The organism is Blastococcus sp. SYSU DS0510 (assembly GCF_054050835.1).
The window spans coordinates 1-191,732 of the sequence record NZ_JBJHAC010000006.1 but is presented as its reverse complement, the minus strand read 5'-3'; the positions used below and the strand labels follow the sequence as shown (position 1 = coordinate 191,732).

The 191,732-nt window shown below is 74.8% G+C and carries 183 protein-coding genes and 1 riboswitch; of the genes, 78 read left to right on the top strand and 105 right to left on the bottom strand.

What is annotated here, in order from left to right:
* Positions 1-68: 68 nt before the first annotated feature.
* The 6 genes from ACI79P_RS07480 to pdhA all read right to left on the bottom strand — a co-directional run bounded on the left by ACI79P_RS07480 (position 69) and on the right by pdhA (position 5,797).
* Positions 69-536 carry an SRPBCC family protein gene (locus ACI79P_RS07480; RefSeq protein WP_456580405.1) on the bottom strand — a complete coding sequence of 156 codons (468 nt, stop codon included), beginning with the start codon at positions 534-536 and terminating at the stop codon, positions 69-71.
* Between the two features lie 81 nt (positions 537-617).
* Positions 618-1,778 (bottom strand): AGE family epimerase/isomerase, encoded by a 1,161-nt coding sequence (locus ACI79P_RS07475; RefSeq protein WP_456580404.1) that lies wholly within the window; start codon positions 1,776-1,778, stop codon positions 618-620.
* Positions 1,775-2,149: a hypothetical protein gene (locus ACI79P_RS07470; protein ID WP_456580403.1), complete on the bottom strand. Its 375-nt coding sequence runs from the start codon at positions 2,147-2,149 to the stop codon at positions 1,775-1,777. The genes ACI79P_RS07475 and ACI79P_RS07470 overlap by 4 nt, the downstream gene beginning before the upstream one ends.
* 25 nt (positions 2,150-2,174) lie before the next feature.
* On the bottom strand, positions 2,175-3,677 hold the full coding sequence (locus tag ACI79P_RS07465) for a dihydrolipoamide acetyltransferase family protein (RefSeq protein ID WP_456580402.1): 1,503 nt from the start codon (positions 3,675-3,677) through the stop codon (positions 2,175-2,177).
* 3 nt (positions 3,678-3,680) lie between these two features.
* Entirely contained in the window at positions 3,681-4,661 is a 981-nt protein-coding gene (locus ACI79P_RS07460; RefSeq protein WP_456580401.1) for an alpha-ketoacid dehydrogenase subunit beta, read from the bottom strand.
* A complete protein-coding gene (pdhA, locus tag ACI79P_RS07455) occupies positions 4,658-5,797 on the bottom strand; it encodes a pyruvate dehydrogenase (acetyl-transferring) E1 component subunit alpha (RefSeq protein WP_456580400.1) in 1,140 nt (379 codons plus the stop codon). Before pdhA ends, ACI79P_RS07460 begins: the two co-directional genes overlap by 4 nt.
* Before the next feature lie 217 nt (positions 5,798-6,014).
* Here pdhA and ACI79P_RS07450 point away from each other — a divergent pair, with 217 nt between their 5' ends.
* Complete coding sequence (locus tag ACI79P_RS07450; RefSeq protein WP_456580399.1) at positions 6,015-6,488, top strand: Lrp/AsnC family transcriptional regulator; 474 nt, start codon at positions 6,015-6,017, stop codon at positions 6,486-6,488.
* Positions 6,489-6,503: 15 nt separating this feature from the next.
* Here ACI79P_RS07450 and ACI79P_RS07445 read toward each other — a convergent pair whose 3' ends face one another.
* Positions 6,504-6,755 carry a DUF3253 domain-containing protein gene (locus tag ACI79P_RS07445; RefSeq protein ID WP_456580398.1) on the bottom strand — a complete coding sequence of 84 codons (252 nt, stop codon included), beginning with the start codon at positions 6,753-6,755 and terminating at the stop codon, positions 6,504-6,506.
* Positions 6,756-6,867: 112 nt separating this feature from the next.
* Here ACI79P_RS07445 and ACI79P_RS07440 point away from each other — a divergent pair, with 112 nt between their 5' ends.
* Positions 6,868-7,386, top strand: a complete 519-nt coding sequence (locus ACI79P_RS07440) for a hypothetical protein (RefSeq protein ID WP_456580397.1) — start codon at positions 6,868-6,870, stop codon at positions 7,384-7,386.
* Between the two features lie 131 nt (positions 7,387-7,517).
* Here the strand turns inward: ACI79P_RS07440 and ACI79P_RS07435 are convergent, their stop codons facing one another.
* Together ACI79P_RS07435 and ACI79P_RS07430 are read right to left on the bottom strand one after the other, a co-directional pair.
* On the bottom strand, positions 7,518-8,840 hold the full coding sequence (locus tag ACI79P_RS07435; protein WP_456580396.1) for a serine hydrolase domain-containing protein: 1,323 nt from the start codon (positions 8,838-8,840) through the stop codon (positions 7,518-7,520).
* Positions 8,841-8,875: 35 nt separating this feature from the next.
* Complete coding sequence (locus ACI79P_RS07430) at positions 8,876-9,199, bottom strand: DUF3817 domain-containing protein (protein ID WP_456580395.1); 324 nt, start codon at positions 9,197-9,199, stop codon at positions 8,876-8,878.
* A 116-nt stretch (positions 9,200-9,315) separates the two neighbouring features.
* Here ACI79P_RS07430 and ACI79P_RS07425 point away from each other — a divergent pair, with 116 nt between their 5' ends.
* The gene (locus ACI79P_RS07425; protein WP_456580394.1) at positions 9,316-9,888 is read left to right on the top strand and encodes a hypothetical protein; all 573 of its coding nucleotides are present in this window, start codon (positions 9,316-9,318) and stop codon (positions 9,886-9,888) included.
* On the opposite strand, the gene ACI79P_RS07420 is transcribed toward ACI79P_RS07425, so the two are convergent.
* Positions 9,869-10,948, bottom strand: a complete 1,080-nt coding sequence (locus tag ACI79P_RS07420) for a C40 family peptidase (RefSeq protein WP_456580393.1) — start codon at positions 10,946-10,948, stop codon at positions 9,869-9,871. The genes ACI79P_RS07425 and ACI79P_RS07420 overlap by 20 nt on opposite strands.
* Positions 10,949-11,303: 355 nt before the next feature.
* Here ACI79P_RS07420 and ACI79P_RS07415 point away from each other — a divergent pair, with 355 nt between their 5' ends.
* Positions 11,304-12,224, top strand: a complete 921-nt coding sequence (locus ACI79P_RS07415; protein WP_456580392.1) for a YhjD/YihY/BrkB family envelope integrity protein — start codon at positions 11,304-11,306, stop codon at positions 12,222-12,224.
* Here ACI79P_RS07415 and ACI79P_RS07410 read toward each other — a convergent pair.
* Positions 12,168-14,588: a penicillin-binding protein gene (locus ACI79P_RS07410; RefSeq protein WP_456580391.1), complete on the bottom strand. Its 2,421-nt coding sequence runs from the start codon at positions 14,586-14,588 to the stop codon at positions 12,168-12,170. The genes ACI79P_RS07415 and ACI79P_RS07410 overlap by 57 nt on opposite strands.
* Before the next feature lie 141 nt (positions 14,589-14,729).
* Between ACI79P_RS07410 and ACI79P_RS07405 the strand changes: the two genes are divergently transcribed.
* Entirely contained in the window at positions 14,730-15,740 is a 1,011-nt protein-coding gene (locus ACI79P_RS07405) for a zinc-binding dehydrogenase (protein WP_456580390.1), read from the top strand.
* Between the two features lie 112 nt (positions 15,741-15,852).
* On the opposite strand, the gene ACI79P_RS07400 is transcribed toward ACI79P_RS07405, so the two are convergent.
* The 4 genes from ACI79P_RS07400 to ACI79P_RS07385 all read right to left on the bottom strand — a co-directional run bounded on the left by ACI79P_RS07400 (position 15,853) and on the right by ACI79P_RS07385 (position 21,128).
* Positions 15,853-16,521, bottom strand: a complete 669-nt coding sequence (locus ACI79P_RS07400; RefSeq protein WP_456580389.1) for an acVLRF1 family peptidyl-tRNA hydrolase — start codon at positions 16,519-16,521, stop codon at positions 15,853-15,855.
* Positions 16,518-17,774 carry an alpha/beta fold hydrolase gene (locus ACI79P_RS07395; protein ID WP_456580388.1) on the bottom strand — a complete coding sequence of 419 codons (1,257 nt, stop codon included), beginning with the start codon at positions 17,772-17,774 and terminating at the stop codon, positions 16,518-16,520. The genes ACI79P_RS07400 and ACI79P_RS07395 overlap by 4 nt, the downstream gene beginning before the upstream one ends.
* An 11-nt stretch (positions 17,775-17,785) precedes the next feature.
* On the bottom strand, positions 17,786-19,000 hold the full coding sequence (locus ACI79P_RS07390; protein WP_456580387.1) for an MFS transporter: 1,215 nt from the start codon (positions 18,998-19,000) through the stop codon (positions 17,786-17,788).
* A 313-nt stretch (positions 19,001-19,313) separates the two neighbouring features.
* Positions 19,314-21,128 (bottom strand): phosphoenolpyruvate carboxykinase (GTP), encoded by a 1,815-nt coding sequence (locus ACI79P_RS07385; RefSeq protein ID WP_456580386.1) that lies wholly within the window; start codon positions 21,126-21,128, stop codon positions 19,314-19,316.
* 201 nt (positions 21,129-21,329) lie between these two features.
* On the opposite strand from ACI79P_RS07385, the gene ACI79P_RS07380 reads away from it, so the two are divergent.
* Entirely contained in the window at positions 21,330-22,544 is a 1,215-nt protein-coding gene (locus ACI79P_RS07380; protein ID WP_456580385.1) for an NADH:flavin oxidoreductase/NADH oxidase, read from the top strand.
* Here ACI79P_RS07380 and ACI79P_RS07375 read toward each other — a convergent pair.
* On the bottom strand, positions 22,541-23,056 hold the full coding sequence (locus ACI79P_RS07375) for an SRPBCC family protein (RefSeq protein WP_456580384.1): 516 nt from the start codon (positions 23,054-23,056) through the stop codon (positions 22,541-22,543). The genes ACI79P_RS07380 and ACI79P_RS07375 overlap by 4 nt on opposite strands.
* Positions 23,053-23,400 carry an ArsR/SmtB family transcription factor gene (locus tag ACI79P_RS07370; RefSeq protein WP_456580383.1) on the bottom strand — a complete coding sequence of 116 codons (348 nt, stop codon included), beginning with the start codon at positions 23,398-23,400 and terminating at the stop codon, positions 23,053-23,055. The genes ACI79P_RS07375 and ACI79P_RS07370 overlap by 4 nt, the downstream gene beginning before the upstream one ends.
* A gap of 55 nt (positions 23,401-23,455) precedes the next feature.
* On the opposite strand from ACI79P_RS07370, the gene ACI79P_RS07365 reads away from it, so the two are divergent.
* From ACI79P_RS07365 to ACI79P_RS07355, 3 genes are all read left to right on the top strand, one after another.
* A complete protein-coding gene (locus ACI79P_RS07365) occupies positions 23,456-23,674 on the top strand; it encodes a hypothetical protein (protein ID WP_456580382.1) in 219 nt (72 codons plus the stop codon).
* 68 nt (positions 23,675-23,742) lie between these two features.
* Entirely contained in the window at positions 23,743-23,985 is a 243-nt protein-coding gene (locus ACI79P_RS07360) for an acyl carrier protein (protein ID WP_456580381.1), read from the top strand.
* Positions 23,986-24,003: 18 nt separating this feature from the next.
* Positions 24,004-24,966: an NAD(P)H-dependent flavin oxidoreductase gene (locus ACI79P_RS07355; RefSeq protein ID WP_456580380.1), complete on the top strand. Its 963-nt coding sequence runs from the start codon at positions 24,004-24,006 to the stop codon at positions 24,964-24,966.
* On the opposite strand, the gene ACI79P_RS07350 is transcribed toward ACI79P_RS07355, so the two are convergent.
* From ACI79P_RS07350 to ACI79P_RS07340, 3 genes are read right to left on the bottom strand one after another with little or no spacing between them, the layout of a single operon-like run.
* Complete coding sequence (locus ACI79P_RS07350; RefSeq protein ID WP_456580379.1) at positions 24,963-25,655, bottom strand: DsbA family oxidoreductase; 693 nt, start codon at positions 25,653-25,655, stop codon at positions 24,963-24,965. The genes ACI79P_RS07355 and ACI79P_RS07350 overlap by 4 nt on opposite strands.
* A 42-nt stretch (positions 25,656-25,697) precedes the next feature.
* Positions 25,698-26,090 (bottom strand): FKBP-type peptidyl-prolyl cis-trans isomerase, encoded by a 393-nt coding sequence (locus tag ACI79P_RS07345; RefSeq protein ID WP_456580378.1) that lies wholly within the window; start codon positions 26,088-26,090, stop codon positions 25,698-25,700.
* Entirely contained in the window at positions 26,078-27,418 is a 1,341-nt protein-coding gene (locus ACI79P_RS07340; protein WP_456580377.1) for an MFS transporter, read from the bottom strand. Before ACI79P_RS07340 ends, ACI79P_RS07345 begins: the two co-directional genes overlap by 13 nt.
* Before the next feature lie 126 nt (positions 27,419-27,544).
* Between ACI79P_RS07340 and ACI79P_RS07335 the strand changes: the two genes are divergently transcribed.
* The 6 genes from ACI79P_RS07335 to ACI79P_RS07310 all read left to right on the top strand — a co-directional run bounded on the left by ACI79P_RS07335 (position 27,545) and on the right by ACI79P_RS07310 (position 33,311).
* Positions 27,545-27,928, top strand: coding sequence for a VOC family protein (locus ACI79P_RS07335; RefSeq protein WP_456580376.1), 384 nt, complete (start codon positions 27,545-27,547; stop codon positions 27,926-27,928).
* A 37-nt stretch (positions 27,929-27,965) separates the two neighbouring features.
* Complete coding sequence (locus ACI79P_RS07330; RefSeq protein ID WP_456580375.1) at positions 27,966-29,675, top strand: alpha-glucosidase; 1,710 nt, start codon at positions 27,966-27,968, stop codon at positions 29,673-29,675.
* Positions 29,676-29,771: 96 nt separating this feature from the next.
* Positions 29,772-30,452, top strand: coding sequence for a maleylpyruvate isomerase family mycothiol-dependent enzyme (locus tag ACI79P_RS07325; protein ID WP_456580374.1), 681 nt, complete (start codon positions 29,772-29,774; stop codon positions 30,450-30,452).
* A 44-nt stretch (positions 30,453-30,496) separates the two neighbouring features.
* A complete protein-coding gene (locus ACI79P_RS07320) occupies positions 30,497-30,841 on the top strand; it encodes a TfoX/Sxy family protein (protein ID WP_456580373.1) in 345 nt (114 codons plus the stop codon).
* Between the two features lie 53 nt (positions 30,842-30,894).
* Positions 30,895-32,136, top strand: a complete 1,242-nt coding sequence (locus tag ACI79P_RS07315; RefSeq protein ID WP_456580372.1) for an MFS transporter — start codon at positions 30,895-30,897, stop codon at positions 32,134-32,136.
* A 50-nt stretch (positions 32,137-32,186) separates the two neighbouring features.
* Complete coding sequence (locus ACI79P_RS07310) at positions 32,187-33,311, top strand: FUSC family protein (RefSeq protein WP_456580371.1); 1,125 nt, start codon at positions 32,187-32,189, stop codon at positions 33,309-33,311.
* Between the two features lie 87 nt (positions 33,312-33,398).
* On the opposite strand, the gene ACI79P_RS07305 is transcribed toward ACI79P_RS07310, so the two are convergent.
* A complete protein-coding gene (locus ACI79P_RS07305; RefSeq protein ID WP_456580370.1) occupies positions 33,399-34,667 on the bottom strand; it encodes an acyl-CoA dehydrogenase family protein in 1,269 nt (422 codons plus the stop codon).
* A 160-nt stretch (positions 34,668-34,827) separates the two neighbouring features.
* On the opposite strand from ACI79P_RS07305, the gene ACI79P_RS07300 reads away from it, so the two are divergent.
* From ACI79P_RS07300 to ACI79P_RS07290, 3 genes are read left to right on the top strand one after another with little or no spacing between them, the layout of a single operon-like run.
* Positions 34,828-35,604 (top strand): DeoR/GlpR family DNA-binding transcription regulator, encoded by a 777-nt coding sequence (locus ACI79P_RS07300; RefSeq protein ID WP_456580369.1) that lies wholly within the window; start codon positions 34,828-34,830, stop codon positions 35,602-35,604.
* Positions 35,601-35,963 carry a DUF4406 domain-containing protein gene (locus ACI79P_RS07295; RefSeq protein ID WP_456580368.1) on the top strand — a complete coding sequence of 121 codons (363 nt, stop codon included), beginning with the start codon at positions 35,601-35,603 and terminating at the stop codon, positions 35,961-35,963. Before ACI79P_RS07300 ends, ACI79P_RS07295 begins: the two co-directional genes overlap by 4 nt.
* Positions 35,960-36,622, top strand: coding sequence for an NUDIX domain-containing protein (locus ACI79P_RS07290; protein WP_456580367.1), 663 nt, complete (start codon positions 35,960-35,962; stop codon positions 36,620-36,622). Before ACI79P_RS07295 ends, ACI79P_RS07290 begins: the two co-directional genes overlap by 4 nt.
* On the opposite strand, the gene ACI79P_RS07285 is transcribed toward ACI79P_RS07290, so the two are convergent.
* The gene (locus tag ACI79P_RS07285; RefSeq protein WP_456580366.1) at positions 36,612-38,582 is read right to left on the bottom strand and encodes an acetoacetate--CoA ligase; all 1,971 of its coding nucleotides are present in this window, start codon (positions 38,580-38,582) and stop codon (positions 36,612-36,614) included. The two genes, ACI79P_RS07290 and ACI79P_RS07285, sit on opposite strands and share 11 nt — an antisense overlap.
* Positions 38,583-38,637: 55 nt before the next feature.
* Between ACI79P_RS07285 and ACI79P_RS07280 the strand changes: the two genes are divergently transcribed.
* The 7 genes from ACI79P_RS07280 to ACI79P_RS07250 all read left to right on the top strand — a co-directional run bounded on the left by ACI79P_RS07280 (position 38,638) and on the right by ACI79P_RS07250 (position 44,591).
* Positions 38,638-39,042: a DUF2237 family protein gene (locus tag ACI79P_RS07280; RefSeq protein ID WP_456580365.1), complete on the top strand. Its 405-nt coding sequence runs from the start codon at positions 38,638-38,640 to the stop codon at positions 39,040-39,042.
* A 28-nt stretch (positions 39,043-39,070) separates the two neighbouring features.
* Complete coding sequence (locus ACI79P_RS07275; protein WP_456580364.1) at positions 39,071-39,565, top strand: glutathione peroxidase; 495 nt, start codon at positions 39,071-39,073, stop codon at positions 39,563-39,565.
* Positions 39,566-39,672: 107 nt separating this feature from the next.
* On the top strand, positions 39,673-40,383 hold the full coding sequence (locus ACI79P_RS07270) for a mycothiol-dependent nitroreductase Rv2466c family protein (RefSeq protein ID WP_456580363.1): 711 nt from the start codon (positions 39,673-39,675) through the stop codon (positions 40,381-40,383).
* A gap of 100 nt (positions 40,384-40,483) precedes the next feature.
* Positions 40,484-41,539, top strand: a complete 1,056-nt coding sequence (locus tag ACI79P_RS07265; protein ID WP_456580362.1) for a FecCD family ABC transporter permease — start codon at positions 40,484-40,486, stop codon at positions 41,537-41,539.
* Positions 41,536-42,636: a FecCD family ABC transporter permease gene (locus ACI79P_RS07260; protein WP_456580361.1), complete on the top strand. Its 1,101-nt coding sequence runs from the start codon at positions 41,536-41,538 to the stop codon at positions 42,634-42,636. The genes ACI79P_RS07265 and ACI79P_RS07260 overlap by 4 nt, the downstream gene beginning before the upstream one ends.
* On the top strand, positions 42,633-43,478 hold the full coding sequence (locus tag ACI79P_RS07255) for an ABC transporter ATP-binding protein (RefSeq protein ID WP_456580360.1): 846 nt from the start codon (positions 42,633-42,635) through the stop codon (positions 43,476-43,478). Before ACI79P_RS07260 ends, ACI79P_RS07255 begins: the two co-directional genes overlap by 4 nt.
* A 90-nt stretch (positions 43,479-43,568) precedes the next feature.
* A complete protein-coding gene (locus ACI79P_RS07250) occupies positions 43,569-44,591 on the top strand; it encodes an ABC transporter substrate-binding protein (protein WP_456580359.1) in 1,023 nt (340 codons plus the stop codon).
* Positions 44,592-44,624: 33 nt separating this feature from the next.
* On the opposite strand, the gene ACI79P_RS07245 is transcribed toward ACI79P_RS07250, so the two are convergent.
* Positions 44,625-45,596, bottom strand: a complete 972-nt coding sequence (locus ACI79P_RS07245) for an EamA family transporter (protein ID WP_456580358.1) — start codon at positions 45,594-45,596, stop codon at positions 44,625-44,627.
* A gap of 43 nt (positions 45,597-45,639) precedes the next feature.
* Entirely contained in the window at positions 45,640-46,086 is a 447-nt protein-coding gene (locus ACI79P_RS07240; protein ID WP_456580357.1) for an STAS domain-containing protein, read from the bottom strand.
* A gap of 200 nt (positions 46,087-46,286) precedes the next feature.
* On the opposite strand from ACI79P_RS07240, the gene ACI79P_RS07235 reads away from it, so the two are divergent.
* The 8 genes from ACI79P_RS07235 to ACI79P_RS07200 all read left to right on the top strand — a co-directional run bounded on the left by ACI79P_RS07235 (position 46,287) and on the right by ACI79P_RS07200 (position 54,167).
* Positions 46,287-47,072 carry a thioesterase family protein gene (locus ACI79P_RS07235; protein ID WP_456580356.1) on the top strand — a complete coding sequence of 262 codons (786 nt, stop codon included), beginning with the start codon at positions 46,287-46,289 and terminating at the stop codon, positions 47,070-47,072.
* Between the two features lie 156 nt (positions 47,073-47,228).
* Positions 47,229-48,125: a mechanosensitive ion channel family protein gene (locus ACI79P_RS07230; protein ID WP_456580355.1), complete on the top strand. Its 897-nt coding sequence runs from the start codon at positions 47,229-47,231 to the stop codon at positions 48,123-48,125.
* Positions 48,122-48,607, top strand: coding sequence for a hypothetical protein (locus ACI79P_RS07225; protein WP_456580354.1), 486 nt, complete (start codon positions 48,122-48,124; stop codon positions 48,605-48,607). The genes ACI79P_RS07230 and ACI79P_RS07225 overlap by 4 nt, the downstream gene beginning before the upstream one ends.
* An 88-nt stretch (positions 48,608-48,695) precedes the next feature.
* Positions 48,696-48,811, top strand: a riboswitch (SAM riboswitch).
* A gap of 43 nt (positions 48,812-48,854) precedes the next feature.
* Positions 48,855-50,147, top strand: a complete 1,293-nt coding sequence (locus tag ACI79P_RS07220; protein WP_456580353.1) for a bifunctional o-acetylhomoserine/o-acetylserine sulfhydrylase — start codon at positions 48,855-48,857, stop codon at positions 50,145-50,147.
* Position 50,148: 1 nt separating this feature from the next.
* Positions 50,149-51,225, top strand: a complete 1,077-nt coding sequence (gene metX, locus ACI79P_RS07215; protein WP_456580352.1) for a homoserine O-acetyltransferase MetX — start codon at positions 50,149-50,151, stop codon at positions 51,223-51,225.
* Positions 51,226-51,264: 39 nt separating this feature from the next.
* Positions 51,265-51,864, top strand: a complete 600-nt coding sequence (locus ACI79P_RS07210; RefSeq protein WP_456580351.1) for a YdeI/OmpD-associated family protein — start codon at positions 51,265-51,267, stop codon at positions 51,862-51,864.
* Positions 51,865-51,868: 4 nt separating this feature from the next.
* Complete coding sequence (locus ACI79P_RS07205) at positions 51,869-52,939, top strand: threonine aldolase family protein (RefSeq protein WP_456580350.1); 1,071 nt, start codon at positions 51,869-51,871, stop codon at positions 52,937-52,939.
* Positions 52,940-52,964: 25 nt separating this feature from the next.
* A complete protein-coding gene (locus ACI79P_RS07200) occupies positions 52,965-54,167 on the top strand; it encodes a cysteine desulfurase-like protein (protein WP_456580349.1) in 1,203 nt (400 codons plus the stop codon).
* On the opposite strand, the gene ACI79P_RS07195 is transcribed toward ACI79P_RS07200, so the two are convergent.
* Positions 54,164-54,742 (bottom strand): gamma carbonic anhydrase family protein, encoded by a 579-nt coding sequence (locus ACI79P_RS07195; RefSeq protein WP_456580348.1) that lies wholly within the window; start codon positions 54,740-54,742, stop codon positions 54,164-54,166. The two genes, ACI79P_RS07200 and ACI79P_RS07195, sit on opposite strands and share 4 nt — an antisense overlap.
* A gap of 63 nt (positions 54,743-54,805) precedes the next feature.
* On the opposite strand from ACI79P_RS07195, the gene ACI79P_RS07190 reads away from it, so the two are divergent.
* Positions 54,806-55,843, top strand: coding sequence for a 5-methyltetrahydropteroyltriglutamate--homocysteine methyltransferase (locus ACI79P_RS07190; RefSeq protein WP_456580347.1), 1,038 nt, complete (start codon positions 54,806-54,808; stop codon positions 55,841-55,843).
* Between the two features lie 68 nt (positions 55,844-55,911).
* Here the strand turns inward: ACI79P_RS07190 and gdhA are convergent, their stop codons facing one another.
* The 6 genes from gdhA to ACI79P_RS07160 form a co-directional block, all read right to left on the bottom strand.
* Positions 55,912-57,261: an NADP-specific glutamate dehydrogenase gene (gene gdhA, locus ACI79P_RS07185; protein WP_456580346.1), complete on the bottom strand. Its 1,350-nt coding sequence runs from the start codon at positions 57,259-57,261 to the stop codon at positions 55,912-55,914.
* A 108-nt stretch (positions 57,262-57,369) separates the two neighbouring features.
* On the bottom strand, positions 57,370-58,398 hold the full coding sequence (locus ACI79P_RS07180) for a C40 family peptidase (protein ID WP_456580345.1): 1,029 nt from the start codon (positions 58,396-58,398) through the stop codon (positions 57,370-57,372).
* 173 nt (positions 58,399-58,571) lie between these two features.
* Positions 58,572-59,063, bottom strand: coding sequence for a hypothetical protein (locus ACI79P_RS07175; RefSeq protein ID WP_456580344.1), 492 nt, complete (start codon positions 59,061-59,063; stop codon positions 58,572-58,574).
* A gap of 97 nt (positions 59,064-59,160) precedes the next feature.
* Positions 59,161-59,463, bottom strand: coding sequence for a hypothetical protein (locus tag ACI79P_RS07170; RefSeq protein WP_456580343.1), 303 nt, complete (start codon positions 59,461-59,463; stop codon positions 59,161-59,163).
* A 232-nt stretch (positions 59,464-59,695) separates the two neighbouring features.
* Positions 59,696-61,081 (bottom strand): metallopeptidase TldD-related protein, encoded by a 1,386-nt coding sequence (locus ACI79P_RS07165; RefSeq protein ID WP_456580342.1) that lies wholly within the window; start codon positions 61,079-61,081, stop codon positions 59,696-59,698.
* Positions 61,078-62,592, bottom strand: coding sequence for a TldD/PmbA family protein (locus ACI79P_RS07160; RefSeq protein WP_456580341.1), 1,515 nt, complete (start codon positions 62,590-62,592; stop codon positions 61,078-61,080). Before ACI79P_RS07160 ends, ACI79P_RS07165 begins: the two co-directional genes overlap by 4 nt.
* Positions 62,593-62,653: 61 nt before the next feature.
* On the opposite strand from ACI79P_RS07160, the gene ACI79P_RS07155 reads away from it, so the two are divergent.
* Entirely contained in the window at positions 62,654-63,457 is an 804-nt protein-coding gene (locus ACI79P_RS07155) for an MBL fold metallo-hydrolase (RefSeq protein WP_456580340.1), read from the top strand.
* Between the two features lie 227 nt (positions 63,458-63,684).
* Here ACI79P_RS07155 and ACI79P_RS07150 read toward each other — a convergent pair whose 3' ends face one another.
* From ACI79P_RS07150 to ACI79P_RS07140, 3 genes are all read right to left on the bottom strand, one after another.
* Complete coding sequence (locus tag ACI79P_RS07150; protein ID WP_456580339.1) at positions 63,685-64,167, bottom strand: SRPBCC family protein; 483 nt, start codon at positions 64,165-64,167, stop codon at positions 63,685-63,687.
* On the bottom strand, positions 64,164-64,520 hold the full coding sequence (locus ACI79P_RS07145) for an ArsR/SmtB family transcription factor (RefSeq protein ID WP_456580338.1): 357 nt from the start codon (positions 64,518-64,520) through the stop codon (positions 64,164-64,166). Before ACI79P_RS07145 ends, ACI79P_RS07150 begins: the two co-directional genes overlap by 4 nt.
* A gap of 131 nt (positions 64,521-64,651) precedes the next feature.
* Positions 64,652-65,950, bottom strand: a complete 1,299-nt coding sequence (locus ACI79P_RS07140) for an amidohydrolase family protein (RefSeq protein ID WP_456580337.1) — start codon at positions 65,948-65,950, stop codon at positions 64,652-64,654.
* 71 nt (positions 65,951-66,021) lie between these two features.
* Here ACI79P_RS07140 and ACI79P_RS07135 point away from each other — a divergent pair, with 71 nt between their 5' ends.
* Genes ACI79P_RS07135 through ACI79P_RS07125 form a run of 3 tightly spaced genes read left to right on the top strand, consistent with a single transcriptional unit; the run spans position 66,022 to position 68,017 of the window.
* Entirely contained in the window at positions 66,022-66,717 is a 696-nt protein-coding gene (locus ACI79P_RS07135) for a DedA family protein (protein ID WP_456580336.1), read from the top strand.
* An 8-nt stretch (positions 66,718-66,725) separates the two neighbouring features.
* On the top strand, positions 66,726-67,397 hold the full coding sequence (locus ACI79P_RS07130; RefSeq protein WP_456580335.1) for an HAD-IA family hydrolase: 672 nt from the start codon (positions 66,726-66,728) through the stop codon (positions 67,395-67,397).
* Complete coding sequence (locus tag ACI79P_RS07125) at positions 67,394-68,017, top strand: alpha/beta hydrolase family protein (protein WP_456580334.1); 624 nt, start codon at positions 67,394-67,396, stop codon at positions 68,015-68,017. Before ACI79P_RS07130 ends, ACI79P_RS07125 begins: the two co-directional genes overlap by 4 nt.
* A 9-nt stretch (positions 68,018-68,026) precedes the next feature.
* On the opposite strand, the gene ACI79P_RS07120 is transcribed toward ACI79P_RS07125, so the two are convergent.
* The 5 genes from ACI79P_RS07120 to ACI79P_RS07100 all read right to left on the bottom strand — a co-directional run bounded on the left by ACI79P_RS07120 (position 68,027) and on the right by ACI79P_RS07100 (position 74,796).
* Positions 68,027-69,637: a DUF222 domain-containing protein gene (locus tag ACI79P_RS07120; RefSeq protein WP_456580333.1), complete on the bottom strand. Its 1,611-nt coding sequence runs from the start codon at positions 69,635-69,637 to the stop codon at positions 68,027-68,029.
* A 124-nt stretch (positions 69,638-69,761) separates the two neighbouring features.
* A complete protein-coding gene (locus ACI79P_RS07115) occupies positions 69,762-70,829 on the bottom strand; it encodes an SRPBCC domain-containing protein (protein ID WP_456580332.1) in 1,068 nt (355 codons plus the stop codon).
* Between the two features lie 84 nt (positions 70,830-70,913).
* Entirely contained in the window at positions 70,914-71,771 is an 858-nt protein-coding gene (locus ACI79P_RS07110) for an FAD binding domain-containing protein (protein ID WP_456580331.1), read from the bottom strand.
* Positions 71,768-74,263 carry a xanthine dehydrogenase family protein molybdopterin-binding subunit gene (locus tag ACI79P_RS07105; protein ID WP_456580330.1) on the bottom strand — a complete coding sequence of 832 codons (2,496 nt, stop codon included), beginning with the start codon at positions 74,261-74,263 and terminating at the stop codon, positions 71,768-71,770. The genes ACI79P_RS07110 and ACI79P_RS07105 overlap by 4 nt, the downstream gene beginning before the upstream one ends.
* Complete coding sequence (locus tag ACI79P_RS07100) at positions 74,260-74,796, bottom strand: (2Fe-2S)-binding protein (RefSeq protein ID WP_456580329.1); 537 nt, start codon at positions 74,794-74,796, stop codon at positions 74,260-74,262. Before ACI79P_RS07100 ends, ACI79P_RS07105 begins: the two co-directional genes overlap by 4 nt.
* Positions 74,797-74,977: 181 nt before the next feature.
* Between ACI79P_RS07100 and ACI79P_RS07095 the strand changes: the two genes are divergently transcribed.
* Positions 74,978-75,562, top strand: a complete 585-nt coding sequence (locus ACI79P_RS07095; RefSeq protein ID WP_456580328.1) for a DinB family protein — start codon at positions 74,978-74,980, stop codon at positions 75,560-75,562.
* Between the two features lie 6 nt (positions 75,563-75,568).
* On the opposite strand, the gene ACI79P_RS07090 is transcribed toward ACI79P_RS07095, so the two are convergent.
* The 5 genes from ACI79P_RS07090 to ACI79P_RS07070 form a co-directional block, all read right to left on the bottom strand.
* Positions 75,569-76,825: an MFS transporter gene (locus ACI79P_RS07090; protein WP_456580327.1), complete on the bottom strand. Its 1,257-nt coding sequence runs from the start codon at positions 76,823-76,825 to the stop codon at positions 75,569-75,571.
* A 51-nt stretch (positions 76,826-76,876) separates the two neighbouring features.
* Positions 76,877-78,193 (bottom strand): GAF domain-containing protein, encoded by a 1,317-nt coding sequence (locus ACI79P_RS07085; protein ID WP_456580326.1) that lies wholly within the window; start codon positions 78,191-78,193, stop codon positions 76,877-76,879.
* An 80-nt stretch (positions 78,194-78,273) separates the two neighbouring features.
* A complete protein-coding gene (locus ACI79P_RS07080) occupies positions 78,274-79,536 on the bottom strand; it encodes a multidrug effflux MFS transporter (protein ID WP_456580325.1) in 1,263 nt (420 codons plus the stop codon).
* Between the two features lie 104 nt (positions 79,537-79,640).
* Positions 79,641-81,062, bottom strand: coding sequence for a mycofactocin biosynthesis glycosyltransferase MftF (mftF, locus tag ACI79P_RS07075; protein ID WP_456580324.1), 1,422 nt, complete (start codon positions 81,060-81,062; stop codon positions 79,641-79,643).
* Complete coding sequence (locus ACI79P_RS07070; protein ID WP_456580323.1) at positions 81,059-81,613, bottom strand: cysteine hydrolase family protein; 555 nt, start codon at positions 81,611-81,613, stop codon at positions 81,059-81,061. The genes mftF and ACI79P_RS07070 overlap by 4 nt, the downstream gene beginning before the upstream one ends.
* A gap of 132 nt (positions 81,614-81,745) precedes the next feature.
* On the opposite strand from ACI79P_RS07070, the gene ACI79P_RS07065 reads away from it, so the two are divergent.
* Positions 81,746-82,750 carry an iron-siderophore ABC transporter substrate-binding protein gene (locus ACI79P_RS07065; protein ID WP_456580322.1) on the top strand — a complete coding sequence of 335 codons (1,005 nt, stop codon included), beginning with the start codon at positions 81,746-81,748 and terminating at the stop codon, positions 82,748-82,750.
* Positions 82,751-82,786: 36 nt separating this feature from the next.
* Here ACI79P_RS07065 and mftE read toward each other — a convergent pair whose 3' ends face one another.
* Both mftE and ACI79P_RS07055 read right to left on the bottom strand, forming a co-directional pair.
* Positions 82,787-83,482, bottom strand: a complete 696-nt coding sequence (mftE, locus tag ACI79P_RS07060; protein WP_456580321.1) for a mycofactocin biosynthesis peptidyl-dipeptidase MftE — start codon at positions 83,480-83,482, stop codon at positions 82,787-82,789.
* 20 nt (positions 83,483-83,502) lie between these two features.
* The gene (locus tag ACI79P_RS07055; RefSeq protein ID WP_456580320.1) at positions 83,503-84,267 is read right to left on the bottom strand and encodes a response regulator; all 765 of its coding nucleotides are present in this window, start codon (positions 84,265-84,267) and stop codon (positions 83,503-83,505) included.
* Between the two features lie 122 nt (positions 84,268-84,389).
* Between ACI79P_RS07055 and ACI79P_RS07050 the strand changes: the two genes are divergently transcribed.
* Complete coding sequence (locus ACI79P_RS07050; RefSeq protein ID WP_456580319.1) at positions 84,390-84,767, top strand: YchJ family protein; 378 nt, start codon at positions 84,390-84,392, stop codon at positions 84,765-84,767.
* Between the two features lie 53 nt (positions 84,768-84,820).
* Positions 84,821-85,300, top strand: coding sequence for a pyridoxamine 5'-phosphate oxidase family protein (locus ACI79P_RS07045; RefSeq protein WP_456580318.1), 480 nt, complete (start codon positions 84,821-84,823; stop codon positions 85,298-85,300).
* Positions 85,301-85,340: 40 nt separating this feature from the next.
* Here ACI79P_RS07045 and ACI79P_RS07040 read toward each other — a convergent pair whose 3' ends face one another.
* The 7 genes from ACI79P_RS07040 to mftA form a co-directional block, all read right to left on the bottom strand.
* On the bottom strand, positions 85,341-86,309 hold the full coding sequence (locus tag ACI79P_RS07040; RefSeq protein ID WP_456580317.1) for a vWA domain-containing protein: 969 nt from the start codon (positions 86,307-86,309) through the stop codon (positions 85,341-85,343).
* A gap of 24 nt (positions 86,310-86,333) precedes the next feature.
* A complete protein-coding gene (locus ACI79P_RS07035) occupies positions 86,334-87,290 on the bottom strand; it encodes an AAA family ATPase (protein WP_456580316.1) in 957 nt (318 codons plus the stop codon).
* A 109-nt stretch (positions 87,291-87,399) separates the two neighbouring features.
* The gene (locus ACI79P_RS07030) at positions 87,400-88,236 is read right to left on the bottom strand and encodes a mycofactocin-coupled SDR family oxidoreductase (RefSeq protein WP_456580315.1); all 837 of its coding nucleotides are present in this window, start codon (positions 88,234-88,236) and stop codon (positions 87,400-87,402) included.
* Positions 88,233-89,048 (bottom strand): mycofactocin-coupled SDR family oxidoreductase, encoded by an 816-nt coding sequence (locus ACI79P_RS07025; protein WP_456580314.1) that lies wholly within the window; start codon positions 89,046-89,048, stop codon positions 88,233-88,235. The genes ACI79P_RS07030 and ACI79P_RS07025 overlap by 4 nt, the downstream gene beginning before the upstream one ends.
* A gap of 177 nt (positions 89,049-89,225) precedes the next feature.
* A complete protein-coding gene (gene mftC / locus ACI79P_RS07020; protein WP_456580313.1) occupies positions 89,226-90,449 on the bottom strand; it encodes a mycofactocin radical SAM maturase in 1,224 nt (407 codons plus the stop codon).
* Positions 90,446-90,751, bottom strand: coding sequence for a mycofactocin biosynthesis chaperone MftB (mftB, locus tag ACI79P_RS07015; RefSeq protein ID WP_456580312.1), 306 nt, complete (start codon positions 90,749-90,751; stop codon positions 90,446-90,448). Before mftB ends, mftC begins: the two co-directional genes overlap by 4 nt.
* Positions 90,752-90,764: 13 nt before the next feature.
* A complete protein-coding gene (gene mftA, locus ACI79P_RS07010) occupies positions 90,765-90,899 on the bottom strand; it encodes a mycofactocin precursor MftA (protein WP_456580311.1) in 135 nt (44 codons plus the stop codon).
* A 107-nt stretch (positions 90,900-91,006) separates the two neighbouring features.
* Between mftA and ACI79P_RS07005 the strand changes: the two genes are divergently transcribed.
* Both ACI79P_RS07005 and mftD read left to right on the top strand, forming a co-directional pair.
* A complete protein-coding gene (locus ACI79P_RS07005) occupies positions 91,007-91,603 on the top strand; it encodes an acyl-CoA-like ligand-binding transcription factor (protein WP_456580310.1) in 597 nt (198 codons plus the stop codon).
* 118 nt (positions 91,604-91,721) lie between these two features.
* The gene (mftD, locus tag ACI79P_RS07000) at positions 91,722-92,954 is read left to right on the top strand and encodes a pre-mycofactocin synthase MftD (protein ID WP_456580309.1); all 1,233 of its coding nucleotides are present in this window, start codon (positions 91,722-91,724) and stop codon (positions 92,952-92,954) included.
* A 25-nt stretch (positions 92,955-92,979) separates the two neighbouring features.
* Here the strand turns inward: mftD and ACI79P_RS06995 are convergent, their stop codons facing one another.
* On the bottom strand, positions 92,980-94,419 hold the full coding sequence (locus ACI79P_RS06995) for a bifunctional 3-(3-hydroxy-phenyl)propionate/3-hydroxycinnamic acid hydroxylase (RefSeq protein WP_456580308.1): 1,440 nt from the start codon (positions 94,417-94,419) through the stop codon (positions 92,980-92,982).
* A gap of 116 nt (positions 94,420-94,535) precedes the next feature.
* On the opposite strand from ACI79P_RS06995, the gene ACI79P_RS06990 reads away from it, so the two are divergent.
* From ACI79P_RS06990 to ACI79P_RS06980, 3 genes are all read left to right on the top strand, one after another.
* Entirely contained in the window at positions 94,536-95,735 is a 1,200-nt protein-coding gene (locus ACI79P_RS06990) for an NDMA-dependent alcohol dehydrogenase (protein WP_456580307.1), read from the top strand.
* 122 nt (positions 95,736-95,857) lie between these two features.
* Positions 95,858-96,751: an AAA family ATPase gene (locus ACI79P_RS06985; protein ID WP_456580306.1), complete on the top strand. Its 894-nt coding sequence runs from the start codon at positions 95,858-95,860 to the stop codon at positions 96,749-96,751.
* A 215-nt stretch (positions 96,752-96,966) separates the two neighbouring features.
* The gene (locus tag ACI79P_RS06980) at positions 96,967-97,767 is read left to right on the top strand and encodes a vWA domain-containing protein (protein WP_456580305.1); all 801 of its coding nucleotides are present in this window, start codon (positions 96,967-96,969) and stop codon (positions 97,765-97,767) included.
* A 12-nt stretch (positions 97,768-97,779) separates the two neighbouring features.
* Here ACI79P_RS06980 and ACI79P_RS06975 read toward each other — a convergent pair whose 3' ends face one another.
* The 4 genes from ACI79P_RS06975 to ACI79P_RS06960 form a co-directional block, all read right to left on the bottom strand.
* The gene (locus tag ACI79P_RS06975) at positions 97,780-98,496 is read right to left on the bottom strand and encodes a hypothetical protein (RefSeq protein WP_456580304.1); all 717 of its coding nucleotides are present in this window, start codon (positions 98,494-98,496) and stop codon (positions 97,780-97,782) included.
* 8 nt (positions 98,497-98,504) lie between these two features.
* On the bottom strand, positions 98,505-99,680 hold the full coding sequence (locus tag ACI79P_RS06970) for an XdhC family protein (protein ID WP_456580303.1): 1,176 nt from the start codon (positions 99,678-99,680) through the stop codon (positions 98,505-98,507).
* 74 nt (positions 99,681-99,754) lie between these two features.
* A complete protein-coding gene (locus ACI79P_RS06965) occupies positions 99,755-100,867 on the bottom strand; it encodes a vWA domain-containing protein (RefSeq protein WP_456580302.1) in 1,113 nt (370 codons plus the stop codon).
* Complete coding sequence (locus ACI79P_RS06960; protein WP_456580301.1) at positions 100,860-101,747, bottom strand: AAA family ATPase; 888 nt, start codon at positions 101,745-101,747, stop codon at positions 100,860-100,862. The genes ACI79P_RS06965 and ACI79P_RS06960 overlap by 8 nt, the downstream gene beginning before the upstream one ends.
* A 72-nt stretch (positions 101,748-101,819) precedes the next feature.
* Here ACI79P_RS06960 and ACI79P_RS06955 point away from each other — a divergent pair, with 72 nt between their 5' ends.
* Complete coding sequence (locus ACI79P_RS06955) at positions 101,820-103,121, top strand: M18 family aminopeptidase (RefSeq protein WP_456580300.1); 1,302 nt, start codon at positions 101,820-101,822, stop codon at positions 103,119-103,121.
* 125 nt (positions 103,122-103,246) lie between these two features.
* On the opposite strand, the gene ACI79P_RS06950 is transcribed toward ACI79P_RS06955, so the two are convergent.
* On the bottom strand, positions 103,247-104,071 hold the full coding sequence (locus tag ACI79P_RS06950) for a DUF2382 domain-containing protein (protein WP_456580299.1): 825 nt from the start codon (positions 104,069-104,071) through the stop codon (positions 103,247-103,249).
* A 347-nt stretch (positions 104,072-104,418) separates the two neighbouring features.
* Here ACI79P_RS06950 and ACI79P_RS06945 point away from each other — a divergent pair, with 347 nt between their 5' ends.
* Complete coding sequence (locus ACI79P_RS06945) at positions 104,419-105,228, top strand: DUF3097 domain-containing protein (RefSeq protein WP_456580298.1); 810 nt, start codon at positions 104,419-104,421, stop codon at positions 105,226-105,228.
* 115 nt (positions 105,229-105,343) lie between these two features.
* Positions 105,344-105,529: a hypothetical protein gene (locus ACI79P_RS06940; RefSeq protein WP_456580297.1), complete on the top strand. Its 186-nt coding sequence runs from the start codon at positions 105,344-105,346 to the stop codon at positions 105,527-105,529.
* A 71-nt stretch (positions 105,530-105,600) separates the two neighbouring features.
* Here the strand turns inward: ACI79P_RS06940 and ACI79P_RS06935 are convergent, their stop codons facing one another.
* Positions 105,601-106,446 carry an aldo/keto reductase gene (locus tag ACI79P_RS06935; protein WP_456580296.1) on the bottom strand — a complete coding sequence of 282 codons (846 nt, stop codon included), beginning with the start codon at positions 106,444-106,446 and terminating at the stop codon, positions 105,601-105,603.
* Positions 106,447-106,518: 72 nt separating this feature from the next.
* Positions 106,519-107,757, bottom strand: a complete 1,239-nt coding sequence (locus ACI79P_RS06930; RefSeq protein WP_456580295.1) for an MFS transporter — start codon at positions 107,755-107,757, stop codon at positions 106,519-106,521.
* Positions 107,758-107,906: 149 nt separating this feature from the next.
* Here ACI79P_RS06930 and moaA point away from each other — a divergent pair, with 149 nt between their 5' ends.
* The 5 genes from moaA to ACI79P_RS06905 all read left to right on the top strand — a co-directional run bounded on the left by moaA (position 107,907) and on the right by ACI79P_RS06905 (position 110,903).
* Positions 107,907-108,962, top strand: coding sequence for a GTP 3',8-cyclase MoaA (moaA, locus tag ACI79P_RS06925; RefSeq protein WP_456580294.1), 1,056 nt, complete (start codon positions 107,907-107,909; stop codon positions 108,960-108,962).
* Position 108,963: 1 nt separating this feature from the next.
* Positions 108,964-109,236, top strand: a complete 273-nt coding sequence (locus ACI79P_RS06920) for a MoaD/ThiS family protein (RefSeq protein ID WP_456580293.1) — start codon at positions 108,964-108,966, stop codon at positions 109,234-109,236.
* 95 nt (positions 109,237-109,331) lie between these two features.
* Positions 109,332-109,526 carry a hypothetical protein gene (locus tag ACI79P_RS06915; RefSeq protein WP_456580292.1) on the top strand — a complete coding sequence of 65 codons (195 nt, stop codon included), beginning with the start codon at positions 109,332-109,334 and terminating at the stop codon, positions 109,524-109,526.
* Between the two features lie 64 nt (positions 109,527-109,590).
* On the top strand, positions 109,591-110,067 hold the full coding sequence (locus ACI79P_RS06910) for a GAF domain-containing protein (RefSeq protein ID WP_456580291.1): 477 nt from the start codon (positions 109,591-109,593) through the stop codon (positions 110,065-110,067).
* A complete protein-coding gene (locus ACI79P_RS06905) occupies positions 110,064-110,903 on the top strand; it encodes an SMP-30/gluconolactonase/LRE family protein (RefSeq protein ID WP_456580290.1) in 840 nt (279 codons plus the stop codon). Before ACI79P_RS06910 ends, ACI79P_RS06905 begins: the two co-directional genes overlap by 4 nt.
* A 9-nt stretch (positions 110,904-110,912) precedes the next feature.
* Here ACI79P_RS06905 and ACI79P_RS06900 read toward each other — a convergent pair whose 3' ends face one another.
* The 6 genes from ACI79P_RS06900 to ACI79P_RS06875 all read right to left on the bottom strand — a co-directional run bounded on the left by ACI79P_RS06900 (position 110,913) and on the right by ACI79P_RS06875 (position 115,025).
* Positions 110,913-111,323, bottom strand: a complete 411-nt coding sequence (locus ACI79P_RS06900) for a molybdenum cofactor biosynthesis protein MoaE (RefSeq protein WP_456580289.1) — start codon at positions 111,321-111,323, stop codon at positions 110,913-110,915.
* Complete coding sequence (locus ACI79P_RS06895) at positions 111,320-111,898, bottom strand: nucleotidyltransferase family protein (protein ID WP_456580288.1); 579 nt, start codon at positions 111,896-111,898, stop codon at positions 111,320-111,322. Before ACI79P_RS06895 ends, ACI79P_RS06900 begins: the two co-directional genes overlap by 4 nt.
* A 12-nt stretch (positions 111,899-111,910) precedes the next feature.
* A complete protein-coding gene (locus ACI79P_RS06890) occupies positions 111,911-112,957 on the bottom strand; it encodes an ABC transporter ATP-binding protein (RefSeq protein ID WP_456580287.1) in 1,047 nt (348 codons plus the stop codon).
* Positions 112,954-113,757 (bottom strand): ABC transporter permease, encoded by an 804-nt coding sequence (locus ACI79P_RS06885; RefSeq protein ID WP_456580286.1) that lies wholly within the window; start codon positions 113,755-113,757, stop codon positions 112,954-112,956. Before ACI79P_RS06885 ends, ACI79P_RS06890 begins: the two co-directional genes overlap by 4 nt.
* Positions 113,754-114,539 (bottom strand): molybdate ABC transporter substrate-binding protein, encoded by a 786-nt coding sequence (modA, locus tag ACI79P_RS06880; RefSeq protein ID WP_456580285.1) that lies wholly within the window; start codon positions 114,537-114,539, stop codon positions 113,754-113,756. The genes ACI79P_RS06885 and modA overlap by 4 nt, the downstream gene beginning before the upstream one ends.
* Before the next feature lie 93 nt (positions 114,540-114,632).
* Complete coding sequence (locus ACI79P_RS06875; protein ID WP_456580284.1) at positions 114,633-115,025, bottom strand: TOBE domain-containing protein; 393 nt, start codon at positions 115,023-115,025, stop codon at positions 114,633-114,635.
* 89 nt (positions 115,026-115,114) lie between these two features.
* On the opposite strand from ACI79P_RS06875, the gene ACI79P_RS06870 reads away from it, so the two are divergent.
* The 6 genes from ACI79P_RS06870 to ACI79P_RS06845 all read left to right on the top strand — a co-directional run bounded on the left by ACI79P_RS06870 (position 115,115) and on the right by ACI79P_RS06845 (position 123,902).
* Positions 115,115-116,371, top strand: coding sequence for a DUF2786 domain-containing protein (locus ACI79P_RS06870; RefSeq protein WP_456580283.1), 1,257 nt, complete (start codon positions 115,115-115,117; stop codon positions 116,369-116,371).
* A 239-nt stretch (positions 116,372-116,610) separates the two neighbouring features.
* Positions 116,611-118,368, top strand: coding sequence for a DUF222 domain-containing protein (locus ACI79P_RS06865; protein ID WP_456580282.1), 1,758 nt, complete (start codon positions 116,611-116,613; stop codon positions 118,366-118,368).
* Between the two features lie 127 nt (positions 118,369-118,495).
* On the top strand, positions 118,496-120,208 hold the full coding sequence (locus tag ACI79P_RS06860) for a RecQ family ATP-dependent DNA helicase (protein ID WP_456580281.1): 1,713 nt from the start codon (positions 118,496-118,498) through the stop codon (positions 120,206-120,208).
* A 116-nt stretch (positions 120,209-120,324) separates the two neighbouring features.
* The gene (locus tag ACI79P_RS06855; RefSeq protein WP_456580280.1) at positions 120,325-121,980 is read left to right on the top strand and encodes a carbamoyltransferase family protein; all 1,656 of its coding nucleotides are present in this window, start codon (positions 120,325-120,327) and stop codon (positions 121,978-121,980) included.
* A gap of 143 nt (positions 121,981-122,123) precedes the next feature.
* On the top strand, positions 122,124-122,573 hold the full coding sequence (locus tag ACI79P_RS06850) for a DUF4383 domain-containing protein (protein ID WP_456580279.1): 450 nt from the start codon (positions 122,124-122,126) through the stop codon (positions 122,571-122,573).
* Positions 122,574-122,690: 117 nt separating this feature from the next.
* The gene (locus tag ACI79P_RS06845; protein WP_456580278.1) at positions 122,691-123,902 is read left to right on the top strand and encodes an acyl-CoA dehydrogenase family protein; all 1,212 of its coding nucleotides are present in this window, start codon (positions 122,691-122,693) and stop codon (positions 123,900-123,902) included.
* Positions 123,903-123,981: 79 nt separating this feature from the next.
* Here ACI79P_RS06845 and ACI79P_RS06840 read toward each other — a convergent pair whose 3' ends face one another.
* Both ACI79P_RS06840 and ACI79P_RS06835 read right to left on the bottom strand, forming a co-directional pair.
* Complete coding sequence (locus tag ACI79P_RS06840; protein ID WP_456580277.1) at positions 123,982-124,182, bottom strand: hypothetical protein; 201 nt, start codon at positions 124,180-124,182, stop codon at positions 123,982-123,984.
* A 73-nt stretch (positions 124,183-124,255) separates the two neighbouring features.
* Positions 124,256-124,474, bottom strand: coding sequence for a hypothetical protein (locus ACI79P_RS06835; protein ID WP_456580276.1), 219 nt, complete (start codon positions 124,472-124,474; stop codon positions 124,256-124,258).
* A gap of 118 nt (positions 124,475-124,592) precedes the next feature.
* Here ACI79P_RS06835 and ACI79P_RS06830 point away from each other — a divergent pair, with 118 nt between their 5' ends.
* The gene (locus ACI79P_RS06830; protein ID WP_456580275.1) at positions 124,593-125,543 is read left to right on the top strand and encodes an acyl-ACP desaturase; all 951 of its coding nucleotides are present in this window, start codon (positions 124,593-124,595) and stop codon (positions 125,541-125,543) included.
* A 19-nt stretch (positions 125,544-125,562) separates the two neighbouring features.
* Here the strand turns inward: ACI79P_RS06830 and ACI79P_RS06825 are convergent, their stop codons facing one another.
* Both ACI79P_RS06825 and ACI79P_RS06820 read right to left on the bottom strand, forming a co-directional pair.
* On the bottom strand, positions 125,563-126,081 hold the full coding sequence (locus ACI79P_RS06825) for an N-acetyltransferase family protein (protein WP_456580274.1): 519 nt from the start codon (positions 126,079-126,081) through the stop codon (positions 125,563-125,565).
* 44 nt (positions 126,082-126,125) lie between these two features.
* Complete coding sequence (locus tag ACI79P_RS06820) at positions 126,126-127,658, bottom strand: LCP family protein (RefSeq protein ID WP_456580273.1); 1,533 nt, start codon at positions 127,656-127,658, stop codon at positions 126,126-126,128.
* A gap of 162 nt (positions 127,659-127,820) precedes the next feature.
* Between ACI79P_RS06820 and ACI79P_RS06815 the strand changes: the two genes are divergently transcribed.
* The 3 genes from ACI79P_RS06815 (at position 127,821) to ACI79P_RS06805 (ending at position 132,154) form a co-directional block, all read left to right on the top strand.
* On the top strand, positions 127,821-128,609 hold the full coding sequence (locus ACI79P_RS06815; protein WP_456580272.1) for an exodeoxyribonuclease III: 789 nt from the start codon (positions 127,821-127,823) through the stop codon (positions 128,607-128,609).
* A gap of 58 nt (positions 128,610-128,667) precedes the next feature.
* On the top strand, positions 128,668-129,414 hold the full coding sequence (gene yaaA / locus ACI79P_RS06810) for a peroxide stress protein YaaA (RefSeq protein ID WP_456580271.1): 747 nt from the start codon (positions 128,668-128,670) through the stop codon (positions 129,412-129,414).
* Between the two features lie 139 nt (positions 129,415-129,553).
* Complete coding sequence (locus tag ACI79P_RS06805; protein WP_456580270.1) at positions 129,554-132,154, top strand: SpoIIE family protein phosphatase; 2,601 nt, start codon at positions 129,554-129,556, stop codon at positions 132,152-132,154.
* Positions 132,155-132,162: 8 nt separating this feature from the next.
* On the opposite strand, the gene ACI79P_RS06800 is transcribed toward ACI79P_RS06805, so the two are convergent.
* The gene (locus ACI79P_RS06800) at positions 132,163-133,881 is read right to left on the bottom strand and encodes a DEAD/DEAH box helicase (RefSeq protein ID WP_456580269.1); all 1,719 of its coding nucleotides are present in this window, start codon (positions 133,879-133,881) and stop codon (positions 132,163-132,165) included.
* Positions 133,882-133,943: 62 nt separating this feature from the next.
* Between ACI79P_RS06800 and ACI79P_RS06795 the strand changes: the two genes are divergently transcribed.
* Entirely contained in the window at positions 133,944-135,362 is a 1,419-nt protein-coding gene (locus ACI79P_RS06795) for an amidase (protein WP_456580268.1), read from the top strand.
* A 6-nt stretch (positions 135,363-135,368) separates the two neighbouring features.
* On the opposite strand, the gene ACI79P_RS06790 is transcribed toward ACI79P_RS06795, so the two are convergent.
* From ACI79P_RS06790 to ACI79P_RS06775, 4 genes are all read right to left on the bottom strand, one after another.
* Complete coding sequence (locus ACI79P_RS06790; RefSeq protein WP_456580267.1) at positions 135,369-136,763, bottom strand: glucose-6-phosphate dehydrogenase; 1,395 nt, start codon at positions 136,761-136,763, stop codon at positions 135,369-135,371.
* Positions 136,760-138,604: a glycoside hydrolase family 15 protein gene (locus ACI79P_RS06785; protein ID WP_456580266.1), complete on the bottom strand. Its 1,845-nt coding sequence runs from the start codon at positions 138,602-138,604 to the stop codon at positions 136,760-136,762. Before ACI79P_RS06785 ends, ACI79P_RS06790 begins: the two co-directional genes overlap by 4 nt.
* A 124-nt stretch (positions 138,605-138,728) precedes the next feature.
* Complete coding sequence (locus ACI79P_RS06780) at positions 138,729-143,741, bottom strand: NAD-glutamate dehydrogenase (protein ID WP_456580265.1); 5,013 nt, start codon at positions 143,739-143,741, stop codon at positions 138,729-138,731.
* 47 nt (positions 143,742-143,788) lie between these two features.
* Positions 143,789-144,160, bottom strand: coding sequence for a phage holin family protein (locus ACI79P_RS06775; protein ID WP_456580264.1), 372 nt, complete (start codon positions 144,158-144,160; stop codon positions 143,789-143,791).
* Positions 144,161-144,441: 281 nt separating this feature from the next.
* Here ACI79P_RS06775 and ACI79P_RS06770 point away from each other — a divergent pair, with 281 nt between their 5' ends.
* Positions 144,442-145,635 carry an AAA family ATPase gene (locus ACI79P_RS06770; protein ID WP_456580263.1) on the top strand — a complete coding sequence of 398 codons (1,194 nt, stop codon included), beginning with the start codon at positions 144,442-144,444 and terminating at the stop codon, positions 145,633-145,635.
* Between the two features lie 12 nt (positions 145,636-145,647).
* Here the strand turns inward: ACI79P_RS06770 and ACI79P_RS06765 are convergent, their stop codons facing one another.
* Positions 145,648-147,420: a SpoIIE family protein phosphatase gene (locus ACI79P_RS06765; RefSeq protein ID WP_456580262.1), complete on the bottom strand. Its 1,773-nt coding sequence runs from the start codon at positions 147,418-147,420 to the stop codon at positions 145,648-145,650.
* A gap of 215 nt (positions 147,421-147,635) precedes the next feature.
* Here ACI79P_RS06765 and ACI79P_RS06760 point away from each other — a divergent pair, with 215 nt between their 5' ends.
* Positions 147,636-148,091: an ATP-binding protein gene (locus ACI79P_RS06760; RefSeq protein WP_456580261.1), complete on the top strand. Its 456-nt coding sequence runs from the start codon at positions 147,636-147,638 to the stop codon at positions 148,089-148,091.
* A 183-nt stretch (positions 148,092-148,274) separates the two neighbouring features.
* Here the strand turns inward: ACI79P_RS06760 and ACI79P_RS06755 are convergent, their stop codons facing one another.
* From ACI79P_RS06755 to crcB, 17 genes are all read right to left on the bottom strand, one after another.
* A complete protein-coding gene (locus ACI79P_RS06755; RefSeq protein ID WP_456580260.1) occupies positions 148,275-148,769 on the bottom strand; it encodes a hypothetical protein in 495 nt (164 codons plus the stop codon).
* Entirely contained in the window at positions 148,766-149,128 is a 363-nt protein-coding gene (locus tag ACI79P_RS06750) for a response regulator (RefSeq protein ID WP_456580259.1), read from the bottom strand. The genes ACI79P_RS06755 and ACI79P_RS06750 overlap by 4 nt, the downstream gene beginning before the upstream one ends.
* Entirely contained in the window at positions 149,125-149,667 is a 543-nt protein-coding gene (locus ACI79P_RS06745; protein ID WP_456580258.1) for a chemotaxis protein CheX, read from the bottom strand. Before ACI79P_RS06745 ends, ACI79P_RS06750 begins: the two co-directional genes overlap by 4 nt.
* Entirely contained in the window at positions 149,664-150,047 is a 384-nt protein-coding gene (locus ACI79P_RS06740; protein ID WP_456580257.1) for a response regulator, read from the bottom strand. Before ACI79P_RS06740 ends, ACI79P_RS06745 begins: the two co-directional genes overlap by 4 nt.
* Position 150,048: 1 nt before the next feature.
* A complete protein-coding gene (locus tag ACI79P_RS06735; RefSeq protein ID WP_456580256.1) occupies positions 150,049-150,873 on the bottom strand; it encodes a CheR family methyltransferase in 825 nt (274 codons plus the stop codon).
* Complete coding sequence (locus ACI79P_RS06730; protein WP_456580255.1) at positions 150,870-151,997, bottom strand: protein-glutamate methylesterase/protein-glutamine glutaminase; 1,128 nt, start codon at positions 151,995-151,997, stop codon at positions 150,870-150,872. Before ACI79P_RS06730 ends, ACI79P_RS06735 begins: the two co-directional genes overlap by 4 nt.
* 483 nt (positions 151,998-152,480) lie before the next feature.
* Entirely contained in the window at positions 152,481-153,383 is a 903-nt protein-coding gene (locus ACI79P_RS06725; protein WP_456580254.1) for a hypothetical protein, read from the bottom strand.
* 366 nt (positions 153,384-153,749) lie between these two features.
* Positions 153,750-154,202: a chemotaxis protein CheW gene (locus ACI79P_RS06720; protein ID WP_456580253.1), complete on the bottom strand. Its 453-nt coding sequence runs from the start codon at positions 154,200-154,202 to the stop codon at positions 153,750-153,752.
* Between the two features lies 1 nt (position 154,203).
* A complete protein-coding gene (locus ACI79P_RS06715; protein ID WP_456580252.1) occupies positions 154,204-156,615 on the bottom strand; it encodes a chemotaxis protein CheW in 2,412 nt (803 codons plus the stop codon).
* Between the two features lie 159 nt (positions 156,616-156,774).
* Positions 156,775-158,412, bottom strand: coding sequence for a methyl-accepting chemotaxis protein (locus tag ACI79P_RS06710; protein ID WP_456580251.1), 1,638 nt, complete (start codon positions 158,410-158,412; stop codon positions 156,775-156,777).
* Positions 158,413-158,522: 110 nt separating this feature from the next.
* Positions 158,523-160,145, bottom strand: coding sequence for a methyl-accepting chemotaxis protein (locus tag ACI79P_RS06705; protein WP_456580250.1), 1,623 nt, complete (start codon positions 160,143-160,145; stop codon positions 158,523-158,525).
* A gap of 83 nt (positions 160,146-160,228) precedes the next feature.
* Entirely contained in the window at positions 160,229-161,890 is a 1,662-nt protein-coding gene (locus tag ACI79P_RS06700) for a methyl-accepting chemotaxis protein (protein ID WP_456580249.1), read from the bottom strand.
* 426 nt (positions 161,891-162,316) lie between these two features.
* Entirely contained in the window at positions 162,317-163,924 is a 1,608-nt protein-coding gene (locus ACI79P_RS06695) for a methyl-accepting chemotaxis protein (protein ID WP_456580248.1), read from the bottom strand.
* Between the two features lie 296 nt (positions 163,925-164,220).
* On the bottom strand, positions 164,221-164,958 hold the full coding sequence (otsB, locus tag ACI79P_RS06690) for a trehalose-phosphatase (RefSeq protein WP_456580247.1): 738 nt from the start codon (positions 164,956-164,958) through the stop codon (positions 164,221-164,223).
* Positions 164,955-166,370, bottom strand: a complete 1,416-nt coding sequence (locus tag ACI79P_RS06685; protein ID WP_456580246.1) for an alpha,alpha-trehalose-phosphate synthase (UDP-forming) — start codon at positions 166,368-166,370, stop codon at positions 164,955-164,957. The genes otsB and ACI79P_RS06685 overlap by 4 nt, the downstream gene beginning before the upstream one ends.
* Positions 166,371-166,402: 32 nt before the next feature.
* Positions 166,403-166,762, bottom strand: a complete 360-nt coding sequence (locus ACI79P_RS06680; protein ID WP_456580245.1) for a fluoride efflux transporter FluC — start codon at positions 166,760-166,762, stop codon at positions 166,403-166,405.
* On the bottom strand, positions 166,759-167,142 hold the full coding sequence (crcB, locus tag ACI79P_RS06675; protein WP_456580244.1) for a fluoride efflux transporter CrcB: 384 nt from the start codon (positions 167,140-167,142) through the stop codon (positions 166,759-166,761). Before crcB ends, ACI79P_RS06680 begins: the two co-directional genes overlap by 4 nt.
* 88 nt (positions 167,143-167,230) lie before the next feature.
* Here crcB and ACI79P_RS06670 point away from each other — a divergent pair, with 88 nt between their 5' ends.
* The 3 genes from ACI79P_RS06670 to ACI79P_RS06660 all read left to right on the top strand — a co-directional run bounded on the left by ACI79P_RS06670 (position 167,231) and on the right by ACI79P_RS06660 (position 171,340).
* Entirely contained in the window at positions 167,231-168,328 is a 1,098-nt protein-coding gene (locus ACI79P_RS06670; RefSeq protein ID WP_456580243.1) for a CaiB/BaiF CoA transferase family protein, read from the top strand.
* Positions 168,329-168,529: 201 nt separating this feature from the next.
* Positions 168,530-170,122, top strand: coding sequence for a murein biosynthesis integral membrane protein MurJ (murJ, locus tag ACI79P_RS06665; RefSeq protein WP_456580242.1), 1,593 nt, complete (start codon positions 168,530-168,532; stop codon positions 170,120-170,122).
* 81 nt (positions 170,123-170,203) lie between these two features.
* Positions 170,204-171,340, top strand: coding sequence for a carboxylate--amine ligase (locus ACI79P_RS06660; RefSeq protein ID WP_456580241.1), 1,137 nt, complete (start codon positions 170,204-170,206; stop codon positions 171,338-171,340).
* 6 nt (positions 171,341-171,346) lie between these two features.
* On the opposite strand, the gene ngg is transcribed toward ACI79P_RS06660, so the two are convergent.
* The 7 genes from ngg to ACI79P_RS06625 form a co-directional block, all read right to left on the bottom strand.
* A complete protein-coding gene (gene ngg / locus ACI79P_RS06655; protein ID WP_456580240.1) occupies positions 171,347-173,107 on the bottom strand; it encodes an N-acetylglutaminylglutamine synthetase in 1,761 nt (586 codons plus the stop codon).
* A gap of 10 nt (positions 173,108-173,117) precedes the next feature.
* On the bottom strand, positions 173,118-174,902 hold the full coding sequence (locus ACI79P_RS06650) for an N-acetylglutaminylglutamine amidotransferase (protein WP_456580239.1): 1,785 nt from the start codon (positions 174,900-174,902) through the stop codon (positions 173,118-173,120).
* A 251-nt stretch (positions 174,903-175,153) separates the two neighbouring features.
* Positions 175,154-176,629: a S8 family serine peptidase gene (locus ACI79P_RS06645; RefSeq protein WP_456580238.1), complete on the bottom strand. Its 1,476-nt coding sequence runs from the start codon at positions 176,627-176,629 to the stop codon at positions 175,154-175,156.
* A gap of 196 nt (positions 176,630-176,825) precedes the next feature.
* A complete protein-coding gene (locus tag ACI79P_RS06640) occupies positions 176,826-177,584 on the bottom strand; it encodes an iron ABC transporter ATP-binding protein (protein ID WP_456580237.1) in 759 nt (252 codons plus the stop codon).
* A complete protein-coding gene (locus ACI79P_RS06635) occupies positions 177,581-178,657 on the bottom strand; it encodes an iron chelate uptake ABC transporter family permease subunit (protein WP_456580236.1) in 1,077 nt (358 codons plus the stop codon). Before ACI79P_RS06635 ends, ACI79P_RS06640 begins: the two co-directional genes overlap by 4 nt.
* On the bottom strand, positions 178,647-179,669 hold the full coding sequence (locus tag ACI79P_RS06630) for an ABC transporter permease (protein ID WP_456580235.1): 1,023 nt from the start codon (positions 179,667-179,669) through the stop codon (positions 178,647-178,649). The genes ACI79P_RS06635 and ACI79P_RS06630 overlap by 11 nt, the downstream gene beginning before the upstream one ends.
* A gap of 37 nt (positions 179,670-179,706) precedes the next feature.
* Positions 179,707-180,714, bottom strand: a complete 1,008-nt coding sequence (locus tag ACI79P_RS06625; protein WP_456580234.1) for a siderophore ABC transporter substrate-binding protein — start codon at positions 180,712-180,714, stop codon at positions 179,707-179,709.
* A gap of 184 nt (positions 180,715-180,898) precedes the next feature.
* Here ACI79P_RS06625 and ACI79P_RS06620 point away from each other — a divergent pair, with 184 nt between their 5' ends.
* Both ACI79P_RS06620 and ACI79P_RS06615 read left to right on the top strand, forming a co-directional pair.
* A complete protein-coding gene (locus ACI79P_RS06620; protein ID WP_456580233.1) occupies positions 180,899-181,261 on the top strand; it encodes a hypothetical protein in 363 nt (120 codons plus the stop codon).
* Positions 181,254-181,679: a hypothetical protein gene (locus ACI79P_RS06615; RefSeq protein WP_456580232.1), complete on the top strand. Its 426-nt coding sequence runs from the start codon at positions 181,254-181,256 to the stop codon at positions 181,677-181,679. Before ACI79P_RS06620 ends, ACI79P_RS06615 begins: the two co-directional genes overlap by 8 nt.
* Here ACI79P_RS06615 and ACI79P_RS06610 read toward each other — a convergent pair.
* From ACI79P_RS06610 to ACI79P_RS06600, 3 genes are all read right to left on the bottom strand, one after another.
* The gene (locus ACI79P_RS06610) at positions 181,676-182,371 is read right to left on the bottom strand and encodes a hypothetical protein (RefSeq protein ID WP_456580231.1); all 696 of its coding nucleotides are present in this window, start codon (positions 182,369-182,371) and stop codon (positions 181,676-181,678) included. The two genes, ACI79P_RS06615 and ACI79P_RS06610, sit on opposite strands and share 4 nt — an antisense overlap.
* Before the next feature lie 62 nt (positions 182,372-182,433).
* Positions 182,434-182,949, bottom strand: coding sequence for a flavin reductase family protein (locus ACI79P_RS06605; protein ID WP_456580230.1), 516 nt, complete (start codon positions 182,947-182,949; stop codon positions 182,434-182,436).
* On the bottom strand, positions 182,949-183,884 hold the full coding sequence (locus tag ACI79P_RS06600; protein WP_456580229.1) for a hydroxymethylglutaryl-CoA lyase: 936 nt from the start codon (positions 183,882-183,884) through the stop codon (positions 182,949-182,951). The genes ACI79P_RS06605 and ACI79P_RS06600 overlap by 1 nt, the downstream gene beginning before the upstream one ends.
* A 156-nt stretch (positions 183,885-184,040) precedes the next feature.
* Between ACI79P_RS06600 and ACI79P_RS06595 the strand changes: the two genes are divergently transcribed.
* Positions 184,041-184,943, top strand: a complete 903-nt coding sequence (locus ACI79P_RS06595; protein ID WP_456580228.1) for a GGDEF domain-containing protein — start codon at positions 184,041-184,043, stop codon at positions 184,941-184,943.
* Positions 184,944-184,985: 42 nt separating this feature from the next.
* Here ACI79P_RS06595 and ACI79P_RS06590 read toward each other — a convergent pair whose 3' ends face one another.
* The gene (locus ACI79P_RS06590) at positions 184,986-186,716 is read right to left on the bottom strand and encodes a glycerol-3-phosphate dehydrogenase/oxidase (RefSeq protein ID WP_456580227.1); all 1,731 of its coding nucleotides are present in this window, start codon (positions 186,714-186,716) and stop codon (positions 184,986-184,988) included.
* A 229-nt stretch (positions 186,717-186,945) separates the two neighbouring features.
* Here ACI79P_RS06590 and ACI79P_RS06585 point away from each other — a divergent pair, with 229 nt between their 5' ends.
* The 4 genes from ACI79P_RS06585 to glpK (ACI79P_RS06570) all read left to right on the top strand — a co-directional run bounded on the left by ACI79P_RS06585 (position 186,946) and on the right by glpK (ACI79P_RS06570) (position 191,600).
* Positions 186,946-187,674 carry an IclR family transcriptional regulator gene (locus ACI79P_RS06585; RefSeq protein WP_456580226.1) on the top strand — a complete coding sequence of 243 codons (729 nt, stop codon included), beginning with the start codon at positions 186,946-186,948 and terminating at the stop codon, positions 187,672-187,674.
* Positions 187,667-189,169, top strand: a complete 1,503-nt coding sequence (gene glpK, locus ACI79P_RS06580; RefSeq protein ID WP_456580225.1) for a glycerol kinase GlpK — start codon at positions 187,667-187,669, stop codon at positions 189,167-189,169. The genes ACI79P_RS06585 and glpK (ACI79P_RS06580) overlap by 8 nt, the downstream gene beginning before the upstream one ends.
* A gap of 155 nt (positions 189,170-189,324) precedes the next feature.
* Positions 189,325-190,059, top strand: a complete 735-nt coding sequence (locus ACI79P_RS06575; protein WP_456580224.1) for an MIP/aquaporin family protein — start codon at positions 189,325-189,327, stop codon at positions 190,057-190,059.
* Between the two features lie 23 nt (positions 190,060-190,082).
* The gene (gene glpK, locus ACI79P_RS06570; RefSeq protein ID WP_456580223.1) at positions 190,083-191,600 is read left to right on the top strand and encodes a glycerol kinase GlpK; all 1,518 of its coding nucleotides are present in this window, start codon (positions 190,083-190,085) and stop codon (positions 191,598-191,600) included.
* The last annotated feature ends 132 nt before the right edge of the window (positions 191,601-191,732 follow it).

The window sequence follows — 191,732 nt, the reverse complement described above, 5'->3', positions numbered from 1 at the left end:
GTGTCCTCCCTCAGCGCGTGCGGTGAGGGAGGACACCGGGGGATCAGGTCACCTGATCATCGCCGGGGTCAGGACTGGTCGGGGCGCGGCACGTCACCGCGCCAGGCACCGGTCTCGGTGCCGCGGCTCTCGATGAACTCCTTGAACTTCTTCGCGTCGGCCTTGACCTGCCGGTCGTCGAAGCCGAGCGCGGCGCCGGCCTTCTCGACCAGCCCGGTGGGCTCCCAGTCGATCTGGATCATGACGCGGGTCTTGGCGTCGTCCAGCCGGTGGAACGTCACCACGCCCGCGTGCTTGGCATCGCCGCTGGTGCTGGTCCAGGCCACCCGCTCCTCGGGGTGCTGCTCGGTGATCTCGGCGTCGAACTCGCGCTTCACGCCGTCGATGTTGGTGACCCAGTGGGTGTGGGTCTCGTCGATCTGCGTGATCCTCTCGACACCGCCCATGAACTTCGGGAAGGTCTCGAACTGCGTCCACTGGTCGTAGGCGACGCGGATCGGGACGTCGACGTCGACGGACTCCTGCACGCTGGCCACGTTCTCAGCTCCTCGTGTCGCTTGTTCGGTCGGGCCGCCACCTACCCCGCGCCGACGGGGCCGACACGTGGTCCGCGCTGCTCAGCGCAGCGCGGCCGCGATGCTCCCGCGCACCGGCCGGTCCGCCACCAGCAGCATCTGGGCCAGGTGGTAGGCGTCCGGCTGCCCGGCCCAGGTGCCCTCGGCGACCTCTCCGGTGGGGGTCAGCTCGTGGTGCCAGCTCCCCGTGGCGGGGTCGGCGAACCGCTCCTCCCCGTGCGCCCGCCAGCGCTCGGCCAGCCCCCGGTAGCGCTGCTCACCGGTGACCCGGGCCAGGACGGCGGCGGCCGCGACCGCCTCGCAGAGCACCCAGTGCATGCGCGCGCCGACGACCGGCCGGTCGTCCCAGTCCAGCGTGTACGGGAAGCCCTCGCGCCCGTCGGCGGCCCACCCACGCGTCGCCGCCGCGTCGAAGAGCGCGACGGCGTCCTCGAGCAGCCAGGACGGCGGCTCGGGCAGGGCGGCCCGCAGGTGCAGTGCGAGGCGGGCCCACTCGAACTGGTGCCCGACCGTGACGCCGTAGGGCTGGAACGGGTCGGCCGGGCGGTCGCGGTTGTGGTCGGGCAGCGGCTCCCACGCGGCGGTGAAGTGCTCGGGCAGCCGCCAGGCCCGCTCGCGGGCGAAGCCGTGCACGATCCGCTCGGTGCTGCGCAGCGCCTGCCCGCGCAGCCGGTCGGCGAGGGCGGCGTCGTCGACCGCGTCGGCGGCGGCGAGCACCGCCTCGACGCCGTGCATGTTCGCGTTGGCGCCCCGGTAACCGGACAGCCGCGTCCAGCCGGCGTCCCACTCGTCGACCGCCAGCCCGGCGTCGGCGTCCCAGAAGCGGTCCTGCCAGACGGCGACGGCCTCGTCGAGCAGGCCGCGGCCGCCGTCGGCCCCCGCGGTGGTCGCCGTCGCGCCGGCGAGGACGACGAACGCGTGCACGTAGGCGGCCTTGGCGTCGTCGCCCCCCGTCGCGCGCCATCCGCCGTGCACGGCGTCGTGGAGCGGGCCGGAGCGCAGCGCGGCGACGCCGTGCCGGACCAGTTCGTCCGCCCCGGGCCGGCCGAGGAGCGCGGCCAGCCCGAAGACGTGGGTCATCCGGGCGACGATCCACGTCTCCTGCGGCCGCGGCAGCACCGCCCCGTCCGAGCCCAGGTAGCCGAACCCGTCGGGCAGCCGCGACCGCGCCGCGAAGTCCAGCAGCCGGTCGAGGTCGGTCACGAGGCGCGCTCGCCGGCGACGCCCAGCGCCAGTCGGACGGTGGCCACCATGATCACCACGAGCCCGAGCAGGTGCACCGCCCCGGCCCCGATGTTCGGCCCGTCCGCCGACACCAGGTCCAGCACCACGAGGACCAGGAGGGCGACGAGGACGACTCCTCCCACCCGCCGGGGACCGCCGACCGCGCTCTCTCCCGGCGAGGCCAGGAGGAGCACGGCGGCGGCGAGGGCCAGCGCATAGCCGGTGAACTGGGCCAGCGACGGCGCGAGGCCCTGCTCGGGCCCCGGCCGGCTCCCGCTGACGACGATGGCCACGCCGCTGCAGAGCGCGAAGAGCAGCAGCAGGACGAGAGCCGTCCGACGTCGGTCCACGGAGCCACCCTCCCGCGCGCGCCGGTCAGAAGGCCAGCGCCGCGCCCGGATCGTGCAGCAGCGCCCCCACGTCGGCCAGGAACCTCGACCCCAGCTCGCCGTCGACGATGCGATGGTCGAAGCTCAGCGCCAGCTGCGTCACCTGCCGGGGGCGGACCTTGCCCTTGTGCACCCACGGCATCTCCCGCACGGCGCCGAAGGCGAGGATCACCGACTCCCCTGGGTTGAGGATCGGCGTCCCGGTGTCGACCCCGAAGACGCCCACGTTGGTGATGGTGAGCGTGCCGCCGGTCATGTCGCCCGGGGCGGTGCGCCCGGCCCGCGCCGTCTCGGTCAGCTCGGCCAGCGCGCCGGCGAGCTCGGCCAGGGAGAGCCGGCCGGCGTCCTTGATGTTGGGGACGACCAGCCCGCGGGGCGTGGCCGCGGCGATGCCGAGGTTGACCTGGCCGTGGACGACGATCTCCTGCGCCGCCTCGTCCCAGGAGCTGTTCACCATCGGGTGCCGCTGGGCCGCCAGGAGCACCGCCTTGGCCACGAACAGCAGCGGGCTGACCTTCACCCCGGCGAGCTCGGGCCGGGCGGCCAGCCGGCTGCGCAGCTTCATCATCCGGGTGACGTCGACGGTCAGGAACTCCGTGACGTGCGGGGCGGTGAAGGCGCTGGCCACCATCGCGGCCGCGGTGGCCTTGCGGACCCCCTTGACCGGGATCCGCTGCTCCCCGGCGGTGCCCGCGACGGGGGCCCGGGTGCCGGCGCCGTCGGCCCGCGCGGCGACGGCGGCGTCGACGTCGGCCCGGGTGATGCAGCCGTCGGTGCCCGTCCCCGAGACCGTGGTCAGGTCCACGCCGAGATCCTTGGCGTACTTGCGCACCGGCGGCTTGGCCAGCGGGCGGGGTCCGCGCCGGCCGGGGGCGGACCCGCGCGACGGCGCGGCCTCCTCACGGCGGGCGGCGGCCTCGGCCTGGCGGCCGACCTCCAGCCCGCCGTGGCGCACCGGCTTGCTGCGCATGTCGGGAGCCGTGGCCAGCAGCGGCGGGCCGTCGTCGGAGGGCAGGGGCGGCCGGTCGGTGCCGCCGGAGCCGTAGTCGGCGCCGGGCAGCGCGGTGGCGCGGGCGGCGGCCGCGGCGCCCGAGCGGCGCGGCCGGCGGCGGGCCTCGGTCGTCCGCGGGCCGTAGCCGACCAGCACCGCGGTGCGCCCACCCGGGGCGGCCCCGCCGATCAGCCCCGCTGCCGGCTCCTCGCCGGTCTCGGCCCCCTCGCCGGCCGGCTCCGCCGCCGGGGCATCGCCGCCCACGTCGACGGTGATGATCGGCTCCCCGACGTCGACCGTCGTGCCGGCCTCGTGCAGCAGCTCGACGACGGTGCCGGCCCACGGTGAGGGCAGCTCGACGGCGGCCTTCGCCGTCTCCACCTCGCACAGCGGCTGGTTGACGGTGACGGTGTCGCCGACGGCCACGAGCCACTGGAGGATCTCGCCCTCGGTGAGCCCCTCACCGACGTCGGGCAGCTTGAACTGTCGCTGGGCCACGGCTCAGAACTCCATCGCGCGGTCGACGGCGTCCAGCACCCGGTCGAGGTCGGGGAGGTACTCCTCCTCCAGCTTCGACGGCGGGTAGGGGGTGTCGAAACCCCCGACCCGCAGCACCGGCGCCTCCAGGGAGTGGAAGCAGGTCTCGGTCACCCGGGCGGCGATCTCCGCGCCGAGCCCGAGGGTGACGGGTGCCTCGTGGACGACGACGCAGCGGCCGGTGCGGCGCACCGACTCGAAGACCGGCTGGAGGTCCAGCGGGGAGACGGTGCGCAGGTCGACCACTTCCAGCGAGCGCCCCTCGCCGGCGACCGCCTCGGCGGCCTGCAGCGCCGTCTTCACCATGGGGCCGTAGGCGAGCACCGTGACGTCGTCGCCGCCGCGGACCACGCGGGAGGCGAACAGCGGGTCGGGGGTGGCGTCGGTGTCGACCTCGGCCTTCTCCCAGTACCGCCGCTTGGGCTCCAGGAAGACGATCGGGTCGGGGTGGGCGATCGCCTGCTGGATGCCCCAGTAGGCGTCGACCGGGTTGCTGACCGCGACCACCTTGAGCCCGGCAGTGTGCGCGAAGTACGCCTCGGGGCTCTCGCTGTGGTGCTCGACGGCCCCGATGCCGCCGCCGAAGGGGATGCGGATGACGATCGGCATCGGCAGCCGGCCCTTCGACCGGGCGTGCATCTTGGCCACCTGGGTGACGATCTGGTTGTAGGCGGGGAAGACGAACCCGTCGAACTGGATCTCGCAGACCGGCCGGTAGCCGCGCATCGCCAGCCCGACAGCGGTGCCCAGGATCCCGGCCTCGGCCAGGGGCGTGTCGACGACGCGGGCCTCGCCGAAGTCCTTCTGCAGGCCGTCGGTGATGCGGAAGACACCGCCCAGCTTGCCGATGTCCTCCCCCATGAGCACGACCTTGGCGTCGTCCTCCATGGCCTTGCGCAGGCCGAGGTTCAGGGCCTTGCCGATGGTCAGGGTCTCGGTGCTCATTCGCCGGCCTCCTCGAAGCTCGCGCGGTAGGCGACGAAGTCGTCGCGCTGGGCGGCCAGCCACGGGGTCTGCTCCGCGTAGACGGAGTCGAACATCGCCGTCGGTTCGGGGTCGGGCATGTCGACGGTGCCGCTGCGGATCCGCACGGCGAGCTCGTCGGCCTCGCGCTCCACGCCGTCGAAGAACGCCGCATCGGCCTTGTCGTGGCGGGAGAGGTGGGCCTTCAGCCGGGCGATCGGGTCGCGCAGCTTCCACTCCTCCAGCTCGCTGGCCAGCCGGTACCGGGTGGGGTCGTCGGAGGTGGTGTGCGCGCCCATCCGGTAGGTGAACGCCTCGATGAAGGTCGGCCCCTGGCCCTCGCGCGCGGCCTGGAGCGCCTGCCGCGTCACGGCCAGGACGGCGAGGACGTCGTTGCCGTCGACCCGGACGCCGGGGAAGCCGAAGCCGGCCGCGCGCCGGTACAGCGGGACGCGCGACTGCCGCTCGAGCGGGACGCTGATCGCGTACTGGTTGTTCTGGCAGAAGAAGACGACGGGGGCCGAGAAGCTCGCCGCCCAGATCATCGCCTCGTTGACCTCGCCCTGGCTGGTGGCGCCGTCGCCGAGGAAGGCCAGCGCCGCGCTCTCGGCGCCGTCGCGCTGCAGCCCCATGGCGTAGCCGGTGGCGTGCAGGGTCTGCGCGCCGATGACCACGGTGTAGAGGTTGAAGCCGGTGGCCACCGGGTCCCAGCCGCCGTTGTCCACGCCGCGGAACAGGCTGATGACGTGCAGCGGGTCGACGCCGCGGGTCCAGGCGACGCCGTGCTCGCGGTAGGTCGGGAAGGCCATGTCGGAGGCGGCCATCGCGCGGCCGGCGCCGATCTGCGCGGCCTCCTGGCCCAGCAGCGAGGCCCAGATGCCGAGCTCGCCCTGGCGCTGCAGCGCGGTCGCCTCGACGTCCCACCGGCGGACCAGCACCAGGTCGCGGTAGAGGTCGCGCAGCTCCTCGTCGGAGATCTCCAGCGAGTAGTCGGGGTGCTCGACCCGCTCGCCCTCGGGCGTGAGCAGCTGGACCAGCTGCGTCCGCTGCGGCAGGTGGGGGGCGTCGGCCCCCGGGACGGGGTCGACCATCTCGGTGGTCTCTGGCAACGCTGTCACCGGTCGCGCTCCTCGCCGTCGGCCACCGCCACCGGGGTCACCGGCGGCGCGGTGGTGCTGGACGTTGCGGCCCGCCGGGTGTGGCGGCCCTCACACATCCTGGCACGGCCTCCCCGCCGCTGACCAGCCCGGGCGGGGGGCGATCTGCGCAGGGGTGGTCGAGGGAGTTGCGCAGAAAGCTGCCCGCGCACGGCCGGGAGCTGACAGACTGCCCAGCGTGCCGGAGATCGACGCCACCGACGCGCGGCTGCTGCTGGCCCTCACCGAGGACCCGCGGGCCAGCGTCATGGCGCTGTCGCAGCGGCTCGGCCTCGCCCGGAACACCGTGCAGAGCCGGCTCGCCCGGCTGGAGGGCAACGGCGTGCTCGGCCCGCTGGACCAGCGGGTCCGCCCGGAGGCCCTCGGGTACCGGCTGACCGCCTACATGTCGGTGCAGGTGGCGCAGCGCGGGCTGGCCGAGGTCAGCGGCGCGCTCGCCGGGCTCCCCGAGGTGCTCGAGGTGACCGGCCTCTCGGGCGCCACCGACCTGCTGGTGCACGTCGCGGCCACCGACGCCGACCACCTGTGGCGGATCACCGAGGCGGTGCTGGCCATCCCCGGCGTCCAGCGGGTGGACACCGCCCTGGCGATGCGCCGGTTCGTCGAGCGGCGCGTGGGGCCGCTGCTGCACCGCGCCGCCGGCACCGGCTAGCGGGGCCGGCACTGGCTAGCGGGGCCGGCGGATCCGCACGGGTCCTCGGGCGGTCCGGACGTCGACCACCTCGCCGCCCTGGGTCACCTCGACGGTCCCCGCGTCCGCGAGGCGGCCGGCCGCGCGGCGCGCTTCGGGCATCAGGTCGCGCCAGCCCTCGGGATCGAGCGCCCGAGCAGCCTCGGAAGGGCAGAGGGAGGCCTCCGCGCGACGCTGCCCGAGCAGCTCGCCGATGGTGCGCTCCAGCTCGGCGCCGACGTCGTCCACCTGCCCAGCGTGGCCGTGCCCGAGCGGCTCCGCCAGGGGTGCCGGTCGCCGCGGCCCGGGCGAGGACGCGGTCGGTGGGTGGGGCCGCTTCCGGGCGGGTACCGGGCCGCACATGGCGAAGCGGACCCCGGTAGGGCGCACCGGCAAGGGCAGGCGCGGCATCAGCACGCTGGGCTGGGCGCTGAGGGGGGCGGCCGCCGGCGCGGCCGGCACGACGGCGCTCAACGCCGTCACCTACCTGGACATGGTGGTGCGCGGCCGGGGCAGCAGCTCGACGCCCGAGCGGACCGTCGAGAAGCTCGCGGAGGCGGCGCACGTGCCCATCCCGGGCGACGAGCAGACCCGGCGGAACCGCGTCCAGGGGCTCGGGCCCATGACGGGGCTGGTGGCCGGCGTCGGGGTCGGCGTGGTCGGCGGGCTGGCGCGAGCGGCGGGTCTCCTGTCGGCCAAGCCCGTCGGTGTCGCCCTCACCGCGCTGGGCGCCATGGTGGCGGCCAACGGCCCGATGACCGTGCTCGGCGTGACCGACCCGCGCACCTGGTCGACGACCGACTGGCTCAGCGACCTGGTGCCGCACCTGGCCTACGGCCTCGTCGTCAAGACCACGATCGACGCGTTCGACCGCCCGTGACGGCGCCCGGCGATGACGGCGCCCGGCGATGACCAGGTGCCCTGATCGTGGAGCGTCCTCCCTCAGCGCCCACGGTGAGGGAGGACACCGCATGATCAGGTTCCCTGATCGTGGCGCGGGGGGAGAGCGGGTCAGCGCCAGCCGCGGTCGTCCACACCGCCGGGCACCGGCGCGGCGGGGTCGTACGGGGTGCGGGTGAAGACGAAGGTGTCGAGCTCCAGGTGGTCGTCGGCGATGCGCAGCGCCTCCCCCGCGAAGTAGCCGTCCAGCCCCCGCCAGGTGCCGCCCTCGTCCGGCGCGAACCGGCTGGCCCGGCCCGGCCGCCCGGGCAGCGGGCCCAGGTGCAGCAGCCCGCCGCTGACCGAGCGCAGGAGGTAGGGCGCGGGCCCCCAGAACCAGACACCGAGGGTCTCCAGGGGCACCGGCGCGGGGGCGGGCACCCACGGCTCGACGACCCGCGGCTCGGCGGCGCGCAGGTCGGCCAGCAGGCCGAACACCAGCGGGTCCAGGCCGCTGGTCGTGTTGGCCAGCGAGACCGCGCCAGTCTGCTCCTCGCGGTCGACGAAGACGCCGGCCAGGAAGCCGGGCATCGAGCCGCCGTGGCCCACCAGCGTCCGCCCGTCGACCCGCACCACCTGCACGCCCAGCCCGTAGGAGGACCAGCCGGGCGCGGAGGAGTCCACCCCGGCGGGCACGGTCATCTCCTCCAGCGTCGCCGGGTCGAGCACGTCCGCGGTGTCACCGAGGAGGAACGCGGCGAACCGGCCGAGGTCGGCCAGCGTCGCCCACAGCTGCCCGGCGGCCGCCATCACGCCGGCGTGGTGCTCGGGTTCGGGCAGCACGACGTCGGCCCAGGGGTGCACCGCCCGTCCCTCGGCGGCCGGGGCCACCGGGCGGGGGGTCGTGCGCGCCATGCCCAGCGGCGCCAGCACCTCGGCGGTGACGACGTCGTCCCAGGACGAGCCGCGCAGCCTCGCGACGAGCTCGCCGAGCAGGCCGAAGCCGAGGTTGGAGTAGTGGAACCGGCGCGCGGCGCCGAGGACGACGTCGGTCTCCGCCAGCCCCAGCTCCTCCAGCGACCCGCCCGGTGTCCGCTCCCACCAGCCGCCGGGGCTCTCCGCCGAGGCGCCGGCGAGGTGGGAGAGCAGCTGCCCGACCGTGCGGTCGCCGAACGGCGTGCCGGGCAGGTGGCGCTCCAGCGGGTCGTCCAGCCCCAGCCGGCCCTCGTCGCGCAGCCGCATGACGACGACGGCCGTCACGGTCTTGCTGATCGACCCCAGCCGGTACTGGACGTCGGTGTGCGGCCCGGGCACCTCCCCGCGGCCGGCCGACCACGCCAGCCCGCCGTCGCGGACCACGCCGGCGACCAGGCCGGGAGACCGGCCGTCGCGCTGGACCCGGGCCGTGCGGGCGAGCAGGAGGCGGGCGGTCGAGGGGAGCACGGGCTCGGGCATGACGGCGACCGTAGCGACCGGCCGGGCCCGGTGGCTCAGGCGGTCAGCGCCTCGCGCGCGGGGAGCGCGCCGGTGCGGGTGGCCCACCGCTCGAACCAGACGGTGGCCAGCGGCGGCACCGAGGCGGCCAGCGCGAGCAGCGTCGTGGGCAGCGACCAGCGCAGCACCCGGGCGGCGACCAGGGCGACGAGGACGTAGACGACGAAGACGCCGCCGTGGATGGGCCCGAACACCTGGACGCCCACCTCGGAGGTCTGCAGCACCCACTTCACGAACATCCCGGCCAGCAGGCCGACCCAGGTGATCGCCTCGGCGACGGCGACGATGCGGAAGGCGGTGGTGACGGTGCGCGGGTTCAACGGGGCGTCCTCGGGTCGGGGGCGGGATCCGGCAGGTGAACGAGCGGGCCGCCGGCGACGTCCCCGCGCGGGGGTGTGACGTACGCGGCAGCCGGCCCGGTGGCAGGGTCGGCAGCGTGCGCGGACTGGCCCGGCGGGAGTTCTGCCTGGTGCTGCTGCGCCGGATGGCCGACGTCCGGCCCGACCTCACCGCCGCCGCCCTGCCCCGGCTCGGGGCGACCCGGGCGGAGGCCCACGCCGCGCACACCCGCTGGCAGGCGCTGCAGCACTCCCGGCGGGCCCCGCGCGGGCTGGCCCTGCGCACGGCGGTCCTCGGCCCCCCGGAGGAGCTGGAGGACCGGCGCGTCGGCGACCTGGACATCCAGGTTCGGCGCTGGCCGCTGCCGCTGTGGCCGCACCAGTGGTGGGAGGTCGTCAGCGGCCCTGGGGGTGCCGTGCTGCACGAGCACCTCGCCCGGGCGCCGGGGTCACCGGTACCCCGGGCCCGCCCGCGTCGCCTGCTGGTGTGGGAGCACGTGCTCGACGACGTCGTCGGGTTGCCGGGCGCCCGCGGGGTCGAAACCGGCGTGCCCACCCGCTCCGAGGTGCGGCTGCCCGGCGGGGAGCGGGCGGTCTTCGTCTGGGGGTTGCTGCAGCAGGTGACCCCACGCCCCGGAGGGGGTCCCCCCGCTACCCCGCGATGCGGTTGAACTTCGGCGTCGCGCCCATGTCGTCGATGCTGGCAACCTTCACGACGTCGCCCGAGGTCGGGGCGTGCACCATCTGGCCGTTCCCGAGGTAGATCCCGATGTGGCTGACCGGGCTGTAGAAGGCGACCAGGTCGCCGGGGCGAGCTTCGGCGCGGGACACCGGGGTGCCGATCGAGGCCTGGTTGCGGCTGGCGCGCGGCAGCGCGATCCCGGCCGCCCGGAAGGCGTAGGAGGTCAGGCCCGAGCAGTCGAACGCGCCGGGGCCCGTCGCCGCCCACACGTAGGGCTTGCCGCGCTGCGCCATGGCGGTGTCGACGGCGATCTGCGCGGCGCGGCTGTCCGCCGCCACGGGAGCGGACGGCGCGGCTGCCACCGCCTCCCGCTCCCCGCGGCTGGCGCGCTGGGGCTCCCCGTCGCGCTCCTCGGCGTGGTGCGCCTCGGCCACGGCCTGGCGCTCGGCGGCGCTGAGCCGGTCGAACTGGGCACGGAACTCGTCGACCTGCTCCTGCAGCTCGGCCTGCTGGCCGGCGATGGAGTCGTAGGTGGCCCGCGCCTGGGCGGCGGCCTGCTGCGCGGTGGCCTGGGCCTGCGCGGCGGCCACGTTCGCCTCGGCGGCCCGGGTCAGCACCACGCCCTGGTGCCCGGAGATCGTCTCGAGCGTGCTCACGCGGCTGACGAACTCGTCGGCCGAGTCGCTGGTGAGCAGGGCCTGGAAGGAGCTCAGACCTTCGCCGGTCCAGGCGCTGCGGGCGATGCCGCGCACCTGCTCCTGGGCGCGGGCCAGGTCGGCGGTGGCCTGCTGGAGCTGGGCGGCGGCCGCCTCGGCGGTGGCCTGCTGGGTCGCCAGTGCATCCCGTGCCGCGTTGAACTCCTCGGTGACGACCTCGAGCTGGTGGCCGCGCTCGGCGACGAGCCGGGCCGCCTCACCGGACGTGGCGGGAGAGCCGGGAGCCGCGGAGGCGGGCACCGTGGCGAGCAGGATGCCGACCGTGCCGGCCAGGGCCAGCCCCACCCGCCCGGCGGTGCGGCGGCGGGCGGTTGTGCGCAGGGGGGTCGCCATGGTGCGGCGGCTCTCCGATCTCGTCCACGGCCGCCTGCCGGGACCGGCCGGGCGCCCCCGTGCGGCGGAACGGACGGGTCCGTCCCGCCACGACGCTGCGACGGTCCCGGTCCGGCAGCCCGCGGGTACGCGGGTCCGGCTCGACGGCGCCCGGCGGGGGTCACTCGGCAGTGACGGAAAGCCCCGACGGACCTACTCACCGTAGGCGGCGTGACCCGGTCGTGACAATGCCGTGAACCACATTCGTGTAGTTCTTCCCGGGTCACGTCACAGCAGCCCCACCCGACGCCGCGCGGACGCGGCCGGGGCAGTTTCGGCACGGCCCCGCGGGACCACTACCGGAGGATGGATCGCCGTGAGCCCCTCGAGTGATCCGCAGCGCGGGAGCCGGTCGTCCCGGGCGGTCGCCGCGCTCCGCGACCTCGTCCGGGGCGTGCGCGCCCGGCTGCGGGGACGCGACCTCATGCTCATCGCCGCCGGGCTCACCTTCTACGCCGGCATCGCCGTCGTCCCCCTGGTGGTACTCGCCTTCGGGCTGACCGCCTGGCTCACCTCCCCGGATCGGGTGCGGGAGCTCGGCGACCGGCTCGGTGACCTGCTGCCCGGCGCGCTCGGCGCCCCGGACGCCGTCGAGCGGCTGGTCCAGGCCGGCGCGGGGCTGGACCCGCTCGGCGCCCTGCTGGCCCTGCTGCCCATGTCCTTCTACGGCGAGGGGCTCCGGCGCGCCCTCCTGCGTTTCTCCGCACGGCATGCCCGGCACGAGGGGCACACCGCCTGGCGCGGCCGGCTCGCCGCCCTGCCGCTGCTGCTGCTCGCCCCGGTGCTGCTCTACCCGCTGCTGCTCGCCGCGGCGCGGATGGCCGACCTGGCCGAGCGCGGGGGCGTGGCGGCCACGGTCGGGCAGGTGGCGCTCGGCTACTACGCGGTGCTGGCCGCGCTCACCCTGCCGCTGGCCTGGGGGTTCCGGGTCGTCGGCGGCGGCCGCGTGCGGTGGCGGTCGCTGCTGGTCGGCGCGCTGTTCACCGCCGCCTGCCTGTCCGGCTTCCTGCAGGGGTTCGTGCTGTTCCTGGCGCTGCCGCTGGACCTCGGCGCGCCGTTCGGCGACCTGGACGTCGTCGGCGGCGTGGTCGCGCTCGCGCTCTGGCTGTTCCTCCTCCACCTGGTCGTCCTGCTGGGCTGGCTGACCACCCAGACGCTGGACGAGCTGGTGGACCGCCGCTCAGCGTCGCGGCGGCGGATAGGGGAACCGGTCGAGCCAGGTCTCGACCGGGCCTAGCTCCGGGTCGTCGGGCACCGCAGGGTCACCGGTCCCGCGATCCGGCTCGGGCACGACCGGCGGGGCCGGTGGCGGCGGCACCGGCTCGGGCGCCGGCTCGGGAGCCGGCGGGGGCAGCGGGGGCGGCGGGGGCGGCGGCGGAGGCGGCAGGTAGCGGGAGCCGTTGCTGACGAGGACGGCGACGACCTGTCCCGGCACCGCCCGCCCACCCGCCGGCGGGCTGGTCCCCACGAGCTGCCCCTGGGCCAGCTCGCTGTCCACCCGCACCACGCGGGGGAGGAGACCGGCGGCCTCGAGCACGTCCTGGCACCGGAACGGCTCCCCGCAGGAGGGCACGCGGATCGTGTTGCCGCGCACGACCGCGGGGTCCGCGGGCGGGAAGTCGCTGCTGCCCCGCGTGGTGAGGACGGGCGCCATCGCGTCGTGCCAGATGGTGGCGCCCTTGTCGCCGCCGAAGCCGCCGACGTCCTGGCTCTCCTTGGGGTTGAACACCATGACGCTGGCCGCGATCTCCGGCGTGTAGCCCACGAACGCCACCGAGACGTTGTCCTGCGTGGTGCCGGTCTTGCCCGCGATCTGGTGGCCCGGCACGTACGCGCGCCGGCCGGTCTGCCCGCCGAAACCGGGCTCGACGTCCTTGCGCAGCATCTGGTTGAGGGTGTTCGCGACCCCGGCCGGGATGGACTCGGGCGTGCAGCGGTCGCCGTCGACCAGCGGCTCGCCGTCGTCGCCGAGGACGGGCTCCCCCTCGCGGTCGAGGATCCCGGTCACCGGGACGACGTCGCACCGGGTGCCCGAGGCCGCCAGCGTGGAGTAGGCGCTGGCCAGCCCCAGCGGGCTGGTCGCCTCCGGGCCGAAGGCGAAGGAGCCGTTGTTCTCGTCGACGGTGCGCTGCGCCAGGCCCTGCGGGCCGTACTCGTAGAGCCCCATGCGCTCGGCCATGCGCACCGGTTCCTCGACGCTGCCGAGCGCGTCCTCGAGGGCGAGGAAGTAGGTGTTGGAGGACTGGTAGAGGGCGGTGGTCAGGTCCAGGCTCGCCCGGTAGCTGCCGGAGTTGCGGACGTCGTAGAACCCGTCGCCCTCCCGGTACACGCGCGAGACGTAGGGGCTCGGCGCGGTGAGCGTGTACTCCGTGGAGTAACCGCGGGCCAGCGCCGCGGCGGCCACGAACACCTTGTAGGTGGAGCCCGCGCCACGGCTCGGGAGGGCGTTGAGGTTCACCGACTCCTGCCGCCGGTCCGCCTCGTCGTGGCCGTAGATCCGGTTGACGCTCATCGCCAGCAGGTGCCCGGTGCCCGGCTCGACCGCGGTGAAGGTGGCGGCCAGCGGGCTCTCCAGCGGCTGGTTGGCGAGCACTGCGGCGTCACCGGCGCGCTGCAGGTCGGCGTCCAGCGTGGTCTGGATGACGTAGCCGTTGCGCTCGAGGTCGTCCTGGGTCAGCCCCAGCTCGTCGATCAGGTACTGCTGGACGAAGTCGCAGACGTAGGCACCCACGGTCGCCTCGACGCAGCCGCGGGGCGGCGCCGGGGCCGGGGCCAGGCCGAGGGGGGCGGCCGAGGCCTCCGCCTGCTGCTCGGGGCTGATGTACCCCTGCTCGGCCATCCGGGCGAGCACCTGGTTGCGCCGGACGGTCGCGCCCTCGGGGTCGGTGAAGGGGTCGTGGTCCGTGGGGCTCTGCACCAGGCCGGCCAGCAGCGCCGCCTGGGGCAGGGTCAGCCGCGCGGCGTCGACGCCGAAGAACGCCCGGGCCGCGGGCTGCACCCCGTAGGCGTTCTGCCCGAAGTAGACGATGTTGAGGTACCGCGTGAGCAGCTCGTCCTTGGTGTAGGCCGACTCCATCGCCAGGGCCAGCCGGGCCTCGCGCAGCTTGCGGCCGAAGGTCTTCTCGGTGGCGGCGTTCCGCTCGTCCTGGGTGCGCGCCGACTGCAGCAGGGTCTGCTTGACCAGCTGCTGGGTGAGGGTGGACCCACCCTCCTCGACCTCGCCGGCGGCGATGTTCGTGACCAGGGCGCGCGTCGTCCCCTGCACGTCGAGGCCGCCGTGGTCGTAGAAGCGCGCGTCCTCGACGGCGACCAGCGCCTGCCGCATGACCTCGGCGATCTGGTCGAAGGCGACCGGCTCGCGGTTCTCCCGGTAGAAGGAGGTGATCAGCTCACCGTTGGCCGCGAGCACCACGGTGTTGCGCGCCGGCACCTCGACCGAGAACTCCTCCGGCGGGTCGCCGAGCAGGGCCGAGGAGCTGCGCGCGGCCAGGGCGGGTCCGCCGATCCAGGGGAGGAGCAGCCCGGCCAGCAGGACGCCGGCGAGCAGCACGGCGCCCGCGAGCGTGAGCAGGGTGCGACCCGGCCTCGTGCGCGACTCCATGACCCTCCTCCGGCTGTTCGTGCAGCTCAGCAGGGCCGATGGCGATCCACAACCACCCGCGCGGTGGCGCGTCAACCGGAACTCTCCCGTCCGCCTCCCGGTTCCCGCGCGTCACACGGGCTCGCGGCGTTGGATGGGGGCATGCCTGACTCGATGCTGGCCGGCCGGCTGGACGTGCGCACCCGTGAGTTCGTGGTCAAGGAGGTGCCCAGGCCGGCGCCCGGCCCCGGGGAGGTGTTGGTCCGGGTCGCCGCGGCCGGCATCTGCCTCTCCGACGTCCACCTGATCGAGGGGCAGCTCTCCCCGCTGTTCCTGGCCGGTGACGAGGTGACGCTCGGGCACGAGGTGGCCGGCACCGTCGCGGAGCTCGGCGACGGCGTGGGCGGCCTGACCGAGGGGCAGCGGGTGCTCCTGCAGGCCGGGGAGGAGAAGGACGGCTGGATCCACACCCGTGGCGTCGACTACGACGGCGGCTGGGCGCAGTACGCCCTGGCGACGGCGGGCACGGTCGTGCCCATCCCCGACACGCTGCCCTTCGAGCAGGCCTGCATCGTGCCCGATGCGGTCTCGACGCCGTGGGCCTCGATCGTGCGGACGGCCCAGGTGCGCGCCGCCCAGCCGGTCGGCGTCTGGGGCATCGGCGGGCTCGGCGCGCACGCGGTGCAGCTGCTGCGGCTGGCCGGGGCCGCCCCGATCGTCGCCGTCGACCCGGCGCCCGCGGCCCGGCAGCGGGCGCTGGACTTCGGCGCGGACCTCGCGCTGGACCCGTCCGAGGACATCGCCACCCGCGTGCGGGAGCTCACCGGTGGCGCCGGGCTGGCCTTCGCCTTCGACTTCGCCGGCGTCGCGCCGGTGCGCGAGCAGGCGGTGCGCTGCCTGGAGCGGGACGGGGCCCTCGTGCTGGTCGGCCTGACCGACCAGCCGCTGGAGATCCGCAACGGGACCCAGTTCAGCTACTTCGGGCAGCGGATCCTCGGCCACTACGGCTCCGAACCGGGCCACGTCGAGGAGTTGGTCGACCTGGTCCGGCACCACCGGCTCGATCTCTCCCGCTCCATCTCCGGCACGCTCCCGCTCGCCGACGCCGCCGAGGGCGTGCAGCGGCTGGCGAACAAGGAGGGCGACCCCATCCGCCTGGTCCTCACGCCCTGACTCTGTCGTCCTCCGGACGACACGGCGGCCAGGTGCCGTGCCCACCGCCGTCGAGCCGCCCCACGCGACGTCGAGCCGCGCTCGCACGCGGCTCGACGTCTCCTGGGCCGGCTCAACCCGCGGACGGGGACGGCTCCTTGATGAGCACCTGGACGGCGCGGAACTGCTTCGGCGCCCCCAGCAGGACCGCCTTGGTCGGCTCCCCGACGTCCAGGGCGGGATCGCGGCGCAGGGCGGCCAGCGGGCGCAGCCGGGGGGCGGCCAGCACCTCGTCGGCCAGCCCCCGGTCCCCGCCGGTGAACAGCGCCGCCAGCCCGTCGGTGTGCGGGAGCAGCACCCGGACGGCGGTCTCCACGGCGTGGTCGACGACGGCGTCGGTCTGGTGGCCGCGCCGGCGGGCGAAGCGCTGCTGCGACCAGCCACCGGCCGCCGTCCGGCCCTGCACCTGGCGGGCGTCGACCTTGGAGACCACCAGCTGGTCGCCGTCGAAGACGCCGACCGCCCACCGGCCCCGGCGGACGAGGAGCACGGCCGCGCGCCGCGGCCGGCCCGCGGCAGCCGTGAAGGCGGCGAGCAGGGGCGGCTGGGGCGTCCAGCCGAACGGGGCGCGCAGGACGACGGTGGTCGTGTCCGCGCAGGCGATCCGCAGCCCGTCGTCGGCCGGCTCCACCGTGGTGAAGGCGCCGTGCCGGGTGGCGACGCCGTCCAGCCAGCGGCCCAGCCGCTCGGGGGCCACCCCGAGCTGCCGCCCACCGCCGGCGGCCGGCCGGGGACGGGTCACCGGGACCGCAGGGTGAGCAGCCGGTCGAGCACGTCGCCCACGCGCAGGCCGTCGTGCTCGTGCTCGTTGGTCACCCAGGTGCGCACGTTGCCGACCTCCCCGGCCGTCTGCAGCGACAGCCCGGCGTCGACGTACATGTCGTCGAAGTAGACCGCGGCGTCGACCGGCACCTCGTTGGCCGCCAACCGCGCGGGGTCGTACAGGGCCGGGAACTCCTCGAGCTCGGCGAGCGCGTGCGCGGCCGGGCCGAACGGCCGCAGCGAGGCGATCTCGTCGAACATCCAGGGGTAGACCATCTCGCCGGTGAAGGGCAGCGGGCGGCGGTCCCCGTCGAACTCCGGGCCCCGCTCGTCCTCCGCCGCCCAGCCGACCGGGCCCGCCCCCTGCGCGTAGATGCTCTCGTGCAGGGCCGCGTAGAGGGGATCGTCCCAGGAGGAGGTCCGCCGGGAGACCTGGTCGAGGAAGGTGTCGGTGAGCTCGCCGTCGGCGCCCAGGGCCTCCTCGAACAGCCAGTGCAGCTCGGTGGCGCCGTCCCGCATGCCGAGCACGTGGCCGGTCGTCTGCAGACGGCGCAGGGTGAGCCGGTCGCCGTCCGGCAGGGTCGCGGGCCCGGCCGCCAGGCGGTCGGCGACGGCGGCCACCCGGGCGACGTCGCCCGGGAACCGCTCGTAGAACTGCCGGGTGCGGGCCGCGACGCGGGGATAGGTGCGCCGGTACACGTCGCGTGCGTCGGCGTGCAGGCCCGGCAGCCCGCCGGTGACCAGGCAGCGGGTCAGGCCCTCCGGCGCCCGGGACAGGTAGGTGAGGGTGAGGAAACCGCCGTAGCTCTGGCCCAGCGTCGTCCACGGCCGGCCGTCGTAGAGGGTGGCCCGCACGTGCTCGGCGTCGGCGACGATGGAGTCCGCGCGGTGGGCCAGCAGGTGGCGGGCGGCCGAGGCGGCGTCGGGGAAGCGGCTGAGGGCGGCGCCGGTCACCCGGGAGCTGCGCCCGGTGCCGCGCTGGTCGAGGAGGACGACGCGGAAGTCGCGCAGCGCCCGCTCGATCCAGCCGCCCCGGGTCGGCCGCGGCGACTTGCCGCCCGGGCCGCCCTGCAGGAAGAGCAGCAGCGGGAGGTCGTCACCGCGCCGGTCGGGGTGCACCAGCTCCCGCACGAACACGTCCAGGGTGCCGCCGGCGTCGGGGTCGCCCCAGTGCAGCGGCACGCTCACCGACCGGTCGCGGACGAGCGCTCCGGGGAGCGCGTACTCCTCCACGGCGTCGCCGGTCAGCGGGCCAGCGCCGGCTCGGCGGCGTGCTCGGCCGGCACGTGCAGCAGCCGCTGGTACGAGGCGACGACCACCGCGGCGATCCCCGCGGCGACGATCGCGACGACGAAGGCCCGGTTGGCGCCGGCGACGTCGACGATCTTGCCCGCGGCCGAGGCGCCGACGGCGACCCCCAGGCCCAGCGCGGTCCCGATCCAGGTGAACGCCTCCGTCACCGCCGACCGGGGCACCAGCAGCTCGGCCAGGGTGAAGGAGCTGATCAGCGAGGGCGACACCGCGATGCCCGCGACGATCACGAACGGCACCATCACCCAGATGTCGTCGATGAACAGCAGCGGGACGACCAGCAGGGTGAGCAGGGCCAGGGCCCCGACCAGCCGGAGCCGGAGCGGGAGCTGCCAGTGGATGGCGCCCCAGCCGATGCCGCTGGCCATCGACCCGACCGCCAGGCTGGCGATGAGCACGCCGGAGAGCGCCATGGCGTCCCGCTCGTCGGCGAAGGCGACCAGGGCGATCTCCAGGGTGCCGAGGATCGCGCCGACCGCGGCCCCGACGACGAAGAGCACGCGCAGCCCCGTGGTGCGGATCGCGGAGGGACCCTGCCGGCTGGCGTGCCCGTGCGGCTCCGGCTCGGTGCGGCGCTGGGCGGCGAACAGCAGGCTGCCCACGGTCGCCAGGGTGAACGCGGTGACGACGCCGGAGGTCGCGTGCCCCGTCGTCGACAGGAACGTGACGAGGACCGGGCCCACGATGAAGACGAACTCGTCGACGACGGACTCCATCGACAGCGCCGTGTGCAGCCGGTGGCTGCCGCGGAGCAGGTGGGTCCAGCGGACGCGGATCATCGAGGAGACCGGCGGGATGCAGGCCCCGGCCAGCCCGGCGGAGAGGAAGACGACCAGGAGCGGCCAGTCCTCGCGCACGGAGAACAGGAAGACCAGGCCGGAGAGGACGAAGACGACCAGCACCGGCAGCAGCACCCGGCGCTGGCCGTGCGTGTCGGCCCACCGGCCCAGCAGCGGCCCGGCGATCGCCGTCGTCACCGCCCCCACCGCCGCCACGGCGCCGCCGAGGCCGTAGGAGCCGGTCTCGGAGGCGACCAGGAGGACCGAGCCCAGCCCGACCATCGAGAGGGGCAGCCGGCCGATGAAGGCGGCGAGCACCATCGGCAGGGCGTGCGGCGTCCGCAGGACCTGCAGGTAGGGATTGGGCACGAGTGGGCTTGCCTCCGAGAACGGGCAGGGGGGGCTCAGCCACGCTAACCGACCGTGGGCGGGCGTGCCGCGACGGCGACCCGTGACGCTCCACCCGCCCCGGCGATGATCAGGGTCCCTGATCGTGGAGCGTCCTCCCTCACCGCCCACCGTGAGGGAGGACACCCGGTGATCAGCTCACCTGATCGTGGCCGACCGGGCGCGGACGGCGGAGGGCCCGGACCGCAACCGCGGTCCGGGCCCTGGCGACGTGCTGGAACGGCCACCCTTGAGGAGCCCGCGCCGAGCGTGCGAGGCGTGGGTGGCCCTCTCTCTACGCGAGGCGGCTCTTGAGGATCTCGAGCTCGTCCCACATGGTGCTGGGCAGCTTCTCGCCGAACTTCTCGAACCACTCGGTGATCTGCGGGATCTCCTCGCGCCACTCCTCCGGCTTGACCGCGAGGGCCTGCTCGACCTGCTCCGGTGTCATGTCCAGCCCCGAGACGTCGAGCGCCTCGGGCGTGGGCACGTGGCCGACGGGGGTCTCGACGGCGGCCGCGGTGCCCTCGATGCGCTCGACGATCCACTTGAGCACGCGGCTGTTCTCACCGAAGCCCGGCCACAGGAAGCCGCCGTCCTCGTCGCGCCGGAACCAGTTCACGTAGAAGATCTTCGGCAGCTTGGTGGCGTCGGCCTGCTTGCCGGTGTTCACCCAGTGGCCGAAGTAGTCAGCGGCGTTGTAACCGATGAACGGAAGCATGGCGAACGGGTCGCGGCGGACGACGCCGACGGCGCCGGTGGCGGCGGCGGTGGTCTCCGAGGAGAGCGTCGCGCCCATGAAGACGCCGTGGTTCCAGTCCCGGGCCTCGCTGACGAGGGGAACCGTGGTCTTGCGGCGGCCACCGAAGAGGATCGCCGAGATCGGCACACCGCGGGGGTCGTCGTACTCCGGCGCCAGGATCGGGCACTGGGTGATGGGGGTGCAGAACCGGCTGTTCGGGTGGCTGGAGAGCTCCTCGCTCTCCGGCGTCCAGTCCCGGCCCTTCCAGTCGGTGAGGTGCGCCGGGGGCTCCTCGGTCATGCCTTCCCACCAGATGTCGCCGTCGTCGGTGAGCGCGACGTTGGTGAAGACCGAGTTGCCCTTCTCGATCGTGCGCATGGCGTTGGGGTTGGTGTCCCAGCCGGTTCCCGGGGCCACGCCGAAGAGCCCGTACTCGGGGTTGATGGCGTAGAGCCGGCCGTCCTCCCCGAACCGCATCCAGGCGATGTCGTCGCCGATGGTCTCGACCTTCCAGCCGGGGATGGTCGGCTCGAGCATGGCCAGGTTCGTCTTGCCGCACGCCGAGGGGAAGGCGCCGGCGACGTAGTAGGTCTTCTGCTGCGGGTTGGTGAGCTTGAGGATGAGCATGTGCTCGGCGAGCCAGCCCTCGTCGCGCGCCATGACCGAGGCGATGCGCAGCGCGTAGGCCTTCTTGCCCAGCAGGGCGTTGCCGCCGTAGCCGGAGCCGTAGGACCAGATCATGCGCTCCTCGGGGAACTGCACGATGTACTTGGTGGTGCTGCACGGCCACGGGACGTCGGCCTGTCCCGGCTCCAGCGGAGCGCCGAGGGAGTGCATCGCGGGCACGAAGGGCCGGTCGGTCCCCAGCGCCTCGAGGATGCGGCTGCCGATGCGGGCCATGACCCGCATCGAGACGACCACGTACTCGGAGTCGGTGAGCTCCACGCCGAACATCGGGCTCTCGGCCTCGACCGGGCCCATGCAGAACGGGATGACGTACATCGTCCGGCCGCGCATGCACCCCCGGTACAGCTCGGTCATGACCGACTTCATCTCGTTCGGGTCCATCCAGTTGTTGGTGGGACCCGCGTCGGCCTCGTCGACCGAGCAGATGAAGGTGCGGTCCTCGACGCGCGCGACGTCACTGGGGTCGGAGGCGCACCAGAACGAGTTGGGCTTCTTCTCCAGCGGCGTGAAGGTGCCCGCGTCGACGAGCTTCCGGGTGAGCCGCTCCCACTCCTCGTCGGTGCCGTCGACCCAGACCACCTGGTCCGGCGTCGTCAGCTCGGCCATCTCCCGCACCCAGGCCAGCAGCCGGGCGTGTGTCGTCGGGGCGTTCTCCAGACCTGGGGTGGCCACGGTGGTCACGGCGTCTCCATCCTCTGCGTCGCCGGAGCGGACTCCCGTTCCGACGGTGGTGCCCTGCGAGCCGCGGCCGCTGGACGGCCGTTCGGATCGGGTCAGGCTACAAGCGTCGACATGCGCTTGTAACCGAGACAAATGTTACGTATAGGACGTCTTGTGCTCACCTCGGAACAGCCTGCCGGAAGGCGGCGTTCGCCACACCTCGTGAGCACCCCCCACCTCTTCTCGCCTTTTCGCCTCCGCGACGTCACGCTGCGCAACCGCCTCGCCGTGGCCCCCATGTGCCAGTACTCGGTCACCGACGGGCTGGTCGGGGACTACCACCTCGTGCACCTCGGGCGGTTCGCGCTGGGCGGCTTCGGCCTGGTGGTCGTCGAGGCGACCGCCGTCACCCCGGAGGGGCGGATCAGCCACGGCGACGTCGGCCTGTGGTCCGACGACCACGTCCCGGGGCTGGCCCGGGTGGTCGACTTCCTGCACGCCGAGGGCGCCGCGGCCGGCATCCAGCTGGCACACGCCGGGGCGAAGGCCAGCAGCCGCCGCCCGTGGGAGGGCTCGGGTCCGGTGACCGACGACGACGCCCACCCGGGTGAGGCGCCGTGGCCGACGGTCTCGGCGTCCCCCGTCCCCGCCGGGCCGGGGTGGCCGGTGCCGCATGCGCTGACGGCCGAGGAGTTGGCCGAGGTGCGCGACGCCTTCGTCGCCGCCGCCCGCCGGGCCGACGCCGCCGGGTTCGACGTCGTCGAGGTGCACGCCGCGCACGGCTACCTGCTGCACCAGTTCCTCTCCCCGCTCACCAACTGGCGCGAGGACGCGTACGGCGGTTCGCGGGAGGGCCGGATGCGCTTCCCGCTCGAGGTGGTGGACGCCGTGCGCGCCGCCTGGCCGGCGGGCAAGCCGGTGCTGGTCCGCGTCTCCGCCGTCGACGGTTCGGGGGACGGGCTGACCATGGAGGACACCGTCGCCCTCGCCCGCGAGCTGCGCGCCCGCGGGGTGGACGCGGTCGACGTCTCCGGCGGCGGCATCGGCGGCGGCTGGGAGCACCCGATCGGCTACGGCTACCAGGTGCCCTACGCCCGCGACATCCGCGAGGGGGCGGACCTGCCGACCATGGCCGTCGGCCTGGTCGTCGACGCCCGCCAGGCCGAGGCGATCGTCGCTGGCGGCTCGGCGGACCTGGTCGCGGTCGCCCGGGAGGCCCAGGACGACCCGAACTTCGCCGCTCACGCGGCCCGCCAGCTCACCGAGACCTACGACGCCTACCCGGTGCAGGCCGGGCCGCGGCTGGCCTCCCGCGACCGGCTCCTCGGCCGGCTGGGCCCGTGGACCGGCCCCGACCCGGTCCAGACGGAGGACCCCCGTTCCCCCCACCCGTCGCAAGCTCAGGGCGGGCCCCTGAACGGGGGCCGACAGAACTAGCCTGCGCGGCCGTAGGCGGGGCCGACCTCCGCGGCGAACACGTCCCAGTGGCCGGGCGCGGGCCGTCCGCTCACCTCGGCGTCGAACTTGTCCAGGTACCAGTGCCAGCCCATGGCGTAGTCGGTGACGTCGACGCCGGCGGCGAAGACCTGGACGAAGCGGAGGACGGTCCGGTCGCCCTCGGTGGAGAGGTCGAGGTCGATCCGCCACACCCCGGAGCCCTCCTGCTCCTGGACCCACTGCACGACGAGCCGCCGCGGCGGGTCGCACTCGACGACGGTCATCGGCTCGCCGACCGCCTCGTCCTCGTGGGTCATCGTGAAGGTGCCGGTGCCGCCGGGCCGCCGCTCGCCCTCGTAGGTGCCGATCCAGCGGGCCATGCGGTCGGGCTCGGTGAGGGCGGACCAGACGTCCTCGATCGGGTCAGGCCAGCTGCGGCGGAACTCCAGCCGGCGGCGGCCGTCGTCCTCGGTGGTGACGGTGCCGCGCCGGGTGTCCAGGTGTTCGGTCATGCCGGGTCTCCCATGCTCCGCGCCCGCCTGCCACGGGCGATCTCGGTGTCGAGCGCGTCGAGCCGCTGCGCCCACAGGTCGCGGTAGGGCTCCAGCCAGTCGTCGATCTCCCGCAGCGGCCGTGGGTCCAGCGAGTACCGGCGCTCGCGCCCGTCGGCGCGCACGCTCACCAGCCCGGCCTCGCGCAGCACCCGCAGGTGCCGGCTGATCGCCGGACGGCTCACCCGGAACGGCGCAGCGAGCTGCCCCGCGGTCCGTTCTCCCCCGGCCAGGAGCGCCACGAGTTCACGCCGGGTCCCGTCAGCCAGCGCCTGCATCGCCTCCACCGGCCATGCGTAACACATGTGTTACGCATCGGTCGAGGGGTTGGCGCGCGCCACCCCGGGAAAGGAGGCGGCCATGACCGTCACCGCTCCGGACACCCCCGACCCGCTCAACGACCCCCGCACCCTGCAGGCCGACCCGGGGGCCTACGGGGAAGGTGCCGACCTCGCCTCCGCGGAGGACGACGCGGCAGCGACCGGCGAGGACGAGCTGGCCGCCGGCGAGAACCTCGAGGACGAGGCGGGCGGCGGCGACGTCACCGGTGGCGCATTCGGCGACACCCCGCCGGCCTGATCGTGTGACGGATCGGTTCTCCCCGGGTAAGGCGGGCCCGTCCCACCCACCTGAACCGAGGAGGACCGATGGCCACCGGTGAAACCGGCTTCGAGGACGTCTTCTACGACCTCGTCTCCGTCCAGTACCACTCGCTCAAGGCCGGGCACGACTACGGCCAGTACGTCCGGGACGCCGAGAACGCGGGCCTGGACGACATCGCGGCGTTCTTCCGCGAGGTCATGGAGCAGGACTCCGAGCGCGCCAGGCGGTGCCACGAGTTCCTGGGCCGGCTCCAGGGCACGGAGCAGGGCGGCCCGGCCACGCAGTAGAGCGGGCAGGATGCGGTCGTGATCCGGACCGCGCTGACCCGCCGCTTCGACCTCGCCACGCCGGTCATCGGGGCACCCATGGCCGGTGTGGCCGGGGGCGCGCTCGCACGGGCGGTCTCGCTCGGCGGCGGGCTGGGCATGATCGGCGTCGGCAGCGCGACGCCGGCGTCCTTCGTCGCCGAGCAGTGCGCGATCCCGCGGGGCGACGGGCTGCCGTTCGGCGTCGGGCTGATGGCCTGGGCGCTCCCCGACCGGCCCGACCTGCTCGAGGCCACGCTGGGCGCGACACCCGACCTCGTCTCCGTCTCGTTCGGCGACCCGGCGCCCTGGGTCCCGCGCCTGCACGACGCCGGGATCGCCGTCGCGGCGCAGGTGAACACCGTGGCCGACCTGCACCGGGCGCTGGCCGCCGGGGTCGACGTCGTGGTGGCGCAGGGCAGCGAGGCCGGTGGGCACACCGGGCACCGCGCCACGCTCCCCCTCCTGCAGGAGGTGCTCGCGCTGACCGACCGCCCCGTCCTCGCCGCGGGCGGGATCGCCACCGGACGCGGGGTGGCCGCCGCGCTGGCCGCGGGCGCGGCCGGCGTCTGGATCGGCACACCGCTGCTGTCGTGCACGGAGGGGCTGAACTCCCCCGCCGCCCGAAAGCGGGTGCGGGCGGCGACGGGCGACGAGACCGTGCTGACCCGCGCCTTCGACGTCGCGGAGGGCGTCGCGTGGCCGGAGCGGTGGCCCGGCCGGGCGCTGGTCAACGACTTCTCCCGCGCCTGGCACGGGCGGGAGGACGAGCTCGTGCACGACGCCGCGGCCCGGCAGCTCGTGGTGGACGGCCGCCGGACCGGGGACCCGGCGACCGCCCCCGTCTACGCGGGCGAGGCGGTCGGCCTGGTGACGACGGAGCGCTCGGCCACCGAGGTGGTGCGAGAGCTGGACGCCGGCGCCGAGCAGGCCCTGCGCGCGGTGGCGGACCTGGTGGGCTAGGGGGCGCAGCTGTCGTCGGTGCAGCCCTCGGCGGGCGGCACGGTGACCAGCGGGTGCGCGTCCGCCCAGGCGCGCTCGAGCACCTGCAGCAGCAGCTCGGCGGGCTGGGCGCCCGCGGCGCCGTACTTCCGGTCGACGACGAAGAACGGGACGCCCGTCGCACCCAGCGACTGCGCGGTGGCGCTGTCCTGGCGCACCGCGGCCAGGTACCGGCGATCGGTCAGCGCGGCGCGCACCTCCGCCTCGTCCAGCCCCACCTGGACGCCGAGGGGCACGAGCGACTCGACGTCGAAGACGGAGCGACCCTCCTCGAAGTAGGCGTGCAGCAGCAGCTCCTTGAGCTCGTTGCGCGTGCCGTGCTCGGCGGCGAGGTGCAGCAGCTCGTGCGCGAGGAGCGTGTTCCCGCTGACGGCGTCGGCGAGGTGGTACTCCAGCCCCTCACCGGCGGCGACCTGCTCGACCTGCGCCATGTTCTGCCGCATCTGCTCGACGCTGGTGCCGTACTTGCGCGCCAGCGCCGGCAGCGTCGGGTGCGTCTCGCCCTCGGGGGCGGTCGGGTCGAGCTGGAAGGAGCGCCACACGACCTCGACCTGGTCGCGGTGCGGGAACTGCTCGAGCGCAGCCTCCAGCCGGCGCTTGCCGATGTAGCACCACGGACAGACGACGTCGGACCAGACCTCTACCTGCATGCCCGGCCCAACGCCGTCGCCCTCCCGACTTCTTCCGCCGGGTCAGCCGCCGGTGAAGGAGCGGACCCCGACGAGGTCGACGACGAAGACCAGCGTCGCGCCCGGCTTGATGACGCCCCCGGCGCCGCGCTCGCCGTAGGCCTTGTGCGCCGGGATGGTCAGCCGGCGGCGACCGCCGACCTTCATGCCGACGATGCCCTCGTCCCAGCCCTGGATGACCATGCCCACGCCGACCCGGAACTCGAGCGGGTCGCCGCGGTCCCACGACGCGTCGAACTGCTCGCCGCCCTCGTGGGTGACGCCCACGTAGTGGGTGCTCACCAGGTCGCCGGCCTCGGCCTCCGGGCCGTCGCCGACGACGAGGTCCTCGATCACCAGGTCGTCGGGGGCCGGTCCGGTCGGCGGCTCGACCTCGGGTCGGCTCAGCTGGGCCACGGTTCTCCCTCCCGCACCGGGGCTCTCCCGGCGCCGTCGTCCCCCATCCAAGCAGCGGGCGGCAGCTCCGGCTCGGGCCGGCCGACGTCGAGCGGGTGGGCCAGTTCGTCGGCGGGAAGCCGCCCCGCCCAGATGGCGACGACGGCGAACACCGGCGGGGCGAGCCCGGCCACCAGGAAGGCCCCGGTGAGCCCGGCCAGCTCGCTGAGCGGCCCGGCGAGCGCCATCGACAGCGGCATGAGGCTCAGCGAGACGAAGAAGTCGAGGCTGGACACGCGGCCGAGCAGGGCGGGCGGCACCCGGCGCTGCAACAGCGTCCCCCAGATCACCATGCCCGCCTGGAACGTCGCCCCCACGGCCGCCGCGGCGAGGAGCATGACCCCGAGGTCGGTGCTGAACCCGAAGACGACCATCGGCAGGCAGCCGGCGCCCCACAGCAGGTTCATCACCGTGAGGTAGCGGCGCGGCAGCCGCCACGACGCCACCAGCAGCGAGCCCAGCGCGCCGCCCACCCCGAAGGCGGCCAGCACCCACGCGTGCTGGCTCGCCCCGCCGCCGGCGTCCTCGATCGCGAAGGGGACGAGCACCTCGAACGGCCCCATGAAGGCGAGCAGCATGAAGGCGGCGAACAGCAGCGTGGCCAGCAGCCAAGGGGTCGCGACGACGTAGCGGACGCCCTCCCGGACGTCGGCGACCAGACCGGGCGGCGCCGCGCCCTCGGCCCGCTCCCGGCGCACCGGCGTGAGCGGCAGCGCGAGCAGGAAGCCCGCGGCGAGGAACGCCGTGGCGGCGGTGCCGGCCATCGCCGCGCCCGGGGACCACGCGGCGACGAGGAACCCGGCGACCGCGGGCCCCGCCGCCTGGCCGAGCACCGGGCGCACCGCCCCCTCCAGCCCGTTCACCGCGAGCAGGTCGCCCTCGGGGACGAGCGCGGGCACCAGCGCGGAGTACGCCGGGTAGAACAGCCCGAGGGCCGCACCGTCCACCAGGGCGACCACGGCCAGGTGCCACAGCTCCAGGACGCCGGCGAGCGAGAGCGCGGCCGCGACGGAGGTCGCGCCGCCCTGCAGCAGCGCCACGAGCAGCAGCAGGTGCCGCTGGGGCACCCGGTCGGCCAGCGCCCCGCCGAGCAGCGTCATGACGAGCATGCCGCCGGAGCCGATGGCGGCGACGAGCGAGAGCGACCCGGGGCCGCCGCCGAGCGCCACGACCTGCCAGACCATCGCGATCGCCCACAGCCCCTGGGTGAGCAACGAGAGCGCCATCGCCGCCGCGAGCAGGCGGTAGGAGCGGTGCCGCAACGGCGCCAGGGCGCGTGGCAGCGTCATCGCTCTCCTCCGTGGGTCGTGGGCGCGCCCATCCTGGGCGACGGGTACGACAGGACGCACGCGGTTTCCCCGAAGGCGGAACCGGGGTGCGCCGCTCTGTCGGTCCCCGCCGCTACGTTCCGCGCCATGATCGACCACCTGGGTCTGCAGTGCGCCGACGCCGAGGCGGCGGCCGCCTTCTACCAGCGCGTCTTCGCGGCCTGCGGCGTCCGCGAGGCGATGCGCATCGACACCCCGCACGGGCCCGTGATCGGGCTCTGCGGCCCCGACGGGCAGCCGCAGCTGTGGACCAGCCCCGCCGAGGACACCGGCCACCGCCCGGTGCACCTGGCGCTGGCCGCGCCGTCCCGCGAGGCCGTCGACGCGGTCTTCGCCGCCGCGCGCGAGGCCGGCGCCGAGGTCCTGCACGAGCCGCGCGTGTGGCCCGAGTACCACCCGGGCTACTACGGCGTCTTCGTGCGCGACCCCGACGGCAACAACGTGGAGGCCGTGCACCACGGAGGGCCCTGACCCTGCGGGCGGCGGCCCGGCGTGCTGGGCTGGGCACATGGCCAGTGAGCAGCCGCCGTGGTGGACCCGTGCCGTCGTCTACCAGGTCTACCCGCGCTCGTTCATGGACAGCGACGGCGACGGCATCGGGGACCTCGGCGGCGTGCTGCTGCACCTGGACCACCTGGCCGACCTCGGCGTCGACGTCCTCTGGCTCTCGCCGGTCTACCCCTCGCCGCAGGCCGACAACGGCTACGACATCAGCGACTACCAGGACATCGACCCGCTGTTCGGCTCGCTCGAGCAGCTCGACGAGCTGATCGCCGCGCTGCACGCCCGCGGGATGAAGCTGGTCATGGACCTGGTGGTCAACCACACCAGCGACCAGCACCCGTGGTTCCTGGAGTCGCGCTCGTCGACGGAGAACCCGAAGCGTGACTGGTACTGGTGGCGCCCGCCGCGCGCGGGCATGGCGCCCGGCGCCCCGGGGGCGGAGCCGACCAACTGGCAGTCGTTCTTCTCCGGCTCGACCTGGGAGCTCGACGAGGCCTCCGGCGAGTACTACCTCCACCTCTTCGACCGCCGGCAGCCCGACCTCAACTGGGAGAACCCGGAGGTCCGGCAGGCCGTGTACGAGATGATGCGGTGGTGGCTCGACCGCGGGGTCGACGGCTTCCGCATGGACGTCATCAACATGATCAGCAAGGACGTCGCCCCGGACGGGCACCTGCACGACGGTCCGCCGCTGGCCGGCTCCGCGCTGGGTGACGGCTCGGCGTCCTACCTGTGCGGGCCGCGGATCCACGAGTTCCTGCAGGAGATGCACCGCGAGGTCGTCGCCGGCCGCTCCGGCGCGCTGCTGACGGTCGGCGAGATGCCCGGTGTGACCGTCGAGCAGGCCCGGCTGTTCACCGACCCGGCGCGCGGCGAGGTGGACATGGTGTTCCAGTTCGAGCACGTGGGGCTGGACCACGGCACCTCGAAGTGGGACATCCACCCGCTGCGGATGCACGACCTCAAGGCCTCGTTCGGCCGCTGGCAGGCCGGCCTGGCCGACGTCGGCTGGAACTCCCTCTACTGGGACAACCACGACCAGCCGCGCGCCGTCTCCCGCTTCGGCGACGACTCCCCCGAGTTCCGCCGCGACTCCGCGACCTGCCTGGCCACGCTCCTGCACCTGCACCGGGGGACGCCGTACGTCTACCAGGGGGAGGAGCTCGGGATGGCGAACTACCCGTTCACCGCGCTCGAGGAGTTCGCCGACGTCGAGTCGCTCAACCACCACGTGCACGCCGTCTCGGCCGGCCACGACCCGGCCGAGGTGCTCGCCGCCCTCCGGTACATGAGCCGCGACAACGCCCGCACGCCGGTGCAGTGGGACGACTCCCCGCACGCGGGGTTCACGACCGGGACGCCGTGGCTGGCGGTCAACCCCGACCACGTGCAGTGGAACGCGGCCGCGCAGCGGGACGACGAGACCTCCGTGCTCGCCCACTACCGGCGGCTGATCGCGCTCCGGCACACCGACGACGTCGTCGCGCTGGGCGACTTCACCATGCTGCTGCCCGACCACGGCGACGTGTACGCGTTCACCCGCTCGCTCGGCGGGGTGGAGCTGCTCGTCGTCTGCAACCTGTCGCGGACCCCCTACCGGCTGGCCGAGCTGCTGCCGGAGGCGCCGGCCGCCGAGCTGGTGCTGGGCAACCTGCCCGACGACGACCCCGCCGAGCTGCGCCCCTGGGAGGCCCGCGTCCTGCGCCTGCCGTGACCCGGCCGGCGTCGACCCTCCCCACGACATCCGGGCCGGGCGGATGCCCTCCTGGGGGACACCGCCTCGATCCGGCGTCCCTGCCACGATGGCCACGTGCAGGACACGTTCGCGGAGATCGGCGAGGAGCGCCGCGGCCTGGCGGCGATGCTGTCGGGGCTGACGGCTGAGCAGCAGGCGGCCCCGAGCCTGTGCGGCGGGTGGACCGTGCACGACGTCGCCGCCCACCTGGTCGTGCCCCTCGAGGTGAGCACCCGGAGGTTCCTCCTCGCGATGCTGGTCTGCCGCGGCAGCTTCGACCGGGCGAACGTCCGGGTGACCCGCGAGCAGGCCCGCCGGCCCTTCGCCGAGCTCGTCGAGGTGCTGCACCGGAAGGCCGACTCGCGGTTCACCCCACCCGGCGCAGGCCCCGAGGCGCCCCTCACCGACCTCCTGGTCCACGGCCTGGACATCCGCCGGCCGCTGGGCATCCCGCGCGACATCCCCGAGCCGCGCCTGCGCACGTCGCTGACCTACCTGGCCGCCGGCGGCTTCGTCCCCAAGGGCGCGCTGGACGGGCTCCGGTTCGAGGCGGCCGACCTCGACTGGGCGCACGGCAGCGGTCGGTCCGTGCGCGGGGACGCCGACGCCCTCCTGCTGGCGATGTCCGGCCGCACCACCGCCCTCGACGACCTCGACGGTGGCGGCGTCCCGGTCCTGCGCGCCCGACTGGCGCCACCGGCCCGGCGCGAGGACCGGGACCGGGACCGGGAGGAGCGGAGCCCGTCCGAGGGGTGACCGCAGGCCCTACGCTGCCGACGCTCCCGACGAGAGGACCGCGCATGGCCTACGACGTCGCACTGGCAGGCCGCGTCCGCGAGGCGCTCCCCGAGGGGAGGGCCGTCCGCGAGATCACGATGTTCGGCGGCCTCGCCTTCATGGTCGACGGGAAGATGGCCGCCTGCGTCTCGGCCGGCGGAGGCGCCCTGCTCGTACGCGTCTCCGCCGCTCGCGACGCCGGGTACCTCGAGGTGACCGGCGCCCGCCGGGCGGAGATGGGCGCCGGCCGGTCCATGGGCGAGGGGTGGATCGCCGTCGACCGGGACGCGCTCGTCGCGGACGAGGACCTGCGCTTCTGGCTCGACGCCGTCCTCGAGTTCAACGCCGAGCAGACGGCACCGCGCTGACCCGACCGGCGGCACCGGCCGCCCACCCGCGGGAGGCCTAAGCTCCTCTCCTCGTGGGCCGGGTCGTCGAAGCAGTGCTCCCGGCCCGCATGGGGACGCCGTTCCGCTGGCTGGTCGGCTCCTCGTGGGTGACCAACCTCGGCGACGGCATCGCGCTGGCCGCCGGGCCGCTGCTCGTGGCGTCGCAGACGAGCGATCCGTTCGTCGTCGCGCTCGCCGCCCTGCTGCAGCGTCTCCCCTGGCTGCTGTTCGGCCTCTACGCCGGGGTGCTCGCCGACCGCGTCGACCGCCGCCTGCTGGTCGTCGCCGTGGACGTCGCTCGCGCCGTCGTCCTCGCCGTCCTGACCGTCGCCCTCGTCACGGGCTCGACCGGCGTCGGGCCGGTGCTCGCCGCCATGTTCCTGCTGGGCACCGCCGAGGTCTTCGCCGACACCACCTCGGGGACGCTGCTGCCGATGGTGGTCGACCGCGCCGATCTCGGCGTCGGCAACGCCCGGATGATGGCCGGCGCGCTCACGATGAACCAGATGGCCGGACCGGCGCTGGGCGCGGTGCTCTTCGCGGCGGGCTCGGCCTGGCCGTTCCTCGTCCAGGGGCTGTGCGTCGCGCTCGGCGCGCTGCTGCTGGTGCGCATGGCGCTGCCCCCGCTCCCCCGCGCGCAGGGCGAGCGGCACGTCGGCCGCGAGATCGTCGAGGGCCTGCGCTGGACGTGGGGGAACGGTCCGGTCCGGACCCTGACGATCACGATCGTCACCTTCAACGTCACCTACGGCGCCGCGTGGTCGGTGCTGGTGCTCTACGCGACCGACCGGCTCGCGCTCGGGCCGATCGGCTTCGGCCTGCTCAGCACGGTGACGGCGGTGGGCGGCCTCCTGGGCACGGTCTCCTACGACTGGCTGGCCCGGCGCGCGAGCCTGGCCCTGCTCATGCGCGTCGGCCTGGTCATCGAGACCCTCACCCACCTCGGGCTCGCGCTGACCACCGCCCCCTGGGTCGCGGCAGCGGTCCTCTTCGTCTTCGGCGCCCACGCGTTCGTCTGGGGGACGACGTCGCGCACCGTCCGCATGCGCGCCGTCCCGGCCCACCTGCAGGGGCGGGTCGGCAGCCTCTACTACGTCGGGGTGTTCGGCGGGATCGTCGTCGGCCAGGCGCTGGGCGGGCTGATCGCGCGCGTCTGGGGCATCACCGGGCCCTTCTGGTTCGCCTTCGCCGGGTCGGCGGTCATCCTCGTGCTGATCTGGAGCCAGCTCGCGCAGATCGCCCACGCCGACGAGGAGGTGCCGGTCGCGGGCTGACCGTGGTGCAATGCCAGGTCGGGCGACCACGGGGAACGGGACGGACGACGATGCGGCAGGGCACGACGAGCACCGCTCCCCGGCGGTGGCGGCGGCGCCCCGGAGCGGTCCGGCGCACCTGGGCGCGCCACCCCCGGATCGGGCTCGCCGTCCGCGCGGCCGTGGCGGCGGCGGTGGCGTGGGCCCTCGCCCAGCTCGCCCCCGGGCCGTTCGCGGACTACCCGTACTACGCACCGCTGGGGGCGGTGGTCGCGACGACGGCGTCCACGCTGGCCAGCTCGGTCCGCGGGTCCCTGCAGACCGTGGCCTCGATCGCTCTCGGCGCTGGGGTGGCGCTCGCCGGGGAGGCCCTCGTCGACCCGCAGCTCCTGGCCCTGGCGCTCGTGGTCGCCATCGGCGTCCTGCTGGCCGGGTGGGGGCGGCTGGGCAGCAGCAGCAGCTGGCTGCCCACCTCGGCGCTGTTCGTGCTGGTCCTGGGGCAGGACAACCCCACCGGGTACGTGCTCGCGTTCGCCGGCCTGACGTTCGCCGGCGCGCTGGTCGGCATCCTGGTGGCCGCGGCCTTCCCGCCGCTGCCGCTCGCCCCAGCCGACGACGCCCTGGGGAGGCTGCGCGAGACCCTCGTCGACCAGCTGGACGACCTCGCCGACGGGCTGCGCCAGGAGCACCCGCCGACGCAGGACGAGTGGCGCGGGCGGATGCGCACCATCGACCCGCTGCTGGCCCAGATGCGCGCGGCGGTCCAGGAGACCGACGAGGCCCGGCGCGGCAACCGCCGGGCCGCCCGGTACCAGGACAGCGCCGAGCGGCTGTACCAGCAGGCCCGGGCCCTGGAGCGGCTCACCCTCCTCGTCGAGGACCTCACCCTGGTCATCGCCGAGACCGAGATCGCGGAGAACGAACGCGTGGCGCTGGGGCCGGCGCTGCGGCCGACCGCCTCCGGGGCCCTCGCCGCGCTCGCCGACGTCCTCCGGTCGGTGGAGAGCGCCGCCGCCGACCCCGACGCCGTCCGCGAGGCCGACGAGGCGGTCGGCGCCTTCGCCGCCGCGCTGCGCCGGGCCAGGGCGACCGCCGACGATGACCTGTTCGAGGCCGGGAACATCATCGACAACGTCCGCCGCTCGCTGGACGCGGTGCGCCCGCCGGAGCCGGCGGATCACCCGGCGCAGCAGTGACGCGCGATCCTCGACCGGGCCACCCCGACCAGGAGGGGGACGCCGGCCTGCTCGTGCCGTTCGCGCGCCGGACCGAGCCGCCGCGGCTCAGCCGAGCGGCGAGCGGGGGAGCAGGCGGTCGCTGACGATCCGCTTCTGGATCTCGCTGGTCCCCTCGAAGATCGTGGTCAGCCGGGCGTCGCGCCAGTGCCGCTCGACCTGCCGCTCGGTGGTGTAGCCGTTGCCGCCGTGGAGCTGCATGGCCTGGTTGGTCACCCGCACCGACATCTCGGTGGCCTCGAGCTTCACCATCGACGCCTCCTTGGCGACCGGCATCCCGAGGTCGAGCAGGTGGGCGACCTGGCGGTAAAAGGCGCGGGACTGCTCGATCTGCGACGCCATCTCGGCGACGGCGAACCGGAGGGCCTGGAAGTCGCCGATCGGGTGGCCGAACTGCTCGCGCTCCTGCAGGTAGCGGATCGAGTCCTCCAGCGCGGCGCGGGCCAGGCCGACCGCCCGCGCCGCCGTGTGCACCCGGGCGGTGTTGAGGAACTTCTGCGCCTCGGCGAACCCGGCCTGCTTCGCCTCCTCGCCCTCGGCGTCGCTGTCCTCCCGCGCGGCCTTGGCCTGGTCGATGACGTTGTCCTTCGGGATGCGGACGCCGTCGAACGTCAGGTCCCAGGTGAGGAAGCCGTGGTAGCCGATCTTGTCGATCGGGTGCCCGGACAGGCCCTCCGGGAACTCGCCACGCTTCTTCTCCAGCAGCAGGTTGAGCAGCCCGGCCGAGCGCGACTCCCCCTCCTGGGGCTCGCGCTCGCGCACCAGCACCTGGATGAAGTCGGCGGCCTCGGCATTGCCGCACCAGCGCTTGCGCCCGGTGACCACCCACTCGTCGCCGTCCAGCACCGCCCGGGTGGAGACCCCGGCGAGGTCGGAGCCTGCGTCGGGCTCGGAGAGCGCGATCGCGCCGATCCACTCGCCTCGGGCGCTGCGGGCCATCAGCTCGTGCCGGCGGTCGGCGTCGGGCACCGCGGTGCCGAGCCCCTGGGAGCGGGCCAGGATGCTCGCCGTCGACATCCAGGCGCGGGCGAGCTCCTCGCTGACCATGCAGTACTCGAAGACGCCGAGACCCAGCCCGCCCTGCTCGGCGGGCACGGTGATGCCGAAGTACCCCAGCTCGGCCAGCCGCTGCAGCAGGGACGCCGGGATGAGGCCCTTCTGCGGGTCGAGCTCGTTCGCGACCGGCAGCACCTCCTCCATCGCGAACCGGCGCGCCTGCTCCTGCAGCGCCTCCCGCTCCGGGGTGTGCCACGGGGGCAGCAGCACGGGCGGCTGCGGCTCGAGGATCTCGCTGGCGGGGTTGGCGCTCGACGTCATCGTCGGTCGGCCTCCTCGGTCGGGCGGGCGGTGGCGTCCACTGTCGCGGCTCGTCGTTCCCCCGCGCACCGCGTCCACCCGCGGAGGTGACCAGCGTCACCGGCGATGCGGCTCTGACAATGACTTCACAGATCTCACAGAAGTCTGTCACAATGGCGGCGTGGCCGTGCCCGAGCGACTGGACGTGACGCTGCGGCTGGTCCGCAACGCCGGGACGGCGACGCTGGCCGACCTGGCCGCGCGCCTCGGCGTGAGCGAGATGACCGTGCGCCGCGATCTCGACGAGCTGCAGCGCCGCGGCCTGGTCCGCCGCATCCGCGGCGGCGCCACCGCGGTCGATGCCCCGGAGAACGACTTCGCCGCCCGCGCCGGCTGGCAGGCGGGCCTCAAGGAGCGCATCGGCCGGGCGGCGGCCGAGCACGTCCCGCCGGGGTCGACGGTGCTCCTCGACGCCGGGACGACGACGGTCCACGTGGCGCGGGCGCTGCTGGGCCGGGCCCCGCTCACCGTGGCCGCGCTGAGCCTGCCGGTCGCCGCGGTGCTGGCCGACCAGCCCGGGATCCGGCTGCTCGTGGTCGGCGGCGAGGTGCGCGCCGGCGAGGGGAGCCTGGCGGGGCCGGTCACCGCCGCGGTCCTCGCCGCCCTCTCCTTCGACGTGTTCGTCATGTCGATCGGCGGCATTACCCCCGCCGGGTGGTCGGAGTTCACGCTGGAGGACGCCGCGGTGAAGCAGGTGGGGCTGCGCCAGGCCGACCGCACGCTCGTGGTGGCGGACGGCAGCAAGCTCGGCGTCCGGGCGTTCGCCCGTGTCGCGGACCTCCCGGCGGCCGGCCGGCTGGTGACCGACGCCGGCGCCCGCGACCCGAGGCTGACCCCGGCGGCGCAGGACACCCTCGCCGCCCTCGACGACGCGAAGGTGGAGGTCACCACCGCATGAGCCTGATGATCCTGGTCGCCGGCCCCTACCGGAGCGGCACCGGTGACGACCCCGACGCGATCGCGGCCAACCACCGCCGCATCCGGCAGGCCACCCTGGACCTGTTCCGGGCCGGCCACCTGGCGGTCAACGGCGAGGACCTCGCGCTGCCCCTGGCCGCGCTGGCCGGCTCGACGCGGCTCGGCGACGCCGCCTTCGACGAGGTGTTCCACCCGGTCGGCCGCCGGCTGGTCACCCGCGCCGACGCCGTGCTCCGGCTGCCCGGGGCGTCGGCCGGCTCCGACGAGATGGTCGCGCTCGCCCGGGCCCGGGGCATCCCGGTCTACACCGACGTCGCCGACGTCCCGGCGTCAGCATGACCGGCGTCCCGGGGATCGACGTCCCCGACCTCCGCGGCCGGACCGGGCTGGACCGGGCCGGGCAGGACCTGACCGGCAACCCCGACGTCGTCGTCCGGGACGTGGAGCTGCTCGCCGCCGGCTGGCACGTGCTGCGGCGGACGACCCTGGACCGACGGCGCAGCGACGGCCGGTGGGTGACCGAGCAGCGCGAGACCTACGACCGGGGCAACGGCGCGACGCTGCTCCCCTACGACCCCGACCGGCGCACCGTGCTGCTCACCCGGCAGTTCCGCTACCCGGTGTACGTCAACGGGCACCCCGACGGGCTCCTGCTGGAGGCCGCCGCGGGGCTGCTCGACGACGACGCCCCGGAGGTGGCGATCCGGCGGGAGGCCGAGGAGGAGCTCGGCGTGACCCTCGGGGAGGTGCAGCACGTGTACGACGTCTTCATGAGCCCCGGCTCGGTGACCGAGCGGCTGCACTTCTTCGCCGCCCCCTACCGCCCGGCCGATCGCACGTCGGCCGGCGGCGGGCTCGCGGAGGAGGGCGAGGACATCGAGGTCGTCGAGCTCCCGTTCGACGAGGCCCTCGACATGATCGAGGACGGCCGCATCGCCGACGCGAAGACGGTGATGCTGCTGCACTGGGCCGCGCTCCGGGGACCGTTCAGGAGCTGAGCCGCTCCTTCGCCAGCCGGATGTAGTGCTCGACCAGCGAGGCGTCGTCCACGGTGCCGGTGTTGACCGCCTTCGCCGGGTCGACCCCCTGGAAGAGCCGCTTGAGCGGAACCTCCAGCCGCTTGCCGGTGCGGGTGTGCGGCACCCCCGGGACGGCGATCACCTCGTCGGGCACGTGCCGCGGGCTGGCCTGCTCCCGGATGGCCGACCGCAGCCGGTCGACCAGGTCGTCGGTCAGCTCCTCCCCCGGCGCGAGCTGCACGAACAGGGGCATCCAGTAGCCGCCCTCGGGCAGCTCCACCCCGAGCACGACGCAGTCGAGCACCTCGGGGAACGCCTCGACGGCGGCGTAGATGTCGGCGGTGCCCATGCGCACGCCACCGCGGTTGAGCGTGGAGTCCGACCGGCCGGTGATGACGCAGGTGCCGCGGTCGGTGATCTCGAGCCAGTCGCCGTGCCGCCAGACGCCCGGCCACGGCTCGAAGTAGGCGGCGCGGTAGCGGGCGCCGTCCGGGTCGTTCCAGAAGTACAACGGCATGGAGGGCATCGGCTCGGTGACCACCAGCTCCCCGAGCTCGCCCACCACCGGCTCGCCCTGCTCGTTCCACGACTGCACGGCCACACCCAGCATGGGCCGCTGCAGCTCGCCCACCGTGACCGGGAGCAGCGGCGAGCCCCCGATGAAGCCGGTCGCGACGTCGGTGCCGCCCGACGCGGAGACCAGCTGCAGGTCCCTGCCGACGGCGTCGTAGACCCAGCGGTAGGAGGCGTCCGGGAGGGGGGAGCCGGTGCAGCCGATCACGCGCAGCGCGGAGAGGTCGTGGTCCTCTCCGGGGCGGACGCCTGCCTTCTGGCAGGCGCCCAGGTACCCGGGGCTCGTGCCCAGCAGGGTGATCCCGACCTTGGCGGCGAGGGCGAACTGCGCATCCGGGGTGGGGTAGGTGGGCGCCCCGTCGTGGAGCACCGCCGTCGCGCCCGAGAGCAGCGAGGAGGCGACGACGTTCCACATCATCCAGGCGGTCGAGGTGTACCAGTAGAAGCGCGCGCCCGGCCCCAGGTCCTGGTGCAGCAGCCCCCACTTGAGGTGCTCCAGCACCACCCCGCCGTGCCCGTGCACGATCCCCTTCGGCAGCCCGGTCGTGCCCGAGGAGTAGACGATCCACAGCGGGGCGTCGAACGGCGTCGGCTCGAACACCGGGTCCTGGCGGTCGGCGACGGCGTCGGTCCACGCCAGGGCGCCGTCGGGCACCTCGTCGGGGAAGAGCCGGGGGACGGCGATCGTCGTCCGCACGGTGGGCAGCGCCTCGCGCAGCTGGGCGACGACGTCCCGGCGGTCGTGCGGGCGGCCGTTGAAGCGGTACCCGTCGACGGCGACCAGCACGGTCGGCTCGATCTGCGCGAACCGGTCGAGGACGGCGCGGGTGCCGAAGTCGGGGGCGCACGTCGACCACACGGCCCCGACCGAGGCGGCGCCGAGGAAGGCGACGACGGTCTCGGGGACGTTGGGCAGGTAGCCCGCCACCCGGTCGCCCGGGCGCACGCCGAGCCGGCGCAGGGTCGCGGCGAACGCGCCCACCTGGCCGCGGAGCTCCGCCCACGGGATCTCGACGGGCTCGGCGTCCTCGGCGACGGCGATGAGCGCGGGCCGGTCGTCGGCGGCCTGCCGGAAGACCTGCTCGGCGTAGTTGACCGTCGTCCCCGGGAACCAGACGGCGCCGGGCATCTCGCGGGAGGTGAGCACCCGGTCGTCGGGCACGTCGAGCACCCCGGTCCAGCGCGCGACGTCGCCCCAGAACTGGTCGAGGTGCTCGACCGACCACCGCCACAGGGCGTCGTAGTCCACCGGGTCGCCGAAGGAGAGGCCGCGGCGCTGCGCCACCCAGCCGGCGAAGGCGGCCACGCGGGTGCCGGCGATCGACGCGGCGGTGGGCCGCCAGAGGATCTCGGTGCTCTCGGTCACGCTGGCACCATGCCATCCTGAGCGCGCGCCGACCACGCCCACTCGAGGAGCGCCCGTGCTGCCCGACCCCGCCGACGAGCGGAACGTGCTCGGTGGACCGCTGCAATCCTGCTCCACCGAGCCGCTGACCGGGTTCTACCGCGACGGGCACTGCAGCTCCGGCCCCGACGACCTGGGCCGGCACACCGTCTGCGCCGTCGTCTCCACCGAGTTCCTGGCGCTGCAGCGGGAGCTGGGCAACGACCTCTCCACCCCGCGCCCCGAGTACGGCTTCCCGGGGCTGCGGCCGGGGGACCGCTGGTGCGTCGTCGCCACCCGCTGGCTGCAGGCCTACCAGGCCGGGGCCGCCGCGGGGGTGGTGCTGGCCGCCACCAACGCCCGCGCGCTGGAGATCGTCCCGCTGGAGGCGCTGCGGCAGTACGCCGTCGACGTGCCGGACGACGCCAGCGGCCTGGAATGAACACCCCGCCCGGCGTGCTGCGGGCGGCATGGGCGACCTCCTCGACACCCCCGTCACCACCCTCCGCGGCACCGCCACGACGCTGCGGGAGCTGACCGGCGGCGGGCCCGCGCTCGTCGTCAACGTGGCCAGCCGCTGCGGCCTGACCCCGCAGTACACGGCGCTGGAGGCGCTGCACGAGGAGTACCGCGCCCGCGGGTTCACCGTCGTCGGCGTGCCGTGCAACCAGTTCATGGGCCAGGAGCCGGGCACCGCGGAGGAGATCGAGCAGTTCTGCTCGGCCACCTACGGCGTCACGTTCCCGTTGACGGAGAAGGCGGAGGTGAACGGCACCGGCGCGCACCCGCTGTTCCAGCGGCTGACGGCCGCACCGGACGTCGACGGCGAGGCCGGTCCGGTGGCGTGGAACTTCGAGAAGTGGGTGCTGTCGGGCCACGGCGAGGTGGTCGCCCGCTTCCGGCCGCGGACACCGCCGGACGACCCCGCCGTCCGCGCCGCGATCGAGTCGGTCCTCCCCGCCTGATGCCGGCCCGCCCCAGGCGCGTGGTCGCGACCCCGGCCGCACGGGCCTGGGGCGGCGGCACCGGGGCTGGAGCGGCGGGGGCGGGCGCCAACACCTAGGTTCGGCGCATGGCCGATCTGCGCTTCTGGTTCGACCCGGTCTGCCCCTTCGCCTGGATGACCAGCAAGTGGGTGCGCCAGGTGAGCGCCCAGCGCGAGTACGCCGTCGAGTGGCGGTTCATCTCCCTGCGGCTGCTCAACGCCCACGTCGACTACGCCTCGCACTTCCCGCCCGAGTACGAGGCCGGGCACACCGCCGGGCTGCGGCTGCTCCGCGTGGCCGCCCACGTGCGTGACCGCACCGGGAACGAGGGCGTCGCCCGGTTCTACGAGGCGTGCGGGCAGCACGTCTTCGAGCACGGCCCCGAGGGCGACCGGGCGGCGCGGGGGACGGCGGAGTTCGTGGCACCCGTGCTCGCCGACGCGGGCCTGCCCGCCGACCTCGCCGACGCGCTGGAGGACGGCGCGCGCGACGCCCAGATCCAGGCCGAGACCGACGAGGCGCTGGGCCTGGCCGGCAAGGACGTCGGGACGCCGATCCTGCACTTCCAGCCGCCCGAGGGCGTCGCCTTCTTCGGGCCGGTGATCAGCCGGCTGCCGGCCGAGGACGAGGCCGTCGCGCTGTGGGACCACGTGGTGGGGCTGGCGTCGTTCCCCGGGTTCGCCGAGCTCAAGCGCAGCCTGCGCGAGCGCCCGCAGCTCCCCGCCTTCGGGGTGCAGCCCGGCGAGATCGGGCAGCAGGAGGACTGGCACGGCGGGAGCCGGCGGCAGAAGCGCTGACCCCGGCGAGGGCCCTCACGAGGTGGACGCACCTGGCGAGAACGGCGGACCGGGCTAAGGTAAGCCTTATCTGATCTGCCGTCCGTCCCGGGAGCTGCTCGTGGCCACCACGGTCGACGTCCCGCCCCGGGGCGCGGCACGACCTCCGACGGCGCCGCTGCGCGCGCGCCGGCTGGGCACGCTCGCCCTCCTGCTGGCGCTCGTCGTCGCCGCCGCGCTGGCCAGCATCGCGGTCGGCACGCGGTCCATCGGCCTCGGCGAGGTGTGGCGCTCGCTGCTCGACCCCTCGCTGACCGGCGAGGAGGCGGTGATCGTCCGGCAGCTCCGGGTGCCCCGCACGGTGCTCGGCCTGATGGTCGGCGCCGCGCTGGGGCTGGCCGGGGCGCTGATGCAGGGCCACACCCGCAACCCGCTGGGCGATCCCGGGCTCCTCGGCGTCACCGCGGGCGCCAGCCTCGCCGTCGTCCTCGCGATCACGCTGCTGGGCGTCACCACGCCCGCCGGCTACGTCTGGTTCGCCTTCGTCGGCGCGCTGGTGGGCACCGTGCTGGTGTACGCGATCGGTTCCGCCGGGCGGGGCGGGGCCACCCCGGTCACCCTGGCGCTCGCCGGGGCGGCGCTGTCGGCCCTCATGTACGCCCTGGTCCGCGCGATCCTGGTCAGCGACCAGCAGACGCTGGACAGCTTCCGGTTCTGGGTGGTCGGCTCGCTCGCCGGGCGGGACGCCGCCGTCGCCGGCCAGGTCGCCCCCTTCCTCGCCGTGGGCCTCGTGCTGGCCCTGGTCAACGCGCCGGCGCTGAACCTGCTCGGCCTGGGCGAGGACGTCGCCCGCGGGCTGGGCCAGCGCATCTGGCTGGCCCGCGCCGTCGGCCTGGCCGCGATCACGCTGCTCTGCGGAGCCGCCACCGCGGCCTGCGGGCCCATCGCGTTCCTCGGGCTCGTCGTGCCGCACGCCGTGCGCGCCCTCACCGGCCCCGACCACCGGTGGCTGCTGCCCTGCTCCGCGCTCGCCGGCGCCGCGCTGCTGCTGGTCGCCGACGTGCTCGGCCGCGTCCTGGCCCGCCCCGGCGAGCTCCAGGTCGGCATCGTGCTCGCCCTGGTCGGGGCGCCGTTCTTCATCGCCCTCGTGCGCCGGAGCCGGACGGTGCGGCTGTGAGCGTCAGCGCCCCGGTGCGCCCGCCGGCGGCGCAGCACCCCCGCCCGCGCACCGGCCGGGTGCTGCGCGCGGGGCCCGCGTCGGGGCTGCTGCACTGGCGGCAGGTCGTCGTGCCGGTGGCCGGGTTCGTCGCCCTGGTGCTGGCCGCCGCGCTGAGCATGGGCCGCGGCGACTTCCCGATCGGCGTCGGCGACGTGCTGCGCACCCTCGTCGGCCTCGGCGAGGGCCCACAGGTCTTCATCGTCCAGGAGCTGCGGGCCCCGCGGGTGGTCGTGGGCGCGCTGGTCGGGCTCGCCCTCGGCGTCGCCGGCGCGCTCTTCCAGACCTTCGCCCGCAACCCGCTGGCCTCCCCCGACACGCTGGGCATCACCATGGGCGCCTCGGTGGGGGCGGTGTCCGCCATCGTGCTCAGCGGCGGCACGTCGACCGGCGCCGTCCTGGGCGGGCTCGGTGTCCCGCTGGCCGCCCTGCTGGGCGCGCTGCTCACCGGCGCCCTGCTGTTCGCGCTCACCTGGCGGGCCGGCGTCGACGGGTACCGGCTGGTGCTCATCGGGATCGCGCTGTGGTCGGCCGGCACCGCGATCACCGACTGGCTGCTCACCCACGCCGAGATCTACGACGCCGCGTCGGCCTACGTGTGGATCACCGGCTCGCTCAACGCCCGCACGTGGGACGACGCACTGCCGCTGGCCCTCGCCGTCGCGGTGCTCCTGCCGCTGGCGCTGGCGGCCGGGCGGGTGCTCGGCGTCCTCCAGTTCGGCGACGACACCGCCCGGGGGCTGGGGGTGCGGGTCGCCGGGGCACAGGCCGCGGTCGTCCTGCTCGCCGTGTTCCTCGTGGCCTTCGCCGTGTCGGCCGCCGGGCCGGTCACCTTCGTCGCCCTCGTGGTCCCGCAGATCGCCGTCCGGCTCACCGGCGGCTCCCGGCCACCGCTGCTGGCCTCCGGCATCCTCGGCGCCCTGCTCGTCGTCGCGGCCGACCTGGTCACCCGCACCGCCCTGCCCCAGGCGCTGCCGGTGGGCATCCTGACCGCCGTCATCGGCGCCCCCTACCTGCTCTGGCTCCTGGTCCGTGGAAGGCGGCGAGCGACGCTGTGACACTCGACATCGGCACCGAACTGCTGCGCCAGGACGTACACCCGGCCGAGCCCCGGCGGGTCCGGCTGGCCGCCGAGCACGTCCGGCTGGCCTACGACGACCAGGTGGTGGTCGACGACCTCGACCTGCAGCTCACCGAGGGCTCGTTCACCGCGATCGTCGGCCCCAACGGGTGCGGCAAGTCCACCCTGCTGCGCGCGCTCGGCCGGTTGCTGCGGCCGGTGAGCGGCCAGGTGCTGCTGGACGGCCGGGCCATCGCGCGCACGCCCACCCGCGAGGTCGCCAAGGTGCTGGGGCTGCTCCCGCAGACGCCGGTCGCGCCGGAGGGGCTCACCGTCGGCGACCTCGTCGCCCGGGGCCGCCACCCGCACCAGAGCTGGCTGCGGCAGTGGTCCCGCGACGACGAGGCGGTGGTGGCCGAGGCGCTGTCGTGGACCGACATGGCCGAGCTCGCCGACCGCCCCGTGGACGCCCTCTCGGGCGGTCAGCGGCAGCGGGCCTGGATCTCGATGGCGCTGGCCCAGGGCACCGACCTGCTGCTGCTGGACGAGCCGACGACCTACCTCGACCTCTCCCACCAGATCGACGTGCTCGACCTGGTGGCCCGCCTGCACGCCGAGCGCGGCCGCACCGTCGTGGTCGTGCTGCACGACCTCAACCTGGCGGCCCGGTACGCCCAGCGGCTGGTGGCGATGAAGGACGGCGCGCTGGTGGCCTCCGGCACCCCCGCCGAGGTGCTCACCGAGGAGCTGCTGGCCGGCGTCTTCGACCTCGAGGCCCGGGTGCTGGCCGACCCGGTCACGGGGACGCCGATGGTCGTCCCCGTCCGCCGGCTGCGCTGAGCCCGCCCCCTCTCGAAGGTCTGAGTTAGGGCAGGCTAACCTTCCTCGCGTCCGGGATGATCACGCATCGCCTCACCCGAGGGAGTTCCGTTGCACCGCACCTCTCGCCGCCTGATGGGCGGCCTCCTGGCCCTGGGCGTCACCGTCGGCGTCAGCGCCTGCGGGGACGACGCCGCCACCGACGGCGCCACCGATGGCGCGACGCCGGCCGCCGAGGGCGGCTGGGAGTTCACCGACGACCGGGGCACCACCGTCGAGCTCGACGCCGCCCCCGAGCGCGTGGCGGGCCTCAACGACGTCGTCTCCTCGCTGTGGAACTACGGCGTGGAGCCGGTGGCCACCTTCGGCCAGACCTCCACCGCCGACGACGTCGCCTTCGAGGGCAAGGACCTCTCCGACGTCGAGATCGTCGGCGAGAGCTACGGCCAGATCGACCTCGAGCAGCTGGCCGCGGCGGAGCCGGACGTCATCGTCACCAGCGTCTACCCGACCGACTCCGAGGGCACGATCGACGAGACCCAGCCGCTCTACGGCTTCGAGAGCCTGGAGCAGCAGGAGCAGGTCGCCCGGATCGCGCCGATCATCGCGATCGCCTGGACGGGCTCGGCCGCCGACGTCATCGACCGCACCGCCGAGCTCGCCGAGGCGCTCGGCGCGGACATGGAGGGCGCGGAGGTCACGCAGGCCCGCGAGGAGTTCGAGGCGGCCTCCGACGCGCTCACCGAGGCCGCGGCCGGCGGCGTCACCGTGCTGCCCGTCGCCGCCTATGCCGCCGAGGGCTTCTACATGGCCAAGGCCCCCGACGACCCGTCGCTGCACATGTACGCCGACCTCGGCGTCCAGTTCGTCGACCCGGGCGGCGAGGGCTACTTCTGGGAGACCGCCGGCTGGGAGGACGTGGGTCGGTACCCGAGCGACGTCCTGCTGTACTCGCTGCGCGGCGCCATGACGCCGGAGGAGATGGCCACGCAGCCGACCTACACGCTGCTGCCCGCCGCGCAGGCCGGCCAGGTGCACCCGTGGAAGTACATCGGCATGGACCACGCCGCGCAGGCGGAGTACATGGCGGAGCTCGCCGGCTGGCTCGCCGAGGCGGAGGACGTCACCCCCTGAGCGGCGCCACCCCTCCGAGGCCCCGGTCCCGCGTCACGTCGACAGCGGGGCCGGGGTCTCCGGCACCGGGGGCGCGGACGGCGTCCGCCCGGTGCGCGCGGTCTGGGCCAGCGCGATGCCGGTGAGCACGACGATGCCGCCGGCGACCTGCCAGCCGGTGAGCAGCTGCTCGACCCACAGCCAGGCGACGACGGAGGCGAAGACCGGCTCCACCGTCGCGACCAGCCCGGCGGTGGTGGGCGCCAGGTGCGGAAGCGCCGCGATCGACAGCCAGAACGGCACCGCCGCGCCCAGCACGACGATCCACCCGACGAGCAGCCAGAGCGGCAGCTGCAGGCCGCCCAGCGAGACCGGCACCGGCTCGGCGAGCACCCCGGCGTCGAACTGCCACCACGGGGCGGCGACGGCCCAGAACACCGCGGCCGCCACGAAGCTCCAGCAGGTGAGGGTGACCGGATCGCGGCTCACCGTGCCGCGCTCGCCGACCAGGTAGTAGGTGGCCAGGCAGAGCGCCGCACCGAACGCCGCCGCCACGCCGAGCGCGTCCAGCGAACCGCCGCCCTGCCAGACCTGCGCCACGAGCACCAGGCCGGACAGCGACAGCAGCAGCGCCGCCCACAGCCGGCTGCGCACCCGTTCGCGGCGCACCAGCCAGACGTAGAGCGCGATGAACACCGGCGCGGTCATCTCGAAGACGAGCGCGATGCCGACCGGCAGCCGCCCGATGGCCACGTAGTAGAGGAACTGGGTCAGCGCCACGCCGACGACCCCGAAGACGGCGAGCAGCGGCAGCTCGCGCGGCCGCACCCGCAGCCGGCCCGGAGCGATGAGCGCGAGCACCACGAGCAGCACGATCGCGGCGCCCGTGCAGCGCAGCGCCGTCAGCCGGGTCGGCGGGACGCCGGCCTGGAGCGCGAGCGTCGAGACGGTGCCGTTGACGGAGAAGAGGGCGGCCGCACCGAGGGTGAAGGCGTACCCGAGGCCGGGCCGGACTCTGCGGTGCACGCGCGCACGGTAGCGGGCATGGCCGACGGAGACACCTACCGGATCAGAACAGCGCGAGGTCCTGAGCGGGCGGGCAGGTCGCCGGGCCGGCCGCGACGAATACGGCGTCCAGGCCGGTCACCTCGAACACCCGCCACACCGAGGGCTGCACGTCGCGCAGCAGCAGGTCGATACCGCGCTGCTGGCACCAGCGGCGGACGCCGGTGAGCACCGAGAGGCCGGCCGAGCCGATCGAGGGCACCCCGCCGAGGTCGAGCTCGAGGACGGTGCAGCCCACCAGCGGGTGCCCGGCCACGAACGCCTCCAGGTGCGGAGCGGTGACCAGGTCGACGTCACCGTCGACCACCACCCGGGCGCGCCCACCCGCGCTCTCCCACGCAAGGCGCAGCGCGGCCGGCTCCGGGGCCGGGTGCGAGACCCACCAGGGCCGCCGCCCACCGGGCGGGCGCGCAAGACGCCGGCTGCCGTCCCACTCGTGCGCTCGCACCATGCTGCCCCCTCGCGCCGACGGTCACCCCGTCGCCACGGAACGTACGGACGCCGATCCGGCGGGACAACGGTTTCCGATACCGGATCGGCCGGGTGGCCACGCCCGGCGGGCGCGCTGTGACGCTGCGGCGCCGTGGCAGCACACACCGATGCGGGAACCCGGCGGCGGCGGGCGGGACCGGCGGCGGAAGACTCGACCCCGTGGACGTTCCGGAGGCCCTCTACCTGCCCGACGGCGACGGCTTCGCCGCCACCGCCCTCACGATCGGCCCCTGGGACACGGGGTTCCAGCACGCCGGGCCGCCGGCCGCGCTGCTCCTGCGCGCCGCCGAGGAGGTCAGCGCGATCGAGGGCGGGCAGACCGTCCGCCTGGCCTACGACATCCTGGCGCCCGTGCCGGTCGGCCCGGTGCGGGTGCGCACGTCGGTCGTCCGCCCCGGCCGGCGGATCGAGCTGGTGGAGGCGGTCCTCGACGCCGGGGGCGCGGCGCTCATGCGGCTGTCGGCCTGGCGGATGCGCTGCCGGGACGACGCCGCGGCGGAGACCGAGCAGCCGCACCCGGCACCGGCCGGGCCGGAGGGGAGCCGCGCCGAGCGTGCGGCGTTCTTCAGCAGCGAGGTGGCCTACCACCGGGCGCTCGACTGGCGGTTCGCCGCCGGCACCTTCAACGGGCCGGGGCCGGCGACGGCGTGGACCCGGCCGGAGTGCGCCCTCGTGGCCGGGGAGCCGATGACGCCGCTGCAGCACCTGCTCGTGATGACCGACGCCGCGAGCGGCATCTCGGCGACGCTCGACTGGACCCGGGCGACGTTCGCCAACGTCGACCTCACCGTGGCCCTGCACCGGCCGCCGCGCGGTGAGTGGCTGGGGATGGACGCCACGACCGTGCACGGCGGCGCCGGGGCGGCGCAGTGCTTCGCCGTCCTGTTCGACGCCGACGGCGCGATCGGCCGGTCCAGCCAGTCGCTGTTCGTCGAGCCGCGGTGAGCCCGGCGTGAGTCATCTCTCCGCAGCCACTCCGCCGCAGGTCAGCGGCCTGCCCGGCCGTTCCGGACGCGCGACCCGGCGGGTCGGGCTGGCATCGTCGTCCGGCGGTGAGCATGGTGGGAGGGTCGCTTCCCCCGACGAACGGAGTGCCGCCACGTGGACGCGTTGAGAGACGTGCTGGACTGGCTGGCCGGGCGCGGTCTCGAGGTCGTGCTCATCGGGCTCGGGTCGGTGCTGCTCGCCCGCTTCGTCGGCTGGGTCGGCGACAAGATCACCGACCGGATCGACCGGAACTCCACCGGCGGCGACGCGCTCGTCCGGTCGGAGGCCGCCAAGCACCGCCACTCGCTGACCCAGGTGCTCACCTGGGCCCTGGTCGTGCTCATCTACTCGATCTCGGTCTTCTTCATCCTCGACCGCCTCGGCATCCCGGTGACCGGCCTCGTCGCGCCGGCGACCGTGCTCGGCGTCGGCCTGGGCTTCGGCGCGCAGCGCATCGTCGGTGACGTGCTGGCCGGGTTCTTCATCATCACCGAGCGCCAGTACGGGTTCGGGGACGTCGTCTCGATCCAGGTGGTCGGCGGGGGCGACCCCGCGAACGGCACGGTCGAGGACGTCACGCTGCGGGTCACCCGCATGCGCTCGCCCGACGGCGAGGTCGTGACCATCCCCAACGGCCAGATCGTCAAGGTCATCAACCTGTCCCGCGACTGGGCACGCGCCGTCGTCGACGTCCCCCTGCCGACCACCGTCGACGTGAACCGGGCCAACGAGGTCCTGCGCGGGGTGGGCCGGGAGGCGTTCCGCGACCCGGCCATGCGGCCGCTGCTGCTCGACCCGCCCACCGTGATGGGCGTGGAGACCCTCGGGTTGGACGAGGTGAACGTCCGGGTGGTCGCCCGCACGCTGCCCGGCAAGCAGTTCGAGGTGGGCCGGGACCTGCGCGCCCGCATCGTGCAGGCGTTCCGCAGCCAGGGCATGCAGGTACCGCCGCCCACGGCGGCGCCCCTGGCGCAGGACGGCGCGACGGCCGTCCAGGAGGGGGTCCGGTGAAGACACCCGACGAGCGCCGCGACCCGGCCGCCCGCGCCTCCGAGGAGCCCACCGTGAGCACCGCCCCCGCCGCCGCGCCGGGCTCGCCCACCGACTCGCCGTCGCCGGCGCCGCGGCACGGCTGGTGGGCGGCGATCCCCCGGCACCTGGGCCGCGCCCGCACCTCCACCGTCGTGCTCGCCATCCTCTTCGTGGCGGTCTTCGCCCTCTGGCTGAACGTCAAGCCCCCGGCCCAGGGCGCGCCCGCGACCGGGGAGACGGCGGTCACCGAGCCGACCCAGCCGACGGGCACGACCGAGCCGGCGCAGACCGAGCAGACGGAGCCCACCGAGGAGCCGGAGACGACGACGCAGCAGCCCGAGCCGACCACCTCGCCCTCCGCGCCCACCACCACCGCGCCGGGCACGACCACCACGGCGCCGGAGACGACCGCTCCCGCGCCGACCGGCGGCACGGGCGAGGAGACCGCGCCCGGTTCCTAGGACCGTGGGCCGCTGTTTCACGTGGGACATCGCTGCCCGCGTCCGGGCGGGTGTGCGTCGCCCGGCGGGGCGTCCTAGGATCACGTCGGCTCCTGAGAGGCAGCGCGAAGCACCTGGCTGGCTGCCCGGCAACCTCAACTCCGTCTGAGGTGCTCCAGGGGAAGAGCCGGCCGGTCGGCGCCCCGCCCCCGGCAAGGACGGAGCTCCCGTGCGCCGCGGGATCTCCCGCGAGCGAAGGAGACGGCGCATGACCGACCCGCAGAGCTGGAGCTTCGAGACCCGGCAGATCCACGCCGGCACGAGCCCCGACCCCACGACCGGCGCCCGCGCGCTGCCGATCTACGCGACCACCGCCTACCAGTTCCGCGACACCCAGCACGCGGCGGACCTCTTCGCGCTGGCCGAGATGGGCAACATCTACACGCGGATCATGAACCCGACGCAGGATGCGCTGGAGCAGCGCGTCGCGTCGCTGGAGGGCGGCGTCGCCGCGCTCGCCGTCGCCTCCGGCCAGGCCGCGGAGACCCTAGCCATCCTCAACCTCGCCGAGGCCGGCGACCACCTCGTCGCGTCGGCGTCCCTGTACGGCGGCACCTACAACCTGCTGCACCACTCGCTGCCGAAGATGGGCATCACCGTCTCCTTCGTCGAGAACCCCGACGACCCGGAGAACTGGCAGTCCCTCGTGCAGGAGAACACCCGGGCGTTCTTCGCCGAGTCGATCGGCAACCCGAAGGGCGACATCCTCGACATCGAGACCGTCGCCGGCGTCGCCCACCGCAACGGGGTCCCGCTCATCGTCGACAACACCATCGCGACGCCCTACCTGGTCCGGCCGCTGGAGTTCGGCGCCGACATCGTCGTCCACTCGGCCACCAAGTACCTCGGCGGCCACGGCACCGTCATCGCCGGGCTCATCGTCGACGGCGGGTCGTTCGACTGGACCGGCGGCCGGCACCCGATGTTCACCACCGCCGACCCGACGTACCACGGCGTCGTCTACGCCGACCTCGGTGCACCGGCGTTCGCGCTGAAGGCGCGGGTGCAGCTGCTGCGCGACCTGGGGCCCGCGGTCTCCCCCTTCAACGCCTTCCTGGTGGTGCAGGGCATCGAGACGCTCTCCCTGCGCATGGAGCGGCACGTGCAGAACGCGCAGCGGGTGGCCGAGTTCCTCGAGGCCCACGACGCCGTCGAGCGGGTGAACTACCCGGGGCTGCCGTCCTCGCCGTGGCACGCCGCGCAGCAGAAGTACGCGCCGAAGGGTGCCGGCGCCGTCCTGACCTTCGAGCTGCACGGCGGCGTGGAGGCCGGCAAGCGGTTCGTCGAGGCCCTGGAGCTGCACAGCCACGTCGCCAACATCGGCGACGTGCGCAGCCTGGTGATCCACCCGGCCTCGACGACGCACTCCCAGCTCACCCCCGAGGAGCAGCTGACCACCGGCGTCACGCCGGGCCTGGTGCGCCTCGCCGTGGGCCTGGAGGGCATCGAGGACATCCTCGCCGATCTCGAGGCCGGCTTCCGCGCCGCCAAGTCCGCCTGACGTGGGCGGGTGGGCCGAGGGGGATCCGGCGGGCGGCCGGCGCTTCCTCGACCTGCCCGCCCCGTTCGAGCTGGAGCGCGGCGGCAGCCTGCCCGGCGTGCGGATCGCCTACGAGACCTGGGGGACCCTCGCCCCGGACGGCGGCAACGCCGTGCTGGTCGAGCACGCGCTCACCGGCGACAGCCACGTCGTCGGCGACCGCGGGCCGGGGCACCCGACGCCCGGCTGGTGGGGCGGCGTCGTGGGCCCGGGCGCCGCGCTGGACACCGACCGGTTCTTCGTCGTCTGCGCGAACGTCCTGGGCGGCTGCCAGGGGACGACCGGGCCGTCGTCACCCGCGCCCGACGGGCGAGCGTGGGGCTCGCGCTTCCCGGAGATCACCGTCGGCGACCAGGTCCGGGCCGAGGCGGCGCTCGCCGACGCGCTGGGCGTCCGGCGCTTCGCCGCCGTCGCCGGCGGCTCGATGGGCGGCATGCGGGCGCTGGAGTGGGCGGTCCGGTTCCCCGGGCGGGTGGCGGGGCTGTTCTTCCTCGCCTCCACCGCCGTCGCCTCGGCCGACCAGATCGGCACGCAGACCACCCAGCAGGCGGCCGTGCGCGCCGACCCCCGCTGGCGCGGCGGGGACTACCCGCTGGACGACCCGCCGGTGGACGGCCTCGACGTCGCCCGCCGGATCGCCCACCTCACCTACCGCAGCGCCGCGGAGCTCGAGGCGCGTTTCGGCGCGCGCCTGCAGGAGGACGGCCGCTTCGCCGTCACCTCCTACCTGCAGCACCACGGGGCCAAGCTGACCCGCCGGTTCGACGCCGGGAGCTACGTGGTGCTCACCGAGGCCATGAACAGCTGGGACGTCGGCCGGGGCCGCGGCGGTGTGGAGGCGGCGCTGGCCGGCGTGACCGCCCGCGCCCTGGTCGCCGGCGTGGACAGCGACCGGCTGTACCCACCGGAGCAGCAGCAGCGGGTGGCCGACGCGCTGGGCGTGCCGCTGCGGCTCATCGGCTCGCCCTACGGGCACGACGGCTTCCTGGTCGAGACGGCGGCGGTCGACGCGCTGCTGCGCGAGCTGCTCGCGGGCTGACGGCGCCCGGCTGTCACACCCGGGGGCCAGGATGGCGGCGTGCCGACGCCGACGGACCTGCCGATGCTGCCGTTCCCCGACCAGCCCGCCTTCGAGGCCTGGCTGGAGGCCGAGCACGCCACCGCCCCGGGGCTGTACGTGCAGATCGCGCGCAAGGGCTCGGGCATCGCCTCCCTCACCTCCGCCGAGGTCGTCGAGTCGGCGCTCTGCTTCGGCTGGATCGACGGGCGCGGGCTCCGGCTGGACGACTCCTACCACCTGCTGCGCCTCACCCCGCGCCGCCCGCGGAGCGTCTGGTCGCAGAAGAACGTCGCCACCGTGGAGCGGCTGATCGCCGAGGGGCGGATGCGCCCGGCCGGGCTGGCGGCGGTGGAGGCGGCGCGGGCCGACGGCCGGTGGGAGCGCGCCTACCCGGGCGCGGCCACCATCACGGTGCCCGACGACCTCGCCGCGGTCCTGGACGCCGAGCCCGGGGCGCGGGCCGCCTTCGACGCCCTCGACGGGCAGAACCGCTACGCCGTCCTGTGGCGGGTGCACACCGCCGTGACCCCCGCCGGCCGGGCGAAGCGGATCGCGGCCTGCGTGGAGCGGCTGGCCGCGGGCCGCCCCTTCCACCCCTCGCCCGGCGGGCGAGACTGACCAGGTGGACGACGACCTCCTCGCCCTGCGCGATCCCTGCACCCGCGCGCTGACGGGGCACGGCGACTGGCGCCCGGCCGACCTGCTGGCCACGGTCCCGCCCGGCACCGCACCCGACCGGTACGGCGACGGCGGCGTCGTGGCGGAGCTGGAAGCGGAGGTCGCCGGGCTGCTCCGCCTCCCGGCGTCGGTGTACCTGCCCAGCGGCGTCATGGCCCAGCAGGCGGCGCTGCGGGTGCACGCCGAGCGGCGCAGCCGGCGCACCGTCGTCTGCCACCCCGAGAGCCACCTGATCCGGCACGAGGAGCAGGCGTTCGAGCGGCTGCACGGCATGGTCCTGCGCCCGGCGGGCAACCGGTACAGGCTGCTCTTGCGGGCTGACCTCGACGCCGTCGCGGAGCAGCCTGCCGCGCTGCTGGTGGAGCTGCCGCAGCGCGACCTCGGCGGCCCGCTGCCCGCGTGGGACGACCTGGTCGCGCAGGTGGCCTGGGCCCGGGAGCGCGGCGCCGCCGCCCACCTCGACGGCGCCCGGCTGTGGGAGGCCTCGGCCGGGTACGACCGCACGCCGGCCGAGATCGCCGGGCTGTTCGACACCGTCTACGTCAGCTTCTACAAGGGCATCGGCGCGCTGGCCGGCTGCTGCCTGGCCGGCCCGGCCGACGTGGTGGCCGAGGTCCGCGAGTGGCGGCGCCGGCTCGGCGGCACGCTCTTCGGTCTCTGGCCGGGCGCGGCGTCGGCGCTGGCCTGCCTGCGCCGGCGGCTGCCGCTGATGCCCGCCTACCTGGCGCGCGCCCGCGAGGTGGCCGACGCCGTGCGCGACCTCCCCGGGATCACCGTCGTCCCCGACCGGCCGCAGACGCCGATGCTGCACCTGCTGCTGCGCACCACCCCGGAGGCGTTCACGGCGGCCGCCCGCCGGCTCGCCGCCGAGCAGGCCCTGTGGACCTGGCCGCAGGCCGCGGTCACCGGCGACCCCGGCGTCGTGCGGGTCGAGCTCGCGGTCGGCGACGCGACGCTGGCGCTCCCCGTCGAGGAGGCGCGGACCGCCGTCGCCGCCCTGGCGGGGGACGCCTGACGGGCGGCGGCTAGCGTCGGTGACCATGGGCTTCGACGTCGCCGCGCTCCGCGCCTGCTTCCCGTCGCTGGCGAGCGGCACCGCGCACTTCGACGGCCCCGGCGGCACCCAGGTGCCCGAGGCGGTGGGCCGTGCGGTGGCCGCGACGTTGACCGCGCCGATCAGCAACCGCGGCTCGGTGACCGCCGCCGAGCGGCTCGCCGACGAGACGGTGCTCGGCGCGCGCTCGGCGATGGCCGACCTGCTCGGGGTCGACCCCGGCGGCGTCGTCTTCGGCCGCAGCGCCACCGCGCTCACGTTCGACCTGGCCCGCACGCTCGCCGCCGGCTGGGGCCCCGGCGACGAGGTGGTGGTCACCCGGCTCGACCACGACGCCAACATCCGGCCGTGGGTGGTGGCGGCCGAGGCGGTGGGCGCGACGGTGCGGTGGGCGGCGTTCGACCCGGCCACCGGCGAGCTGACCGCCGACGACGTCGCCGCCGTGCTCGGCGACCGCACGCGGCTGGTCGCGGTGACCGGTGCCTCCAACCTGATCGGCACCCGGCCGCCGATCGAGGAGATCGCCGCGCGGGTGCACGCGGCGGGCGCCCTGCTCGTCGTCGACGGCGTGCACCTCACCGCCCACGCGCCGGTCGACGTCCCCGCGCTCGGCGCCGACGTCTTCCTCTGCTCGCCGTACAAGTTCCTCGGCCCGCACTGCGGCGTGCTCGCCGCGGACCCGGCGCTGCTGACGACGCTGCGCCCGGCCAAGCTGCTGCCGAGCTCGGACGCCGTCCCCGAGCGCTACGAGCTCGGCACCCTGCCCTACGAGCTGCTGGCCGGCACCACCGCGGCGGTGGAGTTCCTCGCCGCCCTCGGGGACGGCGGGACCCGCCGGGAGCGGCTCGTCGCGGCGATGACCGCCGTCGAGGAGCACGAGGACCGGCTGCGCGAGCGGCTGGAGGCCGGCGTGGCGGAGCTGCCCGGGGTGCGGGTGTGGTCCCGGGCTGCGCACCGCACGCCGACGCTGCTGCTGACCTTCGAGGGGCGGGACGCAGCCGAGGCCTACCGCTTCCTCGCCGCGCGGGGCGTGAACGCCCCGGCGGGCTCCTTCTACGCGATCGAGGCCAGCCGGTGGCTCGGGCTCGGCGACACCGGTGGCCTGCGGGTGGGCCTGGCCCCCTACAGCGACACCGACGACGTCGACCGCCTGCTGGCCGGCCTGCGGGAGTGGCTGGCCGCCCGCTAGGAGAGCGCGTCCCCGGGCACCATGCCGGCCGGCGGCAGGGGCCGGCGCACGACGGGCCGCACCTTGCGCGCCTCCGGCAGCCGCTCGGAGTAGGCGGCCGCGTTGCCGCGGATGTGCAGCAGGTCGTCGTCGGTGGCCTCGCGCACCACCTTCGCCGGGACGCCGGCGATCACCGAGCGCGGGGGGAACTGCTTGCCCTGCGTGACCACGGCCCCGGCGGCGACGATCGAGCCGGTGCCGATGTGCGCCCCGTTCATCACGACGCTGCCCATGCCGACCAGGACTTCGTCGTCGATCCGCGCGCCGTGCAGCACGACACGGTGCCCGACCGTCACGTCGCGGCCCACCACCAGCGGGAAGCCGGGGTCGGAGTGCAGCGTGCACCCGTCCTGGACGTTGGAGCCGGCCCCGATGTCGATGGTCTCCTGGTCGGCCCGGGCCACGGCGCCGTACCAGATGCTCGCGCGTGGGCCCATGGTGACCGCCCCCACCACCACGGCGGTCGGGGCCACGAATGCCTCGTCGTCGATCCTCGGGGCCCCGAAGGGCAGTTCCGCGATGTAGTTGTCCGCCACGCCCCCAGCACAGCACACGTGCGCACCACGCGCACCGACCTCGGCCCCGGCAGACTCAGCGGCATGTCCGCCGCACCCCTGCCCCCGCTGCCCACCTCGATCGTCGGCAGCCTCCCCCAGCCGCACTGGCTCATCGACCGCGACCGCCTCGCCCACCAGTTCCCGCCCCGGGTGCGGGCCGCGGAGCTGTGGCGCATCCCGGCGGAGTTGCTCCCCGGGGCGCAGGACGACGCGACCCTCCTCGCGATCCGCTCGCAGGAGGAGGCGGGGCTGGACATCCTCACCGACGGCGAGATCCGGCGGGAGTCCTACTCCAACCACTTCGCGACGGCGCTCAACGGCGTCGACGTCGACCACCCGGGCAGCATCCTCAACCGCTCGGGCAAGCCGATCCCGGTGCCGCGCGTGGTCGGCGACATCGGCCGCCCGGGCCCGATCCAGGCCGACGACGTCCGGTTCCTGCGGGCGCACACCGACCGGACCGTCAAGATCACGGTCCCCGGCCCGTTCACCATGGCGCAGCAGGCGCAGGACGAGCACTACGGCGACGGCCGCGCGCTGGCGCTGGCGTACGCCGACGTCGTCCGGGCGGAGATCGCCGACCTGTTCGCCGCCGGCGCCGACATCGTGCAGATCGACGAACCGTGGCTGCAGGCCCGGCCCGAGGTGGCCCGCCAGTACGGCGCGGAGGCGGTCAGCCGCGCGGTGGAGGGCGCCCCGGGGCCGGTCCACCTGCACCTGTGCTTCGGCTACGCGGCGATGGTGTCCGAGCGGCCCGAGGGCTACTCGTTCCTGCCGGAGCTGGCCGACACCCCGGTGGACACGGTGGCGGTGGAGACCGCGCAGTCCCACCTCGACCCGGCCACGCTGCGCCCGCTCCGGGGCAAGGGCATCGCGCTCGGCGTCCTCGACCTCTCCACCGAGGAGGTGGAGACGCCGGAGACGGTGGCCGGCCGGGTGCGGCGCGCGCTGGACGACGTCGACATCGACCGGCTCGTGCTCACCAGCGACTGCGGGCTGAAGTACCTGTCCCGCGAGTCCGCGGCGGGCAAGATGCGCTCCCTCGCGCTCGCCGCCGAGATCGTCCGCGCAGAACTGTAGGGGCTGGAACGGCCCCCTCGCAGGGGCCCGCCGCGAGCCTGCGAGCGGCGGGGGGCGAGGGGGTCCTTCTAGATGAGGCCGTGCGCGTGCACCGCCTCGGCCACCTGCAGGAAGCCCGCGACGTTCGCCCCGAGCACCAGGTCGCCCGGTGAGCCGTACTCCTCGGCGGTCTCGTGGCAGCGGGTGTGGATGTCGCGCATGATCTCGGCCAGCCGGGACTCGCTGTGCTCGAAGGTCCAGCGGTCGCGCGAGGCGTTCTGCTGCATCTCGAGCGCGGAGGTGGCCACGCCGCCGGCGTTGGCGGCCTTGCCGGGTGCGAAGGCGATCCCCGCCTCACGGAGGACCTTCACCGCCGACGGGGTGGCGGGCATGTTCGCCCCCTCCACCACGTAGCGGCAGCCGTTGCGGGCGAGCACCTCGGCGGCGTCGCCGTCGAGCTCGTTCTGCGTGGCGCTGGGGATCGCCACCTCGCAGGGGACGTCCCAGATGCTGCCGTCGGGCACGAAGCTCGCCGAGTCGCGGCGCTCGGCGTAGTCGGAGATCCGGCCCCGCTCGACCTCCTTGACCTGCTTGAGCAGGTCGAGGTCGATGCCCTTCTCGTCGACGACGTAGCCGCTGGAGTCCGAGCAGGCGACGACGGTGCCGCCGAGCTGGTGCACCTTCTCGATGCCGTAGACGGCGACGTTGCCCGAGCCGCTGACCACGACCCGCGCGCCGTCGAAGGTCTGGCCGCGCGCCGCCATCATCGCCTCGGCGAAGAAGGCCGCGCCGTAGCCGGTGGCCTCCGTGCGGACCAGCGCGCCGCCCCAGCCCAGGCCCTTGCCGGTGAGGACGCCGGACTCGTACCGGTTGGTGATCCGCTTGTACTGGCCGAACAGGTAGCCGATCTCGCGGGCGCCGACGCCGATGTCGCCGGCGGGCACGTCGGTGTACTCGCCCAGGTGCCGGTAGAGCTCGGTCATGAACGACTGGCAGAACCGCATGATCTCGGCGTCCGAGCGACCCTTCGGATCGAAGTCGGAGCCGCCCTTGCCGCCGCCGATGGGCATGCCGGTGAGCGCGTTCTTGAAGATCTGCTCGAACCCGAGGAACTTGACGATGCCCAGGTTCACCGACGGGTGGAAGCGCAGCCCGCCCTTGTAGGGGCCCAGCGCGGAGTTGAACTCCACCCGGAAGCCACGGTTGATCCACACCTCGCCGCGGTCGTCCTGCCACGGCACCCGGAAGATGATCTGCCGCTCCGGCTCGCAGATCCGCTCGACTGTCTTCATCTCGGTGTACTCGCCGTGCCGGTCGAGGACGACGGCGAGGGACTCCAGGACCTCGCGGACGGCCTGGTGGAACTCCGTCTCACCGGGATTGCGCCGCAGCACCTCGTCGTAGATGCCGCGGACCCGCTCCGGAACCTCGCCGCTCACCTGGTGCCCCTCTCCCGCCGGTCACTGCTGCCCCGCAACGTACGTCGGGCGGGGACGGACCGCGGAACGGGGTCGTGCGGACCGGGCTCCGGGTGGCCGGCGGGCGGGTCAGCCGGTGGGGCGGACGCCGAACCGGAAGCCGCCCTGGTCGACCGAGGTGACCGACAGCGGGGTGCCGTAGGTGCGGGCGTGCACGATCATCCCGTTGCCGATGTAGAGGGCGACGTGGCTGATCGGCGAGTAGTAGAAGACCAGGTCGCCGGGCTGGAGCTCGCCGCGCGAGAGCTGCGGACCGATCGTGGACTGGCCGCTGCTGGTGCGCGGGAGCGCGATGCCGGCGGCGGCGTAGGCGTAGGAGGTGAGGCCGGAGCAGTCGAAGGCGCTGGGGCCGGTGGCGCCGGAGCGGTAGGGGGAGCCGACCTTCGACAGCGCCACCTGGATCGCGGTCGCGGCCGCACTGCCCGCCGCGACCGGCAGCTCCGCGACCGTCGGCGTCGACAGCCTCGGGCCGGCCACGATGGTGGAGACGCGCTCCTGCTCGGCGGCCGAGAGCCGGTCGTAGTCCGACTGGTACTCGGCGGCCCGCCGCTCGACCTCGGCCTGCTGGGCCTGCAGCTCGGCCAGCCCCGCCTGCGCGGTCGCGGTGGCGGCATCGGCGGCGGCCTGCGCCTGTTCCGCGGCGGCGCGGGCCGCGGCGACCTGCGCGATGACCTCGTTGGTGTGCGTGGCGATCATGTCCAGCGTCGTCATCTGCTGGACGAGCTCGTCGGCCGAGGCGCTGGTGAGGAAGGCGGCGACGCGCGACTGGGTCGTGCTGGTGAAGCTGCTCTGCACGATGGCGCGGATCTGCGGCTCGTGGACGATGAGCGCCTCGCGGGCGGCCTGCGCCTGGTCGGCGGCCGCGGCGGCTGCCTGCTGCTGGCCGGCGACGATCTCCTCCGCCTCGTGCACCTGGGCCTCGATCACGGTGAGCTGCTGGGCGGCCTCCGCCATCAGCGACGCCGCCTCGGCCACCGAGCCGGGCTCGGCGTGGGCCGTCGTCGCGGGGAGGACCGCCGTCGCCGCCGCCAGCACCGCGGCGCCGACCGCCAGGACGGCACGCGAGCGGCGTCGGGTGGTCGTGCGCTGCGCGTGCACCCTGGCCTCCGATCAGCTGCGCCGGGCCCGGGGAAGGGGCCGCAACCATGCGCGTCAGCACGGACCGTAGGGAGGTCGTCTCGAGAAGTAGTCGGGGGCGCGCGGGCGGACGACCGCGGGTTCGCCCCAGGCGTCACACCGGTCACGGGAGGCGCCCACCGCCACGGGGTCGGTCAGCGGCGGCGGGGACCGGCCGCGGTGCCGTCGGGGAGGCGGTCGGGCGCAAGGGGGATCAGTCGGTCGGCGACGGCCCCGGTGACGAGGGAGTACACGGTCTTGTGGGCGACGTCGACGACCTGGTCGCGGCGGGACCAGGTCCAGGGCGGGGCGCCGACGCCGGTGGCGTTCTCCAGCGTCTGGTCGGTGGCCAGCCGGATGGAGGCGTGCCAGACCGATGCGCGGACGCCGCGCAGACCGCTGGCGGCCCAGATGCCGCGGAGCGCGCCGACGGCGGCCCCGGTCCCCCAGTGCATGAGGTGGTTGCGGACCGGCGGGCGGGCCGAGCCCGGCAGCCGCCGTCCGGTCGCGAGCGCCGTCATCGTGCGGGCCGGCACGTAGCTGTCCGGCCGGTGCGTCACCGCCTGCTCGGCCTTCTCGCCGAGCGTCATCACGGCGACACCGGCCAGGCCGGCGAGAGCGCCCCGAAGGGCAGCGCGTCCCAACATGGGCCGGCACTACCCCGCAGGTGACGCTGTGGAACGGCCGCCGTGCAGGGTCCCGCCACGAGCGTGCGAGTGGCGGGGGGCACGGGGGGTCCTTCGATCAGCCGGCGAGGGGCTCCTGCACCTCGAGGACGTCGAGGGCCCGGAAGTCGCGCAGGATGCCCGAGAGCTCCTCGGAGGTCCACGGCTCGCAGCAGTCGCAGCCGCCGTCGCGGAAGCTGACCAGGCCGATGGAGCCACCGGCCTGGTCCTCGGCGATCGCGAGGTGGCCGGCCGACGGGTGGCGGTGGCAGGTGCAGGCGGCGGCGCAGAGGCCCAGGCCCCAGCCGGAGATGACGACGGTGTGCCCGTCGTCGCGGACCTTGCCCACCTGGAAGACGGACGGCTTGCGACTCCTGGTCACGGAGTCCTCCCCTCGACAGCCCCGTGGGAGCGGGGCTCGCGTGCGGTACCCGGTGTTCGAGCTACGAGAGGTTTCGGCAGGACCCGCTCCGGGGTAAAGCCTTCCGCTCGCTCATGTACCGCAACCGAGAGTAGTTCGACGCACACGAATCGTCGCCGTCAGTTTCCGCCAGGCTGCGCGAGATCGACTTGGCGGAACTGTGACGGAACGGCCCCGACCCGCCCGGGCGCCCTCAGCTGGCGGGGCTGACGCTGCTCATGTTGAAGTCCGGCACCCGCAGCGCCGGCATCGCGGTGCGGGTGAACCAGTCGTTCCACTCCCGCGGCAGCGTGCGCTCGGTGCGGCCCGCCTGCACGGCCCGGCCGAGCAGGTCGACCGGGGACTCGTTGAACCGGAAGTTGTTCACCGCGCCGGTCACCTCGCCGTCCTCCACCAGGAAGACCCCGTCGCGGGTGAGCCCGGTGAGCAGCAGGGTCTGCGGGTCCACCTCGCGGATGTACCAGAGGGTCGTCAGCAGCAGGCCCCGGTCGGTCGCGGCCACCATCTCGGCCTGGGTGGCCGTGGCGGTGCGGTCCTCGAGGATCAGGTTGTCGACGGCGGCGGTGGCCGGCGCGGTGGTCTTCAGCGCCCACGACCGCGGCCGGACCAGGTTGCTCAGGACTCCCTCGGAGATCCAGTCGACCGCCGGCGTCGCCATCCCGTTGTCGAAGACCGAGGCGGCGCCGGAGGAGCCCCCCACCACCTGGAACGGCGAGGCCTCCAGGCCCGGGGCGTGCGGATCGCTGCGCAACGTCAGCGGCAGCGTCGCGAGCCGCTCGCCGATGCGGGTGCCGCCGCCGGTCCGGGCGAAGACGTTGCGGCCCTCGTCGGCGTCCCGCGCCTCCATCGTCCAGTAGAGGTAGATCATCAGGTCGGCGACGGCCGAGGGCGGCAGCAGGGTCTCGTACCGGCCCGCCGGCAGGTCCACGCGCCGCTGCGACCAGGCCAGCTTCTGCCGCACGTCCGCGGCGAGGTCGGGCACCGAGACGTCGGTGAAGTCGCGGGTGCCGGTGCCCGCCCACACCGAACGGCCGAAGTCCGGCGTCTTGCCGTTGAGCTCCACCCGGCCCGTGGGCTGGTCGTGGCGGAGGCGCAGCCCCGTGGAGCTGCCGAGGTACGTGGAACGCATCGAGTGCTCGGCGAAGCCGAAGAGCAGCTCGCCGCGGTCGCGGGCCTCGCCGAAGGCCTGGCCGAGCGCCGGGGCGAACTCCGAGAACACCTCGATCGAGGTCTCCGCGGGCTCGGCGTCCCAGTCGCCGGCCCCGGGCGGGGTGTCGGCGATCAGCGGCATCGCGTCCTCGGCCGGGCCCGCGTCGCGTGCGGCCTGCTCACTGGCGGCCACGAGACCCGCGACGTCCGGCGTCCCCGAGCGGCTCACGGTGCCCGCGGCCATGCCGGCGCCGCCGTCGACGAAGGAGATGACGACGACCTGGCGCGAGCGCATGGCACCGTTGGTGGTCAGGCTGTTGGCGGCCCAGCGCAGGTTCGCCTCGGACCCCTCGACGACGAACGTGATCTGCCCGTCGGCGGTCGAGGCGGCCAGCGCCCGCTCGACGATCTGCTGCGGGGTCGTGGTCATCGCCCGGCCTCCTCGACGGTGTTGAGGATGGTGACGCCCTCGAACAGGGCGGTGGGGCAGCCGTGGCTGACCGCCGCGGTCTGGCCGGGCTGCGCCTTGCCGCAGTTGAACGCGCCACCCAGGACGTAGGTCTGCGGGCCGCCGACGACCCGCATCGAGCCCCAGAAGTCCGTCGTCGTCGCCTGGTAGGCGACGTCGCGCACCTGCCCGGCAAGCCGGCCGCTGTCGATCCGGTAGAACCGCTGGCCGGTGAACTGGAAGTTGTAGCGCTGCATGTCGATCGACCAGCTCTTGTCGCCGACGACGTAGATGCCGCGCTCGACGCCGCCGATGATCTCCTGGGTGCTCGGCCCGTCGGGGGCCGGCTGCAGGGACACGTTGGCCATGCGCTGCACCGGGACGTGGCCGGGCGAGTCGGCGTAGGCGCAGCCGTTGGACCGCTCCATGCCCTGCAGCCGGGCCATGTTCCGATCCACCTGGTAGCCCACGAGGACGCCGTCCTTCACGATGTCCCACTGCTGGCCGGCGACGCCCTCGTCGTCCCAGCCCACGGTCGAGAGCCCGTGCAGGGCGGTGCGGTCGCCGGTGACGTCCATCAGCGGTGAGCCGTACCGGAGGCTGCCCAGCTGGTCAGGGGTGGCGAAGGAGGTGCCCGCGTACGCCGCCTCGTAGCCCAGCGCCCGGTCCAGCTCGGTGGCGTGCCCGATCGACTCGTGGATGGTCAGCCACAGGTTGGACGGGTCGACGACGAGGTCGTACCGGCCCGCCTGCACCGAGGGCGCCTTGGTCTTCTCGCGCAGCAGCTCGGGGAGCTCCGCGAGCTCCGCCTGCCAGTCCCAGCCGGTGCCGGTGAGGTACTCCCACCCGCGGCCGGCCGGCGGGGCGAGGGTGCGCATGCTCTCGAACGACCCGGTGGCGCGGTCGACGGCGAGCGCCGTGAGGTCGGGGTTGAGGCGCACCCGCTGCTGCCGGGTGCGGGTGCCCGCGGTGTCGGCGTAGTACTTCTGCTCCTTGACCAGCATGCAGGTGGCCTGCACGTGCTCGACGCCGTCGGCGGCCAGCAGCTGCTCGGACAGCCCGGTGAGCAGCGCCGTCTTCTCGGCGTCCGGCACGGTGAACGGGTCGACGTCGTAGGCGGAGACGTACTCGGCGTCGCGGTACACGGGCTCCGGCGCCAGCTCCACGCGGTCGGAGTTGAGGGCGGCGGCCACCCGGGCCACGGCGACGGCCTCCTCGGCCAGGCGCACCGCCTCGGCCGCGGTGAGGACGACGCCGGCCGCGAACCCCCAGGTGCCCTCGAAGACGACCCGGACGGCCAGCCCCAGGTCCTCGCCGTCGGTGAAGGCCTCGGGCCGGGCGTCGCGCAGGCTGATCGTCTGGGTGCGGATGCGCTCCACCCGCAGGTCGGCGTGCGAGCAGCCGAGGTCGACCGCGCGGGTCAGCGCGGCGTCGGTCAGCGCGGACAGCGGCAGCGCGAGGAAGGTCTCGTCGATCGTGCGGGTTCCTGGCACGTCGCCTGTCTACCAGCGCGCGGGCAGGCGTGACGCGGAGTGCCCGGGGTAAGCGCCGCGCATGGACGGCGCTGCGGACGACGTGACCATGACCTTCGGCGGCAACGCGACGATGCTGCTGCGCGTCGGGGGTTTCACGCTGCTCACCGACCCGAACTTCCTGCACCGCGGCCAGCGGGCACACCTGGGCTACGGGCTCCGCAGCAAGCGGCTGACCGACCCGGCCCTGCTCCCGGCCCAGCTGCCCGAGCTGGACGGCATCCTGCTCTCGCACATGCACGGCGACCACTGGGACCGGATCGCCACGCGGACGCTGGCGAAGGAGACGCCGGTCGTCACGACGCCGGAGGCCTCGAAGTGCCTGGCCGACCGCGGCTTCACCGGCACCGCCGACCTACGACCGTGGCAGACGCACACCTTCGCTCGCGAGGGCGAGGAGCTGCGGGTGACCTCGGTGCCGGGCGTGCACGGCCCGGGACCGCTGGCCCGGGCGCTCCCCCAGGTCATGGGCAGCGTGCTGGAGCTGGTGCGCGACGGCGCGGTGAGCTGGCGCGGCTACATCAGCGGCGACACCCTCTTCCGGCCGTTCCTGGGCGAGGTGCTGGAGCGCTGCGGCCCGCTCGACGTCGTCATCCCGCACCTGGGCGGCACGAAGGTGCTGGGGCTGACGGTGACCATGGACGGCCGGCAGGGCGCGGACCTGGTGGAGCTGCTGAAGCCGCCGGTCACCGTGCCGGTGCACTACGACGACTACGCGGTCTTCGCCTCGCCGCTGGGCGACTTCGTGGCCGAGGTCGCCCGCCGGCGCCTGCCCGGCACGGTCCGGCCGGCCCACCGGGGCGAGACGATCAGCCTGCGCGCGTGAGCGGCGACACCTGGGACCTGCTCGTCGTCGGAGGCGGCACGGCGGGGATCGACCGGGCCCGCACCGACGGGGCGACCGAGGGCTTCACCACCCTGGTCCTCGACGGGGAGCAGCGGGTCGTCGGCGCCACGGTCGTCGGGCCCAGGGCCAGCGAGACGCTCGGCGAGCCGGCCGGCCCGGGCCGTCCTGGGCGCGGCGGTCGGGGTGCGGCGCTGGTGGCTCGACCGTCAGCGGGCGAGCAACTCGTCCAGCTTCTCGTAGCCCTCGTTCACGCCGACCTCCATCCCGCTGGCGACGAAGGCGTCGCGGCCCTCGAACGAGTCGACCAGCGAGGTCGAGGTGAGCCGGGTGCGCCCGCCGCCGAGGTCCTCGAAGACGAGCCGCTCCAGGGCGACGTCGTCCGGCATGCCCTCGAAGGCGAAGGTCTGGACGATGACCTCGCCCGGGCGCACCTCGTGGAAGACCCCGTTGAACGCGTAGTCCTCCCCGTCCTGCGCCATGACGTAGCGGTAGGAGCCGCCGGTGCGGCAGTCGTACCGGTCGATCCGCACCTGCATGCCCCGTGGCCCGGTCCACCGGGCGAACAGCTCGGGGTCGACGTGCGCCCGGAACACCTTCTCGGGCGGGGCGTCGAACTCGCGGGTGATGCGGACGAGCGGGACCTGCGGGTCGAGGACGATCTCGGTCTCGCGGTGGGCGGTGCTGGTCATGACGGGGTTCCTTCCTGGGGTGGGGTGGCGGGCGAGTCCGGCATCGCGCGCAGGACGTCGTCCAACCGGCGGTAGCGCTCCTCGGCCTGGCGCCGGTAGCGCTCGATCCACGTCGTCATGAGGTCGAAGACCTCTGCCTCGAGGTGCACCGGGCGGCGCTGGGCCTCCCGGCTCCGGCTCACCAGGCCGGCGTCCTCCAGCACCTTGAGGTGCTTGGAGACGGCCTGGACGGTCACGTCGTAGGGCGCGGCGAGCTCGTTGACCGTGGCGTCGCCGACCGCGAGCCGCGCCACGATGTCCCGCCGGGTGGGGTCGGCCAGCGCCGAGAACACCCGGGAGAGCGGATCCGCCACCACAGCACTCCTCTTCTTCAACCTCTCGGTTGAGGAAGACCGTAGACCGTGGCGCACGCGTGGTCAACCGTCTGGTTGAACAGGGGGTCCGCGTGGACCGACGACGCCCTGCGGGCTCCGGCCGGCTGAGGTCAGCGCGCGGCGAGCCGGGCGGCCCGCTCGGCGACGTCGCTGCGCAGGGCGTCCACGTCGACCGTCGTGGAGGCGCCGTCCCGCACGGCGGGGCGACCGCCCACCCAGACGTCGCGCACGTGCCGCCCGGCGCCGGACCACACCAGGTGGGCCAGCACGTCCGCGGGGTCGCCGACCGGCTCGAACACCAGGTCGCGGGTGTCGACGTGCACCAGGTCGGCCCGTCGCCCGGCGGAGAGCTGCCCCAGGTCCGGGCGTCCCAGCGCAGCGGCGGCGCCGCCGGTGGCCAGCCAGAACGCCTCCCCGGCGGTCAGCGCGGTCGCCGACCGCTCGCGCAGCCGCGCCATCCCGGCGGCCAGCCGCAGGTCGGCGAAGAGGTCGAGCGAGTCGTTGGACGCCGGGCCGTCGGTGCCCAGGCCCACGCGGAGGCCCAGGTCGAGCATCGGGCGCACCGGCGCGACCCCGCTGGCGAGCTTGGCGTTGCTGGCCGGGCAGTGGGCGACGGCGACGTCGAACTCCCGCCACAGGTCCAGGTCGCCGTCGTCCAGGTGCACGCAGTGCGCGGCGAGCACCCGCCCGCCCAGGACGTCGTAGGAGGCGAGCAGGGCCGGCACCGACAGGCCGTGCGCCGCGAGCAGGTCGGCGCCCTCGGCCGCGGTCTCGGCCACGTGCAAGTGCAGCAGCAGGTCGTGCTCGCGGGCGGCCCGTGCGGCGTCGGCGAGCACCGGCAGCGGGACGGTGTAGGCCGCGTGCGGCCCGATGCCGTACTCGACCGTCCCGTCCGCGGGGGCGCTCCGCGCCAGGGCGACGGCGGCGTCGAGCTGCTCGGCCACGGGTGGCATGCCGGGCAGGGGCAGCAGCGGCGTGGCGATCACCGCCCGGGCGCCGGTCGTGGTGACGGCGGCGGCGATCCGCTCGGGGTGGAAGTACATCTCGACGCTGGTGGTGATGCCGTTGCCCAGCATCTCCGCCGACGCCGCGGTCATGGCGACCTCGACGTCCTCGGGCGTGAGGCGGGCCTCGCGCGGCCACATGACCTCCTGCAGCCAGCGGTCGAGCGGCAGCCCCTCGCCCTGGCCCCGGAACAGCACCATCGCGGCGTGCGAGTGCGCGTTGACCAACCCCGGGGTGAGGACGCCGGGCAGCGCGACGACCTCCGCGTCGCCGGGCGGCGGCGCCTCCGCGGCGGGGCCGGCCCAGGTGATCGAACCGTCCACGGCGTCGAGCACGCCGTCCCGGATCACCGTCCCCGCTCGGTCGCCGACGACGAGGGCCCGGGCGGTGAAACGCTGCCGCATGGTCCCCGAACCTAGCCGCGCCCCGGCCGGGGGGCGCGGCGGCGGAACCGGTCGCCTCTACCGTGGAACCCATGTCGTCGCTCGCCGCTGCATCCTCCGACGAGGGCGGCATCACCGGATTCCTGCTCGAACTCGTGGAGGCCCTCGGCCCGGTGGGCGTGGGTCTGGCCATCCTGCTGGAGACCGTGGTCCCGCCGATCCCCAGCGAGGTGGTGCTCGGCCTGGCCGGGGTGCTCATCCGCGGCGGCGAGATGGCCCTCGTCCCGGTCGTGGTGTTCGCCACCCTCGGGTCGATCGTGGGCGCGGTCTTCTTCTACTACATCGGGAAGGCGCTGGGGCCCCGCCGTTCGCATGCCTTCCTCGACCGGCTGCCGCTGGTCGAGACCGCCGACGTCGACCGCACCTTCGAGTGGTTCGAGCGACACGGGCGCGCGGCGGTCTTCTTCGGCCGGATGGTGCCGATCGTGCGCAGCTTCATCTCCGTGCCCGCGGGTGTGGTGCGGATGCCGCTCGGCCAGTTCGTCCTCTACTCCGCCGCGGGCAGCCTCATCTGGAACAGCGTGCTCATCGGCCTGGGCGTGGCCCTCGGTGACGTGGTCTACGAGTACCTCGAGTACTTCGACTACCTGATCTACACAGCCGCCGCGCTGGGGATCGGGTGGCTGGTCTGGAAGCGCGCCATGGACGTCCGCCACCACCGCCAGGCCCGGACCGGCTCGGACGGCCGGGATCTGGCCGGCGAGGACCCCGGGCGCCCGGCAGCATGACGCCGCCCGTGACCCGTTCCCGGCCCGACGTGGTCGCCTTCGACGTCAACGAGACGCTGCTGGACCTCGCGCCGGTCCGCGCCGCCCTGGTGGAGCTCGGGGAGGCGGGGTCGCTCCTGGGCACCGTCTTCGCCCGCACGCTGCTCACCGGCTTCGCGGCGGCCGCCGTCGGCTCGTGGTGCCGGTTCCGGGACGCCTTCGACGCCGCGCTGGCGCAGGAGACCGGGCTGTCGGCCGACCAGCGCGCGGGCGTGGCCGATGCCTTCGGCGAGCTGTCCCCGCACCCCGACGTCGAGCCCGCGCTGCGCCGGCTCACCGAGGCCGGGGTCCGGGTGGTCACCCTGTCGCACGGCTCGCCCGGCGTCGCGGAGGCGGCCCTGGAGCGGGGCGGGATCACGCCGCTGGTGGAGCGCAGCATGACGAGCGAGACGATCCGCGCCTGGAAGCCGGCCCGCGAGGTGTACCTGTGGGCGGCGGGCGTCTGCGACGTGGCCCCGGAGCGGATGGCGCTCGTGGCCGCGCACGGCTGGGACGTGCTCGGCGCGCGGCGGGCCGGCCTCACCGGGGCGTGGTTCCCGCGGAGCGAGCGGGTGTTCCCGGCGGTGTACGGCGAGCCCGACGTGACCGGCCGCGACCTCGCCGGCGCGGTCGACGGCCTGCTGGCGCTCCCGCCGCGGTGACCGCGCTCGACATCGGGACGCCGCACGGTCCGGCCCGCGCCCACCTCTCCGACGGGGGCTCCCGCGGGACGCTGCTGCTGGGGCACGGCGCCGGGGGTGGGGTGGAGTCGGCGGACCTGCAGGCGGTGGCCCGCGACGCGGCCGAGGGCGGGTGGCGCGTGCTGCTCGTCGAGCAGCCGTGGCGGGTGGCGGGCAGGAGGATCGCCCCCGCGCCGGCCCGCCTGGACGAGGGCTGGCGGGCGGTCGTGGCCCACCTGGCGGGCGCCGGGCACCTGGCCGGTCCCCTCGTCGTCGGAGGGCGCAGCGCCGGGGCGCGCGTGGCCTGCCGCACCGCGGCGCAGGTCGGCGCGGACGGCGTGCTGACGCTGGCGTTCCCGCTGCACCCGCCGGGGCGGCCGGAGAAGAGCCGGGCGGCGGAGCTCACCGGGGTGACACTGCCCGTGGTCGCGGTGCAGGGCGAGACCGACGCCTTCGGGACGCCGGCCCAGGTCGCCGCCGTGCTCGCCGGCCGGGCCAACGCGTCGGTCTACGCGGTGCCGGGCGACCACGCGCTGAAGAAGAACCCGGACCTCGTCGGCGCGGCCGCCGCCGCCTGGCTCACCGAGGTGCTCCCCGCCTGACCGGTCGGGTCAGAAGGGTGGGTCGACCTCCGGTTCGAGCTCCGGCTCCGGGTCCGGGCCGGGGTCCGGGTCTGGTGGTGGTCCGGGTCGCTGGGTCAGGACGCGGTGGCCGGGTGGTCGGGTGGTGCGGGTGACCCCGCTGGGGGTGGTGACGGTGAGCACGCCGTCCTCGGTCATGGTGTGCTGCCAGCCGGGGGCGAAGGTCTTGAGCCGGTGGTGGCGGCGGCACAGGCAGCACAGGTTGTGGCAGGTGGTCTGGCCGCCGTCGGCGTGGGGGAGGACGTGGTCCAGGTCGGCCCAGCCGGCGGGCACGGTGCAGCCGGGGTGGCGGCAGGTGCGGTCGCGGACCCGCAGGAACCGCTGCTGGGCGGCCGAGGGCCGGTAGCGGTCGACCGCCGGCGGCGGGCCCAGCAGCGGGCAGCCGCAGGCGGTGTCGGGGTGGTCGGGGTCGGTGGGGTGGTCGGGGCAGCCGTTTCGGGCGAGCCGGGCCAGTTCCGCCCGGCCGGTGACGGCCAGCAGCTTGCCGGTGGCGTCGGTGATGGCGATGTCCAGGCTGCCGCCGGGCGGGGCCTGCAGGGTGCAGGCGTCGAGCTGGGTGAGCAGTTCGCGCAGGTGCGTAGCGGTGATCGGCTCACCGTCCACCTCGCCGATCGGAGCCGGTCCGCCCGGCGGGGTGCCAGCGGCCACGAAAGCGGACGGCAGTGGCGCGCCGGCGGCGAGGAAGCGGGCGGGGGTGAGCGCGGACAGTGGGGCGATCACGGTCAGCTGCGCGGTCACCGCCGGGGCGTCCTGCCAGGGGCGCAGCAGCAGATCGGCCAGGGCGCCGGCGCGCAGCATGCCGATCGGCCGCTCGTCCCCGGCCTCCTTCGCCGCCCGGGCGTGCGCGTCCACCGCCGCCCGGCAGGCCCGGGCGTCGGGATGCGGGAGCAGAGCGCGCAGCTCGCTCATCCCGTCCCCGACCGGGCGCACCGACACGTCCGCGCCGCGCCGGCGGACCTCCCGCCGCCGGTCGGCCGCGGCGGCGTCGCGGGCCACCAGCTCCGCGCGCATGGCCTCGCGCAGCCGGCCCAGCCCCAGCCCGGTGGCGCCGGGCAGCACCGCGGCCTCCGCCGCGGCGATCACCGCCGGATCGGTGTCGACCCCGGCCGCGGCGACCTCCGCGGCGATCGCCCGGGCCCGGGACCAGTCCAGCAGCCCCAGCCGCAGCCGGGCGAAGGTGGCCGGCAGCCGGGCGGTGAGCACCTCGGCGTGCTCCAGCAGGGTCACCGCCGCCGCCCGACTGCAGTTGTGCACCGCCGCCAGCTCATCGGGCACGAACTCACTCACACCCGCCGGCCCCACCGCTCCGGCCCGCTCCCCGCCGGGCAGCGGATCGGCCGGGGCCGGGCGGGCCGCCGCCAGGTCCATCACCAGCTCCACCCGCAGCGCCGCCAGCCGCGCCTCGGCGGCCACGATCTGCCCCAGCAGCTCCGCGACCTCCCCGGCGCTGCGGCGGGCGGGCAGCCACGCCGACAGCGGCTCGTCGAACCGCCGCGGCTCCGGATCGGCGAGCTCCCACTCGGATGGGAACGGGTCCACCGGTGACACCGTCACCCCGACCGCGAACCCGACCACCGACATACCCGCAGGCTAAGCCGGCGGTACGACACTTTCCGCAGGTCAGATCGGTGCAGGGACCCACCAGGCCACCGACTCGCCGCCCGCTCCGGCCGCAGCCCCGGAGCAGGTGACGGATCGGTCCGGCTCAGCGCCGGCGGCGGCGCCTGACCACGAGGGCGACGACCAGGACCAGCGCGGCGACCCCCGCGGCGGGCCCGGCGTAGCGGGTCAGCGCCGCCCCACCGGCCACCTCGAGCAGGTCGATGGGCTCGGGCTCGGACTGGGCCGGACGTGAGCGCTCGGCCGGGCCGCTGCCGGGCACGCTGCGCAGCGGCGCCCCGGTCGAGGGCCGGCCGGGAGGCGCGGTGTTGGCGTTCGGCGGCGCGCTGGGCGCCTTGCCGGCAGGCGCGGTGTCGGCGGCCTTCTCCGCCGTCACCTTGGCCGCGGTCTCCTTGGCCGGGGGCTCCGTGGTCGCCGTCTCCTTACCGGAGGCGGCCTTCGCCGGGGCGGCCTTCTTCGCCGGAGCCGACTTGGTGGGGGCGGCCTTCTTCTCCGGGGCGGCGCCGGCCGACTCGCTGACCTTGTCGGTCGCCGACGCGGCGGCCTTCTTGGTGGCGGCCGCCGCCTTCTTGGCTGCCGTCCCCTCGCCGGCGGCCTGCTCCGCCGAGGCGGCGACCTCCTCGACGACCCCGGTGGCCGTCGCGGCCGCCTTCGTCGCGGGCCCGGCGGCCGCCGCGGCGGCCGCGCGGTCGGCGTCGCCCTGCGCGTCACCCTCGCCGAGCTGCGCGGCGAGCTTGTCGGCGAACTGGCCGAGCAGCTTGTTGCCGACGTCGGTCATCACCCCGCGCCCGAACTGCGCCGGACGGCCGGTGATGTTCAGGTCGGTGAGGACGTCGACCCGCGTGACGGATCCCTCGGCGCGGAGGTTGGCGGTGACCGTGGCCGCCGCCGTCCCGTTGCCCCGCTGGTCCTTCCCGCGCGCGTCGATGACCGCCCGGTGCGCCGCCTCGTCCTTCTCGATGAACGAGGCCTTGCCCTGGTAGGTCAGGTTGATCGGCCCGAGCTTGACCTTCACGCGCCCCGTGAAGTCGTCGCCGTCGACGGAGTCCAGGGCCGCGCCGGGCATGCACGGCGCGATCCGCTCGATGTCGAGCAGCACCCGCCAAGCCTCGTCGACGGGCACCGGGACGGTGAACGAGTTCTCCAGCTGCACGGGTGACCTCCTGGTGACGTCCTGGAACGGCCCCGTGCAGGGACCCAGCGCGAGCCTGGGGGTGCACGGGGGTCCTTCGACAAGCTACAGCCCGGCGGCGGCCGTCACCGCCCGGCGCGTGAGGACGGTCGCCAGGTGATGCCGGTAGTCCGCCTGGGCGTTGAGGTCGCTGCTGGGATCGGTGCCCTCGGCGGCGTGCGCGGCGGCCGCGGCGATCGCCTCGGGCGTCGCCTCCGCACCGGAGAGCGCCGCCTCCACCGCACCGGCGCGGAGCGGGGTCGGCCCCATGTTGGTCAGCCCGATCCGCGCCTCGGCGATGTGCCCGTCCTCCCGGCGCACCGCGGCGGCCACGGCGACGATCGACCAGGCCTGCGCGACCCGGTTGAACTTCTCGTACCGCATGCCCCACTGCCCGGCGAGCTTCGGCACCCGCACCTCCACCAGCAGCTCGCCCTCGTCGACGGCGGTGGTGAGGTAGTCGACGAAGAACTCGCTCGCGGGCACGGTGCGGCGGCCTCCGGCGCCGGCGATGACGAACTCGGCGTCGAGCGCGAGCGCCACCGCCGGCAGGTCACCGGCAGGGTCGGCGTGCACGAGCGCGCCGCCGAAGGTGCCCCGGTGGCGCACCTGCCGGTCGGCCACGGTGGCGGTGGCCTCGGCGATCAGCGGTGCGTGCTGCCCGATCAGCGGGTCGGCGAGGACGTCGGAGTGCGTGGTCATCGCGCCGATGACCAGCACGTCGCCCTCCTCCCGCACGCCGCGCAGCTCGGTGACCCGGCCCAGGTCGACGACCGTCTCCGGGGCGGCCAGCCGCAGCCGCATGACCGGGATGAGCGACTGCCCACCGGCGAGGACCTTCACGTCCTCGCCGCCGGAGGCGATCGCCTCCAGCGCCTCGTCGACCGTGGTCGGGCGGGCGTACTCGAACGGTGCGGGAATCATCGGTCCCCTCCCAGCGACGAAGCCTCGGTGGACACGCCGGCGGTGGTCTCGGTCTGCGCCCCGCCGTAGGCGTTGGTGCCGGCGGTGGCGCGATCCCCGCCGTCCCCTCCGGCATGGATGGCCCGCCAGACGCGCTCGGGCGTCAGCGGCATGCGGATGTCGGCGACCCCCAGGTGCCGGACGGCGTCCAGCGCGGCGTTGACCACCGCGGGCGTCGAGGCGATGCAGCCGGCCTCCCCCACGCCCTTGGCGCCGATCGGGTTGCCCGGCGCGGTGTGCACCGTGTTCCCGGTGTCGAAGTGCGGCAGGTCGGCGGCCGAGGGGACCAGGTAGTCGACGAAGGTGCCGGTGGTGAGGTTGCCGTCGGCGTCGTAGACGGCCTCCTCGTAGAGCGCCTGCGCGATGCCCTGGGCGAGCCCGCCGTGGACCTGCCCCTCGACGATCAGCGGGTTCACGATCGTGCCGACGTCGTCCACGCAGGCGTACTTGCGGATCTTCACGAACCCGGTCTCGGTGTCGACCTCCATGGCGCAGAGGTGCGTGCCGTGCGGGAAGGAGAAGTTCTCCGGGTCGAAGGTCGCCTCGGCGTCGATCGAGGGCTCGATCCCCTCCGGGTAGTCGTGCGCGGCGAAGATCGCCAGGGCGATCTCCTGGATGCCGAGCCCGGCGCCCGGGGTGCCCCGGACGGAGAACCGCCCGCCGCTGAACTCCAGGTCGTCCTCGCTGGCCTCGAGCAGGTGCGCGGCGATCTTCCGCGCCTTGGCGATCACCTTGTCCGCCGCCTTGACCACCGCGGAACCGCCGACGACCAGCGAGCGGGAGCCGTAGGTGTCCAGCCCGCGGGAGGCGATGGCGGTGTCGCCGTGCAGCACCTCGATGTCCTCGAACGGCACCCCCAGGGAGTCGGCGACGAGCTGGCTCCACGCCGTCTCGTGGCCCTGCCCGTGCGGCGTCGAGCCGGTGACGACCTCGACCTTGCCGGTGGGCAGCATGCGGATCGCGGCGTGCTCCCAGCCCCCGGCGCCGAAGGAGAGCGAGCCGAGCACCCGGGACGGCGCCAGCCCGCACATCTCGGTGAAGGTGGAGATCCCGATGCCCAGCTGGACGGGGTCGCCCGACTCGCGGCGCCGCTGCTGCTCGGCGCGCAGCTCGTCGTAGCCGAGCAGCTCCAGCGCCTGCTGGGTCGCGGTGTCGTAGTCACCGCTGTCGTAGGCGAGGCCGGCCACGGTGGTGAACGGGAACTCCTCGGCACGGATCCAGTTCTTCCGCCGCAGCTCCAGCGGGTCCATGCCCAGCTCGACGGCGAGTTCGTCCATGATCCGCTCGATGGCGAAGGTGGCCTCCGGGCGCCCGGCGCCGCGGTAGGCGTCGGTGGGCACCTTGTTGGTGAACACCCCGTCGCACTCGAAGCGGTAGGCCGGGAACTTGTAGATGCCGGGGTACATGAAGGCACCCAGCGCCGGGACGCCGGGCGTGATCAGCCGCAGGTAGGCGCCCATGTCGGCGAGCAGCCGCACCCGCAGGCCCTTGACGTTCCCCTCCCGGTCGGCGGCGATGTCCACGTACTGGATCTGGTCGCGGCCGTGGTGGGCGGTCATCAGCGACTCGCTGCGGGTCTCGGTCCACTTGACCGGCTTGCCGAGCCGGCGGGCGATCAGCAGGCAGAGGATCTCCTCCGGGTTCACCTGCAGCTTCCCGCCGAACCCGCCACCGACGTCCGGGGCCACGACCCGCAGCTTGTGCTCCGGGATGCCGGTGACCATCGCCGCCATGACCCGCAGGATGTGCGGGATCTGGGTCGCCGACCACATCGTGTAGTTGTCGCCCTGCGGCTGGACGACGACCGAGCGCGGCTCCATGAACGCCGGGATCAGCCGCTGCTGGATCAGCCGCCGGCTGACGACGACGTCGGCCTCGGCGAACGCCTGCTCGGTGTCCGCCCCCGTGCCCATCTCCCCGGCGTCGAAGACGAAGTGGTAGCTGGTGTTGGACTCGACGTGGTCGTGCACGCGGTCGGCGCCGTCCTTGACGGCCTCCTCCATGTCGAGCACCACCGGCAGCGGGTCGTAGTCGACGTCGACGAGCTCGACGGCGTCCTGGGCCGCGGCCTTGCTGCGGGCGACGATGACCGCCACCGCCTCGCCGACGTGGTTGACCTCGGTCACCGCGATGGAGGGGTGGCCCGGGTTGACCATCTCCGGCGTCACCGGCCAGGCGCAGGGCAGCGAGCCCTGCTCCTCGGCGAGGTCGGCACCGGTGTAGACGGCGACGATGCCCGGCGCCTCCCGGGCCGCGCTGACGTCGACGTTCGTGATCCGCGCGTGCGCGACGGGTGAGCGGACGACGGCCAGGTGCAGCATCCCCGGCAGGACCATGTTGTCGGTCCAGGTGGTGCGCCCGGTGATGAGTCGGGCGTCCTCCTTGCGCTTCCGCGCCTTGCCGATCTCGGGGGTGGTGGCGTCCGCGTCGGCGCGGTCCTCGACGGCGGTCATGCCTGACCCACCACGTGCGGCGCGGCGGCGGTGTCGACCTCGGCCGGCGCGACGGAGCCGTTGCCGGCCCCGCGCATCTCCCCGGCCGCGTGCTGCACGGCCCGGACGATGTTCTGGTAGCCGGTGCAGCGGCAGAGGTTGCCCTCGATGCCCTCGCGCACCTCGTCCTCGCTGGGGTCCGGGTTGTCCTGCAGCAGGTCGATCGAGGCCATGATCATGCCGGGGGTGCAGAAGCCGCACTGGAGCCCGTGCATCTCGTGGAACGCCTTCTGCACCGGGTGCAGCTCACCGTTGGCGGCGACGCCCTCGATGGTGGTGACCTCCGCGCCGTCGGCCTGGACCGCCAGCACGGTGCAGCTCTTCACGGCCTCGCCGTCCAGGTGCACGGTGCAGGCGCCGCAGTTGCTCGTGTCGCACCCGACCACGGTCCCGACCTTGCCGAGCTGCTCGCGCAGGTAGTGGACGAGCAGGGTCCGCGGTTCGACGTCGTCCTGGTAGGACGCCCCGTCCACCCGCACGCTGATCCGTGTCATCAGTCCTCCGCCTCGTTGCAGGGGTCGCTGCGCCCACGGTCGACCGCAGGCCCGGAGCGGAGTCTGACCCGAAAGCTGTGACTTAGGCCACGCTTACCTGCGCGATTTCTCCCCTGGAGCCCGGCGAAGGCGCTGGTGAGCGGGGTCCGGGCACGTTGCACGGCCGTTGCAGGCGGGTTCGTTGCGCTTGCTGGCAGCCCTCGTCCTGGTGCCCCGCCCCGCCGTGGGCGACCGTTCCCGGGTGCCGATCACCGCCCCGCCCCGCGGCTCCGCCGACGCCCTGGCCGCCCAGCAGCGCCGGGTCGCCGGGCTCCTGGCCGCCGCCCCCGCCGCGACGCTCACCACCCGCCGCCTGCCCGAGGCCGAGCGCGCGCGGCTGGTCGGCTGCGGCCACTTCCCCGCCTACGCCGCGGAGCTGGCCTGGACGCCGCACGAGGTGGCCGGCCACCTGCGCGACAGCGCCCTGGTGTTCACCGCCCGCATCGGCCGGCTGCGCGCCGAGGAGGACGCGCTGCTCCCCGACTTCGACCCGACCGAGGCCGACCGGGTGGCCGGGTACGCCGCCGTCGTCCCGGCGCGCATGCTGGCCGAGCTGCGGGACGCCCAGCGCGGCCTGCTCGCGGCGGTCCGGGGCGTGCCGGAGGTGGAGCGGGCGCGCACCGGCCGGCACACCACCGACGGGGCGCTGACGCTGGGCGACGTCCTGGACTTCCTCCCCGGCCACCAGCGGGACCACGCCGAGCAGCTCGCCGCCCTGCTGCGCTGAGCGGGGTCAGCGGACGCCGGCGGGCTCCGCCTGCGGGGCCGGCGCCGGGTCACCGACGGGGGCCACGCGCAGCTCGCGGCGGCGGAGCAGCGCCGACGCGGTGAGCGCCAGCAGCCCCAGCACGGCCAGCCCCGCCCCGACGACGCCGGGCGCCGTGTAGCCCAGGCCGGCGGCGATGACCAGGCCCCCCAGCCAGGCCCCCAGGGCGTTGGCGGCGTTGAGCGCCGAGTGGTTCAGCGCCGCCCCCAGCATCTGCGCCTCGCCGGCGACCTCCATCAGCCGGAGCTGCAGGCACACCACGAGCGTGGAGGCGCTGGCGGCCAGCAGGAAGACGATCGCGACGACCGTGACGGGGGTGCGGGCGGCGAGCGGCACCAGCGCCAGCAGGACACCGGTGACGACGTTCGCCCCGACCAGCGAGCGGAAGAGCGCGAGGTCGGCGAGCCGGCCGCCCACCGCCGTCCCGAGCACGCCGCCGACCCCGAACGCCAGCAGCACGAGGGGCACCGCGGCCCGGGGCATGCCCGTCACGTCGGTGACCAGCGGCGCGATGTAGCTGTAGACGGCGAACATGCCGCCGAAGCCGACGACGCCGACCAGCAGGGTGAGCAGCACCTGCGGGCGGCGCAGCGCGCCCAGCTCGCTGCGCACCGTGGCGGCGCGGTTGCCCGGCGCCGCGGGCACGACCAGCGCGGTCGCGGCGATGGTGAGCAGCGCGAGCACCGCGACCGCCCAGTAGGCCGTGCGCCAGCCGAACTGCTGGCCCAGCCAGGTCGCCGAGGGCACGCCCGCGACGTTGGCCAGCGCGAGGCCCAGCATCACCGAGCTCACCGCGCGCCCGCGCAGGTGCGGCGCCACCAGCGAGGCGGCCACCAGCGACGCGACGCCGAAGTAGGCCCCGTGCGGGAGCCCGGCCAGGAACCGCGAGGCCAGGAGGGACCCGTACCCCGGTGCCAGCGCGGTGAGCACGTTGCCCGCGATGAACGCGACCATGAGCCCGAGCAGGACCCCGCGGCGCGGCAGCGTCGTCGCGAGGGCAGCGATCACCGGCGCCCCGACGACGACGCCCAGCGCGTAGGCGGAGATGACGTGGCCGGCGGTGGGGATGTCGATGCCCACGCCCTCGGCCAGGTCCGGCAGCAGCCCCATGGTGACGAACTCGGTCGTGCCGATGGCGAACCCGCCGAGCCCCAGCGCGACCACCGCGGCGACCAACCGGCGGGTGGAGAGGGGAGGGCGGTCGGCGAGGGGCGGGGCGATCACTCCAGCTGCGAAGTCGTGAGCAGCCCTCAGCATTCCCACGCCGGGCGCGCGTCAGCGTGCGCGGCCGGCCAGCCGCAGGCGGTGCAGGTGCGCCGTGACCGCCGCCCGGCGCGGCGAGCCCACCGGCAGGACCTCGCACAACGCCTGCCAGACGCCGGCGTCCTCCCGCAGCTCGGGCAGCTGGGCCAGGCGCAGCAGCAGGTCGGGACGGCGCCCGGTGAGCACCGCCCGCCGGAGCAGGGCGAGCAGGCGGTCGCGGGCGTGCCGCACCCCGGGCGCCTGCGATCCGGGGAGCACCGGGCCGGCGTAGTGCTCGAGCGCGGCGGCGAGGTCTCCCCGCGCCACGAGCCCGCGCACCTGGTCGACGTCGGTCTGCAGCCGGCCGACCAGGCGGTAGGGGCGGGACTCCAGCAGGTCGCCGCCCACCAGCCGCCGCAGCCGGGAGAGCTCGGCGCGCACGGTCACCGTGGCCGCGGCACCGGCGTGCACCTCGGCGGCGAGCTGGGCCGCGTCGCGCCCCTGCCCGGACGAGGCCGCCTCGGCGAGCAGGAACAGCAGCTCCGAGTGCCGGACCGACAGCTCCAGCGGGCCGCCCGGCAGCGTGAGCCGGGCGCGTTCCCGGCCGAGCACCTCCAGCCGGGCGCCGGCCTGCGCCGCGGCAGCCGCTCCGGGGCCGGCCGCGAGCCGCTCGCGGTGCAGCCAGCGCAGCTCGGACTCCACGGCGGCCACCGTCGCGCGGACCAGGGTGAGCACGTGCGGGCTGGCCACGTGGTCGCCGCCGGTGATGTCGATGGCGCCGAGCAGCGCGCCGGTCACCGGGTCGTGCACCGGCGCCGCCGAGCAGCTCCACGGCTGCACCGAACGGCGGAAGTGCTCGCTGCCGTAGATCTGCACGGCCGAGTCGACCGCCAGCGCCGTCCCGGGGGCGTTCGTGCCGGCGACCCCCTCCGACCACCGGGAGCCCTCGACGAAGTTCATCGCCTCGGCCCGGCTGCGCAGCGCGCGGTCGCCCTCGACCCACAGCATGCGACCGGCGGCGTCGGTGACGGCCACGATCATCCGGTCGGCCTCGGCGTCCTGGACCAGCAGCCGGCGGATCACCGGCAGGGCCGGGGCCAGGGGGTGGGCGGCCCGGTAGGCGCGCAGCTCGGCGTCGACGAGCTCGACGGGCGGCAGCCCGCCGTCGGGGTCGACGCCGCTGCCGAGGGAGCGCCCCCAGGAGTCGCGCACGACCGGGCGGACCGCGTCGTCGGCGGGCAGCGCGCTGGCGGTGACGAGGCGCTCGTGCGCCGCACGCAGCCGGCGCGTGCGGGCGGCGGACGGCGGCCCGTCCGGCAGCGCCAGCCACGGGTTGACGGCGGTCGTCACCGGCCGGGCCTGGGGGAGTCGCTCATCTCCCGGCCATCGTGGCCGCTACCGGCGTTTTCCACCAGACCGGCGGGCGCGGATCAGCCGGCCGCGACCTCGTCGCCGACCGGCAGCCGCCACGGCCGCACGACGGTGCCCAGGACGACGAGGGCGAGGGAGAGGGCCGCGACGACGACCAGCCCGATCGCCAGCGCGTCGTTGCCCAGCAGCCCGACGACCGGCGAGACCACGGCGCCGACCCCGAACTGGACGGCGCCGAGCAGGGCGGCGGCGCTGCCGGCGGACTCGCCGTGCCGGGAGAGCGCCAGCGCGGGCGCGTTGGGCAACGCCAGGCCGCAGGCGAAGAGCACGACCCACAGCGCGCCGGTGACCGCGGGGAGGCCGCCGGTCCGCGTCGCGGCCAGCACGACCAGCGCCGCCCCGGCGAGGGCGCCGATGACCGTGCCCGCGACCAGCAGCCGCTGGGGCGACCAGCGACGCAGCAGCAGCGGGTTGAGCTGGGTGGCCGCGATCAGCCAGAACGCACCGGCGCCGAAGAGCAGCCCGAACTGCTGCTCGTCGAGGCCGAACTGCTCCTGGTAGACGAAGGAGGAGCCCGAGACGTAGCTGAACAGCCCGGCCATGGTCAGCCCCGCGACGAGGACGAGCCCGACGTACACCCGGTCGTGCAGCAGCCCGCGGTAGATCCGCAGCGTGCCGCGCACCCCGTTGCTGTTCCGCCGCTCCGGGGGCAGCGTCTCCCGCAGCGTCGCCCAGCCCACGACGACCATGAGCAGGCCGTAGGCGGCGAGGACGGCGAAGACCCCGCGCCAGCTGGTGAAGCGGAGGAGCTCCCCGCCGATGGTGGGCGCCAGCACCGGCGCGGCGCCGAGCACCAGGAACAGCCGGGAGAGCATCGTCGCCGCCGCCCGGCCGTCGTAGAGGTCGCGGACCACGGCGAGGGCGATCACCGCGCCGGCGGCGGCGCCCACCCCCTGGAGGAAGCGCAGGGCGCCGAGCACGGCGATGGTCGGGGCGACCAGCACCAGCAGCGAGGCCAGCACGTGCAGCGCCGTCCCGGCGATCAGCGGCCGGCGCCGGCCCCAGGCGTCCGAGAGCGGGCCGATGACCAGCTGGCCGACGGCGAGGCCGACGAGCGTGCCGGTGAGGGTGAGCTGCACGGTGGCCGACGTCGTCAGGAGGTCGTCGGTGATCGCGGGCAGCGCCGGCAGGTACATGTCGATGGTGAGCGGGCCGAGGGCGACGAAGGCCCCCAGCGTCAGCGCGGTGCGCGCGGCGCCCGGTCGGGCGGGCGCGGTCGCGGCGGCGGCTGCCGGCGCGGTGCGCTCCTGGGTGGTGGTCACGGTTTCCCCGTCGGTCGGTGCTGAGCGGGACCCACGCTGGTCGGACCGCAGTACGACGGCTCTCAAGTCACCGGGGCGGCCGCGCATTCCGCCGCCCCCGGTCGTCAGCGCGGCGGGCGCACCGGCAGGAGGGCGCGCGCGTCCCGGGCACGCACCGCGCCGGCCCACAGCCCGGTGCCGTAGGCGAGGTCCTCCAGCCGCCGGGCCAGCCCGTGACGGACCGGTCCGATCCGCACCCGGTGGGGCCACCAGCCGGCGAGCGCGTCGACCACGGCGACGGCGAGCACCCACCGCCGCGCCCGGGGCGAGGCGGCGGCGAGGACCGCCGCGACCGGCCAGTGGTGCCGGGTGACGGCGCGGGCCAGCGCCTGCCCCGACGCCGCGAGGCCCCGAACCGCCAGGCCGGCGGCGAGCGGGACCGGGACCGGCTCCCCCGGCCGGGCCAGCCGGCGCCCCAGGCGGACCGCCGTCACCCCGAGCAGGCCGACGCCGGCCACCCGCCCCCACCGGCCTCCCGCGAGCAGCAACGCCCAGGTGGCCGCCGTCTCCGGCGCGATGACCAGGGGCGAGACCGCCGATCCGTGCCGCGTCGCCAGCAGCGCGGCGCCGGTGCCGTAGAAAGCGCGGCGGCGCAGCCACTCGGCGGTGCGCGCCGGGTGCTCGTGGGCGACCGCGGCGGCCGGCTCGTAGCGCACCCGCCAGCCGACGGCGGCCAGCCGCCACACCAGGTCGACGTCCTCGGCCACCCGCAACGCCTCGTCGAACCCCGCCCCGAGGGCGGCCCGGCGCACCAGCAGGGCGGCGCTGGGCAGGTAGGAGACCGCGGACAGCGGCCGCGCCGCGGCCGGGTGCGGGCCCATGTCGAGCGCGCCGGCGACCTCCTCGTAGGGGGCCGTCCAGCCGTGCGCCGCGCCCGCGAGCGGCACGATCCGGGGGCCGACCACCGCCAGCCGGGGGTCGTCCAGGTGCGGGAGCAGCCGGGCCAGCCAGCCCTCGACCGGCACGCAGTCGGAGTCGAGGAAGGCGACGAACTCCGTCGTCGCGACCGCGAGCCCCGCGTTGCGGGCGGCCGCGGGTCCCCGGCTGGTCGCGTGCCGCAGGACCCGGACGCCCTCCGGCGCCGCCACCGGGACCGCCGAGCCGTCGTCGACGACGACCACCGGCAGCGCCGCGGTGGCGGGGTCCGCACGCAGCGCGGCGAGCAGCCGGGCGAGGCCGGCCGGGCGGTCCTTCACCGGGACGACGACGGTCACGCCGGCCGGAGCGCCGGCCCGGCCGGCGGCCGGTGGGAGGTCGGGGTGGGCGAGGCCGGCGTCGAGCAGCCGGGCGGCCAGCGCGGCGCTCGTGGCGTCGCGGACCACGAGGTGGCCGGTCGCGAGCAGCCCGGCGGCCCGCGGGGCCAGCCGCAGCAGCCGCAGCGGGGAGCCGCCCAGCAGGGTGGCGCCGCCGTCCCTGCGACGGGTCCGCGGATCGAGCCGGACGGCGAACCCGTCGGGCAGCCGACGCTCCGGCGGGGCGGGGATCATCCCTCCGCCAGGACCTCGTCGGTCGTCGCGAAGGAGACCAGCGGGGCGTAGCCGGCCATCAGCCGCAGCGCCCGCTCGTGCTCCTCGTCGCCTGCCCCCGCGCACGCGTCGGTGACCACGCGCACGTGCACCCCGGCGTCGGCGGCCGGCAGCACGGTCGAGACGACGCAGCAGTCGGTGGCCACGCCGGCGACGGTGAGCGGCCCCTCGCCGACCACCGCGGCCAGCTCCGGGCCCCACTTGCCGAACGTGGTGGCGTCCACCACCGGGTGGGTGCCCGGGTCCTCGACGAGCTGGTAGCAGTGCGCGTCGGGCGGCTGGAGCGCGAACTCGTACTGCGCGTAGTACTCCTTCCACGCCCCGACCGGCTCCGCGGGCGCCACGAAGCGGGTCCAGACCACCCGCTCGCCGAAGGCGTCGACCAGCCGGCGGATGCGGGGCCGCACCTCCTCGAACCGCGGCGCGGTCCAGGGCGAGTCCTGCTCGCCGAAGACGTGCTGCAGGTCGACCACGACCAGCCAGCCCTCGTGGCCGTCACCCACCCCGCTCATGCCCAGCTCTCCTCGCGCGTCCCGCTCCCGGCCCGGTCGGCGGGCCTCCCGACCCTAGCGATCCGGTCCCGGCCGCGGGATTCCCAGGTCCATGTGCTTAGGTCAGCCTTACCTGAGCTTCGAGGAGTTCCCATGTTCGTCCGCCCTGCCCTGCGCGGCGCCGCCGCGCTCGCCGCCACCGCCCTCGTCGTCACCGGCTGCGGCTCCGGTGACGACGCCGCCCCCGCCACCGAGGGGGAGGCGACGGGTGGCTCGTCGTCGGCGGCGTTCCCGGTCACGGTGGAGACCGCCTTCGGCGACGTCACCGTCGAGGAGGAGCCCACGCGCGTGGTCGCGCTGGGCTGGTCCGACGCCGAGACCGCGCTGGCCCTGGGTGTGGAGCCGGTCGGTGCCAGCGACTGGCTCGCCGTCGGTGGCGACGACGGCCTCGGCGACTGGGTCGAGCAGGGCTACGAGGAGCCGCCGGTGCTCATCGAGACGCTGGAGCCGAGCTTCGAGGCGATCGCGGCGCTCGAGCCGGACCTCATCCTCGACACCCGCTCCTCCGGCGACCAGGACCGGTACGACCTGCTCAGCGAGATCGCCCCGACGATCGGCCAGCCCGAGGGCGTGGGCCCGTACCAGACCTCCTGGCAGCAGCAGCTGGAGATGGTCGGCCAGGCACTCGGGAAGACCGAGGAGGCCGAGGAGCTCGCGACGCAGGTCGAGCAGGCGTTCGCCGACGCCGCCGCCGAGCACCCCGAGTTCGACGGCACCGAGGTCGCCGTGGGGGCGTACACCTCCGAAGGCTTCGGCGCCTACGTGAGCGGTGACTCGCGGGTGCAGTTCATGGAGCAGCTCGGCTTCGAGAACAAGGCCGAGATCGAGGCGCTGGCGACCGAGAACTTCTTCGTGCCGGTCAGCGAGGAGCAGTTGTCGCTCCTCGACGCCGAGCTGACCGTGGTCTTCCCGATCTTCGTGGAGGCCTCGGAGTTCACCGGGAACCCGCTGTGGCAGGCGCTGCCGGCCGTGCAGGAGGGACGCGCCGTCGTCCTGGAGGACCTGACGGTGCTCAACGCGTTCTCCAGCGCGTCCGCCCCGGGCCTGCTGTACGCGATCGACGCCACCGTGCCGCAGTTCGCCGAGGCGCTGGGCTGACCGCGGCACCACCTCCGACGCGGGGCGTCTCCGGGATCACTCCCGGAGGCGCCCCGCGTCGTCGATGCGCCAGGTGCCGACGGCGGCGGTGAGCCGGTCGACCAGCCCGTCCAGCAGCCGCGCGCCCTCGTCCGCGCCCGCGCCCACCGGGTCGCCGAGCACCCCGTTCGGGCTGACGGCCCGCACCCCCTGGGCCCGCAGCCGCGGCAGCAGCTCCCCGATCGGCGCCGCCTCCCCGGCCACCGCCCGGTCGCGCCGGACCCCACCAGGTTCCACGTGCAACATCAGCGACGTCTCGGTGCGGCCCGCGTGCGCGTCACCGCCGGGGACGCCGCATGCGAACCACGCCACGTCGCGCCCCTCGGCCCGCACGCGGGGCACCGCCGTCCGCAGCGCGTCGAGGTTCCCCCCGTGCCCGCTGACGATGAGCACGCGCCCGGCCCACCGGCAGGCCGAGCGGCCGTACTCGACGAGCAGGCCGGTCAGCGCCTCGGTGCCGAGCGAGACCGTGCCGGGGAAGTCCTCGTGCTCCCCGCTCGCCCCGTAGGCCAGGGCGGGGGCCAGCAGCGCGCCGTCGAGCCGGTCGACGGCGCGGTCGGCGACCGCCGTGGCGATCGCGGTGTCCGTGGTCAGCGGCAGGTGGGGGCCGTGCTGCTCCACCGCCCCGAGGGGGACGACCAGCAGCGGGCGCTCGGGCAGCTCCGGCCAGGTCGCGGCGGCGAGGGAGGTCACCGCCGCACCCTAGGCGCCGGTCAGACGGGCGCGACCTCGTCCTCGACCAGGACGTCCTCCTCGAGCTCCTCGGCGAGCTCGGTGAACACCCGGGAGACCTGCGCGAGCTGGTCGGCGAGGACGCCGACGGTGGTGGTCGCGTCCGTGACGTCGCCCTCCCGGCCCCGCTCCTCCAGCACGCGGCAGACGCCCGCCAGCGCGTCGGCGCCCAGGGTGGCCGCGGCGCCGGCGAGGCGGTGGGCGGCGGCCTCCAGCGCGTCGGCGTCCGCGGTCCGGGCCGCGCGCTCCACGGCGGCGAGGTTGGCCGGGGCGGTCGCCAGGAAGGTGCGCAGGAGCCGGGCGGTGAGCGCCCGCTCGGCCTCCTCCTCGACGCCGGCGACGTCGCCCAGCCGGCGGCGGACGGCGTCCTCGAGCTCGTCGGTGGTCGTGCCCGTGGCCGCGTCGATGGCCCGGGCCAGATCGGCGAGCGTGCAGGGCTTGGCCAGGTACGTGGCGCCGAGCGACCGTCCGGCCTCGACGTCGCCGGGCAGCGCTCGCCCGCTCAGGAAGACCACGGGGACGTCGCCGCAGGTGGGGTGGGTGCGCAGCGCGGTGACCAGGCCCAGGCCGCTGCCGCCGGGCATGAACATGTCGGTGACGACGACGTCGGGCGCGAAGCCGTCCAGCAGGTCCGCCGCCTCGTCGGCGGAGGCGGCCGCGCGGACGCGGTGTCCCGCCCAGGTCAGCCGCCGCTCCAGCATCACCCGCGTGGTGTCCTCGTCCTCGACCACGAGCACCTTCGCCACGCCGTCCCCCTGCATCTGCGCACCGCTCCGGCGCCGCCTGCCGCGGGCACCGCCGGTGCCCCTGTCCAGCACTGTCATCGGCAGCCGGGCGGCCGGCGTGAGCCGGGCGGGAGAATCCGGGCATGCCCCCACGTCGCTGCCCCTGCGGAACCGGTCTGCCCTACGCGGAGTGCTGCGGCCCGCGCCACGACGGCTCGGCCCCCGCGGCGACCGCCGAGCAGCTCATGCGGTCGCGCTACAGCGCCTTCGCGGTCGGCGACGCCGGCTACCTGCTGCGCACGTGGCACCCCCGCACCCGTCCGCCGGAGCTCGACCTGGACCCCGCGGTGCGCTGGACCGGCCTGGAGGTGCTCGCCACGAGCGGCGGCGGACTGCTCTCGGCCCGGGGGACCGTCGAGTTCGTGGCCCGGTTCCGCCACGGCGGCGCGGACGGCGAGCAGCACGAGCTCAGCCGGTTCGAGCGGGAGGACGGCGCCTGGCGCTACGTCGACGGCGGCTGAGCCGCACCCTCCGGTGCGTGTCACCGGCCGCCTCGCTGGGCACGAGCCCGGGCATGAGCGCAGAGGACACCCGCAAGGTCGCCGAGCTGATCAAGGGGGAGCGCTTCGGCTTCCTCACCACCATCGCCCCCGGCGGCAAGCTGACCAGCCGGCCCATGACGCTGCAGGAGGTCGAGTTCGACGGCGACCTGTGGTTCTACGCCGAGCGGAGCTCCCACCCGGTCGCCCACATCACCGCGCAGCCGCAGGTGAACGTCGGCATCGGCTCGGGCGGCACCTGGGTGTCGCTCACCGGGCACGCCCGCGTCGTGGACGACCTCGAGAAGAAGAAGGAGCTGTGGAACGGCGGCGTCGAGGCGTGGTTTCCCGACGGCCCCGAGGACCCCGAGGTCGTCCTCATCAAGGTCGAGGGCGACTCGGCGGAGTACTGGGACAGCCCCGGTGGCCGGCTGGCCACCGCCTTCAGCTTCGTGAAGGCCAAGGCGACCGGCGAGCGGATCGACGCCGGTGAGAACAAGAAGGTCGACCTCTGACCGGGACCTGACACCGGCCCCCCGTGACGCGGCAGCCGGCTCAGCGCGTGAACACCGCGGCCAGCGCGCCCGGGACGTCCCGGTGGTCGCGGACCAGCCGGGCCCGCCCGCGGCCGGCCCGCGCCAGCTCCCGGCCGAGCTCGACGTCGTGCTCACCGGAGACGTCCAGCAGGACGTCCAGGCGTGGCAGCCGCGCCGCGGTCGGCCGAGGGTCCGGGCCGGCGTTGTGCACGCAGTCGCTGAGCAGCAGGACACGCGCGTCCCGCGGCGGGACGCCGGTCAGCTGGCGCGCGGCCGTCTCGAGGGCGAAGGTCACGTTGGTGAGCCCCTGGGTGGGCACCCGCAGGAGGAGGTCGAGAACGGCCTGCGGCGCCACCTGCTCCCCCCGCCGCACCAGGACGGCGGCGTCGGACCAGAAGGCGACGACGGCGACGGCGTCCCGCGCCAGCTCTGCGGCGAGGGCACCCACGGTGGCAGCCGCGGTGCGCACCCGCTCGCCCTTCATCGACCCCGAGACGTCGACGACGAGCACCACCGACCGGCGCTGACGGACCCGCTCGCGGACGACCACGTCGCTCGCCTCGGGGAACGGGATCCCCGCGATCTGCTCGAGGGTCCGCTCGAGGTCCAGCTCGTCGGAACCCCCGCTCCACGACAGGCTGACCAGCTCCCCGACCCCCCGGCGCGGCCGGCGGTCGCGGGGTGGGCGCGGTACGGCCAGCCGCCGGGCGATCTGGCGGGCCCGCTGCCGCGTGAGCTGGTCGGCCGCGGACCCCGACTCCAGGTCGGCGAGAGCGACCAGGTCGGCGGGCTCGTCCGTCGTGCCGGCGGCGCTTCCGCCGGGCCGGTGCGCGGCGGTACGGGTGCGGCGCCGGTCACCGGAGGAGAGCGTGAGCCCCCCACCGCCCGGTGACGGCTCGTAGAGGCTGGGCTGCTCGGTGAGCTGCTTCGGCCGGCGCCGCAGCGGCCGGGCACCGCGCCCGCGGCCTGCCCGGTCGCGGCGGGTCACCGGGGAGTCCGCGTCGACGGCTCTTCAACCGGGCTCGGCCACCGCGGGGCGGAGGAGGAAGTGGTCTTCCCAGATCTCCCGGAGCACCGCCTCCGGGCTGGTCTCGACCGTCTCGTCGAGGAAGATCCGCCCCGACAGGGCCAGCAGGAGGGCGTCCAGCACGATCGCCGTGTACTCCTCGGGCAGCCCCCGCGGGGGGTCGATCGACGGCTCGTCGGGCAGGGGGATCCCGCGCATCACCGCGAGCTGCGCCGCGATCAGCGCGACGTCGATGGCGCCGCGCACGCTGCTGCCCTGGCGGACGTCCTCCCGCTCCCGGGTGGCCCGCGTCAGCGTGACCGCGTCGGCGACCAGCCGGGACGACCGGACACCCGTCCGCCGGCCCACGATGCCCCGCTCGGCCTCGGCGTCCTGGTAACCGATCGCCAGCCGGCACAGCCGGTCGTGCACCGAGGTCGACAGCCGGGTCGTGCCCACGTTGTCGTAGGGGTTCATCGACGCGACCACCCGGAACGAGGACTCCGCGACGACCGTGCCCACCCGCGGTACCGCGATCCGCCGCTCGGCCATCGCCGTCAGCACCGTGTTGAGCGTGTCCTCGGGCGCACGGTTGAACTCCTCGACGTAGAGGAAGCCCCCGGAACGCATGGCCTCGATCAGCGGGCCGGGCACGAAGTTCGCCGGGGTGTAGTCCTCCCGCAGCACCCGGGCGGGGTCGTGGTGGCCGACCAGACGGGTGGGTGTGAGGTCGGCATTGCCCTCGACGAACACCAGCGGTATGCCCCACTCCGCCGTCAACGCACGCAGGAGCGTGGACTTCGACGTGCCCGGCGGCCCTTCCAGCAGCACGTCGCGCCCTGCGGCGACCGCGGCCAGCAGCAGATCGAGCTCCCGTTCCCGGCCGACCAGGTGGCGGGCCACCCTGGCGCGCACCGCACGGACGGCCTCGCCGTCGTCGCCGGTGACCCGGAGACCGGTCACCACCGGGTCGCCGGACGTCAGGTGGTCCTCGGAGATGACGCTCCGCCTCCCTGGGTGGTCGGGTCCGGGAACGCGCCCGGTGCCGCCGCGGGCACCGGGCCGCACCGGGTCACTTCCCCGCGGAACCGGCGTCGATGGGCAGCGCCACGCCGGTGACGTAGCGGGCTTCGTCGGAGACGAGGAACAGCACAGCGTTGGAGATGTCGATCGGCTCCACCCACGGCACGGGCAGCGCGTTGATCGACTCGAAGACCGGAGCGGCGGACTCCCGGCTCGGGTGGGGGTTGTCCGGCTGGAACAGCCCCCAGGTCTTCTCGTTCTGGATCATCACCGTGTCCACGCTCGTGGGGTGCACCGAGTTCACCCGGATCGAGTGCGGGGCGAACTCCTGGGCCAGCGTGCGCATGATCCCGACGACGCCGTGCTTGGTGGCCGTGTAGTGGACGGTGTTCGGGATGCCCTTCAGCCCGGCCACCGAGCTCGTGATCACGATCGCGCCACCTCGGCCGCCCTCGATCAGGTGCGGCAGAGCCACCTTGCAGGTGTTCCAGACGCCGGTGAGGTTGACGTCGATCATCTCCCGCCACGCCTCGTCGGTGAGGTCGAGCGCGGACGAGATCTCGAAGACGCCCGCGTTGGCCAGCACGATGTCGAGCCGGCCGAGCTGCGTGACACCCTCCTCGAGGGCCGCCCGCAACGCAGCGGGATCGCGGACGTCGGCCTTCGTCGCCACGATCCGCCGGTCCAGCGCCTCCACCTGCCGGACGGTTTCCGCGAGGTCCTCCTCGGTCGCCGGCGGGTACATCGTGATGCTCGGCACCGGGGCGCAGATGTCGACCGCGATGATGTCGGCGCCCTCCTGCGCCAGCCGCAGCGCGTGGCTGCGGCCCTGGCTGCGGGCCGCTCCGGTGATGAACGCGACCTTCCCCTCGACCCGGCCGGTCATTTCGCCAGGATCCCGGCGTCGACGGGGAGCGTGACGCCGGTGACGTAGCGGCCGTCGTCGGAGACCAGGAAGAGGATCGCGTTCGAGATGTCGACCGCCTCGATCATCTGCACCGGCAGCAGGTTGGAGAGGGCGCCGGCGACCGACGGATCCTCGGCCAGGAACTTCTCCATCACCGGGTTGACGACCATCGGTGTGTTGACCCCGGTCGGGTGCACGGTGTTCACCCGGATCCGGTGCTGGGCCAGGAGGTTGGCGAAGGTGCGCATCAGCCCGACCACCCCGTGCTTGGCCGCGGTGTAGCCCTGACCGCCGGCGCTGTCGCCGCCGATCCCCTTGAGCCCGGCGGTGGAGCTGGTGATCACGATCGCCCCGCCGTCGCCCTGCTCGATCATCACCGGCGCGGCCGCCTTGATGGTGTTCCACACACCGGTCAGGTTGACGTCGATGACGTCCTGCCAGGCGTTCGTGGTGTCCGCACCCTCGCCCATCGGGGCGATGCCCGCGTTGGCCAGCACGATGTCCAGCCGGCCCAGCTGGGCGACCCCCTCGCGCACCGCCGTCTCCAGCGCAGCCATGTCGCGGACGTCGGCGCGGCTCGCGACGATCCGCCGGTCCAGCGCCTCGACCTCCTTGACGGTCTGCTGGAGGTCCTCCGGCGTCGCCATGTCGTAGGCGACCGAGGCGATCTGCTCGCACAGGTCGACCGCGATGATGTCGGCGCCCTCCTGCGCGAGCCGCACGGCGTGCGACCGCCCCTGGCCCCGGGCGGCCCCGGTGATGAATGCGACCTTCCCGTCCAACTTGCCCATGTCTGCCCCTTCGACCTCGTCGTCGGATCGCCGGTCGGCCGGGGCGCCAGAGCGGGAGCGGTGACCCCCCGACCGGGACGCTAGAGGGAAGTCGGCCGGTGGGACAGAGCCCTGCGTGCGAACGTCCGCCGGGGGCTCACGCGCCGACCACGGCCCCTCCGGGGCGAGGGGAGCCGCTCAGCGCAGGTCCAGCCCCGCCAGCGGCGACTCGTCGCAGATCTTGCTCGGGATGGTGGGGATGCCGAGGAGCGTGGGCTGACCGCGGACCGGGCCGGTGTGCGAGTGGTCCAGGTGGCTCCTCGGCGTCGCCGTCGCGGCGTCGCGCGCCGCCAGCGCCGACTCGCCGTAGCCCTGGACGCACTCGGGGTCGGGGCCGTCCAGCGGCAGGCCGGTGAAGAACTTCGCCGCCATGCACCCGCCCCGGCAGGCGTCGAAGTGGGCGCACTTGGTGCAGGCGCCGCCGGTCTGCGGGCTGCGCAGATCCGCGAAGAGCTCGCTCTCCTGCCACACCTTCCGGAAGCCGCCGGGCGAGCGCACGTTGCCGGCGAGGAAGTTCTCGTGGATGGCGAACGGGCAGGCGTAGACGTCGCCGACCGGGTCGATGAGGCAGACCACCCGCCCGGCGCCGCACAGGTTCAGCCCCGGCAGCGCCTCCCCGAACGCGGACAGGTGGAAGAACGAGTCGCCGGTGAGTACCTGCTCGCCGTTGGCCAGCAGCCAGGAGTACAGCTCGCGCTGCTGGGCCTGGGTCGGGTGCAGCTGGTCCCAGACGTCGGCCCCGCGGCCGGACGGGCGCAGCCGGGTGATCCGCAGCTGGGCGCCGTAGCGGTCGGTGAGCGCCTTGAACGCGTCGAGCTGCCCGGCGTTCTCCCGGGTGACGACGACCGAGACCTTGAAGTCCTTCATCCCGGCCTCAGCCAGGTTCTCCAGGGCGCGCGTCGCGGTGGCGAACGAGCCGGTGCCGCGCACCCGGTCGTTGACCTCGGCGGTGGCGCCGTCCAGCGAGATCTGCACGTCGACGTAGTCGGTGGCCGCCAGCTGCGCGGCCCGGGCCTTGTCCAGCTTCACGCCGTTGGTGGAGAACTTGACCCCGACGTCGTGGCCGATCGCGTAGTCGAGGAGGTGCCAGAAGTCCGGGCGGACGGTCGGCTCGCCGCCGCCGACGTTCACGTAGAAGACCTGCATCCGCTGCAGCTCGTCGATGACCGCCTCGGCCTCGGCGGTGGAGAGCTCGCGCGGGTCCCGCCGTCCCGAGGAGGAGAGGCAGTGCACGCACGCCAGGTTGCAGGCGTAGGTGAGCTCCCAGGTCAGGCAGATCGGGGCGTCCAGGCCGTACTCGAACTGGTCGATGAGCCGCCCACCGGCGGGGCGTTCGGGTCGGGCGGGAAGGACGGCGGTCACGGGGTCTCCCGGGGGGTGATCATCTGGGAGCGGGCGAGGTCGGCCAGGGCCTTCTCGTAGGCGGGCCGCTGGGTGTCGCCCACGCCGCAGGCGGTGAGCGCGGCGGTGGCGGTCGGGTGGTCGGCGAGGGCCTCCACCACGGCGACGAGGGTCTTCGACTTCAGGAAGGAGAGCTTCCGGTTGCCGAAGTGGTAGACGAGCGCGCCGAACGGCTCCGGCCGGAGGGCGACCGACCGGGCCTTCTGCCAGGGCAGCGCGGGGTCGAACACGGCCGTCCCGTCCGGCCCGGCCGGAGCGGTCATCGGGGCGAGCGGTTCAGTAGACGCCGCACATGCCGTCGATGGAGACCTCCTCGACGAGCTGCTCCTCGACGAGGGGCTCCTCGGTGGTGGGGGCCTCCGGGGCCCGGAACTCCACGGCGGGGACGTCGGTCGGGGTGGTCTCGGGCATGTCAGCCTCCGTGAACGCGGTCACATGGACCTGCCGGACGTTAGTGACACCGGGTGCCAGGGGCAACACCGGGCCGCGGGTGCATCGCAGACCGGCAGAATGCCCGCGTGACGGAGACGAGGACGGCGGCCCCGGTCGCCCCCGACGGGCGGGCCCGCGTGGAGCGCGCCGCCCTCGACCTCTTCGCGACCCGCGGGTTCGAGCAGGTGACCAGCGACGAGGTCGCCGACTCGGCGGGCATCAGCCGCCGCACCTTCTTCCGCTACTTCCCGGCCAAGGCCGACGCCGTCTGGGGCGACTTCGCCGGCCACGTCGCCCGCCTGGAGCAGCTGCTGGCCGCCGCGGACCCCGCCCAGCCGGTGCTCACCTCGGTCTGCGCCGCCTACGTCGAGGTCAACGACTACCCGGACGCCGAGCTGCCGCTGCTGCGCGAGCGCATGCGGCTGATCCTCACCGAGCCCGCGCTGCTGGCGCACAGCCAGCTGCGCTTCGCCGAGGTCGACCGGGTGGTCGCCCGGCACGTCGCGGCGCGGACGGGCGGCGAGCCGACCGGGCTGCTGCCGCGGCTGGTCGCCGCGAGCACACGCGCCGCCGCGACCACGGCGTTCGAGGCGTGGCTCGCCGAGCCGGGCTCCCCCCTGACCCGGCACCTGCACCTGGCGTTCGACGAGATGGCGGCGGGTTTCCCGAGCCTGCGCGGCTGACCCGGCGGGGCGACCGGTGTGGCCGCCGTCTCACCCACGGCGTTAGCCTGGCACTCAGTGCCACCGGCCGTCGCGCCGGCCCACCGCCCGGTCGACCGGGCCGACGAAGGAGAATCCCATGGCCAACGCGTGGTTCGAGTCGGTCGCCGAGGCCCAGCGCCGGGCGAAGAAGCGGCTCCCCAAGGGGGTGTACGCCGCGCTGGTCGCCGGCTCCGAGCGCGGGCTGACGCTCGAGGACAACCTCGCCGCCTTCGCCGAGGTCGGCTTCGCGCCGCACACCGCGGGGCTGGCCAACGAGCGGAACACGGGCGTCACCGTCATGGGCCAGCAGATGTCGATGCCGGTGGTGATCAGCCCGACCGGCGTGCAGGCCGTGCACCCCGACGGCGAGGTCGCCGTCGCCCGGGCCGCGGCGGCGCGCGGGGTGGCCATGGGGCTGTCCAGCTTCGCCAGCAAGCCGATCGAGGAGGTCGTGGCGGCGAACCCGCAGACCTTCTTCCAGATGTACTGGGTGGGCACCCGCGAGGAGATGCTCGGCCGCATGGAGCGCGCCCGTCGGGCCGGCGCCGTCGGCATGATCGCCACCCTGGACTGGTCGTTCGCCTACGGCCGCGACTGGGGCAGCCCGTTCATCCCCGAGAAGATCGACTTCGAGGCGGCCCGGAAGTACGCGCCCCAGGTGCTGGTCAAGCCGCGCTGGCTGCTGGACTTCGCCCGCACCCGGCAGCTCCCCGACCTGACCGTGCCGAACATGGTGGCGACGCCGGGTGACCCGGCGCCCACCTTCTTCGGCGCCTACGGCATGTGGCAGCAGTCGCCGATGCCGACCTGGGAGGACGTCGCCTGGCTCCGCGAGCAGTGGGGCGGTCCGTTCATGCTCAAGGGCGTCATGCGGGTCGACGACGCCAAGCGCGCGGTCGACGCCGGCGTCACCGCGATCTCGGTCTCCAACCACGGCGGGAACAACCTCGACGGCACCCCGGCCTCCCTCCGCGCGCTGCCTGCGGTCGCCGAGGCGGTGGGCGACCAGATCGAGGTGCTGCTCGACGGCGGGATCCGGCGCGGCGGCGACGTCGCCAAGGCCCTCGCCCTGGGCGCGAAGGCCGTCATGATCGGCCGCGCCTACCTGTGGGGCCTCGCGGCGAACGGCCAGGCCGGCGTGGAGAACGTGCTGGACCTGCTGCGTGACGGGCTGGGCTCGGCGATGGTCGGGCTGGGCCGGCCCGACGTCTCCGAGCTCTCCCGCGACGACCTCGTCGTCCCCCCGGGCTTCGAGCGGGCGCTGGGCGACACCGCCGTGGAGAACGCGCTGCTGGCGACCTCGCCCGCCCGCCGGCGGCGCGAGGCCTGATCCCGCGGCCTGCGACTGAGGGCGCTCACACCCGCACCGAGCGGACGATGCGGTCGGGGCGCACGCGCACCAGCGCGGCGCCGTCCAGCCAGCGCGCCAGAGCGCCGGACGGGTCCTCGATGCGCAAGGCCGTGCCGTCAGGCCGCCGCACCCGCAGGTCCGACGTGATCTCGACGTAGCCGTCACCCAGGACGTCGTCCAGCCGGCGGACGGTCCCGTCGACGAGGACCTCCGGCTGCGGCAGGAGCGTCCCGGCCAGCCGGCGACCGGCCCGGCCCCGGCGCGCCACCAGCGGGCCGCGGCGCAGCGGCGGGGTGCGGCTGTCGGTGGCCAGCCGGGCGACGGCGGGGATGCGGCGGACGGCGGCCAGGACGACCCGCCGGGCGACCGCGCCCCAGCGCCCACCGCCGGTCATGAGCCGGCCGAGCAGCAGGGCCACCCGGATCAGCGCGCGGGCGTGCGGCTCGCGCTCGGCGCGGTAGGTGTCCAGCAGCGCGTCCGGCGCCTCGCCGTGGAGGACCGCGGCGAGCTTCCAGGCCAGCTGGTGGACGTCGCGCAGCCCGAGCCCGAGCCCCTGGCCGACGAACGGCGGGGTGAGGTGGGCGGCGTCGCCGGCCAGCAGCACCCGCCCGTCCCGCCAGCGGTCGGCGACCTGCGCGCGGAACGTGTACTCGACGGCCCGCAGCACCTCGAGGTCGGCCGCCGGCGCGACCGGGGACAGCAGCGAGGCCAGCCGCTCCGGGGCGGAGAGCTCCTCCGCCGTCTCCCCCGGCGCCAGGCGGAACTCCCAGCGGTAGCGGTCGCCGGTGACCGGCATGAAGGTGGCCGCCCGGCGGGGGTCGCACACCTGGTGCACCCCGGGCCAGACCGGCAGCGGCGCGGGCGCCCGCGCGTCGACCACGAGCCAGCGGTCGGGTGGGGCGAGGTCGAGCATCCGGGCGCCGATCAGCTCCCGCACGGTGCTGTTGGCGCCGTCGCAGCCCAGCACCGCCGCCGCGCGGACGGAGCGCTCCGCCCCGGCCGCCCGCTCGGTCAGCCGCACCGTGATCCCGCGGCGGTCCTGCGCGAGGCCGGTCACCTCGCAGCCACGGCGCACCTCGATCCCGGGCGTCCCCGCTGCGGCGGTCGCCAGCACCTCCTCCAGGTCGGGCTGGTGCACGAACGACCCCTGCGGCCAGCCGTGCGGGCCGGCGTCCGGGGCCCGGCGGAACTCGGCGAGCACCCGGTGCGCGCCATCGAGCAGGCGGAGCCCGGCCATGGGCCGGCACCGGGCGGCGACCTCGTCGGCCACCCCCGCCGCCTGCAGCGCCCGGAACACCTCGTCGTCGAGGTGCACGGCCCGCGGCAGCGGGTAGGGGGCGGCGTGCCGCTCGAGGACGACGACCTCCAGCCCGCGGCGGGCCAGCAGCAGCGCCGCGGTGAGCCCGACGGGCCCCGCGCCGACGACGACCGCGACCGGGGGCACCGGCCCAGTGTGCTCGACGAGACCCGCGGTGGCGCGCGGCGACCGGGCGGCAGTCACCGGCCGGGGGCAGCACCAACGTTGCACCCCTCTTCCCCCGCTGTGGTCCAGGTCATAGCGTGACCACCACCCATGCGTACCCGCGCATGGGGCGGACGGCCCTCGACGACGAGGGCGACGAGGAGGTTCCTGTGCCCGTGAACACCCGCGGCGCGATCCTGCGCTCAGCCCCCGGCAAGTGGGAGGTCACCGACCTCGTCGCCGATGACCCGCAGGCCGGCGAGCTGCAGGTGAAGCTCGCCGCCTCCGGCATGTGCCACTCCGACGACCACATCGCCACGGGGGACATGCCGGTCGGGCACTACCCGTTCCTCGGCGGCCACGAGGGCGCCGGCGTCGTGACCGCGGTCGGCCCCGGCACGAAGGGGTTCGCCGAGGGGGACCACGTCGTGTTCTCCTTCCTCCCCGGCTGCGGCCGCTGCCGCTACTGCGCGAACGGCCAGCAGTACATCTGCGACTCCGGCGCCAACCTCCTGATCGGCTCGCGCTGGGACGACGCGGAGAGCTTCCGCTTCCAGACCTCCGACGGCACCCCGGTCGGCCAGATGTGCGGGCTCGGCACGTTCGCCGAGGTGACGACGGTCGACGTCCGGTCCACGGTCAAGATCCCGAAGGACATCCCGCTGGACGTCGCCTGCCTGGTCGGCTGCGGCGTCGGCACCGGCTGGGGCACCGCCGTGCAGGCCGGTGAGGTGCGGGCCGGCGACACCGTCATCGTCATGGGTATCGGCGGCATCGGGATCAACGCCGTCCAGGGCGCGGCGCACGCCGGCGCGAGCCACGTCATCGCCGTCGACCCCGTGGACTTCAAGCGGGAGAAGGCGATGGAGCTGGGGGCGACGCACGCCTTCGCGAGCATCGACGAGGCGGCGGAGTTCGGCCGGAGCGTCACCAACGGCCAGGGCGCGGACAAGGTGCTGATCACCGTCGGCGTGCTGAAGGGCGAGCACGTGGCCCAGGGTGTCGAGGCGCTGGGCAAGGGCGGCCGCGTGGTCATCACCGGCCTCGGTGACCTCACCGACGTCGGCATCCCGATCAACCCCAGCATGTTGGCGCTGTTCACCAAGGAGATCCGCGGCGCGCTCTTCGGGGACCAGAACCCCAGCGCGGACATGCTCAAGATGCTGCGGCTCTACCAGGAGGGCGCCATCAAGCTCGACGAGCTGATCACCAACCGCTACAAGCTCGACGACATCAACCAGGGCTACGAGGACCTGCACGCGGGCAAGAACCTGCGTGGCGTCATCGTCTACGACTGAAGAAGGACCACCCCTCCCCCCACGCCTCGGCGCGGGCCCCTGAGGGGTGGCCGTTTTCCATCACCTCACCGGGCCGGGGCGCTCCTGTGCGGAGCGCCCCGGCCGTGGTCGGCAGGAGGACCGTGACCAGCGTGCGCACCGCCGCCCACCTCGACGTCGCCGGCATGGTCCGGTTGGCCCGGCAACGCGTGGTTGACCGCACCCGGGAGGCCGAGGTGGTCGCCGCGGCCCTCTCGGCGGGGCGCAACGTCGTGCTGGCGGGACCGCCCGGCACCGGCAAGACCACGCTGCTGCGCGCCCTGGCCGACGGCGCGGGCGTCCCGCTCGTGCTCGTCGAGGGCAACGCGGAGCTGACGCCCACCCGCCTGGTCGGCCACCACGACGCCTCCCGGGTGCTCACCGAGGACTACCGGCCCGAGAACTTCGTCCCGGGCCCGCTCACCCGCGCCATGACGGAAGGTGCGCTGCTCTACGTCGAGGAGTTCAACCGGGTCCCCGAGGAGACGATGAACGTCCTCCTCGGCGTCCTCTCCGAGCGGGAGATGCACGTACCCCGCTACGGGCGGGTCGAGGCCCGGCCCACCTTCCGGCTGGTGGCGGCGATGAACCCGTTCGACGCCGTCGGCACCGCCCGCGTCACGCCGGCCCTCTACGACCGCTCCTGCCGGGTGGCCATGGCGTACCAGGACGAGGAGGCCGAGCTCGGGGTGGTCGAGGCGGTGACCGGCGGGGACCCACGGCTGGTCGCCCGGGCGGTCCGGGCGGTCCGGATCACCCGCGACCACCCCGAGCTACGGATCGGCGCCTCCGTCCGGGGCGCGATCGACACCGTGCTGATCGCCGTCGAGCTCGGCGCCGTCCGGGAGGCCCCCGCCCTGCAGGAGGCCACGGGGCTCGACGCCGCCCTGGCCGCACTCACGGGGAAGGTGACCCTCGGCGACGGCGTGGCGCGCCCGGTGGAGGACGTCGTCGGCGACATCTGGCGCAGGGCCGGTGAGGAGCTGGGAAAAGCCTGACGCCCGGGGAGACGCCGCCTGGGCCGCCACCTCCACCGGCGCAGTCCGGTGAGCGACCGGGGTCGGGGCCGCCCCGCGTCGTCGAGTCCCCCGAGGAGGTCGAGGAGCTGCTGCGTGCCCAGGGCGCGCGCCGCTCCAGCCGGGACCAGCTCTCGCGCAGCAACCCGGACTTCGACACCGTCTCGCCGGAGGCCGGTGCTCTCGACGCCCAGGCCGTGGCCGACCTCGCCGCTCGCGACCCCGACGCCGCCGCCCGGGTTCTCGCGGCAGCCGCCCGCGCATTCGACCCGCGACTGCGCGCCGCCGCTCGGGCGCTGGCCGCACGGCTGCCGATGGGCTCACCCCGCACCGGCATCGCCGACCGTCCCGGCACCAGCCGGCTGGTCACCCGGTGCGACCCGACCGGCTCCGACGTCGACCTCGACGCCACCCTGGCGGCGCGGGGTTCGGAGCCCCGGTGGCGCGCCGAGCACCTGCGCACGAGGGGCTGGCGCTCCACCGGCCGCGCGGTGATCCTGCTCGTCGACGCGTCCGGATCGGTGGCCGGGGATGAGCTCGCCGCCGCCGTGCTCACGGCCTCGGCGCTGGTCCAGCGCCTGCGCCCTGGTGACGAGCTCGGCGTCATCGCCTTCTGGTCGAAGGTCGTGGTGCTGCGTCCCCTGTCGGCCGATCCCCGCGTCGACGTGGTGGTCGACCGGCTGTGCGACCTCCGCGGCGGCGGCACGACCGACCTGGAGCTCGCGCTGCGGACGGCGGCGGTGCAGGTGGCGCGCTCCCGCGCCGCGGAGCGCCACGTCCTGCTGCTCTCCGACGGTGTCGCGACCGACAGCCCCGATCCGGTGCACGCCGCCACGTCGCTCGCGCGGGTGCGGGCGCAGCTCCAGGTGCTGGCGCTGTCCGACGAGGCAGAGGCGATGAGCTCCTGCACGGCCCTCGCGGCGGCCGGTGGAGGACGGGTGGCCCCGTTGCACCGACCCTCGCAGGCGCCGTCGGCCGTCCGGGAGCTGCTGGGATGACCGGCCGGCCGATCAGCCGCCGAGGGCGTCCAGGTCGACCGGGTCCTCCGGGGCCGTGATCTCGACCGCCTCGCCGAACTCGCTGAACTCCACCGTGGCCGGCGCGTCGCCCCGGTTGTCGATCCGCAGCGGGTAGGGGGCGGACTCGTCGTCGGCGACGGTGAGGCTGCTGCCGTCGCCCTGCGTGACGACGACGACGGGCTCGCCGTCCAGCTCGCCCCTGGTGACCTCACCGGTGGCCTGGGCCCCGGCGGCGGCGCGCAGCTGGTCGGCCATCCCCGAAAGGGTCAGCGTGCTGAAGGAGGCCGCCACCTCCGCGGGCATGAGCGCCCACCGGCCCTCCAGCTGACCGGCGAACTCGGCGGGCATGCCGAAGGAGGCCCAGTAGTCGGCCGGCGCCCGGACGTAGGCGGTGCCGCCGGTGAAGATGAGCTCGGCGGCGGTGCCGTCCAGGGTGACGGTGCCCTGCGCGTCCTCGCCCTGCAGCCGCAGGTCGAGCTCCTGGGTCGAGCCGCCCTCCTCCACCGAGCCGACGACGTGCACGGCGCCCGCGTCCTCGAGGGCGGCGAAGGCGGCGTCGACCACCCCGGCGGCGTCCTGCTCGGCCAGCGAGCTCCCGCTCTCGGCGCCGCTCGTGGCCGCCGCCCCGCTCGGGGCCTCCTCGGAGCCGCTGCACGCGGCGAGCAGCAGGACGGCGGCGGCCGCCGTGCCGAGACGTCGGATGCTCATGGTCCCCCTCAGCGGCCTCCCGGCCCTTCGGCAGGGGCCAGCCGCGAGCCGGCGAGTGGCGGGGGACCGGGGGGGCCTTGATGGATGGGGCCCTCCACCTCGGCCAGCCGGCGGCCGGTCCCGCCCCAGCGGCCCTGGATGATCTCGGCGGCGATCGACACCGCCGTCTCCTCGGGGGTGCGCGCACCGAGGTCCAGGCCGATCGGCGAGGCGAGCCGGGAGAGCTCGTCCTCGGTCAGCCCGGCCTCGCGCAGCCGCGCCAACCGCTCATCGTGCGTCCGCCGGGAGCCCATGGCACCCACGTAGGCCACCGGGGTGCGCAGGGCGACCTCCAGCAGCGGGACGTCAAACTTCGGGTCGTGGGTGAGCACGCAGAGGACGGTGCGCTCGTCGATCCGCCCGGCGTCCACCTCGGCCTGCAGGTAGCGGTGCGGCCACTCGACGACCACCTCGTGCGCGTCCGGGAAGCGCTTCGGCGTCGCGAACACCGGCCGGGCGTCGCAGACGGTGACCCGGTAGCCCAGGAACGCCCCGACCCGGGCGACGGCGGCGGCGAAGTCGATCGCGCCGAAGACCACCATGCGCGCCGCCGGGGCGAAGGAGTTGACGAAGAGCGTGAGGTCGTCGCCGCGTCGCTCGCCGTCGTGGCCCACGTGCAGGAGGGCGGTGCGCCCGGCGGCCAGCATGCCGCGGGCGTCGTCGGCCACGGCGTCGTCCAGCCGCTGGGAGCCCAGCGTCCCCGACGCCCGGTCGGGCCAGAGCACCAGGCGGCGGCCCAACCGGTCGTCCGGCCCGGCCACCACGGTGACGACGGCGACCGGCTCGTGCCGGCCCACCGACTCCGCGACCTCGCCCAGCTCGGGGAAGGACTCGCGGGAGACCGGCTCCACGAAGACGTCGAGGATCCCGCCGCAGGTCAGGCCGACGGCGAAGGCGTCGTCGTCGCTGACCCCGTAGCGGCGCAGGACGGGCTCGCCGGTGTCGACGGCGTCCTTCGCCTCCTCGTACACCGCGCCCTCGACGCAGCCGCCCGAGACGCTGCCGACCGCCGTCCCGTCCGGCCCGACCAGCATCGAGGCGCCGGCCGGCCGCGGCGCCGAGCGCCAGGTGCCCACCACCGTGCCCACGCCGACGGTCTCCCCCGCCTGCCACCAGCCGACGAGATCGTCAAGAACGTCGCGCATCCGCGTCCTCCTGTCGTCCGGCCTCGGTCGGAGGCTCGCCGCGAGCCTGCGAGTGGTGAGGGGGCCGAGGTCCTTCAAGCACGGTGGATCACTCCTGACAGCTCCTCGAACGCGGCCATGCTGTGCCCGGCCACGAAGTGGTCGACCGACGGGAGCGCGGCCTGCATCCCGCCGGTGAGGGGTTCGTACCCCATGCGGCCCTTGTGCGGGTTGACCCACACCACGGTGTGCGCCAGCCGCCGCAGCCGGGCCATCTGCTCCCGCAGCATCGTGGTGTCCCCCCGCTCCCAGCCGTCGCTGCAGACGACGACGACGGCCCCGCGCGCGGTGCCGCGCTGACCCCACCGGTCGAGGAAGGCCTTGAGCACCTCGCCCAGCCGGGTGCCGCCGGACCAGTCGGGGATCGCCTCGCCGCCGGCCGCGAGCGCGCGGTCCGGGTCGCGCAGCCGCAGTTCGCGGGTGACGCGGGTGAGCCGGGTGCCGATCGTGAACACCTCGGTGGAGGCCGGCCGGGCCCGGACCGCGGCGTGCGCGAAGCGCAGCAGCGCGTCGGCGTAGGGGGTCATGGAGCCGGAGACGTCGACCAGCAGCACCACCCGGCGCGGCCGGGGGCGCGCCCGGCGGTGCATCAGCCGGCTCACCTCGCCGCCGTCGCGCAGCGCCCGCCGCACGGTGCGTGCCGGGTGGACCCCGCCGTGGGCAGCCGGTCGCCGCCGCCGGGCCGGGCGCATCGGCGCGGCGGGGACCAGCAGCGCGAACAGCCGCCTCAGGTGGGCCCGTTCGGCGTCGGTCAGCCCGGCGACGTCGCGGTGGCGCAGCACCTCGTCGGCGCTCGCGCGGGCCGCGAGGTCGGGGGCATCGGGGTCGTCGTCCTCCCCCTCGCCCTCGCCGGCGTCCAGCGGCGCGCTGGCGGCGAGCCGGGGGCGCACCTGCGGAGCCGCCGGGGTGGGGCGCGGCCGCTGCCCGGAGAACCAGGCCAGGAACGCGGCGTCGTAGCGGTCGAGGTCGTCGGGGCCCGCGCACAGCGTGAGCCGGCCGGCCCAGTAGACCGCCGAGGGCTTCAGGACGTCGAGGTGCCCGAGCGCGCCGAGCATCGCCTGGACCCGGTCCGGGGAGGCGGTCACCCCCGCGTGCCGCAGCGTGCGGGCGAACCCCAGCACCGTGTCGACCACGTCGCGCTCAACCACCGAGCAGTGCCTCCGGGGCCAGCGACCGCACCCGCTCGGTGTCCTCGCGGTACTTGAGCACCGCGCCGAGGGTCCGCGCCGCGAGGTCGGGGTCCAGGTCGCGGGCGCCGAGGGTGTGCAGCGCCGTCGCCCAGTCCATGGCCTCGGCGACCCCGGGCGGCTTGAGCAGGTCGAGGGTCCGCAGCGTCGCCGTCGCCCGGGCCACCTGCCGGGCCAGCTGCTCGGTGACCTGGGGGAGCCGGCGGCGCAGGATCGCCACCTCGCGGTCGAAGTCCGGGTGCGCGAGCCAGTGGTAGAGGCAGCGCCGCTTGAGCGCGTCGTGCACCTCGCGGGTGCGGTTGGAGGTGAGGACGACCAGCGGCGGGATCTCCGCCCGCACCGTGCCGAGCTCCGGGATGGAGATGGTGAAGTCGGAGAGGATCTCCAGCAGGAACGCCTCGAACTCGTCGTCGGCGCGGTCCACCTCGTCGACCAGCAGCACGCTCGGCGCGTCCTCCAGCGCCTGCAGCAGCGGCCGGGCGAGGAGGAACCGGCGATCGTAGAGCGAGGCCTCCAGCCGCGCCGGGTCGTCCGCGGCGTGCGCCGCCTCGGCCGCGCGCAGGTGCAGCAGCTGGCGGCCGAAGTCCCAGTCGTAGAGCGCCTGGCTGGCCTCGAGCCCCTCGTAGCACTGCAGCCGGTAGAGCGGCCGGTCGGTGATCTGCGCCAGCGCCTGGGCCAGCGCCGTCTTCCCGACGCCGGCCTCGCCCTCGAGGAACAGCGGCCGGTGCATCACCAGCGCCAGGTGGGCGGCGGTGGCCAGGCCCTCGTCGGCGAGGTAGCCGGTGGCCTCCAGCGCTGCGGACAGCTCGTCGGGGCTCCCGGGCACCGTGCGCTCGCTCACACCAGCAGCATCCCACCCCGCCGTCGGCGACCGCGCCCTCACCCGTCTCCGGGCGTCGGGCACGATGACCGCATGCCGACCGCCGCTCTCGACCCGCTCGCCCTCGGCGACGACCTGCGCGCCTTCGTCGACGCCTCGCCGTCCCCCGCCCACGCGGTCGCCGAGCTGGTGCGCCGGCTGCGCGCCGCCGGGTTCACCGAGCTCGCGGAGACCGACGCCTGGGCCCCGGCCCCGGGCGGGCAGCACTTCGTCGTCCGGCACGGCAGCGTCATCGCCTTCCGCCTGGGCAGCGGCTCGCTGGCCGAGACCGGCATGCGGCTGGTCGGCGCCCACACCGACTCGCCGACGTTCAAGATCCGCCCGCGATGGGAGGTGCGGCAGTCCGGCTACCGCCTCGTGGGCGTGGAGCCCTACGGCGGCGGGCTCTGGCACACCTGGCTGGACCGGGAGCTCACCGTCGCCGGGCGGCTGGTGCTGCGCTCCCACTCCCCCACCCACCCGCGCACCGCCCTGGTCCGGCTTCCCGGCGCCCCCCTGCGGCTGCCCTCGCTCGCGATCCACCTCGACCGCAGCGTCCGGGAGGGGCTGACCCTCGATCCGCAGCAGCACCTCGTGCCGGTGTGGGACCGCGACCTCGGCACCGGGCCGGCGCTGGCCGAGGCGCTGGCCGCGACCGCCGGGGTGGAGCTGGGGGACGTCGTCGGCACCGACCTGGTGCTGGCCGACACCCAGCCCTCCGCGCGCGCCGGCGCGGACGGCACGTGGGTGGCCGCACCGCGGCTGGACGACCTGGCCTGCTGCCACTCCGGGCTGCTGGCCCTGCTGGCCGCGCCCGCCGGGGAGCGCACGCAGGTGCTGGTCTGCAACGACCACGAGGAGGTGGGGAGCGGCTCGATGTCCGGCGCCCGCGGGAGCTTCCTCGAGGACGTCGTCCGGCGGCTCGCGGCCGCGACCGACGACGGCGACCCGCAGGCCCCGCACCGGGCGCTGGCCCGGTCGGTGCTCGTGTCGGCCGACATGGCCCACGCGGTGCACCCGACCCGCGCCGAGCGGCACGAGCCTGCGCACCGGCCGGAGCTCGGCGGCGGGCCGGTGCTGAAGGTGAACGCCAACCAGGCCTACGCCACCGATGCGGCCTCCGGTGGCTGGTTCACCGAGCGCTGCGACGAGGCGGGGGTCCCCGTGCAGACGTTCGTCACGCGCGCCGACCTGCCGTGCGGCAGCACGATCGGGCCGCTCACGGCCACCCGGCTGGGCGTGACCACGGTCGACATCGGGGCGCCCATGCTCGCCATGCACTCCTGCCGCGAGCTGGCCTCGGCCCTCGACGTCCCGCTGATGGTGGGCGCCCTCACCGCCTGCCTGGGGGACTGACCGCCCCCGGGGACGACAACGGCGGCCGACCGGAGTCTGGTCTCGGTCGGCCGCCGCGCGTCAGCGGCCCCGTTCCAGGAACCCGCCTCGAGCGTGCGACGGGTGGGGAGGAAGGGGGTCCGTCCTCACATCCGGCGGTTGGTGTCGTCCGCCCCGTCGACCTCGATCTCCTCCTTGCGGAGGGTCTCGTCGACCCGCACCTCGTCGGTGACGGTCTCCTTGTCCAGGCGGACCCGCTCGACCGGCACGGCCTCCTTGGCGACGACCGGCTTCTCCGCGCGGAGGGTGACCTCGTGCTCCTCCTCGCTGATGGCCGGCCCGTCCATGGCGTTGCCCACGTTGGCGTCCGTGATCGGCTCGCGCTCGACCCGGACCTCCTCGCGGGAGACGGGAACGGTCTCGGTGACGTTCTCGCTCACGACGTACTTGCGCAGGCGGGCGCGGCCCACCTCTTCCTGGCGGGTGCCGACGTCCAGCCGCTCCTCGGAGCGCGTCATGGCGTTGTCGGTCGTCGGGCCGGAGGTGTCGTGGCCGACGGTGCCCCGGGTGTCGGTGCGGTCGGTGCCGACCGTTCCGGCGGTCCCGGCCATGCCCGTGGTCTCGGTCGTGGTGACGGTCTCGGTGCGGCCGGTCGTCCCGCTGCCGAGGCCGTAGTACCGGTACAGCTCCTCTTCCTCCTGCGGGGAGAGGTGACCGTCGGTGTCGATCTTGGGGGCGTCCTTGACGCGGTCCTTGCTGACCGGTACGCGGAGGCCGTCGTCGGTCAGGTTGGCGTCACGGATCGGGACGAAGGACTCCTTGGTGCCGAACAGACCGGTGCGGACGGTCACCCACTCGGGCTGGCCGGTCTCGTCGTCGAGGTAGACCTCGGAAGCGGACCCGATCTTCTGACCCTCGGTGTCGTAGACGTCCTGGCCGATCACGCGGCTGATGGTCTCGGTGCCGATCATCGTCGTTGTCGCTCCTATCTGAGCTCGGGGATGTTCGTCCCTCCGATGGGTGACCGGGACGGTGGCCGCGAAACGAGCAGATCGGGACGGACCGGGATCGCCCCGCGTCCGCAGCACCGCGCACGGCCTCCATCCGGGGCCGCCGGCCGGCCTGCCACCGACATCCGCGCAGGTCACGCCCGCATCCACCCGGCGGGCACCGACCCACCGGGGCACCCGTCGACAGCGCTAGCACCCGTCACACTGCGTGATCCGGCTCTGCCCGGGCGTGTCGTCCGGGACGGGTCCGGCACAGCGGGTCGGCGCGCCGCCCACGACCGCGCGGGCACCGTGCCTAGCGTCGTCGCGTGCCTCCCCGTTCGCCGTACGACAACCTGGTCCACCCGCGCACCGTCAAGAAGGCCTCGCCCGAGGTCGAAGCGGTCAAGGACGTCGTCGTCGAGGACCCGAGCAGCGGGTTCGTCGGCGCCGTCGTGCGCTGCGAGAAGGACGTCGTCCACCTCGAGGACCGGTTCGGGCGCGTGCGCGCCTACCCGCTCGGCCCCGGCTTCTGGGTGGACGGGCGCCCGGTGGTGCTCGTCCGGCCCAAGCAGACCGCACCGGCCGGCCCGGCCCGCAGCGCCTCCGGCTCCACCTACGTGGCAGGCGCCCGCGCCCGGGTCGCGCGCGAGGGGCGCATCTACGTGGAGGGCAAGCACGACGCCGAGCTGGTGGAGAAGGTCTGGGGCCACGACCTGCGCATCGAGGGCGTCGTCGTCGAGCCGCTGCACGGCGTCGACGACCTGCCGGGCATCGTCGAGGAGTTCCGCCCGTCGTCGGGACGGCGGCTGGGCGTGCTCGTCGACCACCTGGTGACCGGCTCCAAGGAGTCCCGCATCGCCGCCCGGGTCACCGGCGACCACGCGCTCGTCGTCGGCCACCCGTTCATCGACATCTGGCAGGCCGTCAAGCCCTCCGTCGTCGGCATCGGGGCGTGGCCGACCGTGCCCAAGGGCGAGGACTGGAAGACCGGTGTCTGCCGCCGGCTGGGCTGGGAGGACGACACCGGTTACGTGTGGGCCCAGCGCATCCTCGCCCGCGTGCGGACCTGGACCGACCTGGAACCCGCGCTCATCGGCCGGGTCGAGGAGCTCATCGACTTCGTCACCACCGACTGAGCCGGCGCTTCCTTACGAATTGCCGACGGTCGGGCCCCGCCCGGTTGCCGGAGGCTCCGCCGGTCACCCCTCCGGTCGTCGGACGCACACCACGCACGGACGAAGGGGCAGCACCATGTCGGCACCGTCGCACGAGAACCCGGACGCCGTCCCCCGCACCGGCACGGAGGTGCCGTGGCGCGAGGACGTCCCCCGCACCGACCACGAGCACGAGGTCGAGGGCCCGCTGGACCCGCCGGAGGCCCAGCGCAACGTCGCCTCCGCGCCGGAGGAGAAGCCCCCGGTGCGGCGCGGGGAGTGAGCCGCGCGGCCGGCGAGTGACCCCTGGTGATCAGCGGACCTGATCACCAGGGGTCCTGGCTCACGGTCGGCTCAGCCGGGGATGTAGTTGAAGGTGTCCGGGTCGGGGCCGGTGCGCTCGCCCCGGTCCAGCCCGGTGAGCGCGGCCATGTCCTCGCGGCCGAGCTCGAAGTCGAACAGAGCGAAGTTCTCCGCCATGCGCTCGCGGGAGGAGGACTTCGGGAAGACGACGTCGCCCCGCTGCACGTGCCAGCGCAGCACGACCTGGGCCGGGGTGCGGCCGAGGCGCTCGGCGATCGCGGCGATGGCCGGGTCGTCGAGCACCTTGCCCTTGGCGATGGGCGACCATGCCTCGGTGACGATCCCGTGCTCGGCGTCGAACGCGCGGACGTCGTCCTGCGCCAGGTAGGGGTGGACCTCGATCTGGTTCACCGCCGGGACGACCTCGGTCTCGTCGAACAGCCGGCGCAGGTGGTGCGGCTGGAAGTTGGAGACGCCGATGGCCCGGCAGCGGCCGTCGCGGTAGATCTCCTCCATCGCCTTCCAGGTCTCGACGTAGTCGACGTCGATGCCCGGCAGCGGCCAGTGGACGAGGAAGAGGTCGAGCTGGTCGAACCCGAGGTCGGCGAGCGTCCGGTCGAAGGCGCGCAGCGCGTCGTCGCGACGGTGGAAGCCGTTGTTGAGCTTGCTCGTCACGAAGATCTCGCCGCGGTCGATGCCGGAACGGGCGACGGCCTCGCCGACGCCCTTCTCGTTTCCGTACATCTCCGCGGTGTCGATGTGCCGGTAGCCGACCTCGAGGGCGGTCGCCACGGTGTCGGCGGTCTCCGCGGGCGGAACCTGGTAGACGCCGAAGCCGAGCTGCGGGATCTGAACGCCGTTGTTCAGCGCGAGGGAGGGCACGGGTGAGTGAGCCACAGGCTGGTCCTTCCGGTTCGGGGAGGGTCGCGAGCCGCACGATCGGTCGTGCGCGATCGACCCGTCGCCCGCCTACCCGGTGGTGCGGTCCTCAACCAGGGGTGCGGCGGCCGGCCGCTCCGCGACCAGCGCCCCACCGCCGAGCGCGAGCAGGGCGGCGAGCGCCGCGGCCCCCGCGGGCACGGCGAAGGCCGCCTCCGCACCCCAGGCGTCCACCGCGGCACCGGCCAGCGCCGAGCCCGCGGTGACGCCGAGGGTGAGGCCGGAGATCGTCCAGGCCAGCGACTCGGTGAGCAGACCGGGCGCCGTGCGGGACTCCACCAGCGAGGTGCCCGAGACGAGCACCGGCGCGATGGTCAGCCCGGCCAGGAAGCCGACCCCGACGAGCACCGCCAGCGAGCCGACGCCCCACAGCAGCTGGGCGGCCAGCCCGAAGGCGACCGCCGTCGCGACGAAGCGGGTGGCCAGCGTGCCCGGCAGGCGTGCGAGGCCGTAGACCAGCCCCGCGACCAGGCTGCCGGCGGCGAAGACGGCGAGGGCCACCCCGGAGAGCGCCGGCGCCCCCTCGGCCTCGGCGAAGCCGACCACCACGACGTCGATGGCGCCGAACACCGTGCCCACGGCCAGGTAGGTGACGGTGACGACCAGCAGCGTCGGCGTCAGCACCGCCCACCACCGGGCAGCCGACGCCCCGGCGACGGGGTGCGCCGGCGGGTCGGTGTCGCGGAGGGCGGCGAGCCAGAGGCCGCCGATCGTGCCGAGGACCACCCCGGTGAGGAAGCCGACGGGCGGCGCGACGAGCGTGGCCAGGAGCGTCACCAGCGGCGGGCCGACGACGAAGACCACCTCGTCGGCGACGGCCTCGAACGCGAACGCCGTCTGCCGCCCCGCGGGGTCGAGCACCGCGGCCCACCGGGCGCGCACCAGCGAGCCGACGTTGGGGCTGCTGGCCCCGACCGCCGCGGCCAGCAGGAACCAGCTCCAGCGGGGCCCGCCGCCGACCACCGCCGCGACGAACGCGACGCCGGTGAGCGCGAAGGCGGCCATCGCCAGGCGGAGCACCGGGCCCTGGCCGCGGCGGTCCATGGCCCGCGCCCACTGCGGCCCGGCGACGCCGTAGCTGAGCGCGAGGGCGCCGGCGACGGCACCGGCGAGGCCGTAGCTCCCGGTCTCCCGCGAGACCAGGAGCACCGCGCCCAGGCCGAGCATGGGGGCGGGCAACCGCCCCACCCACCCGGCCAGGGAGAAGGCCACGGACCCGGGGACGGTGAAGAGGCGGCGGTAGGGGCTGAAGACGGTGCGGGCCGACACGGGTTCTCTCGCGCTTCCTGGCCACGGGCGAGTGCGGGACGTCCTCCGCCGGTCTCTCGGGTGGCGGGGGAACGGTAGCAACGCCTCCGCGGCGGGGCCCGCGCATTTCCGGCCCGCCACGTGTCGCCCGTCGCGGCTACATTCGGCCCATGACCGGCGCCGACCTGCCCGACCCCGCGGTCCGCCGTGCCGTGGGCACCGTGGCCGCCGGCTCCGGCGGCCTGGTCGACCGGTACGGGCGCACCGCGACCGACCTGCGGGTCTCCCTGACCGACCGGTGCAACCTGCGCTGCACCTACTGCATGCCGCCGGAGGGTCTGCAGTGGCTGCCCAAGGTCGAGCAGCTCACCGACGACGAGGTCGCCCGCCTGGTGCGCATCGGGGTGGAGCACCTGGGCATCCGCGAGGTGCGCTTCACCGGGGGCGAACCGCTGCTGCGCCCGGGCCTGGTCGGCATCGTCGCCGGCGCGACGGCGCTCCACCCGCGGCCCGAGGTCAGCCTCACCACCAACGCCATCGGGCTCTCCCGCATGGCGCCCGCGCTCGCCGAGGCCGGGCTCGACCGCATCAACGTCAGCCTGGACACCCTCGACAGGGAGCGGTTCAAGACCCTCACCCACCGCGACCGGCTGGACGACGTCCTCGCCGGCCTGGCCGCCGCGCGGGACGCCGGGCTCACGCCGGTGAAGGTCAACGCCGTCCTGCTGCACGGGATCAACGACGTCGACGCCGTCCCGCTGCTGGACTTCTGCCTGGAGCAGGGCTACGAGCTGCGCTTCATCGAGCAGATGCCGCTGGACGCCCACCACGCCTGGACGCGCGGTCGCATGGTCACCGCCGAGGACATCCTGGAGCGGCTGTCGGCGGCGCACGAGCTCACCCCCGACAGCGAGGAGCGGGGCTCGGCACCGGCCGAGCGCTGGCTGGTCGACGGCGGGCCGGCCACGGTGGGTGTGATCGCCTCGGTCACCCGCTCGTTCTGCGGCAGCTGCGACCGCACCCGGCTCACCGCCGACGGGCAGATCCGCAACTGCCTGTTCGCCCGCGAGGAGTCCGACCTCCGGACGGCGCTGCGCGAGGGCGCCACGGATGCGGAACTGGCGGACCGCTGGCGGATCGCGACCCTGGGCAAGCTGCCCGGCCACGGGATCGACGACCCGAGCTTCCTGCAGCCGAGCCGGCCCATGTCGGCGATCGGCGGCTGAGTTGTCCACCCACCCCGCCACCCCGGGGGCGACCACCGTCACCGTCCGCTACTTCGCCGGCGCCCGCGCCGCCTCCGGCGTCGACACCGAGCGCTGCGAGGCCGCCAGCCTCGACGAGCTCGTCGGGCGGATCGCCCTCGCCCACGGGGAGCGGCTGGAGCGGGTGCTCACCGCCTGCTCGTTCCTGGTCGACGGCGCCCAGGCCCGCGACCGGGAGGCCCCGCTGCCCGCCGGCGCGGTCGTGGACGTGCTCCCGCCCTTCGCCGGGGGGTGAGCGAGGGGCCGTCCGCCCCGCAGTCAGGCCCGACCGTGGAGGATGGCCGTTCCCGCGCCGACCCGGTCGGTCGGCGGCCGGATGGAGGAGGAGTCATGAGCATCTTCGACAGAGCGAAGGCGAAGGCCCAGGAGCTGTTCGGCCGGGCCGAGGAGCTGTACGGCGAGTCGCACGGCGACGCCGCGGCGAAGGTCGACGGGGAGGCCCACCGGCTGGAGGCCGAGGCGGAGGAGGCCGAGCTCGAGCGCGACGGGCGGACCGACGACGACGGCCTGGCCGGAGCACGCTGACCTCGCTCCGGACGGTTGGCCGGCCCGCCCCGGTGGTATTTCGTACGACATGGTTCCGTCGGGCGTGGCCGACGTGGCGCCGTGGGGTGACTGGCTCTCCGCGGCCGAGGGAGCGCTGCGCTTCCTGCACGGGTACGTCGGCTGGGACCTGTGGGTGGTCACCCACGTCGAGCACGACCGGCAGATCATCGTGCGCGCGTTCCCGGAGGCCGGCGTCCGCCCGGGCACGGAGCTGCCGTGGGCGCAGAGCTTCTGCCGCCAGATGATCGAGGGGAACGCACCGCGGGTAGCCACCGTGACCGCCGCCGTGCCGGCCTACGCCTCGCGGTCCTACGGCTCCATCCGCGACATCGCCGCCTACGTGGGCGTCCCCCTCGTGACCCGCGACCTCGAGCTGTTCGGGACGCTCTGCGGGATCGCCTTCCGCGCCAAGCCGCGCAGCGCCAGCCGCGAGCTCCCCGTCGTCGAGCACACTGCCCGCATGCTGAACACGTTGCTGGCCACCGACCTGCCGGGCCCTGTCGGGACGGAGGCCCGGTGAAGGCGCAGCGGCTGACCGGTGCGGTGACCCACCACGGCGAGGGGCCCGTGTGGTCGCCGGCGTGGGGCGGCCTGCGGTGCGTGGACATGCTCGCCGGTGACGTCCTCACGGTGGGCGAGGACGGCTCGGTCGCCCGCCGGCACGTCGCGGACGTCGCGGCGGTCGTCCGGCCGCGCCGCGGCGGCGGCGCGGTCATCGCGGTGGAGCGCGGCTTCGCCCTCGAGGGCCCCGACGGCACCCTCACCCTGCTGGACCCGGTGTGGACGAACCCCGACATCCGCATGAACGAGGGCGGCTGCGACCCCGACGGCCGCTTCTGGTGCGGCTCGATGGCCTACGACCAGACGCCGGGCGCCGCGTCGATGTACCGGCTGGACCCCGACGGCAGCGTGCACCACGTCTTCGGCGGGGTCACCGTCTCCAACGGGCTGGAGTGGAGCCCCGACGGGTCGCTGGCCTACTACGCCGACACGGCGACCCACCGCATCGACGTCTTCGACTACGAGGCCGGGGCGGGGCTGAGCGGGCGGCGCCCGTTCGTGACGTTCCCGGACGACGGCAACCCCGACGGGCTCACCGTCGACGCCGAGGGCGGGGTCTGGGTCGCGCTCTACGGCGGCGGCGAGGTGCACCGCTACGACCGCGACGGCCGGCGCGACGCCGTGGTGGAGCTGCCCACGCCGCAGGTGACGGCCTGCACCCTCGGCGGCCGCGCCCTGGACCGGCTGTTCGTCACCACGTCCGCCGAGGGCGGCCTGGACGACGGCGTGGCCGGCTCGCTGTTCACCGTGGACGTCGGGGTGCGGGGGCTGCCGGTGCGCGAGTTCGCCGGCTGAGGCAGGCGCCTAGGGGCAGGCGACCCACTCCTCCTCACCGTCGCCGAACACCTGCCGCTTCCAGATGGGCAGCCGCTTCTTCACCTCGTCGACGAGCTCGGCGCAGGCGGCGAACGCCTGACCGCGGTGCGAGGCGCTGACCGCGCACGCGAGCGCGACGTCGCCGATGCCGAGCACACCGATGCGGTGGCTGACCGCGACGGCGTGCAGCTCGGGGCGCGCGGCGAACTCCTCGGCCAGCTCGGTGATGACGTCGGCGGCGCTCGGGTGGCCGACGTACTCCAGCTCGGCCACCGAGCGGCCTCCGTCGTGGTCGCGGACGACGCCGGCGAAGGAGACCACGGCCCCCGCCGCCGCGACGGAGACGGCGTCCTCGTGCTCGGCGACGGACAGCGGCGTGTCCACGACCCTGGCGATCACGGCGCCGACGCTACCCCCGGCGGCGGGACGTCGAGGTCGACCGGATCGGCGAGGCCGGTGCAGTCGACCTCGACGACGTCGTGCGCCGCCAGGTAGCGGCGGGCGCCCTCGTCGCCGGTGGCCGTCTCCGCGACGCCGGCCCAGTGGTCGCGCCCGAGCAGCACCGGGTGGCCGCGGACGCCGTCGTAGGTGGCGGTCGCCAGCGCGTCCGGCGCGGCGTGGGCGGCGACCGCCCGCAGCGCGGCGGGCGTGAGGCCGGGCATGTCGACCAGGGTCACCAGTGCGGCGTCCACCGTCCCCGGGAAGCCGCGCAGCCCGTCCAGGCCGGTGCGCAGCGAGGAGGCCATGCCCGATTCCCAGTCCCGGTTCGCCAGCACCGTCGCGCCCGTGAGGTCCGCGGTCCGCCAGACGTCGACCGCCCGGGCGCCGAGCACGACGAGGACGACGTCGCAGGCCGCCCGCGCCGTCCGCACCGCCCGCTCGACCAGCAGGCTGCCCTCGTACTCGACCAGCGCCTTGGGCATGCCGTAGCGGCGGCCACCCCCGGCGGCCAGGACGAGGGCTGCGGTGCTCATCCTTCCACTCTCTCAGCGGGCGTAGACGGCGACCTCGGAGGCCTTCACGCCGGCCCACACCTCCGCGCCCGGGACGAGACCCATCTCGGCGAAGGAGGTCGCCGTGACGTCGGCGACCAGCGGCACCTCCCCGGTGAGCTCGCAGCGCACGGTGGCGCCGTGCGGCGTCGCCCCGACCAGGCGTTGCCGCCAGAGGTTGCGGGTGCTGCCGTCGGGGCGGGAGGCGTAGAGCGCCACCGACTCGGGACGGACCGCCGCGAACACCGGCCCGGTGGCCTCCTCCGCCACCACGACCACCGCGCCGCCGTCGAGCCGCACCACGCGCCCCTCGCCGGTGCCCGGCAGGAGCGACAGCCCGACCAGCCGGGCCACGTAGTCGGTACGCGGCCGGCGGGCCACCTCGGCCGGGGTGCCGGCCTGCACGACCCGCCCCTCCTCGACGACGACGACGCGGTCGGCGAGCGCCATCGCGTCCACCGGGTCGTGCGTGACGAGCACGGTGCTGCCGCGGAACCCCCCGAGGTGCCGGCGCAGCTCGGCGCGCACGGTGAGCCGGGTGCGCGCGTCCAGGGCCGACAGCGGCTCGTCGAGCAGCAGCAGCGCCGGGTCGCCGACGAGCGCCCGGGCCAGCGCGGCCCGCTGCGCCTGACCGCCGGAGAGCTGGGCGGGCCTGCGGCTCCCCATCCCCTCGAGCCCGACCCGGGTCAGCCACTCGTCGGCGGCCGCCCGGGCCCGCGCCCGCGCCGCCCCCCGGGTGCGCAGGCCGAAGGCGACGTTGTCGACCACGCTCAGGTGCGGGAAGAGCAGCGCGTCCTGGAAGACCATCCCGAGGGCGCGCCGGTGGGCGGGGACGGACGCGCCGTCGCCGTCCCAGACCTCGCCGTCGACGACGACCCGGCCGCGGTCGGGGGGCAGCAACCCCGCCAGCACGCGCACGAAGGTCGACTTCCCGGCGCCGTTGGGACCGAGGAGGGCCAGCACCTCGCCGTCGGCCACCTCGACCTCGACCCGCAGGTCGAGGTCGCCCCGGCGGGTGGCGACCGTCGCGGTCAGGCTCATACCGGCGCCCGGCCGAGCCAGCGGTCGCGGAGCAGCAGCAGCGTGGCCAGGGAGACGGCCAGCAGCACCACCGAGAGCACGATCGCCGCGTCCGGATCCCGCTGCAGCGCGAGGTAGACCGCCAGCGGCATCGTCTGCGTGGTGCCGGGGAAGTTGCCGGCGAAGGTGATGGTGGCGCCGAACTCGCCGAGCGCCCGGGCCCAGCAGAGCACCGCGCCGGCCGCGACGCCGGGGGCGACCAGCGGGAGGGTGACGCGGCGGAACGTCGTCCAGCGGCCGGCGCCGAGCGTGGCGGCGACGTCCTCGAAGCGGGCGTCGGCGGCCCGCAGGGCGCCCTCGACGCTGATGACCAGGAACGGCATGGCCACGAAGGTCTCGGCGATGACGACGGCGGTGGTGGTGAACGGGATCGTGATGCCGAAGGCGTCGTCCAGCCAGGAGCCGACGATCCCCTGCCGGCCCAGCACGAGGAACAGCGCGACCCCGCCGACGACCGGGGGCAGCACCAGCGGCACGGTGACCAGCGCCCGGAGCACCGAGCGGCCGCGGGCCCGGGAGCGGGCGAGGACCCAGGCGAGCGGGACCCCCAGCAGCAGCGACAGGCCGGTGGCGAGCGTCGCCGACACCAGCGACAGCCGCAGCGCCTGGCCCACCCCCGGCGCGGCGAGCTGGGTGGCCAGCTCCGACCACGGGGTGCGCGCCAGCAGCCCGAGCAGCGGGAGGGTCAGGAAGGCGACGCCCAGGGCCGCCGGGACGAGGAGGGGCACCGGGACGCGGGTGCCCTCGGGAGCGCGGCTCACGGCTGCTGGAACCCGGCGTCGGCCAGTGCGGCCTGCCCCTCGTCGGAGAGCACCAGGTCGACGAAGGCGGCGGCAGCGTCCGGGTTCGGGGCGTCCTGCAGGGCGGCGACCGGGTAGCGGTTGCGGGCGGCGCCGGACTCGCGGAAGGGGAGGGCGCGGACGCCGCCGTCGGCGGAGACGTCGGAGCGGTAGACCAGCCCGGCGTCGACCTCGCCGAGCTGCACCTTGGTGAGGACGCCGCGGACGTCGTCCTCGAGGGTGTCCGGTGCCCCGGCCAGACCGGCGGCCTCGAGCACCTCCGCGGCGGCGGCGCCGCAGGGCACCTCCGGCGCGCAGACGGCGAGCACGTCGTCGACCTCGAGCAGGTCGGCCAGGCCGGGGGTGCCCGCGCCCGACCTCCCGTCGATGCCGGCGGGGTCGTCCGCCGGCACGGCCAGCAGCAGCTCGTTGGCGGCGAAGGGCTGCGGGGCACCCACCAGGTCGGCGACCCGGTCCATCTGCGCCTCGTCGGCGGAGGCGAAGACGTCGACGGGGGCGCCCTGCTCCAGCTGCGTGGCCAGCCCGGAGCTGCCGGCGAAGCTGAAGCGCACCTCCAGACCCGGGTGCTCCCCCTCGAGCCGGCCGCCGAGCTCGGTGAAGACGTCGGTGAGCGAGGCGGCGGCGAAGACGGTGAGGGTGCCGGAGAGCCGGCCGTCCGCAGCCGCGCCGGGGTCCGCCTCCGACGACGCGCCGCAGCCGGGGAGGGCCAGCAGCACCGCCACGAGCAGCGCACGCGCGCGCATGCCACCTCCTCGGTCGACCGCTCCTGCGGCAGACTCCAGCAGGTGAACCCGCATCCGCGCAAGCTCTGGGCGGCGCAGCTCCGCAGATGCGGACTACGGGACGTCGACGCTGACCTGGGTGGCCTTCACCGTCGCGACCGCCCGGACGCCCACGACCAGCCCCAGCTCGTCGGCCGCCTCGCGCGACATGAGGGAGACGACGCGGAAGGGCCCGGCCTGGATCTCGACCTGCGCCATGACGCCGTCGCGGAGGACGTTCGTGACGATGCCGGCCAGCCGGTTGCGGGCCGAGGACGGCGTCGTCCCGGGCTCCGGAGCCTCGCGCAGCTGCGTCGCCAGCCGGGCGAGGTCCGCGCCGTCGACCACCGCCGGCCCCCCGCCGTCCCGGCGCGCCGGGAGTCGGCCGCTGTCGACCCAGCGCCGCACCGTGTCGTCGCTGACGCCGAGCAGCGCGGCCGCCTCGGCGATGCGGTAGGTGGCGGCCACGGCCAGACCCTAGCCGCGGTTGTGGACGGCGGGCGTTCTCCACAGGCCGCTTCCCCGGGCCGTCGGCGGGGGCGGGGAGCATGCCGGGCGTGATCGACGACGCCTGGCTCGCAGACCTCCTCCGGCACCGCGCCGCAGTGCTCACCGACGCCCGGGTCGCGTCGGAGCTCGCGGCCACGCTCAGCAGCACCGGGCTGCCCCTCGACGACGGCGGCCCGGCCGGGCGGACCCTGCGCGACGCGCTCGACGAGACCTGGGAGCGCGGCTGGCAGCCGGCCGACGTCGCCCACGCCGCCCGGCGTCAGGCGGGCGCCGGATCGGTCCCGCTGGTCGTGGCGCTGATCGCCGAGCACGCCCGCCGCACCGACGCGGTCTCGCGGGCACCGGAGACCTGGGTCGGGCAGCTGCGGGAACTGGGGGCCCTGGACGTGGACGCCGGCGAGGGCGCCGCGGTCAGCGCCTGGCAGCGGGCCGAGCGCCGTCCGCCCGCCGAGGCGTGGCGCACCGTGCTGCAGGTGGCCGGGCTGCTGCGGTGCACGGCCCGGCTGGAGGTGCTGGTGCCGCCCCCGTCGCGGTGGGGTGCACCACGGCCGGGCGCCGACCGGCCGGCCGCGGGCGGCAACGGGCCGGCCGCGGGCGGCGACGGGCCGGCCGCGGGCGGCGACGACCGGGCGTTGCGGCGCATCCGCGCCCTGCTGGCCAAGGCCGAGTCCACCGAGTTCCCCGAGGAGGCGGAGGCGCTGACGGCCAAGGCGCAGGAGCTCATGACCCGGCACGCGGTGGATGCCGCGCTGCTCGGCGGTGGCGCGGCTACGGCCGTCGACGTCGACACCCGGCGGGTGCACGTCGCCGACCCCTACGCGCGCGCCAAGACGCAGCTGCTGGGCGCGGTCGCGGAGGCGAACGACGTGCAGCTCGTCTGGTACCAGGGTCTGGGCATCGCCACCCTCGTCGGCCTCCGGTCCGACCTGGACGCCGTGGAGCTGCTGTTCACGTCCCTGCTGCTGCAGGTCGCGCAGGCACTGGCCGCCGCGGAGCGGCAGGAGGGCCGCTCCGCGGCGCGGTCGTTCCGCCGCGCGTTCCTGCTCGGCTACGCGCACCGCATCGGCGAGCGGCTGGCCGCGGCGCGGCTGCGGGCGACCACGGAGGCGGGGGTGGAGCGGGGCGTGGACCTGCTCCCCGTGCTGCGGTCGCGGCAGGAGGCGGTGGCGGCCCGGACGGCCGAGCTGTTCCCCCGGGTCCGGTCCAGCCGCAGCCGGTCCTCGGTCGACGCGGGCGGGTGGCACGCCGGCCGGGCCGCGGCCGAGCACGCCGAGGTCGGGCCCCGGCGCTCCCCGCTCCGCTGACCCGTCGCCGGCCCCTGTCGCCGAGCCCGCTCGCCGCTCCCACTGGCCCCCGTTCACCCTTCCCGCCCGCCGTGACCACCTGACCCACCGCGACAGCCGGGGCCACGTTCCCGCGGGAACGCCCGAGGTGACACCCACCGCCCCTGACCCACCGCGCCAGCCGGGGCCACGTTCCCGCGGGAACGGCCTGCGCGGTCGACCTGCGGATATGTCGGACGCCGGGGCTAGTTTTCGGACATGTGTCCGAAGACGAGGTTGACGGCTCTGGTCACGAGACACCGCTGGACGAGCTCGCCCTGGCGATCACCAGCGGGGCGGTGCGGCTGGCGGCGGCGACGTCCACCTGGCTCCGGCTGGTGGCGGAGTTCGACGAGCGGGGCGGCTGGCACGGCGTCGGCATCCGCTCCTGCGCGCACTGGCTGGCCTGGCAGTGCGGCATGGGCCCCGGCGCGGCACGGGAGCACGTCCGCGTCGCCCGCGCCCTGCCCGGCCTCCCGCGGATCGAGGCGGCGTTCGCGGTGGGCCGCCTCTCCTACTCCAAGGTGCGGGCGCTGACCCGCGTCGCGGAGCCCGACTCCGAGGCGGCGCTGCTCGAGTTCGCCCTCACGGCCACCGCCTCCCAGACCGAGCGGTTCTGCCGCCAGTGGCGGCGGGTCGACGAGACGGCGGCCTCCGGAGGCCGGCCGGTCGAGCGCGAGCAGTTCTTCGAGCCCCGGTTCGAGGACGGCTGGTTCACCCTCCGCCTCCGCATGCCCGCCGAGGACGGTGCGGCGTTCATGGCCGCGGTCGACTCGCTGGCCGAGCGCGAGGCCCGCCGCGAACGAGCGCAGAACGAGAAGGCGGCGGCCGGGCACGAGGCGATCCGCGCGGCGGGCGGTGCCGTCGACCGGGCGGTCGCGGACCGCTGCGCCGAGGATGCCGCGGTCGGGCTGGCCCGCGAGCGCACCGCCGGCCGCCGGATCGCCGCCGTCACCGCCCTGGCCGAGGCGCGCACCGGCCTCGACCGCCGCCCGGGCGACCCGCCCCGGCGGGAGGTCGTCGTGCACGTCGACGCCGCCGTCCTCGCCGACGACGCCGCCGCGGGCCGCGCCCACTACGAGAACGGCCCACCGGTCACCGGCGCCCAGGCCCGCCGCCTGCTCTGCGAGGCGACCGTCGTCGCGATGATCGAGCGCGGTCGCGAGCCGCTGGCCGTGGGACGGCGCAAGCGGCGGGCGACCGCCCCGCAGCGCCGGGCCCTGCTGCGGCGGGACGGCGGCTGCGCGCGCCCTGGCTGCCCCGAGACCCGCCCCGAGCGCCTGCACGTCCACCACATGCGGCACTGGATCTTCGGTGGGCGCACCGACGTGACCGGCATGGTGCTCCTGTGCGACGTGGACCACGGTCTCGTGCACGATCAGCAGCTGGTGATGAGCCGACCCCACGGGACCCTGGTCGTGACCACCCCGGACGGGCAGCGCGTGTGGGGCACCGCCGACGCCGCCTTCGCCGGCGGGCTGCACGGCTCACCGCCCGACCCCACCCGCGGCGACGATCCCTACGCGGGCGTCCACCCGATCGACGCCACGGCCGGGCGACGCCCGTCCGACGCACCCCCACCACCCCCGACCGCGAGTGCGGCCGTGGGCGACCGGGACCTGGCAGCGACCCGGCTCAGGCCCGGCCCCCGCCGCCGCGGGGCGCCGGTCAACCGCAGACCGTCACCGGCCCACCCCGGCGGCGGGCCCGGCTCCCTGCACGCCCGCCCGCGAGGGGGCAGGAGAGGCGGTACGGGCGCAGCCCCGGGCACCCCGGCAGCCAGGAGCCTGATGACCGCCTCACGCGCGAAGGCGCGGCTGGACCGGGTCCTCTTCCCCGAGGGCCCGCCTGATCTGTCTACCCAGGGCGCGGCACCGCACGATCGGCTGGACATGGCGTGGGCGATCGCGGTCCTCATGGGCAACCGCGACCTCGTCCGCCGGCTGGCCGCCGAGGGAGGGCAGCCGATCACCGGCTGAGCAGCCGATGAGGGTGAGGCCCGCGCCGCCCTGGCAACGCGGTGCGGTCCGCTGCACCGTTCCCGCGGAAACGCGACGTGGGCCAGCGCACCGTTTGCCGCGGACCGCCGCAGGGGAGAGGCAGCCGGTGCCTCCCTCCCCCGAGCGGGACAACCCCGCCGGCGCCAGCGCCTCCGTCCGCACCCGCCGCATCCGCGAGTTCGCCCGCGAGGTGCTCGGCTACGACGACTTCCGCCCCGGGCAGGAGCGCGCCATGCAGGCCGTCGTCGGCGGGCGCGACACCCTCGCGGTGCTGCCCTCCGGCGCCGGCAAGACGGCGGTCTACCAGGTCGCCGGCCAGCTCCTCGACGGCCCGGTGCTGGTCGTCTCGCCGCTGATCGCCCTGCAGCGGGACCAGGTGGAGCGGCTGACCGAGCTGGAGGACCGCGCCGGCCGCGCCGCGCAGCTCAACTCCACCCTCTCGGCCGGCGACCAGCAGGAGGCGCTCGACGGCCTCGGTGACGGAACGGTCCGCTTCCTCTTCCTGGCCCCCGAGCAGCTGGCCAAGCAGGAGGTGGTCGACGTGATCGCCAAGGCGCGGCCCGCTCTGTTCGTCGTCGACGAGGCGCACTGCGTCTCGGCGTGGGGCCACGACTTCCGCCCCGACTACCTGCGCCTGGGCGGCGTCATCGACCAGCTCGGCCACCCGACGGTGCTCGCGCTCACGGCCACCGCGGCGCCCCCGGTGCGGGCGGAGATCGTGGAGCAGCTCGGCATGCGCGACCCCGCGGTGGTCGTCGCCGGCTTCGACCGGCCGGAGATCCGCCTGGAGGTCGACCACCACGCCGACGCGCGGGGCAAGCAGGACGCCGTCCTCGACCGGGTGCTCGCCGAGGTCGGCGACGGGCGCGGTCCCGGGATCGTCTACAGCGCCACCCGCCGGGGCACCGAGGAGATCGCCGCCACGCTCGCCGAGCGGGGCCTGCGCACGCACGCCTACCACGCGGGGCTGAAGAAGTCCGACCGCGAGGAGACCCAGCGGGCCTGGATGGACGACGAGCTGGACGTCGTCGTCGCCACCACCGCCTTCGGCATGGGCATCGACAAGCCCGGTACCCGCTTCGTCGTCCACGCCGAGCCCGCCGACTCGGTGGACAGCTACTACCAGGAGATCGGCCGGGCCGGCCGCGACGGCGAGCCGGCCCTCGCCGTCCTGGTCTACCGGCAGGAGGACCTGGGGCTGCGCCGGTTCTTCGCCGCGGGCGCCCCGGCCGAGGAGGAGCTGCAGCAGGTCGCCGGCCTGGTCCAGGCCGCCGCCGCGGCGGGCATCGACGACGGCGTCGACGTCAAGGCGCTGCGCGAGGAGACCGGCCGGGCCGCCACCCCCCTGGTGCGCGACCTCAACCTCCTCGAGCAGGTCTCGGCCGTCGTCCTGGACGAGGACGGCGCCGCGCACCCCGCCGACGGCGCCCCGCCGCCCGGCGAGGCCGCCGAGCAGGCCCGGGAGCTCGCCGAGCACCACGAGAAGGTCGACCAGTCCCGCGTGGAGATGATGCGCGGCTACGCCGAGACCACCGAGTGCCGTCGCCAGTTCCTGCTCGGCTACTTCGGCGAGCAGCTCGACGAGCCCTGCGGCAACTGTGACAACTGCTCGGCCGGCACCGCCCGCGAGCACGTCGCCACCGAGCCCGCGGACACCCCCTTCCCGGTGGAGACGCCGGTCGAGCACACCGAGTGGGGGCCCGGCGTCGTGATGCGGGTCGAGGACGACCGCCTCACCGTGCTGTTCGACGAGGTCGGCTACAAGACCCTCGGCCTCGCCGCCGTCCTGGACCACGACCTGCTGCGCCCGCGCGGCTGACCGGCCACCCGCTTCGACCTGCGGGACCGGCCGATCCCGCCCATGATCATCCGCAGGAGAGCGGGTCGACGCGCCTGGAGCAGACGGGGCACGGACCCGGGAGAAGGAGTGCACGCGTGAAGGTCCTCGGCATCAACGCGATCTACCACGACCCCGCGGCGGCGCTCGTCGTCGACGGCCGCATCGTGGCGGCCGCGGAGGAGGAGCGGTTCAGCCGCCGCAAGCACGGCAAGCGCCCGCTGCCGTGGAGCGCCTGGGAGCTGCCGGAGCTCTCCGCCGCGTGGTGCCTGAAGACGGCCGGCATCCGGCCCGAGGAGCTCGACGCCGTCGCCTACTCCTTCGACCCCGGCCTCATGACGACGCCGGAGGAGACCGGCCTGTTCGACGACGGCGACACCATGCGCAAGAAGTACGCCGAGATGGCGCCCGACTTCCTGGCGCACGCGCTCCCCGGCCTGGACCCGGCGAAGGTCCGCTTCGTCAAGCACCACGTCGCCCACGCCGCCTCGGCGGGCAAGGCGGCGCCACAGCGCGACAACGCCGTCCTCGTGCTCGACGGCCGCGGCGAGGCGCACAGCCACCTCGCCGGCCGGTACGTCGACGGGCAGCTGGAGGTGCTCGCCGGGCAGGCGCTCCCCCACTCCCTGGGCCTGATGTACGAGGAGCTCACCGACCACCTGGGCTTCCTGCGCAGCTCCGACGAGTTCAAGGTCATGGCGATGGCCTCCTACGGCAAGCCGCGCTTCCTCGGGGAGCTGTCGGAGCTCATCCGCGCCACCGACGACGGCGGCTTCCGCACCGAGAAGATCGACTTCGCCGAGTTCGCGCCGCGCCTGGCCAAGGACGAGCAGTGGTCCGAGGCCCACGCCGACCTCGCCGCCAGCGTGCAGACCCGCCTGGAGGAGGTGCTGGTCGACCTCGCCCGCTGGGTGCACGAGCAGACCGGCGAGAAGACCCTCACCATGGCCGGCGGCACCGCGCTGAACTGCGTCGCCAACACCCGCATCCTCGCGGAGAGCCCGTTCGAGCAGGTGTGGGTGCAGCCCGCCGCCGGGGACGCCGGCACCGCGCTGGGCGCCGCCCTCCACGTCGCCGCCGAGCTCGGCGAGCGCACCGAGCCGATGGCCGGCGCAGCGCTCGGCCGCGGCTGGAGCGACGACGAGATCGAGCAGGTCCTGCAGACGGCGGCGATCGACTACGAGTGCCCCGACGACGTCGCCGAGGCCGTCGCCGAGGTGCTCGCCGACAACGGCATCGTCGCCTGGTTCCAGGGGCGCAGCGAGTACGGCCCCCGCGCGCTGGGCCACCGGTCGCTGCTCGCCCACCCCGGCTTCGAGGCCAACCTCGAGCGGATGAACGACGTCAAGGGCCGCGAGCAGTTCCGCCCGGTCGCGCCGATGGTGCTCCTGGAGCGGGCTCCGGAGATCTTCAGCCGCGGGCCGATCCCCTCGCCCTACATGCTCTTCGTGCACGACGTCGCCGAGGAGTGGCGCGACCGCATCCCCACGGTCACCCACGTCGACGGCACGGCGCGGATCCAGACCATCGATCCGGCGACCGAGCCGCTGGTGCACCGCATGATCTCGGCGTTCGAGCGGCGCACCGGCCTGCCCGTGGTCGTCAACACCAGCCTGAACACCGCCGGCCGCCCGATGGTCGACGACCCGCGCGACGCCCTCGAGTGCTTCGGCTCGGCGCCGGTGGACCTGCTCGCGATCGGGCCCTTCGTCGTCCGCCGGTCCAAGGCGACGCCGCGCCCCGGGCGCGGCTGAGCCGGACGGCCGGGCCGTGTATCGGTTCGGCCACACCATTCCTTCGCCGGGGTGGCGGCCGTTATCCGGGCCCGAGCACGGGTAACGGCTCCTGGCAGTCACCTGTCAAGAACCTGGCAGGTCGGACGACCTAGAGGGAGGACATGATGTCTGCAACCCGCGGAAACACCGGCGCGGATCGACGAGGCCTGACCTGGCCGCAGATGCTCGCCGCGGCCATCGGCGCGATCTACCTGCTGGTGGGGATCGTCGGATTCTTCGTCACCGGCTTCGACGACTTCTTCGCGCACGACACCGACGAGACCATCCTCGGCTTCGAGGTCAACCCGTTCCACAACATCGTCCACATCCTGATCGGCGCGGCGGGCCTGGCGCTGTTCCGGACGCTGAGCGGCGCCCGCACCTACGGGTGGCTGCTGGCGATCGGGTACGGCGCCACGTTCGTCTACGGCCTGTTCGCCGTGGACCAGGAGTGGGACTTCCTGAGCCTCAACTGGGCCGACAACTGGCTGCACCTGGTCAGCGCCCTCGCCGGCCTGGTGATCGCCCTGGGTCCGGTGCGCAACGCCGTCGAGGGGCGCACGCGCACCTGAGCGACACCCCCGTCCCGAGCCGGGCTTCCGCACACGCGGGGCCCGGCTCGTGCCGTCCGGGGGGCTCCTCGGACCCCTGGTGCGACGCCGGTCACGCCCGCCGCTACCTTGCGGGGCATGGACTTCGCTCTCTCCGCCAAGGCCGAGGACGTCTGCGCACGCGCGTGGGACTTCATGCGGGAGCACGTTTTCCCCGCCGAGCCGGTCTACGACGCCTGGCGCGCCGAGCGCGGCCACGACAACCACGAGCACCCGCCCGTGCTGGAGGAGCTCAAGGCCGAGGCGCGCAAGCGCGGCCTGTGGAACCTCTTCCACCACGAGGTCGGCGGGCTCTCCAACCTCGAGTACGCCTCGGTCGCCGAGATCACCGGCTGGTCGCCGGTCATCGCGCCGGAGTCGATGAACGTCGGCGCCCCGGACACCGGCAACATGGAGACGCTCATGCTCTTCGGCACGCCGGAGCACAAGGAGCGCTGGCTGAACCCGCTCCTCGAGGGCGAGATCCGCTCGGGCTTCGCGATGACCGAGCCCGACGTCGCGTCGTCGGACGCCCGCAACATCCAGACCTCGATCGTGCGCGACGGCGACGAGTACGTCATCAACGGCCGCAAGTGGTGGACCTCCGGGGCCGCCGACCCGCGCTGCCAGATCTTCATCGTCATGGGCAAGACCGACCCCGACGGCCCGCCGCACCGCCAGCAGTCGATGGTGCTCGTCCCCCGCGACACCCCGGGGCTGGAGATCATCCGGCACCTGCCCGTGTTCGGGTACCAGGACCAGCACGGCCACTCCGAGCTGCGGTTCACCGACGTCCGGGTGCCGGTCAGCAACATCCTCTCCGGCGAGGGTGACGGCTTCATGATCGCCCAGGCCCGGCTCGGCCCCGGCCGCATCCACCACTGCATGCGCGCCATCGGCATGGCCGAGCGCGCGCTCGCGCTGATGGTGGAGCGCAGCAAGAACCGCGTCGCCTTCGGCCGCCCGCTGGCCGAGCAGGGCACCGTGCGGGAGGCGATCGCGCTGTCCCGGATCGAGATCGACCAGGCGCGCCTCTACGTGCTGAAGACGGCGGACCTCATCGACAAGTACGGGGCCAAGGGCGCCCGCACCGAGATCTCGGCCATCAAGGTCGCCGCCCCGAAGGTCGCGCTCGACGTCATCGACCGCGCCATCCAGGTGCACGGCGGCGCCGGCGTCAGCAACGACACGGTGCTGGCCCGCTTCTACGCCAGCGCCCGCACCCTGCGCATCGTCGACGGCCCCGACGCGGTGCACATCCGCGGCGTGGCCAAGGAGGAGCTGGCGCGGGAGCGCCCCTTCTCGGGCTGAGAGAGGACCTGGCTGCCCCCGACCGCTCGCACGGTCGCGGCGGGCCCCTGCACCGGGGCCGCCGCGACACCTCGTGGGCTCAGGGCGTCAGCGTCGTCCCGAAGCCGCCGCCGGCGAGCTTCGCCATCAGCTGCGTGCGGTCCAGCCCCACCTCGGCGAGCGCGTCGCCGTCGCGGTCGGTGTCGATCTGGTCGGAGAACCGCTGCTCCACCTTCTCCGCCGTGTCGTTGTCCCCCTCGGTACGCAGCACGCGCACCAGCTCCGTCTTGTCCAGCTTCACGGGTCCTCCTTCGCCGTTCCCTGGGCTCGGAGTGTGGTGTGGATCACCCGGGCGCGCAACGGCGGGCCCGCGCTCAGCCCCGGGTGGCGCGCCGGACGAGGTACGCGCCCACGGCCGCCAGCACCACGGCCACCGCGAGCTGCGCGATCGCCACACCGGTCTGGTCGCTGGCGAACCAGGTGGGCGTCGAGACCAGCAGCACGACCGCGACCCCCAGCACGAGCAGGCCGACGAGGCGCTCCCGGCGGCGGGACGTGGGCGACGGAGGACGGCCGGGCTCGGGCGCTGACATGCCCCCAGCCTGCCAAAGGCGTAGCGGCACGCCGGACGGGGAACCCTGGTGGGGACCCGACCCCGGCCGCGTCGGCGTAGGTTGCGACGACGCAGGTCGAGCCGACCCGGAGGTCCCCATGCCGCAGACGTCCCCGCAGGCAGCCGTGCTCACCGAGCTCGAGCCCGTGGTCGCCGAGAACCTCGACCGGCACATCAGGATGGCCAAGGAGTGGCATCCGCACGACTACGTCCCGTGGGACGAGGGGCGGAACTTCGCCTTCCTCGGCGGGGAGGACTGGTCCCCGGAGCAGTCCCGGCTCGACGCGACCGCCAAGGCGGCCATGTTCGTGAACCTGCTGACCGAGGACAACCTGCCCAGCTACCACCGCGAGATCGCCACCCGCTTCGGCCGGGACGGCGCCTGGGGGCAGTGGGTCGGCCGCTGGACGGCCGAGGAGGGGCGGCACGGCGTCGCGCTGCGGGACTACCTCGTCGTCACCCGCGGGGTCGACCCGGTCGAGCTCGAGCGCGCCCGGATGGACTACATGACCACCGGCTACGACTCCGGCGACAAGTCCCCGCTCGAGGCCGTCGCCTACGTCTCGTTCCAGGAGCTGGCCACGCGGGTCTCGCACCGCAACACCGGCAAGGCCACCGGCGACCCGATCGCGGACAAGCTGCTGGCCCGCATCGCCACGGACGAGAACCTGCACATGATCTTCTACCGGAACCTGGTGACGGCGGCGTTCGACATCGACCCGGACGAGACGATGAAGGCCGTCGCCAAGGAGGTCATGACCTTCGAGATGCCCGGCGCGACCATGGCCAACTTCCGCAGGAACTCCACGATCATCGCGAAGGCCGGCATCTACGACCTGCGGCTGCACCACGACGAGGTGGTCAGCCCGATCCTGCGCACCTGGAAGGTCTTCGAGCGCAGCGACCTCGGCCCCGAGGGCGAGCGGGCCCGCGAGGAGCTCGCCGGCTTCCTGACCGGCCTGGACGCCGAGGCCACCCGGTTCGTGGAGAGCCGCGAGCGGATGCGCGCCCGCTTGGCGGCCAAGGGCGAGGTCCCGGTCCAGGTCTGACGAGGGCCTGCGGGGGGGCTCAGAGGCGGCAGGCCATCACGATCTCGTCGCGGTCGTCGCCGGGGGCCACGCGGATCGCGCCGGGCAGGCGGCCCACCTCGGTGTAGCCCAGGCCCTTGTAGAAGTCGTCCACACCGGTGCCCCCGCGGGCGGTCAGGTGCACGAACTCCCACCCCCGCTCGCGGGCGATCCGGTGCACGCCCTCCATCAGCACCCGGCCCAGGCCCTGCCCCTGCCGCGAGGGGTGCACCTGCACCCGCAGCACGGTGCCCCAGTGGCGGCGCAGCGGGCTCAGCGAGCCGACGACGCTGGCGAACCCCGCCGTCCGGCCGTCCACCTCGAGCAGCGCCAGCACGTCGCGGCCGGAGTGGATGCCCTCCAGCAGCTTGTCCAGCAGCGGCACGACGTCGTCCTCGGTCACCGGCGGCACGAAGCCGACCGCGCCCCCGGCGTTGCTCACGTCGACCCAGCAGCGCAGCAGCTCGCCGCGCAGCGTGTCGTCGACGGTGGAGACGGGGCGGACGACGGCGGCGGGCACACCGGCATTCTCCGCCCCGCCCCGGACCTCCCTCGACGCGGGCCTCAGCCGGCCTTGCTCGGCGGCTCGCCGGCGGCGCGGGCCTCGGCCGCACGCTGCGCGTCGTAGGCGCAGGCGTCGGCGACGTCGGTGGCCGGGCCGTCCCCCGGCTCGGGGGCCTGCGGTGCCTGCGTCTCGTCGCCCGGCGGCTGCGACGCGGCCGCGGGCACGGGCACGCGCGGGTCGATCGCCTCCTCGACCAGCGCGCGGATGGCGTCGTAGTCGGGGTAGGCCGGGTCGATCACCGACGGGTCGAGGACGACGCTGCGGATCTCGGCGTCCTTCACGCGGAACGCCAGGTCGACGAAGTCGTCCAGCCGCGACCGCGGGATGTCGGTGCTCACGATGTCCTCGGTCGTCGCGGCCAGCTGCTGGTAGCGCTGCAGCAGCGTCACCGGGTCGGCGGCGTCGACGATGGCGGAGATCGTGCAGCGCTGCCGCTCCATCCGGTCGTAGTCGGTGAGCCCGAACCGCCCCCGCGCGAACTGCAGGGCGGTGTCGCCGTCCATCTCGCGGTCCGGCCCCGGCGCGATGTAGTCGTCGGGCAGCTCGCCGGTGCCCGGGTCGCCGTTGATCGGCACGTAGTAGTTGACGTTCACGGTGATGCCACCGAGCGCGTCGACCAGCCGGCTGAACCCCTCGAGGTTGACCAGCACGAAGTAGTCGATGCGCAGGCCCAGGGCCTCCCCGACGCCGAGCTTCAGGAAGTCGGCACCCGGGTCGTCGGTCGGGCCCAGGGCGTCGGGGTACCAGGCCGGGCCGTTGCGGTAGACGGCGTTGAGCAGGCTCTCGCTCTCGCTGCCGGCGTCGAAGCCGTCGGGGTAGAGCTCGCCGAGCGGGCTGTCCTCGGGGAAGGGCAGGTCCTGCAGGTTGCGGGGCAGGCTGATCAGCACCGTCTCGCCGGTCTCGACGTCGGTGCTGGCCACGATGACGGTGTCCGTGCGCACGCCCTCGCGGCCCTCGCCGCCGTCGCCACCCAGCAGCAGCACGTTCACCCGGTCCCGGCCGCCGAAGAGCTCGGCGGACTCCTCCTCGTCGACGGTCGCCGACTGCCGCTCGTCGTCGAAGACCCCGGCGATGAGGTCGCGCGACGTCGTGGCCAGCCGGCCGACGAGGACGGCGGGGGCGGCGATCGCCGCCACGAGCACCGCCACGACCAGACCTCCGACGACGTGCCGGCCGCGGGAGGTGCCCGGGGGCACCAGCATCCGGTAGCCGGCGACGACGACGGCGATCCACAGCAGCGCCAGGACGCCCACGCCGACGGTCGCCCAGAGCAGCACGTCCGTGTCGACGAACGTCCGGGCGGCGAACCGCTGCCCGCCGGTGGCGAGCCACGCGGCGGCCCCGGCGAGCAGCAGGAAGACGGTCAGCACGGCCGCCCCGAGCCGCCGCCGCCCGGCGGCGAGCAGCCCGGTCCCGGGCACCAGCGCGCCGAGGGCGCTCCAGCCCAGGGCCGCGCCGAAGCTGCGCCGCCGGGCCGGTCGCGGGGGGCGCTCGCCCGGCTGCGAGGAGAGGGGTGTCGTCCCGTCCGTCATCCCGCGGCCCCCGCGGCGCACCAGCTCACCGGGCCATGCTCCCACCGTCGGGCCTGGTGGGGGCGCCGACGAGGAGCGGCCGGGGCAGGACCGCCCGATCGTGGACGCCGGCGTCCGGACGGCGGGGAGTCGGTGTCGGTGGCCCTCCGTAAGCTCCCGGGCGTGCGCCTGGCCACCTGGAACGTCAACTCGATCCGCACCCGCGTCGACCGGGTCGCCGCCTTCCTGGAGCGGCACGACGTCGACGTCCTGGCCATGCAGGAGACCAAGTGCCGGGACGACCAGTTCCCGCAGGACCGGTTCACCGCCCTGGGCTACGAGGTCGCGCACGTGGGCTACTCGCAGTGGAACGGGGTCTCCATCCTGTCCCGCGTGGGACTGGAGGACGTGACCGTCGGGTTCCCCGGCCAGCCCTGCTGGGGCGAGGACACCACCTGCGAGGCCCGCGCCCTCGCCGCCACGTGCGCCGGCGTCCGGGTGTGGAGCCTCTACGTGCCCAACGGGCGCACGCTGGCCGACCCCCACTACACCTACAAGCTCGAGTGGCTGGCCGCGCTGCGGGACACCGCGGCCGGCTGGCTCGCCGACGACCCGGCCGCGCAGGTCGCCCTCGTCGGCGACTGGAACATCGCCCCGCAGGACGACGACGTGTGGGACATGTCGGTGTTCAGCACCTCGACGCACGTCTCCGAGCCGGAGCGGGCGGCGTTCCGGGCGGTGGTCGACGCCGGGTACGCCGACGTGGTGCGGCCGCACGCCCCCGGGCCCGGCGTCTACACCTACTGGGACTACACCCAGCTGCGCTTCCCGCGCCGCGAGGGCATGCGCATCGACTTCGTGCTCGGCTCTCCCGCGCTGGCCGCACGGGTCGGCGGGGCCTTCATCGACCGCGAGGAGCGCAAGGGCAAGGGCGCCAGCGACCACGCCCCGGTCGTCGTCGACCTCACCTGAGCTGAGCCCCGTCCCGGTCCTCCCGGCCCGAGGGCCGGGCCTCCTATGCTGGCTCCCCGTGCTCGTGCTGCTGCCCCCGTCGGAGACCAAGGCCCCCGGGGGCGACGGCCCACCCCTCGACCTCGGCGCGCTCACCGCGCCGGAGCTGACCCCGGTGCGCAGCCGGCTCGCGGGGGCGCTGGTCGCGCTCGCCGGCGACGTCCCGGCGTCCCGCGCCGCGCTGGGCCTCTCCCCGAAGCAGGACGACGAGGTCGCCCGCAACGCGGCGCTGCTCACCGCCGGCACGCTCCCCGCCCTGCACCGCTACACCGGCGTCCTCTACGACGCCCTCGACGTCGGCTCGCTCACCCGTGCGCAGCGGGCCCGCGCGGAGCGGCGGCTCGCCGTCGGCTCGGCGCTGTTCGGGCTGGTCGGCGGGGGCGACCGCATCCCGGCCTACCGGCTGTCGGCCGGGTCCGCGCTGCCCGGGCTGCCGACCCTCCGCGGGCTGTGGAAGCCGGTGCTCGGCCCCGTGCTCGAGCGCACCGAGGGGCTCGTCGTCGACCTGCGCAGCGGCTCCTACGCCGCGCTGGCCCCGGTCCCCGGCGCGGTCACCGTCAGCGTGCTGAGCGAGCGACCCGACGGCGCGCGCTCCGTCGTCAGCCACTTCAACAAGGCGCACAAAGGACGGCTCGCCCGGCTGCTCGCCACCACCGCGGCGGAACCGGGCGACGTCGTGAGGCTCAGGAGCCTGCTGAGGCGGGCGGGGTTGCACGTGGAACATGACGGGGGAACGGCGCTGACGCTGGTCGTCCCGGCGCACTGAGGGCGATCTCTCGGGTTGTGCCCGAACGGTTGGTTGCGCGCAACCCGCCCACCGTGACATAACTGCGGGGACCCGGCGTGCTCGAACAAGGTGGCGCGCCGGTCCGGTATCCGGCGACCGCCGGGGCAGAAGGGCTTCGGTGGACGGATCGGACCGCACGGTCCACGCGGGACCGACCCTCGGCGACCGTTCGGCGGCCGAGTTGCGCCTCGACCCCACGCGCGTGGCGGCCGCCCGGCGCATCCTCCCGCGCGGGGACCGCGCGGGGCTGGACAGGCTGGCCCAACTCGCCGCCCGCCTGCTGGGCACCAGCGGGAGCCAGGTGTCGCTGCTCGTCGACGTGCAGCACGTCGCGGCCGGGAGCGACCCCGCGGCCGTCGGCACCACCGGGCCGCTCGAGGACTCCCTCTGCACGGTGACGGCCGCGTTCCCCCCGGGTGAGGCCCTCGTCGTCACCGACGCCCGCGCCGACGACCGCGTGCGGGACCTGACGCCCGTCCGGACCGGCGCCATCGGCTCGTACCTGGGCACCGCGCTCACGGACGCCTCCGGCGCCGCCGTCGGCGCGCTGTGCGTCTTCGACCCCGAGCCGCGGCCGTGGGGGAGCTCGGAGATCGCGACGCTGCGCCAGCTCGCCGGCTCGGTGATGACCGAGCTGGAGCTGTCGGCGCTGCTGCGCCGCTACGAGGACGACCGCGTCCGCTGGGAGCTGGCCACCGAGGCCGGTGGCGTCGGCACCTGGGACTGGGACCAGGAGACCGGTGAGCTGATGTGGGACGAGCAGCTCATCGCGATGTTCGGCTACGGCAGCGAGGACTTCGGCCGGACGATCGACGCGTTCAACGCGCGGCTCCACCCCGAGGACGCCGACTGGGTCGGCGAGGCGCTGCAGCAGGCCGTCGACACCGGCGGGGAGTACGACGCCACGTACCGGATCGTGCGGCCGGGCGGCGACACCCGCTGGATCCACGCGCGCGGCCGGTCGCTGGTCGACGCGCACGGCCGGACGACCCGCATCCTGGGCACCGCGTACGACGTCACGGGGGAGCGCGAGGAGGCCACCCTCGTCACCCGCGTGCTGGAGGCGATGCCCGCCGGCTTCTACAGCCTCGACCGCGACTGGTGCTTCACCTACGTCAACGCCGTGGCCGAGAAGCTCCTGCAGACCTCCCGCGACGAGCTGCTGGGGCGCAACCTCTGGGAGGCGTTCCCCGACGCCGTCAACAGCGTCTTCGAGAACAGCTACCGGGAGGCGGTCCGCACCGGCGAGCCGGTCGAGTTCGACGCCTACTACCCCGCGCCGCTGGACGGCTGGTACGAGCTGCGGGCGTGGCCCAGCCCCGACGGCCTCTCCGTCTACTTCCTGGAGGTGACCGAACGGCGCCGGGCGCAGGAGGAGTCCGATCGGGTGGCGCAGCGCCTGGAGCTGCTGGCCAGCGTCAGCGCCGACCTCGCCGGCCCGCTGGACCAGCACCGCGCGATGCAGCACCTCCCGCGGCTCGTCGTCCCCGCGCTCGCCGACTTCTGCATCGTGACGGTCGTCGACAACGACGGCCGCCCCAGCGACGTCGGCTCCTGGCACGCCGACCCGGAGCTGCGCCCGGTGCTGGAGCGCTACACGGAGGTACGGCTGGAGTCCATGCCGGCGGACTCGCCCGTCGCCGTCTCGCTGCGGACCGGCGAGCAGCGACGCAGCACCGGCGCCGCGGTGCTCGACCTGCTGCCCCCCGGCGAGGCCCGGGACCTGCTCGCCTCCCTCGACCCGCGGGAGGCGGTCGTCCTGCCGATGCGGGGCCGCAACCGGATCCTGGGCCTGCTGACCGTCTACTACTCCCGGGCGACCCCGGCCCGCCTGGAGAACCTGGTCACCGCGCAGGAGGTCGCCGACCGCGCCGGCCTGGCGCTCGACAACGGCCGCCTCTACAACGCCCAGCAGCAGCTCGCCGAGGGGCTGCAGCGCAGCCTGCTCACCGAGCCGCCCGAGCCCGACCACGCCGAGATCGCGGTGCGCTACCTCCCCGCCGCGGAGGCCGCCCGCGTCGGTGGTGACTGGTACGACGCCTTCATGCAGCCCGGCGGCTCCACGATGCTGGTCATCGGCGACGTCGTGGGGCACGACACCGAGGCCGCGGCCGCCATGGGGCAGCTCCGCGGGCTGCTGCGCGGGGTGGCCACCTACAGCGACGCCGGCCCCGGCGAGGTGCTGCGCGGGCTGGACGCCTCGATGACGACGCTGCAGATCCCGACGATGGCCACCGCCGCGGTGGCCCGGTTCGAGCAGACCCCCGACGAGGCCGCCGAGGGCGTCACCCGCATGCGCTGGGCGAACGCCGGCCACCTGCCGCCGCTGGTCCTCACCGAGAAGGGCGAGGTGGCCGAGCTCGGGGAGTGGACCGGCGACCTGCTCCTGGGCGTCGACCCGGGCACGCAGCGGCGCGAGTCCGTGGCCACCCTCCGGCGCGGCTCGACCGTCCTGCTCTACACCGACGGCCTCGTCGAGCGCCGCGACTCCGACCTCGACGAGGGCATCCAGCGGCTGCGCGCCGCCGTGGAGGAGCTCGCCGACCTGCCGCTGCAGGCGCTGCTCGACGAACTGCTGGACCGGCTGGTGCACGGCCGGCCCGAGGACGACGTCGCGCTGGTGGCCGTCCGGCTGCACCGCCAGGACCGGCCCCGGCCGGCCGAGGCCGGCCCGGAGCGCGTGCCCCCGACCGTGCCGAGGGACCCGCTGCTGGAGTGAGCCCGGGGTCAGCGACCGCGATCGCGCCGCACCTGGGCCTTGCGCCCCTTGATCATCGTGGCCCGCAGCGCCTGCACGACCTCGTCGGCGGCGGCCTCGGGCACCTCCACCAGGGCGAACCGCTGGTGGATCTCGATCGACCCGACGTCGCGCCCGGTGAGCCCGGTCTCGCCCGTGATGGCCCCGACCAGGTCACCGGGGCGGATGCCGGCATCCCGGCCCACCCCGACGAACAGCCGCGCGGCCGGCCCGCCGCCGGGGCGCCCTGCCGGGCGGCCGGGGCGCTCCTCCCGCCTGCCGCCGCCGTCCCGGCCCCCACCGGGGCGGCCGCCGTCCCGCTCCGGCCGGAAGGAGACCTGCGGGATCTCCTCCTCGTCGTCGCCCACCGGCCCGGTCGCCTCGTGGGCCAGCTTGACCGCGGCGAGGGCGACCTCGACCAGGTCGAACTCGTCGGTGAGCGTCTCGACGACGACGCGGAAGCGGTCCAGGTCGTCGGTGAGCAGGCTCTCCCGCAGCGCGGCGCGGGTGAGGTCCAGCCGACGGGTGCGGAGGTCGGCGACCGTGGGCACCTTCTCCACGGCGATCGGCGCGCCCGCGACCCGCTCGATCGTCTTGAGCATCCGGTGCTCCCGGGGCTCGGCCAGGGTGATCGCCACGCCCTCGCGGCCGGCCCGGCCCACCCGGCCGATGCGGTGCACGTAGGACTCCGGCGCCGACGGCACGTCGTAGTTGACGACGTGGGTGAGCTGCTCGATGTCCAGCCCGCGCGCCGCGACGTCGGTGGCCACCAGCAGCTCCGCCGTCCCCCCGCGGAGCCGGCCCATCACCCGGTCGCGCTGCTCCTGGCTCATGCCGCCGTGCAGCGCCTCGGCCCGGTACCCGCGGCCGTTCAGCGTCTCGGTGAGGGAGTCGACCTCCTCGCGGGTGCGGCAGAACACGATCGCCGCGGTCGGCGCCTCGACGTCGAGGATCCGGCCGAGGGCGGCCGCCTTGGCGCCCCGGGGCACCACGTAGGCGGTCTGCCGGATGCGGGGCGCGGTGCCGGGCGCGGCCCGCTCCCGGGCGATGGTGATCCGGACCGGGTCGGAGAGGTGGCGGCGGGCCAGCGCGTCGAGCCGGCGCGGCATGGTCGCCGAGAAGAGCACCGTCTGCCGCTCCTCCGGCGTCTCGTCGAGGAGCGCCTCGAGGTCCTCGGCGAAGCCCATGTCCAGCATCTCGTCGGCCTCGTCGAGCACGACGGTGGCGATCTCGCCGAGCTGCAGCGCGCCGCGGTTGACCAGGTCGAGGGCGCGCCCGGGCGTGGCGACGACGACGTCGACCCCCGACTCCAGGGAGCGCAGCTGCCGCACGATGGGGGCGCCGCCGTAGACGGGCAGCACGCGGGCGCCCAGGTCGCGGCCGTAGCGGTGCAGCGCCTCCGACACCTGGACGGCGAGCTCGCGGGTGGGCACCAGCACCAGCGCGACCGGGGACCGGTCGGTGCGGTGCGCCGGCATCCGCTGCAGCACGGGCAGCGAGAACGCCGCGGTCTTGCCGGTGCCGGTGGCGGCCTGGCCGAGCAGGTCTCGCCCCTCGGCCAGCGGCGGGATCGCCTGCAGCTGGATGGGTGTGGGCTCCTCGTAGCCGAGGGCGGTGAGCGCCTGCAGCAGCTCCGGGCGCAGGCCCAGGGCGTCGAAGGTGGAGCCCTCGAAGGTGGGGTCGCCGGCGGGGTCGCGTTCCTCGGTCATCGTTCCCATCGTTCCCCCCGGTCGGCGGGACCGCGCGGGCGGGTTTCTGGCAGGCTGCCCCGGTGACCGACGACGACGACCTCTGCACCCGTCCCGCGACCGAGCTGGCCGCCCTCGTCCGCGACCGGCAGGTGTCGGCACGCGAGCTGCTGGAAGCCCACCTGCGCCGCATCGAGCGGCTGGACCCGCAGGTGAACGCCGTCGTCACCCTCGACCCCGAGGGGGCCCGGGCCGCCGCCGACGCCGCCGACGCCGCACAGGCCGCCGGCCGCCCGCTCGGCCCCCTGCACGGGCTCCCGGTCGCGCACAAGGACACCCACGCCACCGGCGGCATGCGCACCACCTGCGGCTCACCGGTGCTGGCCGACGCCGTGCCCGACGCCGACGAGCTCGTGGTGTCGCGGCTGGTGGGTGCCGGGGCGATCCGGATCGGCAAGACCAACGTGCCCGAGTTCGCGGCCGGCTCGCACACCTTCAACCCGGTGTTCGGCGTGACCCACAACCCCTACCGGCACGGGCTCTCGGCCGGCGGGTCCAGCGGCGGCGCGACCGCCGCGCTCGCGGCCGGGTTCGTGCCGCTGGCCGAGGGCAGCGACATGGGCGGCTCCCTGCGCAACCCGGCGGCGTTCTGCAACGTCGTCGGGCTCCGGCCCACCCCCGGGCGGGTGCCGACGTGGCCCGCGCCGCTGGGCTGGGCGCAGCTGTCGGTGCAGGGTCCGATGGGCCGCACCGTCGCCGACGTGGCGCTGCAGCTGTCGGCCACCGCCGGGCCCGACCCGCGGGTGCCGATCGCCCTGGAGGAGCCCGGGGCCGGCTTCGCCGCGCCGCTGCCCGAGCGGCTCGACGGGCTGCGCGTCGCCTGGGCCCCCGACCTGGGCGGCCGCGTGGCGGTGGACCCGGCGATCACCGCGACGCTGGCCGCCTCGCTGGGGGTGTTCAGCGAGCTCGGCGCCGTCGTCGAGGAGGACTGCCCCGACCTGGACGACGCCGACGAGGTGTTCGGCACGCTGCGCGCCTGGATCTTCGAGGCTCAGCTGGGCGACGTCGTGCGCGCGCACCCCGACCAGGTCAAGGAGTCGATCCGCTGGAACGTGGCCAAGGGCGAGGCGCTCAGCGGTGCCGACGTCGCGCGCGCGGAGAAGCTGCACACCCGGCTGTACGAGCGGATGGCCGAGTTCTTCACCCGCTTCGACGTGCTGCTCGCGCCGACGACGCAGGTGCTCCCCTTCCCCGTCGAGTGGGAGTACCCGACCGAGATCGCCGGGGTGCCGCAGGAGAACTACCTGGCGTGGATGCGGTCGTGCACGCTCCTCTCCCCCACCGGCTGCCCGGCGCTCTCGGTGCCCGGCGGCTTCACCCCCGACGGCCTGCCGGTCGGTCTGCAGGTGGTCGGCCCCGCGCGGGCCGACCGGCGGGTGCTCGAGGTGGGGCACGCGTTCGAGCAGGCCACCCGCTTCGGCGAGCGCCGGCCCGCCCTCTGACGTCGTCTACGTCTCTCTAGCCGCGCCCCTAGACACCCCCGGATGGGACGGGGTGGGGCCGTCGGAGCCCGCGGGGTACTCCCGCAGCGGCACCTCGCCGGCGGCCCACGCGGCGAGGACGGGCTCCACGATGCGCCACGACTCCTCGGCCTCGACATCGCTGATGGACAGGGCGGCGTCGCCGCCCAGCATCTCCCGCAGCAGCAGGCCGTAGGCCGACAACCCGGCCGGCGCCAGCCCGATGTCCAGGGCCCGCCGCTCGAGGTCGAAGGGGTCACCGGCGCCGTTGAGGTTGACCTCGAGCGAGATGCCGTCGGGGTCCAGGCGCATGCGGAGCACGTCGGGCTCCGGGTCCTCGTCGGTGAAGGCGAGGTGCGGCACGGGGCGGAACCGGACGACGATCTCCCGGCGGTCCACGCCCAGCGCCTTGCCCGACCGGAGCCGGAACGGCACTCCCGCCCACCGCCAGTTGTCGACGGTCACCGTGAGCTCGGCGTAGGTCTCGGTCCCGCGGTCCGGGTCCACGCCGTCCTCGGTGGCGTAGTCGGGCAGCTGCCGCTCGCCGACGGTGCCGGCGGTGTACCGGGCCCGGATGCTGCCCGCCGCCATGTCGGCCGGCGGCCGGACGGCGCGCAGCACGTCCCCCTTGCGGGAGGAGAGCCCCGCCGCGTCGACGGCCAGCGGCGGCTCCATCGCCACCAGCGCGAGCAGTTGGAGCAGGTGGTTCTGCAGCATGTCCCGCAGCGCGCCGGCGGTGTCGTAGTAGCCGGCCCGCCCCTCCAGCCCCAGCGTCTCGTCGAACACGATCTCCACCGACTCGACGTGGCCGGCGTTCCACACCGGCTCGAACAGCCGGTTGGCGAAGCGCAGGCCGAGGACGTTGAGCACCGTCTGCTTGGCCAGGAAGTGGTCGATGCGGAACACCGCGTCCTCGGGCGCCAGCCGGTGGAGGATGCGGTTGAGCTCGGCCGCGTCGGCGCGATCCCGGCCGAAGGGTTTCTCGACGGCGACGATCCCGCCCTCGGGCAGGCCGACCTCCGAAAGCGCCTCCAGGGTCGGGCGGAAGACCGTGTTGGGGAGGGCCAGGTAGACCACCGGCACGTCACCGACCCGGTCCAGCGCCCGCCGGAGGTCCCCCGGCACGGTGACGTCGCCGCGGAGGTAGCCCAGCCGCGAGACGACCCGCTCCCGGGTCGCGGCGGGGACGTGCCCGGCGTGGGCGTCCAGCCGGCGGCGCGCCCACTCCTGGTACTCGGCGTCGGTCCAGTCCTCCCGGCTCACCGCGAGGACGTCGACCTCCTCGTCCAGCACGCCGGCGGCGAACAGCTCGGCGAGCCCCGGCAGCAGCAGCCGGCCGGTCAGGTCACCGCTCCCACCGAGGACGACGAACGACCGCTTCATGCCTTCTCCCCCTCCGCCCGGGCGAGGTTCCACCCGCTCGCGATGACCCCGACGTGGCTGAACGCCTGCGGGAAGTTGCCGAGGAAGGCCCCGGTCGACGGGTCGATCTCCTCGGCGAGCAGGCCGAGCTCGTTGGCCCGGCCGCACAGCGAGTCGTACAGGTCGTGGGCCTCCTCGAGGCGGCCCTGCCCGGCGAGGTTGTCGACCAGCCAGAAGCTGCAGAGCAGGAAGGCGCCCTCGGTGCCCTGCAGGCCGTCGGGCGACTCCGTGTGCAGGTACCGGTAGAGCAGGCCGTCCCCGGCGTCCAGGTGGCGGCGGACCGCCTCGGTGGTGGCGACCATCCGGGGGTCGTCGGCGGGGATGATCCGGCGCAGCGGCAGGCTCAGCAGCGAGCCGTCCAGCCCGCCGCGGTCGGTCTGCCCGGGGGCGGCCAGGTGCTCGGTGAACGTGCCCCGGTCGGGGTCCCACGCCTGCTCCAGTAGCGTGCGGTGGATCCGGTCGGCCTCGGTCCGCCAGCGCTCGCGCGGGTGCGGGAGCCCCAGCTGGTCGGCGATCCGCAGCGCCCGGTCGACGGCGACGTGGCACATCGCCACCGAGTAGGTGAACGGCCGCCCGGCGTCGCGGATCTCCCAGATGCCGTTGTCCGGCGTCGTCCACTGGGCGATCGCCTGCTCGGCCAGCCGCTGCAGCGACAGCCAGAGCGTCTCGCCGACCTCGCCGCCGCCGCGCACCCACTGGTAGGCGACGTCCAGCAGCTCGCCGTAGACGTCGTTCTGCACCTGCCGGGCGGCGCCGTTGCCCCAGCGGACCGGGGAGGAGCCGCGGTAGCCCGACAGCGAGGCGTCCAGCCACTCGGTCGCCGGGGGCTCGCCGTCGAGGGTGTACATGATGTCCACCCCACCGCGCCGCTCGACGTTGCGCAGCGTCCAGGCCAGGAAGGCGTGCGACTCCTCGTCCATGCCGATGCGGTTGAGCGCGTAGCCGGTGAAGGCCGCGTCGCGCACCCAGGTGTAGCGGTAGTCCCAGTTCCGCTCCCCGCCGATGCCCTCGGGCAGGGACGAGGTGGCCGCGGCCATCACCGCCCCGGTCGGCACGTGGTCGAGGAGCTTGAGGGTCAGCGCCGAGCGCGTGACCAGCTCCTGCTGCGGCCCGCTGTAGGTCAGCCGCCCCGACCAGTCGCGCCAGGCCGCCGTGGTCTGGTCGATCCGCCGCTGCGGGTCGCTGCGCACGCGCGTGTGCGTGTGCCCCGACCACTGCAGCATGACGGTGAGCCGCTCCCCCGCCTCGAGCCGGGCCCGTCCGGCGATCGCGCCGTCGCCGGTGAGCGTCAGCGGGTGGGAGCACCACAGGAGCAGCTCCATGGCGGGCCGGGCGGGCCACCGGATCCGCCAGGCGCCGAGCTCGGAGCGCACCTGGACGCCGTCCTTGGGCGCCAGCCGGACGTCGACCTCCACCGACCCGGACAGCACCCGGGCGCTGCGCAGGATCTCCCCCCGCCCGGCGGGGACCGACTCGGCGAGGTCGGCGCCCGAGCGCAGCGGCAGGCAGTCGGTGAGCTCGAGGACGCCGTCGGCGGTGTGCAGCTCGGTCACCAGGATGCCGGTGCCGGGCAGGTAGCGCTGGGCGGCCTCCCGGAGCCCCACGGGCGTGACGGCGAAGGTGCCGCCCCGCTGCGCGTCCAGCAGCCCCGCGACGAACGGATCGCCGTCGAACGTCGGCAGGCAGAGCCACGGGATGGAGCCGTCCCGGGCGACGAGCGCGCAGGTGACGCCGTCCCCGATGAGACCGTGGTCCTCGATGGGCAGGTAACCGTCGACGGGGTCGAGCGGGCGGAGCGGCACGGGCGGTCCTCGCGGTCGGTCGGCAGCGGTCCTCCCCACCGTGCCCGCCGCGGAGCGCGCGAACCGTGCCGAGGGTGACGCTCCCGTGACGAACGGGCCGGTCAGCGGCGACCCGGCGGTGCGCTCAGGTCCCCGCGGGCCGCGGCACGCGCCGGGCCTGGCGCCGCTTCCGCAGCCCGCGCAGCGTCCGGACGGCGACGAGCAGCTCGGCGAGCTCGTGCCGCTCGCCGGCGGTGATGTCGGCCAGCTGGGCCGCCGCGCGGCGCTGCGCGGCGTCCCAGCCCTCCGCCCACCGGCCGACCAGCTCGCCGGCCCCCTCGTCGTCCCTGGCCCGGAGGCCCAGCACGTCCTCGGTCAGCGAGGACTGCTCCATGGCGAGGTCGTCCCGCAGCGAGGCCCGGGCCATCGAGGGCCAGCGCCGGTCCCGGGGCAGCGCGATGACCTGCTCGCGCAGGGCCACCAGGCCCAGCCGGTCGGCGAGGCCCTGCATGACCTGGCCGGCCAGGGTCACCGGCGCACCGGTCCGCTCGGCGACCACGGCGAGGTCCAGCGCGGCCGGCAGCAGCGGCGCCGACGCGACGCGGGCGGCCAGCTCCGCGGGCAGGCCGGCCTCCTGCAGCCGGGCGGCGCGCGATGCGAACGCCTCCGCCTCGCCGCCCAGCAGCCAGCCGGGGAGCCCCGCCTCCACCTGGGTGACGGCGGGCCCGAAGCGGTCGACCACCTCCGCGAGGGGGGGCGCGTCCTCGGCGGTGAGCTCCGGCTGGCGCAGCAGCCAGCGCGTCGCCCGCTCGGCCAGCCGGGTGGCCTCGGTGCGCGCCTCGACCTGCACGGCGGCGGAGACCCGGTTGTCCAGCGGGCGGACGGCGTCCCACATCGCGTCGATGCCGAAGACCGCGCGGGCCACCGCGTGCGCGCGGACGACGGCCGGCAGCGGCACCCCCGTCTCCTCGGTGAGCCGGAACAGCCCGGTGACGCCGGCGATGTTGACCGCCCGGTTCGTCAGGGCCGTCGCGATGATCTCTCGGCGCAGCGGGTGGCTGGTGACCGCCACGGGGAACCGGTCGCGCAGCGGGGCGGGGAAGTAGCCGACCAGCAGCTCCTCCAGCGCCGGGTCGTCCGGCAGCGGGGAGGCGAGCACCGCGTCCCCGGTCTGCAGCTTGGCGTAGGCCAGCAGCACCGAGAGCTCCGGGCTGGTCAACGCCTGCCCGTCGCGGCGGCGCTCGGTGAGCCCGCGGTCGTCGGGCAGCGCCTCGACCGCGCGGTTGAGCCGTCCCGAGCGCTCCAGGGAGCGGATGAACCGCTCGTGCGAGTCCATGAGGCTGCGCGCCGCCGCGGCCTCCCCGGCGAGGGTCGCGTTCTGCGCGTGGTTGTCGGTGAGGACGGCGGCAGCGACGTCGTCGGCCATCTCGCCGAGCAGCGCCGCCCGGCCCTCGGCGTGGATCCGCCCCTCGTCGACCACCCGGTTCAGCGCGATCTTGATGTTGACCTCGTGGTCGGAGGTGTCCACGCCCGCGGAGTTGTCGATGGCGTCGGTGTTCACCCGGCCACCGGCGAGCGCGTACTCCACCCGGCCCCGCTGGGTCAGGCCGAGGTTGCCGCCCTCCCCCACCACCCGCGCCCGCAGCTGCCGGCCGTCGACCCGCACGGCGTCGTTGGCCTTGTCGCCGACCTCCAGGTGGCTCTCACCGGCCGCCTTGACGTAGGTGCCGATACCGCCGTTGAACAGCAGGTCCACCGGGGCGAGCAGCACCGCGCGGATCAGCTCGACCGGGCTCAGCGCCGTCACGCCGCCGGGCAGGCCGAGCGCGGCCCGCATCTGCTCGGAGACCGGCACCGACTTCGCCGTCCGGGGCCACACCCCGCCGCCGGCGCTGATCAGGCCTGCGTCGTAGTCGGCCCACGAGGACCGGGGCAGGTCGAACAGCCGCCGGCGCTCGGCGAAGGACGCCGCCGCGTCGGGCGACGGGTCGACGAAGACGTGCCGGTGGTCGAACGCCGCCACGAGCCGGATGTGCTTGGACAGCAGCATGCCGTTGCCGAAGACGTCGCCGGAGCAGTCGCCGATGCCGACGACGGTGAAGTCTTCCCGCTGGACGTCGACGCCCAGCTCGCGGAAGTGCCGGGTGACCGACTCCCAGGCGCCCCGGGCGGTGATGCCCATGGCCTTGTGGTCGTAGCCGACCGAGCCGCCGCTGGCGAAGGCGTCACCGAGCCAGTAGCCGCGCTCGAGCGCCACCTCGTTGGCCAGGTCGGAGAACGTCGCCGTCCCCTTGTCGGCGGCGACGACGAGGTAGCTGTCGTCACCGTCGTGCCGGACCACCTTCGGCGGCGGCACCACCCGGCCGTCGACGAGGTTGTCGGTGAGCGTGAGCAGCGCGCCGACGAACAGCCGGTAGCAGGCCTGGCCCTCGGCGAGCACCTCCTCGCGGGAGGCGCCGTCCCCGGGCGGGCGCTTGACGACGAAGCCGCCCTTGGCGCCGGTGGGGACGATGACGGTGTTCTTGACCATCTGCGCCTTGACCAGGCCCAGCACCTCGGTGCGCAGGTCCTCGCGCCGGTCGGACCAGCGCAGCCCGCCGCGCGCCACCTTGCCGAACCGCAGGTGCACGCCCATCACGCGCGGCGAGCTGACCCAGACCTCGTGCGCCGGGCGGGGCTCGGGCAGGTCGGGCACCTCGGCGGGGGCCAGCTTGAGCGCGAGCGTGGTGGGCCGCTCGGGCGTCGAGGCGTAGTAGGTCGTCCGCTGGGTCGCGGTGACCGCGGCCAGCAGGGAGCTGAGCACGCGGTCGGCGTCGAGGGAGGCGACCTCGCCGATGGAGCGGCGGAGCGCCTCGACCAGGTCGGCCTGCCGGGCGTCCCGTCCGGTGACCCGGCCCGGCGAGAAGCGGGTCTCGAAGAGCGCCACCAACCGGGCGACCACACCGGGGTGGGCCGCCAGGGTCTGCTCCACGTAGGACTGGCTGAACGGCAGGCCCGCCTGGCGCAGCCACTGCACGTAGGCGCGCACGACCGTGACCTGCCGCCAGTTCAGGCCGGCGAGCATGACGAGCGCGCCGAGGCCGTCGTCCTCGGCCTCGCCCCGCCACACCGCGCCGACGGCCTCGGTGAACCGCTCCGGCAGGGAGCGCAGCAGGGGCAGCTCGACCGCCGGGACGGCGACGCCGAAGTCGTAGATCCAGGTGGGCGGCGCGCCGATGCGGTCGATCTCGTACGGCCGCTCGTCGACGACGTCGACGCCCATGTTCTGCAGCATGGGCAGGATCTGCGAGAGCAGCAGCCGCTCACCGACCCGGTAGACGGTGAGCCGCCGCTCCCCCGGCGCCGCGCCGGTGGGCGTCCAGAGCCGCAGCGCCAGGTCGCCGGGGGCCAGCGCGTCCAGGCGGACGAGGTCCTCGACGGCGCGCTCGGCGGGGAAGTCCTCCTGGTAGGCGGCCGGGAAGGCGTCGGCGATCCGCGCGAACACCTTCTCGGCGTCGACGCCGAAGCGCGCGGCCAGCGCGTCGGAGAGCTCGTCGGTCCAGCTGCGGGCCGCGGCGGCGAGCTCGGCCTGCAGCGCCTCCACGTCGACGTCGACCTGCTGCTGGGCGCCCCGGCGGCCCACCGGCGGCCGGACGACGAAGTGCAGCCGGGCCAGCACCGACTCGGTGGACCGGGCGGTGAACTCGATGCTGGTGCCACCCAGGCGCTCGAGCAGCAGCTGCTGCATGCGGGTGCGCACCTCGGTGGTGTAGCGGTCGCGCGGGAGGTAGACCAGGGCCGACCAGAACCGGCCGGTGGGGTCGCGGCGCAGGAACAGCCGGGTCTGCCGCCGCTCCTGCAGGTGCAGCACCGCCAGCGCGACGGGCAGCAGCTGGTCGGCCCCCACCTGCATCAGCTCGTCGCGGGGGTAGGTCTCCAGGACGTCGAGCAGCTCCTTGCCGGTGTGGCTGTCCGACGGCACGCCGGAGCGGGCGACGACCTCGGCCACCCGGCGCCGCACGAGGGGGACGTCGAGGACGCTGGTCGTGTACGCCGACGTGGGGAACAGGCCCACGAACCGGCACTGCCGCCGCACCCCGTCCCGGTCGCCGGGCAGCGTGACCCCGACGAGGTCGAGCCACGCCCGTCGGTGCACCGTCGAGCGGTTGTCGGCCTTGGTGACGGTGAGCAGGTGGTCCACCGGGGCGGTGCCGGCCTCCGGGGTGCTGCCGGAGGTGCCGCCCATGCCGGTGTCGCTGCGGAGCACGCCCAGCCCGGTGCCCGCGACCGGCTGGACGGCGAGCTGCCCCCCGTCGCCGTCGGAGACGGTCACCTCGCGGGCGCCCAGCAGCACGAAGTTGCCGTCGGCCAGCCACCGGAGCAGCGCGGCCGCCTCGGCCGGGTCGTCCGCGGCGTCGTCGACGTCGGCCGGGGCGCCGCCGCGCTCCTCCAGCCGCGCCGCCAGCTCGCGCAGCCGGGCCCGCATCCGCCCGGCGTCCTCGTGCACCGCGCGCACGTCGTCCAGGACGGTGCGCAGCCCGGCCACCAGGTCGCCGGCGGCCTCGCCGTCCAGGGGACCGTCGAGGACGACCGCCATCCAGGACTCCGCGACCGCGTCGGGCCCGCAGGCGGCGACGTCCCCGCTGTCGCAGAAGGCGAGCACCCGCCCGCGGACGTCACGGCGCAGCACGACGACCGGGTGCACGACGTGCTCGAGCGCGAACCCCTGCCGCGTGACCTCCGCGGTGACCGAGTCGACCAGGTAGGGCATGTCGTCGGTGACCAGCCGGATGACGGTGCGGCCGGCACCCCGGCCACCCGGCACCCCGCGCACGTCGACGGTCGCGACGCCTGGCAGCCGGACCTCGGCCAGCGCCAGGTGCCCGAGCGCGAGGGCGGCGAGGTCGGCGGGATCGCTGCCCAGCACCTCTTCGGCGGGCTCGCTCCAGTAGTAGCGGCGGAAGAACGCCGGGAGGGCGTCGGCGGTGCACCCGGGCGGGAGCGCCGCCCCCCCGCGCTCGGCCTCGGCGACGGCCAGCGCGGCCGCCTTCCGCAGCAACTGCTTCTTCTCGTCGCGGCCGGCCTCGAGGGCGGCGAGCTCGGTGAGAGAGCCGCCCGCCGGGCCGCCGTCCCGGTCGCGCACCGGGGTCTCCGGTGCGACTCCGGTGTCACTGGCCATGAAAGGCCACGCTACTGCCCGCCGAGACCGCCGTCACGGCGACGCGGTCAGCGGTCCAGGAGCTGGTCGGCGACCCAGCCGACGACGGCGAGGATGAGGCCGCCGATCACGGCGGTGAGGAAACCGTCGATGGTCAGCCGGTCGGTGATCGCCGCCGTGAGCCCGAGGAGCGCGGCGTTGATCACGAGCAGGAACAGCCCGAGGGTCAGCAGCACGAACGGGAGCGAGAGCAGCCGCAGGACCGGTCCGACCAGGGCGTTGACGACGCCGAAGATCAGCCCGATCCACAGGTAACTGCCGTACTCCCCCAGCGGCCCGTCGGTGTTGGGCACCACCTCCAGGCCCGGGAGCACGTCGAAGTAGGTCAGCCCGTAGAAGGCCGCCGCGAAGATGACGACCTTGAGCAGGAACGTGATCACGCGGTCACGCTAGCGCCGGCCCCCGGCGATCGTGGGGTCTGACGGCGTCTGCAGCCGTCTAGCGGCTGAGCTAGAGAGCCGCAGATGCACCTCACGACGGGGCCACCCGTCCTCTCGACCCGCCTATCGCGCTGTCTAGCAGGAGGGCTAGAGAGCGCTAGGCAGGGCTCGACGGAGGGTTCCGGCGCACCACCGGCCCCGCCCGCCCCCGCGCGACACGCGATCAGCCGGTTCTACGGATCTCTACGGCCGGCGCTAGAGAAGCCCATACGGTGCTCGCCATGGATCCCGTGCGGAACCCCTACGCCCCCGGCGCCGGCCAGCGCCCGCCCGAGCTGGCCGGCCGCGACGACGAGCTGCAGGCGTTCGACGTCGTCCTGGAGCGCATCGCCCGCGGCCGCCCCGAGCGGTCGCTGGTCCTCACCGGGCTGCGCGGCGTGGGCAAGACCGTGCTGCTCAACCAGCTCCGCTCCGCGGCGATCTCCCGCGGGTGGGGCACCGGCAAGATCGAGGCGCGGCCCGACCAGTCGCTGCGCCGGCCGATCTCCTCCGCGCTGCACATGGCGCTGCGGGAGCTGGGCCCGCGGCACGGCGACCAGGAGTCGGTCGCCGAGGTGCTCGGCGTGGTGAAGGCCTTCGCCCAGCGGGTGAACGCGGCCGAGTCGAAGGTGCGCGACCGCTGGCAGCCCGGCATCGACGTGCCCGCCGCCACCGGCCGGGCCGACTCCGGCGACATGGAGATCGACCTGGTGGAGCTGCTCAGCGACGCCGCCGGGGTCGCCGCCGACATCGGCAGCGGGATCGCCCTGTTCATCGACGAGATGCAGGACATCCAGGCCGACGACGTGTCGGCGATCTGCGCCGCCTGCCACGAGCTGTCGCAGCAGGGTGCCCCGCTCATCGTCGTGGGCGCCGGGCTGCCCCACCTGCCCGCCGTCCTGTCGGCGTCCAAGAGCTACTCGGAGCGGCTCTTCCGCTACCTGCGCATCGACCGGCTGGAGCGCGCTGCCGCCGACCGCGCACTGCTCGCCCCGGCCGAGCGGGAGGACGTCACCTTCGACCCGGCCGCCCTGGACGCCCTGTACGAGGCGGCTGACGGCTACCCCTACTTCGTGCAGGCCTACGGCAAGGTCACCTGGGACGTCGCCGCCTCCTCCCCCATCACGGCCGCCGACGTCGCCATGGCCGCGCCCGTGGCCGAGGCCGAGCTCGCCGTGGGGTTCTTCGGCTCCCGCTACGACCGGGCCACCCCCGCCGAGCGGGAGTACATGCACGCGATGGCCGAGCTGGGGGGACCCGGCGGCGCGGCGGTGGCGACGTCCGAGGTCGCCGTCTCGCTCGGCCGCAAGCCCGCGTCTCTCTCGCCCGCCCGCGACTCGCTGATCAAGAAGGGGCTGGTCTACTCCGCCGAGCGCGGGCAGATCGCCTTCACCGTGCCGCACTTCGGCCGGTACCTGCTGCGCCACCCCGACTGAGCTCGGGGTCGCTCACCCGGGCGGGCCGACCAGGGCCGGCAGCACCTCCGGGCCGGCCTCGGCGGGCCGGGGGCGGTCCACCGGGTGCGCCCGCACCGCCAGGACGGCGACGTCCTCGACGCCCGGGCCGAGCATCTCCTCCAGCAGCCGGTCGCACAGCTCCCCCAGCGAGAGCCCGGCCGAGCGGGCCAGCACGGCGCGCAGCCGCTCCCGGCCGTCGTCCAGCAGCTCCCCGCGGCGCTCGAAGAGCCCGTCGGTGAAGAGCACGAGGGTGCTGCCGTCGGGGAGCAGCGCGACGCCGTCGGCCAGGTGCTCCACCCAGCCCGACCCCAGCGGCGGGCCGACCTGGACGGCGAGGTCGAGCACCTCGCCGTCGCCGAGCAGGAGCAGGGGGTCGGGATGCCCCGCCGAGGCCCAGTGCAGGCGGCGGACCCCCGCGGCCCGCTCGGCGGCCCCCTGCTCGATGCGGCACACGAGCGCGGTGGCCATCGCCGGCACCGCGAGCCCCACGAGCGCGTTGTCCACCCGGTTGAGCAGCCCCGCCGGCTCCTCCAGCCGGTCGAACGCGATGGCCCGCACGAGCGTCTTGATCTGGCCCATGGCGGCGGCCGCCGCGACGTCGTGGCCCATCACGTCGCCGATGACGAGCACCGTGTCGCCGTCGGGCTGCAGGAAGGCGTCGTACCAGTCGCCCCCGATGGAGACGCCGCGCGTCGCCGGGCGGTAGCGCACCGCCAGCTCCAGGTGGTCGGGCTGCACCGGCGGCGAGAGCAGGCTCAGCTGCAGCCGCTCGGCCACCTGGTGGTTGAGGGTGACCAGCCGGGCGTTGTCCAGGGCCAGCGCGGCTCGCCGCGAGGCGATCTCGGCCGTCCGGAGCTCCACCGGTGTGTGCGGACCACGCTCGACGCCGTTGACCAGGGTGAAGGCGCCGAAGACCTCGCCGCGGGCGATCAGGGGGAAGGTCGCGACGGCGGTGGGGGCCAGCGGGGCGAGCGCCGCGCGGCTCTCGTCGTCGCGGATCATCGTCTCGAGGTGCTGCTCGGTGAGCCGCGCGATGACCACCGGCTCGGCGTGCCGCAGCGCCACCGGTACCGGTGCGCTGGCGTCGTTGGAGGCGACCCGCGCGTCGGCGTACCGGTGCATCGCCTCCCGCATGGCCGGGTCGCGGTGCGCCCGGCCCACGTCGCGCCGGGTGCCGTCGGGGTCGACGACGCTCACCAGGCACCAGTCGGCGAGCAGCGGGACCACCGTGGCGGCGAACCGGCTCGCGGCCTCGTCGGTGTCGAGCGTCGAGGTCATCTCCTGGCTGATGTCGCCCAGGAGCATCAGGTGCCGGCCCGTCTCCTCGGCCTCGCGTGCGGCCCGGGCGGCCTCGGCGGCGGCCTCCTCGCGCGCGGCGACCGCGGCGACCAGCTCCTCCTCGGCGCGGCGGCGCTCGGTGATGTCGTCGTAGCTGAGGACCAGGCCGGCGTCGGTCAGGAAGGCGTCGGCGCGCAGCCAGCGGCCGAGACGCCCGGACCACGCCTCCACGCCGTCCGGCCGGCCGCTGCCGCGGACCCCGCGGCAGAGCCGCTCGAACGGCCCACCGGCCGACCCGGGGAACTGCCCCCAGATCTGGCGCCCCAGCAGGCTCCCCGGCGTCCGGTCCAGCATCCGCGCGCCGGCGGGGTTGATGTAGAGGATGCGCCACTGCTCGTCGAGAACGACGAGGGGCCGCTCCATCCCCTCCACCGCCTGGCGCAGGAGATCACCCTGCGCCGAGACGATGGCCTCCTCCCGCGCCATGCCGATCGCTCCACCCGCTCGGCCGCGCCATCGGCAGCACCTGGTCCAGAGGGTGACCGGTCCCGGGACGGATCGCAATCCCGGGGCCGGGCGCCGTCCCCCTCACGAGGAGACGTGAGCCGCGCCACAGGGAGCCGGAACCGGGTGGTGCGGGGTTGACGCCGTCGCGGACGGGGAACCCCCGGACGGTCGAGGACCCGAGTCGAGGGGGAGGCATGGGGCGACTCGCGTGGCCGGTCCGCCCGCTACCGGACGGGCGCGGCGAGGTGTGGCGCTGGCGGCTCCGTACCCTCGCGGAGCTCCCGGCAGCCCGGGCGGGGCTGCGGTCGCGGTTGCGCGACGTCGAGCAGCTCCCCGCCGACGAGGCCTCCGGCGAGCAGCTGGTGCTGGCGTTCGACGAGCTGGCCTCCAATGCGCTCCGCCACGGCGAGACCCCCGTCGTCGCCACCGTCGTCGCCGGCAGCGGTGGCTGGCTGCTCGACGTGAGCGACCGGGCCCCGCAGGCGATGCCCGCCCCCACGGTCGACCGCGACCCCTCCGAGGGCGGCATGGGGTTGCAGCTGGTGGCCCGCTTGTCGGTGGCCCACGGCTGGTACGTGGACGAGGACCGCAAGCACGTCTGGGCCTGCCTGCCCACGGGGACCGGCGACCGCCAGCCCGCGCTCACCTGACGTTCCACGTGCAACACGCACGAGACCCCCGCTGCTCCGAAGAGCAACGGGGGTCCGGTGTGCTTGCACGGTCGTCCCGAGTGGGCCCCGGAGGGGTCCGCGCAGGGACGACGCAGCGGCTCAACGACCGTCGGGAACGGCACCTGGCCGCGGTGCGGTCCGGAGGACCGCAGTGCCACCGCGTCACGGCACGACGAAGGAGATGGCTCCCTTGCCGTAGGTGGGCACCTCGAGGGCGAGGTCCACCCGGTTGAAGGCCGCGAGCATCCCGGCGAGGTCGCCGGGGAGCTCCTCGCCCGGGGCGTAGAGCTTGTGCAGCTTGGAGTGCGGTGCGCCCGGGGTGTTGAACAGCGCGGAGAGCACGTTCACCACCTCGTGCAGCGCCTCGAGCTGCATGCCGGTCAGCTCGCCGTCCTCCTCGACGGCGTCCTGGCACCCGCCGGGGGGCAGGAGGGCCAGCGCACCGCCGGTGTAGGCCGAGGCACCGAGGTCCATCAGGCACAGGGCGTTGACGGCCATGTGCGGGTCGACGTAGACCGCGACGGCCACGGGCTTCTCCGGGGTCGGGGTGACCGGCGCCCCCGGGGAGACGTTCACCGGCTTCCCGACCAGGCCGGTCAGCATGTCGCGGATGTCCTTGGCTGCGGGCAGCGGCACACCCGTCGTGGGCGCGGTCATGCGATCACCTCGTCCAGGTGCTCCTTGAAGGTGTCCTCGGTGAAGGGCTTGGCGATGAGGAAGAGGGCGCCGGCGTTGGCGGCCTTCTCCCGCATCTCCGGGGAGCCCTCGGAGGTGACGAAGCCGAAGGGGACGGCCGAGCCGGAGGCACGCAGCGCCTGCAGGCACTCGATGCCGGTCATGTTCGGCATGTTCCAGTCCGACAGCACCAGGTCGGGCTGCTCGGACGAGACCTTGGCCAGCGCGTCGGCGCCGTCCTCGGCCTCGACGATGTCGTGGTCGTCGTAGCCGGCCTGGCGCAGCGTGCGGATGACGATCTGCCGCATGACGCGGCTGTCGTCGGCGATCAGGATCTTCACTCAGGACACCTCGTTCTCGCGGAAGGGGTAGAGCCGGGCAGGGGCGGGAGTGCGCCCTGCACCGAGATGGCGACGGGTTCGCCGCGCCACAGCACATCGATGCGGCACACGTCGGCCTGGTTGCGGACCAGCGGCGCGTTGCCCACCTGGGGCAGGCTGAGGGCCGAGGGGCCCGGCAGCGCTGCCTTGACGTTTCCACCGACCACGTTGGCGATCTCGCCGAAGGCGTCGGCGACGTCCTCGTCGTCGAGCGCCGCGGGGGTCGCCTCCCGCAGCAGGGCGCGGGAGAGCTCCTCGGCCGTGCTGCGGGCGGTGGTCAGGACGACGCTGCCGGTCCACGGGCCGACGATGTCGACCCAGCCGGACAGGATGTCGACCGGGAGGTCGCCGGGGAGCGGGACGAGGACCTCGTCCTCGCCGACGAGCGCGACCCACGCCTCGGCGGCGATCGACTCGACGGTCGCCTCGTCGATCAGGTCGGTGATGACCAGGCGCGCGTCGGTGGCGCGACGCCGCTGGCCGGTGTCGGTGGTCGTCACAGGGCGATCTCCTGCGGGAGCAGGCCGAGCAGCGCGAGCTTGTCGCGGATGGCGTCGGCGGTGAACGGCTTGATCACGTACTCGTGCGCGCCGGCGGCCAGGGCGCGGACGATCTGGGTGTGCTCGCTCTCCGAGGTGACCATCATCATGGTCATCGACCGCCACGCCGGGTTGGTGCGGACGGCGGAGACGAACTGGAGCCCGTCCATCACCGGCATGTTCCAGTCGATGGTGGCCAGGTCGGGGATCCAGCCCTCGTCCAGCACGTCGAGGCCGGCGCGGCCGTGCTCGGCGTCCCGGACCTCGTAGCCGAAGCCGGCCAGGATGCCGCTGACGATCCGGCGCATGGCGCGGGAGTCGTCGATCACCAAGGCGCGCATGTCAGGCCCCCTTCAGTGGGCGGTAGGCGGAGCTGCGGCCGATCACGACCCGCTCCCAGGAGTCGTCGACGCCGAGGGTGGTCTCGGCGGCGCCGAGGAACAGCCAGCCGTCGGGTCGCATCAGGTCCCGCACGCGGCGGAGGATCGACTGCTTGGTCGTCAGGTCGAAGTAGATGAGGACGTTGCGCAGGTAGACGACGTCGAACGGCCCCATCCGCGGCAGCGGCGCCGCCAGGTTGCACTCGCTGGCGTTGACCATGCGGCGCAGGTTCGGCGACACCTCCCACTCGTTGCCCGAGCGGGTGAAGTGCCGGACCAGCATCGGCGCCGGGAGGCCGCGGTTGACCTCGAGCTGGCTGAACCGGCCGGCCCGGGTGCGCTGGACCATCTCGCGGGAGAGGTCGGTCGCGGTGATCGACACGCGGGAGGCCGCGTTGGGCAGGGCGTCGTCCAGGAGCATCGCGATCGTGTACGGCTCCTGCCCGCTGGAGCAGGCCGCCGACCAGATCTGCAGCCGCTCGTTGGCGCCACGGGCCTGGAGCAGCGACGGGAGCACGGTCGACGTCAGGGCGGTGAACGGGTCGCCGTCGCGGAACCACGAGGTCTCGTTGGTGGTGAGCGCCTCGACGATCCGGCGGGTGTGGTCGGCGTCCGGGCGCACCCGGACGCTCTCCACGAGCTTGCCGACGTCGGTCATGCCCATCTGGCGGGCGATCGGCAGCAGCCGGGCCTCCACCAGGTACTCCTTGCCCGGCTGGAGGACGATCGCGCTCTCCTTGCGGACCAGGTCACGGACCCAGTCGAAACTGGTCGCGGTCAGGCTCATCGACGACCTCCCACGGCCATTGCGGTGCTGGTGTTCTGGAAGGCGGCACCCGCGAGGTGCCGCTGGATCGCCTCGGCGATGCGCTCGAGCGGCAGCACCTCGTCGGCGTAGCCGGCCTGGGCGACGGCGCCGGGCATGCCCCAGACGACCGACGTCGCCTGGTCCTGCACGACGACGGTGCCGCCGGCGTTGCGGATCTCGCCGCAGCCGTTCCGCCCGTCGGCGCCCATGCCGGTGAGCACGACCCCGAGGACGGCGCCGTCGTAGGCGGCGACCGCGGAGCGGAAGAGCGGATCGACCGCGGGGCGGCAGAAGTTCTCCGGCGGGTTCTGGTTCAGCGCGGTGCTGAACCCGGCCCGCCCGTTGTTCCGGACGACGAGGTGGTGGTCGCCGGGGGCCAGGTGCACGGTGCCCGGCGCGAGCGGCGTGCCGTCCACCGCCTCGACGACCCGCAGCGGCGAGAGCCGGTCCAGGCGCTGGGCGAACTGGCGGGTGAAGACGGGCGGCATGTGCTGGGCCAGCAGGACCGGCACCGGGAGGTTCGCCGGCAGGGCAGGGAGCACGCGGGCGAGCGCCTCCGGACCACCGGTGGAGGAGCCGATGACCAGCACCGCCGGCTTCTTGCCCGGGCCGGTGCGGGGCGCGGCGGGGCGGGGCGGCGGTACCGCGGGGGCCGCGGCCCGGGCCGGCGTCGTCACCGGGCGGCCGGTGAGCGCCTTGATCTTCGGGATCAGCTGCTCGCGGACGCTCTCCATCGACTGCGCCACGCTGCCGACGTTGGCCGGCTTGGTGACGTAGTCGTTGGCCCCCGCCGCGAGGGCGTCGAGGGTCGCGGTCGCGCCGCGCTCGGTCAGCGTGCTGAACATGATGATCGGCACGCGGGTGAACGCCCGGCCGGCGGCGCCCCCGCGGATCCCCCGGACCGCCTCGATGCCGTTCAGCTCCGGCATCTCGATGTCCATGGTGACCAGGTCGGGCTCGAGCGCGGCCAGCTTGCCGAGGGCCACCTTGCCGTTGACGGCGGTACCCACGACCTCGATCCCCGGGTCCGCGGAGAGCACGTCGGTGACGATCTTGCGGACGACGACCGAGTCGTCGACCACCATCACCCGGATCGGGTTCACACGTCCTCCTGGCCCCTGCCCGCGCCGACCGGCGGGCTCGTTGTCTGTATCGGCATCTCCGCGTCCGGCTTGAGCCCGTCAGCGGTGCGGCGTCCGATGTCGTCCGCATTTCTCGGATGATCACGACGGGTGCGCCGCGGCACGGCGCCGGAATGCGCGGCACCACCGACCGGTGACCGCGACCGACATTCCGCGGAATGGTCGTGGAGGTCTCCGGTACGGGAGCGCCGTGCTCCCCGGAACGCCCCAGATCCGCACGGCCGCGCGGTGGATCGCGGACTCGGCGGACTGGTGCCGACTCAGATTCTCGGCGGCGGAGAGGGTGGGTGAAGCCGACACGCAAAAAGGTGCCGCGCTATTTCTTGACCGCTGATCATTGTCGACAATGGCGCGGGAGCGGCGCAGGGGACATTGTCGACAAGTGCCCCGGAAATGGTCGCCGACCGGGAGGGATGCGACGCGGCGCGGACAGCCGCGGGCCGGTCAGGCGAGGGCGGAGACCCGTCGGCCCGGGGCGCGGAGCACGGCGGCGCTCTCGGTGCCCAGCAGGTCGTCGAGCACGAGCGCCTGGACGCACCCGGCCACGGCGTTCCAGACGCCGGCGGCGCCGTCGTGCAGGTCGAAGCCGCCGTCGAGGAAGGCCTGGACGGCGAGCAGCTGCGCCGAGGCCAGCGCCCGGGTGCGCCCGGACACGTGCGCACCCCAGGAGGCCTCGTGCATCGCGGTGGCCCACGGCCGGTGGGCGGTGCGCCCCTCGTCGACGGCGGCCCGCCAGCGCGACCGACCGCCCTCGTCGAGCTCCCGGACGGCGGTGAGGAAGCCGGTCAGCTCCCCGGTGTGCTCGAGCCCCCAGCCCGCGGGACCGGCCAGCGGGCCGGCGTCCAGGGCCCGGTCGAAGGCGGCGGTCAGGTCGCGGCGCACCAGGGGCGGCAGGACCCCGGCGGCCCAGAAACCGACGGCGGCGTCGGCCAGCACGTCGGCGGCCTGCTCCCAGGTGTCGGCGTCGAGCCGGCCCGCGACGGCGTGCTCGTGGCCCAGGACGTCGTCCCGGAGCAGCCGCTCCAGCGTGGGCGCATCGCCGATGGTGCCCTGCTCCAGCTGGCGCACCAGCAGGGCGGTGCGGTCCCCGGCGCCCTCGGCGGCGTCCGCGGCGGTGCGCACGTGCGGCACGGCGGCGGCCATCTCCCGGGCGCGGCGCGACCGGACGGCGCGCACCCCGCGCTGCTCGCGGTCCAGCCCACGGCCCGGGTGGACCCCGGCGAGGCGGGTGAGCGCCTGCTCGTCGGCGCCGAGGCCTGCGAGGAGGACCTCGGCGACCTGCCGGCCGGCCGGCAGGCGGACCAGGTCGAAGCCCAGGGTGGCGGCACTCACCAGGGAGTAGGGCACGGCACGCCTCCAGGGCTCCGGGAACGGGACGACCCCATGCTGGCTGCCCGGGCGGGGCAGCACCATGCGCCCGTCACCCCATCGCAGGAGCGCCTGTACCCCTACAGCGCGTGTCGCACCGTGTGCGGTCAGCAATCAATCACGTTGGGTCACTAGCCGCTACCGCAGGTGCTGCCCCGGTCGTCGCGCCGTCCCGGTCCCGGAAACGCCGAAGCGGCGGGGAGGTGGTCCCTCCCCGCCGCCCGGTGCCGCGGTGTGGTGTCGTGCCGAGTGGGCCCCGGAGGGGTCCGCGCAGGCGCGACGACTGGGCTCCGCCACCTGGGGGACGGCACCTGGCCGCGATGTCGTCCGGAGGACGACAGGGTGCTACGCGCTGACGGCCTTCTGCACGTCCAGGGCCAGCAGCAGCTTCCCGTCGAGCTTGTAGGCGCCGCGGATGAGGTCGCGGGCCTGGCCCTCCAGGGTGTCCGGCGGCGCCTCGAAGTCGCCGGCGTCGACGTCCACCACGTCGGCGATGGAGTCGACGAGCATGCTGACGGCCTCGCCGTGCAGCCGGACGACGATGACGACGGGGTCGGTGCCCTCCGGGCGCGCCGGCCGGCCGAGCCGCTCCCGCAGCTCGATGGCGGTGACCACCTGGCCGCGGAGGTTGATCAGCCCGGCGACGGCCGTCGGGGCGAGCGGCACGCGGGTGAGCTGCTGGCTGCGCAGCACCTCCTGCACGTGCTCCACCTCGATGCCGTACAGGTCACCGTCGAGCCGGAAGGTGGCCAGCTGGCCACTGGTCGCGGGCGCCAGGGTGAGCGTCGATTCGGTCACGTCAGACCTCCAGCAGTGCGTCGGGGACGCCGGAGGGCGTCGAGGAGGGGTGGGTGGCGCTGGGGGCGGCCGAGTAGAACTGCGGATCCGCGGCGAGGATGGCGGCCCGCACGTCGAGCAGCTCGGTCACCTTGTCGCCCAGGACGGCGGAGCCGAGCAGGCCCATGTCGTCGATGTCGCTGCGCACCGCGGCCTCGCCGTCGACGATGTCGAGGATCTCCTCGACGACGATGGCGACGCTGCGGCCGTGGTCGGCGTAGACGATGACCTCGAGCACCTCGCGGTCGGACTCGCCGAAGGCACCCAGGTGCCGGTCGAGCCGGACCATCGGCAGGATCGCGCCGCGGTACTGGACGACCTCGCGGTTGCCGACCTTCTCGACCGACTCGGCGCGCACCTGCTCGAGGCGGGTGACCGTGTCCAGCGGGATGGCGACCCGGCGGCCGCCGCCGATGGCGGCCAGCAGCATGCGCTGCCGGTCGGTCTCGGTGGCCACGGTCTGCAGCGAGCCCGCGCGGGCCTCCTGGCGGTCGGTCGTCTCGGTCCGCAGGGCCCGCCGGGCGAGCGCCTGCACGTCGAGGATGAGGGCGACGGTGCCGTCGCCGAGGACGGTCGCCCCGGAGTAGAGGCCGATGGCCTTGAGCTGGCCGCCGACCGCCTTGACGACGATCTCCTCGGTGTTGATCACCCGATCGACGACGAGCCCGAAGCGGCGGCCCTCGGAGCGGAGCACGGCGATGACCACGTGCCCGTCGTGCCGCTCGGAGGTCAGGCCCAGGACGTCGGTGAGCCGGACGAGCGGGAGCAGCTCGCCGCGGAGCCGGTACACCTGCGCCCCGCCGACCTCCTCGACCGCGTTCACGGCCTTCTCGGCGTCCAGGGAGACGAGCTCCTGCAGGCTGATCTGCGGGATGGCGTAGCGGTCGGTGGCGCACTCGACGGTCAGCGCCGGGACGATCGCCAGCGTCAGCGGGATGCGCAGGCGGCAGACGGTGCCCACGCCGGCGTCGGACTCGACCTCGATCGTGCCGCCGATGGACTCGATGTTGGTCTTGACGACGTCCATGCCGACGCCGCGGCCGGAGACGTTGGTGACCGCCGCGGCGGTGGAGAAGCCGGGCAGGAAGATCAGCTGCAGGATGTCCGCCGGGCTCATCCGGGACAGCGCGTCCTGGGTGAGCAGGCCGCGCTGGACCGCCTTGGCGCCGAGCTTGACCGGGTCGATGCCGGCGCCGTCGTCGGCCACCTCGACCACGACCTGGCCGCTCTCGTGCCGGGCGCGGAGGGTGAGCACGCCCTCGGCGGGCTTGCCGGCCTTCTTCCGGTCCTCGGGCGCCTCGATGCCGTGGTCGACGGAGTTGCGGACCAGGTGGGTCAGCGGGTCCTTGACCGCCTCGAGCAGGGTCTTGTCGAGCTCGGTGTCCCGGCCCTCCATCTCCAGGCGGATCGACTTCTTCAGCTGGAGGCCGAGGTCGCGGACGACGCGCGGCAGCTTGGACCAGATGTGGTCGATCGGCTGCATGCGCGTCTTCATGACGCCCTCCTGCAGCTCGCTGGCGATCAGGTTGAGGCGCTGGGAGGCGCGGATCAGGTCGGTGTCGGTCTGCCGCGCGACGTTCTGCACGATCTGGTTGCGGGTGAGCACCAGCTCGCCGACGAGCAGCATCAGCTCGTCGAGCAGGTCGACGTCCACGCGGATCGTGCTGTCGGCGACGGCGCGGCGGGTCTGGCCACCGGCCGCCTCCGGGTGGGCGGCCTCCGCCTCGGGGTGGTCGACGACGGGCTCGGGCACCAGGCGCTCCTCGGCGACGGGAGCGGCGACGGGAGCGGCGGCGGCCTTGGCGCGCGGCGCACGCGTGGCCGGGGCCTTGGCGGCTGCCTTGGCGGGCGCCTTCACGGGGGCCTTCCGCGAGGCGGCCCTGGCCGGGGCCTTGGCGGCGGCCTTCGCGGGGGCCCGGGGGGCGGGCACCGCCGGAGCGGCCTCCTGGGCCACGGCCGGCGCGGGGGCCTCGGCAGCGGCGACCGGGCCGTCCTCCATGGCGGCGCTGATCGCGGCGACGACGGCTGAGACGTCGACCGATCCCTCGCCGCCGGAGGCCTCGATGGAGGTCAGCAGCGAGCGGACCGTGTCGACCATCTGCAGCAGCACGCTGGTGCGCTGCGGCGTCAGGGCGAGCTCGCCGTCCCGCAGGCGGGAGAGCATGTTCTCCCCGACGTGGGTCACCTCCTCCAGGCGGTTGAACGCCAGGAAGCCGCTGGTGCCCTTGATCGTGTGGATGGTCCGGAAGATGCTGGACAGCCGCTCGCGGGAGTCGGGCTCCTGCTCGAGCGCGACCAGGTCGGTGTCGAGCTGGTCGAGGTTCTCGTGGCTCTCCACGAGGAATTCCTCGACGATGTCGTCCAGACCGTCCACTGCTGCCTTCTCTCTCATTCGCGACGGGGCACAGGCGGCCCCGCTGGGTCATCGGCGGGCCGTCGGCGGAGTCAAGGTGAACCCGCGCCGACGCCCGTCAGCCGTGTTATCGGCAGCCCGCCGCTGCACCCGACCGTCGCCGGGGCGGGCTGGTGGTGCTCAGTAGCTGAACCGGCCTACCGCGGCCCGGAGGTCGCCGGCCATCCGCGACAGCTCGTCGACGGCGGTGCGGGTCTGGGTGAGTGCCTGGGTGGTGGAGTCCGCCGCCGTGGAGACGCTGGTGATGTTCGCGGCGATCTGCCCCGATCCGCCGGCGGCCTCCTGCACCGACCGCGACATCTCGTTCGTCGTCGCCGTCTGCTCCTCCACCGCCGAGGCGATGGTGGTCTGGCGGTCGGAGATCTGCGCGACGATCTGGGAGATCTCCTCGATCGCCGCGACCGCCGCGGTCGTGTCGCCCTGGATCGCCAGTACCCGCTTGGCGATGTCCTCGGTCGCCTTCGCCGTCTCCTGCGCCAGCTCCTTGACCTCGTTGGCCACCACCGCGAAGCCCTTGCCCGCCTCACCGGCCCGGGCGGCCTCGATCGTGGCGTTCAGCGCCAGCAGGTTGGTCTGCTCCGCGATGCTCGTGATCACCTTCACCACGTTGCCGATCTCCGCCGAGGACTCCCCCAGCTTGGCCACCGTCGCCGTCGTCGTCTCCGCCGCGGTCACCGCACGCGCCGCCACCTCGGAGGCCTCCGCGGCGTTGCTGGCGATCTCCCGGATCGAGGCACCCATCTGCTCGGCGCCCGCGGCCACCGTCTCCACGCTGCGGGTGACCTCCTCCGCCGCACCGGAGACCACGCCGGCCTGGGCGGAGGTCTCCTCCGCGGACGACGCGATCTGCGCCGACGAGGCCGACAGCTCCTCGCTGCTGGCGGCCACCGCGTCCGCCGAGGAGACGACCGAGGACAGCACCGACCGGAGATTGCGCTGGGCCTCGGTGAGGGCGGCGGCCATCTGGCCGACCTCGTCACGGCTGCTCACCCCGGTGTCCACCGTCAGGTCCCCGACGGCGACCGCTTCGAGGGAGCGCTTGACCCTCGTGAGCGGCCGGACGACCGAGCGGGAGACGGTGACCGCCAGCAGGGCGGCGAGGATGACCGCCAGCGCGCCCACCGCGCCGAGCACGACAGTGGCCCGCTCCTGGGCCGCCTGCTGATCGGCCTGCAGCCTCTCGACGCGCTCGGCCGCCGACGTCTCCACCCGGTCGGCGATGTCGAGGATGATCCCGTAGCCCTCGCCGGCCTCGCCGCCGTTGATGCTCTCGACCGCCGTCCGGAAGCCCTGGGGATCCCCGCCGGAGACCCACTCGACGACCTGGTCGTCCATCTCGAAGTAGAAGTCCCAGGCCGGCCGCAGCTCGTCCCACGCGGCCTTCTCGTCGGCGTCCATGGCTTCGGTGTCCACACGGTCGAGCCACTCGTAGACGGCCTTCTGGCTCTCCAGCAGGCCGGCCCGGTTGTAGGCGTCCGGGGCGAGCGCGACGGCGGGGCCGAAGGCGGCGACGTCGGCCATCACCAGCCCCTGCCACCCGCTGACGTCGGCGATCTGGAAGCGAGCGGTCTCCGCCTCCTGGAGCACGCCGCCGACGGCGCTCAGGTCCTCGGCGAGGCTGCGCTGCTCGGCGACGGCCACGAGGCCGGCGCCGGCGCTGAGCAGCACGAGCCCGCCGACCGCTCCGAAGGCGAGGCCGAGCCGTCGCCCGACCCGGACGTTGCTCAGGCGGCGGCGGTGCGTGGTGGTGCTGGACATGGGTTTCCTCGCGGGTGAGACGGAGCCCCGTCGGCGGTGGTCGCTGAGCGGGAGGTGCGTGGGTCGAGGGCCGGCGCCGGGCCGGCGCGGTGGCCGGCCCGGCGGTCCGCTCAGTACTTGAAGTTGCCGACCGTGGTGCGCAGGTCGGCGGCCATGCGGGAGAGCTCGTCGACCGCCGACCGGGTCTGGGTCAGCGCCTGGGTGGTGGAGTCCGCGGCGCTGGAGACCCCGGAGATGTTCTCCGCGATCTGCGTCGTCCCACCGGCGGCCTCCTGCACCGACCGCGACATCTCGTTCGTCGTCGCCGTCTGCTCCTCCACCGCGCTGGCGATGGTGGTCTGCCGGTCGGAGATCTGCGCGACGATCTGGGAGATCTCCCCGATCGCGGCCACCGCCGCGGTCGTGTCGCCCTGGATCGCCAGCACCCGGCGGGCGATGTCCTCGGTCGCCTTCGCCGTCTCCTGCGCCAGCTCCTTGACCTCGTTGGCCACCACCGCGAAGCCCTTGCCGGCCTCACCGGCCCGGGCGGCCTCGATCGTGGCGTTCAGCGCCAGCAGGTTCGTCTGCTCGGCGATGCTCGTGATCACCTTCACCACGTTGCCGATCTCCGCCGAGGACTCCCCCAGCTTGGCCACCGTCGCCGTCGTCGTCTCCGCCGCGGTCACCGCACGCGCCGCCACCTCGGAGGCCTCCGCGGCGTTGCTGGCGATCTCGCGGATCGAGGCACCCATCTGCTCGGCGCCCGCGGCCACCGTCTGCACGCTGCGGGACACCTCCTCCGCCGCACCGGACACCACACCCGACTGCGCCGCGGTCTCCTCCGCACCCGCCGAGATCTGCGCCGAGCTCGCGCTCAGCTCCTCCGACGACGCCGCCACCGCATCCGCGGCACCCACGACCGAGGACATGACGGTGCGCAGCTGCAGCACGGCGCTGTCGATCGCCGCTGCGACCCGGCCCACCTCGTCCTCGCGCTGCACCCCGGTCTGCCGGGTGAGGTCACCGGCGGCGAGGGCACCGGCCACGGTGACGACCTCGTTGAGGGGACGGACGATCCTGCGGGCCACGGCCAGTGCGAGCCCCGCGACGATCAGCGCACCGAGCGCGATGACCGCGATCATCGTCCACCGGGTCCGGGAGTCCTGCGCCTCGGCCTCGGCGGTCGCCTCTGCCACGCGGTCGTCCAGGGACGCCGTGAGCTCTTCGGTGAGCTCGATGATGCCGAAGTAGATGTCGTAGCCCTGCCCGAAGATCAAGGCGTCCGCGGCGTTCGTGTCGGCGGGCGTGCCCCGCTCGTACAGCGCGACGACCTGGTCGTCGATGGCGAAGAACTCCTGCCACTGGGTGCGGATCTGCTCGTAGGCCGCCGCCTCGTCCGCATCGAGGAGCTCCATCGGCATCGCCTGGAGCTCGTCGCGGAGCCCCTCGGCGGCGTCCAGGAAGCCCGCCCGGTTGGCGCTCGTGGGCTGGACCGCCACGACCGGGCCGCTCAGCCGGGCATCCCAGGCGTACGCGGTCTGCCAGCCGCTGACGTCGGCGTTGTAGTACTCCATGCGCTGGGCATGGCCCAGCGCGTCGTTCAGGTCGGCCACGTGGTGGCGGGCCTCCCCCGCCGAGCCGAGACCCGCGAGGGCGAAGCCGCCGACCGCGACGGCCGCGGCCATCCCGGCCGCGCCGACGGCGAGGATCGAGCCGCGGACCCCGATGCTGCGGCCGGTGCTGCGCTGTGACATGACTGCTCTTCCTGGTCGTGAGGGAGGTGAGGTTCCGCCCGCTCCCCGGCGCCGACCGGGTGGCCGGCGCCGGGGACGGCCGCTCAGTACTTGAAGTTGCCGACCGTGGTGCGCAGGTCGGCGGCCATGCGGGAGAGCTCGTCGACCGCCGACCGGGTCTGGGTCAGCGCCTGGGTGGTGGAGTCCGCGGCGCTGGAGACCCCGGCGATGTTCTCCGCGATCTGCGTCGTGCCACCGGCGGCCTCCTGCACCGACCGCGACATCTCGTTCGTCGTCGCCGTCTGCTCCTCCACCGCCGAGGCGATGGTGGTCTGGCGGTCGGAGATCTGCGCGACGATCGAGCTGATCTCCCCGATCGCCGCCACCGCCGCGGTCGTGTCGCCCTGGATGGCCAGCACCCGGCGGGCGATGTCCTCGGTCGCCTTCGCCGTCTCCTGCGCCAGCTCCTTGACCTCGTTGGCCACCACCGCGAAGCCCTTGCCCGCCTCACCGGCCCGGGCGGCCTCGATCGTGGCGTTCAGCGCCAGCAGGTTCGTCTGCTCCGCGATGCTCGTGATCACCTTCACCACGTTGCCGATCTCCGCCGAGGACTCCCCCAGCTTCGCCACCGTCGCCGTCGTCGTCTCCGCCGCCGTCACCGCACGCGCCGCCACCTCGGAGGCCTCCGCGGCGTTGCTGGCGATCTCCCGGATCGAGGCACCCATCTGCTCGGCACCCGCGGCCACCGTCTGCACGCTGCGGGACACCTCCTCCGCGGCACCGGACACCACACCCGACTGCGCCGCGGTCTCCTCCGCACCCGCCGAGATCTGCGCCGACGACGCCGACAACTCCTCCGACGACGCCGCCACCGCATCCGCCGAAGAGGCGACCGTCCCCAACACCGACCGCAGGTTCGCCATGGCCTCGTCGAGGGCGCGGCCCATCTGGCCGAGCTCGTCCCTCGAGGTCAGGCCGCTGGAGCGGGTCAGGTCCCCGGCGGCGAGGCCGGCGGCGACGTCCTGCACCTTGCGGGTGGAGCGGGCGATGCCGGTGGCGACGGCGAAGCCGATCGCGAGGGCGGCGAGGACGCCGACCAGGATCACCGCGAGGGTGAGGGTCCGCTGCGACTCGTAGCTGCCACGGATGCCGGCACTGGCCTCGGCCGCCTCCTGCAGCTCCATCTCGCGCAGCTCCTGCAGGTCCCCGGCCAGCTCGTCACCGATGGGCGCTCCCTGCTGCGCGTTCGCGGTCACCCAGCTCCGCACGTCCCCCGCGATGGCCATCGGTGCGAGCACGTCGGTCTGGATGGCGAGGTAGGCGTCGATGTCCGCCGTCATCTCGTCGATCATCGCCAGCTTGGCCGGCTGCGTGGTGCCGGACGCGTAGGTGTCGAGGGCCTCGTGGAACTCGGCCACGTAGCCCTCCACCGCAGCGAGCCGGGCACGGGTCTCCTCCGGTGTCGCCACGATGAGGGCGTCCCGGGCGGTGACGCGCATGTCGCTGAGCAACTGGTCCATGGCGGCCGCCTGCACGGCGCCCTGCAGGTTGTTGGCGTAGAGCCGGTCGGCGTCGTCGGCTGCGGCGCTCATCCCGGAGATGCCCAGGACGCCGATGCCGGCGGCGACGGCCGCGGTCACCGAGACGGCGCCGAGGACCTTGGTCTTGACCGAGAGGTCGGACATCCGGGCCATCGGCGACCGGCCGGCCGCCTGGTCGGTGCGACGGCTGCCCGTGGCTCGGGTCGTGCGGGCGGCAGCGGTCATGGCGATGCTCCAGGGAAGAAGGGGAAGGGAGTGCGTGCGCCACCGAATCGCGGGAGAGAGCCCGGGCGCGCATGCGGCGCTGTGGTGACGACGGAAAGATAGGGCGCAGCGATCCGGGAACGGACAGAAATGCGAGCGTGTCGGACGGCGTGCCGGAGAAAGGTCGGCGACCGCATTGTCCGTGTCGACTTGAGGTCACGACGCCATTCCTGGCGATGCGATCCCGCTCATCCTCTCGATCACGAGGCGCGACGATGAGGTGCGTCGGCGCGAAAGGGAATTTCTGCAGCGACGAGTCCTCTCCTTCGTCGTCGCCGACTGCTCCTCGACCGCGCCGGCGCTCGGCGCCCGGCAATCGTCGAAGGCCCGGGTGCCGCCCGACGTCACGGACGTCGGGCAGCACCCGGGCACGAGCTGCGGTGTGCGTCAGTAGGTGAAGCGGCCCACCGTGGTGCGCAGATCGGCGGCCATCTGCGAGAGCTCGTCGACCGCGATGCGGGTCTGGGTCAGCGCCTGGGTGGTGGAGTCCGCGGCGGTCGAGACACCGGTGATGTTGGCGGCGATCTCCCCGGTACCGCCGGCGGCCTCCTGCACCGACCGCGACATCTCGCTGGTCGTCGCCGTCTGCTCCTCCACCGCGCTGGCGATGGTGGTCTGCCGGTCGGAGATCTGCGCGACGATCTGGGAGATCTCCTCGATCGCCGCGACCGCGGCCGTGGTGTCGCCCTGGATCGCCAGCACCCGCTTGGCGATGTCCTCGGTCGCCTTGGCCGTCTCCTGCGCCAGCTCCTTGACCTCGTTGGCCACCACCGCGAAGCCCTTGCCGGCCTCACCGGCCCGGGCGGCCTCGATCGTGGCGTTCAGCGCCAGCAGGTTCGTCTGCTCGGCGATGCTCGTGATCACCTTCACCACGTTGCCGATCTCCGCGGAGGACTCCCCCAGCTTCGCCACCGTCGCCGTCGTCGTCTCCGCGGCGGTCACGGCGCGGGCAGCGACCTCCGAGGCCTCCGCCGCGTTCTGCGAGATCTCCCGGATCGAGGCCCCCATCTGCTCGGCACCCGCGGCCACGGTCTCCACGCTGCGCGAGACCTCTTCGGCGGCGCTCGCCACGACCCCGGACTGGGTGGAGGTCTCCTCCGCCGACGCGGAGATCTGCGCCGACGACGCGCTCAGCTCCTCCGAGGAGGCGGCGACCGCGGTGGCGGAGTCGGCGACCGAGGCGAGGACCTCGCGCAGGTTCGTCCGGGCGGTGTCGAGCGCGGCCGCCATCTGGCCGACCTCGTCCAGCGAGTCCACGTCCGTGGCGACGGTCATGTCCCCCTCGGCAAGGGCCTCCAGCGACCGCTTGACGCGCTCGACCGGCCGGGTCACCGAGCGCATGGTCAGCACGCTGAGGCCGATGATGAGCAGGATGCCCGCGACGGCCGCGACGACCGCGACGGTCGCGGCCTGCGCGAGGGCGTCGTCCAGGCGGACCTGCGCGGCGTCGCTCTCCGCGGCCAGCACGTCCTTGGCCTCGCTCACGGCCCCGTCGGAGAGGTCGTTCGCCGCCTGGATCTCCTCCCAGCGCCCCCGCATCGTCGCCGGGTCGGCGACCGCGAGCTCCACCCAGGCGGTGATGGCGTCGGTGTAGGCGCCGAAGCTGTCGGCCAGACCGGCCACCGAAGCGGCGGCGGGCCCGGTGAGCGGGATGGTCGCCAGCTCGGCCAGCATGGCCTCGGGGGTGGCGATGTCCTCGGCGAGCTCGGCGAGCTGGGCCTCGGGGTCGTCGCGGACGATCGTCTTGAAGCCGTCCACCTTGAGCTCGCTGGCCCGGGTGTCGAGCTGCAGCACCAGCTCCTGCGCCTCGTTGAGGTTGGCCAGCTCGGTGTTCGCCTCGCGCACCGACGCGTTGCCGACCAGCACGGCGGTCAGCAGGCCGGCGAACGCGGTGGCGACGACGGCGATCAGGATGCCGAACTTGGTCGCGAGGCGCCGATCGGCGAACCACCCGGCACGCCGCCGGGTGACGGGGGAGGGAGCAGGTGCGTGCACGGGGACCGTCCTGGGGGGAGAGGAGTCGCCGGTGTGGCGGCTCGCTGATTGTTGTCACTCCACCCATGTGCCGGATGTGATCTCAAACGCTATTGCAGTAATCGTGATGCGGGCGCCCGGTCACCACTCCGGGAATGGAGCCACGTCGACATTCCGCATCCGTCACCATCGGTAGCGCCCGCGCATTTCTGCAGTTCGTGGTGCGGCGGTCCGGAGATGTCGACAATGCTGCACACGGTGACCGCCGGGGGCGGTGCCGTCGTGCTCCCCGTCGGCGCGACACGGCGCCGGCGCGTTCAGCCCAGCCGGTCGGCGAGTGCCCCGAGGAGGCCCACCACGGCCTCCGGCCCGGCCACGCGGTGGCGGGCCACCGTCTCGCCCTCGCCCACCTTCACCGTGAGGTCCTCGGGTCCGAGCACCCGGAAGGCGTCCTCGTCGGTGACGTCGTCACCCAGGTAGAGCGCGGCAGCGGCGTCCAGTTCGCCGACGAGGCGCTGCACCGCCGCGCCCTTGTGCGCGTCGGTGACGGCGACCTCGAGGACGTCCTTGCCCGGCTTCAGCGTCAGTGACGGATCCACCGCCCGGCGGGCCTGCTCCAGCAGTTCGGCCGCCCGGGCCCGGTCGGTCACCTGCCGCACGTGGACGGCGACGCTGGCCGGCTTGACCTCCAGCCGGGCACCGGGCGTGCCGTCGACCAGCGGCCGCAGCTGCGCGGCGAGCGCGTCCCGGCGACCGGCGTCGTCCCCGGCGAGCGGGCCGTCGAACTCCGCCCCGTGGCTGCCGATCCAGCGGAAGTCACCGGTCAGCCCGCTGGTGCGGCGCAGGTCCTCGACCCCGCGGCCGCTGACCAGCGCCACCGTGACGCCGTCGGCGGCGGCCAGCCGGGCCAGCACCTCGGCCACACCGGGCTGGGGGACCGCGGCGGACGGCTCGTCGACGAGCGGAGCCAGGACGCCGTCGTAGTCGCTCGCCACCAGCAGCGGGCGGCGCGCGGCGAACGCCGCCAGCGCCTCGTCGAGCCCGGGGGAGGTCACGCCTGGCCCCGCAGCGCCTCGAAGAACGAGCTCGCCCAGTGGTCCAGGTCGTTGCGGAACAGGTGCCGGCGCATGGTCCGCATCCGCTTGGCCGCCTCCTCCGGTTCGATGCGCAGGGCGCGCACCAGCTGGTTCTTGACGCTGGCGATGTCGTGCGGGTTGACCAGGAAGGCCTGCCGCAGCTCGGCCGCGGCGCCGGCGAACTCCGACAGCACCAGCGCCCCGCGGAGGTCACCGCGCGCGGCGACGTACTCCTTGGCCACGAGGTTCATGCCGTCGCGGTAGGGCGTCACGAGCATGACGTCGGCGGCCCGGTACAGCGCGGCGAGCTCCTCCCGCGGCATCGACTGGTTGAAGTAGTGGACGGCGGGGCCGGCGATGGACCCGTAGACGCCGTTGATGTGGCCGACCTGCTGCTCGATGGTCTCGCGCATGTGCACGTAGTGCTCGACGCGCTCCCGGCTGGGGGTGGCGACCTGCACGAGCACCGTGTCGGGTGCCTCGACCGCGCCGTCCTCGAGCAGCTCCTCGAAGGCGTTGAGCCGGACGCTGATGCCCTTGGTGTAGTCCAGCCGGTCCACGCCCAGGACGATCTTCGCCGGGTTGCCGAGCTCTTCCCGGATCTCCTTGGCCCGGGCGATGACCTCGGGCGAGGAGGCGAGCTCGTCGAACGCCCGGACGTCGATCGAGATCGGGAAGGCCTTGGCGACCACGGTCCGGCCGTCGTACTCGATCTGGTCGCGCCGGCAGTGCAGGTCGTGCAGCCGCCGGGAGAGCTGGACGAAGTTCACGGCGGCGGACGGCCGCTGGAAGCCCACCAGGTCCGCGCCGAGCAGCCCCTCGACGATCGCCGAGCGCCAGGGGAGCTGGGTGAACAGCTCGTAGGGCGGGAACGGGATGTGCAGGAAGAAGCCGATGGTGAGGTCCGGCCGAGCCTGCCGCAGCATCGCCGGCACGAGCTGCAGCTGGTAGTCGTGCACCCAGACGATCGCGCCCTCGGCCGCCACGGCGGCAGCGCGCTCGGCGAACCGCTTGTTGACCTGCACGTAGGTGTCCCACCAGTGCCGGTGGTACTCCGGCTTCTCCACCACGTCGTGGTAGAGCGGCCACAGCGAGGCGTTCGACATGCCCTCGTAGTAGCGGTCGACCTCCTCCTCGCTGAGCTCGACCGGGATCAGCGACATGCCACCGGACTCGAACGGCTCGGGCGCCTCACCGGCGGAGCCGGACCAGCCGACCCAGGCCCCGCCGCGGCCGGCGACGAAGGGCTCCAGCGCCGTCACCAGCCCACCGGGGCTCCGCTGCCACCGCGTGCTGCCGTCGGGCTCGGTGACCTGGTCGACCGGCAGCCGGTTGGCGACCACGACGACGGGGCTGTCCGCCCCGACCTTCTGCTCCGCGTTGTCCGCCATACCGTCCCAGACCCTATCCAGGGGGAGGCCCGTCAGACCACCCGGCCGAGCAGGTACCCACCGGCCGCGGCGGCCAGCCCCAGCAGCACGGTGCCGACGACGTAGGCCGCGGCCCGGCCGGGGTGCCGCCCCTCGACGAGCCGGACGACCTCCAGGCCGAACGTCGAGAACGTGGTGAGGGTGCCGCAGAGGCCGACGCCGACGAACGCCGTCACCCACGCCGGCACGCCCGCGGCGCCCACGAGCAGGCCCAGCACGGCGCTGCCCGCGACGTTGACCGCCAGGGTGCCGAGCACACTGCCGGTTCCCCGCCGGGCGACGGCGACCCGCTCGGCGAGCAGGCGCAGCGGCGCGCCCACCAGGGCGCCCGCGACCACCAGCCACGGCGTCACCGGGCCACCCCGGCGAGGGCGCGACCGGCGAGCGTCCCGGCCGCGGCGGCGGCGACGCCCCCGAGCACCGAGAGCAGGACGTAGGTGGCCGCGGTGCCGGTTCCCCCGTCGTCCACCAGCCCCACCACCTCCACCGCGAAGGCCGAGTACGTGGTGAAGCCGCCCAGCACCCCCACCCCCAGGAACGGCCGGGCCCAGGGGTTCTCCGGTGCACGCACCACCAGGACCGCCGTCAGCACCCCGAGGAGCAGGCAGCCGGCCAGGTTCACCGCGAGGGTGGCCCAGGGCAGGTCCGCGGGGGAGCGGGGGAACGCCTCGGCCAGGCCCCAGCGGCCGAGGGCGCCCAGCGCCCCGCCGAGCGCGGCCAGCAGGTAGGCCATGTGACCTGGCTCTCCTCCTCCGGGCGGCGTCGGGCAGCATGCCCACGGGAGGGTCGCACGCGCGCGGCCCGCAGCAGGGGAGGCCGCCGTGGGACCGCTGGAGGGCGTGCGGGTCGTCGAGTTCGCCGGGCTGGGGCCGGGTCCGTTCTGCGGCATGCTCCTGGCCGACCTGGGTGCCGACGTGGTGCGCATCGACCGCAAGGGCGGCCGCGGCGGGCTCCTGGGCTCCCTCGGCGCGACCTCCCTCCTCGACCGCGGCAAGCGCTCGATCGCCCTGGACCTCAAGGACCCGGCCGACCTGGAGGTGGTGCGTGCCCTCGTCCACCGGGCCGACGTGCTGCTGGAGGGGTTCCGGCCGGGGGTGATGGAGCGGCTGGGGCTCGGGCCGGACGAGCTGCTGGGGGAGAACCCCGCGCTGGTCTACGGCCGGATGACCGGCTGGGGGCAGACCGGGCCGCTCGCGCACAGCGCCGGCCACGACATCGGGTACATCGCGCTCACCGGCGCCCTCGGCGCCAGCGGGCGCCCGGACGAGGTGCCGGCGCCGCCGCTGAACCTGCTCGGCGACTTCGGGGGCGGCGGGGTGTTCCTTGCCCTCGGTGCGCTGGCGGCGCTGATCCGCGCCCGGGCCACGGGGGAGGGGCAGGTGGTCGACGCGGCCATCGTCGACGGCACCGCCGTCCTGACCACGATGATCCACGGGATGCTCGACGCCGGCGTGTGGACCGACCGCCGCGGCCGCAACCTGCTGGACACCGGTGCGCCGTTCTACGACGTCTACCGCTGCGCCGACGGGCAGTTCCTCGCCGTGGGCGCGCTGGAGGAGCAGTTCTACGCGGCGCTGCTCGACGGGCTCGGGCTCACCGGCGACGAGACGTTGCCCCGGCGGGAGGACCCGCGCCAGTGGCCGGCGTTGCGGGAGCGGTTCACCCAGGCGTTCGCCTCCCGCACCCGGGCCGAGTGGTGGGCGGTCTTCGAGGGCACCGACGCGTGCGTGGCGCCGGTCTGGTCGCTGGTGGAGGCGACGGAGGACCGGCACAACGTGGAGCGCGGGGTGTTCGTCGAGGTCGACGGCGTGCGGCAGCCCGACGTCGCCCCGCGGTTCTCGCGCACCCCCGGCGCGGTCGGCCGGGTGCCCCGGGCGGGGGAGCACGGCGAGGAGATCCGGGCCGAGCTCGGCCTCTGAGAAAGGACCCCCTCCTCCCCACCCCTCGCACGCTCCGGGCGGGCCCCTGGAGGGGGCCACCGCCCCGCGCGGCGTCCTCCCTCACCGCCCACCGTGAGGGAGGACGCGCCATGATCAGGTGAGCTGATCCCGGCGCCGGGACCGGGGCCGCGGGCGGGTCCGGTCCCCGCGGGTGGCCGGCGACCGTCATGATCGGACCCCGTGACGCGTGACGGGACACCTCCGGCCACCCGGCGGGGTCCGTTGCGCGGCGGGGTGGCCAGGGCGGCGACGCTGCTGATCTCGCTCACCGCGGTCAGCCAGGTCCTCGGCTTCGTCCGGGACGCCGTGATCGCGGCCGTCTTCGGCGCGGGCGCGGAGCTCGACGCCTACCTCGTCGCCCAGGGCGTCATGAACCTGGTGCTCGCGCTGGTCGCGACCGCGCTGGCCCGCGCGGTGGTCCCGCCGGTCAGCCGCGCGGTGGCCGCGGGCGAGGGCGCCCGGGCCGACCGCACCGTGCGCACGGTGCTGACCCTGGGCACGCTGGTGCTGGTCGCCGGGTCGGTGCTGATGTTCCTGGCCGCCGAGCAGGTGGTCGCGGTCCTGGCCCCCGGCTTCGACGAGGAGACGGCGGCGCTCACGGTGCGCCTGACCCGGATCGTGCTCGTGGCCGCGCTCTTCATCGCCGCCACCGACATCCTCGCGGCCGCCTGCCAGGCGCACGGCCGCTTCTTCGCCTCCGGGCTGCAGGGCGTCCCGTTCAACCTCGTGATGATCGGCGCCGCGCTCTGGGCCGGCGCGCGGTTCGGCATCGAGGCGCTGGCCGTGGGCTTCGTCGTCGGGTCCGCCGTCCGCATGCTGGTCCAGTTCCCCGCCGTGCGGGCCGCCGGCATGCGGCTGCGGCCCCGACTGGCGCTGCGCGACCCCGACGTCCGCGAGGTGCTGCGGCTGACCCCGCCGCTCCTGGTCGGGAGCGCGGTCCTCAACGTCAACACGCTCGTCGACCGGGCCGTGGGCTCGGCGCAGGGCGAAGGGGTGATCACCGCGCTGAGCCTCGGGTTCCGCGTGATCCACCTCGTCGACGCGCTGCTCGTGGTGACGGTGGTGGCCGCGCTCTACCCGGCGTTCAGCGCCGTCGGCGCGCCCGAGCACCGGGCCGACCTGCGCGCGCTGGTGGACCGCACGTCGCGGATGCTCGTCGCCCTGCTGCTCCCCGTGGTGGCCGCGCTGGTCGTCCTGGCCCGCCCGATCGTGCAGTTCCTCTACGGGCGGGGGGACTTCGACGAGGCCGCGGTGACCGCCACCGCCACGGCGGTCGCCTTCTCGGCCGCCGCGGTCCTCGGCATCGCGTTGCGCTCCACCACCTCCCGGGCCAGCCTGGCGGTCGGGGACAGCCGCACACCGACGCTGGTCGCCGTCGCCGCGATGGTCGTCAACGTCGTCGGCGACCTCACCCTGGGCGTCGCCTACGGCATCCCCGGCCTCGCGGGCTCGACCAGCCTCTCGCTGGTCCTGGCCGCGGTGCTCGCGGTGGCGCTGCTGGCGCGCCGGCACGCCGCCGTCACCCCGCGGGCGCTGGTGGCCACGACGGCGCGCGCCGCCGCCGCGGCGACCGCCGGCGGGCTGGCCGCGGCCGTGGTGCTCTCGTGGTGGGGGAGCGGGGCGACCGGCACGCTGACCGCTGCGGCCCAGATCGCCGTCGGGGCGACGGTGGGCGGCGTCGTCTACGCCGCCGTCCTGGCCGCACTCCGCGGGCCGGAGCTGGCCGACCTGCGGAACTTGGCCCGGCGCCTGGCGCGCCGCCCGGCCGGCTGAACCGGCGGCGGAGCCGCCCCTTCCGGGGATTCGCGCACCACCCCGTCCCGAAAGGGCTCCCGCACACCATAAGGTTGCTCGATGCCTTCTCCCGGTCGCGCGCTCGTGCTCACCTCGAGCCGTGACCGCGGAGCCCTCGCCGCCGTCCGTGCCCTGGACCGGGCCGGCTGGCACGTGGGGGTCGGGACGCCGGACGCCGGCGGCATGGTCAGCGCGTCCCGGTCCTGCCGGCGGAGCCACCCCGTCCCCCGGCCACGGGGTCACCTCGACGACTTCGTCCGAGCGGTGCGCGACGCCGTCGCGGGCGGCGGCTACGACGTCGTCTTCGGCAGCGGGGACGACTGGATGGCCGCGCTCGCCGTCTGCGCGGAGGCGATCCCGGCCGTCGTCGTCCACCCGCCCGCGGACGTCGCCCTCGCCGCCCTGGACAAGGCCGGGCTGGCGCAGCGCGCCGCCGACGCAGGTGTGCCGGTCCCACGCACCGAGGTGGCGACCGCCGAGGCGCTCGCCACCTGGTCCGGGCCCGTCGTCGTGAAGTGCCGCGCCCACTGGCAGCCGGGGCTGCGCCAGGAGCTGCGCATCGAGGCCCGCCGCTACCCGGACGCCGGACGCGCGCGGTCCCGGGTGGCGCTGCTCGAGGGCGCGGGGTTCGAGGCGCTCCTGCAGGAGCCGGTCGACGGGGAGATGGAGGCGCTCGTCGGGCTGCTGCACGAGGGCCGGCTGCACGGCCGGGTGCAGCAGCGCGCGCTGCGGCTGTGGCCCACGCCGAGCGGGGTGACCAGCCGCGCCGTCACCGTGCCGGTCGACGAGGCGCTGGCCGCCGCCACCACCCGGCTGCTCACGGACCTGGGCTGGTCGGGGCTCGTGCAGCTGCAGTTCCTGCGGGACGACCAGGGCACCCTGCGGCTCGTCGACCTCAACGGCCGGTTCTTCGGCTCCTTGGCCCTCTCCACCGCCGCCGGCCCCAACCTCCCGGACGCCTGGGCCCGCCAGGCGCTCGGCCTGCCCCTGCCGGAGCTGCCCGACGGGAGCACGGGGGTGCGCTACCTGTGGACGGCGGGGGACCTGCGCCGGGCCGCGGCCGAACGCCGCGGCGGCGCGGTCACCGACGCCCTCTCGGTGCTGCGCTGGTTCCCGGGCGCGGTCGAGAGCGTCTGGGACCGGCGGGACGCCGGGCCCGCCCTGGCCCTCGCCACGCGGCGCCTGCGTCGCCGCTGACCCGGGTCAGGCGCGGCGGCGGGTCTCGGGGAAGAGCAGGTCGACGAAGCGCTCGGCGGTGGGCCGGGGTTCGTGGTTGGCCAGCCCGGGGCGCTCGTTGGCCTCGATGAAGACGTAGTCGGGACCGGCCACGTCCGGCACGAGGAAGTCGATGCCCGTGACCGGGATGTCGAGCGCCGAGGCCGCGCGCACCGCGGCGGCGGCGATCTCGGGGTGCAGCTCGTCGGTGACGTCCTCGATCGTGCCGCCGGTGTGCAGGTTGGCGGTCCGGCGCACCTGGATCCGCTCGCCGTTGGGCGGGACGTCGTCCATGCCGTAGCCGGCGTCGGCCACCACCTCGCTGGTCGTGTCGTCGAGCGGGATCCGGGACTCGCCGCCGGTGGCCCGCTCACGGCGTCGGCTGGTGGCGCGCACCAGGTCGGTGACGGAGTTCCGGCCGTCACCGACCACCTCGGCCGGCCGCCGCACCGCGGCGGCGACGACCGACCGGTCGATGACCACGACACGCAGGTCCTGGCCGGGGACCAGCTCCTCCACCAGCACGTCGGGGCAGAAGTGCAGCGCGACGTCGACGGCGCGGGCCAGCCCCTCCTCGTCGCAGACGCCGACGGTGATGCCCCGCCCCTGCTCGCCCCGGGCCGGCTTCACCACCACCTGTCCGACCTCGCGCAGCAGCGCCGCGGCCTCCCCGAGACCGCCCTCGCAGGCCAGCGCCCCGCGGGCCACCCGCACCCCCGCGCGCTCCATGATCCGGCGGGTGACCCGCTTGTCGTCGCAGCGGCTCATTGCCACGGCGCTGGTGAACTCCGAGAGGGACTCGCGGGTGAGCACCGACCGGCCACCCAGCGACAGCCGCATCTCACCCCACTCGGGGTCGGTGACCTCGACGCGGACCCCGCGGCGCAGCGCCTCCTCGGCGATGATGAGGGCGTAGGGATTGAGCCGTTCCAGGCCCGGCGGGCGGGGGGCGAACAGCGGCGTGTTGATCGGGTTCTTGCGCTTCACGCACACCGCCGAGACCCGGGTGAAGCCGAGCTTGCGGTACAGCCTGATGGCGCCCTCGTTGTCGTGCATGACCGAGAGGTCCAGGTAGGAGCGCCCGCGGCCGACGTAGCGCTCGGCGAGCACCCGCACCAGCGCCTCACCTGTGCCGGGCGGGGCGTCCTGGTTGTGCACGGCCAGGCACCAGAGGCTCGTCCCGCCCTCGGGGTCGTCGAACGCCAGCCCGTGGTCGACGCCGGTCACCGTCCCGACGATCTTCCCGGTGCGGGTGTCCTCGGCGACCAGGTAGGTGAAGCACCGGGTGCGGTGGTTGTCCCACATGACGTCGGCGTCCCCGACGACCATCCCGTTGACGGCGTAGATGTCGTTGATCGCCTCCATCTCCGCCCGGGAGGTGACCGTGCGCACGAAGACGCCCCGGATGAGGTCGTGCCGCGGCCGGTACCGGTGCAGGTCCAGCCGGTAGGTGTAGCTGGGGTCGATGAACAGCTCGTCGGGCGCCAGGCCGACCAGCACGTGCGGGTCGCGCGGGTAGATGCAGATGTCCCGCTCGCCGGTCTCCTCCGCCCGCAGTGCCTGGACGATGCCGCGCAGGTCGGCGAAGGTCTGCCCGAACACCAGCCGGCCCCACCCGAGGTCGAGGACGACGTCGGAGGCCATGCCCTTCACCTGGTGCTCCGACGGCTTCTTCCACGACCGGCTGGTGATCGCCGGGGTGGAGGCCACCGCCGTGCGACGGCGGTGACCGGCGAGCCGGGGTGCCATCGGCATCTCCTCAGACCGCGTTCGTCTGCAACCAGAGCTCCAGCAGGCCCAGTTGCCAGAGCTTGTTGCCCCGCAACGGGGTCAGCTCGCCGTTGGGGTCGGCGAGGAGCTCGCGGACGTACTCCGGGCGGTACAGGCCGCGGTCGGCGGCCGCCTCGCTGGAGAGGGCGTCCTTGACCAGGTCGAGCACCTTGCCCTGCAGGTGGGTGATCGCCGGCACCGGGAAGTAGCCCTTGGGGCGGTCGATGACCTCCGGCGGGATGATCCGCCGCCCGATCGCCTTGAGGACGCCCTTGCCGCCGTCGGCGAGCTTCAGCTCCGGCGGGCACATCGCCGCCAGCTCCACCAGGTCGTGGTCGAGGAAGGGCACCCGGGCCTCCAGGCCCCAGGCCATGGACATGTTGTCCACCCGCTTGACCGGGTCGTCGACGAGCATGACCTCGCTGTCCAGGCGCAGCGCGGCGTCGACGGCCGTCTCGGCACCGGGGGCGGACATGTGGGCGCGGACGAAGGCCAGGCTCGGGTCCTCGGCGAGCGCGTACCGATCGGAGACGACCGACCGCATCTGCTCGTGGTCGCGGTCGAAGAAGGCCCGCGCGTAGGTGCGCACCGCCTCCTCGCGGCCGACGCCCGCCAGCGGCGGGTACCAGTGGTAGCCGGCGAAGACCTCGTCGGCCCCCTGCCCGGACTGCACCACCTTGATGGACTGGCTCACCCGCTCGCTGAGGAGATCGAAGGCGACGACGTCGTGGCTCACCATCGGCTCGGCCATGGCGCCGATCGCGTGCCCGAGCGCGCCGGCGAGCTCGTCGGAGCCGACACGGATGCGGTGGTGGTCGGTGGCGAAGCGCTCGGCGATGACGTCGGAGTAGGCGAACTCGTCGCCCTCGCGGCCGCCGACGGACTCGAAGCCGATCGAGTAGGTGGCCAGGCCGGTCTGCCCCTCCTGCGCCAGCAGGCCGACGATGAGGCTGGAGTCGAGACCGCCGGAGAGGAGCACGCCGACCGGGGTGTCGGCGACCAGCCGGCGACGCACGGCGACGCGCAGGGCGTCCTCGATCGCGTCCTCCCAGTCGCGGGCCGACCAGCCCGCCTGCTCGGCCCGGCGCTCGTACCGCGCCTCCCAGTACCGGTGCTCGGTGCTCGCGCCGTCGGCCTCGATGACGCGGACGGTGGCCGGGGGGAGCTTGCGGACGCCGTTGAGGATGGTCCGCGGGGCCGGGACGACGGCGTGCCAGGTCAGGTAGTGGTGCAGCGCGACGGGGTCGATCGAGGTGTCGACGTCACCGGCGCGCAGCAGCGCCGGCAGCGTGGAGGCGAACCGCAGCCGCCGACCCGGGGTCTCGGAGAGGTAGAGCGGCTTGATGCCCAGCCGGTCGCGCGCCATGACGACGCGGCCGGTGTCCCGTTCGGCGATGACGAAGGCGAACATGCCGTGCAGGTGCGAGACGACGTCGGTGCCCCAGTGGTGGTAGCCCTTGAGGATCACCTCGGTGTCGCTGTGGGAGAAGAAGCGGTAGCCGTGGCCCTCGAGCTCGGCCCGCAGCTCCTGGTAGTCGTAGATGCAGCCGTTGAAGACCGCGGTCAGCCCCAGCTCGTTGTCGACCATGGGCTGGGACCCGCAGGTGGACAGGTCGATGACCGAGAGGCGGCGGTGCCCGAAGGCCACCCGCCCGTTGCTCCAGGATCCCTGCCCGTCCGGGCCGCGGGGGACCAGGGCCTCGACCATGCGGGCTACCGCGGTCGTGTCGGCCGTGGTCCCGTCGAACGTGATCTCGCCGCAGAGGCCGCACATGCACAACGATCTAACTCCTGACCCGGCCCGACCGCAGGCCGGGGTCACCCGTCGGAGCCCGAGCGTGGCGCACCTCACGCCTGTTCCACGTGGAACCGCGCACGGGCGCACCCCGAGGCCTTCCGCCACCCCGGATCGTCCTCCCGCGGCCGCGGGTCCTCCCTCACCGCGCGGTGTCCTCCCTCACCGCCGGCCGTGAGGGAGGACGCGGCACGATCACCTCACCTGATCGTCGCGGCGCCGCCCCGGGGTCAGCCCGCGGTGAGCGCCTCCGTGGCGGCGACGACGTCGACCAGGCCGGTGCCCTTGTCGAAGGACGTCTCGTAGCCGCCGACCGCCTCGTAGGCGGCGCCGTCGGCGAAGCGGTACGCGGTGCCCTTGAGCGCGGCCTCGATCTCCGCCGGGGTGGCCGACGGGTCGGCCTGGAAGAGCTGCGCGACGATGCCGGCGACGTGCGGCGCGGCCATCGACGTCCCGCTGATGGTGTTGAACGTGCCGACGTCGAGCAGGCCCGGGCCGTTGCGGAAGTCCAGGCCGGTCGCGCAGATCGGCAGGTACGGACGGCAGGCCGACGTGATGCCCTCGCCCGGGGCGGAGAGGTCCGGCCAGGTCGAGGGGTCGGCCGCCGCGCCGCGCGAGGAGTAGTCGCTGACCACGCCGTCCCGGGTGCCGGTGTCCTGGTCGGAGTACGAGGCGACCGACAGGATGCCGCCCGTCGGGTCCTGCCCGGGCGGGTTGGTGAGCGACGCCGAGCCGTCGCCGCCGTCGTTGCCGGCCGCCCACACCGTGACCACGCCCTCGGCGGCCAGCGCGCGCTGCAGCTTGACCGTGGCGGAGTTCGGGTCGAACTCCCCTCCGCCGGAGGGGCCGTAGCTGTTGTTCGTCACCTTGATCGGCGGGCAGACGTCGGCGGGGACGCCGTCACCGCACGGGGCCTCGTGGTTCTCCAGGACCCAGTTGAGCGCGGAGTCCGCGCCGACGATGAGCAGGACCGCACCGGTCGAGATGGAGACCAGGCTCGCCCCGGGCGCGGCGCCCTGGACCTGCCCGCCGTCCGCCAGCGTCGTGGGTCGGCCGGCGACGATGCCGCTCACGTGCGTGCCGTGGCCGCCGACGGAGAGGGTGTCGGTGTCCACCGCCGAGGGAACGCGGACGACGCAGTCGGGGCCCGCGGTGGTCTCGACGAGGCAGACGCTCTTGAGGTTGGCGACCACCGCGCTGCCGCCGTCGGGCCGGCGGAAGTAGGGGTGGTCCGGGTCGACGCCGGAGTCGATGACCGCGACCGATACTCCGCGGCCGTCGAGCGGCGAGCCGTCCGCGCCGGTGAGCGTGGCGGCGGCCTCGGCGCCGCGGGTGGCGAGGTTCGACGTCTCCTGGGCGAACTCGATGGGGGCGTTGCCCTCGAGGTAGGTGACGCCGGGCCGGCTGCGGGCGGCCTCGACCTGATCGGCGGTGCCCGAGGCGACGACCACGCCGATGCGCTCGTACTCCGTGACGGTGCGCATGCCGGTCGCGGCGACGGCGGCGCGTGCTGCGGCGACGTCGGTGCCGTGAACCATGACCGTCGTCGGGACGGCCGCGCCCAGGCCGGCGAGCTGGTCGGCCAGGAAGTCCTGGACCGGCGCGGGCGGGGGAGCGGGGTCCGCCTGCGCGGGGGCGGCGAGGAGGGCGCCGGCGACCACGGCGCCGGACACCACCCCGAGCAGACGACGGGACGACGGGTTCATGGCGCTCCTCGGGGATCCGGCGGACGTGACCGGACAACGAGGCGGCGCCGTAGGGGTTACTGGACAGTTACGGGCAACTCGCGGGGGCGGCGGTCCGGCGTCCCCCCGCTGCGTCCTCCCTCAGCGCGGCGCGTCCTCCCTCACCGCACACCGTGAGGGAGGACGCGCGACGATCAGGGCACCTGATCCCAGCGGGTCAGCCGTAGTAGAGGGCGACCGGGCGGCCGTCGATCTCGCGGACGTCCACGGTGGTGTCGTAGACCGCGGCCAGCACCTCGGGCCGCATGATCTCCCGCGCCGGCCCGTCGGCGACCACCACGCCGTCGCGCATCGCGACGATCCGGTCGGCGTAGGTCGCCGCGAAGTTGATGTCGTGCAGCACGGTGACCACCCGCTTGCCGAGCTCGTCGGCCAGCTGCCGCAGGAGCCGCATGATCTCGGTCATGTGCCGCAGGTCCAGGTTGTTCAGCGGCTCGTCGAGCAGCACGTACTTGGTGTCCTGCGCGAGCACCATCGCGATGAATGCCCGCTGGCGCTGCCCGCCGGAGAGCTCGTCGAGGAACCGGTGCCGGTAGCCCTCGAGGTCCAGGTAGCTGATCGCCCGCTCGATGTGCTCCCGGTCGTGCACCGTGAGCCGGCCCCGCGAGTGCGGGAAGCGGCCGAACTCCACGAGGTCGTGCACCGTCAGCCGCGCGGCGACGTGGTTGTCCTGCCGCAGCACCGCCAGCACCTTCGCCAGCTGGTGCGACGGCGTCGTCGCGACGTCCATGCCGTCCACCGCGATGCGCCCGGCGTCCGGCGCGAGGAGCCGGCCGACCAGCGCGAAGAGCGTGGACTTCCCCGCACCGTTCGGGCCGATGAGCGCCGTCACGCCGTCCCCGCCCAGCTCCAGGGAGACGTCGTCGACCACCGCCTGGCGGCCGTAGCGCTTGGTCGCGTTCTCGAGCGCGATCACCGCGCCCCCTTCCGCAGCACGAGGTACAGGAAGAACAGGCCGCCGGCGAACTCGATGATCGTGGAGAGCGTGCCGCCGAAGTCGAACACCCGGTCGAGCACCAGCTGGCCGCCGAGCAGGCAGACCATCCCGATCAGCACCGCGGTGGGCAGCGTCCACGCGTGCCGGAACGACCGCGCGTACGGGTAGGCCAGGTTCGCCACGATCAGGCCGAAGAACAGGATCGGCCCGACCAGCGCCGTCGAGGCGGCCACCATCACCGAGACGACGGTGAACAGGGCCATGACCACGCGCCGGTGGTCCACCCCCAGGCCGACCGCGGCCGGTGCACCCAGCGTCAGCACGTCCAGCGTCCGCATCAGCGGGACGACGGCGGCGCAGCCGAGGACGACGAGGGCCGCGGTGAGGACCAGCAGCAGCTCGTCGGGCCGGGTGAGCGAGGCGAACATCGCGTCGGAGAGCACCTGGAAGTCCAGCGGGTCGAGCATCCGCTGCATCCACTCGGTGACGGCGCGGAAGAAGGTGCCGAGCACGATGCCCACCAGCAGCATGAGGTGGATCGAGCGCCGCTTGCCGCCGAAGAGCCAGGTGAAGAGCGCGACGCTGAAGGCGACCATGACGGCGACCTGCACCAGCCACAGGGTGAGCCCGTCCGCGGCGAGGAAGGCCGCCGACCCCGCGACGAAGACGATCACGGTGGAGATCAGCAGGTAGAACGCGTCGAACCCCATGATCGCGGGGGTGAGGATGCGGTTCTGGGTGATCGTGTGGAAGACCACCGTCGAGACCCCGACCGACGCCGCGACGACGAGCATCGCGGCCAGCGCCAGGCTGCGGATCTCCACCGCGAAGGCGAGCGAGCCGGGGACGTCGGTGAACAGGTAGAGCGCCGTGAGCCCCAGCACGACGGCGCCGAGGACCGCCAGTCGCACGGGCGGCCGCTCCCAGGCCGCGGCCAGGCGCGCGCCGGTCCGGGTGCGCCGACCGTGGTCGGGCGGGGAGCCGGGCGCCGGAGCGGGGTCGGCGGTCGTCGCGGCGCCGCCGGAGGCCGCGGTGGCGGGGTCAGTGAGCACGGCTCCTCCTCCGCAGCAGCAGCCAGAGGAACAGCGCCGCGCCGATGATGCCGACGATGAGCGACAGCGGGATCTCGTACGGGAAGCGCAGGACCCGCGCGAGGATGTCGCAGGCCACGACGAAGACCGCCCCGAGCCCCGCCACCCAGGGGATCGCGCGGCGCACGTTGTCCCCGACCAGGAGGCTGACGACGTTCGGGACGACGAGCCCGAGGAAGGGGATCATCCCCGCCGTCACGAGCACCGCCGCGGTGATCACCGCGACGACCACCATGCCGATGGCGACCACCCGCCGGTAGGCGAGGCCGAGGTTGGTGGCGAACTCCTCGCCGAGGCCGATCACGCTGAAGCGGTCGGCGGCGATCCAGGCGACGACGACCATCAGGCCCGCGATCCAGACCAGCTCGTACCGGCCCTGCATGACGCTGGCGAAGCTGCCCTGCGACCACTGCTGGAGGGACTGCAGCAGGTCCAGGCGGTAGGCGAAGAAGACGGTCACCGAGGCGACGACGCCGCCGAGCATGAGGCCGACCAGCGGGACGAGCACCAGCTGGCGCACCGGCACGACGCGGACCACCCGGAGGAAGACCCAGGTGCCGAGGAGGCCGAACGCGGCGGCGACGCCCATCTTGCCCAGGACGGCCATGCCCGGGACGAAGACCATGGTGACCAGGGCGCCGAGGGTCGCGAACTCCGTGACCCCGGTCGTGCCGGGTTCCACGAACTTGTTGCGCACGAGCATCTGCAGGATGAGCCCGGCGATGCCCAGGGAGGCGCCGACCAGCACGACGGCGACCGTCCGCGGGATCCGGCTGGCCGCCAGCAGGAAGGCCGCGTCGCTCTCGGCGCCGCCGGCCAGCAGCGACGCCGGGGTGACGTCGGAGACCCCGACGAACAGGCTCGTGACGGCGAGGAGGACGAGCAGGACGCCGACGAGCACCCCCACCCACGTGCGGCGGCTGGGCCGCACCCGGGCGGGGGTGCTCGTCGGTGCCGGCGCGAGCGCTGTCACGGGCGGCAGGCGCGCTGCGCGGCGTCGGTCCGGTCGGTCACTCCGCGATCTGGAGGACGTCGTCGATCATGATCCGCGTGGTGTCCAGACCGCCGAACACGATGTACCAGGCCTGCGGGTCGAGGTAGACGATCCGGTCCTCCCGCGCGGCGGTCGTCTGCCGGACGATCTCGTTGTCGAGCACCGCCGCGGCCGGCTGCGCGCCCCCCTCACCCGTGGCGGCGTCCCGGTCGACGACCCAGAGCGTGTCGGGGTCGGTCTCGAGGAGGAACTCGAAGGAGACGGGCTCGCCGTGGGTGGCCGCCTCGACGTCCTCGACGGCGGGCTCCACGCCGAACACGTCGTAGATCAGGCCACCGCGGACGGCCGGGCCGACGGCGTCCTCCCCCGCGGGGGCCATCGCGCTGAGCTCGCCGCCCGCGACCATGAGCCCGAGGCCCGCACCGGCGTCGGCGGTGGCGGCCCGCGCCTCCTCGATGCCCGCGTCGATCTCCTCCAGCGCCGCGGCGGCCTCGTCCTCGGCGCCCAGCACCTCACCCAGGAACGTGGTGGTGCGCTCCAGGTTGTCGGTGTAGGAGCCGCGCAGGCTGAGGTCCACCGTGGGGGCGATCTCGCTCAGGTCCTCGTACAGCGCCGCCGACCGGTTGGCGACGACGATCAGATCGGGCTGCTGGGCCTCGATCTCGACGAGGTCGGCCTCGAAGAGGGTGCCGGCGTTGAACGCGTCGTCGGCCAGGTAGCCCTGGAGGTACTCCGGCACGGACTCCAGCGGTGCGCCGGCGACCTCGCCGCCCAGCGCACCGATGGTGTCGAGGCTGGCGATGTCGAAGGTGACGATCTTCTCGGGGTTCCTGGGGACCTCGACCGTGGTCTCCTCGTAGCGCGGGTCCTCGTCCTCGCCGGCGACGTTGCGGTCCCAGGTGAACGAGACCGTCTCGGCCCCGGTGGTGGCGGCGGTCTCGGCGTCGGCGTCCCCGCCGCACGCGGAGAGCGCGAGGACGACGGGGAGGGCGAGGGCCGCGAGCGGCCGGGCGGCGGTGCGCATCGTGCTCCTGTCGGACTGAGGGTAGGTATGCCTTAGTAAGGCGTCCCTAAGCTGCCATACCGGTCCTGGCGCGTCTCTACCGGGTCCGGCGGACGCCGCTCCGGGCTCGACCCCCCGGCCGCCCGCGCCCCCGGGGGCGGGATCATGGCGGCGTGCTCGTCCCCGTCCCGTCCGCGCGGCGCCCGTGACGCTCCCCCTCGTCGTCGCGATCACCGCGGTCGCGGCCCTCGTCGTCCTCGCGGGCCTGGCCTCCACGGTCGCGCGCCGCCGGATCGGCCTGGTGCACCTGGCCGCCGCCGCGGTGCTGGAGGCCCTCCTGCTGGTGCAGGCGGTCCTCGCCGTCGCGCGGATGGGCGGGGGCACCCCGGCCGACACCCCCACGTTCCTGGGCTACCTCGTCGGCGTCGTGCTGATCCCGCTCGCCGGGGTGCTGTGGGCACGGGGCGAGCGCACCCGCTGGGCGGGGACCGTGCTGGCGGTGGCGGGCGCCGCCGTCGGCGTCATGGTGTGGCGGCTGCTGCAGCTCTGGGAGGCCACCGGTGCGTGAGCGCGGGCTGGGCGGCCCCGCCGAGGCGGCGCCCGCGGGCGGGACGACGGGGCCGGCCCGGGTGCTGGTGCTCGTCTACGGGATCTTCGCGCTCGCGGCGGGGTCGCGGGCCGGGGTGCAACTGGCCACCCGCTTCGACGAGGCGCCGCTGGCCTACCTGCTCTCGGCGTTCGCGGCGGCGGTGTACGTCGTGGCGACCGTGGGCCTGGCCCGCGGCGGCCGCGGGGGGCGGCGGACCGCCCTGGTCGCGATCCTCGTCGAGCTGGTGGGCGTGCTCGTCGTCGGCACCCTGTCGCTCGCGGACCCGGCGGCGTTCCCGGACGAGACGGTCTGGTCCGCGTTCGGCCGGGGGTACGGCTACGTACCGCTGGTGCTGCCGGTGCTCGGCCTGCTGCTGCTCCGCCGCCGCCGGGTCTAGAAGTCCCCGCCGCCGAAGTCGCCCCCGCCGAAGTCCCCGCCCCCGAAGTCGCCGCCGCCGTAGTCGCCCCCGTAGCCGGCCCCGGGGTCCTCGTACCCGCCGCCGGCGCCGTCCTCGTAGCCGGCCGCGTAGGCCTCCTCGTCGCCGCCGCCGAAGAGCCCGCCGTCGCCGAGCCCGGTGTCGAACAGCGCGTCGGCGACCGCCGTGCCGATGACCAGCCCCCCGATGGTGCCGAGCATGCTGCCGCCGATCATGCTGCCCATCCCGGGACCGCCGTAGCCGCGCCCCGGGCCGTACCCCGGGCCGTGCGCCGGGCCGCTGAAGGTGCGCTCCATGAAGCCCGGCTGCCGCAGCTCGGCGCGGGTGGCGGCGCGGGCGAGCGTCCGCGGGTCGTCGCCGGCCGGCCGCTCGCCGGTGGATACCGCCTCGCTGAGCCGGGCCAGCACCTGGGCGCGCTGCTCGGGGGTGAGCTGGGCGAACGCCTCGGCGTGCGCCTGCTCGATCTGGTCCGGCGGGGCGGTGCGCAGCAGGTAGCGGTAGCGCTCGATCGCCTGCTCGTCGGCCGAGCCGGGTGCGCGCGGAGACCGGTCGTCGGCGTACCAGCCACCGTCCCCCGGGCCCTGCGCCGGGCCGTAGCCGTATCCGTGGTCGTCGCGCCGCCTGCGGCCGAAGAGCCGGTCCAGCAGTCCCATCGGTGCCTCCTCGCGTCCGCGGTGTCGCGTCCGTGCACGGCTGTGCCCCCCGAACCGGGCGGCTAGTCCTCGCCGTCGCGCAGCAGGCCGTAGGCCCCCCGGTGGAAGAGCAGGGGCCGGCGGTCGGGGACCGCACCGAGGTCGAGGACCCGGGCGACGACGATCGTGTGGTCCCCGCCGTCGTACTCGGCCCACAGCTCGCCGTCGATCCAGGCCACGACGTCGTCGAGCACGGGGGAGCCGTGCGCGCTCGGCGTCCACGGCACCCCCGCGAACTTGTCCGTGCCGGAGCGGGCGAAGTTCTGCGAGACGGCGTCCTGGCCCTCGGCGAGCACGTTGACGCAGAACCGGCCGATCTCGCGCAGCCGGGCCCAGGTGCGGGAGGTCCGCGCGGGGGCCAGCGCGACCAGCGGCGGGTCGAGGGAGAGCGAGCTGAAGGACTGGCAGGTGAAGCCGATCGGCCCGTCGGGGGTGTCGGCGGTGACCACGGTGACCCCGGAGGCGAAGTGCCCGAGGACCTCGCGCATCACCCGGGGGTCGACCACCCGGGGCGGCTCGGAGACGGCGTCGGCGCCCATCACCGCCCGCCCGCGGAGCGCGGCACCGACCGGCCACCGGCGCGGTAGAGCGAGCTCGGCAGCTCGTGGCCGACGGCCTGCTCCGTCACCCGCGCCGCCACCAGCAGCGCGTCGAGGTCCAGCCCGGTCCGCACGCCGGACTCCTCCAGCATGTAGACCAGCTCCTCGGTGGCGATGTTGCCGCTGGCCCCGGGCGCGAAGGGGCAGCCGCCGAGGCCGCCGATGGAGGAGTCGAGCTGGGTGACCCCGGCCTGCACCGCGGCGAGCGCGTTGGCCTGCCCGGTGCCCCGGGTGTCGTGGAAGTGCACGCCGACGGCGATGCCCGGGCACGCGCGGCGGACCGCGTCCACCAGCGTGACCACGCGCAGCGGCGTCGTCGTGCCGATCGTGTCGCCGAGGCAGAGCTGGTCGGCGCCGGCGGTGACCGCCGCCCGCGCCACGTCGACGGTGCGGGCCACCGGCGTACGACCGTCGAAGGGGCAGTCCCAGGCGGTGGCGATGATGACCTCCAGGGAGCCACCCGCGCCGTGGGCCAGCGCGGCGATCTCCCCGACGGCGCCGACGGCCTCGGCGGTGCTCCGGTCCGCGTTGGCGCGGCTGTGCCCGTCGGAGGCCGAGACGACGTACTCGAGGTCGGCGACGCCCGCGTCCACGGCGCGGACGGCACCGCGCGGGTTGGCGACCAGCGCCGACCAGTGGACCTCCGGCCACCGCTGCAGCTCCGCGGCCACCTGGTCGGCGTCGGCGAGCGCGGGGACCGCCTTCGGCGAGACGAACGACGTCGCCTCGATCCGGCGGACGCCGGTGGCGACCAGCGCCTCCAGCATCGCGAGCTTTGCCTCCAGCGGCACCGCGGCCTCCAGCTGCAGGCCGTCGCGCATGCCCACCTCGCGCACGTCGACGGAGCTGGGCAGCACCAGGTCGAACTCGTTCATCTGCGTCTCCTCGGCGCCGGCGTGGTCGTCCCCCGCATCCTCCCCCGCCCGCGGCGGGTTCCCCCGATCAGGCGTCCGGGAACCCCGGCAGGCGGCCCAGCCAGCGGATCGTCGTCCGCGTCCAGCAAGATGGACGCCAGCACGGGGAGGTGTGAGGTGATCGAGGTGGCGGATGCGCTGCCCCCGGCGGATCGGCGGAGCGCCTTCGCCAACGCGCCGATGGGGATCGCCCTGACGACCCCTGCGGGCCTGCTCGTCGACGTCAACCCGGCGCTCTCGACCATGCTGGGCCGCCCCGCCGACGAGATGTACGGCCGGTCGGTGCTGGACTTCGTCCACCCGGAGGCGGTTCCTGTCGCCCGGGAGGCGCACGCCTCGCTCATCGCCCGGCCGGAGCGCCCGATGCGCCTGGAGACGCGCCTGCGACGGGCGGACGGCGGCGACCTCCCGGTGCAGATCACCGCCTCGTGGGTGCCCGAGAGCGACGAGGGCCAGGCCGCGCACCTGGTCCTCATCATCGAGGACATCACCGAGCGCAAGGCGCTCGAGGCGCAGCTGGTGCACCGCTCGCTGCACGACCCGCTCACCGGGCTGCCCAACCGGCTGCTCTTCCACGACCGGCTGCGGCACGCGCTCGACCGGGGCCGCCGCGAGAACACCCCTACCTGCGTGCTGATCATCGACCTGGACGGCTTCAAGGCGATCAACGACGAGCTGGGCCACCCGATGGGCGACCTGGTGCTGGTCTCGTTCGCCGAGCGGCTGCGGTCGGTGCTGCGCGCGAGCGACACCGCGGCCCGCCTGGGCGGGGACGAGTTCAGCATCGTCTGCGAGAACACCGAGCGGGCCGACGCCCAGGCGCTCGCCGACCGGCTGCGCACGACGGTCACCGAACCGCTGGAGCTCGGCGGGACGCGGGTGCCGGTCGGGATCAGCATCGGCATCGGCACCGCCCCGGGCGGCGAGCGGCCCGAGGAGGTCTACGAGCGGGTGGTGCGGGTCGCCGACGACGACATGTACGCCGACAAGGCGCGGCGCCGGACGGCACCGCGCCGCTGAGTCGGCGCCGGACGGCAGCCGCGCCGCTGAGGCGGACGGCGGCTACCCGAGCGCGCGGCCGACCGCGACGGCCCGCGTGTCCGGGGCCGCCACCCGCGCGGCGTCGGCCTCCTGATCGCCCGGCTCGGTCTGCGAGCGGCGCTCGGCCTCCACCCGCGCGCTGTAGCTGGCCACCTCGTTGGCGATCCGCTGCTCGTCCCAGCCCAGCACGTCGGCGACCACGCGGGCGACCGGCTCGGCGCACTCCACGCCGCGGTGCGGGGTCTCGATGGAGATGCGGGTGCGGCGGGCCAGCAGGTCGTCCAGGTGCAGCGCCGCCTCGTGCCCGGCGGCCCACACCATCTCGGCCATGAGGTACTCCTCGGCCCCGGGCACCGGCTCCAGCAGCTCCGGCCGGTCCTCGGCCAGCGCGAGGACGTCCGGTGTCAGCGATCCGAACCGGTTGAGCAGGTGCTCGGCGCGGAAGCGCGGGATGTCCCAGCGCCGGGAGAGGCCGTCGAGGCTGTTCAGCATCGCCGCGTAGCCCTCGGCGCCCACCAGCGGGATGTTCTCCGTGACGCTCGGGGGCACGGTCCGGCTGACGTCCTGCGCCACGGCGTCGACCGCGTCCGCCGCCATGGGGCGGTAGGTCGTGTACTTGCCGCCCGCCACGGCGATCACGCCCGGCATCGGCCGGGCGACGGCGTGCTCCCGGGAGAGCTGGCTGGTCGACTCGCTCTCCCCGGACAGCAGCGGGCGCAGGCCGGCGTAGACCCCGGTGATGTCGTCGTGGGTCAGCGGGACCGACAGCACCCGGTTGACGTGGTCGAGGATGTAGTCGATGTCGGCCTTGCTGGCCGCCGGGTGCGCCTTGTCCAGCTCCCAGTCGGTGTCCGTCGTCCCGACGATCCAGTGGCTGCCCCAGGGGATGACGAACAGCACCGACTTTTCGGTGCGCAGGATCAGCCCGGCCTCGCCGTTGATCCGGTCGCGGGGGACGACGATGTGCACGCCCTTGCTGGCGCGCACGTGGAACCTGCCGCGCCCGCCGACCAGCGTCTGGACGTCGTCGGTCCACACCCCGGTGGCGTTGACGACGACCTCGCTGCTGACGTCGACCTCCTCGCCGGTCTCCACGTCCCGGACGCGCGCGCCGACCACCCGGCCGCCGGCGTGCTCGAAGCCGACGACCTCGGCGGAGTTGAGCACGGTCGCCCCGTAGGTGGCCGCGGTGCGGGCCACGGTCAGGGTGTGCCGCGCGTCGTCGGCCTGGGCGTCGTAGTACCGGACGGCGCCGACGAGCGCGTCGGGCCGGAGCGCGGGGAACATCCGGCGGGCACCGGTGCGGGTCAGGTGCTTCTGCGCGGGCATCGGCTCGGACAGCGCCCCGAGCCGGGCCAGCCCGTCGTAGAGCGCGAGCCCGGCGGTCACGTAGGGCCGCTCCCAGCCGCGGTGGGTGAGCGGGTAGAGGAACGGCACCGGCTTGACCAGGTGCGGGGCCAGCCGGTTCACCGACAGGTCGCGCTCGTGCAGCGCCTCCCGGACCAGGCCGAAGTCGAGCTGCTCCAGGTAGCGCAGCCCCCCGTGGAAGAGCTTGGAGGAGCGGGACGAGGTGCCGCTCGCGAAGTCACGGGCCTCGACCAGCGCGGTACGCAGGCCCCGGGTCGCGGCGTCCAGCGCCACCCCGGCCCCGGTCACCCCGCCGCCGACGACGAGGACCTCGAAGCCCCCCTCCGCGAGCTCGGCCCAGGCCTGCGCTCGCTGCTGGGGTCCGAGTGGGCGTACTGCCGTCATCTGCACTCCCCGGGGGATGCCCGCCCACCGGGCGGGACGCACTGGTGAGGTGCCCGGGTGCCCGTGCACCTCCGTGTCACTGCCGTCGGCCGCAGGGGCAGGCGTGCTCCTCCGGCCCCCGGCTACGGCCACGGTAGGTCGGTCCCGGGCACGCCGTCGAACGCCTCGGTCCGACATCGTCGTACCGCGAAATCGACGACGGAGGCCGCCGATGCCCTAGCGTCGCGCCATGCCGGGCACCGTGCAGTCCATCGAACGGGCGGCGGCGATCCTCCAGGTGGTCGCGGGCGCGCGCGCGGCGCTCGGCGTCACGGACATCGCCGAGGCCGTCGGTCTGGCCAAGACCACCACCCACGGCCTGCTCCGCACGCTGCTGCACGTGGGGTTCGTGGCGCAGGACCGGGAGACCGGCCGGTACAGCGTCGGCCCCGGGCTGCTCAACCTGGGCAGCAGGCTGGACGTCAACGAACTGCGGTCACGGGCCTCGAACTGGGCCGACGCCCTGGCCGCCCGCAGCGGCCACACGGTGCGGCTGGCCACCCTCGCCGGCGAGGACGAGGTGGTCGTCGTCCACCACATCTTCCGGCCGGACGACTCGGCGCAGGTGCTCGAGGTGGGGGTCGCGCTGCCGGCCCGGACGACCGGCCTGGGCAAGGTGCTCCTGGCGCACGCGCCGGGGAACCGGGCGGCGCGCACCGCGACCGACGGCCGGGCCACCGAGCTGGCGGAGGTGCGCGCGCGGGGGTGGGCCGCCGAGCGGGGGGAGCACGAGGCCGGCCGCGGGTGCATCGCCGCCCCCGTCCGCGGGCCCGGCGGCCCCGTCGTGGCCGCCCTCGGTGTCAGCGGCCCGGTGACCTCGCTGTTCGACGGCCGTGGCGCACCGCGCGGCCTGCTGCTGACCATGGTGACCGACGCGGCCGCCGCCGTCTCCCGCGAGCTGGGGTACGGCGGTGCCTGACCGCTACGTGCTCGCCGTCGACCAGGGGACGACGTCGACCCGTTCCCTGGTCTTCGACCGCGGCGGCCGCATGGTCGCCGTCCGGCAGCGCGAGCACCGGCAGTACTTCCCCCGGCCCGGCTGGGTGGAGCACGACCCGATGGAGATCTGGGCGAACACCCGGGGGACGGCCGACCAGGTGCTGGCCGACGTCGGCTCCGCGGGCACCGTCGTCGCGCTCGGCATCGCCAACCAGCGCGAGACCACCGTCGTCTGGGACCGCGCGACGGGCCGGCCCGTGCTGCGCGCCCTCGTCTGGCAGGACACCCGCACCGCCGACCTGGTCACCGAGCTCTGCGCCCGCCCGGACGCCGAGCTCGTCCGCGAGCGCAGCGGCATGGCGATCGCCGGCTACTTCTCCGGGCCGCGGCTGCGCTGGATCCTCGAGAACGTCCCCCGCGCCCGGGAGCGGGCCGAACGCGGCGAGCTGCTGTTCGGGACGATGGAGACCTGGCTGATCTGGAACCTCACGGGCGGTCCGGACGGCGGCCGGCACGTCACCGACGTCACCAACGCCAGCCGCACCCTGCTGATGGACGTGCGCAGCTGCACGTGGGACCCCGACCTGCTGGACTTCTTCGGCATCCCCGCGGCGATGCTGCCCGAGATCCGGCCCTCCGTCGGCCTGCTGGGGCCGGCCACCGCGCTCGCCCAGCCGCTGCCCATCGCCGGGGCGCTCGGGGACCAGCAGGCGGCGCTGTTCGGGCAGGCCTGCTTCGCGCCCGGTGAGGCCAAGTGCACCTACGGCACCGGGAGCTTCCTGCTCCAGAACACCGGCACCGAGCTGGTGCAGACGCGCTCGGGTTCGATCAGCACCGTCGCCTACCAGCTGGCGGGCGAGCCGGTGCGGTACGCCCTGGAGGGCTCGGTGGCGGTCGCCGGCGCCCTGGTGCAGTGGCTCCGCGACGGGCTCGGGCTCATCGGCACCGCGCCCGAGGTGGAGACGCTGGCCCGCACCGTCGAGGACAACGGCGGCTGCTACGTCGTCCCCGCGTTCTCCGGCCTGCTCGCCCCGCACTGGCGGGGCGAGGCACGGGGGCTGGTGGCCGGGCTGACCTCCTACGTCACCAAGGGGCACCTGGCGCGGGCCGTCCTGGAGGCGACCGGCTGGCAGACCCGGGACGTGGTGCGCGCGATGGCGGCCGACTCCGGCCTGTCGCTGCCGGCGCTGCGGGTGGACGGCGGGATGACCACCAACAACCTGCTGATGCAGTTCATCGCCGACGTGCTGGACACGCCGGTGGTCCGCCCGATGGTGGGGGAGACCGTCTCGCTGGGGGCCGCGTACGCCGCCGGGCTCGCGGTCGGCGTCTGGTCCGACATCGCGGCGCTGCGCCGCAACTGGCACCGCGCGGCGCAGTGGTCGCCCTCGCCCGGGCGGGCCCAGGCGCTGGACGCCGAGTACCCGCGGTGGGAGCGGGCGGTGCAGCTGAGCATCGGCTGGGGGGCGCCGTGACCACCGCTGTCCGATCATGTCGAACCGCAACTGTTGTCCCCGTCACAGTCGCGCTCCTACGGTCCGCGGGACGGATCCGGCGGTGGTGATCACCCGGGGTCCGACGACATCCACGGTCCGCAGTGCTGCGGACCCCCTGGGAGGAGCCCCTACACGTGGACACGAGCCTCTGGACCGTCTTCTTCAGTGAAGTGCTCGGCACCGGCATCCTGCTCCTGCTCGGTGTCGGCGTGGTCGCCAACGTCGTGCTGCCGAAGACCTTGGGCAACGGCAGCGGCTGGATCGTCATCATCTTCGGCTGGGGGCTCGCGGTCTTCGCCGGCGTCTTCGCGGGTGCGGCCTCCGGGGCGCACATCAACCCGGCCGTCACCGTCGGCCTGTGGGTCAGCGGGACCGAGGAGTACGGCCCCGGCATCCCCGTCACCGTCGCCACCACCTTCACCTACTTCGCCGGCCAGCTGGTCGGCGCCTTCCTCGGCGCGGTGCTGGCCTACCTGGCCTACTACGGGCACTACAACGACCCCGAGGCCGCCGGGACCCAGCTGGGCACCTTCGCCACCGGGCCGGCCATGGGCACGGTCAAGGACAACGTGGTCAGCGAGGTCATCGGCACGTTCGTGCTCGTCTACATCATCCTGCGGTTCGGGGACACGCCCACCCAGCTCGGCCCGCTGGCCGTCGCCCTGCTGGTCGTCGGCATCGGCGCCTCCCTCGGCGGGCCCACCGGCTACGCCATCAACCCCGCCCGCGACCTCGGCCCGCGCCTCGCCCACGCCGTCCTGCCCATCCGCGGCAAGGGCGACAGCAACTGGGGCTACGCCTGGGTGCCGATCGTGGGCCCGATCATCGGTGCCGTCCTCGCGGGCGGCCTGTCGCACGTCTCCTTCTGACCGCCCAACCGAGAGGAACTCCCATGCCGCAGTACGTCGCAGCCATCGACCAGGGCACCACGAGCACCCGCTGCATGATCTTCGATCACGACGGCGCGGTGGTCTCGGTCGGGCAGAAGGAGCACGAGCAGATCTTCCCGAGGGCCGGGTGGGTCGAGCACGACGCGATGGAGATCTGGCGCAACACCCGGGAGGTGGTCGGCCAGGCCCTCGCCCGCAGCGACGCCGGCCCCTCGGACATCGTCGCCATCGGGATCACCAACCAGCGGGAGACCGCCGTCGTCTGGGACCGGGCGACCGGCGAGCCGGTCTACAACGCCATCGTCTGGCAGGACACCCGCACCACGAAGATCATCGAGGACCTCGGGGCGCTGGGGGGCGGCGCCGACCGGTACAAGGACCGGGTCGGGCTGCCGCTGGCCACCTACTTCGCCGGGCCGAAGGTCCGCTGGATCCTCGACAACGTCGAGGGCGCCCGCGAGCGGGCCGAGCGCGGCGAGCTGCTCATGGGGACCATCGACTCCTGGCTGATGTGGAACATGACCGGCGGCGCGGACGGCGGCCAGCACCTCACCGACGTCTCCAACGCCTCCCGCACGATGCTCATGGACTACCGGACGCTCGCCTGGGACGAGTCCATCGCGGAGGAGATGGGCATCCCGATGTCGATGCTGCCGGAGATCCGGTCCAACTCCGAGGAGTACGGCCGGGGGCGCAAGGCCGGGTTCCTGGCCGGCGTGCCGATCGCCGGGTCGCTGGGCGACCAGCAGGCGGCGACGTTCGGGCAGGTGTGCTTCGAGCGGGGGATGGCCAAGAACACCTACGGCACCGGCAACTTCATGCTGCTGAACACCGGCGAGGAGGCCGTGCCGTCGCAGAACGGCCTGCTGACCACGCTCTGCTACCAGCTCGGTGACGGCAAGCCGGTCTACGCCCTGGAGGGCTCGATCGCCGTCACCGGCTCGCTGGTGCAGTGGGTGCGCGACAACCTCGGGATGATCAAGAGCGCTCCCGAGATCGAGGACCTGGCCCGCACCGTCGACGACAACGGCGGCTCGTACTTCGTCCCGGCGTTCTCCGGGCTGTTCGCCCCGCACTGGCGGTCCGACGCCCGCGGCGCCGTCGTCGGGCTGACCCGGTACGTCAACAAGGGCCACCTCGCCCGGGCGGTGCTCGAGGCGACCGCCTACCAGACCCGCGAGGTGCTCGACGCCATGGACGCCGACTCCGGCGTCGACCTGACCGAGCTGCGGGTGGACGGCGGGATGGTCGGCAACGAGCTGCTCATGCAGTTCCAGGCCGACCTCCTCGACGTCCCGGTCATCCGCCCGAAGATCGCCGAGACGACGGCGCTGGGTGCCGCGTACGCGGCCGGGCTGGCGGTGGGCTTCTGGTCCGACCTGGACGAGCTGACCGCCAAGTGGGCCGAGGACAAGCGCTGGGAGCCGCAGATGGCGGCCGAGGAGCGGGAGCGGAACTACCGCAACTGGCAGAAGGCGGTCACCAAGTCCCTGGACTGGGTGGACGAGGACGTCAGCTGAAGGAGCACCCGCGGGGGGGGGGGGGGGGGGGGGGGGGGGGGGGGGGGGGGGGGGGGGGGGGGGGGGGGGGGGGGGGGGGGGGGGGGGGGGCGGGGCGGAGGGCGGCGGGGGGGGCCGGGCCGGGCGGGCGGG

Coding starts and splice junctions, on each gene's coding strand:
- ACI79P_RS07175 (WP_456580344.1), bottom strand. CDS start 59,063: ATGTTGGGACGCGCTGCCCTTCGGGGCGCTCTCGCCGGCCTGGCCGGT.
- ACI79P_RS07025 (WP_456580314.1), bottom strand. CDS start 89,048: ATGGGCAAGTTGGACGGGAAGGTCGCATTCATCACCGGGGCCGCCCGG.
- ACI79P_RS07190 (WP_456580347.1), top strand. CDS start 54,806: ATGTCCGCCGCACCCCTGCCCCCGCTGCCCACCTCGATCGTCGGCAGC.
- moaA (WP_456580294.1), top strand. CDS start 107,907: ATGACCGGCGCCGACCTGCCCGACCCCGCGGTCCGCCGTGCCGTGGGC.
- ACI79P_RS07330 (WP_456580375.1), top strand. CDS start 27,966: ATGGCCAGTGAGCAGCCGCCGTGGTGGACCCGTGCCGTCGTCTACCAG.
- ACI79P_RS07045 (WP_456580318.1), top strand. CDS start 84,821: ATGAGCGCAGAGGACACCCGCAAGGTCGCCGAGCTGATCAAGGGGGAG.
- ACI79P_RS07270 (WP_456580363.1), top strand. CDS start 39,673: ATGGCCGATCTGCGCTTCTGGTTCGACCCGGTCTGCCCCTTCGCCTGG.
- ACI79P_RS07440 (WP_456580397.1), top strand. CDS start 6,868: ATGGCGAAGCGGACCCCGGTAGGGCGCACCGGCAAGGGCAGGCGCGGC.
- ACI79P_RS07360 (WP_456580381.1), top strand. CDS start 23,743: ATGGCCACCGGTGAAACCGGCTTCGAGGACGTCTTCTACGACCTCGTC.
- ACI79P_RS07050 (WP_456580319.1), top strand. CDS start 84,390: ATGCCCCCACGTCGCTGCCCCTGCGGAACCGGTCTGCCCTACGCGGAG.
- ACI79P_RS07240 (WP_456580357.1), bottom strand. CDS start 46,086: ATGGTGCGAGCGCACGAGTGGGACGGCAGCCGGCGTCTTGCGCGCCCG.
- ACI79P_RS07370 (WP_456580383.1), bottom strand. CDS start 23,400: ATGTGTTACGCATGGCCGGTGGAGGCGATGCAGGCGCTGGCTGACGGG.
- ACI79P_RS07335 (WP_456580376.1), top strand. CDS start 27,545: ATGATCGACCACCTGGGTCTGCAGTGCGCCGACGCCGAGGCGGCGGCC.
- ACI79P_RS07295 (WP_456580368.1), top strand. CDS start 35,601: ATGAGCCTGATGATCCTGGTCGCCGGCCCCTACCGGAGCGGCACCGGT.
- ACI79P_RS07290 (WP_456580367.1), top strand. CDS start 35,960: ATGACCGGCGTCCCGGGGATCGACGTCCCCGACCTCCGCGGCCGGACC.
- ACI79P_RS06850 (WP_456580279.1), top strand. CDS start 122,124: ATGATGTCTGCAACCCGCGGAAACACCGGCGCGGATCGACGAGGCCTG.
- ACI79P_RS07120 (WP_456580333.1), bottom strand. CDS start 69,637: ATGTCGGTGGTCGGGTTCGCGGTCGGGGTGACGGTGTCACCGGTGGAC.
- ACI79P_RS06760 (WP_456580261.1), top strand. CDS start 147,636: ATGGGGCGACTCGCGTGGCCGGTCCGCCCGCTACCGGACGGGCGCGGC.
- mftF (WP_456580324.1), bottom strand. CDS start 81,062: ATGATCCCCGCCCCGCCGGAGCGTCGGCTGCCCGACGGGTTCGCCGTC.
- ACI79P_RS06890 (WP_456580287.1), bottom strand. CDS start 112,957: ATGAGCCTGACCGCGACGGTCGCCACCCGCCGGGGCGACCTCGACCTG.
- ACI79P_RS07155 (WP_456580340.1), top strand. CDS start 62,654: ATGGACGGCGCTGCGGACGACGTGACCATGACCTTCGGCGGCAACGCG.
- ACI79P_RS06685 (WP_456580246.1), bottom strand. CDS start 166,370: ATGGCGGACAACGCGGAGCAGAAGGTCGGGGCGGACAGCCCCGTCGTC.
- ACI79P_RS06590 (WP_456580227.1), bottom strand. CDS start 186,716: ATGACGGCAGTACGCCCACTCGGACCCCAGCAGCGAGCGCAGGCCTGG.
- ACI79P_RS06975 (WP_456580304.1), bottom strand. CDS start 98,496: ATGAGCATCCGACGTCTCGGCACGGCGGCCGCCGCCGTCCTGCTGCTC.
- ACI79P_RS06625 (WP_456580234.1), bottom strand. CDS start 180,714: ATGCGCACCGCCGCCCGGCCGCTCGCGGCCCTCGCCCTCCCCGTCGTC.
- ACI79P_RS07305 (WP_456580370.1), bottom strand. CDS start 34,667: ATGACGTCGAGCGCCAACCCCGCCAGCGAGATCCTCGAGCCGCAGCCG.
- ACI79P_RS06780 (WP_456580265.1), bottom strand. CDS start 143,741: ATGGCCAGTGACACCGGAGTCGCACCGGAGACCCCGGTGCGCGACCGG.
- ACI79P_RS07200 (WP_456580349.1), top strand. CDS start 52,965: ATGGGCTTCGACGTCGCCGCGCTCCGCGCCTGCTTCCCGTCGCTGGCG.
- ACI79P_RS07410 (WP_456580391.1), bottom strand. CDS start 14,588: ATGGAGTCGCGCACGAGGCCGGGTCGCACCCTGCTCACGCTCGCGGGC.
- crcB (WP_456580244.1), bottom strand. CDS start 167,142: ATGGCCTACCTGCTGGCCGCGCTCGGCGGGGCGCTGGGCGCCCTCGGC.
- ACI79P_RS06970 (WP_456580303.1), bottom strand. CDS start 99,680: ATGCGCGACGTTCTTGACGATCTCGTCGGCTGGTGGCAGGCGGGGGAG.
- ACI79P_RS07165 (WP_456580342.1), bottom strand. CDS start 61,081: ATGACCACGACCCCGCAGCAGATCGTCGAGCGGGCGCTGGCCGCCTCG.
- ACI79P_RS06820 (WP_456580273.1), bottom strand. CDS start 127,658: ATGACGGACGGGACGACACCCCTCTCCTCGCAGCCGGGCGAGCGCCCC.
- ACI79P_RS06755 (WP_456580260.1), bottom strand. CDS start 148,769: ATGACCGCGCCCACGACGGGTGTGCCGCTGCCCGCAGCCAAGGACATC.
- ACI79P_RS06660 (WP_456580241.1), top strand. CDS start 170,204: ATGCCTTCTCCCGGTCGCGCGCTCGTGCTCACCTCGAGCCGTGACCGC.
- ACI79P_RS07435 (WP_456580396.1), bottom strand. CDS start 8,840: ATGCCCGAGCCCGTGCTCCCCTCGACCGCCCGCCTCCTGCTCGCCCGC.
- ACI79P_RS07460 (WP_456580401.1), bottom strand. CDS start 4,661: ATGAGCACCGAGACCCTGACCATCGGCAAGGCCCTGAACCTCGGCCTG.
- ACI79P_RS07310 (WP_456580371.1), top strand. CDS start 32,187: ATGCGGCAGGGCACGACGAGCACCGCTCCCCGGCGGTGGCGGCGGCGC.
- ACI79P_RS07275 (WP_456580364.1), top strand. CDS start 39,071: ATGGGCGACCTCCTCGACACCCCCGTCACCACCCTCCGCGGCACCGCC.
- ACI79P_RS06835 (WP_456580276.1), bottom strand. CDS start 124,474: ATGTCAGCGCCCGAGCCCGGCCGTCCTCCGTCGCCCACGTCCCGCCGC.
- ACI79P_RS07365 (WP_456580382.1), top strand. CDS start 23,456: ATGACCGTCACCGCTCCGGACACCCCCGACCCGCTCAACGACCCCCGC.
- mftD (WP_456580309.1), top strand. CDS start 91,722: ATGGCCAACGCGTGGTTCGAGTCGGTCGCCGAGGCCCAGCGCCGGGCG.
- ACI79P_RS06830 (WP_456580275.1), top strand. CDS start 124,593: ATGCCGCAGACGTCCCCGCAGGCAGCCGTGCTCACCGAGCTCGAGCCC.
- ACI79P_RS06940 (WP_456580297.1), top strand. CDS start 105,344: ATGTCGGCACCGTCGCACGAGAACCCGGACGCCGTCCCCCGCACCGGC.
- ACI79P_RS07030 (WP_456580315.1), bottom strand. CDS start 88,236: ATGACCGGCCGGGTCGAGGGGAAGGTCGCGTTCATCACCGGAGCGGCC.
- ngg (WP_456580240.1), bottom strand. CDS start 173,107: ATGGCACCCCGGCTCGCCGGTCACCGCCGTCGCACGGCGGTGGCCTCC.
- ACI79P_RS06765 (WP_456580262.1), bottom strand. CDS start 147,420: ATGGCGCGGGAGGAGGCCATCGTCTCGGCGCAGGGTGATCTCCTGCGC.
- ACI79P_RS06605 (WP_456580230.1), bottom strand. CDS start 182,949: ATGGGCGCCGACGCCGTCTCCGAGCCGCCCCGGGTGGTCGACCCCCGG.
- ACI79P_RS07110 (WP_456580331.1), bottom strand. CDS start 71,771: ATGATTCCCGCACCGTTCGAGTACGCCCGCCCGACCACGGTCGACGAG.
- ACI79P_RS07420 (WP_456580393.1), bottom strand. CDS start 10,948: ATGGCGACCCCCCTGCGCACAACCGCCCGCCGCCGCACCGCCGGGCGG.
- ACI79P_RS07375 (WP_456580384.1), bottom strand. CDS start 23,056: ATGACCGAACACCTGGACACCCGGCGCGGCACCGTCACCACCGAGGAC.
- ACI79P_RS07065 (WP_456580322.1), top strand. CDS start 81,746: ATGTTCGTCCGCCCTGCCCTGCGCGGCGCCGCCGCGCTCGCCGCCACC.
- ACI79P_RS06735 (WP_456580256.1), bottom strand. CDS start 150,873: ATGAGCCTGACCGCGACCAGTTTCGACTGGGTCCGTGACCTGGTCCGC.
- ACI79P_RS07100 (WP_456580329.1), bottom strand. CDS start 74,796: ATGACACGGATCAGCGTGCGGGTGGACGGGGCGTCCTACCAGGACGAC.
- ACI79P_RS06705 (WP_456580250.1), bottom strand. CDS start 160,145: ATGTCACAGCGCAGCACCGGCCGCAGCATCGGGGTCCGCGGCTCGATC.
- ACI79P_RS07150 (WP_456580339.1), bottom strand. CDS start 64,167: ATGACCAGCACCGCCCACCGCGAGACCGAGATCGTCCTCGACCCGCAG.
- ACI79P_RS06915 (WP_456580292.1), top strand. CDS start 109,332: ATGAGCATCTTCGACAGAGCGAAGGCGAAGGCCCAGGAGCTGTTCGGC.
- ACI79P_RS06895 (WP_456580288.1), bottom strand. CDS start 111,898: ATGAGCACCGCAGCCCTCGTCCTGGCCGCCGGGGGTGGCCGCCGCTAC.
- ACI79P_RS06645 (WP_456580238.1), bottom strand. CDS start 176,629: ATGAACCCGTCGTCCCGTCGTCTGCTCGGGGTGGTGTCCGGCGCCGTG.
- ACI79P_RS06770 (WP_456580263.1), top strand. CDS start 144,442: ATGGATCCCGTGCGGAACCCCTACGCCCCCGGCGCCGGCCAGCGCCCG.
- mftB (WP_456580312.1), bottom strand. CDS start 90,751: ATGACCGCTCCGGCCGGGCCGGACGGGACGGCCGTGTTCGACCCCGCG.
- ACI79P_RS07135 (WP_456580336.1), top strand. CDS start 66,022: ATGTCGTCGCTCGCCGCTGCATCCTCCGACGAGGGCGGCATCACCGGA.
- ACI79P_RS06610 (WP_456580231.1), bottom strand. CDS start 182,371: ATGGGACTGCTGGACCGGCTCTTCGGCCGCAGGCGGCGCGACGACCAC.
- ACI79P_RS06845 (WP_456580278.1), top strand. CDS start 122,691: ATGGACTTCGCTCTCTCCGCCAAGGCCGAGGACGTCTGCGCACGCGCG.
- ACI79P_RS07340 (WP_456580377.1), bottom strand. CDS start 27,418: ATGACGCTGCCACGCGCCCTGGCGCCGTTGCGGCACCGCTCCTACCGC.
- ACI79P_RS07220 (WP_456580353.1), top strand. CDS start 48,855: ATGACCGACCCGCAGAGCTGGAGCTTCGAGACCCGGCAGATCCACGCC.
- ACI79P_RS07320 (WP_456580373.1), top strand. CDS start 30,497: ATGGCCTACGACGTCGCACTGGCAGGCCGCGTCCGCGAGGCGCTCCCC.
- ACI79P_RS06955 (WP_456580300.1), top strand. CDS start 101,820: ATGCCGACCGCCGCTCTCGACCCGCTCGCCCTCGGCGACGACCTGCGC.
- ACI79P_RS06800 (WP_456580269.1), bottom strand. CDS start 133,881: ATGACCGAGGAACGCGACCCCGCCGGCGACCCCACCTTCGAGGGCTCC.
- glpK (WP_456580223.1), top strand. CDS start 190,083: ATGCCGCAGTACGTCGCAGCCATCGACCAGGGCACCACGAGCACCCGC.
- mftA (WP_456580311.1), bottom strand. CDS start 90,899: ATGCCCGAGACCACCCCGACCGACGTCCCCGCCGTGGAGTTCCGGGCC.
- ACI79P_RS06600 (WP_456580229.1), bottom strand. CDS start 183,884: ATGAACGAGTTCGACCTGGTGCTGCCCAGCTCCGTCGACGTGCGCGAG.
- ACI79P_RS07405 (WP_456580390.1), top strand. CDS start 14,730: ATGCCTGACTCGATGCTGGCCGGCCGGCTGGACGTGCGCACCCGTGAG.
- ACI79P_RS06700 (WP_456580249.1), bottom strand. CDS start 161,890: ATGACCGCTGCCGCCCGCACGACCCGAGCCACGGGCAGCCGTCGCACC.
- ACI79P_RS06650 (WP_456580239.1), bottom strand. CDS start 174,902: ATGTGCGGCCTCTGCGGCGAGATCACGTTCGACGGGACCACGGCCGAC.
- ACI79P_RS06710 (WP_456580251.1), bottom strand. CDS start 158,412: ATGTCCAGCACCACCACGCACCGCCGCCGCCTGAGCAACGTCCGGGTC.
- ACI79P_RS07140 (WP_456580337.1), bottom strand. CDS start 65,950: ATGCGGCAGCGTTTCACCGCCCGGGCCCTCGTCGTCGGCGACCGAGCG.
- ACI79P_RS07105 (WP_456580330.1), bottom strand. CDS start 74,263: ATGACCGCCGTCGAGGACCGCGCCGACGCGGACGCCACCACCCCCGAG.
- ACI79P_RS07070 (WP_456580323.1), bottom strand. CDS start 81,613: ATGAGCGGGGTGGGTGACGGCCACGAGGGCTGGCTGGTCGTGGTCGAC.
- ACI79P_RS06740 (WP_456580257.1), bottom strand. CDS start 150,047: ATGCGCGCCTTGGTGATCGACGACTCCCGCGCCATGCGCCGGATCGTC.
- ACI79P_RS07350 (WP_456580379.1), bottom strand. CDS start 25,655: ATGCAGGTAGAGGTCTGGTCCGACGTCGTCTGTCCGTGGTGCTACATC.
- ACI79P_RS06790 (WP_456580267.1), bottom strand. CDS start 136,763: ATGAAGCGGTCGTTCGTCGTCCTCGGTGGGAGCGGTGACCTGACCGGC.
- ACI79P_RS06585 (WP_456580226.1), top strand. CDS start 186,946: ATGCCGGGCACCGTGCAGTCCATCGAACGGGCGGCGGCGATCCTCCAG.
- ACI79P_RS06950 (WP_456580299.1), bottom strand. CDS start 104,071: ATGATCGGCACCGAGACCATCAGCCGCGTGATCGGCCAGGACGTCTAC.
- modA (WP_456580285.1), bottom strand. CDS start 114,539: ATGCGCGCGCGTGCGCTGCTCGTGGCGGTGCTGCTGGCCCTCCCCGGC.